At 52.1% G+C, this 230686-nt stretch carries 193 protein-coding genes, 3 tRNA genes and 4 pseudogenes (2 of these 200 only partly in view); 169 read left to right on the forward strand and 31 right to left on the reverse strand.

Features of this window, described 5'->3' with window-relative positions; genetic code table 11:
- Both MHH78_RS10770 and thiI read left to right on the forward strand, forming a co-directional pair.
- A protein-coding gene (locus tag MHH78_RS10770) for a cysteine desulfurase family protein (protein WP_341167396.1) crosses the window boundary here: on the forward strand, window positions 1–443 show its 3' end. Its footprint begins 709 nt before the window's first position; the window shows 443 of its 1152 coding nt (coding positions 710–1152); the start codon falls outside the window, past its left edge; its stop codon occupies window positions 441–443.
- Window positions 444–500: 57 nt separating this feature from the next.
- Window positions 501–1742, forward strand: coding sequence for a tRNA uracil 4-sulfurtransferase ThiI (gene thiI / locus MHH78_RS10775; protein ID WP_341170302.1), 1242 nt, complete (start codon window positions 501–503; stop codon window positions 1740–1742).
- Here the strand turns inward: thiI and MHH78_RS10780 are convergent.
- A complete protein-coding gene (locus tag MHH78_RS10780; RefSeq protein ID WP_076075872.1) occupies window positions 1724–2413 on the reverse strand; it encodes a TerC family protein in 690 nt (229 codons plus the stop codon). The two genes, thiI and MHH78_RS10780, sit on opposite strands and share 19 nt — an antisense overlap.
- A 183-nt stretch (window positions 2414–2596) precedes the next feature.
- On the opposite strand from MHH78_RS10780, the gene MHH78_RS10785 reads away from it, so the two are divergent.
- The 6 genes from MHH78_RS10785 (at window position 2597) to MHH78_RS10810 (ending at window position 8277) form a co-directional block, all read left to right on the forward strand.
- A complete protein-coding gene (locus MHH78_RS10785; RefSeq protein ID WP_341167397.1) occupies window positions 2597–3256 on the forward strand; it encodes a TerC family protein in 660 nt (219 codons plus the stop codon).
- Between the two features lie 212 nt (window positions 3257–3468).
- Window positions 3469–3981 carry a hypothetical protein gene (locus tag MHH78_RS10790; protein ID WP_076075875.1) on the forward strand — a complete coding sequence of 171 codons (513 nt, stop codon included), beginning with the start codon at window positions 3469–3471 and terminating at the stop codon, window positions 3979–3981.
- Between the two features lie 255 nt (window positions 3982–4236).
- A complete protein-coding gene (typA, locus tag MHH78_RS10795) occupies window positions 4237–6081 on the forward strand; it encodes a translational GTPase TypA (RefSeq protein ID WP_036724305.1) in 1845 nt (614 codons plus the stop codon).
- Between the two features lie 152 nt (window positions 6082–6233).
- Window positions 6234–6530, forward strand: a complete 297-nt coding sequence (locus MHH78_RS10800) for a YlaH-like family protein (protein ID WP_036724304.1) — start codon at window positions 6234–6236, stop codon at window positions 6528–6530.
- An 87-nt stretch (window positions 6531–6617) separates the two neighbouring features.
- Window positions 6618–7724 (forward strand): LCP family protein, encoded by a 1107-nt coding sequence (locus MHH78_RS10805; RefSeq protein WP_341167398.1) that lies wholly within the window; start codon window positions 6618–6620, stop codon window positions 7722–7724.
- Window positions 7725–7824: 100 nt separating this feature from the next.
- Entirely contained in the window at window positions 7825–8277 is a 453-nt protein-coding gene (locus MHH78_RS10810; protein WP_036690242.1) for a pyridoxamine 5'-phosphate oxidase family protein, read from the forward strand.
- Window positions 8278–8311: 34 nt separating this feature from the next.
- Here MHH78_RS10810 and MHH78_RS10815 read toward each other — a convergent pair whose 3' ends face one another.
- The gene (locus tag MHH78_RS10815) at window positions 8312–8887 is read right to left on the reverse strand and encodes a YhcN/YlaJ family sporulation lipoprotein (protein WP_076075880.1); all 576 of its coding nucleotides are present in this window, start codon (window positions 8885–8887) and stop codon (window positions 8312–8314) included.
- A gap of 106 nt (window positions 8888–8993) precedes the next feature.
- Between MHH78_RS10815 and MHH78_RS10820 the strand changes: the two genes are divergently transcribed.
- Both MHH78_RS10820 and MHH78_RS10825 read left to right on the forward strand, forming a co-directional pair.
- On the forward strand, window positions 8994–10325 hold the full coding sequence (locus MHH78_RS10820; protein WP_036724299.1) for a PhoH family protein: 1332 nt from the start codon (window positions 8994–8996) through the stop codon (window positions 10323–10325).
- A 460-nt stretch (window positions 10326–10785) separates the two neighbouring features.
- Window positions 10786–12018, forward strand: coding sequence for an extracellular solute-binding protein (locus MHH78_RS10825; protein ID WP_341167399.1), 1233 nt, complete (start codon window positions 10786–10788; stop codon window positions 12016–12018).
- Here MHH78_RS10825 and MHH78_RS10830 read toward each other — a convergent pair.
- Together MHH78_RS10830 and MHH78_RS10835 are read right to left on the reverse strand one after the other, a co-directional pair.
- Window positions 12010–13146 carry a coiled-coil domain-containing protein gene (locus MHH78_RS10830; protein WP_341167400.1) on the reverse strand — a complete coding sequence of 379 codons (1137 nt, stop codon included), beginning with the start codon at window positions 13144–13146 and terminating at the stop codon, window positions 12010–12012. The two genes, MHH78_RS10825 and MHH78_RS10830, sit on opposite strands and share 9 nt — an antisense overlap.
- A gap of 172 nt (window positions 13147–13318) precedes the next feature.
- Window positions 13319–13555: a DUF2626 family protein gene (locus MHH78_RS10835; protein ID WP_036724295.1), complete on the reverse strand. Its 237-nt coding sequence runs from the start codon at window positions 13553–13555 to the stop codon at window positions 13319–13321.
- A 346-nt stretch (window positions 13556–13901) separates the two neighbouring features.
- Here MHH78_RS10835 and MHH78_RS10840 point away from each other — a divergent pair, with 346 nt between their 5' ends.
- The 36 genes and pseudogenes from MHH78_RS10840 (at window position 13902) to MHH78_RS11010 (ending at window position 51935) form a co-directional block, all read left to right on the forward strand.
- A complete protein-coding gene (locus tag MHH78_RS10840) occupies window positions 13902–14549 on the forward strand; it encodes an RsfA family transcriptional regulator (RefSeq protein ID WP_036724294.1) in 648 nt (215 codons plus the stop codon).
- Between the two features lie 136 nt (window positions 14550–14685).
- Window positions 14686–15666 (forward strand): ketopantoate reductase family protein, encoded by a 981-nt coding sequence (locus MHH78_RS10845; protein ID WP_341167401.1) that lies wholly within the window; start codon window positions 14686–14688, stop codon window positions 15664–15666.
- A 33-nt stretch (window positions 15667–15699) separates the two neighbouring features.
- A complete protein-coding gene (locus tag MHH78_RS10850) occupies window positions 15700–16059 on the forward strand; it encodes a DUF3397 domain-containing protein (protein WP_305954367.1) in 360 nt (119 codons plus the stop codon).
- A 150-nt stretch (window positions 16060–16209) separates the two neighbouring features.
- Window positions 16210–17928 carry a peptide ABC transporter substrate-binding protein gene (locus MHH78_RS10855; RefSeq protein ID WP_341167402.1) on the forward strand — a complete coding sequence of 573 codons (1719 nt, stop codon included), beginning with the start codon at window positions 16210–16212 and terminating at the stop codon, window positions 17926–17928.
- 224 nt (window positions 17929–18152) lie between these two features.
- Window positions 18153–19085: an ABC transporter permease gene (locus tag MHH78_RS10860; protein WP_341170303.1), complete on the forward strand. Its 933-nt coding sequence runs from the start codon at window positions 18153–18155 to the stop codon at window positions 19083–19085.
- A gap of 3 nt (window positions 19086–19088) precedes the next feature.
- Window positions 19089–20036, forward strand: coding sequence for an ABC transporter permease (locus MHH78_RS10865; RefSeq protein ID WP_036724290.1), 948 nt, complete (start codon window positions 19089–19091; stop codon window positions 20034–20036).
- Between the two features lie 25 nt (window positions 20037–20061).
- Window positions 20062–20228 (forward strand): annotated as a pseudogene (locus MHH78_RS33920) (peptide ABC transporter ATP-binding protein); the annotation flags it as partial.
- Between the two features lie 251 nt (window positions 20229–20479).
- Window positions 20480–21400 carry an ABC transporter ATP-binding protein gene (locus MHH78_RS10870; RefSeq protein WP_036724386.1) on the forward strand — a complete coding sequence of 307 codons (921 nt, stop codon included), beginning with the start codon at window positions 20480–20482 and terminating at the stop codon, window positions 21398–21400.
- 186 nt (window positions 21401–21586) lie between these two features.
- Complete coding sequence (bshC, locus tag MHH78_RS10875) at window positions 21587–23218, forward strand: bacillithiol biosynthesis cysteine-adding enzyme BshC (protein WP_341167403.1); 1632 nt, start codon at window positions 21587–21589, stop codon at window positions 23216–23218.
- Window positions 23219–23243: 25 nt separating this feature from the next.
- Window positions 23244–24515 carry an adenosylhomocysteinase gene (locus tag MHH78_RS10880; protein WP_341167404.1) on the forward strand — a complete coding sequence of 424 codons (1272 nt, stop codon included), beginning with the start codon at window positions 23244–23246 and terminating at the stop codon, window positions 24513–24515.
- 209 nt (window positions 24516–24724) lie between these two features.
- A complete protein-coding gene (mraZ, locus tag MHH78_RS10885) occupies window positions 24725–25162 on the forward strand; it encodes a division/cell wall cluster transcriptional repressor MraZ (protein WP_036724286.1) in 438 nt (145 codons plus the stop codon).
- A 39-nt stretch (window positions 25163–25201) separates the two neighbouring features.
- Window positions 25202–26155, forward strand: a complete 954-nt coding sequence (gene rsmH, locus MHH78_RS10890; protein ID WP_341167405.1) for a 16S rRNA (cytosine(1402)-N(4))-methyltransferase RsmH — start codon at window positions 25202–25204, stop codon at window positions 26153–26155.
- A 23-nt stretch (window positions 26156–26178) separates the two neighbouring features.
- Window positions 26179–26574 carry a hypothetical protein gene (locus MHH78_RS10895; RefSeq protein ID WP_076075903.1) on the forward strand — a complete coding sequence of 132 codons (396 nt, stop codon included), beginning with the start codon at window positions 26179–26181 and terminating at the stop codon, window positions 26572–26574.
- A gap of 46 nt (window positions 26575–26620) precedes the next feature.
- Window positions 26621–28858 (forward strand): penicillin-binding transpeptidase domain-containing protein, encoded by a 2238-nt coding sequence (locus tag MHH78_RS10900; RefSeq protein ID WP_341167406.1) that lies wholly within the window; start codon window positions 26621–26623, stop codon window positions 28856–28858.
- A gap of 90 nt (window positions 28859–28948) precedes the next feature.
- Window positions 28949–30877 (forward strand): stage V sporulation protein D, encoded by a 1929-nt coding sequence (locus tag MHH78_RS10905; protein WP_036724385.1) that lies wholly within the window; start codon window positions 28949–28951, stop codon window positions 30875–30877.
- A 94-nt stretch (window positions 30878–30971) separates the two neighbouring features.
- The gene (locus MHH78_RS10910; RefSeq protein WP_341167407.1) at window positions 30972–32459 is read left to right on the forward strand and encodes a UDP-N-acetylmuramoyl-L-alanyl-D-glutamate--2,6-diaminopimelate ligase; all 1488 of its coding nucleotides are present in this window, start codon (window positions 30972–30974) and stop codon (window positions 32457–32459) included.
- Window positions 32459–33868 carry a UDP-N-acetylmuramoyl-tripeptide--D-alanyl-D-alanine ligase gene (locus tag MHH78_RS10915; RefSeq protein ID WP_341170304.1) on the forward strand — a complete coding sequence of 470 codons (1410 nt, stop codon included), beginning with the start codon at window positions 32459–32461 and terminating at the stop codon, window positions 33866–33868. Before MHH78_RS10910 ends, MHH78_RS10915 begins: the two co-directional genes overlap by 1 nt.
- A gap of 15 nt (window positions 33869–33883) precedes the next feature.
- Window positions 33884–34849 (forward strand): phospho-N-acetylmuramoyl-pentapeptide-transferase, encoded by a 966-nt coding sequence (gene mraY / locus MHH78_RS10920; protein WP_076075914.1) that lies wholly within the window; start codon window positions 33884–33886, stop codon window positions 34847–34849.
- A gap of 3 nt (window positions 34850–34852) precedes the next feature.
- Window positions 34853–36274 carry a UDP-N-acetylmuramoyl-L-alanine--D-glutamate ligase gene (gene murD / locus MHH78_RS10925; RefSeq protein WP_341167408.1) on the forward strand — a complete coding sequence of 474 codons (1422 nt, stop codon included), beginning with the start codon at window positions 34853–34855 and terminating at the stop codon, window positions 36272–36274.
- A gap of 49 nt (window positions 36275–36323) precedes the next feature.
- Window positions 36324–37421: a stage V sporulation protein E gene (spoVE, locus tag MHH78_RS10930; protein ID WP_036724276.1), complete on the forward strand. Its 1098-nt coding sequence runs from the start codon at window positions 36324–36326 to the stop codon at window positions 37419–37421.
- Window positions 37422–37426: 5 nt separating this feature from the next.
- Window positions 37427–38542 carry an undecaprenyldiphospho-muramoylpentapeptide beta-N-acetylglucosaminyltransferase gene (gene murG / locus MHH78_RS10935; RefSeq protein ID WP_341167409.1) on the forward strand — a complete coding sequence of 372 codons (1116 nt, stop codon included), beginning with the start codon at window positions 37427–37429 and terminating at the stop codon, window positions 38540–38542.
- 185 nt (window positions 38543–38727) lie between these two features.
- Window positions 38728–40011, forward strand: a complete 1284-nt coding sequence (gene murA / locus MHH78_RS10940) for a UDP-N-acetylglucosamine 1-carboxyvinyltransferase (RefSeq protein ID WP_341167410.1) — start codon at window positions 38728–38730, stop codon at window positions 40009–40011.
- Between the two features lie 65 nt (window positions 40012–40076).
- Entirely contained in the window at window positions 40077–40841 is a 765-nt protein-coding gene (locus MHH78_RS10945; RefSeq protein ID WP_341167411.1) for a cell division protein FtsQ/DivIB, read from the forward strand.
- Window positions 40842–41265: 424 nt separating this feature from the next.
- Complete coding sequence (gene ftsA, locus MHH78_RS10950; protein WP_341167412.1) at window positions 41266–42528, forward strand: cell division protein FtsA; 1263 nt, start codon at window positions 41266–41268, stop codon at window positions 42526–42528.
- Window positions 42529–42591: 63 nt separating this feature from the next.
- Complete coding sequence (ftsZ, locus tag MHH78_RS10955) at window positions 42592–43710, forward strand: cell division protein FtsZ (protein ID WP_036724269.1); 1119 nt, start codon at window positions 42592–42594, stop codon at window positions 43708–43710.
- Window positions 43711–43835: 125 nt separating this feature from the next.
- On the forward strand, window positions 43836–44687 hold the full coding sequence (locus MHH78_RS10960; protein ID WP_341167413.1) for an Rpn family recombination-promoting nuclease/putative transposase: 852 nt from the start codon (window positions 43836–43838) through the stop codon (window positions 44685–44687).
- Between the two features lie 313 nt (window positions 44688–45000).
- Entirely contained in the window at window positions 45001–45957 is a 957-nt protein-coding gene (gene spoIIGA, locus MHH78_RS10965) for a sigma-E processing peptidase SpoIIGA (protein WP_036724267.1), read from the forward strand.
- A 19-nt stretch (window positions 45958–45976) separates the two neighbouring features.
- Entirely contained in the window at window positions 45977–46699 is a 723-nt protein-coding gene (gene sigE / locus MHH78_RS10970) for an RNA polymerase sporulation sigma factor SigE (RefSeq protein ID WP_036690190.1), read from the forward strand.
- 78 nt (window positions 46700–46777) lie between these two features.
- Entirely contained in the window at window positions 46778–47560 is a 783-nt protein-coding gene (sigG, locus tag MHH78_RS10975; RefSeq protein WP_036690188.1) for an RNA polymerase sporulation sigma factor SigG, read from the forward strand.
- Between the two features lie 166 nt (window positions 47561–47726).
- Entirely contained in the window at window positions 47727–48071 is a 345-nt protein-coding gene (locus MHH78_RS10980; protein ID WP_036724265.1) for a YlmC/YmxH family sporulation protein, read from the forward strand.
- A 182-nt stretch (window positions 48072–48253) separates the two neighbouring features.
- Window positions 48254–49111, forward strand: a complete 858-nt coding sequence (gene pgeF / locus MHH78_RS10985; RefSeq protein ID WP_341167414.1) for a peptidoglycan editing factor PgeF — start codon at window positions 48254–48256, stop codon at window positions 49109–49111.
- Window positions 49112–49115: 4 nt separating this feature from the next.
- Window positions 49116–49811, forward strand: a complete 696-nt coding sequence (locus MHH78_RS10990) for a YggS family pyridoxal phosphate-dependent enzyme (RefSeq protein WP_341167415.1) — start codon at window positions 49116–49118, stop codon at window positions 49809–49811.
- Entirely contained in the window at window positions 49811–50254 is a 444-nt protein-coding gene (locus tag MHH78_RS10995) for a cell division protein SepF (protein ID WP_036690181.1), read from the forward strand. Before MHH78_RS10990 ends, MHH78_RS10995 begins: the two co-directional genes overlap by 1 nt.
- A gap of 4 nt (window positions 50255–50258) precedes the next feature.
- On the forward strand, window positions 50259–50531 hold the full coding sequence (locus MHH78_RS11000; protein WP_340938909.1) for a YggT family protein: 273 nt from the start codon (window positions 50259–50261) through the stop codon (window positions 50529–50531).
- Window positions 50532–50535: 4 nt separating this feature from the next.
- Entirely contained in the window at window positions 50536–51318 is a 783-nt protein-coding gene (locus MHH78_RS11005) for a YlmH family RNA-binding protein (RefSeq protein WP_341167416.1), read from the forward strand.
- 131 nt (window positions 51319–51449) lie between these two features.
- Window positions 51450–51935: a DivIVA domain-containing protein gene (locus tag MHH78_RS11010; RefSeq protein ID WP_036690176.1), complete on the forward strand. Its 486-nt coding sequence runs from the start codon at window positions 51450–51452 to the stop codon at window positions 51933–51935.
- Window positions 51936–52038: 103 nt separating this feature from the next.
- Here MHH78_RS11010 and MHH78_RS11015 read toward each other — a convergent pair whose 3' ends face one another.
- Window positions 52039–52482 carry a hypothetical protein gene (locus MHH78_RS11015; RefSeq protein WP_036724258.1) on the reverse strand — a complete coding sequence of 148 codons (444 nt, stop codon included), beginning with the start codon at window positions 52480–52482 and terminating at the stop codon, window positions 52039–52041.
- Window positions 52483–52592: 110 nt separating this feature from the next.
- On the opposite strand from MHH78_RS11015, the gene MHH78_RS11020 reads away from it, so the two are divergent.
- The 16 genes from MHH78_RS11020 (at window position 52593) to MHH78_RS11095 (ending at window position 71659) form a co-directional block, all read left to right on the forward strand.
- Window positions 52593–53567 (forward strand): CgeB family protein, encoded by a 975-nt coding sequence (locus tag MHH78_RS11020; protein ID WP_341167417.1) that lies wholly within the window; start codon window positions 52593–52595, stop codon window positions 53565–53567.
- A 178-nt stretch (window positions 53568–53745) separates the two neighbouring features.
- The gene (locus MHH78_RS11025; protein ID WP_341167418.1) at window positions 53746–54522 is read left to right on the forward strand and encodes a glycosyltransferase family 2 protein; all 777 of its coding nucleotides are present in this window, start codon (window positions 53746–53748) and stop codon (window positions 54520–54522) included.
- Window positions 54523–54561: 39 nt separating this feature from the next.
- Entirely contained in the window at window positions 54562–55986 is a 1425-nt protein-coding gene (locus MHH78_RS11030) for a CDP-glycerol glycerophosphotransferase family protein (RefSeq protein WP_341167419.1), read from the forward strand.
- A gap of 17 nt (window positions 55987–56003) precedes the next feature.
- Window positions 56004–57008, forward strand: coding sequence for an SDR family NAD(P)-dependent oxidoreductase (locus MHH78_RS11035; protein WP_341167420.1), 1005 nt, complete (start codon window positions 56004–56006; stop codon window positions 57006–57008).
- 11 nt (window positions 57009–57019) lie between these two features.
- Window positions 57020–57985 (forward strand): NAD-dependent epimerase/dehydratase family protein, encoded by a 966-nt coding sequence (locus MHH78_RS11040; protein WP_341167421.1) that lies wholly within the window; start codon window positions 57020–57022, stop codon window positions 57983–57985.
- Window positions 57982–59181 (forward strand): UDP-4-amino-4,6-dideoxy-N-acetyl-beta-L-altrosamine transaminase, encoded by a 1200-nt coding sequence (gene pseC, locus MHH78_RS11045; RefSeq protein ID WP_076075949.1) that lies wholly within the window; start codon window positions 57982–57984, stop codon window positions 59179–59181. The genes MHH78_RS11040 and pseC overlap by 4 nt, the downstream gene beginning before the upstream one ends.
- A 17-nt stretch (window positions 59182–59198) precedes the next feature.
- Window positions 59199–60968: an N-acetylneuraminate synthase family protein gene (locus tag MHH78_RS11050; protein ID WP_341167422.1), complete on the forward strand. Its 1770-nt coding sequence runs from the start codon at window positions 59199–59201 to the stop codon at window positions 60966–60968.
- A 20-nt stretch (window positions 60969–60988) separates the two neighbouring features.
- Entirely contained in the window at window positions 60989–61903 is a 915-nt protein-coding gene (locus MHH78_RS11055; protein ID WP_341167423.1) for an aldo/keto reductase, read from the forward strand.
- A gap of 4 nt (window positions 61904–61907) precedes the next feature.
- Complete coding sequence (locus tag MHH78_RS11060; protein ID WP_341167424.1) at window positions 61908–62702, forward strand: SDR family NAD(P)-dependent oxidoreductase; 795 nt, start codon at window positions 61908–61910, stop codon at window positions 62700–62702.
- The gene (pseG, locus tag MHH78_RS11065; protein WP_341167425.1) at window positions 62696–63814 is read left to right on the forward strand and encodes a UDP-2,4-diacetamido-2,4,6-trideoxy-beta-L-altropyranose hydrolase; all 1119 of its coding nucleotides are present in this window, start codon (window positions 62696–62698) and stop codon (window positions 63812–63814) included. The genes MHH78_RS11060 and pseG overlap by 7 nt, the downstream gene beginning before the upstream one ends.
- Entirely contained in the window at window positions 63786–64358 is a 573-nt protein-coding gene (pseH, locus tag MHH78_RS11070) for a UDP-4-amino-4,6-dideoxy-N-acetyl-beta-L-altrosamine N-acetyltransferase (protein ID WP_341167426.1), read from the forward strand. The genes pseG and pseH overlap by 29 nt, the downstream gene beginning before the upstream one ends.
- Entirely contained in the window at window positions 64336–65388 is a 1053-nt protein-coding gene (pseI, locus tag MHH78_RS11075; protein ID WP_341167427.1) for a pseudaminic acid synthase, read from the forward strand. Before pseH ends, pseI begins: the two co-directional genes overlap by 23 nt.
- A gap of 733 nt (window positions 65389–66121) precedes the next feature.
- The gene (locus MHH78_RS11080) at window positions 66122–66439 is read left to right on the forward strand and encodes a transposase (RefSeq protein WP_076086950.1); all 318 of its coding nucleotides are present in this window, start codon (window positions 66122–66124) and stop codon (window positions 66437–66439) included.
- 11 nt (window positions 66440–66450) lie between these two features.
- Entirely contained in the window at window positions 66451–67311 is an 861-nt protein-coding gene (locus tag MHH78_RS11085; protein WP_340827831.1) for an IS3 family transposase, read from the forward strand.
- 517 nt (window positions 67312–67828) lie between these two features.
- Window positions 67829–70921, forward strand: coding sequence for an isoleucine--tRNA ligase (gene ileS, locus MHH78_RS11090; protein WP_341167428.1), 3093 nt, complete (start codon window positions 67829–67831; stop codon window positions 70919–70921).
- A gap of 402 nt (window positions 70922–71323) precedes the next feature.
- Entirely contained in the window at window positions 71324–71659 is a 336-nt protein-coding gene (locus MHH78_RS11095; protein ID WP_076076360.1) for a DUF5665 domain-containing protein, read from the forward strand.
- 100 nt (window positions 71660–71759) lie between these two features.
- Here the strand turns inward: MHH78_RS11095 and MHH78_RS11100 are convergent, their stop codons facing one another.
- Window positions 71760–72488, reverse strand: coding sequence for a TraR/DksA C4-type zinc finger protein (locus MHH78_RS11100; RefSeq protein ID WP_341167429.1), 729 nt, complete (start codon window positions 72486–72488; stop codon window positions 71760–71762).
- 289 nt (window positions 72489–72777) lie between these two features.
- On the opposite strand from MHH78_RS11100, the gene lspA reads away from it, so the two are divergent.
- From lspA to MHH78_RS11115, 3 genes are all read left to right on the forward strand, one after another.
- Window positions 72778–73281 carry a signal peptidase II gene (lspA, locus tag MHH78_RS11105; protein ID WP_076075971.1) on the forward strand — a complete coding sequence of 168 codons (504 nt, stop codon included), beginning with the start codon at window positions 72778–72780 and terminating at the stop codon, window positions 73279–73281.
- On the forward strand, window positions 73274–74248 hold the full coding sequence (locus MHH78_RS11110) for an RluA family pseudouridine synthase (protein ID WP_341167430.1): 975 nt from the start codon (window positions 73274–73276) through the stop codon (window positions 74246–74248). The genes lspA and MHH78_RS11110 overlap by 8 nt, the downstream gene beginning before the upstream one ends.
- Before the next feature lie 101 nt (window positions 74249–74349).
- Entirely contained in the window at window positions 74350–75603 is a 1254-nt protein-coding gene (locus MHH78_RS11115; protein ID WP_341167431.1) for an LL-diaminopimelate aminotransferase, read from the forward strand.
- Between the two features lie 299 nt (window positions 75604–75902).
- On the opposite strand, the gene MHH78_RS11120 is transcribed toward MHH78_RS11115, so the two are convergent.
- Window positions 75903–76463, reverse strand: a complete 561-nt coding sequence (locus tag MHH78_RS11120) for a GNAT family N-acetyltransferase (protein ID WP_341167432.1) — start codon at window positions 76461–76463, stop codon at window positions 75903–75905.
- A 741-nt stretch (window positions 76464–77204) separates the two neighbouring features.
- On the opposite strand from MHH78_RS11120, the gene pyrR reads away from it, so the two are divergent.
- The 10 genes from pyrR to MHH78_RS11170 all read left to right on the forward strand — a co-directional run bounded on the left by pyrR (window position 77205) and on the right by MHH78_RS11170 (window position 87080).
- Window positions 77205–77786, forward strand: a complete 582-nt coding sequence (gene pyrR / locus MHH78_RS11125) for a bifunctional pyr operon transcriptional regulator/uracil phosphoribosyltransferase PyrR (protein WP_076076014.1) — start codon at window positions 77205–77207, stop codon at window positions 77784–77786.
- 2 nt (window positions 77787–77788) lie between these two features.
- On the forward strand, window positions 77789–78697 hold the full coding sequence (locus MHH78_RS11130) for an aspartate carbamoyltransferase catalytic subunit (protein WP_076076017.1): 909 nt from the start codon (window positions 77789–77791) through the stop codon (window positions 78695–78697).
- 115 nt (window positions 78698–78812) lie between these two features.
- Window positions 78813–80087, forward strand: a complete 1275-nt coding sequence (locus MHH78_RS11135) for a dihydroorotase (RefSeq protein ID WP_445668037.1) — start codon at window positions 78813–78815, stop codon at window positions 80085–80087.
- An 84-nt stretch (window positions 80088–80171) separates the two neighbouring features.
- Window positions 80172–81353 carry a glutamine-hydrolyzing carbamoyl-phosphate synthase small subunit gene (gene carA / locus MHH78_RS11140; protein WP_340752336.1) on the forward strand — a complete coding sequence of 394 codons (1182 nt, stop codon included), beginning with the start codon at window positions 80172–80174 and terminating at the stop codon, window positions 81351–81353.
- 1 nt (window position 81354) lies between these two features.
- Window positions 81355–84576 (forward strand): carbamoyl-phosphate synthase large subunit, encoded by a 3222-nt coding sequence (carB, locus tag MHH78_RS11145; RefSeq protein WP_076076022.1) that lies wholly within the window; start codon window positions 81355–81357, stop codon window positions 84574–84576.
- Window positions 84577–84706: 130 nt separating this feature from the next.
- Entirely contained in the window at window positions 84707–85489 is a 783-nt protein-coding gene (gene pyrF / locus MHH78_RS11150; protein WP_445668038.1) for an orotidine-5'-phosphate decarboxylase, read from the forward strand.
- Window positions 85486–86127, forward strand: coding sequence for an orotate phosphoribosyltransferase (pyrE, locus tag MHH78_RS11155; protein ID WP_341167433.1), 642 nt, complete (start codon window positions 85486–85488; stop codon window positions 86125–86127). The genes pyrF and pyrE overlap by 4 nt, the downstream gene beginning before the upstream one ends.
- Window positions 86128–86633: 506 nt before the next feature.
- Window positions 86634–86798, forward strand: coding sequence for a hypothetical protein (locus tag MHH78_RS11160; RefSeq protein WP_019909365.1), 165 nt, complete (start codon window positions 86634–86636; stop codon window positions 86796–86798).
- An 85-nt stretch (window positions 86799–86883) separates the two neighbouring features.
- Window positions 86884–86957: transfer RNA gene (locus MHH78_RS11165), tRNA-Met, on the forward strand.
- 49 nt (window positions 86958–87006) lie between these two features.
- Window positions 87007–87080 (forward strand) — tRNA-Ile (locus MHH78_RS11170).
- Between the two features lie 206 nt (window positions 87081–87286).
- Here the strand turns inward: MHH78_RS11170 and MHH78_RS11175 are convergent.
- Entirely contained in the window at window positions 87287–87487 is a 201-nt protein-coding gene (locus MHH78_RS11175) for a hypothetical protein (RefSeq protein WP_341167434.1), read from the reverse strand.
- Between the two features lie 196 nt (window positions 87488–87683).
- Window positions 87684–87941, reverse strand: coding sequence for a DUF6199 family natural product biosynthesis protein (locus tag MHH78_RS11180; RefSeq protein WP_341167435.1), 258 nt, complete (start codon window positions 87939–87941; stop codon window positions 87684–87686).
- A 401-nt stretch (window positions 87942–88342) separates the two neighbouring features.
- On the opposite strand from MHH78_RS11180, the gene MHH78_RS11185 reads away from it, so the two are divergent.
- Complete coding sequence (locus MHH78_RS11185) at window positions 88343–89263, forward strand: collagen-like protein (RefSeq protein ID WP_341167436.1); 921 nt, start codon at window positions 88343–88345, stop codon at window positions 89261–89263.
- A 192-nt stretch (window positions 89264–89455) separates the two neighbouring features.
- Window positions 89456–90259 (forward strand): undecaprenyl-diphosphate phosphatase, encoded by an 804-nt coding sequence (locus tag MHH78_RS11190; protein WP_076076054.1) that lies wholly within the window; start codon window positions 89456–89458, stop codon window positions 90257–90259.
- A gap of 10 nt (window positions 90260–90269) precedes the next feature.
- Here the strand turns inward: MHH78_RS11190 and MHH78_RS11195 are convergent, their stop codons facing one another.
- From MHH78_RS11195 to MHH78_RS11205, 3 genes are all read right to left on the reverse strand, one after another.
- Window positions 90270–90434, reverse strand: a complete 165-nt coding sequence (locus tag MHH78_RS11195) for a hypothetical protein (RefSeq protein WP_155991360.1) — start codon at window positions 90432–90434, stop codon at window positions 90270–90272.
- 92 nt (window positions 90435–90526) lie between these two features.
- Window positions 90527–91069, reverse strand: a complete 543-nt coding sequence (locus tag MHH78_RS11200; protein ID WP_036724201.1) for an ImmA/IrrE family metallo-endopeptidase — start codon at window positions 91067–91069, stop codon at window positions 90527–90529.
- A gap of 143 nt (window positions 91070–91212) precedes the next feature.
- Window positions 91213–91389 (reverse strand): YjfB family protein, encoded by a 177-nt coding sequence (locus tag MHH78_RS11205; RefSeq protein WP_076076056.1) that lies wholly within the window; start codon window positions 91387–91389, stop codon window positions 91213–91215.
- Window positions 91390–91558: 169 nt separating this feature from the next.
- Here MHH78_RS11205 and MHH78_RS11210 point away from each other — a divergent pair, with 169 nt between their 5' ends.
- A complete protein-coding gene (locus MHH78_RS11210; protein WP_155991357.1) occupies window positions 91559–91714 on the forward strand; it encodes a hypothetical protein in 156 nt (51 codons plus the stop codon).
- 47 nt (window positions 91715–91761) lie between these two features.
- Here MHH78_RS11210 and MHH78_RS11215 read toward each other — a convergent pair whose 3' ends face one another.
- A complete protein-coding gene (locus tag MHH78_RS11215) occupies window positions 91762–91908 on the reverse strand; it encodes a hypothetical protein (protein ID WP_341167437.1) in 147 nt (48 codons plus the stop codon).
- Window positions 91909–92036: 128 nt separating this feature from the next.
- Window positions 92037–92477 carry a NucA/NucB deoxyribonuclease domain-containing protein gene (locus MHH78_RS11220; RefSeq protein ID WP_341167438.1) on the reverse strand — a complete coding sequence of 147 codons (441 nt, stop codon included), beginning with the start codon at window positions 92475–92477 and terminating at the stop codon, window positions 92037–92039.
- A gap of 162 nt (window positions 92478–92639) precedes the next feature.
- Here MHH78_RS11220 and MHH78_RS11225 point away from each other — a divergent pair, with 162 nt between their 5' ends.
- The gene (locus tag MHH78_RS11225; RefSeq protein ID WP_341167439.1) at window positions 92640–94115 is read left to right on the forward strand and encodes a glycosyl hydrolase; all 1476 of its coding nucleotides are present in this window, start codon (window positions 92640–92642) and stop codon (window positions 94113–94115) included.
- A 17-nt stretch (window positions 94116–94132) separates the two neighbouring features.
- Here the strand turns inward: MHH78_RS11225 and MHH78_RS11230 are convergent, their stop codons facing one another.
- On the reverse strand, window positions 94133–94624 hold the full coding sequence (locus tag MHH78_RS11230) for a PH domain-containing protein (protein ID WP_341167440.1): 492 nt from the start codon (window positions 94622–94624) through the stop codon (window positions 94133–94135).
- A gap of 200 nt (window positions 94625–94824) precedes the next feature.
- On the opposite strand from MHH78_RS11230, the gene MHH78_RS11235 reads away from it, so the two are divergent.
- Window positions 94825–95427 (forward strand): hypothetical protein, encoded by a 603-nt coding sequence (locus tag MHH78_RS11235; protein WP_341167441.1) that lies wholly within the window; start codon window positions 94825–94827, stop codon window positions 95425–95427.
- Between the two features lie 87 nt (window positions 95428–95514).
- On the opposite strand, the gene MHH78_RS11240 is transcribed toward MHH78_RS11235, so the two are convergent.
- On the reverse strand, window positions 95515–95940 hold the full coding sequence (locus tag MHH78_RS11240) for a GNAT family N-acetyltransferase (RefSeq protein WP_341167442.1): 426 nt from the start codon (window positions 95938–95940) through the stop codon (window positions 95515–95517).
- A 274-nt stretch (window positions 95941–96214) separates the two neighbouring features.
- Here MHH78_RS11240 and MHH78_RS11245 point away from each other — a divergent pair, with 274 nt between their 5' ends.
- Window positions 96215–96550: a YolD-like family protein gene (locus MHH78_RS11245; RefSeq protein ID WP_341167443.1), complete on the forward strand. Its 336-nt coding sequence runs from the start codon at window positions 96215–96217 to the stop codon at window positions 96548–96550.
- Between the two features lie 6 nt (window positions 96551–96556).
- On the opposite strand, the gene MHH78_RS11250 is transcribed toward MHH78_RS11245, so the two are convergent.
- Window positions 96557–96718, reverse strand: coding sequence for a hypothetical protein (locus tag MHH78_RS11250; protein ID WP_200869526.1), 162 nt, complete (start codon window positions 96716–96718; stop codon window positions 96557–96559).
- 178 nt (window positions 96719–96896) lie between these two features.
- On the opposite strand from MHH78_RS11250, the gene MHH78_RS11255 reads away from it, so the two are divergent.
- From MHH78_RS11255 to MHH78_RS11265, 3 genes are all read left to right on the forward strand, one after another.
- A complete protein-coding gene (locus tag MHH78_RS11255; protein ID WP_341167444.1) occupies window positions 96897–97583 on the forward strand; it encodes a M15 family metallopeptidase in 687 nt (228 codons plus the stop codon).
- Between the two features lie 75 nt (window positions 97584–97658).
- Complete coding sequence (locus MHH78_RS11260) at window positions 97659–98132, forward strand: WGxxGxxG family protein (RefSeq protein ID WP_339250144.1); 474 nt, start codon at window positions 97659–97661, stop codon at window positions 98130–98132.
- Window positions 98133–98309: 177 nt separating this feature from the next.
- A tRNA-Leu gene (locus MHH78_RS11265) sits at window positions 98310–98393 on the forward strand.
- A gap of 144 nt (window positions 98394–98537) precedes the next feature.
- On the opposite strand, the gene MHH78_RS11270 is transcribed toward MHH78_RS11265, so the two are convergent.
- Entirely contained in the window at window positions 98538–98795 is a 258-nt protein-coding gene (locus MHH78_RS11270; protein ID WP_341167445.1) for a hypothetical protein, read from the reverse strand.
- A gap of 39 nt (window positions 98796–98834) precedes the next feature.
- Here MHH78_RS11270 and MHH78_RS11275 point away from each other — a divergent pair.
- Window positions 98835–99050, forward strand: a pseudogene (locus MHH78_RS11275) (helix-turn-helix domain-containing protein); the annotation flags it as partial.
- Here the strand turns inward: MHH78_RS11275 and MHH78_RS11280 are convergent.
- On the reverse strand, window positions 99002–99439 hold the full coding sequence (locus MHH78_RS11280; protein ID WP_341167446.1) for a helix-turn-helix domain-containing protein: 438 nt from the start codon (window positions 99437–99439) through the stop codon (window positions 99002–99004). The pseudogene MHH78_RS11275 and the gene MHH78_RS11280 overlap by 49 nt on opposite strands.
- 752 nt (window positions 99440–100191) lie before the next feature.
- Between MHH78_RS11280 and MHH78_RS11285 the strand changes: the two genes are divergently transcribed.
- The 9 genes from MHH78_RS11285 to MHH78_RS11325 all read left to right on the forward strand — a co-directional run bounded on the left by MHH78_RS11285 (window position 100192) and on the right by MHH78_RS11325 (window position 113367).
- Window positions 100192–100500 (forward strand): PTS lactose/cellobiose transporter subunit IIA, encoded by a 309-nt coding sequence (locus MHH78_RS11285; RefSeq protein ID WP_036724220.1) that lies wholly within the window; start codon window positions 100192–100194, stop codon window positions 100498–100500.
- Between the two features lie 74 nt (window positions 100501–100574).
- Window positions 100575–101873, forward strand: coding sequence for a PTS sugar transporter subunit IIC (locus MHH78_RS11290; protein WP_076076069.1), 1299 nt, complete (start codon window positions 100575–100577; stop codon window positions 101871–101873).
- 41 nt (window positions 101874–101914) lie between these two features.
- Window positions 101915–104461: a hypothetical protein gene (locus tag MHH78_RS11295; protein ID WP_341167447.1), complete on the forward strand. Its 2547-nt coding sequence runs from the start codon at window positions 101915–101917 to the stop codon at window positions 104459–104461.
- An 11-nt stretch (window positions 104462–104472) separates the two neighbouring features.
- On the forward strand, window positions 104473–104790 hold the full coding sequence (locus MHH78_RS11300) for a PTS sugar transporter subunit IIB (RefSeq protein ID WP_076076075.1): 318 nt from the start codon (window positions 104473–104475) through the stop codon (window positions 104788–104790).
- 22 nt (window positions 104791–104812) lie between these two features.
- Window positions 104813–106234 (forward strand): 6-phospho-beta-glucosidase, encoded by a 1422-nt coding sequence (locus tag MHH78_RS11305; RefSeq protein ID WP_036724174.1) that lies wholly within the window; start codon window positions 104813–104815, stop codon window positions 106232–106234.
- Between the two features lie 139 nt (window positions 106235–106373).
- Window positions 106374–108302, forward strand: coding sequence for a BglG family transcription antiterminator (locus tag MHH78_RS11310; RefSeq protein ID WP_340827500.1), 1929 nt, complete (start codon window positions 106374–106376; stop codon window positions 108300–108302).
- 26 nt (window positions 108303–108328) lie between these two features.
- Entirely contained in the window at window positions 108329–110611 is a 2283-nt protein-coding gene (locus MHH78_RS11315) for a glycoside hydrolase family 3 C-terminal domain-containing protein (protein ID WP_341167448.1), read from the forward strand.
- Window positions 110612–110892: 281 nt separating this feature from the next.
- Window positions 110893–111861 (forward strand): helix-turn-helix transcriptional regulator, encoded by a 969-nt coding sequence (locus MHH78_RS11320; RefSeq protein WP_341167449.1) that lies wholly within the window; start codon window positions 110893–110895, stop codon window positions 111859–111861.
- Between the two features lie 273 nt (window positions 111862–112134).
- Window positions 112135–113367, forward strand: coding sequence for a YbfB/YjiJ family MFS transporter (locus tag MHH78_RS11325; RefSeq protein ID WP_341167450.1), 1233 nt, complete (start codon window positions 112135–112137; stop codon window positions 113365–113367).
- A 182-nt stretch (window positions 113368–113549) separates the two neighbouring features.
- Here MHH78_RS11325 and MHH78_RS11330 read toward each other — a convergent pair whose 3' ends face one another.
- Window positions 113550–115010, reverse strand: coding sequence for an RICIN domain-containing protein (locus MHH78_RS11330; protein WP_341167451.1), 1461 nt, complete (start codon window positions 115008–115010; stop codon window positions 113550–113552).
- A gap of 333 nt (window positions 115011–115343) precedes the next feature.
- Here MHH78_RS11330 and MHH78_RS11335 point away from each other — a divergent pair, with 333 nt between their 5' ends.
- The 5 genes from MHH78_RS11335 to MHH78_RS11355 are packed head-to-tail and all read left to right on the forward strand — an operon-like array spanning window position 115344 to window position 121952.
- A complete protein-coding gene (locus MHH78_RS11335; protein ID WP_341167452.1) occupies window positions 115344–117311 on the forward strand; it encodes an AraC family transcriptional regulator in 1968 nt (655 codons plus the stop codon).
- Window positions 117312–117328: 17 nt separating this feature from the next.
- Window positions 117329–118354 carry a FecCD family ABC transporter permease gene (locus MHH78_RS11340; protein ID WP_076076095.1) on the forward strand — a complete coding sequence of 342 codons (1026 nt, stop codon included), beginning with the start codon at window positions 117329–117331 and terminating at the stop codon, window positions 118352–118354.
- On the forward strand, window positions 118351–119364 hold the full coding sequence (locus tag MHH78_RS11345) for a FecCD family ABC transporter permease (protein WP_341167453.1): 1014 nt from the start codon (window positions 118351–118353) through the stop codon (window positions 119362–119364). The genes MHH78_RS11340 and MHH78_RS11345 overlap by 4 nt, the downstream gene beginning before the upstream one ends.
- Window positions 119365–119373: 9 nt before the next feature.
- A complete protein-coding gene (locus MHH78_RS11350; protein ID WP_340752397.1) occupies window positions 119374–120231 on the forward strand; it encodes an ABC transporter ATP-binding protein in 858 nt (285 codons plus the stop codon).
- Window positions 120228–121952: an ABC transporter ATP-binding protein gene (locus MHH78_RS11355; RefSeq protein ID WP_341167454.1), complete on the forward strand. Its 1725-nt coding sequence runs from the start codon at window positions 120228–120230 to the stop codon at window positions 121950–121952. The genes MHH78_RS11350 and MHH78_RS11355 overlap by 4 nt, the downstream gene beginning before the upstream one ends.
- A 367-nt stretch (window positions 121953–122319) precedes the next feature.
- On the opposite strand, the pseudogene MHH78_RS11360 reads toward MHH78_RS11355, so the two are convergent.
- From MHH78_RS11360 to MHH78_RS11370, 3 genes and pseudogenes are all read right to left on the reverse strand, one after another.
- Window positions 122320–122434 (reverse strand): annotated as a pseudogene (locus tag MHH78_RS11360) (aldo/keto reductase); the annotation flags it as partial.
- Between the two features lie 50 nt (window positions 122435–122484).
- Window positions 122485–122706: a DUF2642 domain-containing protein gene (locus tag MHH78_RS11365; protein WP_341170308.1), complete on the reverse strand. Its 222-nt coding sequence runs from the start codon at window positions 122704–122706 to the stop codon at window positions 122485–122487.
- A gap of 120 nt (window positions 122707–122826) precedes the next feature.
- Window positions 122827–123120, reverse strand: coding sequence for a phosphatidylinositol kinase (locus tag MHH78_RS11370; RefSeq protein WP_341167455.1), 294 nt, complete (start codon window positions 123118–123120; stop codon window positions 122827–122829).
- A 256-nt stretch (window positions 123121–123376) separates the two neighbouring features.
- On the opposite strand from MHH78_RS11370, the gene MHH78_RS11375 reads away from it, so the two are divergent.
- The 6 genes from MHH78_RS11375 (at window position 123377) to MHH78_RS11400 (ending at window position 129470) form a co-directional block, all read left to right on the forward strand.
- Window positions 123377–123694, forward strand: coding sequence for a PadR family transcriptional regulator (locus MHH78_RS11375; RefSeq protein WP_076076112.1), 318 nt, complete (start codon window positions 123377–123379; stop codon window positions 123692–123694).
- On the forward strand, window positions 123691–124251 hold the full coding sequence (locus MHH78_RS11380) for an HAAS signaling domain-containing protein (protein WP_076076115.1): 561 nt from the start codon (window positions 123691–123693) through the stop codon (window positions 124249–124251). The genes MHH78_RS11375 and MHH78_RS11380 overlap by 4 nt, the downstream gene beginning before the upstream one ends.
- Entirely contained in the window at window positions 124241–124999 is a 759-nt protein-coding gene (locus tag MHH78_RS11385) for a DUF4097 family beta strand repeat-containing protein (RefSeq protein ID WP_076076117.1), read from the forward strand. Before MHH78_RS11380 ends, MHH78_RS11385 begins: the two co-directional genes overlap by 11 nt.
- A 57-nt stretch (window positions 125000–125056) precedes the next feature.
- Window positions 125057–125833: an ABC transporter ATP-binding protein gene (locus MHH78_RS11390; protein WP_076076120.1), complete on the forward strand. Its 777-nt coding sequence runs from the start codon at window positions 125057–125059 to the stop codon at window positions 125831–125833.
- 3 nt (window positions 125834–125836) lie between these two features.
- The gene (locus MHH78_RS11395; protein WP_341167456.1) at window positions 125837–128248 is read left to right on the forward strand and encodes an ABC transporter permease; all 2412 of its coding nucleotides are present in this window, start codon (window positions 125837–125839) and stop codon (window positions 128246–128248) included.
- A gap of 574 nt (window positions 128249–128822) precedes the next feature.
- Window positions 128823–129470 carry a hypothetical protein gene (locus MHH78_RS11400; protein WP_341167457.1) on the forward strand — a complete coding sequence of 216 codons (648 nt, stop codon included), beginning with the start codon at window positions 128823–128825 and terminating at the stop codon, window positions 129468–129470.
- A 215-nt stretch (window positions 129471–129685) separates the two neighbouring features.
- Here the strand turns inward: MHH78_RS11400 and MHH78_RS11405 are convergent, their stop codons facing one another.
- Window positions 129686–129997: a DUF6809 family protein gene (locus tag MHH78_RS11405; protein ID WP_341167458.1), complete on the reverse strand. Its 312-nt coding sequence runs from the start codon at window positions 129995–129997 to the stop codon at window positions 129686–129688.
- A 262-nt stretch (window positions 129998–130259) separates the two neighbouring features.
- Here MHH78_RS11405 and MHH78_RS11410 point away from each other — a divergent pair, with 262 nt between their 5' ends.
- The 6 genes from MHH78_RS11410 to MHH78_RS11435 all read left to right on the forward strand — a co-directional run bounded on the left by MHH78_RS11410 (window position 130260) and on the right by MHH78_RS11435 (window position 136367).
- Window positions 130260–130514 carry a hypothetical protein gene (locus MHH78_RS11410; RefSeq protein WP_341167459.1) on the forward strand — a complete coding sequence of 85 codons (255 nt, stop codon included), beginning with the start codon at window positions 130260–130262 and terminating at the stop codon, window positions 130512–130514.
- A 199-nt stretch (window positions 130515–130713) separates the two neighbouring features.
- Complete coding sequence (locus MHH78_RS11415) at window positions 130714–132525, forward strand: ABC transporter ATP-binding protein (RefSeq protein WP_341167460.1); 1812 nt, start codon at window positions 130714–130716, stop codon at window positions 132523–132525.
- Window positions 132518–134287, forward strand: coding sequence for an ABC transporter ATP-binding protein (locus MHH78_RS11420; RefSeq protein WP_341167461.1), 1770 nt, complete (start codon window positions 132518–132520; stop codon window positions 134285–134287). The genes MHH78_RS11415 and MHH78_RS11420 overlap by 8 nt, the downstream gene beginning before the upstream one ends.
- Window positions 134288–134335: 48 nt before the next feature.
- Window positions 134336–135001 carry a hypothetical protein gene (locus MHH78_RS11425; protein ID WP_341167462.1) on the forward strand — a complete coding sequence of 222 codons (666 nt, stop codon included), beginning with the start codon at window positions 134336–134338 and terminating at the stop codon, window positions 134999–135001.
- The gene (locus MHH78_RS11430; protein WP_341167463.1) at window positions 134998–135447 is read left to right on the forward strand and encodes a macro domain-containing protein; all 450 of its coding nucleotides are present in this window, start codon (window positions 134998–135000) and stop codon (window positions 135445–135447) included. The genes MHH78_RS11425 and MHH78_RS11430 overlap by 4 nt, the downstream gene beginning before the upstream one ends.
- 545 nt (window positions 135448–135992) lie before the next feature.
- A complete protein-coding gene (locus MHH78_RS11435; protein WP_341167464.1) occupies window positions 135993–136367 on the forward strand; it encodes a VOC family protein in 375 nt (124 codons plus the stop codon).
- Window positions 136368–136410: 43 nt separating this feature from the next.
- Here MHH78_RS11435 and MHH78_RS11440 read toward each other — a convergent pair whose 3' ends face one another.
- Window positions 136411–137205 carry an AraC family transcriptional regulator gene (locus tag MHH78_RS11440; RefSeq protein ID WP_341167465.1) on the reverse strand — a complete coding sequence of 265 codons (795 nt, stop codon included), beginning with the start codon at window positions 137203–137205 and terminating at the stop codon, window positions 136411–136413.
- 187 nt (window positions 137206–137392) lie between these two features.
- On the opposite strand from MHH78_RS11440, the gene MHH78_RS11445 reads away from it, so the two are divergent.
- From MHH78_RS11445 to MHH78_RS11625, 38 genes and pseudogenes are all read left to right on the forward strand, one after another.
- The gene (locus MHH78_RS11445; protein WP_341170309.1) at window positions 137393–138406 is read left to right on the forward strand and encodes a glycoside hydrolase family 5 protein; all 1014 of its coding nucleotides are present in this window, start codon (window positions 137393–137395) and stop codon (window positions 138404–138406) included.
- A 59-nt stretch (window positions 138407–138465) separates the two neighbouring features.
- The gene (locus MHH78_RS11450; protein ID WP_341167466.1) at window positions 138466–140412 is read left to right on the forward strand and encodes an alpha-L-arabinofuranosidase C-terminal domain-containing protein; all 1947 of its coding nucleotides are present in this window, start codon (window positions 138466–138468) and stop codon (window positions 140410–140412) included.
- A gap of 129 nt (window positions 140413–140541) precedes the next feature.
- Window positions 140542–140607, forward strand: a pseudogene (locus tag MHH78_RS33925) (type II toxin-antitoxin system HicA family toxin); the annotation flags it as partial.
- 24 nt (window positions 140608–140631) lie between these two features.
- Window positions 140632–141057, forward strand: coding sequence for a type II toxin-antitoxin system HicB family antitoxin (locus MHH78_RS11455; RefSeq protein WP_076076163.1), 426 nt, complete (start codon window positions 140632–140634; stop codon window positions 141055–141057).
- 223 nt (window positions 141058–141280) lie between these two features.
- Window positions 141281–141862 (forward strand): TetR/AcrR family transcriptional regulator, encoded by a 582-nt coding sequence (locus MHH78_RS11460; RefSeq protein WP_341167467.1) that lies wholly within the window; start codon window positions 141281–141283, stop codon window positions 141860–141862.
- Between the two features lie 59 nt (window positions 141863–141921).
- A complete protein-coding gene (locus MHH78_RS11465; RefSeq protein WP_341167468.1) occupies window positions 141922–142533 on the forward strand; it encodes a GNAT family N-acetyltransferase in 612 nt (203 codons plus the stop codon).
- A 193-nt stretch (window positions 142534–142726) separates the two neighbouring features.
- A complete protein-coding gene (locus MHH78_RS11470) occupies window positions 142727–143044 on the forward strand; it encodes a transposase (protein ID WP_076086950.1) in 318 nt (105 codons plus the stop codon).
- 11 nt (window positions 143045–143055) lie between these two features.
- Window positions 143056–143916, forward strand: a complete 861-nt coding sequence (locus tag MHH78_RS11475) for an IS3 family transposase (protein WP_340827831.1) — start codon at window positions 143056–143058, stop codon at window positions 143914–143916.
- 754 nt (window positions 143917–144670) lie between these two features.
- Window positions 144671–145849 (forward strand): ROK family transcriptional regulator, encoded by a 1179-nt coding sequence (locus MHH78_RS11480; protein ID WP_341167469.1) that lies wholly within the window; start codon window positions 144671–144673, stop codon window positions 145847–145849.
- A 43-nt stretch (window positions 145850–145892) separates the two neighbouring features.
- Window positions 145893–146876 carry an ROK family protein gene (locus MHH78_RS11485; protein WP_341167470.1) on the forward strand — a complete coding sequence of 328 codons (984 nt, stop codon included), beginning with the start codon at window positions 145893–145895 and terminating at the stop codon, window positions 146874–146876.
- A gap of 10 nt (window positions 146877–146886) precedes the next feature.
- Window positions 146887–148089 (forward strand): MFS transporter, encoded by a 1203-nt coding sequence (locus tag MHH78_RS11490; RefSeq protein ID WP_341167471.1) that lies wholly within the window; start codon window positions 146887–146889, stop codon window positions 148087–148089.
- Between the two features lie 18 nt (window positions 148090–148107).
- Window positions 148108–150354 (forward strand): AraC family transcriptional regulator, encoded by a 2247-nt coding sequence (locus tag MHH78_RS11495; RefSeq protein ID WP_341167472.1) that lies wholly within the window; start codon window positions 148108–148110, stop codon window positions 150352–150354.
- A gap of 348 nt (window positions 150355–150702) precedes the next feature.
- On the forward strand, window positions 150703–152295 hold the full coding sequence (locus tag MHH78_RS11500) for an extracellular solute-binding protein (protein WP_341167473.1): 1593 nt from the start codon (window positions 150703–150705) through the stop codon (window positions 152293–152295).
- 132 nt (window positions 152296–152427) lie between these two features.
- A complete protein-coding gene (locus tag MHH78_RS11505; RefSeq protein ID WP_341170310.1) occupies window positions 152428–153294 on the forward strand; it encodes an ABC transporter permease in 867 nt (288 codons plus the stop codon).
- A 27-nt stretch (window positions 153295–153321) separates the two neighbouring features.
- Window positions 153322–154194 carry a carbohydrate ABC transporter permease gene (locus MHH78_RS11510; protein ID WP_341167474.1) on the forward strand — a complete coding sequence of 291 codons (873 nt, stop codon included), beginning with the start codon at window positions 153322–153324 and terminating at the stop codon, window positions 154192–154194.
- 8 nt (window positions 154195–154202) lie between these two features.
- Window positions 154203–155936: a hypothetical protein gene (locus MHH78_RS11515; protein WP_341167475.1), complete on the forward strand. Its 1734-nt coding sequence runs from the start codon at window positions 154203–154205 to the stop codon at window positions 155934–155936.
- Between the two features lie 94 nt (window positions 155937–156030).
- Window positions 156031–158400 (forward strand): glycoside hydrolase family 95 protein, encoded by a 2370-nt coding sequence (locus tag MHH78_RS11520; protein WP_341167476.1) that lies wholly within the window; start codon window positions 156031–156033, stop codon window positions 158398–158400.
- 701 nt (window positions 158401–159101) lie between these two features.
- Entirely contained in the window at window positions 159102–163436 is a 4335-nt protein-coding gene (locus MHH78_RS11525; protein ID WP_341167477.1) for an endo-1,4-beta-xylanase, read from the forward strand.
- 666 nt (window positions 163437–164102) lie between these two features.
- A complete protein-coding gene (locus MHH78_RS11530) occupies window positions 164103–165062 on the forward strand; it encodes an ABC transporter permease (RefSeq protein WP_445668091.1) in 960 nt (319 codons plus the stop codon).
- Window positions 165063–165080: 18 nt separating this feature from the next.
- Complete coding sequence (locus MHH78_RS11535; protein ID WP_036724075.1) at window positions 165081–165959, forward strand: carbohydrate ABC transporter permease; 879 nt, start codon at window positions 165081–165083, stop codon at window positions 165957–165959.
- A gap of 103 nt (window positions 165960–166062) precedes the next feature.
- Window positions 166063–167769 (forward strand): extracellular solute-binding protein, encoded by a 1707-nt coding sequence (locus tag MHH78_RS11540; protein WP_076076214.1) that lies wholly within the window; start codon window positions 166063–166065, stop codon window positions 167767–167769.
- Window positions 167770–167825: 56 nt separating this feature from the next.
- On the forward strand, window positions 167826–169538 hold the full coding sequence (locus MHH78_RS11545) for a sensor histidine kinase (RefSeq protein ID WP_341167478.1): 1713 nt from the start codon (window positions 167826–167828) through the stop codon (window positions 169536–169538).
- Window positions 169492–171120 (forward strand): response regulator, encoded by a 1629-nt coding sequence (locus tag MHH78_RS11550; protein ID WP_341167479.1) that lies wholly within the window; start codon window positions 169492–169494, stop codon window positions 171118–171120. Before MHH78_RS11545 ends, MHH78_RS11550 begins: the two co-directional genes overlap by 47 nt.
- A gap of 766 nt (window positions 171121–171886) precedes the next feature.
- Window positions 171887–173251 (forward strand): ABC transporter substrate-binding protein, encoded by a 1365-nt coding sequence (locus MHH78_RS11555; protein ID WP_341167480.1) that lies wholly within the window; start codon window positions 171887–171889, stop codon window positions 173249–173251.
- A gap of 244 nt (window positions 173252–173495) precedes the next feature.
- Complete coding sequence (locus tag MHH78_RS11560; protein ID WP_341167481.1) at window positions 173496–174377, forward strand: carbohydrate ABC transporter permease; 882 nt, start codon at window positions 173496–173498, stop codon at window positions 174375–174377.
- Complete coding sequence (locus tag MHH78_RS11565) at window positions 174377–175204, forward strand: carbohydrate ABC transporter permease (RefSeq protein WP_341167482.1); 828 nt, start codon at window positions 174377–174379, stop codon at window positions 175202–175204. Before MHH78_RS11560 ends, MHH78_RS11565 begins: the two co-directional genes overlap by 1 nt.
- Window positions 175205–175312: 108 nt before the next feature.
- A complete protein-coding gene (locus MHH78_RS11570) occupies window positions 175313–176302 on the forward strand; it encodes a LacI family DNA-binding transcriptional regulator (protein ID WP_341167483.1) in 990 nt (329 codons plus the stop codon).
- 512 nt (window positions 176303–176814) lie between these two features.
- Complete coding sequence (locus MHH78_RS11575; RefSeq protein ID WP_341167484.1) at window positions 176815–177789, forward strand: LacI family DNA-binding transcriptional regulator; 975 nt, start codon at window positions 176815–176817, stop codon at window positions 177787–177789.
- Between the two features lie 46 nt (window positions 177790–177835).
- Window positions 177836–178768, forward strand: coding sequence for an alpha/beta hydrolase (locus MHH78_RS11580; protein ID WP_076076230.1), 933 nt, complete (start codon window positions 177836–177838; stop codon window positions 178766–178768).
- Between the two features lie 97 nt (window positions 178769–178865).
- A complete protein-coding gene (locus tag MHH78_RS11585) occupies window positions 178866–179822 on the forward strand; it encodes a carbohydrate kinase family protein (protein WP_076076232.1) in 957 nt (318 codons plus the stop codon).
- 13 nt (window positions 179823–179835) lie between these two features.
- Complete coding sequence (gene gtfA, locus MHH78_RS11590) at window positions 179836–181302, forward strand: sucrose phosphorylase (RefSeq protein ID WP_341167485.1); 1467 nt, start codon at window positions 179836–179838, stop codon at window positions 181300–181302.
- 26 nt (window positions 181303–181328) lie between these two features.
- A complete protein-coding gene (locus MHH78_RS11595; RefSeq protein WP_341167486.1) occupies window positions 181329–182120 on the forward strand; it encodes an alpha/beta hydrolase in 792 nt (263 codons plus the stop codon).
- Window positions 182121–182424: 304 nt separating this feature from the next.
- Entirely contained in the window at window positions 182425–184143 is a 1719-nt protein-coding gene (locus MHH78_RS11600; RefSeq protein ID WP_076076255.1) for a sensor histidine kinase, read from the forward strand.
- A 1-nt stretch (window position 184144) separates the two neighbouring features.
- Entirely contained in the window at window positions 184145–185740 is a 1596-nt protein-coding gene (locus MHH78_RS11605; RefSeq protein WP_341167487.1) for a helix-turn-helix domain-containing protein, read from the forward strand.
- Window positions 185741–185882: 142 nt separating this feature from the next.
- Window positions 185883–187427: an ABC transporter substrate-binding protein gene (locus tag MHH78_RS11610; protein WP_341167488.1), complete on the forward strand. Its 1545-nt coding sequence runs from the start codon at window positions 185883–185885 to the stop codon at window positions 187425–187427.
- 70 nt (window positions 187428–187497) lie between these two features.
- On the forward strand, window positions 187498–188421 hold the full coding sequence (locus MHH78_RS11615; protein WP_036724053.1) for an ABC transporter permease: 924 nt from the start codon (window positions 187498–187500) through the stop codon (window positions 188419–188421).
- 12 nt (window positions 188422–188433) lie between these two features.
- A complete protein-coding gene (locus tag MHH78_RS11620) occupies window positions 188434–189327 on the forward strand; it encodes a carbohydrate ABC transporter permease (protein WP_341167489.1) in 894 nt (297 codons plus the stop codon).
- 38 nt (window positions 189328–189365) lie between these two features.
- Complete coding sequence (locus MHH78_RS11625) at window positions 189366–190172, forward strand: Nif3-like dinuclear metal center hexameric protein (protein ID WP_341167490.1); 807 nt, start codon at window positions 189366–189368, stop codon at window positions 190170–190172.
- Between the two features lie 582 nt (window positions 190173–190754).
- On the opposite strand, the gene MHH78_RS11630 is transcribed toward MHH78_RS11625, so the two are convergent.
- The 3 genes from MHH78_RS11630 to MHH78_RS11640 form a co-directional block, all read right to left on the reverse strand.
- Entirely contained in the window at window positions 190755–191909 is a 1155-nt protein-coding gene (locus tag MHH78_RS11630; protein ID WP_341167491.1) for an IS110 family transposase, read from the reverse strand.
- 435 nt (window positions 191910–192344) lie between these two features.
- Window positions 192345–192479 (reverse strand): hypothetical protein, encoded by a 135-nt coding sequence (locus MHH78_RS11635; RefSeq protein ID WP_340827477.1) that lies wholly within the window; start codon window positions 192477–192479, stop codon window positions 192345–192347.
- Window positions 192476–194101: a xylulokinase gene (locus tag MHH78_RS11640; RefSeq protein WP_341167492.1), complete on the reverse strand. Its 1626-nt coding sequence runs from the start codon at window positions 194099–194101 to the stop codon at window positions 192476–192478. The genes MHH78_RS11635 and MHH78_RS11640 overlap by 4 nt, the downstream gene beginning before the upstream one ends.
- A gap of 753 nt (window positions 194102–194854) precedes the next feature.
- Between MHH78_RS11640 and MHH78_RS11645 the strand changes: the two genes are divergently transcribed.
- The 5 genes from MHH78_RS11645 to MHH78_RS11665 all read left to right on the forward strand — a co-directional run bounded on the left by MHH78_RS11645 (window position 194855) and on the right by MHH78_RS11665 (window position 202410).
- Entirely contained in the window at window positions 194855–196438 is a 1584-nt protein-coding gene (locus MHH78_RS11645; RefSeq protein ID WP_341167493.1) for an acyl CoA:acetate/3-ketoacid CoA transferase, read from the forward strand.
- A gap of 55 nt (window positions 196439–196493) precedes the next feature.
- Window positions 196494–197732, forward strand: a complete 1239-nt coding sequence (locus MHH78_RS11650; RefSeq protein ID WP_341167494.1) for an L-lactate MFS transporter — start codon at window positions 196494–196496, stop codon at window positions 197730–197732.
- A gap of 54 nt (window positions 197733–197786) precedes the next feature.
- A complete protein-coding gene (locus MHH78_RS11655; RefSeq protein WP_339310744.1) occupies window positions 197787–198740 on the forward strand; it encodes a DUF561 domain-containing protein in 954 nt (317 codons plus the stop codon).
- A 110-nt stretch (window positions 198741–198850) separates the two neighbouring features.
- Window positions 198851–200236 carry a sigma-54 interaction domain-containing protein gene (locus MHH78_RS11660; RefSeq protein ID WP_341167495.1) on the forward strand — a complete coding sequence of 462 codons (1386 nt, stop codon included), beginning with the start codon at window positions 198851–198853 and terminating at the stop codon, window positions 200234–200236.
- 65 nt (window positions 200237–200301) lie between these two features.
- Complete coding sequence (locus MHH78_RS11665; protein WP_341167496.1) at window positions 200302–202410, forward strand: serine hydrolase; 2109 nt, start codon at window positions 200302–200304, stop codon at window positions 202408–202410.
- Window positions 202411–202888: 478 nt separating this feature from the next.
- Here MHH78_RS11665 and MHH78_RS11670 read toward each other — a convergent pair whose 3' ends face one another.
- Together MHH78_RS11670 and MHH78_RS11675 are read right to left on the reverse strand one after the other, a co-directional pair.
- A complete protein-coding gene (locus MHH78_RS11670; RefSeq protein ID WP_341167497.1) occupies window positions 202889–203968 on the reverse strand; it encodes an ankyrin repeat domain-containing protein in 1080 nt (359 codons plus the stop codon).
- Between the two features lie 442 nt (window positions 203969–204410).
- Complete coding sequence (locus tag MHH78_RS11675; protein ID WP_341167498.1) at window positions 204411–208136, reverse strand: glycoside hydrolase family 9 protein; 3726 nt, start codon at window positions 208134–208136, stop codon at window positions 204411–204413.
- 320 nt (window positions 208137–208456) lie between these two features.
- Here MHH78_RS11675 and MHH78_RS11680 point away from each other — a divergent pair, with 320 nt between their 5' ends.
- The 10 genes from MHH78_RS11680 (at window position 208457) to MHH78_RS11725 (ending at window position 225858) form a co-directional block, all read left to right on the forward strand.
- Window positions 208457–209824 (forward strand): response regulator transcription factor, encoded by a 1368-nt coding sequence (locus MHH78_RS11680; RefSeq protein WP_341167499.1) that lies wholly within the window; start codon window positions 208457–208459, stop codon window positions 209822–209824.
- Window positions 209825–209927: 103 nt separating this feature from the next.
- Window positions 209928–211598, forward strand: a complete 1671-nt coding sequence (locus MHH78_RS11685) for a sensor histidine kinase (RefSeq protein WP_341167500.1) — start codon at window positions 209928–209930, stop codon at window positions 211596–211598.
- A gap of 88 nt (window positions 211599–211686) precedes the next feature.
- Window positions 211687–212622, forward strand: coding sequence for an ABC transporter permease (locus MHH78_RS11690; RefSeq protein ID WP_216857130.1), 936 nt, complete (start codon window positions 211687–211689; stop codon window positions 212620–212622).
- Between the two features lie 16 nt (window positions 212623–212638).
- Window positions 212639–213550, forward strand: coding sequence for a carbohydrate ABC transporter permease (locus MHH78_RS11695; protein WP_341167501.1), 912 nt, complete (start codon window positions 212639–212641; stop codon window positions 213548–213550).
- 74 nt (window positions 213551–213624) lie between these two features.
- The gene (locus tag MHH78_RS11700) at window positions 213625–215205 is read left to right on the forward strand and encodes an ABC transporter substrate-binding protein (protein WP_341167502.1); all 1581 of its coding nucleotides are present in this window, start codon (window positions 213625–213627) and stop codon (window positions 215203–215205) included.
- Between the two features lie 86 nt (window positions 215206–215291).
- Entirely contained in the window at window positions 215292–216395 is a 1104-nt protein-coding gene (locus MHH78_RS11705; RefSeq protein WP_341167503.1) for a glycoside hydrolase family 88 protein, read from the forward strand.
- A 33-nt stretch (window positions 216396–216428) separates the two neighbouring features.
- Window positions 216429–218597, forward strand: coding sequence for a GH92 family glycosyl hydrolase (locus MHH78_RS11710; RefSeq protein WP_341167504.1), 2169 nt, complete (start codon window positions 216429–216431; stop codon window positions 218595–218597).
- 27 nt (window positions 218598–218624) lie between these two features.
- Entirely contained in the window at window positions 218625–220979 is a 2355-nt protein-coding gene (locus MHH78_RS11715; RefSeq protein WP_341167505.1) for a polysaccharide lyase 8 family protein, read from the forward strand.
- Window positions 220980–221063: 84 nt separating this feature from the next.
- Window positions 221064–222230 carry a leucine-rich repeat domain-containing protein gene (locus MHH78_RS11720; protein ID WP_341167506.1) on the forward strand — a complete coding sequence of 389 codons (1167 nt, stop codon included), beginning with the start codon at window positions 221064–221066 and terminating at the stop codon, window positions 222228–222230.
- Window positions 222231–223089: 859 nt separating this feature from the next.
- Window positions 223090–225858 (forward strand): polysaccharide lyase family 8 super-sandwich domain-containing protein, encoded by a 2769-nt coding sequence (locus tag MHH78_RS11725; protein ID WP_341167507.1) that lies wholly within the window; start codon window positions 223090–223092, stop codon window positions 225856–225858.
- Window positions 225859–226036: 178 nt separating this feature from the next.
- Here MHH78_RS11725 and MHH78_RS11730 read toward each other — a convergent pair whose 3' ends face one another.
- Window positions 226037–226888, reverse strand: a complete 852-nt coding sequence (locus tag MHH78_RS11730; protein ID WP_341167508.1) for an aldo/keto reductase — start codon at window positions 226886–226888, stop codon at window positions 226037–226039.
- Between the two features lie 187 nt (window positions 226889–227075).
- Between MHH78_RS11730 and MHH78_RS11735 the strand changes: the two genes are divergently transcribed.
- From MHH78_RS11735 to MHH78_RS11755, 5 genes are all read left to right on the forward strand, one after another.
- Window positions 227076–227531: a MerR family transcriptional regulator gene (locus tag MHH78_RS11735; protein WP_076076307.1), complete on the forward strand. Its 456-nt coding sequence runs from the start codon at window positions 227076–227078 to the stop codon at window positions 227529–227531.
- 48 nt (window positions 227532–227579) lie between these two features.
- Complete coding sequence (locus MHH78_RS11740) at window positions 227580–227996, forward strand: HIT family protein (RefSeq protein WP_340752482.1); 417 nt, start codon at window positions 227580–227582, stop codon at window positions 227994–227996.
- A gap of 178 nt (window positions 227997–228174) precedes the next feature.
- Window positions 228175–229023 (forward strand): transporter substrate-binding domain-containing protein, encoded by an 849-nt coding sequence (locus MHH78_RS11745; RefSeq protein ID WP_341167509.1) that lies wholly within the window; start codon window positions 228175–228177, stop codon window positions 229021–229023.
- A gap of 18 nt (window positions 229024–229041) precedes the next feature.
- Window positions 229042–230373, forward strand: coding sequence for a CapA family protein (locus tag MHH78_RS11750; protein ID WP_341167510.1), 1332 nt, complete (start codon window positions 229042–229044; stop codon window positions 230371–230373).
- Between the two features lie 42 nt (window positions 230374–230415).
- Window positions 230416–230686, forward strand: the start of a protein-coding gene (locus tag MHH78_RS11755) for an amino acid ABC transporter permease (RefSeq protein ID WP_076076315.1). The gene runs 485 nt beyond the window's last position; the window shows 271 of its 756 coding nt (coding positions 1–271); it begins with the start codon at window positions 230416–230418; its stop codon lies off the right edge, out of view.

Below are 230686 nucleotides of genomic sequence, written 5' to 3' on the forward strand. Positions count from 1 at the left end.
CAGAGAATGTGCCGAATATTGTAGCTTCAGCCAAGGCCATGCGGATGAGCGGAGAACAGCGGGAGGCCTTCAGCGACCGGATTCGTCCGCTCAAGGCGCAGCTGGAGAATTATATAGCAGGGATACCGGAGCTTGTACTGAACAGCATGGAGGACGGGGCGCCGCATATTGTCCACTTCTCTTACCCCGGCATGAAGGGGGAGGTTCTGGCCCGCAGGCTGGAGGAGCTCGGGATGGCGGTCGCCACACGCTCCGCCTGTTCCTCGCGTCTGGCCGAGCCGAGCCGGATTCTGCTGTCCATGGGCAGGGATACCGCTGCTGCGCTTGGCGGCATACGGATCAGCCTGGGGGACAGTCATACGCAGCAGGATGTGAGCCAGCTGGAGCAGGCGCTGCTGGCAGCCGTTCAATCCTTGAAGATTGCAGAAGGAGGCATGAAATAACCAATGACAACAACAGAGACAGGTAGCGGAGCACAGAATGGCGGATACGGAAGCAGCATGGACTATGCCGATATGCTCCTCCTGCGCTTCGGGGAGTTCATTCTGAAAGGAAAGAACCGCAGCCGGTTCGAGAAGACCGTACTGCGGCATGTGAAGGAGATGGTGAAGCCTTATCCGAACGTGAAGCTGACCCGGGAATTCGGGCGGATCTACGTCGAATTGAACGGTGAACCGGCAGGAGAATTAACAGAGGCGCTCGTAAAAGTATTCGGGATCGCCTCGATTAGCCCGGTAAAGGTCTCCCGGCCGGAATTCGGCGATATTCTTGCGGCCAGCCGGACCTTCCTCCACCTTATTGCTCCGGCGGCGGGAACCAGCTTCAAGGTTAGCGCGCGCCGGGTGTGGAAGGGCTTCCCTTACGGCTCTATAGAGATGAATAAGCTTATAGCTACACCGCTGCTCCAGGGTTATCCGGGGCTGCTGGTAGATGTGAAGTCTCCCGATCTGGAGCTGAAGATTGAGATTCGAGAAGGTCATACTCTTATTTTCTGTGAGAATATTGCCGGAGTCGGCGGCTTCCCGCTGGGAACGAACGGCAAAGCGATGCTGCTGCTCTCCGGCGGGATCGACAGTCCGGTTGCGGGCTGGTCATCCATGCGCAGGGGGCTGGAGGTAGAGTGCGTCCACTTTTACAGCTATCCTTATACGAGCGAGCTTGCCCGCCAGAAGGTTGTAGATTTGACCCGTATCTTGTCACGTTATGCTGGTGTGATCAAGCTGCATTTGGTTCCGTTTACGGAGGTGCAGACCTCTTTTACCGGGATCGGGCAGGATAATCTGATTATTACACTCATGCGCCGGGCTATGCTGCGGATTGCTACCGCCCTTGCGGAGAAGGAAGGGGCGCTTGCGCTGATTACCGGCGATAGTCTGGGCCAGGTGGCCAGCCAGACCCTGCCAAGTATGAATGTGATCGGGCGTGCAACGGCTCTGCCGCTGCTGCGTCCGCTGGTGATGATGGACAAGAGTGAGATTGTGGAGCTTTCGAAGACCATCGGTACGTATGACTTGTCCATCCTGCCATACGAGGATTGCTGTACACTGTTCGTGCCCAAATCACCGACGACAAATCCGAACCTGCGGATTGTAGACAAAATTGAAGCGACGCTGCCTGGCTATCAGGGCTTACTCGATACGGCGGTTGCCGGAACCGAGACCGTACTCATTACACCTTATGGCAATGAGAAGCCGGAGGATTTAGTGCCAGCGCAGGCAGGACTTCAGGAAGAGTGGTTCTGAACAGCGAAATGTGTCCGGCGGCGCTTCCAGTGTCCCGCAGCCAGAATACCTGCAATGACTGCGGCGATGAACAGAACATGCAGCAGCGGATGTGACTTGAAGTACGGGGCAATGACCTTCTCGCCGGAAATCATAGTGGAGGCTGTGAAGCCGAGTACGCCTGAGCCGAGATAGATAATCCATGGATATCGGTTGATTAACCGGATAAACAGGGTACTTCCCCAGACCACAATAGGCACACTGATGAGCAGTCCCAGCACCACTAGTGTAATATTATGATTCGCTGCACCGGCAACAGCAATGACGTTGTCCAGTCCCATGGCTGCGTCGGCTATCACAATTGTCCTAACAGCCGCCCACAGAGTTCCGCCGGCCTGAATATCTGTCTCTGCACTGCCGCCGGACAGCAGCTTATAAGCGATAAGGATCAGCAGCAGCCCGCCGATTGCCAGCAGCCATGGAATCTTGAGCAGCCACACCACAAGAATCGTGGCGATGATCCGCAGGATTACCGCTCCGCCTGTGCCAAGAAGAATTGCCTGCTTCTGCCGTTGTCCTTGCAGGTTCCGCGCGGCCAGGCCGATGACAATGGCATTGTCGCCCGCCAGAATAAGATCAAGGAACACGATATTCAGCAGAGATAATATGAAATCCGCAGCGGATGTATTCATCCCGGGTCACTCCTATAGGTTTGGTGGCTTGCATTCCCCTTGCGGCCATTCTGGCCGGAGACTATAGATATACGCTGCAATCCGGCCGTACATGCGCAGTTTCTAAAATAGCGGGACAAGAAGCATAGCTTGTCGCCCCCCGGCATACATGTAGATACATGGAGTTCAGGGAGGCTGAGGTGGATGGATTCATTATTGCTGCTTGGTGAAATTCTAATGATTAATCTGGTGCTCAGCGGAGACAATGCCATGGTCATTGCGATGGCCAGCAAGAATCTGCCGGAGAAGCACAGGAAGCTGGCAGTCTGGTGGGGGGCCGCTGGAGCAGTCGCGCTACGCTGTATCCTGACCTTCGCCGCAGTGCTGCTGCTCAAGATTCCCTATATTGAAGCCGGAGGGGCCATGCTGCTGCTCTGGATTTCCTTCAAGCTGCTGCTCGAGGACGAGGAAGAGCTGAGAATTGAGGGAAGCCCCAGCGTTTGGAAGTCGGTGCGCACCATCCTGCTGGCAGACTTCATCATGAGCCTGGATAATGTACTGGCGATTGCCGGGCTTGCCAAAGGGGATCTGGCACTGATTGTAATCGGGATTGCGATCAGCATTCCGATTGTCGTCTGGGGGAGCGGCATCATCGTGGGCTGGCTGCACCGCTTCCCGGTGCTGATCTTCATCGGCGCCTATATTCTGGCATATACCGCCGGGAACATGCTGCTGCAGGATGCCAAATTCGGCCCGGTGATTTCGTTCCTGCTGCCGACGATTCATGCCATGCTGCCAATGCTGCTCGGCATTATTGTGGTTGTCACGGGTATGCTGAAGCACAGGAAAGTATCCGCAGGCTGATAACCGGCAATAATAAGGCTGTACCAAAAGCTGGAAGGCTTTGGTGCAGCCTTATTTCTTTTTTTTCGAGAATGCCCCGCCGGGATGTGTGAAGAATGATGGTGTTTTATGCGTTTATCAGATAAAATAAAGGGAAACCTGTCGGCGGATTTGCCTGCTGGAGGGGCACCGACCGGTGAAAAGACACGAAATTTTGAAGGGATAGGTGAAAGATGTCTTCCAAAAATGACATGAAACTGGGTGTATTCATCGCCGCCGCCGGGCTCGTGATTCTGCTGGGCAAGCTGGGGGTGTTCGGTTTTCTGGGACGGGCCTTATGGCCGCTCATCATTCTGGTTCCGGGCCTGTTCCTGCATGTGCTCTTTTTCACCCGCCGCGCTTCTGCATCTGTACTCATTCCTGCGGGCATACTATCGGTGTACGGCTTGCTTTTCGGCTTATGCAATACTTGGGGCTGGGACCTCATGAGATACTTATGGCCTGTTCTTCTGCTGGGGATCGCAGTGGGACTGTACGAATATTCGCTGTATGCTTCAGGCAGAACCGGAGGGTTAACTACAGCCGCTGTGATCCTTGGATTGCTTAGTGTAGTGCTGGTTATCTTCACCCTGCTGGGTACTGGTGCGCTCTATCTGCTCGGCGCTGTGCTGGTTGCTGCGGGACTGTGGCTGATGCTGGGAAGAGGCAGACCGGGAAGCCGCAAGAAGTGGAACGGTGGCTGGTAGAACAGATCGTCTACACACCCTGATAGGACAATTCAAGACCGCCGAGCCGGACATGAAGCAAAATTAGAAAATTTAAGCGGACTTGGCAACGTTTTTTTTCAGAAAAAGACTTGCTTTTCATAGTACTTTCACTATAAAATTAAGGAATGTTGGAGCGTCGGCTTTCTGCCTGGCGCTTCTTTTGTGAGACTGCCGTGACATGCTAAGAATTTAAACAGTTTTAATTTGATAAATGAGAGGATTTGGATACAAATCATGCATTCAAGAAAAGATATCCGTAACATTGCGATCATTGCCCACGTTGACCATGGTAAAACAACACTCGTCGATCAGCTTCTCCAGCAGTCCGGGATTTTCAGCGCGCACGAGCACGTTCAGGAACGCGCCATGGACTCTAACGATATCGAACGGGAACGTGGAATTACAATCCTAGCTAAAAATACAGCAATCACTTATAAAGAGTTCCTGATTAACATCGTAGATACACCTGGACACGCTGACTTCGGCGGCGAAGTAGAACGGATCATGAAGATGGTTGACGGCGTACTGCTCGTTGTTGATGCTTATGAAGGCTGCATGCCGCAGACCAAGTTCGTACTCCGCAAGGCGCTGGAACAGCACCTGACCCCAATCGTAGTCGTGAACAAGATTGACCGTCCGGCTGCACGTCCGAAGGAAGTTATTGATGAAGTGCTGGACTTGTTCATTGAGCTTGAAGCCAGTGACGATCAGCTTGAATTCCCTGTAGTCTATGCTTCTGCGCTTAACGGCACATCGAGCATGAATGCTGAGAAGCAGGATGAGACCATGCTATCCCTTTATGAAACCATCGTTGAGCATATCCCGGCTCCAACCGAGAAGGTTGAAGAGCCGCTGCAGTTCCTGGTAACTCTGATGGACTACAACGAATACCTGGGCCGTATCGCCATTGGCCGCGTGAACCGCGGTGTAATCAAGCAAGGCCAGTCCGTTACAGTCATTATGCGTGACGGCAAGAGCAAGACTGCCCGTATCGAGAAGCTGTTCGGCTTCCAGGGTCTGAAGCGTGTGGAGACAGAAGAAGCCGGCGCAGGCGACATCGTGGCTATTGCCGGTATAAAGGACATCAACATCGGTGAGACGATTGCTGATCCGCAGCACCCTGAAGCATTACCTGTTCTTAAGATTGACGAGCCAACGATGCAAATGACTTTCCTTGTGAATAACAGTCCGTTTGCCGGTAAAGAAGGTAAATGGGTAACTTCCCGTAAGCTTCGTGAGCGTCTGTTCAAAGAACTGGAAACGGATGTGAGCTTGCGTGTGGATGAAACAGACAGTCCTGATGCGTTTATCGTTTCTGGACGCGGTGAGCTTCACCTTGGTATTCTGATCGAGAATATGCGTCGTGAAGGTTATGAGATGCAAGTGTCTAAACCGCAAGTAATCATTAAAGACATCGATGGTGTCAGATCCGAGCCGCTTGAGCGCCTCATGATTGACATTCCGGAAGAGAGTATGGGCTCCGTTATGGAAAGTCTGGGCAGCCGTAAAGCCGAGATGGTCAACATGATCAACCACGGCACCGGGCAAGTCCGTCTGGAATTCCTGATTCCGGCACGCGGCCTGATCGGCTATAACACACATTTCCTGACGCTGACACGCGGCTACGGTGTAATGAACCATGCCTTCGACAGCTATGCTCCACTGGTTGGCGGCCAAGTTGGCGGACGTCATCAGGGTGTGCTTGTAGCAAGTGAAAGTGGCACAACAACCCAATACGGAATCGTGGGTGTTGAGGATCGTGGTATTCTCTTCCTGGATGCAGGTACAGAAATTTATGAAGGTATGATTGTTGGCGAGCATACCCGTGATAACGATATTATCGTTAACATTTGTAAAGAAAAAGCACTTACCAACATGCGTACCTCAGGCAAAGATGATACTGTAAAAATGAAGACTCCACGTACCTTCTCTTTGGAAGGCGCGCTTGAATACTTGAATGATGATGAATATTGTGAAATCACTCCTAAATCTGTACGTCTGCGCAAAAAGATCCTGAATAAGGGCGAGCGCGAGCGTGTAGAGAAGCAGCGTAAGGCGGCGCAAGCCAGCCAAGCGTAAGCTGATAACAATGAAGCCGCCCGGATTATTCCGGCGGCTTTTCTCATTTTACAGGCGGGGATCTTTCAAATTGCAGGGATTAATAGCAGTATAAAACGGCTGCGGGTGATATAATGTAAGCGTAACTTATGATCCGGGAGGAGTGACGGGCTATGCAAAGCTGGTTCGCTGAGCATCCAGTTATCGCTTACATTGTCATTTTTATCTTACTGACTTATGTGTATAATCGAGTATTCCGCGTCAATCAGAAGCTGCCGATCGGCAAAGAGATCGTACTGTATGTGATGATGGCGGCAGGCTCAGGCATGCTTCTGATCTTCCAGCATGACAAGCTGCCGATCATTCAGTGCCTGCTGGTAGCGGTCGGGCTGATGCTGCTTGTGCGGGTCCGCTACCTGGTCGAGGCCCGGCAGAAGCGGAAGGCTGCAGCGGCTGCAAAACGGCAGTAGGCGCAACTTTTGATAACAAGGCTCGTCTAAGTTATTACGAAGTTATCTACTTCAACTCCAGTTGAATGAAAAGGAACTAAAAGGATTATGAATACAAGCAAGGGCAATTTGCCACCCAGAAGGAACGGCCAGCAAGGAAGCACCACCCCTACTAACCGGCAGCAGCCGAGGTCTGCTGCTTCAGCTGCAACTGCAAAGAAAAAAGCGCGGAAACCGAAAAAGCGCGGATTCTTCGCCCGGCTGATGAGAGTGCTGCTCATCATTCTCCTGATTGCTGTTATAGCAGCAGTAGGTTACGCAGGATATTTGTACTGGAAGGTGGACCACGGAGGATTTGGAGTGGACCAGCCGGTTGCGGCAGGACAATCCGCCTCGGAGAAGCCGCTGACGATGCTGCTGCTTGGAACGGACAACCGTCCGAAGCACCCGTCCAACCTGACGGATGTGATCATGGTCGCGGCCTTGAACCCGGAGACCAAATCGGCTACGGTGGTCTCCTTACCCCGCGATACATATGTCGAGCTTGGCGGGTACAAGAAGACGAAGATCAATGCCTTTTACTCCCGCTTCAAGAGCAAGGAGAAGACCTCCGGGACTCTGGCCGAGGATGAGATGAAGAAGATGATGGGCAAATACCTGGACATTAAGGTCGATTATACTACCGTGCTGGATTTCCAGGGCTTCCGTGATATTGTGGATGAATTCGGCGGCGTAGATGTTAATATCAGTGCCAATATGTGTTACACGGACAGTGTGGACGGCACCAATATTAATCTTAAAAAAGGCGAAGCCAAGCTAAACGGGGATAAAGCGCTGGATTATGTGCGTTACCGCAAATCCAACTGCAAGCCGTCAACGAAGCCTTCGGATGATTTTGAACGCAATAAGCGCCAGAACGAGGTACTGACTTCATTGATCTCTCAGATGCAGTCGCTGGGCGGTGTTCTCAAAATCGGCCGGGTGCTGGATGCGGTGGATGATAATCTGGAGAGCGATATCGAGAACGCGCAGATTAAGAGTCTGATCGCTACTTATTGGGATATTTCCAAGGAGAATGTCGAATATGTACCGGTAACCGGAACCTGGCGCAGTCCCTATGTATATATTAACGATAAGGAGCTGGACGCAGCCAAGAAAAGCCTTCAGGACCGGATATCCGGAGTGTCCGCTGCAGTGGTCTCAGGCCAGCCTTGAGCAGCAGGCAGGGTACAATCTGTAAATTGAATGCAAGTTTTGTCCTGTGCTATAATATAATAAATTGAATGTATTCTTGCCGCATAGGGGGCCTGTAACTATGTCTGAAGCCGTTGCTCAGCTCAATGAAACTCTGCTAGCTATGCTGCAATCGGAGACCTTTGTTCTTCTTAACACTGTGGATGCAGAATCCGGCGGACCTACGTCGACTGCGATCTCCTGGATCTATGCTGTGAGCCCTTCCATTGTCCGGCTGGCTGTGGACCACCGCTCCAGACTGGTGAACAACATGAAGGTTAACCCGCGGGTAACGATTACCGTGTTTGGTGAAGGGACGGTGCATGCCATTAACGGTCATGCTGCGGTTCGGCTGGACCCGCTGCCGGATGTTCCGTTTAAGATGTGCTGTTTTGATATTGAGATTGAAGCGGTCCGCAATGCGCTGTTCTATGGTGCGCACCTGGAATCTGCTCCGAAATATGCGAAGGTATACGATGCGCGTGCGGCTGAGAAGCTGGACGGGCAAGTGTTTGCCGCCATGCAAAAAGCCTAGTGTGCTATCACTAGGCTTTTTTTGAAATCAGCTCCTAACGGGTATTGCCTTGCGGCTCTATATCCTCCGGCAGCTGCGGAATGATCCGGCCGATAATATCGGCCATCTCGGAGGCGAAGCCCGAGACCGGGTTGCCCTTGGAGATATGCTTGCCCATCTCGGCCAGTCTGCTGCTGAGGTCCATGTCGGCAGTCACCAGGACTCTTACGCCCCTCGGGTCCTTGCGGATCGCTTCGGCTACCGAATATTTCACGCTTCCGACCCGCGAACGGGTAAGGGCGCCGTCCACATCAATGCCGACCACGGCAAGGTTGTTCATGACGACACAGTGGACGCCTTCCACACCTGGGACTCTTCGCGCTAATTGTTCAAAATGATCCTTGAGTGCCACATCGCTGTCGCGCTTACCTTCTGAAGGTTGTCCCGAGTCCGGGGTGGGCTCCTGAACGGCTGTACCATCTTCCGACAATGTCCGCACTCCGCGGTTCCCCTGGCTGTTTAAAGTGCCAGCTGATTGTTTATCCTGAGGAGAGGGTGATGTCTCTTTATTAGCGATACCGCAGCTTGTCAGCAGCAGCAGTACCAGCAACAGACACATTGATTTTCTCATATGTGCGTACTCCTTTCAGCCTGAGAATTAGTGATTTACCTTATCTTGCCCTTGCTGAAAAGAGTTATGTATGATCAATCAAACCAGGCGCTGTGGAGGGGATAACATGAAAAAGATATTCGTACTGGACACTAACGTGCTGTTGCACGACCCCAATTCGATTTTTGCTTTCAAGGCGAATGAAGTGGTCATTCCTGCTGTAGTCCTGGAAGAAATCGACTCCAAGAAGCGTAATGCCGATGAAATCGGCCGTAACGCCCGCACTGTATCGCGTCTGTTAGACGGACTCCGGGAGCTGGGCCACCTGCATAGCGGGGTGGTACTGGATCACGGAGGTACGCTGAAGGTGGAGCTTAACCACCGCAGCTTCGTCAAGGTACAGGAGATGTTCGGCGAAGTCTCCAATGACAACCGGATACTCGCTGTAGCGCTCAATTATCTCCATGAGGAGAACGAGAAGGCTGACCCGAGTCCTGTGGTGCTTGTAAGTAAAGATGTTCTTGTCCGCATTAAAGCGGATGTGCTTGGCATAACGCCGGAGGATTATTTGTCTGACCGCACCGGCGATCTGAATGAGCTCTACTCCGGCTGCCAGTCGCTGATGGCCCATCCTTCACTGATTGATGAATATTACAGTCACCGGTTCCTGCCCACGAAGCAGCTGGCGCTGTCCTATCCGCTGTATCCGCATGAATTCGTCATTCTGAAGGATGAGATCGGCAGCGGCAAATCAGCGCTGCTGAAGGTCAACAGCGATGCTTCCCGTCTGGAGCCGCTCTATCTGGGCAATGATGCGGTCTGGGGCATTAGCGCCCGGAATGCGCAGCAGCGGATGGCGCTTGAGCTTCTGCTGAATGATGACATTCCGCTGGTGACCATCACGGGCAAGGCGGGAACAGGCAAGACACTGCTGGCGTTAGCCGCCGGATTGTTCAAGGTAGAGGATGAGCACAAATACAAGAAGCTGCTGATTGCCCGCCCGGTAGTTCCGATGGGGAAGGATATCGGTTATCTGCCGGGAGAGAAGGATGAGAAGCTACGTCCATGGATGCAGCCGATTTATGATAACCTCGAATTCCTGTTCGACACCAAGAAGGCAGGGGATATCGATAAAATATTGATGGGGCTGGGAAGTATCCAGGTAGAGGCGCTGACCTATATCCGCGGCCGCTCCATCCCTTCGCAGTTCATTATCATTGATGAGGCGCAGAACCTGTCCCGCCACGAAGTGAAGACGATTGTCTCCCGGGCCGGCGAGGGCAGCAAGGTGATCCTGATGGGTGACCCCGAGCAGATAGACCACCCTTATCTGGATGCGGCGAGTAACGGACTCAGCTATATCGTTGAGAAGTTCAAGCAGCAGGGCATCAGCGGACATATCACTCTTGAGAAGGGTGAGCGTTCGCATCTGGCCCAACTGGCTGCCGATCTGCTATAGCCCTCGCAAATGTCTCATGCAGCTGTTTATCATTGCTGCAGTTCACAACTCAGCGGGCAAAAGCCGCTATTCAACCGGCAATCAGCCGGTGAGTAAGTACAATCAGAGCCGGGAGATCACCACTCCCGGCTTTTTGCCTGCCCGCCCCCGAAGCAGCGGGAGAGTTTTTGTGCAGTTAATAGGTGCGATCAGCGGAGGGAGCGGAATTGTTCTGGAGAAGCGTAGCGTTCGCCTTTAAAGACCGATTTCAACCTCTAATCCCTTATTGAATATGAAATCGGGCTTTAACAGCGATCGGAAGAATAATCCGCACACGCAGCGTCTTGCGCACCTGGGTTTTGGCTGCATTGAACAATCCCGCCGTTTCCTTCTATATAAAGAGAACGGTTTCACAACCCAAGACAAGCGCCTGCATCTCTGCTAAAATGAGGAATAAGAAACGCTGAAGGAGAGAGCGCATGTGCTGAAACGCAAAAATTACTGGCTGCTGTTTGCAGTTCTGCTGCTGGCCCTGACAAGCCTGTCACCCAGCATGGAGCTGAATACGGATCATGGAAGCTATCCGCCCAGACAGCCGCTGGACCAATCAGAGCGTCCTCCTTCAGGGGAAGCAGGAGAAATCGAGAGCCTCCAGATCCGCGTCTCACTCAGTACGGAGGAGTTCAGCGTATTGGAGCAGATTAGCAAAGAGTACGCTTTATCCAGCGGAGTCAGCGTGATCCTTAAGAATGTAGAGGCGGAAGACGGGGGAGCACAGGTGCGTGATGAACTAACCATTGGGACAAGCCCGGATATCGTGATGCTGGACGGCCACAGCATTTATGATCTGGCGACCCGAGGCTATTTGCTGCCTGTAGATATCTACCAAAGTGTTCCCGGGAGCACGCCGCTTACGATGCTGATTCCGCAGATGCAGTGGAACGGATATAACTGGGGAGTGCCGCTGGATATCGATCCCTATGTCCTTGTGTATTCGCCGGAGCGGCTCGCCGGAATGGGTTTTGCGGAGGTGCCCGCAAGCCTGGAGCAGTGGAATATGCTGCTAGGCCGGCTGAAGGAGGACCCGGAGAAGAAGCGTTATCTGCTGGCTATGGATACGCAGAATCCGTACGGATATGCGGCCGTGCTGCATAGCATGGGCAGCAGTTTGCTCTCCGCCAGCCTTGAGCAGGCTCAGTGGACAGAAGCGGCGCGCAGCTATTTGTATCTGACCAGCCGGTTCAATAAGGAGATCTGGGAGCTGCTGCAGGATGGGAAGCTTGCGGTGGCGGCTGTGCCGCTCTCGGAGTGGGAGAAGCACGGGAATTCGACGCTGGCGGTGCAGATGCCGAAGAAGCAGGAGGGTATACCGAGCTACGAGGTTATTCACAGCCGCTTTTTTGCCCTTCCTGCACAATCCGGCAGTCCGGAAGCTGCGGTCAAATGGCTCGCCTACGTGACTTCAAGCACGGCCCAGCTGGAATGGCTGGAGAACACGGACCGTCTGCCGGCACTGGATGAGCTGTACCGCTCCGCTCAGCCCAAGATTGGGAAGCTGCCAATGGAAGCCGGATGGTTCCTTGCAGAGGATAACACCCCCAGTTCCGGCTCTGAGGCAGAGTGGAGCCGGAAGGCGGAGGCGGCGCTTGGTTTGTTAACCGGCAAGCTGAATGCCGCCGCTTATGAAGCGGAGGTAAAGCCTCCTTTAGAATGAGAGGGACAGCTTCACATGCAGGATGCCGTCCGAGCTTGAGACCTCGGTGGCCTGCAGGAAGGAGACAATCTTCGCCGGATAGAAGCCGAGATCGAATTCTTCCTCCAGAGCCTGGCGGGTGGTATCCGGCAGCTCCAGGCCATTGAATACCACATGATCAACATGGAACATCAAGCCGTTGACAGGCTCCTGCTGTATGGTATAGCGGCCGGTCAGCGACAGCGACAAGCCTCCGCTTTTACCCGTTGCCGAGACTGAATTGTCCTTGAACGCAAACCGGAAATCCTGGAACAGCGGGTTCTGGGTGACCAGGAACTCATTCAGATCCTTTTCGGAAAGGGCCAGATTATAGGTCATCCCCTTGCGCACCAGCACGCCATCCCGGCTCTGGACGAACTCCGGCAGCTGCTTCATCGCAGAAGCCAGCGCTTTGAAATACTTCCGCACCTCATGCAGTCCGATATTCTCCCAATATTTACTGAATTCCTCCAGCAGTCGCTCCATACTCTGAGGATCTGTACTGGCCTGAATCCCGCCTGCAATCTCCTTATCTAAGGCAAGCACACGCTTCTGCTGCTCTTCGAGCGCCGTTTTGAGCTCTGCCAGCTCCTGACTGCTGCGCCGGGCGGCCGTGAGTGTGCTTTTCAAATCCTTGTACTGCGTCTCGTATTCCGTGAGCGTCTTCCGGTCTTGCCCCATAATAATCTCATAATAATCGAATAGAGCGATTAGCCTGCTGATGCTTTTGGCGGAGAGGAATGCGGTAAGAAGTCCATCCCGTTCCCCCATATAATAGGCCCGCACAACAGCACCTGCCCGTTCCTGCTGATCCGCGATATTACTCTGCTTGGCAGCAGCTTGCTCCTCCAGCTCAGCGGCTTTGTGCTCCAGCGTCTGTTGTTCTGCAGTAATCCGGGCAATCTCACGTTCAAGCTCTGCAGAGGACAGCGTCTGCTCCAGCAGCTTGCGGGTCTCTTCATCATTCGGCATAGAGGGCGGCGGAGCGCTAACTCCTGAAGTGGAGCCGGAACCGGCGGACAGATAGACCGGAGAAGCCGGCGGCATAGCGATGCAGGTGAGGATCAATATTGCTGCGAATAACCGGCGAACTGTATTACGGGATAACACTTGCACCACCACCTTGAACAGAGTTAGACAGGTATGTACTATTAATATGTTTCAGCCTGTTAAAATATCATACCCTGTTTTGCATCTCCCCGAACTACAATTTTGCAAACAAAAAGAACGGAAATGCTCCCTTAATTAAGAAGCCATATCCGTTCATTTCTATATATATGCGTTAGAGCGGCAATTCCATCTCAAATATCGTCCAATAGCTGAAGCCCGTAAACGTCAGGATCATATACCCCCAAAAGAGCAGGATGTAGGTCTTTTCCGTAAACTTCATGTACCCCAAAATCACAAAAAAAGCGGTTTGCAAAAAGAATAACAGGGCCATTTCCGTGAGATTGCCGGCAAAAGCCATAAGTCCGATGGTAAGTGTAAAAAATCCCAATACGCGAAACATGCGGTCCAAGAGAGGGTCCCCCTTCCAATATGAATCCGGCTAACAGCTGCTTTAGCTTTATTATAACGGCTCTCCAAAACACTGTAAACGAATTCATTGAAAAAAATACAAAATTTCATAAAAAATATGATTTTTATTATTGACACAAGCCTTTTGTTTCGAAAAAGAGAATTTATAGCAAAGGTAGTATGAGGTGCAGACAAATTGGCAATACAAATTAGTATCAAATAGATTCTATGAACTCTAATAGAGGCATAGAAATGGAGTAAGCAGCTTTTATCCCTATTCACTACCCGGCGGAGCTGCCGGTTCTGAAGATGGTTATTTCATGATGTTGTTAGGAGGGTTAGGCTTTATGACAGCCGTTAGACAGGATGCTTGGAGTGCAGAAGATGATCTGATATTGGCAGAAATAACGCTGCGTCATATCCGCGAGGGCAGCACACAGCTTGCTGCTTTTGAAGAGGTGGGTGAAAAAATCGGCAGAACGTCGGCTGCCTGCGGTTTCCGCTGGAACAGCTGCGTGCGCAAAAGCTACGAGGATGCCATCGGTATTGCCAAAGGCCAGCGCCAGAAACGGAGCTATCTGAAAAAACAGCCTGCTTCGCGAGGGGCGCAGGTAGCCGGACTGATTCTCGGTGACATTGAGGAAGACTACAGCCGCAGCGAAGGATTAAGCGAGAACAGCTTGTCCATCGATGCCGTCATCCGCTTTTTGCGGCAATGGAAAGGAACGTTTCAGGAGGCTGGAAGACAGCTTAAGATGCTGGAGCGCGATCTGCGGGAGAAGGAAGAAGAGCTTTCAGAGCTGAGAGTGGAGAATGAACGCTTATCCAGAGAGGTTAATCTTGCCCAGAGCGATTACCGTGTGGTCAATGATGATTACAAGGCACTGATCCAGATTATGGACCGTGCCCGCAGGCTGGCTTTTCTTAATGAAGAGGATGAAGAGAAGCCCCGCTTCAAAATGGATGCGAACGGAAACCTGGAACGGATTGAATAGAAGATTTATGCAGCGAGCCCTGCGTCCGAGTGCGTAACAGCAACGGATTAGCAGGGTTTTTGTTTTGCTTTTGCAGAGACAAGCAGGATATAATTAGGAAAATTATTGGTGCTTGGCATGGCAGGGGGCTGGGTTAGTGAGAATAGATGTGATAGGTGCGGGATCACTGGGGCTGCTGCTTGCAGGCCGGCTGATCGCCGGTGGGGCTGAAGTACGGATATGGTGCAGGGGGGAAGAGCAGAGCAGGGCACTATCCGAACGGGGGCTGACTGTCAGCTATGAAGATGGCAGGGAGGCAACACAGCTTCCAGGCGGGAGCTTCTCCGCTGCACCGGTAGAAGAATATACACAGTGTCAGCTCGCCGAGCCCGGGGAGGTTACGCTGTTAACGGTTAAGCAGAAGGTGCTTCATGAGGCTCTGCCTGAGATTCTCCTGCCGCTCAGAGACAGGGAGCTTGTAATCATAGGCTTTCAGAACGGCTGCGGACATCTGGAATTGCTCAGGGGGCTGCTGCCGCAATCATCCATCTGGGCGGCTGTAACGACAGAAGCGGCGAAGAGGAAAACATTAACAGAGGTTATTCATGCCGGCAAAGGGGAAATATGTATAGGGAAGAGCAGCTCTCCTATAAATATTCATGAAATTGACCGGCAGGCATCTGAGCCTGCGGCGATAATTAGTTTCATAGAAGCTCTTGCCTCAGCAGGATTTCACGCTTCTCTGTCGAAAGAAGTGGATACCATCATTTACCGGAAGCTCTTGATCAATGCTGTAATTAATCCTTTAACCGCCATTTGGCGGGTTCAGAACGGCGAATTGCTGGCCTCCCCTGCACGTGTACTCCTTATGAAGGAACTGTATACAGAGGCAATCGGGATATTCGAGGCCTGCGGGATCACCCTAGAGCAGGGTGCCTGGGAAGCCATTCTTGAAGTATGCCGTGCGACCTCGGGCAATACATCATCGATGCTGGCTGATGTACTTGCTGCAAGGGAGACGGAAATCCGCTGGATTAACGAAAGCATTGTGAATATGGGGCTGCGGCAGGGCGTTCAGGCTCCGCTGCACCGCTGGATCTGCGGACTGGTAGAAGGCATGACTGTGAGGGAGGGGTGAAGCTGTTTGGAATTTCTCCGGAATTCGTTCGGCGTGTTAAGCGTTATTCCGATTGTTCCTTTTTTGATTGTGTATTTCGCAGGAATCGGGCTGAGGCATGATAAGAGGAAAACGATGATGCTGGCGATGGACGTAACTACTTTATTTTTATTGCTGTCAGTTTCGGGACTGTTTAATATTATTTTTGACTCAACCTTTGGATTCTTTCTTATACTACTTATTGTATTAATATCCGCCGGACTGATTGGCGGCGCGCAAAACCGCCTCAAAGGAGGGGTGGACGGAAAACGGTTACTTCGTGCTGTGTGGCGGCTTTCTTTCTTTTTCCTGGGCGTAGGTTACGTATTATTTATGGTTGTAGGCCTCATTCAATACATATCACAAGCGATGTAACGTTCCACTGCTCCGGTGAAGCGTCAACGTCACAAAATTTTAAAGAATTAAAAAAAAGTCGTTTTCAGAAAATATTGCTCTAGATTTTTTTGACCACTGGTTGTATAATCATAAACCATATACCACATTCTATTTAGGGGGAACTGCTAGATGAAGAAGAGTAAAAGTCTATTGCTCATGATCGCAATAGTTCTTGTGATCGGCACAGTGCTTGCTGGCTGCGGCGGAAACAAGAACAATGCGAACAGCGGCACCAATGCAGCGGCGACGACTGCACCAGAGGGCGGCACGAACACAGGAACAACAGGTGACGAGAAGCTGGCTGCTGACCAGACACTTAGAGTCAACCTGACTGCAGAACCACCTACGTTTAACCCTGCACAAGCTCAGGACAGCCAAGCCAACACCGTCCTGAAGACAATGTATGAAGGCTTGACCCGCATGAATGATGAAACTGGCCAAGCTGAGCCAGGAATTGCCGAGAAGTGGGATATTTCCGCTGACGGACTGGTATATACGTTCCACCTGCGTGATGCGCAGTGGAGCAACGGTGACCCTGTAGAAGCTGCTGACTTTGTTCGCGCATGGAAAATCGTGCTCGACCCTAACACAGATCCTACTGCACCTTACGCTTATCAATTGTACTACCTGAAGAACGCTGAAGAATATTATGGAAAGAAAATTACAGATTTCAGTCAAGTGGGCGTAAAAGCTGTAGATGCGAAAACTCTTGAAGTTACGCTGAAAGCACCAACTCCTTACTTCCTTGGACTTCTGTCCTTCTATACTTATTACCCTGTACACAAATCCGTTGAGGGTAATGCTAAATGGGCTACAAGCAAAGACACTATGATCACTAATGGTGCGTTCACACTGACTGAGTGGACTACCGGCCAATCCCTGCAAGTTAGCAAGAACGATAAGTACTGGGATGCTGCCAACATCAAGCTGGCCAAAATCGACTTCTCCCTGGTTAACAGTGGAGCAACTGAACTCTTGAGCTACAAGAACGGCGAGCTTGACCGCGCTGGTGCACCTCACGGTGAAATCCCGCAAGAACAGGTGCCAATCGTACAGAAAGAGCTTCCTAACGAATTCCAGAGAAAAGGTATCGCAAGTACCTACTACTATGAATTCAACATCACTGAAAAACCTTTCAATAACGTTAAAATCCGTAAAGCACTGGCTATGACAGTTAACCGTCAATCCCTGATTGACAACGTAGCACAGGGCGGACAGCTTCCGGCATTCGGGTATGTACCTCCAGGTATCGCGGGCGCTGACGGTGAATACCGTACTGCAGTTAAAGACGATTACTTCAAAGAAGATACAGAAGAAGCTAAGAAATTGCTGGCAGAAGGTCTGGCTGAAGAAGGTCTGACTGCACTGCCACCGGTTGAATTGTCTTACAATACAAGTGAAGGCCACAAGAAGATTGCTCTGGCTGTAGCTGATATGTGGAAAAAAGCCCTTGATATCACTGTTAACACAGTGAACCAGGAGTGGGCAGTATTCATCGACAACCGTCAGAACCTGAACTACCAGATCGCACGTGCCGGCTGGACTGCGGATTACAATGATCCAATGACCTTCCTGGATATGTGGGTAACAGGCGGCGGTAACAATGATACAGGTTACGCTAACCCTGAGTATGACAAGCTGATTCAAGAAGCGAAGACAAGCTCTGACCTGGCAAAACGCCAAGAATTGTTTGCTCAGGCTGAGAAAATGATCATTCAGGATGACATGATCCTGATTCCGTTCTACTACTACACCAACAACTCCCTGACTAAAGAGTATCTCAAAGGTGTAACTCTTGACTTCAGCGGTGCCATTGACTTCACTCGTGCTTACCTGCTTGAGCACTAAGAAATGCAGAACCTTCAGTTTATGAACTGAATAGTGATAGTCTGAAGGGAGTTTTACACTTCGGGATATATATGTGGAATTCCATATATATCCCTTTTTTTTGCATTTCGGGCTTTTTGTTAAAGATTTCACGAACTTACAAAATAAGAAATTAGACAAAAGGCCATTTTTTTCATAAAATCTAATTATGTGTCTCAAAAAAGTCAAAGGAGGTGTTGATGGGGATGGTTCGTTATATTGCCAATAAGTTTTTCTATATGCTTGTTTCGCTATTTGTGCTGATTTCAGCGACCTTTTTTCTGATGAAAGCTATTCCGGGGGACCCGTTTACTTCTGAAAAGAAGATTCCACCAGAAATAAAAGCGCGTTTATACGAGCAATATGGATTGGACAAGCCGCTCTATCATCAGTATTTCAAGTATTTGGGTGACATTGCCCAGGGTGATCTGGGTGTATCCATGAAGCGTCTGAATCAGGATGTAACACACTTGATCGGCCAGACATTCTCGGCGTCTCTGAAGCTGGGGCTTATCGCAATTCTTGTGTCGGTTATTGTCGGAGTCTTCCTCGGCATGATGGCGGCACTCTACCACCGCAAGTTTATTGACAGTGCAGCAATGGTGCTGGCGGTGCTGGGGATTGCGGTTCCGAGCTTTGTAGTCGCCTCGCTGCTGCAATATGTGTTTGCTTACAAGTTCCATATGTTCCCTGTCTCCGGGTTCAAAGGGCCGATGTATTATGTCCTCCCGGTAACGGCGTTATCAGCGCAGCCCATAGCCTTTATAGCGAGGCTGACGCGCTCCAGTATGCTGGAGGTCCTGCATGCGGATTACATTAAGACGGCTAAGGCCAAAGGCCTAAGCTGGGCAGCCATCTTGAGCCGCCACGTGCTGCGTAACGGAATTCTGCCGGTGGTAACCTATATGGGACCTATGACGGCTAACATCGTAACCGGTTCGGTCGTTATTGAGCAGATCTTCGGTGTCGGCGGGATCGGCAAGCAATTTGTCGAAGCGATTGGCGTCCGTGATTATACCGTTATTATGGGGATTACCATCTTCTATGGTGTACTGCTTATGGTAGCGCGGTTTATCACTGACATTGCTTATGTGTTTATAGATCCGCGTATCAAACTAACTGGCGGAAAGGAGGGCTAACGAGTGGCTTCTGACAAAAACTTGGTATCACAGGATGCAAACCTGAAACCGGAAGATTTCCGTAAGGTCGGAGTTGATGAACGACAAGCTGAAGTCATTCAGCGCGAAAGTCTGTCCGCCTGGCGGGATTCCTGGGAGCGCCTGCGCCAGAACAAAATGGCAATGACAGCTCTGGGGGTTCTTGGACTGATCGTACTGGCTGCAATTATTGCGCCGTTCTTCTCAAAGTTCAATTACTACTCTAACGATTTGCTCAACACGAATAAGCCCCCATCATCCGACCACTGGTTCGGTACAGATGATCTGGGACGCGATATCTTTGTCCGTACCTGGTACGGCGCACGAATCTCACTGATTGTCGGCCTTGCCGCTGCTGCCATTGACCTTTTCATTGGGGTCATCTACGGCGGAATCATGGGTTACTTCGGTGGCCGTGTAGACAATATCATGAATAAGATCTCTGAAATTCTGTACTCCATTCCATACCTGCTGGTAGTTATCCTGCTGCTGGTTGTACTTGAACCAAGCCTTGGTACCATTATCCTGGCGCTGACGATAACGGGCTGGATTACGATGTCCTGGATTGTGCGCGGGGAGATTATGCAGCTGAAGAACCGTGAGTTCGTATTGGCTTCGCGTTCGATGGGTGCAGGGTCCAAGCGTCTGCTGTTTAAGCATCTTTTGCCGAATGCTGTAGGACCGATTATTGTAACGATTACGCTGTCCGTGCCGAATGCCATCTTTGCCGAAGCGTTCCTGAGCTTCCTCGGTCTTGGTGTACAGGCTCCGGTAGCTTCACTCGGTTCGATGATCAATGACTCGCTGACCGGCTGGCTTTACTATCCGTGGCGTTTCCTGTTCCCTGCGATTCTTATCAGTTTAACGATGCTTTCCTTTAATATTTTTGGTGACGGTCTGCGTGATGCGCTTGATCCTAAGCTGAAGAAATAGATATTAACTATGGTGGAACCCATGCGGTAAAGATATTGGCATGATATTTCAAGACCCGATGACTTCTTTGAACCCAATGATCCAAGTGGGCAATCAGATAACCGAAGTTTTGATTAACATCAGAATATGCTAGCGGCCGAAGCGAATCATTAAGCTGTTGAAATGCTGAAGCTAGTAGGCATTATGAAAGCGTAGGCTCGCTTTAACCAATATCCCCACGAATTCTCCGGCGAAGTGCAGCAATTCGCTTGGGATCTCCATCATCCTGAATACACTGAACCCCGGCGTAGTTGCCGGGACAGATGAGAGGGTTATCTTAATACACCAAGGGTCTTGTGCGGCACTGCAGCATAAGACCTCACAGAGTTCAGTGATACGCTTATAGCGCACTGCTGGAATCTGCATTCGATGGCCAAGGAGGTGCAGTTCGTTTGAGTAAGAATCTGAGCAAGAATCTGATTGAAGTAGAAGGTCTTAAGAAATATTTCAATGTGGGCAAAGGAAGAGTTCTTAAGGCAGTTGATAATATTAGCTTCTCGATCCGTGAAGGCGAAACCCTGGGGATGGTAGGGGAGTCCGGCTGCGGCAAGACTACTGCCGGCCGTACCGTTCTCCGCTTGTATGAACCGACTGCGGGAAGCGTGAAATACAATGGTACAGATATCTACAAATTGTCCGGCGGCAAGATGAAGGCTATGCGCCGTGATATGCAAATGATTTTCCAGGACCCGTATGCCTCGCTTAACCCGCGGTTCACGGTGTCTGATATCATCGGTGAAGCACTGGATATTCACAATCTGGCCGGAAGCCGGCAGGAACGCAAGAAGCGGATTGAAGAGCTGCTCGATATGGTTGGACTTAACCATGACCATGCCACCCGTTATCCGCATGAATTCTCCGGCGGACAACGCCAACGTATCGGGATTGCCCGTTCGCTCGCCGTGAACCCTAAGTTCATCGTCTGTGACGAGCCGATCTCGGCACTCGACGTATCCATCCAGGCGCAGGTCGTTAACCTGCTGAAGGAGCTGCAGGATCGTCTTGGACTTACTTATCTCTTCATCGCGCATGACTTGTCCATGGTTAAGCATATCAGTGACCGTGTGGCCGTTATGTACCTGGGCAAAATGGTAGAGCTAGCGGAAAGCGAAGAGTTGTACGCTAATCCGATCCATCCGTATACCAAATCCCTGCTCTCGGCGATTCCGGTTCCGGACCCAGAGGTTGAAGCCAACAAAAAACGCATTCATCTGCATGATGAGCTGGGTAGCCCGATTTATGCGGCCGGCGAGAAAACAAATGACAGCGATTATGAGCTGGTTGAGGTGTCCAAGGGACATTTCGTAGCCAAGCAATTTGCCTAAACTTAAAATGGCAGGCGGAACGTAGGCGGGAGCATTCAGCTCTCGCCTATTCTTTCAATTTACGGATATCCTTCAAAAGGATGGCGTATATTACTTTGACGCCGCACCCAACTTTGGATACAATCATAAAGGGTTTACCGGTTTATGAATTACATATAGCAGGTTTAGAACAGGAGGCAATTGCATATGAATGTTGTACCGGAACCACTGCCGGGCGGATCTGCGCTCGCCAGTGACTATATACATCAATATGAAACAGTAGGACATTTGTATGGCGGGGACTTCCGCAGCCAGGAGAGCCGGGCTGAACGCGCAGCGTGGCTTGATCGTACAGGAAGCCTGCGGGCAGACCGCGCATCGGTTGTCTCATACCTGCGCAGCTACAACGGGAAACACAATACCCATGAAGCCGTTCTCCGCTCGATAGAATTGCTGGAACAGCCAGAGACCCTGGTAGTGACCGGCGGTCAGCAGAGCGGCTTGTTCACAGGTCCTCTATTCGTGGTCTATAAGGCCATTACGACCATTCAGGCAGCCCGGGAGGCAGCGGCTCAGCTTGGCCGGCCGGTCGTTCCGCTGTTCTGGATTGCGGGTGAGGATCATGACTGGGATGAGGTCAATCATACCTATGTGCTGAACCGCACAGGCGAAATTACCCGCATTAAGCTGGATAAAGGCGAAGGACCCCGGTCCTCGGTCAGCGACATCCAGATAGATGCCGAGAGCTGGCTTCAGGCGGTTACGCAGCTGGACGGCTTATTGCAGGACAGTGAATTCAAACCGCAGCTGATGGAGCTGGTTACGGCTGCATCCACGGGCGCCGGGAATATGACGGAGGCGTTTGCGAAGCTAATGGGGTCTTTGTTCGGCAAATTCGGACTGATTCTGCTGGATTCTGCTGATCCTGCCCTGCGCAGGCTGGAAGAGCCCATGTTCGCTTCCATGATTGAGCGGAATGACGAGCTGGAGGCAGCTTATCTTGCCGCAGCTGAACGGATTACGGCCAGCGGATATGAGCTGCAGGCTGATGTGACGCCTGGCAATGCGAATCTTTTCTATATCCATGAAGGTGCACGGCTTCTGCTCCATAAGGTGGAGGGACGGTTCGCAGACCGGAAAGCTACTGTCTCGTTCTCCCGTTCCGAGCTGCTGGAGCTGCTGGAGAGCCATCCCGAACGGTTCAGCAACAATGTGCTAACCCGTCCGCTGATGCAGGACTATGTACTTCCTGTACTCGCTACGGTGCTCGGACAAGGGGAAATGGCTTACTGGGCGATTCCGCATCAAGCCTTCAGGGTGCTGGACGGACAGATGCCGCTGATTATTCCCCGCATGTCTTTTACAGTGATTGAGGGGACGCTTCGCAAGCATATGGATAAATACGGCTTGTCCTTCACGGATGTGAAGACGGGGCTGGATGATAAACGCAAGGCTTGGCTGAGCGCTCAGGACGAATTGAAGCTTGAAGACAAGTTCGAAGAGATCAAAACAGCGTTCTTAGGGATGTATGAGCCGCTGATTGAACAGCTTGGCGGCATTCAGGCAGGACTGCTGAAGCTGGGCGGCAATAACAAGGATAAGATTATTGACCAGATCTCCTTCCTGCAGGGCAAAGCTCTGGATGCGATGGAGAAGCAGAATGAGGCTGCACTTCGCCAGTGGGAACGGATCGAGCTGTCGCTAATGCCGCTGGGCAAGCTTCAGGAGCGGGTCTATAATATGATGTATTATCTGAACCGGTATGGGCTGGAATGGCTGGAGGAATTGATGGCTGTGCCTGCTGACTACAGCGGAACACACCGTATTATTTATATGTAAGAACATTATTCTAGGGGGTCCTACCATGAGTTCATTATCCAAGCAAAACAGTATTGTTGCCGATATGTCGCTTGCACCCGAGGGGCATCTCAAAATCGACTGGGTTCGCCAGCATATGCCGGTACTGAACCGCATCCGTGAGCAGTTCGAAGCCGAGCAGCCGTTCAAGGGGCTCAAGGTATCGATCACCCTTCACCTGGAAGCCAAGACCGCATATCTGGCCAAGGTAGTGCAGGCTGGTGGCGCTGAGGTAACGATTACAGGCTCCAACCCGTTATCTACCCAGGACGATGTGTGCGCTGCGCTTGTTGAGGACGGCATTACGGTGTTCGCCAAGTACAACCCTTCCCCGGAGGAGTTCAAAGCACTGAACATCCGGGCGCTGGAGAGCAAGCCGGATCTGATTATCGACGACGGCGGTGATTTCGCCACCCTGCTGCATTCCGAACGTCCCGACCTGATGGAGAATATCCGCGGGGGTGCTGAGGAGACAACCACCGGTATCATCCGCCTTAAGGCACTGCAGAAGCAAGGAATGCTGAAGTTCCCGATGGTGGCTGTAAATGACGCCTATTGTAAATATTTGTTCGATAACCGATATGGTACAGGACAATCGGCATGGGACGGCATCGTTCGCACTACGAACCTGATTGTGGCCGGCAAGACAGTGGTTGTGGTGGGCTACGGCTGGTGCGGCAAAGGGGTAGCGATGCGGGCCAAGGGACTGGGAGCGAACGTGATCGTTACGGAAGTGGATGCGATTAAGGCGGTAGAGGCGCATATGGACGGATTCCATGTCATGCCGATGCTCGAAGCTGCGAAGCACGGTGATTTCTTCGTTACAGTCACAGGTAACCGTTATGTGATCCGTGGTGAGCATTATGATGTGATGAAGGATGGCGCGATTCTCTGCAATGCCGGACATTTCGATGTGGAAGTCAACAAGCCGGAGCTGGCCGAGCGCTCCCTGTCACAGCGGACGGTGCGTAAGAATATCGAAGAGTATCAGCTGAAGGACGGACGCAAGCTGTACCTTCTGGCCGAAGGACGTCTGGTGAACCTTGGCGCAGCCGATGGTCATCCGGCAGAGATTATGGATACCACCTTCGCACTCCAGGCATTGTCCCTTAAATATGTGAATGACAATTATAAGAGCATTGGCGTCAAAGTGGAGAATGTTCCCTATGAGCTGGATGAGCAGGTAGCGCGTTACAAGCTGGAAAGTCTGGGGATATCCATCGACAGCCTGACACAGGCACAAGTCGATTATCTGGACAGCTGGAATCTGAACGACTAAGGATATGGATCTGCACGAGCCCGGAGCCAATCACATTGGCCCGGGCTTTTACGTGTCCGCAGGGGATGCAAGAATAGCCTCTTGACAAATAAGAAAAAATTACCTTGCTCCGGAAAAAGGTTTTTGATTTTTAATGGCGAATCTATTATGCTTAGGTGGTGAAAAGTGGGGCAAAGTGGGGAATCGGGATGTAGAGGTGGGAATAGATCATGTTTATGGGGGAATACCAGCATACCATTGACGATAAAGGACGGATCATTATCCCGGCCAAATTCCGTGACATGCTCGGAACCTCCTTCGTGGCGACCCGCGGCCTGGACTCCTGCCTGTTTGTTTATCCCATGGAAGAATGGGGAATCATGGAGCAAAAGCTTAAAAGCCTTTCACTGATGAAATCGGATGCCCGTGCCTTCAGCCGCTTTTTTTTCTCGGGAGCGACGGAGTGTGTATGGGACAAGCAAGGCAGAGTGAATCTGCCGGGAAACTTGCGGCAATATGCGAAGCTGGACAAGGACTGTGTTATTCTGGGCGTTTCGAACCGGGTGGAGATCTGGAACAAGGAGCTATGGGAGCAGTACTTCGAACAGTCAGAGGAATCGTTCAACGAAATCGCCGAGAAATTGGTGGATTTCAATTTTGATCTATAAAACATAACATTTCGAATTACTGCCTTGGAGGGATGCAGCTTGTTTCACCACATCACGGTACTAAAAGAAGAAGCGACAGAAGGGCTGCACATCAAGAAGGATGGCCTATATGTAGATTGTACGCTCGGGGGAGCCGGGCACAGCGCCCTTATCGCATCCAAGCTTAGCGGCGGGGGACGGCTGATCTGTCTGGATCAGGACGACTGGGCGCTGAACAATGCGAAGGAGAAATTATCCGGATACGGCGACAAGGTGGTGACCGTCAAGACCAACTTCCGCGATCTGGAGCAGGTGCTGAAGGGACTGCCGTTTGTTCCGCAAAAGGACGGAGTTCCCCAAGTAGACGGGATTCTCTTTGATCTGGGTGTATCCTCTCCGCAGTTTGATGAAGGGGAACGAGGCTTCAGCTACAATCATGATGCCCCGCTGGATATGCGGATGGACCAGTCGGCGCAGCTGAGCGCGGCGGATATCGTCAACACCTGGAGTGAGCAGGAAATCGCCAGGGTGCTTTTCCAGTATGGAGAAGAGAAATTCTCACGGCGGATTGCCCGGAAGATTGTAGAGCGCAGGGAAGAACGCCCGGTGGAGAGCACCGGAGAGCTGGCCGAGCTGATTAAGGAAGGCATTCCTGCAGCGGCAAGAAGGACCGGAGGACATCCGGCCAAGCGGAGCTTTCAGGGGCTGCGGATTGCCGTCAATGATGAGCTGGGAGCTTTTGAGGAAGGGCTGCATGCTGCTGTACGTTGCCTGGCGCCTGAGGGCAGGGTATCCGTTATTACCTTTCACTCGCTGGAGGACCGGATCTGCAAGCAGATTTTCAGTAGCTATCTAAGCCGCTGCACTTGTCCGCCTGACCTGCCGTACTGCGTATGCGGTGCCGAAGGCACCCTGAAGCTGATCAACCGTAAGCCGATTGTGCCGGGAGAAGAAGAGCTGGAGCTTAACTCACGTGCCCGTTCAGCCAAGCTGCGTATCGCAGAGAAATTGTAGATGACGATAAAGGAGAATCAGAGATGGCTTATACCCGCGGTAATTTAGCAGTTCAACCCAAGAGGAAACAAGAGACCAACCCGCTCTACCGTGAGAAAAAGAAAGTTGTTACCACGCGGAGAGTGCTTCCGCTGCAGGAGAAGCTTATGTACCTGCTGACACTGGGAGCCTTTATTCTGGTAGCAGCCGCCCTGATCTGGCGTTACGTCCATATTTACGATTTGAATATGCAGGCTCAGAAGCTGGACAGCGAAATCGCTAAGAACAAAAAACAAATTGCCACCTATCAGATGGAGAAGCAGACGCTGGAGCAGACAATCGTCCCGCGGGCGAAGGAAATGGGCTTTGTGGTCCCTTCCGTGGACTCTACTATCTATGTTCCGCTTAGCAGCCAGGCTACTGACAAAGCCGGTAAATAATCAGCGATGAACGGCAATCGCAATAATAGAGGTTGTGAGGTACCTTATGGTTAAGAGAATCAAACTTCGCACGCTGTTTATAGGAGGGTGTATTACCCTCTTTTTTCTTGTTTTAGTCGCCAGAGTATTCTGGATTCAGGTTCTGCAGGGTGAAAAGTGGCAGGAGACCGCAGCTAAGCAGTGGGCCCACACTTCAACCATCAAGGCTGTCCGCGGGGTGATCGAAGACCGTAACGGCAGTGTTCTGGCCAGCGATGTGCCGGCCTACACGGTGGTGGTTAACCCTGAGGTCATTGCCGAGAAAAAGATCGGTGAAGAGGTGATTCAGGGCTTGCATGAGCTGCTTGGTAAGCCGGTGGATGAGCTGAAGAAGCTGGTGGAGGCCAAGAATGAAAAAGGGAAATATCTGACGAACCGGGAAATCCGTAATGAGGGCTGGAAAATCGATGAGGAAATGAAAGATAAAGTGACGGCTTTCGTTGAGAAGCTCAAGAAGGAGCATGATACACTGGAAACCGGAGTTGGGCTCGTCAGGGAGCAGAAACGCTATTATCCTAAGGATTCGCTGGCTGCACATATTCTGGGTTATACCGACAGGGACGGCAAAGCGGTCATCGGACTGGAAAAGCTTCTGGACAAACAGCTCTCTGGTACGGACGGCAAGCTGAATTACCAGAGTGACGGCAAGGGCATCAAGCTGCCCGATTCCAAGGATACGTTCCAGCCTGTGGTAAATGGAAGCAACTACAAGCTGACGATCGACAGCACGATTCAGTTATATATTGAAGAGGCTATGAAAAAGGCGTATGCGGAGTACAAGCCGAAGTCGATCAGTGTTATTGCTGCCGACCCGAAGACGATGGAGATTCTGGGTCTGGCGAATATGCCGACGTTTAACCCGAATAAATTCTGGGATCCTAATCAGAAAGCGGAAGATTTCTACAACCATGCCATTAAATCCAGATATGAGCCGGGTTCAACCTTCAAAATTGTTACCTTGGCTGGTGCGGTGGAGGAGAAGCTGTTCAACCCCAATGCCTCGTTCCAGTCAGGTTCAATCCGCATCAAAGGCTATGGAAAGTCGCTACATGATATTAACAGAGTAGGGTGGGGGCCTATTAGTTTCCTTGATGGGGTAAAACGTTCCAGTAACGTAGCCTTCGTTAAGCTCGGATTTGAGATGCTGGGTCCGGAACGGCTGTTGCGGTATATCGATGCTTTCGGCTTCAATGAAAAAACCGGAATTGACCTGCCGGGAGAAACGATTGGCCTCGTTAACCCTGACCCGAATAAATCTGTCGAAAATGCTACCTTGGCCTACGGCCACGGCAAGGTGCTAGTTACGCCTATTCAACAGCTAGCGGCTGTGGCAGCGATCGCCAATGGAGGCAAACTGATGGTTCCGCACGTAGTTAAGGAAATGACTGACCCGAATACCGGAAAGAAAACTATCACCCAGCCTGAAGTGGTGCGCCAGGTCATTTCGGAGGGGAGTGCACGAGAAACAGGCAGTTATTTGGAACAGGTGGTAGCGGACCATGTCATAGGAACCGGACGCCATGCCTATATTGAAGGCTACCGTGTAGCGGGAAAGACCGGCACGGCTATCAAGGTCAGCGGTACGGATTACGACCGGAACAAGGTGCTTTCCTCCTTTGTCGGCTATGCACCGGTTAATGATCCCAAGATTGCGGTCATTGTCATTATTGACGAGCCTAAGGGTGAGGATGGCCGTAATGGCGGAGGTGCGGTAGCCGCACCCGTATTCCAGGAGATCGTCTCCCAGGCGCTTCCTTATATGGGCGTGCCCAAAGCGGGGGATGTCACAGGTCCTGCCGACAAGAAGACGGTGAAGGCCGAGGCTGTTGTCCAGCGCAAAGCGCCGGATCTGACCGGCAAGACGGTGAAGGCGGCGAGACAGCTGCTCATTAATCAGGGCTTTGATTTCGAAGCTGTAGGCCAAGGGGCAAATGTAGTCAGCCAGTACCCTGAGAAGGGTACCGCACTGACCGCCGGGCAGCGCATCTATCTGTTAAGCGAGCAGGGAGAGAACATGACGATTCCGGATCTGCGCGGGCAGTCTCTGCGCGATGCGCTGGAGATTCTGAACCTGCTGAAGGTGGGAATCTCTGTTGAGGGAGAAGGCTATGTCACAGAACAGAGCCAGGCCAAGAATAAGGGAAAAACGCAGGTAGCGCTGAAGCTTAGCCCTCTCAATGAATATGGCGAGAATATTCCTGTTGCCTTAGCGGGCGATGCCGAGAAAGAAGAAGCTGCAGAGTAACACCCATATAGGCTTGTTCTAACCCCTGTTTGTCCCGAATAGTCATGAAGGTAAGAGATCATGTCTATGAGTGAAAGCGGGGAGAACACAATGAAGGTATCGAAAGTCGTTAGCCGGCGGAGAATGCTGTGGACGCTGCTGGGACTGGCCGTGTTGTTCGGCGCGCTGGCTGTGCGCCTTGCCTATGTACAATTAACCCAGGGTGAGAAGCTGAGCGAGAGGGCCGAGGATTTATGGCGGCGGAACATCCCCTTCACCGCCAAACGTGGCGAGATCCTGGACAGGGAGGGTGTGGCGCTGGCTTACAACATCAGCTCACCGACGATTTATGCCATTCCTGTACAGGTGAAGGAGAAGGAACAGACCGCGAAGCAGCTGGCTCCGCTGCTCGGCATGACCGAGGAGAAGCTGGTTCAGCTGCTGACCCAAAAGAAGGCCTCAGTGAAACTGCAGCCCGGCGGCCGCAAAATTACGATGGAGCTTGCCGCGAGCATCCGTAATTTGCAGCTGCCGGGCATCGTTGTCGCTGAGGATAACAAACGGTATTATCCCTTCGGGGATCTGGCCGCACATATTCTGGGCTTCACCGGAATTGACAATCAGGGGATTACCGGAATTGAGAGCATCTATGATAAGCTGCTTCAGGGGAGCGCAGGCAATATCTCCTATCTCTCCGATGCGGGAGGCCGGCTGATGCCCGGGTCCTCCGAGAAGTACACCGAGCCGCAGGATGGACTTAGCCTGCAGCTCACCATCGACAAGCAGATTCAATCTATTATGGAACGCGAGCTGGATCAGGCCATGGTGAAATATCAGGCGCAGGGGGCCTGGTCTATTGCCATGGACCCCCGCAATGGCGAGATTCTGGCGATGGCCAGCCGGCCGGGGTATGAGCCAGGGGCTTACCAGGAATACGATGCCGAAGTATATAACCGGAATCTTCCGATCTGGATGACGTATGAGCCGGGTTCCACCTTCAAGATCATCACGCTGGCTGCGGCCTTGCAGGAGGGGAAGGTGGATCTGCAGCATGAGCATTTTTTTGATCCGGGCTACATTGAGGTCGGCGGAGCTAAGCTGCGCTGCTGGAAGAAGGGCGGACACGGAAGCCAGACCTTCCTTGAAGTGGTCGAGAACTCCTGCAACCCGGGATTTGTAGCCTTGGGACAGCGTTTGGGTAAGGATACGCTGTTCAAGTACATCCGGGATTTCGGCTTCGGGAGTAAGACGGGCATCGATCTGAACGGTGAAGCGAACGGAATTCTGTTCAAGCCGGCTCAGGTGGGCCCGGTGGAGCTGGCGACTACTGCATTCGGCCAGGGGGTATCCGTCACGCCAATCCAGCAGATTGCTGCGGTATCGGCAGCCATCAACGGCGGCAAGCTGTATACTCCGCATGTGGCCAAGGCCTGGATTAACCCGGATACAGGGAACGTTGTCTCCGAGACTGAGCCGGAGGAAGTGCGGCAGGTGATCTCGGAGGAGACCTCGAAGAAAGTGCGGGCTGCCCTTGAGAGCGTGGTTGCCAAAGGCACAGGCCGACCGGCATTTATTGACGGCTACCGTGTGGGCGGCAAAACAGGGACAGCACAGAAAGTAATCAACGGCCGGTATTCTCCTACGGAGCATATCGTTTCCTTTATCGGCTTCGCCCCGGCGGATGATCCGCAGATCGTGGTCTATACGGCAGTCGATAACCCGAAGGGAATTCAGTTCGGGGGTGTAGTAGCCGCTCCGATTGTCCAGAATATTCTTGAGGATTCTCTTCTGTATCTGAAGGTTCCAGAGCGTAAGGATCAGCTGCCAAGAACCTATAAATACGGCGAGACCCCGATTGTGACGGTCCCTGATCTTACGGGAGCCACTGTTCAGGATATCTATGAGGATCTGAATATGAATTTCATGCTGGTCCGTTCCGGCACCGGCAATACCGTGATCAATCAGGCCCCGAAGGCCGGGGCAAGAGTGCAGCAGGGCTCTACGATCCGGATTTACATGGGAACGCCAAGTGAACCATAAGATTTGTTATATATTGAAAAACTTACAAGTATAATTTATTGAAATGGATAATTCACCCAAAATATAAGGATTTTATGCAGAGTGAGGGATAGATATGTTAATTAAAGAGCTCTCTTCTTGTCTGGCTGCTTCCCGTCTATACGGGGACGGAGACATAGAAATATCAGATTTGCAGGCCGATTCACGCAAGGTGGGTCCGGGCGATCTGTTCATCTGTCTGCCCGGACATACAGTGGACGGACATGATTACGCACCTCAGGCTGCTGCCAAGGGCGCGGCTGCCCTGGTCTGCGAAAGGAAGCTGGACATTGACCTGCCGCAGATCGTGGTGGATGACTGCCGGTATGCCATGTCTGTGCTGTCCAATGCCTTCTTCGGTTCACCGAGCAGCCGGATGAAGCTGATCGGCATCACCGGTACCAACGGCAAGACCACGACTACGTATCTGATTGAACGGATCATGCAGGATCATGGGGTGAAGACCGGCCTGATCGGTACAATCCAGATGCGGTATGACGGTCAGAGCTATGGGGTGTCCGGTACGACACAGGAATCGCTGGAGCTTCAGCGCAGCCTGAATCATATGGCGCTTAAGGGCGTGCAGTGCTGTGTAATGGAAGTATCCTCCCATGCGCTCCAGCAGGGCCGGGTAAAGGGGACCGACTACCGCACCGCAATCTTTACGAATCTGACCCAGGATCACCTGGATTACCACCATACGATGGAGGAGTACCGTGCAGTGAAGGGCTTGTTCTTCTCGCGGCTCGGCAACGTGATCTCCCCGTGGAAGGAAGAACGCAAGTATGCCGTGCTGAATGCTGACGATGAAGCCAGCGCCTATTTTGCCGCCCAGACCGCAGCGGAGGTCATTACATATGGTATCGACAAGGCTGCCAATGTCCGGGCCTCGCAAATATCGATCACCTCCAAAGGAACTTTTTTCCACGTGGAGACGTTTAAGGGTGAGACGGATATTTCGCTTCGCATGGTCGGCAAGTTCAACGTCTATAATGCGCTTGCGGCTATTACGGCTGCGCTGCTGGAGGATGTGCCGCTTGCGGACATCAAGGCCAGTCTGGAGTCGGTTGCCGGGGTGGACGGCCGTGTCGAATCGGTGGATGCCGGGCAGGATTTCGCGGTGATCGTTGACTATGCGCATACGCCGGACGGTCTGGAGAATGTGCTAAAGGCGGTATGTGAATTCGCTGCGGGCAAGGTGCTTACTGTCTTCGGCTGCGGCGGGGACCGTGATACGACCAAACGGCCGCTCATGGGCAAAATAGCTGCGAAATACAGCGACCATGTGCTGGTCACCTCCGACAACCCGCGGACGGAGGACCCGCTGCAGATTCTGGCTGATATTGAGGCGGGCCTGCGTGAGGATGGCGTGGCGCGTGAGCGATATGAGATGATTCCGGACCGGAGGGAAGCCATCACAAAAGCTATTGAAATGGCAAGCCCCGGCGATGTAGTATTGATTGCGGGGAAAGGTCATGAGACCTATCAGCTGATCAAGGGAGTCGTTCATGACTTCGATGACCGCATCGTTGCCAAAGAAGTGATAAGGGGCCGAAGCTATTGATTATTAGAACATTGCATAACGTCGCGGAAATGTGCGGAGGAGAGCTGTCCTCGTCCGAAGCTAAGGATATAGAGATTAAGGGAGTCGTAACCGACTCGCGCAAAATATCGCAGGACTGCCTGTTCGTCCCGCTCGTTGGAGAGAACTTCGACGGCCATCACTATGCGGCCGCTTCGCTGGCGGCAGGAGCTACCGCTACCCTCTGGCAGAGGGATAAGGGGCCTGCACCCGCAGGCGGCGGGGTTATTCTGGTAGAGGACACTTTAGCGGCACTGCAGAAGCTGTCCTCCGCCTATTTGGCCGAGGTGGCCCCCCAGGTGGTTGCCGTAACGGGAAGCAACGGCAAGACGACGACCAAGGATATGATTACGGCATTGCTGGAAGTGCAGTACAAGGTACACAAGACCCAAGGGAACTTCAACAATCATATCGGCCTGCCGCTTACGATTCTCTCCATGGACAGCGATGTTGAGATCGCTGTGCTGGAGATGGGCATGAGCTCACGGGGAGAGATCGCCCTGCTGTCTCTGCTCGCTTCTCCTGACGTAGCGGTAATTACCAATGTCGGCGAATCCCATCTGCTTCAGCTTGGCTCCCGCAAGGAGATTGCCAGAGCTAAGCTGGAGATTGTGGACGGACTTCAGCCGGGCGGGCTGCTGATCTATAACGGGGATGAGCCGCTGCTTGCCGAGGTTCTGGCAGAGCCAGGCTTCCGCACGCCTGAAGGGCTGCTAACCTTCCGCTTCGGGCAGTCGGATGACAATGATGATTATCCGACCGGCCTGATGACTCACAGCGGGGGAATGACCTTCACCTCGCTGCAGCATGGGGAGCGGGCCTTCACCCTTCCGCTGCCGGGGCAGCATAATGTAATTAATGCGCTCGCTGCGCTTGCAGTGGCGCGTCATTATAAGGTGACCGATGAGAATATGGCAGAAGGACTAAGCGGCCTCAAGCTGACCGGTATGCGGATTGAGGTTATTCAGGCGGCAAGCGGGCTGGTGCTCTTGAATGATGCCTATAATGCCAGCCCTACGTCCATGAGAGCGGCGATTGATGTGCTGCAGTCCATGAAATGCAGCGGCCGCAGAATCGCGGTGCTGGGGGACATGCTGGAACTCGGGCCGGAGGAGCTTCAGTTCCACCGGCAGATCGGCAGCTATCTCGACCCGGAGCTGACAGATGATGTATTCACCTTCGGCCCGCTGTCAGCACAGCTTGCGGCGGCGGCCTCGGAGCGGTTCGAGGCCGGGCATATCTTTGCTTTTACAGATAAAGAAGCCTTGATCAATGCCTTGACTGCGATGTGCGGCAATGATGATGTTGTGTTGTTCAAAGCATCCAGAGGGATGCGGCTGGAAGAAGTGCTCCACCGCTTGAAAGAACATTCTGAAGCGAATGCTAACTAAAGGAGGGGTGTACCCATGGATTATCAATTACTTCTGCTGACTATTGCTGTGTCCTTTATCCTTGCGGTCATTGCCGCTCCGCTGATCATACCGCTGCTGCGCCGGCTTAAGCTGGGACAGCAGGTTCGTGACGACGGGCCCCAGACCCATTTGAAAAAGGCGGGAACCCCTACCATGGGCGGTGTAATTATCATGGTCGCGTTCACGCTGTCTTTTCTGAAATTCTCGGTCATTAATTCGGATTTCTATGTACTGCTGGCTGCTACGCTGGGCTATGGACTCATTGGATTCCTGGATGATTATATCAAAATTGTGTTCAAGCGCTCCCTCGGCCTTACGGCGCGCCAGAAGCTGCTGGGCCAGCTGCTGGTCGGCGTCGTGCTCAGCGTCCTGCTGATCTCGGCCGGGCATCATACGAATATCAGCGTTCCGGGAACCTCCTTCAGCTTCGACTGGGGCCCCTGGTTCTATTATCCGTTCATTGTACTGATGATGATGGCAATCACGAATGCCGTTAACTTCACGGACGGTGTGGATGGTCTGCTATCAGGCGTAAGTGCAATTGCGCTCGCTGCCTTCGCGGTGGTAGCCATGCAGGCAACCTCGATTGCCGCTGGTGTCTGTGCCGCTGCGATGATTGGCGCAGTGCTCGGCTTTCTCGTATTCAATGCCCATCCTGCCAAGGTGTTCATGGGCGATTTCGGCTCCTTCGGAATCGGCGGGGCGATTGGCGCGATTGCTATTGTCACCAAGACCGAGCTGCTCTTTGTGGTGATTGGCGGAGTCTTCGTGGTTGAAATGCTGTCCGTAATTATTCAGGTCGCCTCGTTTAAGACGCGTGGCAAACGGGTATTCAGAATGAGCCCGATCCATCATCACTTTGAGCTGGGCGGCTGGTCGGAGTGGCGTGTAGTCGTCTCCTTCTGGGCGGTGGGCCTCGTGCTGGCGGCAGCTGGACTATATCTCATCAAGGGGTTGTAACGAATGAAACATCCGGATCTGTACCGTGGTCAAGAGGTGGTCGTCCTGGGGCTCGCCAAAAGCGGCGTCCAGGTGGCCAAGGTGCTGCACGAACACGGCGCTGTGGTGACGGTCAATGATAAAAAGGAAAGAGATCAGAGTCCCGAAGCTTCCGAACTGGAATCTTTGGGAATTTCTGTTCTATGCGGCGGGCATCCGGAGAGCCTGGTCCACGAGGGTGTGCAGCTGGTTGTGAAGAATCCGGGGATTCCTTATTCGGTCGCTCCGGTGCAGCAGGCGCTGGAGCTGGGAATTGAGGTCGTGACCGAGGTAGAGGTAGCTTATCATCTCTGCGCTGCCCCGATGATCGGCATCACCGGTTCCAACGGCAAGACCACTACAACGACCTGGGTGGGCCATATGCTGGAGGCAGCAGGGATGCGCCCCATTGTGGCCGGGAACATAGGAACGCCTCTCTCTCAGGCCGCACAGGAGGCTGACGCGGACAACTGGATGGTGGTCGAGCTAAGCAGCTTCCAGCTGAAGGGCACGGAAGCGTTCCGGCCCAAGATTGCTGCCTTGCTGAATGTCGCTGAGACCCACCTGGACTACCATGGGGGCATGGAGGATTATGTAGCCTCCAAATCCAAGCTGTTCGCCAATCAGGGACCGGAGGACACCGCTGTGCTGAACTGGGATGATCCGGTCTGCCGCGAGCTGGTACCCTATCTGAAGGCGGGCATTCTGCCCTTCTCCATGAACGAGGAGCTGGTGCAGGGCATCTTCGTCCGCCCGTCCTACGTGGAGGATACGGCAGACGAACTGAAGCGGGTCATTATCTACCGCGATTACACCGAGAACGAGACCGAAATAGCCGATGTCGATTCTATCGGACTTCCCGGTCGCTTCAATGTAGGGAATGCGCTGGCTGCCTGCGGCATTGCCATTGCCGCAGGAGCGGACCCGGCGGTACTGGGTCCGGTGCTGGCTTCCTTCCGCGGGGTGGAGCACAGGCTGGAGTATGTAACAGACAAGGCAGGGGCCGCCTATTATAACAATTCCAAGGCTACCAATTCCAAAGCTACCTCCATGGCGCTGGCCTCCTTCCGGAAGCCGGTCATTCTGATTGCCGGGGGCCTGGACCGCGGCTCGGATTATATGGAGCTGCTGCCTGTCCTCGGAGAGAATGTCAAAGCCCTGGTGGCGCTTGGGCAGACCCGGGACAAGCTGGCGGCTGTAGCCCGGCTGGCAGGAGTAAAGACGGTCATCTCCGTCGATAATGGGGAGAGTGCCGCTGCCGTGCTGGAGCAGGCTGTGCGGGAGGCTTCCGCCCTGGCGGAAGCGGGGGATGTAGTTCTCCTGTCCCCTGCCTGTGCCAGCTGGGATATGTTTACCTCCTATGAGGAGCGCGGGCGTATTTTTAAAGAGGCGGTGCATAACCTTTAAGTAGGGGGGTGGATAAGCCCCTACTACGGATGCAAGAGGTGTGCTCCTGATGAACAAATCCCGTCATGCGCCCGATATCTGGCTGCTGCTTCCGATACTGGCTTTACTGGCTATCGGTATGGTAATGGTATACAGTGCCGGGTCCGTTCTGGGCTTCCGCAATTATGGCGATTCGTTTTATTTTGTCAAAAGACAGATGCTGTTCGCAGGCCTGGGCCTCATCGCGATGTTCATTACGGCGAACACCGATTACCTGGTGCTGAAGAGATTCGCCCGGCCGCTCCTGCTGGTGTGCTTCGCCCTGCTGGTGCTGGTGCTGATTCCAGGCATCGGCGTGGTTCGCGGAGGTGCACGCAGCTGGCTCGGCATCAGCTCCTTCGGCATTCAGCCCTCGGAATTCATGAAAATGGGGATGATCCTCTTCCTGGCCAAGTGGCTTGGAACCGAGGAGTATGACATCTCCAGCTTCATGCGCGGGCTGCTTCCGCCGCTTGCGCTGATCGGCTCCGCATTCGCATTGATTATGCTTCAGCCGGATCTCGGCACAGGCACTGTCATGTTCGGCGCGGCTATGATGATGGTCTTCACAGCGGGGGCGCGGATGAAGCATCTGCTCTCCCTCGGTGCGCTGGGGCTGGCCGGGTTCGCAGGACTCATTGCCGCTGCGCCTTACCGGCTGCAGCGGATCACCGCCTTCCTGGACCCATGGTCAGATCCGCTGGGCGCGGGTTATCAGATCATTCAGTCGCTCTACGCGGTGGGTCCCGGCGGGCTGGGCGGACTGGGCTTCGGGATGAGCCGGCAAAAATACAGCTATGTCCCGGAGCCGCAGACTGATTTTATTTTCTCCATATTGGCCGAGGAGCTGGGATTCATCGGAGGGCTGGCCGTGCTGCTGCTGTTCCTGCTGCTGATCTGGCGCGGAATGAAGGTAGCCATGAGCCTGCCGGACCGCTTCGGCAGCTATCTTGCCGTAGGAATCGTCTGTATGGTGGCGGTTCAGGTCGTCATCAACATCGGTGTGGTAATCGGCCTGATTCCGGTAACCGGCATCACGCTTCCGCTCATCAGCTATGGCGGCTCATCGCTCACCCTGATGCTCACAGCTCTTGGCATTCTGCTTAATTTATCCCGTTATGCGAGGTGAAAGACATGCGTATTGTACTTAGCGGCGGCGGCACAGGAGGACATATCTATCCTGCCGTAGCCGTAGCCAGACAACTGGAATCCGAAGATACGGATTCTGTCTTCCTGTATATAGGAGGCAAGCGAGGTCTGGAGAGCAAGCTGGTTCCTCAGGAGAATCTGCCTTTCCAGTCCATTGATATTACAGGCTTCCGCCGCAAGCTGTCGATGGATAATGTGAAGACGGTCATGCGGTTCCTGAAGGGGGTCAAAGCCTCCAAAGCCATGCTGCGCGAGTTCAAGCCTGATGTAGTTGTCGGCACCGGGGGGTATGTCTGCGGACCTGTGGTGTATGCAGCCTCCCGGCTCGGCATCCCGACGCTGATCCATGAACAGAATGCGATTCCGGGACTGACCAACCGCTTTCTCAGCCGGTATGCCAGCACGGTCGCGGTGAGCTTTGAAGGCACAGAGCCGGCTTTTCCCGGGGCCAAGAACGTAATCTATACGGGCAATCCCCGGGCTACTACGGTCATGACGGCTAATCCGCAGCGCGGCTTCGCTTCACTCGGTATCCCCGAAGGAAGCACGGTGGTGCTGGTTGTCGGAGGAAGCGGAGGAGCCAAGGCGATTAACCGTGCCATGATTGAAATGGCACCCTTTGTGGGTAAGGGTAATGGTGTTCACTATGTGTATGTCACCGGAGAGTCTTACTTTGAGGATACCCGCAAAGCGGTACGCGAGCAGCTGGGCGGTATTCCGAACTGGCTGCATGTCCTCCCTTACGTTCACAATATGCCTGAGGTGCTGGCCTGCACTTCCCTGATCGTGAACAGGGCAGGCGCCTCTTTTCTCGCAGAGATTACCGCGCTTGGCATACCCTCTGTCCTCATTCCGTCTCCCAATGTAACGAACAATCATCAGGAAGCCAACGCCAGAGCGCTGGAAGGTGAAGGTGCGGCAGTGGTACTGCTGGAGAAGGACTTAAGCGGCGAGGCGCTGTTCACAGCGGTTCAGAAGATCATCGGAGCGGATACGCTGCGTCACAGCATGACGGAGGCCTCTAGACGCCTCGGTAAAAGAGATTCCGCCTCCCTGGTTGTCAGCGAGCTCCGCAGGCTGGCTGCAGGACGGGGACGCTAGAATCCGGGCTGACATTGTCACACACACGGAGCTCCGAACATAGGATGATCCTATAATCGTGACAATCACCCAGAGCGCTTCTTGATGCCTGAGATTCGGAAACGGAGTTCGTTCCGGCCGATTCTGCAGGACCGTGGTGCAGGAAGTGCTTACGGTGGGTGAGCGGTAATCTCGGAGGTGATACATTGGACAAATTGGTGATTGAGGGCGGAACCCCCCTGTCAGGCACCATACGTATCCATGGAGCAAAAAATGCGGCACTGCCGATTCTGGCAGCCAGCCTGCTGGCCGAAGGAGTTCACTCACTGCATAATGTGCCGAAGCTGCTGGACATCGGAACGATGCTGCATATTCTGCAGAGGCTGGGCTGCAGGACAGTACATGAAGAGGAGACGGTCACCGTCGATACGTCCTTTCTCCTGACCTCTCATGTTCCGGAGGACCTGATGCGGCAGATGAGATCCTCCATATTCCTGATGGGCCCGCTTTTGGCCAAGTTCGGGGAAGTGACGATCTATCAGCCGGGGGGCTGTGCCATCGGGGAGCGCAAGATCGACCTCCACCTGCAGGGCTTGAAGCTGCTCGGGGCAGAGATTGAGGAGACGGGCGGCCGGATCTGCTGCCGGGCTGCTAGCTTGAGAGGCTGTGATATCCATCTGGATTATCCCAGCGTGGGCGCCACGGAGAATATCATGATGGCCGCCGCCATGGCCGAGGGCACGACCACCATCTCCGGGGCAGCGAGAGAGCCGGAAATCCAGGACCTGCAGAACTTCCTCAATGCGATGGGGGCACAGATCATCGGCGCAGGGACGGATACGATCACCATTCAGGGTGTCCGCAAGCTCCATGCCTGCAGCTATGAGGTGATCCCCGACCGGATTGTTGCCGGAACCGTGATGATTGCCGCCGCCGCCACGCGGGGCAATGTGACGCTGACACACACCAATGCAGGACATTTGACCTCCCTGATCCACATCCTGAGGCGCGCCGGTGTTCAAATTACAGTGTGCAATGATATAATTAATATCAGCTGTATGGGACGTCCCCGTGCGGTTGAGCGAATTGTTACCTCTCCGTATCCGTCCTTTCCTACGGACCTGCAGTCTCAGGTTATGGTTCTATTGTCCCTGGCGGAAGGATTCAGTGTGATTAAGGAAACGGTCTTCGAAGGGCGCTTCAAGCATGTGGAGGAGATGGCCCGGATGGGAGCCGATATCTCCATTGATCTGAACAGGGCATTCATACGCGGCGTTAAGAGGTTGTATGGGGCAACGGTTGAGGCTACTGACCTGCGGGCAGGAGCAGCCCTTGTAATCGCCGGGCTGGCTGCTCAGGGAACGACTATTGTAGAGCAGGCGCATCATATTGACCGGGGATATGACGGCATCGAATTATTGTTTCAAAAGCTGGGGGCGCGCATTAGCCGCAAGGTGCCGGTGCCTGACCCGCTGGATTTGGCCAATTAAAGCTCCCTGTCTCCTTCGGCGTAGCCGTGAGGAAGGAGACAGGGCCTTATTACGGAGATATGAGAATGCCAAAAACGCGAATACCTCTTTTGAAAGAGGACAAGCCTAGCAAGAGAAAAAACCGTAAAATCATCATCATCCTGGCACTGCTGTTTACTGCGCTGCTGGCTGTAATCTTCTTCCGTTCGTCGATCAGCAAGATTACAGCCATTGAAATGCAGGGGGATAAATATACGTCCCGTGAGCAGCTGCTGGCTGCAAGCGGCCTGAAGATCGGAGGACAGTTCTTCGCAGTCTCCGGAGATTCCGTGGGGGAGGCACTGGAGAAGCTGAATACGGTTCAGGAGGCGCAGGTCAGCAAGAAGTTCCCCGGTGTGGTTACGATCACTGTGAAGGAGTACCCGGCGGTTGCTTATGAACTGGACCAGGCAGGCGTGCTGGAGGCTATTCTGTCGAGCGGAGCCGCCGTCTCTGTGACGGATACCGGAATTGCTGTAGAGAAGCCGATATTGACTAACTGGAAGGCTGACGATCCTTATAAGACCAAGCTGTGCCAGGCGCTGGCCGGCATTCCGAATGAGCTGACCAGTGATATATCGGAGATTGTACCTTCTCCGACGTTATCTTTTCCTGACCGGATCAAGCTCTACACACGTTCACGCTTTGAGGTCATAACGGCCATTTCACTGCTGAAGGATAAAGTAGGCTATTTGAATCAGGTGATTCAGACGGAGGAGCCGGGACTGATCAAAATGCTGGAGGCCGATTCCTATGTTCCGTTCCATTCTGAAGCCGGGGACAACGGAGAAGACGCAGATGCACAAGAGTAAATAGTCCCTACTAATAGAGCGGAATAAATGCTACAATCTGTTTTACGGGTAATAAGCAATATCCCTCTTTTTTCTGCGGATTTTTTGAGATGCAATCCAGGATATAGCCGCTGTTCTCTTGTTTTTCTTAAAATATAAGAATGTATAGGTTTCACGCTATTCATTATCCTTCTATTTCTCGCTGAAACGGTATCGTCCTTAAACGGACGACAATGCCGTTTCCACTTGTTTGAATGTCAGGTGCTGATCCCGCTAAGCGGAGAGCGTCTGCCTGCACGTGAATACCTTGTCATATTATTCCTCTCAAAAAATTTGTTGAAAAAAGAGGGAAAGGATTAGGGATGTTGAATATGTACAGAGATGTTTCCCGCGACCGGGATCAAAGACATGTTTATTATGATTATAACAGGAGGTGCCATAGGGCTTGAGCAACAATGACATCATTGTTAGTTTGGACATCGGTACATCCAAAGTTCGGGCAATAATCGGGGAAGTTACTAGTGGAACCTTCAATATTATTGGCGTTGGATCTGCTGATTCGGAAGGGATACGCAAGGGTGCGATTGTAGACATCGATCAGACTGTGCAATCGATCAGGAGTGCCGTAGAGCATGCGGAGCAAATGGTCGGTATTCAAATATCCGAGGTGTATGTCGGCATATCCGGCAATCATATCGGCCTGCAATCCAGCCACGGCGTAGTTGCCGTTCAGAATGAGGACCGTGAGATCGGCGAAGATGACATCGACCGTGTAATCAAGGCAGCGGAGGTTATTGCACTCCCGCCGGAACGCGAGGTCATTGATGTTGTCGCCAAGCAGTATATCGTCGACGGCCTAGAAGGCATTCAGGACCCGCACGGAATGATCGGCGTCCGCCTGGAAGTGGAGGCCACGATCATTACCGGTGCCAAGACCCCCATACATAATCTGCTCCGCTGCGTGGAGAAATCAGGTCTGAAGGTTAAAGATCTTGTCCTTATGTCTCTCGGGGCTGGCGGATTAGCGCTCTCCAAAGATGAGAAATCGATGGGGGCTGTACTGGTGGATATAGGTGCAGGACAAGCCACGATAGCCGTATATGAAGAAGGTTCCCTTAGTGCAACCTCCACGATTCCGATCGGAGGAGAATTCATAACCAATGATATTGCGTACGGACTTCGGACACTTACCGACCAGGCCGAGAAGGTCAAGCTGAAATACGGCTGTGCCTGGATCGACGATGCCGCTTCGGAGGTCGTCTTCAAGGTCCTGCGTATCGGCAGCAATGTAGAGAAGGAATTCAACCAGGAAGATCTGGCTGCGATTATCGAGCCGAGAGTCCAGGAAATCTTCCACCTGATCCGCCAGGAAGTGAAGCGGCTTGGTTATACGGAGCTCCCGGGAGGTTATATACTTACAGGTGGCACAGTATCGATGCCTGGGGTGCTTAAGGTAGCCCAGAACGAGCTGGCAGCCTCCGTACGGATTGCTGTTCCGGATTATATTGGAGTACGCGATCCCGGCTTCACCGGCGGCGTAGGCATTCTTCATAATGTGGTACGTAACTACCGCGGACGGAGCAGCGGCGGAAGTGCCAACAAGAAGACCGTTAACCGCAGCAAGCAGAGCGCAGCGCCGGTTCAGGATTCTTCCAAGAAGCCGGGTCTGGTGGAACGACTAAAGAATATGTTTAGCGAGTTCATATAAGTGTAATCCAGATATACTTGGACTGGCCATCCAAGCACTACTCGAGGGGGAGATGGAAACAATATGTTGGAATTTGATTTTGAAATGGAGAGTTTGGCGCAAATAAAAGTCATCGGCGTCGGCGGCGGCGGAAGCAACGCTGTGAACCGGATGATTGAAAATGGCGTTCAGGGTGTTGAGTTCATCACGGTTAATACAGACGCCCAAGCGCTGCATATGGCCAAATCGGAGCATAAATTACAAATTGGGGATAAATTGACCCGCGGACTTGGCGCAGGAGCGAATCCTGAGGTCGGCAAGAAGGCGGCAGAGGAATCCCGCGATCTGATCTCAAATACCCTGAAGGGCGCAGATATGGTCTTCGTTACCGCAGGCATGGGCGGCGGTACCGGAACAGGCGCTGCGCCTGTCATTGCCGAAATCGCCAGAGAATGCGGAGCATTGACGGTAGGCGTCGTGACCCGCCCGTTCACTTTTGAAGGCAGAAAACGTGCCAACCAGGCAGAGCTTGGAATCGAAGCGCTCAAGGAAAAGGTTGATACGCTGATTGTGATTCCGAATGACCGCCTCCTGGAAATTGTGGATAAGAAGACTCCAATGCTCGAAGCCTTCCGTGAAGCGGACAATGTACTCCGTCAGGCGGTACAAGGCATCTCCGACCTTATTCAGGTTCCCGGCCTGATCAACCTTGACTTTGCCGATGTAAAGACGATTATGACGGAGCGCGGTTCAGCGCTTATGGGCATCGGGATTGCCACCGGCGAGAACCGGGCATCTGAGGCGGCCCGCAAGGCGATTATGAGCCCGCTGCTTGAAACCTCCATCGAAGGTGCGCGCGGCGTCATTATGAATATTACAGGCGGCTCTAACCTCTCCCTGTACGAAGTGAATGAAGCCGCCGAGATTGTTACCTCTGCTTCGGACCCTGAAGTAAATATGATCTTCGGTGCCATTATCGAAGAGAGCATGAAGGACGAGATCAAGGTTACGGTTATTGCGACCGGTTTTGAACACAAGCCTTCTCCCATAGCTCCTGTACGCCGTCCTGCGGCAAACAGCGAACCCTCTGCTGATAATAAGAGCAAGAGTGAGAATCTTCGTCCATTCGGGAATCAGACAAGCTCTGATCAGCTGGATATTCCGACCTTCCTGCGCAACCGGACACGCGGCAATAATGATTAAGAGCCATTAATAGCGATTATAGCTTTGACTGTTACGGAAGCACCGTATCACGCAGCTTTGAACTGCGGGGTATGGTGTTTTTTTGCTTTTCAGGCTGTATAATAACGTTAACGGGAGACGATACCATGGAAATGCTGGACCCCCGGGTGGATTTTGTATTTAAGCGGATATTTGCAAGCGAGGGCAACAAGGATGTACTGCTCGCTTTTCTGAACCGGATATTCTTGGATGCGGGCGATCTTCCGCTGGAGGAAGTAGTGCTGCTTAATCCTTATACGGATAAGGATGATCCGTTGGATAAGCAGGCGATATTTGATATATGGGCGAAGACGGTTGACGGCAAGCTGATCAACATCGAGATGCAGCTTTTCAACAAATATGATATTGAGAAACGCACGTTGTATTATTGGAGCAAACGGTATGCCGGCCAGCTTCAGGTCAACGGCAAATATAATGATCTCAAGAAGTGCGTGACGATCAACATTCTGAATTATAAGGTGCTGCCCAATGAACATACCCATAGTGTATTTCATTTGCGGGAGGACAGCAGCGGAGCGCCGCTGACAGATGATATCGAGATTCATTTCCTGGAGCTGCCCAAGTTGAACCAGCCGCTTATACCCGGCGAGGGCGGCCTTGTGAACTGGCTGTTATTTCTAAAAGGGATTGACTACTCTGATTGGGAGGTGCTGCAAATGAACGAGCCAGCCTTGAAGAAGGCGATGGAGACGCTGGAATTTCTGAGCCAGGATTCAGAAGCCCGCCGTAAATATGAGGACCGCCAGAAGTTTCTGATGGACGAAGCCTCGCAGCGGGATGGTGCGCTTAGGGAAGGCTTCGCCAAGGGTACAGCGGCAGGTGAGCTGGAAGCCAAACGTGTTATAGCAAAGAATCTCCTGTCTATGGGAATGGATTATCCTTCAGTGCAGAAGGCCACCGGACTCTCCGAAGAAGAGTTGAAATCTATCAACAATTAAATCCGGCACGTCTGAAGCCAGCCGCTTAAGGCTGGCTTTTGTTGAAATATAAGAATTTATATGTTCCACGCTATACATTATCCTTCTATTTCTCGCTGAAACGGTACCGTCCTTTAAAAGGACGGCAAAGCCGTTTCCACTTGTGCGTTGAAGTTCCTCTCAAGGCCCATAACTCGACAAAAAAACTGCAAGAACGCCCCCCATGTTTAGACAGACTTTGGATGCGGGAGTTTCTATACTAATCTTATCGTCTAAAAAGAGAGCCTGCACCCCGGCCTCCGGATAGATATCCGCTTGCAGGCAGGTGAGAGCGATGGTTGTGTATATTGACTTGATTTTTGCCGCCAATCTGCTGATCGACGGAGTCCTGCTGTGGCTGACAAGCTGGCTGGTGAAGCACAAGGTGTCCTGGTGGCGGCTGACACTCTCAGCGCTGGCGGGGGCGCTCTATGTTGTCATGATGTTTGTACCGGAGCTGTCCTTTCTGTATACCTTTCTCGTCAAATTCGGTTTATCGGTTTTGATGATCTGGATAGCCTTTGGATTTAGAAGTCTGCAAAGCTATCTTCGGGCATTTGGGGCGTTTTATATCATTAATTTTGCGGCGGCGGGAGGGATCATAGGCGTTCATTATCTGCTGCAAAGCTCTGGTGACCTCTGGAAGGGCATGATCTTCACCTCATCGGGAGGCCAAGCTTACCGGCTGAAGATCGGGTTCTGGTTCGTGCTTGCCCTGCTTCCGCTGGTGCTGCTGCTCTTCAAGCTGATCCAGTCCTCCCGCCGGCACAGAGAGCAGCTGGATTCCTATATCGGGGAAGTGACGGTGGAGATCGACGGAGTGTCGGTTACCTGCCCCGGACTGCTGGATACCGGGAACCGGCTCAGCGATCCGCTGACAAGGATTCCGGTGATGGTGATGGAAGCCTCGCTGTGGGAGGGCCATTTGCCGGCTTCCTGGAAAGGGAGGCTGACCCAGACGGGTGCAGATACACTTGTACTGGAAACGGACGGGCAGTCGTTCGCCTGGCAGGACAGAGTGCGGCTGGTGCCGTACAGAGGCGTCAACCGCGGGGCATCCTTCATGCTCGCGCTGAAGCCGGATAAGGTGAGGATAGAGCTTGGCGGTGATACCTTTTGCAGCACAAGGGTACTCATCGGGCTGGATGGCGGGACACTGTCGGGAGACGGCGCGTACCGGGCGGTCATACATCCTGACCTGACCCATAAAGAGAGTGCTCCAGAAGCACCGGCTGACAAGGTGATGGGCTAAGTAACCTATAGGAGGAACAATAATGGTCAAATTCAAGCTTGTGCTGCAACTGCAGTATTACCGCATGCTGTTTCTGCTCGGTCTGAAGAGCCAGGAGATTTATTATATCGGGGGAAGTGAAGCGCTGCCGCCGCCGCTGACACGCGAGGAGGAGGAATTTCTGCTCCAGCGGCTCTCCAGCGGGGATGCGGCGGTCCGGGCTATGCTGATTGAGCGTAACCTGCGGCTGGTGGTCTACATCGCCCGGAAATTCGAGAACACCGGCATTAACATTGAGGATCTGGTATCTATTGGCGCCATTGGACTCATTAAGGCGGTCAACACCTTTGATCCTGAGAAAAAAATCAAGCTGGCCACCTACGCCTCGCGCTGCATCGAGAATGAGATTCTGATGTATCTGCGGCGCAACAGTAAGACCAGAAGCGAGGTTTCTTTTGATGAACCGCTGAATATTGACTGGGACGGCAACGAGCTGCTGCTCTCGGATGTGCTGGGCACAGAGAACGATACCATCTACCGGAACATCGAAGAGCAGGTGGACCGTAAGCTGCTGCAGAAGGCGCTGGAGAAACTCAGCGAGCGGGAACGGCTGATTATGGAGCTGCGGTTCGGGCTGCGGGGCGGCGAGGAAAAAACGCAAAAGGATGTGGCTGATCTGCTGGGCATCTCCCAATCCTATATTTCGCGCCTGGAGAAACGAATTATCAAGCGGCTGCGCAAGGAGTTCAACAAGATGGTGTAAGTGATGAAAGCTGAGGAATAAAATGCCGGACCGGGGAGATAATGTACAGTAATGTTTCTCCTTGGGAGGTTAATCATCATGACCCGAAATAAAGTCGAGATTTGCGGTGTGGACACCGCCAAGCTGCCTGTTCTCACGAACGTGGAAATGCGGGCATTGTTCACTTCGCTGCAGCAGCAGGGCGAGCGATCCGCCAGAGAGAAATTGGTAAATGGCAACCTCAGGCTTGTGCTAAGCGTGATTCAAAGGTTCAATAATCGTGGAGAGTTCGTGGATGATTTGTTTCAGGTAGGCTGCATCGGACTCATGAAAGCCATCGATAATTTCGATTTATCGCAGAATGTCAAGTTCTCCACCTATGCGGTGCCGATGATCATCGGAGAGATCCGCCGCTACTTGCGGGACAACAACCCGATCCGGGTATCCCGCTCCCTGCGCGACATTGCCTATAAGGCGCTGCAGGTGCGTGACAGCCTGACGAACCAGAATTCGCGGGAGCCGACGATCTTCGAAATATCCGAAGCGCTCGGTGTTCCCAAGGAGGATGTTGTCTTCGCTCTGGATGCGATCCAGGACCCGGTCTCCCTGTTTGAGCCGATCTATCATGACGGTGGGGACCCGATCTATGTGATGGATCAGATCAGCGACGACAAGAACAAGGATGTCTCCTGGATTGAGGAGATTGCGCTCCGGGAGGCCATGCAGCGGCTGGGGCAGCGGGAGAAACGCATTCTGTCGATGCGCTTCTTCGAAGGCAAGACTCAGATGGAGGTCGCCGACGAGATTGGCATCTCACAGGCCCAGGTCTCACGGCTGGAGAAATCAGCGATCCAGCAAATGCAAAAGCATGTAAAGTCCTGAACACAGTCTATAGATGAGCGGAGGATATTCCGGATGGCGGCATCTAGCCGCTAGCCGGGATATCCTTTTATATGTCCGGGGCGCTAAGGCTCTGGAATACAGTCATGCGGCCAAGCCCTAAGGACATATACTGAAGCTATAGGTCTGAATGTACAGGGGTGGCAGGATGATTGAGGAGACGTCAGCTTCGGGGAAGAAGATGAAAATTTCCGATTTTCAAACCAAAGATGTAATCAATATTGTTGACGGTAAAAGGCTGGGTCAGATCAGCGATCTGGAGCTGGATTTGCGTAGAGGTGTCATTGACGCTGTGATTGTCCCGGGGTATACCCGGTTCATGGGGCTGTTCGGCGGAGGTGCCGATCTGGTGATTCCGTGGCGGAATATCGTGAAGATCGGGGCGGATGTCGTACTCGTGAAGCTGGAGGAGCCCCGCATGCCGCAGGGACAGGAAGACCGCGAGATGATGTACCTGGATCGGCCGGACCGCAGTGAACGGCGCACTTATTAATGAGGTGCGTCTTTTTTCTGCCTTTATGGGTAAAGTCATAGGAGTGGGTTGAGAAATGTACGGCGTGGGCTGAGTTTGTGAAGTATGTTTTCGGGGCCCCCGCAAAGTACTTGAATTGACACCGGAGCGTTTCATCACTTTGTGGGGAATACTTTGTGTTACACTTAAGCGGAGGTGAAGAGATGGAACCGTTTATGCAAAATGGCGCAGCGCCGATGCTGCTGCAGCTGGAGCCGTGGCGTGAGCCGTATAGGAGCATTACTGCAGGCTTCACCGGCAGAGCAGGCGGGAGCGGCACGAAGCCCTATGACAGCTTCAATTGTGCTTTTCATGTAGGCGATGATCCGGCGGATGTGCTGGCTAACCGCAGCCTGCTGGCTGCGAGTCTGGGATTCCGGCTGGCCGACTGGACCTGCGGGGAACAGACCCACGGCAAAGAGATCGCAGTCATTACAGAACAGGAACGCGGCCGGGGCAGCCTGGACCGGGCCTCTGCCTTTCAGGCCACTGACGGGCTGCTGACGAATGTGCCCGGGGTGCTGCTGACTTCTTTTTACGCCGATTGTGTGCCGCTGTTCTTCCATGATCCGCTGAACCACGTGGTAGGGCTGGCGCATGCTGGCTGGAAGGGGACCGTGGCGGAAATCGCGGCGGCGATGGTGGAACGCATGGGACTGTCGTACGGGACCCGTCCAGAGGACATACAGGCCGCTATAGGGCCTTCCATCGGAGACTGCTGCTATGAGGTGGATGATTACGTGATGGACCCTGTCCGCCGGCTGGAGGCCAGGCTGAACCTGCCGGATGCGGCGGAAGGCGCACGGGCTGTATATAGACCATCGGAGACAGACAGCAGCAAAATGATGCTGAACTTGAAAGAATTGAATCAACGCATTATGATAAAAGCAGGAATATTGCCGACTCATATCGAATGTACAACTTGGTGTACAAGCTGTAACAGTGATCTGTTCTTCTCCTACCGGAAGGAAAATGGGGTCACTGGGAGAATGACGAGCTGGATCGGAATAAAGGAGAGTTGACATTTTGGCCTCGCTACAAGAAAGAATAGCCACTACCCGGGAACGTGTCGCACGGGCCTGCGCGGCCAGCGGCCGGGATACCAGTGAAGTCAAGCTGATTGCGGTAACGAAATACGTATCGCTGAATACGGTTGCCGCTGTGCTGGAGGCAGGTCTTGACGAGATCGCCGAGAGCCGCTGGCAGGATGCGGAGCCGAAATGGAATGCGCTTGGACATAAGGGAATATGGCACTTTATCGGGCATTTGCAGACGAATAAGGTGAAGGACGTTATCGGTAAATTTCAATATATTCACTCTCTGGACCGGCTGTCGCTGGCCAGGGAGCTGCATAAGAAGGCGGAAGCTGCAGGACTTGAAGTGAAAGTGTTCCTGCAGGTGAATATTTCAGGCGAGGATACCAAGTTCGGCCTGGCGCCGGAAGCGGTGGAGGACTTCCTGAGGGAGATCGCCCCCCTTGACCGGGTGAAGGTTATCGGCCTGATGACGATGGCCCCTCACGAGGAAGACCCCGAGGCGACCCGGCCGGTATTCCGCGGACTCCGCGAGCTGCGTGACCGCCTGAATCTCCTGGGCTTGACACCTGAGCCAATACAAGAGCTGTCGATGGGCATGTCGAATGACTTTGAAGTGGCGATACAGGAAGGAGCCACCCGGGTACGCCTGGGAACGGTATTAGTAGGTCATGAGGAGGGAGAATGATGGGCGTGATGAACCGATTTATGAGTTTCTTGGGCTTGCAGGAGGAAGAGGAGATTGTGGAACGGGAGCAAATCTCCCGTGATGAGGATGAATACGAACCCGCCCCTGTAGAAACACGCAAGAATCAGAGGGCCAACGTCGTCAGCATTCATTCCCAAAAAAATGTGAAGGTTGTGCTCTACGAGCCGCGTTCGTATGACGAGGCGCAGGAGATTGCCGACCATCTGCGTTCACACCGCACGGTAGTAATTAACCTGCAGCGGGTGCGCAATGACCAGGCGATGCGGATTATCGATTTTCTCAGCGGAACTGTTTATGCTCTGGGTGGAGGAATATCCAAAATTGGGGGCAATATATTTATGTGCACACCGGACACCGTGGAGATTCAAGGCTCCATTACCGAGATCCTGGGTGACGAGCAAGATTACAACAGAATGAGGTGAGCAGGTGTTAAACGAAGTATCTTCAATTATATTCATCCTATTTCAGATTTACTATTACATGATTCTCGTATACATTCTGATGTCCTGGCTGCCGAATCTGCGTGAGAACTTTATCGGCGAGCTGCTGGGCAAGCTGGTGGAGCCGTATCTGGCACCGTTCCGGAGGATTATCCCTCCGCTGTTTGGAACGCTGGATATTTCCCCGATTGTCGCGATTATCATGCTGCGCTTTGCCGCAGTCGGGCTTCAGTCTATCGTAACCTCGGTCTTCGGCTAATCCGATGAAGAATGAAATCTACGGGCATTTCCACCCGGATGAGCGGCCGTTTGTGGACAAGGCCTGGGAGTGGGTCACGAATGCCGGGGAGTATCATGAGACGAAGCTGACCGAATTCCTGGACCCCCGTCAGGCCTATATTCTGCAGAGTCTGGTGAACCGCCATCCCGATGTGATTGTGCGCTGGGAGGGCGGTTCTTCGGATGCCGAACGGAAGCGGGGGCTGGTGGCTCCGGATTACCGTGACCTCACGGAAGAGGATATGGAGCTAAGCGTGCTGAATATCACCTCAGGCGAACAGAAATTTCTCTCGCTTATGCATGGGGATTATATGGGAGCAATCCTGGGACTGGGCATCACAAGAGGCAAGATCGGCGATATTCATGTGCTGGAAGACGGCTGCCACGTAGTGGTGGCTGCTGACATCGCGGATTACCTGTCCATTCATTTGACCGGTGTACACCGGATTAACATCAGTACGGAGATTCTGCCGTTATCCGGCCTGCGCAGCAGTGAGGTCAAGCTGGAGGCGATGGAGTTCACAGTGGCTTCCCTCCGGCTTGACGGGATTGCAGCGGATGTCACACGGCTGAGCCGGAGCAAGATTCTGGCCCCAATCAAGGCCGGGCGCGTCCGGGTGAACTGGAAGGTCGAGGAAGATCCGTCCTGTTCGCTGAAGGACGGGGACATGGTCTCTATCCAGGGCTTCGGACGGTTCAAGGTGCTGGAGATCGGCAGCTTGACGAAGAAGGGCCGTTACCGGATTTTGGTAGGCAAATTTGTCTGAAGTCTTTGCAGGATTACAGCTGTGCTTGTCGAAATTGATAATCTCAGGGAAATATGGACATTTAGCAGGCCGTGCGCCGGTAATTGTCTTTCATCTATAATCTTCACCGAAATTTCTAGGAGGTGCACAGCATGCCATTAACACCGCTCGATATACATAACAAGGAATTCTCCCGGAGAATCCGCGGTTATGACGAAGATGAGGTCAATGAATTTCTGGATCAGGTGATTAAGGATTACGAGAGTGTGATCCGGGAGAACAAGGAACTGCACAACCAGCTGTTAACTCTTCAGGAACGCCTGGATCATTTCGTCAATATTGAAGAAAGTCTGTCCAAGACCATTCTTGTAGCCCAGGAGGCTGCGGATGATGTGAAGAACAACTCCAAGAAGGAATCCCAGCTGATCCTCAAGGAAGCGGAGAAGAACGCCGACCGGATTATCAACGAAGCGTTGTCCAAATCCCGCAAGGTGGCGATCGAGACCGAGGAGCTGCGCAAGCAGGCATCCATCTACCGTACCCGGTTCCGGACGCTGCTGGAAGCCCAGCTGGAGCTGCTGTCCCAGGATGACTGGAATGCGCTGGAGAGCCGTGAGGTTAGCGAGAACGCGCTCTGAGCAGGTAACCGCTCAGATGCATACAAAAACTCCTTAGTAGAAGTTAATCTTGTTTGCTTTAGAGCAAATAAGACTTCTACCAAGGAGTTTTTTTGTGTAGCCTTTATACAGTGGCGATTACCTTTCCGGTGATGAGGATAGGGCCTCTTAAGGTGATATCTCCTTGAAGATCCTCCAGGTTAGTAGCAAATACCTGAATCGCATAATATCCTTCGGGAAGATCGGTAAGAATGGTCTGGAACATGGTGGTCATCCGCAGTGGTTCGTCTTCATCGTTCGAGATGGAGGACTGCTGGGCACTGCCGACCAGGATGCCATCTACAAGGACTTCAAGCAGGAGCTTGGGCTGATCGGGCGGAGTAGCAAATACGTTCGTTACCTCCCAGCCAACGGTAGTAGTGAGTTCTACATAATTGCTTGGAGCAGGAGGAATTGCCATACCGAATTCTAATATCAAAGTTGGTGTGGCAGGGACTGGAATCATAATAACTCCAGTGCTTAGATTGGTATGGAAGCTTCTTGCATATTCAACTAAAGTTTGCGCCATATTTTCACCTCCAATTTGATCATAATCACATCATATGGTTTTCATGGATATTATGCTTGGGGCGACATCCTATTCTTTGGGAAATTGGGAGTTTATAAGGGAGGATTAGATTGAATATTCTATTTATTACCTCAGGTTTCCGGGCCGTCTATTACTTTTTTGAACAGAGTATAGTGGATGCTTTTCGGAAGGCCGGCCATCGTTGTGAATCTTTCACGCTAAAGAGTGGCTTGGATGCGCTAAAGCTTAAGCAGCAGTCCCTGCAGCCGGATCTGATTCTGGTCCTGGCCGGCCTCAAAATCACGACACCTGTGCTGGAATTCATACAACAAACCAAAGGGAAGTCAGCGATATGGCTGACCGAGGACCCTTATTATATGGATTGGACGGTTTCGCTCATCCCTTATTTTGATTACATCTTCACCATCGATCAAGCCGCATTGGAACAGTACAGACAGCTTGGCCATCCCCATGTCAATCATCTGCCACTGGGCACAAATCCCGGCCTGTTTCGTCCTTCAGAGGTCTCTGAAGAGTATGAAAGTGATATTTGTTTAGTAGGTGTACCCTACAGTAACCGCATAGAGCTTATCGAATTCTTACTCCAGAGAACCGATTACCGGATTCAAATTGTGGGGAGAGGGTGGGGCAGGTATTACAATGAATGGGTGAAGCAGCCCGGCCAGAGTGTAGCACTGGTGAACGCCTGGGTGAAGCCCGAAACAGCCATGAATTATTATAATGGCGCTAAGATCGTTCTGAATATCCACCGCCCTTCCGCTGAGAAGTACAACCGGAACCGGGCGGGGATTATCGCCACAAGCATCAACAACCGCACTTTCGACGCGGCCAGCTGTGAAGCGTTTCAGCTTACAGACTATAGAAGCGGGCTCCGCCATCAGTTTGAGGAAGGCAAACAGGTGGTTTCGTATCTGGATAAGCATGATTTACTGCAGAAGATCCATTACTATATGGCACATGATGATGAGCGCAAGCGGATAGCTGAAGCAGCGAGGCAGCAGGTGCTGGCCGCCCATACTTTTGAACACCGGGTGCATGATTTGTTAATGAACGTGCAAGCTTGATAGACGGATTTACCGGACCTGATTGACGCCTTACAGTTATTCTGTTAGGCGTTTATTCAGGTTGCCCATAGATTCAAAGGAGCATTCTGTCCTCCATTTGAAAATTTAGTCTTCTAACCTATACCGTTTCGAAGAAGGATACATATGATAGCAAGTAAACAGCGAGGGAGGTATTCGATTGCCAAAAGTTACGATCATTATGACCAGCTACAATAAGGCCGCATATGTCGCAAAGTCCATTGAATCCATTCTGAATCAGACGCTTACAGATTTTGAATTCTACCTGATGGATGATAACTCGAATGAAGAAACTCTGAAAGTGATTGAGCCCTATCTCAAGGATAAGAGAATCAAATTCTTCCGAAGCGATACCAAAACCCTGCAGCAGAGAGTGGAGAAGGTCAGATATTCCGCGCTGATTAATCAAGCCCTGTATCAAGCAAAGGGAGAGTATATTTCCTATGCTACGGATGACAACTGTTACAGAAATACTAGACTTGAGCAGATGGTGGACTATATGGAGGAGAATCCTGAGGTCATGATTGCCTACTCTGCATCGCTGGTCAACTACTTGAATGAACACAATGAAGTGACCCGCAGCCAGTTAAGACCGGCCAAAAAAATCGTTTCGGTGGCCCCTTGCGTCATCGATCATTGCTCCATCCTGCACAGAAGCTCCATTCTTCCGGTCATTCATGACAAGTTCGGGTCCTACTGGGATGAGAATCCGGAGTTCTATAGAATTGGCGACGGCCGGTTCTTCTGGCGGCTCAACCAGTTCTGGGACTTCTACCCGGTGGATGAGGTTCTGGATGATAACTATATCACTGAGCTGTCGATTCATTATCAATTGCAGCATCAGGAGAAGAGCCAGTTCATTCAGATGCTTCCTCCGCAGCGAACCTGCAAGGAGCTGAGAGAAGAGCTGAAATTCATTCAGCAGCAAAAGAAATAAAGGCTCTGCATAGAAAGGTACTACAAGGAGGGAAACGGATTGTCTATCTATCTGTCCAATTACTGGTCGCTCTACAGTGAATTTATCCATGCTGCACAGGAGCTGAAGTACAGGAATATCCCTCTGGCCCTGATGACGAACTTCTATCAGCAAATCAATGATGAGCTCAGAAGCGAGATGGGGAGCAGTGATTTTAAGCTGAAGCTGGAGCATTCCGGTATTGATGAGCAGCACCAGATTCAGCCTTTCTTTGAAAAGAGGCTTGCGCCGCTCTATCAGCCCGTAAAGTCCAATCTGAACGGAAAAATACTGATTAATCTGGACTATATCAGAATGTCGGAGCGAACGATCAGTGAGCATTTCAGCGGAGATTCGGCCATGATTCTATCCCGCTCCAGAGCGGATGAGCTATTTGGCATTCCCAATGTATACAGCCTGGGCTACAAGCAGGACACCAAAGCTGCGGCGGAAGAGCTGGTCCAGCGGGCGGCAGACCTCTTCGCTAAGGCCGAAGGACATCCTGCGTTCAGCAATGAATTCTTCACCCAGACCTTCCTAAGCCGGATTCCTACCATTGTAGATACCATTGAAATGGTGTTTAATCTCTACAATGACCTGCCGGTAGCCGCTGTAATGGTAGGTACGACAGAAGATGTTGCCAGCCGGACACTTGCTGTCGTTGCAGGGATTAAGGGGATTCCCAGCGTATGTCTGCAGCACGGAATCCTGATGGGGGAAGAGGCGTTTATCCCTGTTTTCTCCAGCCATGTTGGAATCTATGGGCAATACGAACACGACTGGTATACGAGAAGAGGGCTTGAAGCGGAGCGAATTGTGATCACCGGCCACCCTCGTTATGATGATATCTTTACGGCACCGCATACCCCCAAAGATTCGTTCCGGGAGACCTACCAGCTTGATCCTCATAAAGTCACCTTACTAATCGCTACCGGACCAACGCTCGATGAATACAAGATCCGCACCCTGCTTACCCAGTTGGCCTCACATCCGCAATTCCAGTTGATTATTAAGCCCCATCCCTGGGAGCTGTCCAAGAAGCTGATCTCGCTGTATACCGAGTATGAAGAAGAATATAGCAATGTTCATGTGGTTACCGACCGAAAGGCTGATACCCGTGAGCTGATTATGAAATCGGACGCCGTGGTCGCCACCCTCTCCACGGTTGCCCTCGAAGGCCTTTTGTTCGATAAGCCCGTATTTGTCTACAAATTCATTCAGGCCAACCGTGAATATGATTACTATGATGCCCTTGATCCCTATATTCAAAAAGAGCCGGCTGATCTGACCCGAATGGTGGCCCATTATTTCTCCAGCAATAAAGAGAAAGTAAACTACAAGGCTGTGAAGGATAAGTTCTTGCAGCAATCCTATCAGATTTCTGACTCCGGCAAAGCGCTTGCGGATCTCATGGACCGTCTGATCCACGGAAGCGAGAAGCGATGAAGCGGGAGGTGGAGAGTATGTTCTTCCGGAACAAGAAAATTCTGGTCATTGGCGGAACCGGCACCATCGGGAAAAGCATTGTGAGGCTTATCGCAGAGCAGGAGCCTGAAGTCATCCGGATTCTCAGCAGAGATGAATATAAACAATTTGAGCTGCAGAATGAACTGAACGGAAATCCAAGGCTGCGCTACCTGATTGGCGATGTTCGTAATTATGACCGTGTGCTGGCTGCGATGGAGGGGATAGATTATGTTTTCCATACCGCAGCTATGAAGCATGTATCCTTCTGTGAATATAACCCGTTCGAGGCTGTACTTACGAATATTATCGGCACTCATAACGTGATTCAGGCAGCGAAGCAGCAGAAGGTACGCAAGGTCGTTTTTACAAGCACAGATAAGGCCATTTCGCCGACCAACAACTACGGGGCCACCAAGCTGTCTGCTGAGAAGCTGATTTCCTCTGCCGTCACCTCGGGAGCCCCTGGCCAAACGGTGTTCTGCACTGTGCGGTTCGGGAATGTGATGGGCTCCAGAGGGTCTGTCATTCCCTTGTTTGTGAAGCAGGCGAGAGAAGGCAGAGCGATCACCGTAACAGATCTGTCCATGACAAGGTTCATGATGACCCTGGAGCAGGCGACCCGACTCACCGTTCAGTCCCTGCAGCTGGCGAAGGGTGGTGAGACTTTTATTCTGAAGATGCCGGTGATCAGGCTGAAGGATCTGGCTGAAGTTGTAGCCGAAGAGGCGCCGAAGAAATACGGGACCCGCCCGTCTGCGGTGAAGATTCTGGAGATTGGCCTAAAGCCGGGTGAGAAGAGGTACGAAGAGCTGATGACCCATGAGGAATCCTTAAGCGCTTATGAATTAAAAGATGTATATATTGTCCCTTCCCCCTATGCTGCACCGCAGTCCTACCGGGAAGCAGTCAGGCCGAAGCCGGGTACCTATAGCTCCGAAGGAGAGATCCCGCTGACCAAGGAGCAGGTAAGGAAGCTGGCATTGGAACAAAATCTAATCTAGTGGAGGCTACTATGAATATACTCGTAACCGGAGGTACAGGGTTCATTGGCAGATGGGTCGTAGGGCGTTTGTTAAAGGATGGACAAAGTGTCTGGGTGATCGATAATCTGGCGAACTCATCCCTGGATAATCTGAAAGAGTATGAAGATAGCGAGTATCTGCAGAAGGTACAGATCATGGACCTCAAGGACAGAGAAGCCTTGAAGGAGCTTTTCCGGGAGCATACTTTCGACCTGTGTTACCATCTGGCAGCAAGTATCAATGTGCAAGACAGCATAGATGATCCTGAGACCACGTTCAACAATGATACACTGGCCACCTTCTATCTGCTGGAGGAATGCCGCAAGCAGCAGGTGAAGATGGTCTTCATGAGTACCTGCATGGTCTACGCCAGAGCTACGGATGAGCAGGGAATTGACGAGCAATCTCCCATTAAGCCAGCCTCCCCCTATGCCGGTGCGAAGATTGCTGCGGAGAATATGGTGCTATCCTATTACTATGCTTATGATCTGCCGGTGGTCGTTGTAAGACCGTTCAACACCTATGGTCCCTATCAGAAAACCGGCGGCGAAGGCGGCGTCGTGGCGATCTTCATTCACAGCAAATTAAAGGGCGAGCCGCTGAATATCTACGGAGACGGCACCCAATCACGGGATCTATTATACGTGGGGGACTGTGCAGATTTCGTGGTGGAGGCGGGCTACAGCGACAAGCTGCATGGAGAAATTGTCAATGCAGGCACGGGTGAGGATATCACCGTCAATCAATTGGCCGAGCTTATTGCAGACGGGCAGGCCCCCATCCATCACGTTCCGCATATTCACCCGCAGAGTGAGATCCAGAAGCTGTTATGCAATTACAACAAGGCGGAGAAGCAATTGTCCTGGACGCCTAAGGTTACCATTCAAGAGGGCATCCGGCGGACAGAGCAATGGATTCTTGAGACCTTTCACCGAAAGGAGCCGAACCAGTCATGAGAAAAAGCAAACTGGCCATTGACGGCGGGAAGCCTGTACGTGCCCACTACTTGCCGTATGGGAGACAGATGATCGATGACGAGGATATTGAGTCCGTGGTCAAGGTGCTGCAAAGTGATTACTTGACCAGCGGGCCGGCCATTGAGCAATTCGAAGCAGAGATTGCAGCGTTTACAGGGGCGAAATATGCGGTGGCTTTCTCCAGCGGAACAGCAGCGTTGCATGGAGCTTGTTATGCCGCCGGGATCGGTGAAGGGGATGAGGTGATTACAACACCGATGACGTTTGCCGCCACGGCGAACTGTGTGCTGTATCAGGGGGGCGTACCGGTATTCGCCGATATCGATCCGCGGACGTATAACCTTGATCCGCAGCGAATCAGAGAGAGAATTACGGCCAGAACAAAAGCGATTATTCCCGTCCACTTCACCGGCCAGCCGGCACAGCTTGATGAGATCCTGCAGATTGCCCGGGAGCATAATCTGATCGTGATCGAAGATGCCGCCCATGCGCTTGGTGCAAGATATAAGGGGAGAAGCATCGGGGCCATCGGGGACATGACCATGTTCAGCTTCCATCCTGTAAAGCATATAACAACGGGAGAAGGCGGAATGATTACGACCAATAACCCGGTGTATTATGAGAAGCTGCTGCAGTTCCGCACCCACGGCATCACCAGGGATGAGCGCAAGTTAAGGGAGAACCACGGACCCTGGTATTATGAGATGCAATTCCTCGGGTACAACTACCGGATTACAGATATACAGACCTCACTCGGCATCTCCCAGCTGCGCAGAATCGGAAGCTTCATTGAGAAGCGCAAGCAGCTTGCAGCCTTGTATCTGCAAGAGTTGAGCGGGACTGAAGAGCTTATTCTGCCGCATCAGCTTCCGGAGGCGGAGTCGAGCTGGCACCTGTTCATTGTCAGACTTCAGCTATCGAAGCTGAAGGCCACCCGCAAGACGGTCTTTCAGGCGCTGCAAAAGGAGAACATCGGAGTAAACGTCCACTATATCCCCGCCTATCTCCATCCGTACTACGAAAGCTTGGGGTTCCGCAAGGGAATCTGTCCGGTTGCTGAAAGCTGCTACGAGGAATTCATTACGCTGCCGTTATATGCGGGCATGGACTCCGAAGATGTGATGGATGTGGTCGCCGCGGTCAAGAAGGTGATCCGCCACTATTCCAAATCGTGAAGAAGGGAGTGAGCCAGGTGGCCAAGGCAAAAGTGATTGCCGAGATTGCCAATGCCCATATGGGCGACCCCGGCCGGCTGCGGGAGCTGGTCCTCGCAGCCGCACGCAGCGGCGCTGACGGGGTGAAATTTCAATGGTTCCATTACGACAGCCTAGCGGTGCCGGATTTCATCCATTATCAGACGTATATCGATTTGTTCATCAGCAAGCAGCAATGGGCGGAGGCGGTACAGCTTGCCAAGGATGCGGGGTTGGAGGTCTGGGTAGATCTCTATGATGAATGGGGGGCCGGGCTGCTTACGGAGCTTGAATCCCAGGTAGACGGCTTGAAATTACCGACAACCGTCTTACAGTCGCTCCCCTTGACTCTAGCCCTGCACAGGTTCGATAAGCTCTTACTTATCGGTGTAAGCGGCTGGCTGGAGGAAGAGATGGATTCCCAATTATCCTACATCCGGAGTCATTTTAAAGGCCCAATCGTGCTGATGCACGGCTTCCAGGGCTATCCGACCCGGACGGAGGATTCCAATCTGAGCCGGATCGCCCATATTAAGCAAACCTATCAGCTGGAGGTGGGCTTCGCGGACCATGAGGATGCCGATCATGAAATGGCGATTGATCTTCCAGTCTATGCCTATCTGCTGGGGGCCAGTGTCATTGAGAAGCATATCACCCTGAACCGTGCGGAGAAGGGCATTGACTATTATTCCGCGCTGGAGCCGGAGGAATTCGGGCGGATGGTGGATAAGCTGCGCCGGGCAGAGTGTGTACAGGGCAGTCTCGAAATTAAGGAATCGGAAAGAAGGTACCTGGAGGATTCCTCTCTGAAGATCGTCTCCCGTACGGAGCTGCGCCCGGGTGAAATGATCACGCCTGCGAATATATGCTATAAGCGTTCCTCTATGCCAGATGCCCTCATGGCGCGCAATGCTTCGGTGCAATTCCCTATGATTGCAACGGCAGCAATACCAGCGAACACACCCATCACGCCCGGGAAGGTAAAAACACCCAAAATCTGCATCGCCGTCATCTGTAGATTGAAATCCACCCGGCTCCGCCGCAAGGCGCTGCGCGAGATTCACGGCATTCCAGCCATCGAGAGATGCCTGATGAATTGTCTGGCTGTGCCGGGCGGCTATGAGGTGGTGCTGGCCACCTCGGATCTGCCGGACGACCAGCCCCTTACGGCGTTCACCCTGAACCATCAGGTGAAGGTGGTAACCGGCGACCCGGACAATGTGGCTGCCAGAATGCTGAGCGTGGCTGAAGCGGCCCAGGCAGATATCGTAGTCCGGGTCACCGGCGACAATCCGGCTATTTCCCCGGAGATGCTTCAGCTTCTGATAGACCGGCATCTGGCAAGCGGTGCAGACTTTACCTACGCCAAGGAGTCGACCATGGGAACGGTGGGGGATGTGTTTACCGTTGAAGCGCTGAGAAGGCTGCTGCACTATTCCCATCCGCTTACGCATGCGGAGTATCTGTCCTTTTACTTTTTCAACAATCCGACGCTCTTCAAGATCAATGCTGTGGATCTTCCTGCAGAGTGGGTGCATCCCGAGTGGCGGTTAACCATGGATGAGATTCAGGATCTGGAGCTGTTCGAGGCGGTCTATCAGGCACTGGATGTGGGTGCAAGACCGCTATTCTTCGAAGAATTGAAGGCATTCCTGCAGGACCATCCCGAGGTGGCTGAGCGCAACCGGGGCATTCAGGTGAAATGGCGGGATGATACAGATCTGGTCAAGGAGCTGAATGAAGCAACCACCCTGAAGAAGAGACCATAACGTTAGCGAGGCTTCGGAAGATGATGAATAAAGCCAGGCTTGTGCTGGGTACAGCCCAGTTAGGCGGAAATTACGGGATTGCGAATACAGCTGTCAATTTCTCTGTGCAACAGAGGAATGAGCTGCTCCAATATGCCCTCTCCTCGGGGATCGGTTATTTGGATACCGCACCGGGATACGGGGACAGCGAGTCTATCATCGGAGATTGCCTGGAAGGTGCAGAGCCGCAGATCCGGCCGCAGATCGTGACGAAGCTCCCTTCCGTCCAGCGGTTAGGACTGCACATGGAGGAAGCGCGGAGGAGGTTCGTCACCTCTTCCGTCCGTTCTTCTCTGAACCGGCTGAAGTGCTCTGCGCTGGATGTCTGTCTCTTGCATGATCCGCTGGATCTGACTTACCAGGGCGGTGAAATTCTGCGAATGCTGCAGGAGCTGAAGCAGCAGCAGCTGATCCGTAGAATCGGCGTATCCGTGTATGATGCGGAGGATATTGCGAATTTTATGCGCGAGGAAGACCTGGACAGCATTCAAATTCCGCTGAATGTGCTGGACCAGAGATGGATAACGAATGGAATGCTGGAGCGGCTCGCCCGGAAGGGCACAGAAATCTTCGTCCGCAGTGTCTATCTGCAAGGCCTGCTGCTGATGGCACCGGAGCAGCTTCCGGCGGGGCTGAAGCAAGCGGAGCAGCCGTTGTTACGATTAATCAGGTACAGCGAGGAAACCGGGATACCGGTTAAAGAGCTGTGCTTCCTCTATGTGAGGGATCTTCCGGGGATATCAGGGCTGGTGATTGGTTGCGAGACGGTGGAACAGGTGCAGGAGAACCTGCGGATGATGGCATTGCCCCCTCTAAGCCGGGCAGTGAGGCAGAAGCTCGGTGAATCCTTTACGGATATTCCTGTAGAGATCATTGACCCCAGGAGGTGGAAGTAACCGGATGCGTACTCTTCAAGAATTATTCAATCTGCAAGGCCGGACAGCGGTTGTGACCGGAGGTGCTGGTTATCTGGGCACAGCTATAGCAGAGGGGCTGGCTGAGGCTGGCGCGTCAGTCTATCTGGTAAGCTCAAGTGGTCAGCGCTGCAAGGAGACCGCTGAGGCGATCACCCGCACCACCGGAGCAGCCTGCTTCGGCAAGGCAATGGATATCCGGGATGAAGCATCAGTCAGAGCATGTATTCAGAGCATCGCCGAAGCGGCCGGAAGCATCGATATCCTGGTGAATAATGCCGCGTTCAGCTCAGCCGCCAAGCTGGCCGTCATGAGTGAAGAACAGTGGCTGGCCGGGCTGGACGGGACGATCAACGGAACCTTCAGATGTGTCAAGTCCGTCCTGCCCTATATGGTTGAACAAAAGAGAGGCTCCATCATTAACGTCTCCTCGATGTATGGGCTGGTCTCGCCGAACCCTGAGGTCTACGGAGACAGCGGGATGGATAATCCCGCCAATTACGGAGCCGGTAAAGCGGCGATTGGCCAGTTTACCCGTTACATTGCCTGCCACTTCGGGCAACATGGAATCAGAGCGAATACGGTATCGCCTGGGCCTTTTCCGAATGCAGCGGTTCAAGCCGATCCGCAGTTCATCCGGCAGCTGGAGAGGAAGAATCCGCTGGGCAGGATCGGCACTCCTGAAGATTTGAAGGGAGTCATGGTATTCCTGGCTTCTGCCGCTTCAAGCTATGTTACAGGTGAGAATATCTCTGTTGACGGAGGCTGGACCGCATGGTAAGCACAGCAGCTAAGCAGATGAATATATGGATTCGCGCCGATTCCTCGTATTCTATGGGCACGGGCCATATTATGCGCTGCCTCACACTTGCAGGCGGACTTGCCGCCAGGGGCGGGCAGATCACCTTCATCTGCCGCGAGCTGCCGGGGAATCTGGCAGATTATATCAGGGGGCAGGACTATGCGGTGGAGCTGCTTCCGCCGCCGGATGATCCGTCGTACGCCGCATTCTGGCTTCAGGTGGATTGGCGGACCGATGCCCTGGAGACAGTGCAGCGGCTGGAGGGAACTGCTCCTGCAGATTGCCTCATTGTTGACCATTACGGGATTGATAAGCGGTGGGAAGCATGGGTGCAGGGGAAAGTGAAGAAGATCGTGGTCATCGACGATTTGGCGGACCGTCCGCATGAGTGTGATCTGCTGCTGGACCCCAATCCATCCGCTGCTCGGGACCGCTACCAGGGGCTGCTTCCCGCCTACTGCACGAAGTTGACAGGCACCTGCTATACGCTGCTGCGGCCAGAATTCCGCGAGGCTAAGCTGGGGCTGGCTGAACGGGACGGAGTCATCAACCGGGTTCTGGTGTTTTTTGGCGGCACAGATCCTACGGGTGAGACCCTCAAAGCCTTACAGGCCCTGCAAAGTCCTGCCTTCGCTAACCTGCAGCTGGATGTCGTAGTAGGCGGAATGAACTACCGTAAGGATGACATCGCAGCGTTATGTGACACGATGCCACAGGCCAGCTTCCATTGTCAGATTGATTACATGGCAGACTTGATGCAGAAGGCAGACCTCTCCATCGGAGCAGGCGGAAGTACGACCTGGGAGCGCTGTTACCTGGGCCTGCCTTCACTGTGTATTATTACGGCGGATAATCAGCGGGAGATCACGGCCTTGGTTCATGCGCAGGGGGCTGCACTTTGCCTGGGGAAGAGTAATGAGGTGACCGCTCAAGCCATTGAGCAGGGGCTTAAGGCTATGCTGGCCGACCGGTCCAAGGTACGGGCCATGTCTGAGCAGGCGCTCCGCCTGATGGGCGAGGATAAATGGAATGAGGTCATAGACAGGATTATGGGAGGGGACTATGGCAGACCTAAGGGACTACAGGCTTGAGAAGCTGGGGCAAGAGCATAGCCGGCTCATATGGGAATGGCGCAATGCGGATCATATCCGGCCCTATATGAATCATGACGGGATCATTGCGCTGGAAGAGCATCTTAACTGGATGCATGCTATAGAGGAGGATACCAGCCGGGTGGTCCGAATCTGTTACTATCTGGACACACCGGTAGGCTTCGTGCAGTTCTCACAGATCGACAGGGTCCATAAGACCTGTGAATGGGGCTTTTATATAGGGGACATGAGCTGTCCCCCCGGCTCCGGCACCATGATGGGAATCTTGGCGCTGGAGCATATTTTCCAGGTGGAGCAGCTAAGTAAGGTGTGCGCGCAAATCCTGGATTTCAATCAGCGGAGCTTGTCCTATCACCGCAAACTAGGCTTCATTGAGGAAGGCAGGCTAGGCAGGCAACGGATCAGAAATCATCAGCCAGTGGATGTGGTCTTGATGGCCCTGTTCCGGGAGCAATGGGAGAAGCATAGGCTACGGCTGACAGAGGAGGCAACGACAGGCCATGAAGGAAATAAAGATCGGTAACCGCACCATCGGCAGCGGGCATCCGCCTTTTGTGATCGCGGAGATGTCCGGTAATCATAATAAGTCCCTGGACCGCGCGCTCGACATCGTTAAGGCCGCCGCCCGGGCTGGCGCACATGCGTTCAAAATCCAGACCTATACGCCGGACACCATGACGCTTAATCTGCAGAATAAGGATTTCATGATTGGGGATTCGAATGGACTGTGGAAGGGAAAATCGCTGTATGAGTTGTATGCTGAGGCGTATACGCCCTGGGAGTGGCATGAGCCTATCTTTGCTTCGTGCAGGGCGCTCGGGATGATTCCGTTCAGCACCCCGTTCGATGAGTCCTCGCTCGAATTCCTGGAGACCCTCGGTGTCGACTGCTACAAGATTGCTTCCTTCGAAAATAATGATATTCCCTTATTGCGGAAGGTGGCCTCCAAAGGGAAGCCGATGATTATTTCCACCGGGATGGCCTCGCTTGGCGATATTGAACAGGCTGTCCACACCATTACCGGGGCAGGCTGCCAGGAATATATACTGCTCAAATGCACCAGCAGCTATCCGGCTTCGCCTGAGAATACCAACCTCAATACCATTCCGTATCTGCGCGACGTCTTCCGTGCTCAGGTGGGCTTGTCCGACCATACCCTGGGCGTAGGGGCCGCTGTAGCAAGCGTGGCGCTGGGCAGTACGGTGATCGAAAAGCATTTCACCCTGAACCGTGCGGAAGGCGGGGTGGATGCTGCATTCTCCCTGGAGCCGGCAGAATTCGCTTCCCTGGTCCGGGAGACAGATACGGCCTGGAGGGCGCTCGGCGGCGTCTCCATCGGGCCCACCCCCGAAGAAGAGAAATCCCTGCAATTCAGACGGTCTGTCTATACCTCCAAGGACATCAAGGCCGGAGACCTGCTCACTGCGGATAACATCAAAGTCATCCGTCCCGGCTACGGCCTCGCGCCCAAATATTATGAGCTGCTTCTCGGCAAACGCCTCAGAACCGATCTGCCCGTCGGTACCCCGCTGAGCTGGGACCTGCTGCTGTAATCCGCCTTGACAATTGGGGCGAAAACGTCTATAACTAGAACATATCTGTATCCATTGAATCCAAATTCGATGACGGGACAAGTACGATAAGGTAACGTTCTCCAGAGAGTCGGTGCTTGCTGCGAGCCGATCGTTCACGCCTTACCCGAAGATCCTCCCCTAGAAGCTAAGCTGAAGCGTGTATACGTGCGTAGGCTCCGCCGTCTGCCGGACGTTATCCCGGACCCGCAAGGTTGTCTATTGCCTGCGGACTGAGATTGTACTGAATCCACACCCCTAGGATGTGCGTGCAGTGCAGATTAGGGTGGTATCGCGAGCGCTGTCTCGCCCCTTTGGGGGCGGGGCGGCGCATTATTTTTTTTATCCCCCTAAATCCCCCTTCCAAGGGGGACCCCAAGGGCTGGCCACCCTCTGGACACCCGCAATAAGTGCTTATCGAGGTTGGAGAGGCGTCCGAGGAAGGGAAAAAATTTGTTCGGCGTAGGACCGGCCCTTCTTAGGCTGCCCTGACGGGAACGCCTGCGGGGCCTTAACAGCGCTCCGGGCGAGGGGCCAAGAGCCCCCGGCAAGAACCCCAGGCACAGCCCGGATGTTGTAACGGACTGAGGAGCTCTTATTCTGGAAGAAAAAGCTACCATTAGGGCAAGTAAAGGACCCCATGCAATTAGAATAAAAAGTGGACGCCACGTTAAGAGACACTGGATAATAGGCTTAACGAAGGAAGGTGTCCAATGTGGGGGAACGACGGCAACGATACAATGAAGAATTCAAGAAGCAGACGGTGAAATATGTGCAGGAGCAGACCAAGAGTATTGGGGATATCTGTGAGGAGCTGAATATCCCCAAGAGTACGATTCACCAATGGATCTCTCAGTACCGCCAATTCGACCAGGAGGCCATTCACCACCCGGAGAAAATGCGTCAGATCGAACAGACGCTTAAGGATGCCGAAGCGGAGAATCACCGCAAAGAACGTGAAATCGAGGACCTGAAAGAAGAGCTGGCCATTCTAAAAAAGGCGCTGCACATCTTCAGCAAAGAAAAGAACTAAGGTTCCAGTTTATCGAAGATCACCGCTCGGATTTTCGATTGGAGAAGATGTGCAAGGTCCTCAAGGTATCCCGAAGCGGGTACTACAAATGGCGTACGGCAGAGCAGCCGGTACGACTCGAGCGAAAAGAGAAGCTGATTCAGCGTATTCGGTGGTATCACCAGGATTCAGGGGGCACCTACGGCAGCCCAAGGATTCATCGGGAACTCCAAAGGGAGGGCTGGAAGGTCTCCGAGCGTACCGTCGGCCTCTTCATGCGCGAGCAAGGGATACGTTCGTGTATGGCCCGTAAATACCGGGTCACGACCACGGACTCGAATCACGATCTGCCGATTGCGCCCAATGAACTCCAGCAAGACTTTTCGGCCACAAGGCCAAATGAAAAATGGGTGGCCGATATTACGTACATTCCGTGTCGTCAAGGCAAACTCTATTTGGCGAGTATTCTGGACCTGTATACGAAACAGATTGTCGGGTGGAAGCTCAGTGACCGGATGACCACGGATCTGGTTCTAGGCGCCCTCCAGCAGGCCTACAAGGCGAAAAAGCCTGGGAAGGACCTGATACACCACTCCGACCGAGGATCTCAGTATGCCTCCAAGGACTACCGGAAACAGCTCCAAACCTATCGCATGAAAGCGAGTATGAGCCGCAGGGGCAACTGCTACGATAATGCTTGTATAGAAGCGTTCCACAGCATTCTGAAGCGCGAGTTGATCTACAGTCATCCGAAGTTTAAAACCAAGGAAGAGGCCTACCAAAAGCTATACTGGTATTTGGAGTTGTTTTACAACCGCAAGCGTTCCAACAGTACTCTGGGATACATGTCGCCAGTGCGTTTTGAGCAACTTTACTACCAGACAGTCGTTTAATTGGCGTCCACTTTATTGACAGAAGAGCACCACAGCCCGTATTACCGGAAATTTCGCTTCTAGATGGTTCTTAACAGGACAATAAGGTCGACTGGGTCCGTTAGCTCGCCAAAAGTGCTGTTTTCTTGAATATAACGGCTCTCCGGTCCGTTAGAACTGACCTACTCGGTTGGTGTGGCTACTTTTCATCCAACCTTCAGTGGGCCTGAGTTAAAGATTCATGCTGCATTAGTGCAGTTAAGGCCCCGCAGGCGTACCCGTAGGGCAGCCTAAGAAGGGCCGAGGACTCCGCCGAAGTAATCCTTCCCGTCCACTGACCCTGCTCTTCGCACGATGCACTTATTTCGGGTGTCCAGAGGGCAGCGCCCTTGGGACCCTCCCTTGGCGAAGGGAGGGTTTGGGAGGGATCGAAAAGCTTTAAAGAATTTAGTTTTTAAAAAAGAATTTAAGTTTCTAAAAAAACAGGCTCGGATGTAATCCGAATAAAGTTTAAGACTAAACGAAGGGATTGACCATCATGCATAAGGTAGACGTCAAAGAAAAAGCCCGGGCCAGAGATGTCCGGATCTTGAAAAAGTGGAGTGAGGAGGACACATTCCGCCGGTCTATGGAGAACCGCGAGGGACGCCCGAACTATGTGTTCTATGAAGGGCCGCCGACCGCGAACGGGGTGCCGCATATCGGGCACGTGCTGGGCCGGGTCATCAAGGACTTCATCGGCCGCTATCAGACCATGAAGGGCTTCCGCGTCATCCGCAAAGCGGGCTGGGATACGCACGGCCTGCCGGTAGAGCTCGGGGTGCAGAAGAAGCTCGGCATCTCCGGCAAGCAGGATATCGAAGAATACGGTGTGGAGAAGTTCATCAAGGAATGTAAGGAAAGTGTCTTCGGCTATGAGAAGCAGTGGCGTGAATTCACAGAAGCGATCGGCTACTGGACAGATCTGGATCATCCGTATGTAACGCTGGACAATACGTATATTGAGAGCGTGTGGAACATCCTGGCTACGGTTCATGAGAAAGGCCTGATGTACCGGGGTCACCGCGTTAGCCCGTACTGCCCGAGCTGCCAGACGACCCTCAGCTCCCATGAAGTAGCCCAGGGATATAAGACAGTTAAGGATCTGAGTGCCACCGCCAAGTTCAAGCTGGACGGCAGCGGCGACTATGTGCTGGCCTGGACGACTACGCCGTGGACGCTTCCGGCGCATATGGCGCTGGCGATGAATCCGGCTATGGAATATGTGCGTGCACAGCAGGAAGACGGCGTGTATGTACTGGCTAAAAATCTAGTGGACGAAGTGTTGAAGGGCGAGTACACCATCCTGTCTACACACACAGGCGCTGACTTTATCGGCCAGAGCTACACACCACCGTTCGGTTATATCAAGGCAGAGAAGCATAATGTGATTGTCGGAGCCTCTTTTGTAACGGACTCCAGCGGTACCGGGATCGTACATATGGCTCCGGCTCACGGGGAAGACGACTATAAGAGCTGCCGCGAGAATGGGATCAGCTTCGTGAATGTAGTGGATGCTTCCGGGAAATACACGGATATAGTGAGTGATTTTGCCGGACGGTTCGTGAAGGACTGTGACCTTGATATCGTGAAGTTGCTGTCTGAACGCGGACTGCTCTACCACAAAGAGAAATACGAGCACAGCTATCCGTTCTGCTGGCGCTGCGACACCCCGCTGCTCTATTACGCAACAGACAGCTGGTTCATCCAGACGACAGCAATCAAGGATCAGCTGATTGCCAACAATAACAGTGTGGACTGGTACCCGGACCATGTGCGCGAAGGCCGCTTCGGCAAGTTCCTGGAGGAGCTGGTGGATTGGAATATCAGCCGTAACCGCTACTGGGGTACTCCGCTTAACGTATGGGTCTGCCAGGATACCGGCAAGGAATTCGCACCGCACAGCATCGCCGAGCTGAGAGCGATGGCCATCGGCGAGGTCGCTGAGGATATCGAGCTGCATAAGCCGTATGTGGATAATATCCAGCTGCGCAGCCCGTTCAGCGAAGGCGGCGTCATGGTCCGCACCCCGGAAGTGATCGACGTCTGGTTCGACAGCGGCTCGATGCCGTTCGCCCAGAGTCATTACCCGTTCGAGAATCAAGACCGGTTCGAGGACCAGTATCCGGCAGATATGATCTGCGAAGGGATCGACCAGACGCGCGGCTGGTTCTACAGCCTGCTGGCGGTATCGACCTTGTTCACAGGCAAGGCTCCGTATAAGGCGGTTATCGCCCACGGCCATATTTTCGATGAGAACGGCCAGAAGATGTCCAAATCCAAAGGCAATGTCATCGACCCTTGGGAGATCATGAACGAATACGGCACGGATGCCTTCCGCTGGGCCATTCTGTCTGACAGTGCGCCGTGGAACAACAAGCGGTTCTCGCGCGGTCTGGTCGGGGAGACGAAGTCCAAGGTAGTGGACACTCTGGTGAACACGCATGCCTTCCTAACGCTGTACGCCGGAATCGACGGCTATGATCCTGCGGATCACCCGTTCAAGGTGTCTGAGCATAAGCTCGACCGCTGGATTCTGTCCCGCCTGAACAGCCTGATCGTGCTGGTGGATAAGGGGCTGGCTGTGAATGATTTCGTGAACACCTCCAAGGCCATTGAGAACTTCGTGGATGAGCTGAGCAACTGGTACATCCGCCGTTCCCGTGACCGGTTCTGGGGCAGCGGGCTGGGCGAAGAGAAGCTGGATGCTTACCGCACCCTTACGCATGTCTTGCTGACCACAGCCAAGCTGATGGCTCCATTCACCCCGATGCTGTCCGAGGATATCTTCACGAACCTGGGCGGCGGGGAGAGCGTGCATCTGGCAGACTATCCCGCAGCGGATGAGAACCTGATCGATCTTGCTCTGGAAAAAGATATGGAGTACGCCCGCGGCATCGTCGAGCTGGCCCGTAACGTCCGCAACGAGAGCGGCATCAAGACCCGCCAGCCGTTGTCCGAGCTGATTGCGTCCACTCCGGACGACTTCAACGTGGCGGATTATGAAGAGCTGATCAAAGAAGAGATCAACGTCAAAAATATCGTCATCGAGCATAGCGACAGCGGCTTCGTAGACTTCACCCTGAAGCTGAACCTGAAGGTGGCGGGCAAGAAATACGGCAAGAGCGTCGGCTTCCTGCAAGGCTTCCTCAAAGCGATGGATAGTGACGCTACCCGCAAAGCGGTACAAGAAGGCGTTATCGCCATTGTGTCACCGGACGGAGAAGAGCTGCAGATTACGTCTGAGGAGCTGCTGGTTGAGAAGCAGGCCAAACCAGGCTTTGCCTCCGCTTCCGGCTATGGACTGACAGTGGCCTTGAACACGGAAATCACGCCGGAGCTGGTACAGGAAGGCTGGGTACGCGAAGTCGTACGTGCGGTGCAGGACTACCGCAAACGTCTGGATCTGCCGATCGACAAGCGGGTTGCGCTGACCCTGCATGTCGATGACGAGCTGAAGGCGGCGGTGACTGCATTCGAGCATGTGCTGCGTGAGAATGTACTGGTGACTACGGTTGATTTTGACGGAGAGTATACCTATGAGACAGTGGATGCCGGCGGCAAGAGTATCGGTATTCATATCGGCGCTTAACTCCGGAGCGGCCGCGCATTTCCTGCATTACTTGTCCCTGTATGGCATATACTAGCCGCTAAGGAAAAGTTTCCACGGGTTAGAATGCAAATGACGAGCCCTGTGCTTGAAGAGAGAATTCTCTTTGACCGGGCTCGTTTGTTTTGCGGTGTACAGACAACCAGGAGGTGCAGGGGCATGGGCGGATGGAAAGGCGGGAAGATTCCTGCGGAGCAGCCGAAGCAGCCGGACGGGCCGGGAAGAATTTCGATCAGAACCACGGACAGAGGGAATAACAGGGAGGAAGGACCGCATGAGCATCAGCCCCCGCATTCGGGAGCAGGCCCTTCGGGCAAGACAGAACCGGGCGCAGAATATCCTGAGAAAAGCCAGCCAGCCGCTTCTTCCCGTCCTAAGCCTGAAGTGACTGTCACAGCAGCCGTCGATCCGGCCGATCTTCCCCCGGAAGAGAAGCTGAACGCCTTGTACCGGATGACCACGAGTCTGGCTCAACAGATGGAGAAGTCACGAATCTCGGAATATACCGAGCTGCTGCATTCCCCGTTCCGGCTGATCTGGCTGAACATTCTCTCCGGCGTGGCCAGGGGGCTGGGGATTGCGCTCGGATTTACTTTTTTTGCGGCGACAATTATTTATGTGCTTCAGGTGCTGGGTGCGCTCAATCTGCCGATCATCGGCGACTATATCGCGGATATTGTACGGATTGTCCAGCATCAGCTGGAGCTGAAGACGTTCTGAGCGTGGATGAACAGGAAATAACCCCACAGTGTGGGGCATTGCGGCTTGGATAACGGGCACGGCAATCTTCCTTTATAAAAAGAGGCACGAATCAGCGGCGCTACTTCCGTTCTTTTCGAGTCGGGTCCAGCAGGTAGTCGCCTTCCTCGTCGTTCATGTAATGGCGGTAGCTGTTGCCCTTGATAATCATCAGATGATTGCCCGAAATGTCGGTGGCCACGAAATTCTCCCAGGGCTCCACGAAGCCCTCGGTTTCGTCCGCTTCGATCTCCATATCATTGTAGGAGCCGATGTTGTTCCCTTCTGCCATGGCCGGCGAATCCGAGTTGCCCCAGCTCTCCACGATCTGCCAGGCATCCTCGCCATCGAAGCCGTTCTGGTCGTCCCGCTCATCCAGACTGGTGCGGCCAAACGGCGGAGACAGCAGCTCTTCCTCGGCCGGACGGGTGAATGGAGCACTCTGGCGGGGAGCATGCTCTTTCGTGTAGCGGGTGGAGGGAAGGGCGGCCAGTCGCTCATAGGGAATCGGTTCGCCGCTGGCGATGCAGATGCCGTAGGTTCCTTCGTCCATCGCCCTCAGGGCTGATTCAATATCGTCCAGCTCATGCTCATCGCGCTCCAGCAGGGAGATATCCATGGAACGGTTATACAGCTCTGTGGCAGCATCGCCGGGATGGTTATCGATTTCGGACAGCTCTCCGGTGTTGTCCCGCATAGCCTCCTGCAGTCCGTATTGTCCGCTATTGCTTAGCCTGTGCTTAATATTCTCCTGCTGCTGCAGGAGAGCAGTACGCAGCCCGGAGAGCTGCTGTGGTGTCAGATGGCTCATTGCTGTGAGCTCCTTTCGGTAGCTAATCGCTGAAATGGGCCTAGCGCCGGTGCCAGGGATGAAGGAAGTGAAGAATACCCCGGCAGGATACCGGCGAGGCCGTTTCTTTCTCTGGATAGCTTGGCCTCCGGGGCCCTTTTTTAGCGATGGCAAATAGTGCCCTTCCTTAACCGGCTTACCTGGTCATGCAATAGACGGGTTCTTGAGGCCTGTGCTACAATATACAAGTCTTTATACAGTATTCGTACCGCGTAGCCGCGGGAAAAATAAGAACGGAGTGACAACTTCTGTGGTGTACTTTCTGATTGCGCTAATTGTATTTCTGATTGACCAGGGTACCAAATATCTGATTGCCACCCGGCTGGAGCTCGCAGAGCAAATTCCGGTAATCAAGGATTTCTTCATTATTACGTCGCACCGCAATCGTGGAGCCGCCTTCGGAATTCTGGAGGGGCAGCAGTGGTTCTTCATTGTGATTACAGTAATCGTTGTATGCGGAATCGTCTGGTACCTGAACAAGGCCCGCAAGACCCGCAAGCTGCTGCCTACCGCGCTGGCGCTTGTCCTTGGCGGAGCGATCGGCAATTTCCTGGACCGGATTCTTAACGGTGAGGTTGTGGATTTCCTCATGTTCAATTTCGGCAGCTATACGTTCCCGATCTTCAACGTGGCCGATTCCTGTATCGTGGTCGGGGTGGGTCTGATTATTCTGGATACGCTGCTGGAAGTGAAGGGCGAACAGGAAGTCACCGAGGTGAAGGAATCACAGGAAGTCAAAGAAGGGAATGAATGATTTGAACAAAGACGTCAAAGAGCTGGCGGATTCTGGCGCCCTCGAGGAAGACAGAGACGTCACCGAATGGACCGTTGCCGAGGGCAATGCGCGGGAGCGGATTGATAAATACGTTACAGAGGCCTTGGAAGACGAGATCTCGCGCTCCCAGGTTCAGCTATGGATCGGCAGCGGACATGTAGTGGTGAACGGCTCGCCGGTCAAAGCGAACTACAAGCTGAATGAAGGCGATAAGGTAACCGTTACGGTGCTGGAACCCGAGGTTACAGATCTGATCGCACAGGATATTCCGCTGGAAGTGGCCTACGAGGACAGCGATGTGATTGTGGTGAACAAGCCGCGCGGCATGGTCGTGCATCCGGCAGTGGGACATCCCTCCGGCACCCTGGTCAATGCGCTGATGTATCATTGCAAGGATCTGTCCGGCATTAACGGCGAGATTCGCCCAGGCATTGTCCACCGCATCGACAAGGATACCTCCGGTCTGATTATGGCAGCCAAGAATGACGCCAGTCATGCTTCGCTGTCCGCCCAGCTTAAGGAGCACAGTGTGACCCGCCGCTATATCGCAGTGGTGCATGGTAATCTGTCTCATGACAAGGGAACCGTAGATGCGCCAATCGGCCGTGATCCGCATGACCGCAAGCTGTATACCGTAACCGAGAAGAACAGCAAGCGCTCCGTGACGCATTTTACCGTGCTGGAGCGCTTCGGTGACTGCACACTGCTGGAGCTTCAGCTTGAGACAGGACGCACGCACCAGATCCGTGTTCACATGAAGTTCATCGGGCATCCGCTAGTGGGTGATCCGGTCTACGGACGCAGCAAGGGAACTACCATGAACGGACAAGCCCTTCATGCAGCGGTACTCGGATTCGTACATCCTTCTACAGGCGAGTACAAGGAGTTCAGCGCGCCGATTCCGGCGGATATGGAAGAGCTTCTATTTACATTGCGCAGCAGATAAGTACAAATCAATAGATTATAAATCCATGGTACACAGGCCCGATTTGCGTCATATTAAGAGCATAGCTTCACAATTTAGGCCCAGGAGATGAATAGAAGATTATGAGCATTGAACAATATCAGGCTACATTCATTCAGACGAATTTCGCAGACCGCATCGGCGGCGAAGGATACGGCAAGGACACCTCCATCTACAAATTTGAGAAAATCAAACGCGCCAAAGCCTCGGCGAAGCAGGATTTTCCGAACATTGAACTGATCGACATGGGCGTCGGCGAGCCGGACGAAATGGCAGATGAAGGCATTGTGGCAAGACTTGCGCTGGAAGCAGCCAAGGAAGAGAACCGCGGCTACTCCGATAACGGTATTCCTGAATTCAAGGACGCTGCGGCTGTGTACCTTAAGGAAGTTTTTCAGGTGGACGGAATTGACCCTGTAACGGAAATCGTGCATTCCATCGGTTCCAAGCCTGCGCTGGCTATGCTGCCATCCGTATTCATTAATCCGGGCGATATCACGATCATGACCATTCCGGGCTATCCGGTACTGGGTACTCATACCAAGTATCTGGGAGGACAAGTCTACTCTGTGGAGCTGAAGAAGGAGAACAACTTCCTGCCTGATCTGAGCTCCATTCCTGAAGAGGTTGCCCGTAAGGCGAAGCTGCTCTACCTCAACTATCCGAACAACCCTACGGGCGCAAGCGCCACCCCTGAATTCTTCAGCGAAGTAGTGGCCTGGGCCAAAAAATATGATGTAGTCGTCATCCATGACGCACCTTATGCTGCATTGACCTATGACGGCGTGAAGCCGCTGAGCTTCCTGTCCGTGCCTGGTGCCAAGGATGTTGGCGTTGAGCTGCACTCCCTGTCCAAGTCCTACAACATGACCGGCTGGAGAATCGGCTTCGTGGCCGGCAATCCGCTGATCGTGAAGGCGTTCAGTGATGTGAAGGACAACAATGATTCCGGCCAGTTCATCGCCATTCAAAAAGCTGCCGCTTACGGCCTCTCTCATCCTGAGATTACCGAAGCGATTGCCGCCAAATACTCCCGCCGCCACAACATGCTGGTGGATGCGCTGAACAGCCTGGGCTTCAAGGCCGAGAAGCCGAAGGGCTCCTTCTTCCTTTATGTAGCCGCACCTAAGGGCGTCAAGGGCGGACGCCGCTTCGAATCCGGCGAGGATTTCTCGCAGTTCCTGATCCGCGAGAAGCTCATCTCCACCGTGCCTTGGGATGATGCCGGCGCGTTCGTGCGTTTCTCCGTGACCTTCGTGGCCAAGGGCGAGGAAGAGGAGAAGCGTGTCATCTCCGAAATCCAAAGACGTCTGAGCGACGTTGAATTTGAATTTTAAGTTTTGGTTTGAATGGGAGCCGCTGCAGAGCAATCTGCGGCGGCTTTTTGTCGCCGTTTATTTACTATGGTGATTGCCCGGCCTGGCCCGGCCACCCGCCCCAATTTGTTGCACAAATTGCAACCTCGAACCGCTCAAACCAAGCCCGGACACGCAAATCCTGCACCTTTTGCAACAATCCATTCGGTAATGATAAATCTTTGGCATGAATCCTGCAAAAACTGCAACAATTGGCCCAGCAGCACACAGGAGCGTGAGAATTCCTGCATAATGTGCAACATGTAGGGAAGCAGTGCCGCTTATCCTTTCCGGTAAGCTACCTTATGAAAAGCATTAATATAACGAAACAATCCTTCGCCGTCATCCGGCACATTCACCGATCCACCCAGCGGCAGCATCATGGCCTGATAAGGCTCCGGTACCATTCGATATTGATGCACATAGGAGGTCAGGACGAACCCGTTCCGCTCCCAGAAATGAATACGTTCCTTGTGCGACTCCGTAGCTCCCGATTCAGCCTCGATGATAATTCCGCGGATGCCGTATTCCTGCATAGCCCAAGCTTTGATCTGCTCCAGCATCCAGGTCCCTGTTCCCTCTCCGCGCAATGCCTTATCTACTGCGAGGTAATCGATAATCAGGATCTTGTCCGCAGCTTGTCCCACAACACCCGTAACAGCCATCGCGACAACTACCCCCTGATGCACCCCCGCATGTAAGTAACCAATCCCCCGGTTCAGCATACTGCGCAGAATCGCTTCCGTCTTAGCTCCGCTGGGAAAAGCCTCATGGTAGATCCGCTTCATCCGTCCCCACCACGCTTCATCCCATTCTTCTATAGTAATAAACTCCATGTTCATGATTTCATTCGCCTCCAGCTTCATCATAGCAGAGGAGGGGCAGGAACGATAATTAGCGGAAGGTTGGAAGTCGGATGCAACTCAGAGTGTGACGATGAAAAATGAGGAGGGCTTCGCACTTCTTATTTGTGGCGGTATTCACCGCCACACTGCAACAATGCACTATCAGCGCAGCGCCATAGTGCCCCCCTGCCTGCCCTCTCCCCAAGGGGGGATGACAAATCTCATTCACCGTTTAGGTGGAAGCGGCGGAGGGGATTTTGGAACTGTAGGAGCGGCAGCGTTCGCCTTTGTCTCCGGATTTAATCCGCTAAGCGGTTTATTCAAATCAATCTGGAGACAACAGCGACCGAAAGTCCAAAATCACCGCAGCCGCGCCCATCACCTAAATGTCTGTGATCACCGCAGCCGCGCCCTTCACCTAAATTTCTTTTCCCTATCTGTCACCGTCTTCCCCCAACACTCCCGAATATAATTTGACATCCCCCCATCCATCTGTCATAATTCCCTATAGTTGAATAGCGCCTTTAATTCAGTCCCGTGAGGCTGGCAAGGTAACGTGAATCGAGGTTCGCGTCATGAAAGAAGGAATCCGTATGAGTACGGAGGGTCTTTTTATGCGCGCGGACACGCCATCTTTTTGAATCTGCGGATTTCACTCCTTGCCTGCTTTGGGCAAGGAGTTTTTTAGTTTATCCGGGGAACTTGAACAGGCGATCAAGCAGGGGGATGGCAAAGAGGATGGTTACTGAAAAAAATGTCATTATGGACGAAACGGCGATTCGCCGGGCACTGTCACGCATTGCACATGAGATTTTGGAGAAAAACAAGGGTATCGAGAATTGCCTGCTGGTCGGCATCCGGACCCGGGGGATCTACCTGGCTCAGCGGATCGCGGAGCGCATTAAGGAAATTGAGGGCGTGGACATCCCTTATGGGGAGCTGGACATTACCCATTACCGCGATGACCGCGAAGGCGGCGGGGACAACCGGGAAGCGATGGACAAGGCAGTTGTCAACAGCAACCTGATCCTGCCTCCGGGCACCAGCGGCACCCGGGACAAGAAAGTGATCCTGTTCGACGATGTATTGTACACCGGAAGAACGATCCGCGCGGCCATGGATGCGCTGATGGATTGCGGACGGCCCCGGATGATCCAGCTGGCTGTACTGGCTGACCGCGGTCACCGGGAGCTGCCGATCCGCCCCGACTATATCGGCAAGAACGTACCTACCTCCAGGCATGAGCAGATTGAAGTGTCCCTGAGCGAATATGACGGCAAGGACGAAGTGTACATTATTTCAAACCGGGAGGAACGATAACAATGATGACGGCAACCAAAGTGAAGGAACGCAGTCTGCTGGGGATGAAGGAGCTGGCGGGGTCGGAGATTACCCAACTGCTAGACAGAACAGCCTACTGGGATCATCAGAGCGAGAAGCTCACGCCGGTGCTGAGAGCACATTTTGTTGCCAATATGTTCTTCGAGAATAGTACAAGAACCCGCTTTTCCTTCGAGATGGCCGAGAAACGCCTGGGTGTACAAGTACTGAACTTCACGGCTGCGGCCTCCAGTGTCGAGAAGGGCGAGTCCATCTATGATACAGTGCGCACACTGGAGTCAATGGGCATCGATGCCGGAGTGGTCCGGCTGAAGCCAGCCGGGGTACTGCAGCAGCTTGCCGAGAAGGTAGGCGTTCCGCTCATCAATGCCGGGGACGGCAACAACGAGCATCCGACGCAGGCGCTGCTGGACCTGTACACGATGCGCAAGCATTTTGGCGGACTGAAGGGCCTGAAGGTCTCGATTATCGGGGATATTATGCACAGCCGGGTAGCGCGGTCCAATCTCTGGGCACTCACCAAAATGGGGGCAAGTGTGCAGTTCTGCGCACCGGCAAATATGCAGGCTCCGGAGCTTGCGGCCTACGCTCCATATGTGTCTATGGAAGAAGCGCTGAAAGCAGATGTGGTCATGATGCTGAGAGTGCAGCTGGAGCGGCATGCTTCGGGCATTATTTTATCAGCCGAGCAGTACCGGGAGCACTTCGGGCTGACCGAGGAACGGGCATCGAGGCTGGACCCGGCAACGATCATCATGCACCCGGCGCCGGTCAACCGCAATGTGGAGATCGACGATGCGGTGGTGGAGAGCAGCCAGTCCCGGATTTTCCCGCAGATGGCGAACGGAGTCCCGGTACGGATGGCTGTCATGGAGCGGGCGCTGCAATAGCAGAAAAAAACCTCACATAAGAGCATTAATAAATATACACAAAGATGAATTTTTATTATATAATAACTACAGAGCTTACGGCTGCGGCCGGAAGGCACAAAGGAGAATCCTAACCGTGATCATCAAAAATGCCAGTGTACTGAACGAAGAAGGCGTGCTGGAGCGCAAGCATATTGTTGTGCAGGACGGAGTTATCTCGAAGATTCAGGATGCCGCCGAGGCGGTAGAGGAAGCCGGCGAGACCGTTGAAGCGGATGGTAAGCTGCTGATTCCGGGACTGATCGATATGCATGTGCACTTACGTGAACCGGGGTTCGAGCATAAGGAAACGATTGAGACCGGTGCACGTTCGGCAGCCAAAGGCGGATTCACAACGATTGCCTGCATGCCGAACACACGCCCGGTAACTGACAGTGCAGAGATCGTACAGCTCGTGAAGGACAAGGCACGTGAAGCGGGGCTTGTGAAGGTGCTGCCTTATGCGGCCATTACCAAGAATGAGCTGGGACGCGAGCTGACGGATTTTGCGGCACTGAAGGAAGCGGGAGCGATCGGCTTCACCGATGACGGCGTAGGCGTGCAGAGCGCTCAGATGATGAAGGATGCGATGAAGCTGGCGAAGGGACTGGATATGCCGGTGATTGCCCACTGTGAGGATAACTCGCTGGTGGAAGGAGCGCCGGTAGCCGAAGGCACTTTTGCCGACAAGCATGGCCTGAAGGGAATTCCGAACGAGTCGGAAGCCATTCATGTAGGCCGTGACATTCTGCTGTCTGAAGCAACGGGTGTTCACTATCATGTGTGCCATGTTAGCACCGAGCAATCGGTCCGGCTGATCCGCCAGGCGAAGCAAATCGGCATTAAGGTGACCGCCGAGGTATGCCCGCATCATCTGCTGCTCTCGGAGGAGGATATTCCGGGCATGGACGCCAATTGGAAAATGAATCCGCCGCTGCGCTCGCGCCGTGACGTCGAGGCCTGCATTGAAGGGCTGCTGGACGGCACGCTGGATATCATCGTGACCGACCATGCCCCGCACAGCGAGGAAGAGAAAGCCAAAGGCATGCAGCTTGCACCGTTTGGCATCGTCGGCTTTGAGACGGCCTTCCCGCTGCTGTATACCGCTTTTGTGGCCACAGGCAAATGGGATCTGTCCCTGCTGGTGCAGCGGATGACCGCTGATCCGGCCCGGGTGTTCAGACTGAATACAGGCAGCCTTACCGTTGGGGGGCCTGCCGATCTGACCCTGATTGACTTGAATGAAGAGAAGGAAGTAGACCCGGCCACGTTTGCGAGCAAGGGTCGCAATACACCTTTTACCGGATGGAAGCTTAAGGGCTGGCCGGTGAAGACCTGGGTAGACGGCAGAGCCGTATGGAGTGAGGCTTAACAGAAGTAAGCAGTAGCCCATGCAGCCCGGCTGCATGGCTGTGACATAAGAATCAGACTACAGAAACAAGAAGGAGTGGAAGGCATGCAGGCGAGATTGCTGCTTCAGGACGGAACACTGTTTACAGGCACCGCATTTGGCGCGGAAGGCGAGAAGACGGGCGAGGTTGTTTTTAACACAGGAATTACAGGCTATCAGGAGGTACTATCGGACCCTTCGTACTGTGGGCAGATCGTCACCATGACGTATCCGCTGATCGGGAATTACGGTATTACCCGTGATGACTTCGAGTCCGTTCGCCCTTTTGTACACGGCTTTGTGGTGCGGCGTCACGAATCCGTACCCAGCAACTGGCGTGCTGAATACAGTGTAGACGATCTGCTGAAGGAATATGACATTCCCGGCATCAGCGAGATTGATACCCGTATGCTTACCCGCATTATCCGCCACTATGGCACCATGAAGGCAATCCTCACCACTTCGAACAAGCGTGTGGAAGAATTGATGGAGATGATGGGTGACACGACCATTGAAGAGCTGCGCAATCAGGTTGCACGTACCTCAACTACAGCAGCCTACAGCAGCCCGGGCACCAAAGAACGCATCGTGCTGGTCGATTACGGCGCGAAGACCGGTATTCTGCGTGAGCTGAACAACCGCGGCTGTGATGTGGTGGTTGTCCCTCATGATGTCACCGCAGACGAGATCCGCCGCCTGAACCCTGACGGCATTCAGCTCTCGAATGGCCCTGGAGACCCGAAGGATGTGCCTTATGCGGTACAGACGATCTCCGAGCTGCTCGGCGAATACCCGATCTTTGGCATCTGCCTGGGACACCAGCTGTTCGCCCTGGCCTGCGGCGCCGATACCGAGAAGCTCAAGTTCGGCCATCGCGGCGGGAACCATCCGGTGAAAGAGCTGGAGAGCGGACGCTGCTTCATCACCTCACAGAACCATGGATACACTGTGAATGAGGAATCTATTGCCAGTACAGATCTGGAAGTTACCCATATCAATAACAATGACAAGACCGTTGAAGGACTGAAGCATACCCGCTACCCTGCTTTTTCGGTGCAGTACCATCCGGAAGCGGCGCCGGGACCGCATGACAGCAGTTATCTGTTCGACCGCTTCCTGCAGCTGATCGCAGACCACAAGGCACAGCGGCCGGCCGGATCGCGTCAGGCGCAGCTTGCAGCGAATGCCAGAATCACGGCACCGAAATCATCCGCACCCCAGCTTGAAGCCGTGAAAGGAGCTCTATAACATGCCTAAGAACAACAAACTCAAAAAAATTCTGGTTATCGGCTCCGGACCGATCGTTATTGGTCAAGCTGCCGAATTCGACTATGCAGGCACTCAGGCCTGTCAGGCCCTTAAAGAAGAAGGCGTCGAGGTTGTGCTGATCAACAGCAACCCGGCGACGATTATGACCGATACCAATATGGCTGACAAAGTATACATCGAGCCGATTACGCTGGAATTCGTTACTGGCATTATCCGTCAGGAGCGTCCGGACGGACTGCTGCCGACACTCGGCGGACAGACCGGCCTGAACATGGCTGTAGAGCTGGCCCGTGCCGGAGTCCTAGAGCAAGAGAAAGTGAAGCTGCTGGGTACACAGCTTGAATCCATCGAGAAAGCGGAGGACCGCGATTTGTTCCGCGAGCTGATGCGCGAGCTGGATCAGCCGGTGCCGGAAAGTGCGATTATTACCAGTGTGGAAGAAGCTCTGGGCTTCGCCGCAGGAATCGGCTATCCGCTGATCGTTCGTCCTGCCTACACGCTGGGCGGAACAGGGGGCGGAATCTGCGACAACGAAGAAGAGCTGCGTGAGACCGTCAAGGCCGGTATCCGTTACAGCCCGATCGGCCAGTGTCTGGTCGAGAAGAGCATCGCCGGCATGAAGGAAGTCGAATATGAGGTTATGCGTGATGCGAATGACAACTGTATCGTGGTCTGCAACATGGAGAACTTTGATCCGGTGGGCGTACATACGGGTGACAGTATCGTAGTGGCCCCGAGCCAGACGCTGTCTGACCGTGAATATCAGATGCTGCGCAGCGCTTCGTTGAAGATTATCCGCGCGCTGAATATTGAAGGCGGCTGTAACGTTCAGTTCGCCCTGGACCCGCAGAGCTACCAGTATTATGTGATCGAAGTGAATCCGCGTGTCAGCCGCTCCTCGGCGCTGGCGTCGAAGGCGACCGGCTATCCGATTGCTAAGATGGCCGCGAAGATCGCACTCGGCTACACACTGGACGAAATCGTCAATCCGGTGACCGGACAGACCTACGCCTGCTTCGAGCCTACACTGGACTATATCGTCAGCAAAATCCCCCGCTGGCCGTTCGACAAGTTCATCTCGGCGAACCGCAAGCTGGGTACACAGATGAAGGCGACCGGTGAAGTGATGGCGATCGGCCGTACCTTTGAAGAGTCGATTCACAAGGCCATCCGCTCGCTGGAGATCGGTGTCCACCGTTTCCGCTTGCCGGGAGCGGAGCTGCTTGAAGAGAGTGTGCTGCGCTATAGACTTGCCAAGCCGGATGATGAGCGCCTGTTCCTGATCGCGGAAGCCTTCCGCCGCGGCTATGAGCTGCAGGAGATTCAGGATATTACGAATGTGGACTGGTGGTTCCTCTCCAAGATCGAAGGGCTCGTGAGCTTCGAGGACGAGATCCGTGCCGAAGAGACATTGTCTGCTGACATACTGTATCAGGCCAAGCGTAAAGGCTTCACAGACCGGGCGATTGCCGAGATCCGTGCCGAAGGCCGTCCAGGTGGGGCATTCACCAAGGAGGCGGAAGTGCGTGTGCTGCGTCTGCAGCAAGGACTGGTTCCGGTCTTCAAAATGGTCGATACCTGCGCCGCAGAATTTGAGGCTTCAACGCCATACTATTACTCCACCTATGAGACCGAGAATGAGGTCATTCATTCCGATAAGCAGAAGGTCATTGTACTCGGCTCCGGTCCGATCCGTATCGGCCAGGGAATTGAGTTCGACTACTCTACGGTACATGCGGTATGGGCCATACAGAAGGCTGGCTACGAAGCTGTAATTATCAATAACAATCCAGAGACCGTATCGACGGATTTCAATACCTCGGACCGCCTGTACTTTGAGCCGCTGTTCTTCGAGGATGTCATGAACGTGATTGCCCAGGAGAATCCGATCGGAGTCATCGTACAGTTCGGTGGACAGACCGCGATTAACCTGGCTGCACCGCTTGCTGCTGCGGGCGTGAACATTCTGGGTACCAGCCTTGAGAGCATCGATGAAGCCGAGAACCGCAAGAAATTTGAAGCCCTGCTCGCCCGTCTGGATATCGCACAACCTAAAGGCAAGACCGTAATCAATATTGATGAGGCTGTCGAAACCGCGCAATCCCTCGGTTATCCGGTGCTGGTTCGTCCATCGTATGTCCTGGGCGGACGCGCCATGGAGATTGTCTACAACGACACAGAACTGCTAAGCTATATGGTTGAAGCGGTAAAAGTGAATCCGGAGCATCCGGTGCTGATCGACCGCTATATGCTGGGTAAGGAAGTGGAAGTGGACGCCATCTGCGACGGAGAGACGGTTGTCATTCCGGGCATCATGGAGCATGTGGAACGCGCAGGGGTTCACTCCGGCGACTCCATCGCTGTCTACCCGCCGCAATATCTGGATGAAGGTCTGAAGCAGAAGATTGCCGAGATCACCATCAAGATTGCCAAGGAGCTCAAGACCATCGGGCTGGTGAACATCCAGTTCGTCATTTATCAAAATGAAGTGTATGTCATTGAGGTCAACCCGCGCTCCTCGCGTACGGTTCCGTTCCTGAGCAAGGTGACCGGTATTCCGATGGCGAACCTGGCGACCAAGATCATTCTCGGCGGCAAGCTGAAGGAAGACGGGTACACTGAAGGCCTGTGGCCGGAGAGCGATTATGTGTCGGTCAAAGTGCCGGTGTTCTCTTTTGCCAAGCTGCGCAGAGTCGAGCCTACGCTCGGACCGGAGATGAAATCCACCGGTGAGGTCATGGGCCGCGATAAGCTGTATGCCAAGGCGCTCTATAAGGGTCTGATCGGCGCAGGTATGAAGATCCCGGCTACCGGGGCAATCATTGTAACTGTAGCCGACAAAGACAAGGCTGAAGCGGTTGAGCTGATGAAGGGCTTCCATGCCATGGGCTACAAAATCATCGCCACCGGCGGTACGGCAGCTGCGCTGGAGCAGGCCGGGCTGAACGTGATGAACGTTAACAAGCTGGATGAAGGCGAGCCGACCATCCTGGATCTGATCCGCGGCGGTCAAGCGAACTTCGTCTTCAATACACTGACCAAGGGCAAAACGCCTGAGCGTGACGGATTCCGCATCCGCCGTGAAGCGGTAGAGAACGGCGTCGTATGTATGACCTCGCTTGATACGGTAACGGCGCTGCTGAGAATGCTGCAGACGATTAACTTCTCGTCCCAGTCGATGCCTGCTTTTGTCGGACAATAAGATAGAGGGTGAGGCAGCTGTAAGAGGCTGCTACAGGAACGGTTTGCGTTAGCGCAGACCGTTCACCTATGCCCGGGACCTGGAAATGGTTGGTTAGGAGACCACTTTAACCGAGAAAGAGGGGAAGAAAATGGACGGTACAGCAGCACAGCAGCATGAACATGAGAACATCGGACAGGTAGAGAAGCGTAATGAAATGGCCGGACGCCTGATGGTCGCCTTGGATTACCCGGATGCAGCCCAGGCGCGGGCGCTGATCGAACAGCTCGAAGGTATTCCCTGTTATATAAAGGTGGGAATGCAGCTGTTCTATGCAGCCGGACCTGATTTCATCCGGGAACTGAAGGAGCGCGGATATTCGGTATTCCTCGATGTTAAAATGCACGATATTCCCAACACCGTAAAGGGCGGGGCAGAAAGCTTGACTCTGCTTGGCGTTGATATGTTCAACGTACATGCTGCCGGAGGAACGGCCATGATGGCTGCTGCGGTGGAAGGGGCGGCGAAGGCCGTCAGCCTCCAGCCGTCGCTGCACATGCCGCTGATTATCGCGGTAACCCAGCTTACCAGCACCAGTCAGGAAGTGATGAACCGCGAAATCGGCATAGCCGGACCAGTGACGGATGCGGTGGTGCGTTATGCCAAGCTTGCAGCGGAAGCAGGCCTGCATGGAGTCGTAGCATCCCCACAGGAATCCCTGGTGATTGCCGAAGCCTGCGGACCGGAGTTCCGCACGGTTACCCCGGGCATCCGGCCCGCCGGGGCATCCCTGGACGACCAGTCCCGGGTCATGACTCCCGGACAGGCTATCCGCCAAGGCAGCCACTACCTGGTAGTAGGCCGGCCGATTACAGCAGCGGCAGATCCGCGAGCAGCAGCACTGAATATTATTGAGGAGATGAGCCAAGCATGAGCATATTAGAGAATCGAAGTGAACAGGTCGCCAGTCATCTGCTGGAGATCGGAGCGGTAGCCCTGCGCCCGCAGGAGCCGTTCACCTGGACCTCCGGCATCAAATCGCCGATCTACTGCGATAACCGTCTGACCATGGCCTTCCCGGCTGTCCGCAACTACATTGCGGAGGCCTTCGCAGAGCTGATCAGAACCAGCTATCCGGACGCCGAGGTGATTGCCGGGACAGCAACCGCCGGTATCCCGCACGCGGCCTGGGTGGCCGATAAGCTCGGCCTGCCGATGGCTTACATCCGGGACAAGGCCAAGGGCCACGGCAAGCAGAACCAGATCGAAGGACTCATCACGCCCGGCCAGAAGGTCGTCGTCATCGAGGACCTGATCTCCACCGGCGGCAGCTCCATCAAAGCCGCGCAGGCCGTTCAGGAAGCAGGCGGCCTCCCGCTGGCCGTGCTGGCCATCTTCAGCTACGAGCTGGACCGTGCCGTAGAAGCCTTCGCCGCTGCGGAGCTTCCGCTCCAGAGCCTCTCCAACTACAGCACGCTCATCGATGTCGCGCTGGCCCAAGGCAAGATCGCTGAGAGCGATGTAGCGCTGCTGCAATCATGGCGCAAGGACCCTGCCGCCTTCGGCGTGTAGGGGCTAGGAAAAGACGCAGGAAATGAGTAGAGGGTACGTAAAGAGTACGTAGAGCGTAAACATAAAGCGTAAACGTAGAGCGTAGAGAATGCATAGAAGAAGCTTTGTCCCCTTTGCCGGGGGATGGGGCTTCTTTTTTAATGCTTTAATTAGTTTTTGGGCTCTTAGGGAAAAAAAGTGGAAAAACAGCATCTATTCACTGGCCCAGCACACTTATAGAGGCTTTAGTTGGAAAAAATACACTTGTTGAAACCTGAAATGGACAATAACGCAGATACCGCCAGAACTAGATGTCCTAAATCCACTTATTTCCTTTGAAGAGGCGATTTCCGCCCAAGCAAGTGTATAAAATCGAACTATTTCCCTCAACGGATCATTACAATTAGCTGCATACGGGCAGAAATTGCCATCCGCTCCGCCAACCAATCCTCTGATTTTCTTGCAAAACTGGGCATGATAAATAGCACCGGGACATATATTATTGCGATGAAGGAGAAGAGGGTATCATGAATTGGATCTATTTTGCCAAGTTGTTCAGGACCAGATTTCAAGCGGGCTGCCTTGCCAAAAGACTGGAGCAGGACGGCTGGATCTATGGCTATCATGATCCGCGTTTTGTGGAAATATACCGTTCGCGCAAGGGGCGTTATGGTGTGCGTTTTCTGCCTTAGCCATAAAATCCAAAATCATCCTTGACTTTATCCATGGCTATATTGTATATTATCTATTGTCGCTGTTTAAATAATTATTAACTGACGCGGGGTGGAGCAGCCCGGTAGCTCGTCGGGCTCATAACCCGAAGGCCGCAGGTTCAAATCCTGCCCCCGCAATTACCTTATTACACCGGACAGCACTTGTATAATACGGATATCCTAGTCCGGGCCCTTAGCTCAGTTGGTTAGAGCGGTCGGCTCATAACCGATTGGTCACAGGTTCGAGTCCTGTAGGGCCCACTTCACTTAACCCCCTTGCCTAGCAAGGGGGTTTTTAATATGCACCGGCTGCTGTATTCCATGTTAACAAATATATTATAGAAGTTTTACCATGATTGAGCCTGTACAAATAATAAATCCGTCTGGCATTAAGCCCGGCGAGTTTTATTTTATAGCTTTTTCAAATACTCAATAAATATGTTCTGATTTCTTAGGGTTTAATTTTATTACTTGTTACTTCCATTCTTTTGTTCTTTAGCTTTCTCACTGAAATGTAAGCTAATAATAGCAATTACCAATAAAGCAACACCTACTATATTAGAGAATACAGGCTCATTGTTTGAAAATGATCTTATTAGCAACCGAATATTTATAGCAAGAGCCCCGAACCAACATAAGTAAACAAACCATTTAGTAGTGTTTTTCATTATTTTACCTCTCACATACATTATTTTATAGTTATCCACGGAACCGTTGAAAATATTAATGTACCGTCAATCGTCTGGCCTTCCCCGTGCGCTCATTGCTATTCCTTAACAGGGCTAAAAATTTTAAATGAAAATAAAAACAGGAGTGGTTGGCAGGGAAGCGCCAGCAGCTCCTGTTTTATTGTTAACGTACACCCTAACCAAACATAGAAGGCAAAAAGAACAAGAAAAAGATTATAAGTACAATAACGCTGCTTATTCTGCTCATCATGAGATAAGCCTCACTTGGTTCAGAATCGCCCTTTACCATCCAGCCATAACGCATATGCCAGCCCATGGCCGGGAAGAAGATATTCAGCATCGCAATCAGTACAAATAGAATAGAAAAGACAACCATTTTTACCAACTCCTTTATCAGTTTTACGTGAATTATGCATCTGAAGTTGCACATCATTTATAGCGTCAGCTTAATTGATGTAGCATGAGTTTGAAGGAGAATAACAAAAAAACAGACCCGAATTAGAAATTCGGATCTGACAGGGAAGTATCAGTTGTCCAATCCTAAAATACGAAAAATAATAAAATTTGGTGTGGGACATTGTGATGTATTCAAGGGCGTAACTACTATAGCTAACGCCCGTTTTTTTGGAATTAGGTTGCTGACTAGTAAAAACTGGTTGATCGTCCATTTCTAAACCGGATGGGATGCGTACACTACACTATCTTATTAGGGAGGTGTCCGTATTGAGTTGTCCAGACGATAAAAAATGTCATCCTAAAAAAATCGTCACCCTCGTTCCTTCAAAAAGAAAAAGAAAAGAACATCGGAAAGTTGTTAAAAAAGTGATTAAAAAGGTGGTTAAAGTAACCTGTCCACCGCCTGAAGTCAATGTCACTACTCCTACCGTCATTGGTCCCACAGGGCCCCAAGGAGCGCAGGGCTCCCCGGGTATACCGGGAATCCCGGGGGCAAGAGGTCCCCAGGGAACAGCAGGTCCTCCGGGACCTGCCGGCGGGCCTCCAGGGCCCCAAGGCCCCCAAGGTGTGCCCGGGCCACCTGGAGCGATAGGCCCCCAGGGAGCAGCGGGGCCCGTTGGCCCGCAAGGGGCGCAGGGACTTCCGGGAGCACAGGGCCTCATAGGTCCCCAGGGCCCGCAGGGTGAACCTGGTCCGGCGGGAGCGATTGGGCCACAAGGCATTGCCGGAGCTACTGGTCCGGCCGGAGCGGCAGGAGCGGCAGGGCCGGCTGGAGCAACAGGAGCCACTGGGCCGGCCGGAGCCGCAGGAGCTGTAGGAGCTGCAGGAGCGACCGGGGCAACAGGAGCAACCGGGGCAACAGGAACGGCGGGAGGGGTATTAGGATTTGCTGATTTCTTTGCTCTGATGCCTCCTGATAATACGGCAACGGTAGCGCCGGGCACAGATGTAAGCTTTCCTCAAGATGGCCCTACCAGCGGGACAACGATTGCCCGTACCGGACCAAGTTCTTTTAATTTAGCGGCTATTGGGACGTATCAGGTGCTGTTTCAGGTTAGCGTGGACGAAGCCGGACAACTAATCTTGACTTTAAATGGTGCAGATCTCGCTTATACCGTAGTTGGGCGGGCAACAGGTACCTCGCAAATCGTAGAAATGGCGATCGTGCAAACAACGGTCATTAACAGTATTCTAACCGTTCGCAATCCTGCCGGAAATGCCGCTGCACTTACGATTACTCCTCTTGCGGGAGGAACAAGACCCGTTTCAGCACATCTTGTTATTACACAATTAGCATAGCGGCTATTTTACGAATAGAGCATAATGAAATTTTGCCACCAGTAGCTTGGTGGCTTTTTTGTGATCACAATAAACCACATGACATTTATGTCACACCAACTCCCATATTGTTAGCTCATTCGATGGGGAATTCCATCTTAGCCTCTTATACTGGAAATATATTGATTCACTTCCGAAAGGGGCTATTCACCAGTGACTGAAGCTATCAAAGCAATTATATTAGGGATTATTGAGGGGTTGACTGAATTTTTGCCGGTCTCGTCTACCGGGCACCTTATTCTGGCAGGGGATCTGCTGAAGTTCGAGGGGGAGGCTGCGGTTACCTTCAAAATCGTGATCCAGCTAGGTGCGGTAATGGCCGTGCTGCTGCTGTATTGGAAGAAGTATTTGAACATTGGCGTGAATATGCTTAAGATGGATTTCGCCAAGAGTAAGGGATTGAATGCAATTCATATGATCCTGGCCATGGTACCAGCGTTAATCATCTATCTACTATTCAAGGACACGATTAAAAGCCAGCTATTCGGCCCCAAGCCGGTCCTCATTGGTCTGATTGCCGGTGGTCTCTTGATGATCTTCGCTGCACGCAGCAGGAGATCCGTAACGTCAGAGACGGTAGACGGTCTTAATTATACGCAAGCCTTCGGCATCGGGCTGTTCCAGTGTCTGGCACTGTGGCCCGGGTTCTCTAGATCCGGTTCGACGATCTCAGGCGGTCTGCTGCTGGGAACCAGCCAGAAAGCCGCTGCGGACTTCACCTTCCTGATCTCCGTGCCGGTGATGTTCGGAGCAAGCCTCCTGGACCTGTATGACAGCAGGGATCTACTCAATTCAGATACGCTGACCCTGATGCTAATCGGGTTCGTGACGTCCTTCCTCGTAGCCATGATTGCAGTAGTCACGTTCATCAAGCTGATCAAGCGGCTCCGCCTGGAGTGGTTCGCGCTGTACCGGTTCGTGTTAGCGGGGCTGTTCTATGTAATTGTTATACTGTAAAATCCTGCTCTCAGCCGTATTCCTTAGGCTCCTGCAGCAGGATGGAGAAGGTCTGGGTAACGTGGTCCACTTCAATCGTCTCGATACCCACAAAATCCGGAATTTCAGGATGAACGGCATCCACGCTATATTCAGGGTGAGTCAGCAATAATTGAATGACTTTCAAGGCTTCCACGTTGATCTTGATCCCCTTTACAGTAGAATCTAACCCTGTTATAGAGGGGAATCTCCGCCCTCCGGGTCTATAGCGTATTATCCCCGCAGCGCTTAGCGAATATGTCTGTGGATGATATTTCTGTCTTCGTTACGTTCCATAACAGCCATTAATTGCCCCTGGAAAATCCGTCTCTGGATCTGGTCGATCCGCTGCAGCGCGAGGGGAACGGGAACCTGGAACGCTACAGCCAGCTCGGCAACGGCATCCTCACGAAGCTCGGGCAGCGTATTCGCGGAGATCATACTATAGGGCATGGAGGCATACAGAATGAACCGGTCGGATTCATCTCTCTGCGCCTGCGTGAACACTCCGGGCATAAGCGTAGACTTGCCGGCATGCCGCAGCAGATGACAGAGCTCGTGGAGGAATTCCAGCCGCTGCAGCTCGGGAGGGAGGCGGTTGTCGATGAACATACTGTACATTCCGGCCGCAGCCTCAATCGCCTTGCTTCTGACATCCAGATAGTGTACCCAGATATTGAGCTGCTTCGCTATGTAATCAATGGAGATATCGGCCGGCTTGCGGACGCCAATGCGCTGGTATAGATCCTCTGTCCATTTCTCCAAAGCGGTCATCTGATAATAGCCTTGCATAATCAATCACCCCATATATAAGATCGTATGTTCGTGTTATTGGCCAAAAGAAAAGCCCTTAAGGGCTAAGCAGCAGTTCAGCGCGTACTCTTCAACGGCTGAAATATGGAACGGGTGTTCCTGTGTATGTAAGCATAAAGGAATTACGCCCGAATATCAAGTGTTTTTCCCAAGGTGGGGTGCGTGGCCTGACTCAGCATCTGAACCATATCCTGGGCGCTGCTCTGCGCCTGCTCCTTGGCAAGGCTCATCACCTGCAGCCCTGCGGCCTGCTGTAAGGATGACTGGCTCATCACTACGGATAATGCAGCAATATCCATCCGGCATTCCTCCCTTCATTTGTTGTTAAGCTATTGCTTCATACTCTATATCGACTACTGGACGCCTGTCCGTTAGGTGAAAGGTATTTCTTTGCCAATTGGCCCATGCAACGGGGCGGAATTCCACATATTCTGTGCTGTATTCAATATTCAAGAGGAGGAATTAATTATGGGAGCAGAGTATGGTTGCGGTTGTGGAAATAACGTAGGTGGAGTGAATCAGGGACCTCCAATCGTTCCGGTAGTAAGCCCTTGGACTTCGACAGGTGCCATTCTGGTTCTGTTCATTCTGCTGGTTATCATCACTAAAGCCTGTTTGTTCTAGAACCGCCTATAGCCAGTGTAGCCCTGTCCGGCCTGTGCCGGATAGGGCTATTTCTTTTTCTTCTTATGAGCACGGACCGTTGGCCCGATCTGGCGTTTGATTCTGCCTGTAGCTACGTCGGTTTCAATAATATAGAGTTCCTTGATTGTTCCTGCAAGCGCGAACCATTCCTGTAAGGCTTCAGCTTCGGACATAGGGCCGTACAGCCTTTTGCCCCGATAACAGATATAGAACACTTCCGGCTCTCCATCTAAGTTATATTATCCCATTTCATTCTACGCTTTATCGCGGTGAAATTGAATAACATCCCCCACATGCCGGCTTATTTGAAAATAAATTCCACACGCGTACCGTCTGCGAATGCTTCCAGCTGATTGCCGACCCAGCTTCCCGCTCCGCGGTTATCACTGGGCGTTATGTACTCAATATGCGCCCCGGCTCCGCCTTCCTCACACATGGCCATCGGCCATTCGTCCCGGTCATAGCCTTTCTTCGTGGGGACTCCCTTCAGAGACGCCTTGCGGTTCTCCTCCGCGTCCTTGCGGTTGATGGTGCAGATCGCTGACTCTCCCTTGCGGATGGCCTTCTGGATGTGCTTTGCGGTCTCCGGGTAGCGGTCTGCCGGGAACTTCAGCTTCACGACCTCCGAAGGATTCGCAGAAGGGGTCTGCGGCAGCCATTGTCCGTTCTCCTCCAGCAGGTAGGCGGCAAGACTGAGCAGGGCGATAATGATGAGACTGATGATGGACTTTTTGGCTTTCATATCTGCTCCTTTGTAAGTGGGTATGGGTATAATGCCTGTGCCCTGAATAGTATAGCGTAAGAATAACGGATTGCGACAGCCCTAATTCTGTGCATTTGCCGTGCTGAAGTTCCACAATTCGTCATAATATGTACAAACACAAGGAAAAGGATGGTGGAAAATGTGGAACAGCGCAACCTCAGGGACCTGCTGGATTCAGCCTCGCGGCTGATAGGTGATGTGCAGTGGCAAGCGGCTTTTCGCAAAATACAGATGTCTCCCGCTGACGCGGAGCTGGGGGCGCCCGCAAGGAAGCTGCTGGAGACGCTGTACTGGCTGCAGGGCCAGGGAATGATCAGCGGTCAGCATGATTACCTGGAGAGCCCGGATGATATCAACAACAAGCTGAAGAATACCGCTGGCAGCTACGCCGGACTACACGGTTATGAGATGGGGCCGATCAGCGGCCAGACGGAGAAGCTTATCAGCAGCCAGCGGCAGGGAGTAACCGACAGTGCGATCCGCTGGCATAAGGCCGGGGGAATCGTAGCGATGACCTATCATGCCAACCTGCCGGGCAGTGCTCCGGCCTGGACGAATGTCTCCATGAGCCTCAGCGAAGCTAATTTCAGCAAGTACATCACAGCGGGAACGCCAGAATATACGGCAATGATTGCGGAGCTCGATAAGGTAGCTGTTTTTCTGAAAAAGCTGGATGACGCCGGTGTCCCCGTACTCTGGAGACCTTACCACGAGATGAACGGCGGCTGGTTCTGGTGGGGCCAGAAATCCTCCTTCGTGACCCTCTGGGAGATCATGTTCCAGCGGTACACCGTCTATCATCAGCTGCACAATCTGCTGTGGGTATGGAGTCCGAATGCCAAGAACAAGAATAGTGAGGAGCCGGCGAAGTATTATCCGGGCAGCGGCAGAGTGGATGTGCTGGCAGCGGATATTTTCGAGGGGGATTACAAGGTAAGCCATCATGATATGCTCTGGGACCTGGGGCGCGGCAAGCTGATCGCCATCGGCGAGAACGGGGAGCTTCCTCCGCCAACTGTGCTGGCAGGCACTCAGAACAAATGGAGCTACCAGATGACCTGGGGCAAGATGCTGTACGAGCGCAATAAGGATGCAGTAATTCAGGCTTTTATGAAGAATAGTGCCGTGTTCTCCAGAGACGACTATTCGGCCAAGGCGGCGGCGTATGCTTCTTCAGGAGGGGTACTCCCCAAGCCGGGCCTCTATGGGCAGTATTATAACAATATTACGCTTAGCGGCACGCCTGCCCTCACCCGGACAGATGCCAATATTAACTTCGCCTGGAGGCAGGCGGCGCCTGATCCGGCCGTTCACGCAGATCTGTTCTCCGTACGCTGGAGCGGTCGAATAAGCGCTGCCTACAGTGAGACCTATACGATCTACTCGTATTCAGATGACGGAATCCGGATATGGATCGACGGGAAGCTGGTTATTGACAGCTGGATGAAGCAGAGCGGGCAGGAGCGGCAAGGCACAGTGAGTCTGATTGCAGGGAAGCTGCATGACCTGAAGGTGGAGTACTATGAGAACCAGGGGGATGCGCGGGCGGTACTGATGTGGGAGAGCCCCAGCCAGGCCAAAGGCGTCATTCCGGCAGGAGCTCTCTACCTTCCATAACCAAGTGTAACGAAGCGTCAGATATGCTCGCGGTAGCTGATGTTGTTGGCGATTTTCTCGTCACGGACGGCTTGGCGCAGGATATCCTTGACAGCTTGAACCTTACGGATTCTATAGAAGGGGAGCTGTGGAGATGAAGCATCATCCGACAAAATGATCAGCGTCCCGATGCCCAGCATACGCTGCATAACCGACTGGGTGACAGAGAAATCATTGACCCGCAGCAGCTCGATTTCTTCGACATCCTTGCCGATCAGTCCGCTCTTCACCATAATCCGCTGGGACGTAATCGTATACTTGGTGGTATTCAGTCCGATCAGCCCCTTGAGACGGTCGGAGATGCCGGCAGGCTTGCCCTGCCATAATTCTTTTTCGGGACCGGAGCTATGGCCAGCCGCCGGACGGCGTGCTGCTGCCGGAGAACCGACCTCTTCTGTACCTGCTCCGCATTCCCCGCAGAATTTGGCACCTTCCTTGTATTCCGCACCACATGCTGTGCAATAAGCCATAATAATCTTCCTCTCCTTGAACAGATAAATTCATTATAGTATAACAGGAATTGCCAGTCATCAACGGGTTATGGACCGCCGTTTCTCCCTATGAATACGCTTAACTGCTGACATATGTTTCATTGCGCCGAATTTTACATTAATTTCATTTGCACTTAACAAAAATCGATATTATTCTGTTAAGTGGAGGGATCTTAACTATGAGACAAGCTTTACTTGCAGGACTGCTAGTGGCCGTCATGATACTCAGTGCCTGCGGCAATAACAGTGCTGAACCGGCGTCCCCGGAAGAGGTACAGGAGACGGTACAGAACTTTTACAATGAAATGTCGAAATTCGACGAAATGGGCAAATCCTCGCTAGAGAACTTCAACACCACGCTAACCTCTTATTCCACCGGACAAGCGACAGACAAAGAATTCGAGAAGGCTGTGGACAGCTTCCAGGATACCGCATCTCAGCTTGCAGATCATGTGAACGATATCAAGATTGCGGGTGGCCTGCCGGATACGATCGAGAAGCTGCTTAGAGATTCGGTGATCGCTTTCCAGAGTGCCTATCAGATCAAGGAGAAGGCTTCCAAGGGCGCAGTATCGCCCGATGTGACCGCTGAGGAATTCAACACGATGAATGAGCAGGCGGACGTAGCGATGCTCTATGGCATCTCCAAGCTGAATGAAGCCAGAGAAGCCGCCGGACTGATTGATAAGGAGCAAGCCGTACCAGGAACCGTATCAGATGCAGGCACAGATGCCAAGCAGGAACCGGGTGCTGGAAGCGCTGGGACTTCGTCAGTGAAATAAGCAGAGACAAGACTTGTTATACGCCAAAGGATTCAGATGAAGACGCTGTACAGCATTACTGTAGGCGTCTTTTTGCTGTGGATTGAATTATTGGCCCAATCTTTTTGAGAAGTACTTAGGGGCCTCCCTGAAACCTTGTCTTTCATAAAATGTATGAGCCTCTATTCTTCTGGCATGACAATGAACCTGGATACTGGCACATCCTCTTCGGGTGGCGGAAGCTGAAGCGGATTCCACTAATTCCTGTCCAATTCCCTTACTTCTAACTGAGGAATCCACAACCAGATAACTAATGGAGGCGATATCTCCTCTCATGCCCAGTTGCGGGATATAATGCAGGGAAAGACAGGCGATAACACATCCTTCCGCTTCATAGACCATTAACTCCTCATTAGGGTCAGCAAGAAGTCTTTCTATATTCTCTTTCATATAAAGCTCGGTATCCGGGTAACCTAATTGCGTCAATAGTCTGGAAATACCCTCTCGATCCTCCACATTTGCAGCTCTAATCATAAATATCATCTCCGTCCTTTCTACCCCGTTCCCCTAATGATGGCATTAAATTAGCGAAACAACTAGAACCACGGGATGGCTGTTTTCATGCAGGTGTGGTGCTATTTCAACCCTTTATTATAATCAGCTAAAGCCCTCCTTCTGCGTCCTTGCTCTGACATTAATTTCTGCTTGCCTAACAAGCTGAATCGCGGATATAATACAAACGTACGTTCGGTTTATGGGCGGAAAGATGATGTAGTCCGGGTAATTAACAACGAGTGGGGGAATAGCAATGGGCAAGAAGCTTGAAGCGGGCGGTCTGCGGGAGAGCAACCGAATCATGTTGACGGAGCATAAGGGCGGGATCAGGAGGGACGAACGGGAGACCTGGCATAGCCTGAGGCCGGTTCTGGATGAGCAGAAGCTGGAAGAGATTGAGCATACGCTGGCCTTATCGCTGCGGAGTCATGTGCGGGTAACGCTGGTGCTGTATGATCCTCAGGAGCAGAGGAAGCTGAGCGGGTTCGTGACCTCCATTCACACCCACTCGCGTGAATTCAAGCTGCAGTGGGCGGAGGAATGGAAGTGGCTGCTTGTAGATGACATTGTGGAGGCTTATATTGTCTGACAGATTTTACTTGCTGCGGTGTCCATCCGTCTTCTCATAGGCAATCAGCGTGACTTCCGGGTTCCCGGTCATCCTGGCAATCTCCGATTCCGCCTGGCGGATTACTTCGACCACATCCTCCTGGTCGCTAAGCGGGGCTATTCTGTAGCTGTCGCTGTGTATCTCCATGTTCATCCCCCTTTCCGTTAGAATGACCTGACTTGCGGTCTATCTTCTTATTCTGGCCTGTAGATGCACAGTTCATCCGGGGAGATAGGACGCTGCACAGCTTATTTTGTGAAAAAAACGGTCATTGGTGCAAGCAATCCGGCCTAAGCGGGCATTTACTATACCAGGGGGTGAGTAGATGCTTACTTTGGAGCAGGTCAAGCAGAAGTCGGCCGCAATGCTGGCGAAGCTGCATCCGGCCGTACTGGCCGGGGCGAACGAGCTGATTAGACGGAGCTATAACCGGGGGGTGCAGATCCTCATTACGCAGGGCATGCGCACGATAGCGCAGCAGAATGAGCTATATGCTCAAGGGAGAACCAAGAAGGGCGACATTGTAACCAATGCCCGGGGAGGCGACAGCTACCATAATTACGGACTGGCAATAGACTTTGCGCTGCTCCTGCCGGATGGCAGGAATGTGTCCTGGGATATGAAACGTGACGGGGATGGCGACAAGTTGGCAGACTGGCAAGAGGTGGTGCAGGAGGGGAAGAAGCTGGGGTTCGAATGGGGCGGGGACTGGACCTCCTTCAAGGATTACGCTCATCTGCAGATGAGCTTCGGCCTTAGCATCCAGGACCTGAAAGCGGGCAGACGGCCTACTGCCCAGCAGAGTGCAGCCGCACTAAGCCGTATAACCGGAGGTGAGCCAGAGGTGAACAAGGATATCCCGGTAAATATTACGCTCAATGGAAAGAAGCTGACGACCGGCGTCATGGACGATGCGGTAACCTATGCGCCTGTACGTGCGATTGCGGAAGCACTTGGAGCCAAGGTCACGTATAATGCGTCCAGCAAGACCGTGAACATTGTGAAGGAATAACTTCTCTGCATAGATGCTGTCCCGGATGGGGAAATTATCAGCGAGTAACCACATCCATGAAGGGGGCACAACATTTTGAACAAGCTGATCACAAGTCTTGCCTGCGGTACGGTCCTGTCCATGAGTCTGCTCGGAGCAGGTGACATCTCCGCAGCAGCGCCGGGCGGTATGACAACTACGACTCCGGGCGTTATGAGCACAACCGCTCCGGGCATGCACAGCACAACGACTGACGGCCGAATGGGCAACATGGGAAATATGGGCAATCTGGATGACCGTATGATGGACAGCCGGGGCAATACCATGATGAATGAGACCAGAGATTCGATGCACAAGACCGAATCCATCATGAAGGACAAAATCCGTACCGGCGACAACAGCTCCGTCTCCCCGCTGTCCAACAATAACACAACGGGCCGCTACCGGGCACAGAGCACAACCACCACAAGCAACACCCGAAACGGCTCCAACTGGGGCTGGCTCGGTCTCGTCGGCCTCCTAGGTCTGGCCGGCATGCGCAGCAGAACCGGTGAGCGTGACCGCCACTAGTCGGAGCAGGGCACCGCAGTTCTGCAAAGGAACAGCAGCGCCAAGCAGTAAAGCCCGTGTCAGTCTCGACTGAACGGGCTATTTGCTGCTTATGCAGAAATATTGGAAAAAGCAATTGCGTATCCTCCAGATACGTGATATTATATTTCTTGTCGCGTAAGAACGCACACACAACATGCCGGGGTGGCGGAACAGGCAGACGCACAGGACTTAAAATCCTGCGGTAGAAATACCGTACGGGTTCGACCCCCGTCCTCGGCATATATAGTAGTAGAGAAAGACGCATTCTGCTGAATGCGTCTTTTCTATACATACAGGTTAGAAGCGGCTTACAGGACAGAAACAGCGTACACGCTAGAAACAGAGTTAAGGATTGAAACAGGGGAATGTGCAGCTAAGATAGAATTATGCAGTAGAGGAACTTCGCAGCTCATTGGAGAGATAAAGCGCATCCTTGAAGCCTTGCAGGTAAATGGCGCGTTCGGTTATGGCTTGAAGGGAGAACTGCGTGTCTTCATACTGGAAAGCGGCATCCTGCAGCTCCTCTGGCAAGGCATTTCTAAGCTGGTGGAAGTACTGATCACTTTCTTGCAGCAGCATTTTATATGTAGGATCTGTATCCAGCAGTTCCCGGTACATCGCTTCAAAGAGGATGTGGAGCATAACTATACATACATAATAACTAGAGGGGAGCTACGCCTCATGTTGAGAAGCAACTTAAGAATCCTTATGGCCAAACACCGGATCGACGACATCACCGAGCTAATGGAGAAATCAGGCCTGAGCCGGAATTCGATTAACAAACTGTATCGGGAGACCGACTTGGAGACCGTTAAGCTGGAGACGCTGGTCAGGTTATGTGATACGTTTCAGTGTAAGCTGTCGGAGTTGGTGGAGTATGTGCCGGGGGAGAAGGAATCTGGGAGTGGGAGAGTGCCTTTGGGGTGCTCTTTTTTGTTTGGGGATTGTGTATTTTTCTTATTTTCAATAATCATATTTGTGTTGTCCATCAGTACTTCCAGTAGACACTGCTTAATGGTTTCAGGGGTTATAGTTAAAGCTGACGGATGGCAACCGCTTCCCACACCTCCCTTCGGATCATACAAAGTTAATAGATCAACTAAGGTGATCTCCAGAGCAATCGATATTTGCTCTAGTATTTTGATCATAGGGTTCTTTTCTCCGCGTTCGATCTGCCCGATGTAAGATGTGTTTACCCCTGCACTTAGTGCAAGCTGCTCCTGACTGAAATCATTTTTCAACCTTAAAATCCTGATATTTTCCCCAATAGATTCAATGCTGTTCATTTCCCTTCACCCCTAATCAAACGATAGAATTTTTTGGTAGGAGGCTCAACAGGATATAGTACGGATTTAAATGCTTATAGTAGAGAATTGATACGGAGTGTGGTTAAACCGTGGATAAAAGCACTTAAGGTGATTTATCCTGTTACTCCCAAGCGAAACCCATATTTGAATATAGATGCCTCCTCTGAAAATCGCTCCTTCCAAATCTCCTTCATTTATAAAGTGCTTTGTGTTCAACCATAAGTTATTTATACTGGCTAAATCCACGTTGTATTCTCTATAAAGAATAACGTTTTCATTGATGGCGGATTTGATAGAGTGTGTTGCTTAGCTAGGTCAAGCATGTATTTTTTAAGGTTCGTGCAGACTGTAAGTTACCTGCCGCATTTCATATCCGGGGTTGTCGCGACGGGTGGACAATCATTTTTCTGGCAGCCTTGGCCGGGATTGATCCATCGCTGTATGAAGCAGTGGAGATTGATGGAGCTTCAAGGCCTGCCTGGCTGGGAGGAGCACCCTGCTGTAAGAGCAGGTAAAGTCTATTATATCCATGAGTATTGGAATGGAGATGATACCTTCTCTGGCTTTGTTGTGGTACGCATAGTTGCAAACGGGGAATCAAAGCAATGCCATTCTTTTTCCCCCAGGTAGGTGAAAAAGAATGGGTTCAATTGAAAGCGATATCAAATTATACTTACCTTGTAACAAGGACAGCAAGACAGATAAGAGAGAAAAAACGCAGAGGTGATGGAATGGAATACGTGGAGAAGATTATGACGCTGATTGCCAATTCTGGAGAAGCTAGAAGTAAAGCGATGGAAGCGATTCAAGTGGCGAAAACTAATGATTTTATTGCGGCTAAAAAAATGCTGCAGGAAGCTTCGGATGTTTTGCGAATGGCTCATAAAATTCAAACGGGTCTAATTCAGGAGGAAGCAGGAGGAAGTAAGCAGGAGATCACGATTCTAATGATACATGCCCAGGACCATCTGATGAATGCTATGACTGTCAAAGATCTGGCTGCAGAATTTATTGAATTGTATGAGGTTAACAAGAAATAGATAGTCAGGATCATTCGGGGTTAGCCTTATGCGATAGCTAAAGGCTCCCTAAACATTTTAATGGGGGGTCAGGTATGAACGGATTTTTAGGGATATTACAGAAAATGGTCGTTCCGCTTGCAGCGAAATTATCTTCGAACAAAGCTTTGCAATCGGTTTCTAAAGGTCTTATGGGTTTGATGGTAATCATGATGATGGGTGCTTTTTCAACTATATTGAGCAGTTTGCCATTCGATGCTTATCAGAACTTTTTAGTGTCTTCTAATTTAAAAGGAGTATTTAACACTCTGCTCAACGTTACAACAAATATGCTGGGGGTATACGCAGCATTTTCCATTGCTTATTCCTATGTCTCAAATGAAGATAAAGATGGATTCTCAGCAGGTGCAATCAGCCTCATGTGCTTTTTTATCGTTACTCCATTGACAGTCGCAGGAGAGGGCTACATGGCAGTTACGAATTTGCCGTTGGATTGGATAGGGCCAAAGGGCTTATTCACCGCAATGATCGTTGCTATTGTAGTTTCCAAATTGTATGTATTGATTATTAACCGGAATATAACGATTAAAATGCCTGAAGGGGTTCCGGAATTTGTATCCAAATCCTTTGTAAGCATTATTCCGGGTATTGTTATTGGCATCCTTTTTGCCGCTATTTCTTATCTGCTATCCTTAACCAGCTTCGGGGACATGCATCAAATCATTTATAAACTGATTCAAATTCCTCTTACAGGTCTTGGATCCAGTATCTGGGCTGCATTGCTGGTGTATGTATTGATTGGGTTGTGCTGGTTCTTCGGGGTTCATGGCATGGCAGTGATGTCAGTGGTGATTCCTATCTGGGCAGCACTTGATGCCGAGAATATGGTTGGCGTTGCTGCAGGCGTGGCCAATGCGGATTTGCCCAATATTGTAACTCTTAACTGGGTAAGTGCAGTGGCTACTATCGGTGGTGCCGGTTCAACTATTGGTTTAGTGATTTGGCTGACCTTTAAAGCTAAATCAAAGCAATATAAAGTATTTGGCAAAATGGCGCTCATTCCTTCTCTCTTTAATATAAATGAACCAGTAATCTTCGGGCTTCCTGTAATGTTGAACCCGTTACTGTTTATTCCATTTGTATTTACTCCTGTATTGCTAATCGGGCTGGCATACATTTTAGTTACGATCGGAATATTGCCAATTTCGAATGGAATCGGGGCGCCCATGGGCACACCATTAGTGCTTCAAGGCTTCTTTAATGGAGGCTGGAGGTTAGGGTTGTACCAGGTGTTCGGAGTCCTGCTGTCATTGGTCATATACTATCCGTTCTTTAGAATAATGGATAAAAAAGCTGTTGAAGAAGAATCCGCTGCTGAGATGGCAGCTCAATAAGGTCTACATGTGAGTGATGATAAGTGGAGGGAGGTGGGGAAATGAATAAAATAGGCGATATTTATGCTAATAAATTCGAAAATTTTATTTTCCCATTTTTTTGGATGCATGGAGAGTCAGAAGAAGTACTAGTGGATTACATGCAAAAAATTCATGACAGCCATATTGGTGCGGTGTGTCTGGAATCAAGACCTCATCCGGATTTTATGGGTGAAAGATGGTGGGCTGATCTGGATATTATTATTAGAGAAGCCAAACGGTTGAATATGAAGATTTGGATACTGGATGACTCACACTTCCCGACAGGCTATGCGAATGGTCTGGTTAAGGAGAAGTATCCCGACAGGCTAAAAACACTCTTGACACACCGGGTTGTCGAAGTCTTTGGACCCAAGGATAGCATCGGGGTTATGACAGCCAATATATTCGATCCCACTGCCCGATTAATCGCTGTTTACGCCAAGCAAGACGATAAAATCATTGATCTGAAGGATCAAATCGATGATGAGATAATTTACTTTAATATTCCCGCAGGTTCATGGAAAGTATATCTACTCTATGAGTCCAGGAAAGTGGATTATAATCCGGATTATATTAATATGGTGGACAAAGAATCCTGCGATGTATTAATTGAAGCGGTATATGAGCCACACTACCAACGGTATAAAGAAGAATTCGGGAGAACAATTGCGGGATTCTTCTCGGATGAGCCTGGATTTATGAATGAAAAAGGAGTACGGAATGACAGCAGGATTGGTAAATTAATGCCGCTTCCCTGGAGCAGGCAGGTTAAAGAAATGTTGCAATTAAGATTGGGTAAGGATTACCTGCTGCAGTTATCCTCTCTATGGTATGACGAAACATGCAGTCCTGAAATCAGACATGTCTTTATGGATATCTGTACCACACTGTACAAAGAGTGCTTTAGTGATAACTTGGGGAATTGGTGCAGGGAACGCAATGTTGAATATGTGGGCCATGTTATTGAAGACCGTGATTCCAATGCCAGACTTGGTGTGGGTGCCGGGCATCTGTTCAGAGCGATGGCGGGGCAGGATATGGCGGGCGTCGATGTTGTGCTGAATCAACTGATTCCGGGAATGGATTCTGGTGAACATCCTACATTCAGAGGTACGTGGGACAGCGAGTTCTTCCATTATGCCTTAGTGAAGATGGCCTCATCTCTAGGGGCAATTGATCCCAAAAAGAAAGGCAGAACGATGGCAGAAGTATTTGGCGCTTACGGCTGGTACGAGGGCGTGAAGATGATGAAGTGGATCGTGGATCATTTCTTAATCCGCGGAGTGAGTTATTTTGTTCCACATGCCTTCTCACTGAAAGGATTTCCTGATATGGATTGCCCTCCACACTTCTATGCCAATGGAAATGATCCTCAATTCAGGTATTTCGGTGATTTAATGAAATATGTCAATAAAATGAGCACACTCTTCAGTGGAACGAAAGGAAAACCGACTGCGGCCATTCTATATCATGCGGAGGCTGAATGGACTGGAGACTTCATGCTGACGCAAAAACCGGCAAGGGTACTGACCCAGCAGCAGATTGACTTTCATATTTTACCTAATGATGTCTTTACATTCAAAGATAGCTTTCTTACCGTATTAGATAACTATCTGCATGTGAATGGCTATGAGTACCAGTGCTTAATCCTCCCTTATTGTGAATGTATCAGTGAGGAATTGGCTCAATTCATTATTGCTTCCGCAAATTCTCATCTGAGAATTATCTGCATAGATGCATTGCCTAGCAAACTATTTAATAGCAGCAATACAGATTTACTCAATCAAATGTCTCATGTGGAAGTAGTAAAACTGGATGAGCTGTCTCATTACATGAAAGCCAATCAGTTACACCATATTGAGGTGGCAACTTCCGAACCCTATTTGAGATTTGCTTCTTTTGCCCATGAGGACGGAGAGTATTTAATGTTCTTTAATGAGGATCCGTTGAATATGATTCAGACCTCAATTCAGATTGAATCGGATAAGCCCATATACAAATTTGATGTTCTTAATAATAAGATCACCAAAGTGGAGTATGACGGCAAGAGCTTCCCGCTTGTATTGTCTCCATACGAATCATTTGTCTATGTGTTGGGAGAGATTGATGCAAGTATTGTAGGTACAGAAGTTATAATTGGTCATAAAGTGAAGGTAGTTGACTCACCCTATAAGGTAAGTATTGCAAATGCTCAGGAATATCCTGATTTTAGAGAAGCGTTCACCATGGAGCAGCTGGAGAATTTATCATTAACCAAGTACTTGCCTAAATTCTCGGGAACATTCAGATATGAAACTGAAGTCCAATTGGATCAAGATATTAACGCAGCCATCCTGGACTTGGGAAGAGTGTTTGAAGTAGCTGATGTCACTATAAACGGCACATTTATTGGCACCAGGATCTGTCCACCTTATCATTTTGAAGCCCACAATATTCTTAAATCAGGAATGAATACAATATGCGTGGATGTAACGAATACGTTGGATAAGCAGCTTAGGGATTACTTTTCTTACGGTGAAGAAATTCAGCCTTCGGGATTATTGGACAATATTGTTATCAAATATTAAGGAGAGTTCTAATGACAACTATTAAGTTATTTTGCTCGGCAGGGATGTCAACAAGCATGCTGGTTACCAAAATGAGAGCAGCGGCAGCGACTAAAGGATTGGAAGTTAATATTGAAGCGATGTCGGAAGGCCAGATGTCCAAACAATTAGAGAACATGGACGTAGCGTTATTAGGTCCGCAAATAGGCTTCAAATTAGCAAGTTCTAAGAAGCTATGTGATTCTGTAGGAATACCTGTTGCGGTAATCCCCACTATGGATTATGGCATGATGAACGGTGAGAAGGTTTTGGATTTTGCATTAAAGCTAATCGAAGATTACAAGAAATAAATGGAAGTTAGAGGTGTTTGCAATGAACGAAAAAAACAAATTTCCTGAACACTTTCTCTGGGGAGGAGCAATATCGGCCAATCAGACGGAAGGTGCCTATAATATAGGCGGGAAAGGCTTGTCGACAGCAGATGTCCTGGAGAATGGTATTATGGGCAAAATTCCGGAAAAACTGTCCGTTGTTGAAGGAAACATATATCCCTATCATGAAGCTATTGATTTCTATCACCGATATAAAGAGGATATTGCCTTGTTTGCTGAGATGGGCTTTAAGTGCTTCCGAATGTCAGTAGCCTGGTCAAGAATTTTCCCGAACGGTGATGAGAGCGAGCCTAATGAGGAAGGCCTGAAGTTTTATGATGATGTATTTGATGAAATCTTAAAGTACAACATTGAACCGATTGTAACCATTTCACATTATGAGATGCCGCTCAGCTTGGTTGACAAATATGGAGGCTGGAGAGACAGGGCAATTATAGGCTACTACGAAAAGTATGCCAAAGTCTTATTCAGAAGGTATGGAAAAAAGGTGAAGTATTGGATCACCTTCAACGAAATCAATGTAATAGCACATGCTCCTTTTGCCGGTGCAGGAATCATTTATGCAGAAGGGGAGCATAAGGAACAGATTAAGGCACAGGCCGCGCATCATCAGCTGGTTGCCAGTGCGCTTGCGGTTAAGGCTTGTCATGAAATTATTCCTGATGCTAAAATCGGAGGCATGTTGGCAGGAATGGTGTCTTATCCCTACACCTGCAATCCCGACGATGTCTTTGAATCCATGAAATTCGATAGAGCTTCACTGTTCTACAGTGACGTTCAAGCCAGAGGATATTATCCGAGTTACATGAATCGTACGTATAAAGAAAATAATGTGAGCCTTAGAATGGAATCGGATGATTTAGGCATACTGTCGGAAGGAACCGTTGACTTCATCGGCTTCAGTTATTATATGAGCTTGGTCATTACCACATCTAAGGAAGATTTGGATCGAGCTGATGGTAATCTCGTACTCCAAGCTGTTAAAAACCCTTATTTGGAATCTTCGGATTGGGGATGGCAGGTCGATCCAAAGGGCCTGAGAATTTTAATGAACACCTTATATGACCGTTACCAAAAGCCGCTGTTCATTGTTGAAAATGGCTTGGGTGCAGTAGATGAAGTAGAAGAAGGTAATGTAATCAACGACGATTATAGAATTGATTATTTACGCAAGCATATTGTGGAAATGAGAGAAGCCATCGCAGATGGAGTTGAACTGCTTGGATATACGACATGGGGACCTATCGATCTTGTAAGTGCCTCATCGGGTGAAATGAAGAAACGTTATGGATTTATCTATGTGGACAAAGATAATCAAGGACAAGGTACAATGGCGAGATTTAAAAAGAAAAGCTTCGAGTGGTATAAACAAGTGATTGAATCCAATGGAGAAATACTTTAATTGTTTAATCAAGTAGTGGGCCTCTAGTTAGGAGAGATCCACTACTTTTTTACAATGCCGCCCAGTCCCGATAATTGTAAAACCGGGGTAGGCTAAGGGAAGAGTGAGGCAAGATAATATGTTGCAAGGAGGGATAGTTATGGATGCACGGCAAACGACGATCCTCCGACTACTGCTAGCTGCGGATGCTCCGCTTAATGGTAAGTTTTTAGCGGAAAGAAATAATGTTACTTCCAGGACTACCCGGAGCGATATCCATTCCCTAAACCGTATTTTGAAACAACATGGCGCAGAGGTTGAGCCAGTCCACGGGATAGGGTATCAGCTCCGAATTCAAGATGATTCGCTGTTTCGCGAATGGTTGGCAGGTCAACTTCGGGATGAGAAGCCCGTTAATTATGCAAATCCAGATAACAGAGTTAACAAAATTATACATCTGATGTTTACTGCTAATGGGTACATTCGCTCGGAAGAATTGGCAGATATGATGTATGTTAGCAAATCCACCTTGCAGAACGACCTCAAGGAGGTTAAAAGGAAGCTTGAACTTTATCATATTACGGTTGAAGCAAAACCTCATCACGGGCTAAGAATACGCGGTGATGAAATGAAAATACGGTTTGGAATGTCTGAACTTTTATTTGACCGCGAGAACAGTCATTCCGATTCTATGTACGTTAATTTGTTCTCATTTCTAGAACATGATCTTACCGTCATTCGATCTTCGGTCACAAAGCACGTACAGAACTACGGTGTAGAGTTGTCGGACACCGGACTCAACAACCTGATTATTCATATTGCCATTGCTTGTCAACGGATTAAAAATGATCATAATATCATTGAATTACCGGGTGAGCATCATTTCATGGAACAAAAGCAGGAATACGAGGCTGCCAGAACCATCGTTACTGACATTGAAAAGTTATTGTCTCTAAAATTTCCAGAGACTGAGATAACGTATATCACAATGCATCTGCTTGGTACCAAACTGTTATCCGCAGTGGGAACGGATGAACGGGAGATTACTCGTTGGGTGGATAAAGATACCTATCAATATGCAATGGATATTATGAAGGCTATCGAGTCCAAGCTTAAGCTTGGCATAAGCGGTGATCCAGAACTGCTGAAGAGTCTGTGTCTACACCTTCGGCCTGCTCTTAATAGAATTCGCTATGGAATGAGCTTGCGTAATCCAATGCTGGAATCCATCCAATCGACCTACCCATTAGCATTTCAAGGTGGAGTAATCGCTGGAATGGTTATTCAACAGAAGATGGGGCGTCATGTTTCTGAGAATGAGATCGGTTACCTGGCATTGCACATTGGAGCGGCTATGGAACGCAGGAGGGAATCTTATCCACCGAAGCGCTGTATCATCGTGTGTAGTTCTGGTGTGGGCAGTGCCAGATTATTATTTCATAAATTGCGTATTCAATTTGGAGTTCGGCTGGATATTGTCGACACGGTCGGATATTATAAGCTGGCTCACACGGATCTGGATAACATTGATTTGATTATCAGTACGGTTCCCATAGCTCTTGATATCTCTGTTCCGGTCATTATTGTTAATTCACTGCTTGGAAATAGTGATTTAATGAGGATTGAACAGGCTATTACAGGTGTTTCTGACAACGATATGGAGTATCTACAGGAAGATTTAACATTTATATCCTGTGATTTCAATTCCCGCGAAGAGGTTTTACATTTCCTTTGTGATCAGTTACAGCACAAGGGGCTGGTTGGACCGGATTTTTATGATCTTGTTGTGCAGAGAGAAGAGGTGACACCAACTTCATTTGGGAATAGCGTAGCTATCCCACATCCTATTTTACCTCAAACTGAACATACTTTTTGGGCAATCTGTACACTGCAAAAGCCAGTAAACTGGGGATCAAAACCTGTACAATTCATCTGTTTGCTGTGTATCGCAAAAGATGGCGAGGCAGGTGATTTGACTACTATGTATGATCTTCTCGTCCGAGTAGTGGATGATGCTAATCTGGTTCAGAAATTAATTAAATGCCAAAATTATCAGCAAATCCATCATATATTCCGGACAAAATCCTAACTAACTATTGAGGAGTGAAGAGACTAGTGGAACGTGATATTCGAAAGATAGTAAGTAACATGACCCTAACCGAAAAAGCGGAGCTGTGCTCCGGGTCCAACTTCTGGTCAACAAAAGCCGTAGACCGATTGGGCATTCCATCTATTACATTAACCGACGGTCCGCATGGTCTCCGCAAGCAGGCGGGAGAACCGGATCATCTGGGACTTAATGAGAGTGTGCCGTCTACCTGCTTCCCTTCCGCTGCTGGTCTGGCGAGCTCCTGGAATCGTGATCTGGTACAGAGTGTAGGTGAAGCCATCGGCAAGGAAGCACAGGCTGAAGATATAGCGGTCGTCCTTGGACCTGCCGTCAATATCAAGCGTTCCCCACTCTGCGGACGTAATTTCGAATATTTCTCGGAGGACCCTTACCTGACGGGAGAACTGGCTGCAGCACACATTGCAGGAGTGCAAGGCCAGGGAGTAGGCACATCCCTGAAGCATTTTGCCGTCAATAATCAGGAGCATCGGCGGATGACAACAGATGCCATTGTCGACGATCGTACATTAAGAGAAATTTATCTGACCGGTTTTGAAAAGGCGGTAAAGCAATCTCAGCCCTGGACGGTGATGTCCTCTTATAACAAGGTCAACGGAACGTATGCCTCCCAAAATGAAACCTTGCTGACCACGATTCTGAAAGAAGAATGGGGACATGAAGGCATCGTGGTCTCCGATTGGGCTGCGGTTAGTGAAATTGTGCCAAGTGTTGTAGCCGGTATGGAGCTGGAGATGCCTTCTTCTAACGGCGAAGGACCTAAGCAAATTATAAAAGCTGTAAATCAAGGAGAATTATCAGTTGAGAAGCTTGATCTGGCTGTGGAAAGGCTCTTGAATGTCATCTTTAAAGCAGCCGATTCCAGGCGTGAGGGTACTAGTTATGATCGGACAGCCCATCATAAGCTGGCGAGAAGGGTTGCGGGAGAATCAATGGTCTTGCTCAAGAATGAGGATCAAGTTCTCCCGTTGAGAAAAAGTGGCCGGATTGCGGTTATCGGTGATCTGGCTACGAAGGTGAGATATCAAGGTGGCGGCAGCTCTCATATCAGACCGACACAGTTGGACAGTATTTATGAACAAATTTCGATATCCGCAGGGTCTGAAGCTTCGATCTCTTTTAAGCAGGGTTACGATCAGGGCTCAGATGATACGAACCCGTCTATGCTGGATGAAGCAGTGAAGGCTGCAGAAGCTGCAGATGTGGCCGTACTAGTAGTAGGTTTGCCAGACCGCTATGAATCAGAGGGATATGACCGTTCGCATTTGGATATACCGGTCAATCAGCAGGAGATTATTTCTGCCATTGCTGCAGTTCAGCCTAACGTGGTGGTGGTTCTATGCAACGGAGCACCTATTCTCATGCCGTGGTTGGGTGAGGTGAAGGCTGTTCTGGAAGGTTATTTGGGTGGTCAGGGAGCTGGTGGAGCCATCGCTGACCTGCTGTTTGGAGATGTCAACCCGAGCGGCAAACTGGCGGAGACCTTCCCGCAATCATTGAAGCATAATCCGTCCTATTTATTCTTCCCTGGCGATGGAGACCGTGTCGAATACCGGGAAGGGGTGTATGTCGGTTATCGCTATTATGACATGAAGGATATTGAACCTTTATTTCCTTTCGGTTACGGCTTAAGCTATACCCGGTTTGCATACTCCGGCTTAACAGTGAGCCAGACGGAAATTAAGGATACCGAAACGCTCACCGTCACCGTAAATGTGAAAAACACGGGTTCTATCTTTGGCAAGGAAGTGGTGCAGTTGTACGTTCATGACTGTGAGTCTGAGGTTAGCCGCCCTGAGAAAGAGCTTAAAGGCTTCGCCAAAGTAGCTCTTGAACCGGGAGAAGAAACAACCGTTTCGTTTACCTTGGACAAGCGCAGTTTTGCCTACTACAGTGTTGAACGTACAGCGTGGCATGTGGAGAGCGGAGAATTCGATATTCTAATAGGCTCCTCTTCGCGGGACATCTCGTTGCAGACGAAGCTCCATGTGGTATCCACTTCAGAGGAGATCGTGCCGACATATGACCGGAATACTGCCCTTGGTGAATTGCTTTCGAATCCGAAGACGTTAGCAGTCTTGGACCAACTTCAAGGATTGGCTCCACAGAGTGCCGAAAGTGCATCCTCTGACGCCATTTCTAGGGAGATGATACAGGCCTCAATGAAGTTTATGCCTCTGAGGGCATTAATTCCGTTTACAGGTGGAGAACTTACGGAAGAGGCATTGTCCATGCTGCTTGTGCAGCTTAACGCAGTAGTACGTCAATAAGCATTCAACATTGATAAGTTGAGCTAACTCGATTCCTGAATTATTGGGATTGTAACCGTCACAAACGGGCGATACCTAAATTCATTTAGTGCAGTTGAATTCTGCCTATTTGAGTTTAGGTATTTTTTATTTCAGAGGTTTCTGGAACGGAATCCGGAACAAGTGCAGGTGCCGTTGATTCGTACATCACTTCGTGATTCTGAATAGGAGTTCGACAAAAAGATAATTATTCATTACAATGAGAATGATTATCATATAGAGAACACATGGAGTGCTTAATTATGAACAATTCGATTCAATATAATTTCAATCATTTCTTTGACAAGTTTGAAGGAGGTTATCAAGCCGGAAGTTCAAGCTATATGCTTCATCCTACGACAGGAATAGGACAGATTCTTCGGTTGTACCCACGCTCTGAGTTGGAGATGGTTATGTCAGACTATAAGCTGTACCAGGACCATGATATACGCCTAGATTCACTCGCGCCAATGGTAGAATTTGGGTATTGTTATGAGGGTAGCAGGGAGATAAGTGTACCTGGCGCTCGTCAGGAGTTCATGCCTGCCAATTGGAGTTTGCAACTGATTAATACCCCGGAAGCGAGATTGGAGCTAGGCCAAGCACAATCCTTTCGAATGTTAGGCATCGGGATGTCTGTCGGCGTGTTTCATCATTTTATGACCTCCATAGGGGGAGTGCAAAAGGCTGACTTTAACAGCCTTCTTGGAGGAAAGTCGTATCGGTTGCTTCAGGAGAAGCCGCCAGCCTCCGCCAGTGCTTCGCTTCACCACATTGCAGCAAGCCTAAAAGATGGAACGATGAATAATATTGAGCTGGAGTATACGGTGTTAGAACTCCTGGAACTGGCGCTCCGCACTTTTCTCGAAGGAAAAGAGGAACGGATAGGGCTTAGCCAAGAGACCCAGTTGCGCGTTGGCGAAGCGCGCCGAATAATCCTGGAGCAGATGGATAATCCTCCATCATTGTTGCAGCTGTCGCGTATGGTCGGGTTGAATGATTACAAGCTCAAGGTGGGCTTCAAGGAAATGTATGGCAACACAATCTTTGGATACCTGCGAGAGAAGAGGATGGAGCAGGCTTTAAAGCTACTTCAAGCCGGCAAGTCCAACGTCATTGAAGTGTCTTGCGCAGTGGGCTACTCGAATCCAAGCCATTTTGCCGAGGCGTTCCGCAAGAAATTTGGAGTAAATCCCAGCGCATTACTACGTGAAAATTCTTCCCGGATATAACATGGTAATGACAGGCTTTTATTTAGAACGGACTGTCAACTTACCGGTTAACTCGCTCTCTTCACAAGCAACTGAACTTGCCTGGCATAGAAAAAGCCCTTCAGAACCCACTGAAGGGCTTTTTCATGAAATCGGATGGTTAAATTGCAGAGAATCTCATGGACTCCGTGAAACGGGGATTTTAATCCACCTTGGGGTAGAGGGTGCCGTCAGAAAAAAACATAATAAAGGAATAGTTGTTTTTACTTTTATCATAGAAGGGAGAGTGACTAGATGCGCTCGAAATACAGTTCTGATTCCAATTTCAATTCAGCTTCTCTTCCATCTTTCTGGCCGTTTGTACTGACCGGGATGTTGATGATTGTGACCACGACAGGGTTTGCGCGAATGGCCTATGGGCTAGTGTTGCCTTATATGCAGGCCGGACTCGGATTGTCAATTTCACAGGGAGGGATGCTTGGCACGTTCATGTTTCTAGGCTACCTGGCTTCGGTCGGGTTATCGGGTATACTCGCTGTCCGCTGGGGTAGCAAAGCTGTTCTTATGGCAGGAGGCGGTGCTGTTGTCATCAGCATGTTTGGCCTTTCCGGATCATATTCGTTCATTTGGGTGGCTCTGTTCATGTTCCTGGCCGGAGGGGGCAGTGCACTGGTATTCACTCCGCTCATGTCCCTCATGCTGGGCCAGTTCCCGGACAAGAAGGGAATCGTCCTCGGGATGTTGCTAAGTGGTGCAGGTATCGGGATGCTGTTAAGCGGATTTTTAGTACCCTTACTAATCGCTCAATTCCCCGTTCTAGGCTGGCGTGCGGTCTGGTTAGGGTTCGGTATCATCTCACTTGTTGTGCTGATCGCGGCTTTATTGATCCTGAGAAACCCCGAGATTGTAGGGAGCGTGAAGGAGACAGACAAACCGAAGTGGTTAAAAAATAAAGCATTGATGCAGGTGGCTGTACTCTATTTTCTAGTGGGTATAGCATATCTTGTCCCCAATCTATATCAATCTGGTTATATGCTGGCTGAAGGGATTTCGGACCGCGCTGCCGGTCTGGTGTACGCCATAGCTGGCATCTTCAGCATTGCAGGCGGCCCTGTCTGGGGCAGTCTGTCCGACCGATTTGGTGTAAACCGGATGTTTATACTGGTTTGGGCTTGCGCGGCGGCAGGGGATATCATCCCGCTTCTGAATCACAGTATTCCGGGGTTCGTCTTATCATCAGTACTTTGGGGCTCCAGTATCGGTGGTCTGGTTACATTAATTCAGCTGAAGGCTGCGAAACAAGTCAATCCCCGGTACGTTCCAACTGCCATCGGATTTATCTCAATATTCTATGCGGTAGGTCAAATGCTGGGTCCGGGAATGACAGGGTGGATGATTGATCATCTCGGTGGCTACGGAGTGGCTTATGGATTCGGAGTGGTAGTCTACGGCTTTGGGTTAGCCGCCAGCCTGATCTCTGGGCGCAAACAGAATTTTCTGGGGCAGAGCAAAAAGATAAAGCAGTAACAGCGAGTCCACAGAAGGCTTTTCCAAAAGAAGAGGCTGTCCCAAAAGCCATGTAATGGCTTCTGTGACGCCTCCTTTTTTGAGAAAGATCAAGGTGTGGACTTGAATGGACGCTCCGTGAACGCTACCACATGATCAATCATAGTGACCACAACGCTTGGAGAAGGAAGCAGCACCATTTATTAGTTGGCCACGACGATTTGCCATTGTTGATTCAAGCCGTTGTTGTCACTCCATTGAATCACATTGGCACTGTCGGTGAGTGCGCCGGAGGAGACGTCTATCAATTTGCCGGTAGCGCGGTTCTTCAGCTTGAAGAAGCCGCCGCCCGCATCAATCAACTGCCAATGCTGGCTGGACCAACCCCCGTCTGACCACTGTTCGATGACTGTTCCATCGGTCGTAGTGCCATTCTCAGGGCCAAGAATCAATCCGCTGTTGGTATTCTTAAGCTTATAGTACCCGTCGCCAGCGTCGAGCAGCGTCCAACGTTCACTCGGTAAGTTAGTATCGGTCCATTGTTCGGCATCTGCACCGTTTGCTGTTGCACTCGCTCTAATGTTCAAAGCCTTTTCGCTTTTGCGGTTAATCAGCTCATACGTGAGGCTGCTGTCTACCGTGAAAGGAGTTCCTGTGACCGTTCCTGCTGCACTGTCGATGTTAAGCTGCGGGTACCATGACATGGAGAGGGTGGTCGATGAAGGGAATGTCAACGGCAGCCATACGTATTTGGATTCATTGGCGGGACGCTCCCAGGCTCCGGCCCAGCGGTCACCCATATATAGATAGGACGTGGATGAGCTTCCCTCAACAGGAATGATATAGGCGGCTTGTGACTCGGAAGCGCGTGAATCTCCGAAATTGGCGAGGGCGCTCCAGGTTCCGCTTATGCTGGAAGCGGTTGCGTATTTCTGCTGGTTAGGAGTCCAGCCTGTTGCGCCGGAAGTGATCAGGAAGTAGGTGGAGCCCCGCTTGAACATAGCAGGAGCTTCACGGTATGAGCCTGCCCACAGGGTCTGGACCAGCGATTCCACGCCCAGAAAATCCGGAGTCAGACGATAAATGTTAAGATCGGCATTCACCCTTGTGGCTGATATCAGATAAGCGGTGCCGTTATCGTTATATACCGTCATATCACGGGAATCGTAGTCAAGAGGCCTGAAGCTGCCTTGATACGTATATGGACCTTCGATATTGGAGGCTGAGGCAACAGCGACTTTTGCTTCTCCGTAATCTATCCCGTTTTCTTTATGCGCCCATAGCACATATTTTCCGGTTGCCGCATTATAAAGAAGCTTGGGGCGTTCGATATTGGCGGTTGCAAGCTCTGAAGCGCTGCTCTTGGATAGTATATTCGCGCGGAATTCCCAGTTCTTCAGGTCTGTTGAACGGTAAAGTGATACATAGTTCGTTCCATCCCGGTTCTCCCCAACCCAATAATAATAGCTGCCAGACTTGATCATTCCACCGCCATGCGCATTAACCGGATTGCCTGAAGTATCCTTGAACTGAATCCCGTTAAGGAGACTGAGCGGAGCGGCATAGCTCTTGGAAGCAGATCCTCCATAGGACAGAACAATCAACAGAAGGGACAGAAACAGAATAAAGGTTGTTTTGGCTCTTTTCCATTCATTCACATGCATTCGAGTAATCCTCCTTCATTTCATTCATTATTTAGTTAAACGCTTACAAAAAACAAACAGAATGTCCTCCTTTCTCTCCAAACATTACCAGTAATACAAATTACGATCAATTTAAACATTTGGATATTTGTAGACAAAATGGATATTTCTTTTGTAACAATTCGCCAGAGCTACCTGAGATGCTTTGGAATCCAAAGCATAACGTCCGTTGTCTGCTCCCCCAATGTCACTTAATGATGATATACTTACCTTGAGTATTATGATAATGATAATCAAAATCATTTTATGATCGGTATATCAATTGGGACAAGTGAGATGAGGGAGCGCGGATTGATGCAAGAAGAAGCAGAAGCTAGACAGATATTTACACCAGAGATGATCGATACGATGGCCCGCATTTGGACACGTTCGATCATTACATTAATAGATGTACGCTTTCAGAATATAGCGTACGCCTACCCTTTGGAGCAGTATAAAATGCCTAGCAGCATGTTTATCTATGCCTGTGGAGGGGAAGCGCAAATTCAACTGAATGAAACCACATTTGGAATGGAACGCTTCGGTCTAGTTCATGGCGGGAAGGGGAGCCTGCTCAGTATTTGGCCTAAAAGGGAGAGTGTGAAGACCTTTATGGTCTTTTATAAAGCGGAATCCCCTCTTTTCTACAAGAAGCACCTGCAGCAATTACTGGAGCAAGTCAATCCATTTGTTCAACAGTTTGGGTATACACCAAGTAATCCTATCTTGCTGCTCGATTGGTTTCAACAAATGTTGAATGACTGGAACCGCGGCAAGGCGATGGATCAGCTTCAGGCCAAGAGTTTTCTATATCAATTGATTCATAGGGTGTACAGAGATTTTGAGGGTGGCGAGATTCGCTATCTCCAGCCCTTTCCAGCCAGTTCTGCCAAAATATATCTTGATAAACATTACCGGGAGCCGATTATGTTCCAGGATATTGCCGCTATGTTTGGGATCAGTGGCGGGCAATTAACGCGGTTGTTCAAAAAGAAGGAAGGGATGAGCTTACAGGAGTACCTCATTCAGAGAAGGATTGAAGCTGCCTGTCATGACTTGAAGTATACAGAGGCAACCATTAAAGAGATAGCAACAGGATCTGGATTTGCTGATGAGAAGAACCTGTTTCGGATGTTTAAGAAGTATTACAAGATGACGCCGAGTGATTACCGGAAAATAAACGCACCATCCATGCAGGTTGATGGTATTGATAATGATTCTCATCTTCATTACAATGAGAGGGAACTGGCGAGTCTAGTCAAGTCTTATAGAGATGGGGAATCAAGCATGTTTGGACAAGTACGAAGTAAAGAAATGATCTTTGTGGCGGCGATGAGCCTGATGCTGTTGCTGACGGCATGTACGTCGGGGACGCCAGCGAATAATAGGGGAACGGTGAATGCGCCTGTGGAGACCGGGCAGACGACACAACCGGAAGTACAGGGGACGAAGGCTTCAGAAGCAGTCTCGCAGACCAGAACGATATCTACAGTAAAGGGCGATGTTGAGGTGCCTGGCAACCCTCAGCGTGTTGTAGTCGATTATCTGGTTGGTGATGTGGTAGCTTTGGGTGTAACTCCTCTTGGTGTGGCGAGAGCGACAAAGGGCGAGACAGAGGCGGTGTATTCTAACGAGATTAAAGATTCAATTAACATAAAGATGGAGCCGGAAGATGTCATGGCTCTTGAGCCTGATCTGATCATATTAGCATGGGGCGAAGAGAATTATGAGGATTTATCCAAAATTGCCCCGACCATTTATGTCCCTTATGGTGATATGACTACAGAAGAGCGGATCCATTTTATTGGCAATGTTCTGAATAAGCCGAAAGAGGCTGAGGCTGTTTTGAGTGCTTATGCTAATAAAATCGAAGAAGCGAAGCTATCCCTTAAGAATGCCGGCCTTGCAGAAGTGACGATTACGATGGGAGAATTCGGTGATAAAACGAACTCCATCGCTGGAGCCAAGCATGCGGTTGGCGAGCTTGTGTATAATCAACTTCAAATGAAGGCACCGTCAAAAGTCCAATCTGATATTATTGACGCAGATAAATATTGGGGACAGATATCTATGGAGGTCTTGCCCGCTTACATGGGGGATTATTTGATCGCCTTAGGAGATACGGAAGTTCCTGCTGATCATGCGGTTTGGAAATCACTACCTGCTGTGCAACATAACCGGATTGTAACGGTGGGTTCATCGCTATCTTGGTCCACGGATATAATGACTTCCAGTGCGTTGATTGATCATATTGTTAATCAATTGCTGGCATTAGCTAAATAAGGGGATCTGGAAATACGATGAAAAACAAGCCTGAACAAAATCGCCGTGGGGCGGTGAACTTCACCATGTACATGGTGGTAGGGCTTGGATTAACGGTTCTCATGTCAGCGGCGTCGATTAGCTTTGGTGCCGCTGACATGAGGTTAGCGACTGCATGGGAGGCTATTTTCCGATTTGATCCAACGCTCACTGAACATCAAATTATTCAAACCCTACGTCTTCCGCGTACCGTAGCCGATCTGATCGTCGGATGTAGCCTTGCGGTTTGTGGTGCGATCATGCAGGGGACAACGCGTAATCCGCTGGCCGACTCCGGGCTGATGGGGATCAGCTCCGGGGCAGCATTCGCGATTGCGCTGTGCCTGGCCTTTCTACCGGGGTATTCGTATGGGCAGATGATGCTGTTTGCTTGTCTGGGAGCAGCACTTGCGACCGGGATCACATACTTCATTGCGTCACTGGGCAAGCGCGGGATGACACCTCAGCGGCTGGTGCTGGCAGGACTGTCCATCTCCATGCTGTTTGGCGCACTCAGTCAGTATTTGGCGATCAATTACAACCTGGGCCGGGCCTTGGCATTCTGGACCGCAGGCAGTACAGCCGGGGCCAAGTGGGAGGAATTACTGATTATCTCCCCTCTATTTGTTGGTGGTGTACTGCTGGCGTTGGCGCTGGCTCCTTCTGTTACACTGCTTAGTCTGGGAGATGATGTGGCAAGTGGACTCGGTATTCGCAGTGGACTGGTCAAGGGGCTATCGACGATTATCGTGCTCGTGCTGACTGGATTGGCTGTTGTCGTGGTTGGCCCAATCGGTTTTGTGGGTCTGATTACCCCGCATATTGTACGATACATGGTCGGTGTCGACTACAGGTACATTATTCCGGCTGCTGCGCTATATGGTGCGTTGCTGACCGTATCGGCCGATCTGGCTGGCCGTTTAATCAATAGGCCGTTCGAAACACCGATTGGCATTATCTTTTCGATCATTGGTGTGCCGTACTTTCTCTTCCTGGCCCGCAGGCAAAGGAGGGAATTCGAATGATCAAGCAACGTTATACGGTGCAACGGGGTATCCTCGTCAATGTAGTGCTTATGGTGCTTATCCTTATGTTTGCTGTCATTAGCATGAATTCCGGCAAGATGAATCTTTCACCGCTAGAAGTGCTGAATGTCCTCCTTGGTAACGGCACCGGTAAGCAAAATCTGATCCTGTTCGATTTTCGAATGCCACGAATCGTACTGTCGATCTTGGTAGGTCTGGGAATGGGCACGGCTGGGGTCGTGATGCAGAGCTTGCTGCGCAATGACATGGCTAGTCCGGGGACACTGGGGATTAGTTCAGGATCGGGTTTGTTTGTCCTGTTCTTCGTAGTATTCATCGCATCGGCAGGAAAAAGTTCCTTCATTGCCCTGCCGCTACTGGCCTTTGTTGGCGGCCTGCTGGCGGCGGGATTGATCTTCTTATTATCGTATCACCGTGGGCGAAACCTCTCGCCAATCGGTCTGATCTTAACCGGGGTCGCACTCGGAAGCGGGTATGGGGCGCTGACCACCTTTCTGACACTCAAGCTGGATGATTCGCAGATGGACTTCATGCTGAATTGGCTGGCGGGGAGCTTGTGGGGCGCTGATTGGCGCTATATTGCCGTACTGGCACCATGGGTCTTGATTATAATCGGCTATATTTTCTACAAGTCCCGGATGCTGAACACCCTCCATCTGGGCTATCAGACGGCAGAAGGGCTGGGACTTTCCGTGAAGCGGCAGTTTTTGGGGTTGTCGATCGCTGCTGTTGCTTTATCCTCTGGCAGTGTAGCTGTTGGCGGGAGCTTCTTCTTCGTTGGCTTGATCGCTCCGCATATGGCAAGGAAACTGGTCGGGCCTGATCACAAATTACTCATTCCGGCTGCCAGCCTGACCGGCGGATTAGTCGTGGTGCTGGCTGACACGATTACGCGCACGGTTAACCTGGGGGGAGATGTGCCGACGGGAATCGTCATTACGGTCATCAGTGTTCCGTACTTTCTTTATCTACTAGCGAAGGCCAATTAGGAGGACGTCATGGAAAGTATTACAGCAGAGCAAATTGATATTGCCTATAATGACACACTTATCGTCAAAGAACTGGATTTGCAGATTCCGCGTGGACAGATCACCTCGATTATTGGTCCCAATGGATGCGGCAAATCAACCGTACTCAAGGCAGTCGGCCGGCTGCTCAAGCCGAATAATGGTACGGTCTATCTGAATGGTGCCGATATCCGCACACTGTCCACCAGGGAAGTCGCCAAGCAGATGGCGATTCTGCCGCAGACGCCAACCGCACCGAGCGGCTTAACGGTCGGCCAATTAGTCGCCTATGGGCGTTTTCCTCATCAACGGGGTTTCGGCAAGCTCTCCAAAGAGGATAAGCAAGTAGTCACCTGGGCGCTATCGGTTACACAGCTTACAGCGTTTGAGCATCGTGAGGTCGATACGCTCTCCGGCGGTCAGCGTCAGCGCGTATGGATTGCGATGGCGCTCACCCAGCAGACCGATCTGATCCTGCTGGATGAACCCACCACCTATCTGGACCTGGCGCATCAGCTCGAAGTGCTGGAACTGCTCTATGAACTGAATCGCAGTCAGCAGGTGACGATTGTGATGGTGCTGCATGACCTGAATCTGGCAGCACGCTTCTCCGACTATATGGTGGCGATTCGTGAGGGCCAGGTGGTGGAGCATGGCTCGCCAGAGCGTGTAATGACGGTGCAGACGCTGCGTGAGGTGTTTGCTATTGATGCCGAGATTATGCTGGAACCGCGAACAGGGCGGCCGGTGTATGTGACGTACGAGCTATTGCGTGATAAGCGTAGAGACCAAGCAGCAGATCAAGGATTCCTGCAAGCTGAGGAACAGAAGGAGTCGATTGCCACATGAGAACCGCATGGCGTGTCCTGATGGGCGCACGGAAATACTGGCTGCAGTTAGGCATTGGATTTGCCGGTATCGTGATGGCCACGATTGCCGGGTTTTATTTGCCCTGGGCGCTCCGCTCGTTGACACAATTGGCGACCGAAGGCAGCAGCCGGTTTGCCGCGGAAGCGCTGAAGATTGGTCTGTTGCTGCTTGGAGCCACCTGTCTGCAAGCCATCGGAACATCACTGGCCGGCTATATGAACCATTATGCGGCACTTCATTATGTGGCAGATTTAAGAACAAGATTATATAGCAAATATCAGCAAATGAGCCTGCGCTATTTCCATCGAAGCCGGACGGGTGACCTGACCGGGCGCGTTGTGAATGATGCGATGGAAGCGGAAATTTACATTGCCCATGCCATTCCTGACTTTATCATCAACGGGCTGACTTTTATCGGAGTAGGCATCCTGCTCTTGACGATCAATGTGAAGCTGGCACTGATCAGTCTGATCACAATTCCGTTGCTGCTTGCGATCACGGTATGGCAAAGCAAACGATTGTCACCGCTATGGGGAGAGAATTCCAAGGCGCGGGGAGAGATTGCTGGCAAGGTGCAGGAGAACCTGTCGGGCATGAAGGAAATCCAAATTTTCAATCGGCAGGAGGAGGAGCGGGGCAACGTTTCCCGTCTGGCTATGAAACATACGAAGACCTATTTGCGTGCCAGTCTGTTCTATGAGACCTCTGTGCCGTTGTTGGCATTTGTGACCGCGCTGGGTACCGTGCTTGTCGTGATACTAGGCGGCAGATTGATGGCAACAGGCGAGGTAAGTATTGCTGATATCATTGGATTCATCGCCTACCTGGGTATGTTCTATCAACCGGTAAAGTCCTTTTCCAGCTTAGTGGAAATGTCCGGGCGAGCCGCCGCTGGTCTTAAACGGGTATATGATGTGCTGGAAGAGGAGGAAGACATACAGGAGAAGCGAAATGCAGTCCATTTGCCGCGTATACAAGGACAGATATCCTTTCAGAATGTCACATTCGTATATCCGGATGGTGCTCCTGTACTAGAAGGGCTGAACCTGACTATTGAGCCTGGAAAGACGGTGGCGCTTGTAGGTACAACCGGTGTAGGAAAGACGACATTGGCCAGTCTCGTTAACCGGTTCTACGACCCGCAGACCGGTTCAATTCAAGTGGATGGCATCGACATTCGTGATGTGACGCTCTCCAGCCTGCGTGACAATATCTCGATGGTGCTGCAGGATACCTTCCTGTTTGACGGCACGGTGTATGATAATATCGCTTATGGATGGGCGGATGCGACCGGGAAAGATGTGATGGCCGCAGCGAAGGCGGCGAAAGCGCATGATTTCATAGCACAGATGGAGCAAGGCTACGATACGGTGATTGGTGAACGCGGTGTGAGACTGTCCGGAGGGCAGAAGCAGCGGATTTCGATCGCACGGGCAATTCTTCGCAATGCACCGATTCTCATTCTGGATGAAGCGACATCGGCGCTGGATACCAAGATCGAGCAAGAGATCCAGCAGGCGCTGGACGAAATATCGAAGGATCGCACAACACTGGTGATTGCCCATCGCCTATCGACGGTCCGTCATGCCGACCAGATCGTCGTGCTGGAGGGCACAGAGATTGCCGAGATGGGTACGCATGAGGAACTGCTGCGTAGCGGCGGCATTTATGCTCGATTGTATGCGACGCAAGCTTCTTGAATGTAAGCGGATCGGTCTTCAAGGGTCAGGACCCCTAATTAAAGACACCGGAGCAAGAGGCCCATGCAACCCCGCATGGGCCTCTTGCTCCGTTCAATTCACTTCCCCCCACCCGGAAGCACAACCTCATGCCCAACGGTTGCGGCCATGCGGGCAATCGATTTCGGGTCGGAATTTCTCACATTTACGTCGATACGAGGGGTGTAAGCAGCTTCGAGCCTTGCAGCTTCGTCGTCGGATAGCTTGATCGAGAGGGCCTTGACGGCATCGTCAATATGACTGGTTTTGAGCGCTCCTACGATTGGGGCGGCAACGACGGGGTTGTTCTGTTTCTGGAGATGCAGAGCCTTGGCGAACTGCCAAGTTCTCCTGCTGACGCTTTCCTCGCTGGTTCCGTGCGAATACAAATTAGCGGTATCGAAGAAGTTGATTCCTGCCTCAAGCGCATGTCTGATCACAAGTCGGCTGCCTTCCTCGCCCAGCTAGGGTAACACTGAGGGGATCTCTACTATCGTAGCTCCTTCACAAAAATCTATTCTGGCATAATCCAGACAATCTCGCAGATTCGTACGAAAAACTTCCGGCCCCTGGTATCCAATACAACGTGGTCTGGCTTAACTTCCACTAAGCAGCCGCTAATCCCTCCGCGAGTGGTTTCGAGCACTACCTGTTTACCTTTTACAGACATTAAGGTTTCGACTACGTAGGGATCAATAGGATATACCATGATTGCTTGCGGCATTTGTTGCTGCATTGGATATATTTGATTATTCAGCACTTTGTTACCTCCCGAATGGTTATACATCATCCTATGCTAATGCCCACATAAAGAACTGGGCGGATGCCCATGCAATAACGAATTCCCTAATCATTATTAAATAAAAAATGGAAGCAAGTACAAAGCTGTAATGGCACCAAAGGGGATCGGTCTTGGATAAAAGCGGCGGCGCGGGTAGAAACCCGGATAGTATCCGAATTGTCTGTAGGTTGTTGCGTTAGCAGGCATTCCGTTCATCTGACCCACCATTTCATTGGTGGGAATGGCAAGTGTAATATAGTTCTGATCGATATGAGCAACAAACCCGTCGTGAGACTGACCATCGCTTGTAGTCATACCAACATATTTATTCATACAATTCCAGGCAACTTGTTGATAATTCGTTTCCATGGGTAAACCTCCTCAAATACTATCTCGTCAACAGTCTATGGACTATAACCTATATCCATCACGGCATATGCCTATAGCTTAAAAAATTCATAATGAATTAAGCCCATTGTAACGAGAGATAAATGATGAGAATAGATATGAACGCAATCATAACTATTATCTCCAACTACCTTGCATTAAACAGTAGTGGATGGTAATCTTTGTATTAGTAACTACTGTGTATTGCACAGTACTAAATAAAGCGTGGTGATGAGTAATGAATGTTCAGTTCAAGAAGGGTGTGCTGGAGCTTTGTGTTCTTGTTTTAACCTCACAGAAAGACCGTTACGGATATGAGCTGGTGGAACAGATCTCGCACAAATTCGCCATAGCCGAGGGCACCATCTATCCGTTATTAAGAAGACTGGCTGCGGAAGGGTTATTTTCCACCTATTTATCTGAATCGGGTGAGGGGCCGCCCCGGAAGTACTATAAGATTACCGATGAGGGAAGGAGAGTCATGAGCGGGATGATTGAGGAGTGGAATGCTTTTGCCATAGGAGTGCAGGAGATTATTGGGGGTGGATCGGAGTGAATAAAGAGGCCTATCTGGGTGAGTTGGCACGGTATCTGAAGCTGCTTCCTCCTGAGGAGTGTGCTGAACTTATGGGGGAATTCAGGGAGCATTTCGAGTGTGCCCAATTAAGCGGGCGGTCGGAAGCAGAGGTGATCTCCAAGCTGGGCCATCCCCGGTTGATCGCCCGTGAATTACTGACCCAGTCACAGATTGAAAAAGCGGACAAATTCCCAACGCTCTTAAGTGTAACGAAAGCGGTTATGGGCACGGTAAGCTTAGGATTATTCAACTTATTTATTGTTCTGCTGCCCTTTGTCACCTCACTAACTGTGATTGCCGGAGTATTCGTCTTTGCCATTTGCTTGCTTATTTCTCCGATTCTTTTAATTCTTCAGTATCAGTCAGTTACGCTGTCTATCAATAGCATATTTCTGATGCTGGGCATGGTTGGCGGGGGACTGCTAGTTGCCATTGGAACATTCAAGCTCACCCGGCTGTATTACCATCTTGTGATCCGGTACCTGAAATATAATCTGACAGTCATCAAAAAGGATGTGACCTCTTTTGAAGCATAGATCCCGGAACCTAACCAGACTTGCCCTGCTCCTGATTGCTGCCGGAGTCATAGGGAATGTAGTACTGTATCTGTTAGGCAATTCACCCTTCAATGTGTATGAGCTATCGATTGAACAACCTGTCCGGATGGACCAGACCACCAGCGTTCTTATTCAAACAGAGACGGGGACAATTGATGTGGTTCCCATTCAGGGAGATGAAATCAAGGCTACCTTGGGTGGAAAGACGACAAAGGCATTAATGAAGGATTACAAGCTGGACATCACTCAGGATGGGGGACAAACCAGCATTAAGGTTGTTCAGGATAACCAGTTCCGCTTTTTTGACATCTATACGGACCTTAAGCTCACGGTAGGGATTCCTGAGATCCAACTAGAGCAGCTGAAGGTTGTGACAGACACCGGAAATATTGACATAGGCCCCATCCTGGCAAAGGAATATCGGGCGATAAGCGACACGGGTTCTATCAAGCTGGATATAGAGGAGGGGATCATTCATGCGGAGACGGATACTGGTGAAATCACGGCCTCGCTTGAGCGCATCCGTCAAGATATCCATGCTACCTCAGATACTGGAGATATCACCATCCAGACAGTTGAAGCGCCTAAGGCACTCCGCACTCAATTCTCTGCGGATTCTGGAACCGTACAGGTGACGCTGCCGGGTTATAAGGATGGTTATATCGGTGAGGGCGGGCCACTCGTCAAGCTGATTTCAGACACTGGTAATCTTAAGATCGAACAGTAACAGCAATAAGGCGAAGGTCAGGAAGAAGAATAGGATGATTTTAGGAGGCGGCCTTGGGTGATAACCAAAAATCCTAGCAAAGAGGTTCTAATCAAGACTGTTGATTTATGCAAAGTATACTCCTCAGGCAATGAACAATTTCTCGCAGCCAAAAGCATTAATCTTGAAGTATACCAAGGTGACTTTACGGTGATTATGGGCAGTTCGGGCTCGGGGAAGTCTACGCTGCTCTACCTCCTCAGCGGTCTGGACGGGATTACTTCCGGAGAAGTGATGTTCAAGGGACAGCGAATCGATGCATACACAGAGAAAGAGCTTACGGATTTCCGGTCCAACAAAATCGGCTATGTGTATCAATCGATCAATCTGGTTCCTGATTTCACTTTGCTGGAGAATGTGGCTTTCCCGGGGTACGTGGCTGGCCGCAGCAAAAGCGGGGTGAACGAGCAGGCATTAAGCCTGCTGCACCAGATGGGGATCGGGGCACAAGCCGGACGCCTGCCGTCTCAGGTATCTGGAGGACAACAGCAGAGAGCGGCGATTGCCAGGGCGCTCATCAATTCGCCGGAGGTGATTTTTGCGGATGAGCCTACAGGGGCATTAAGCCAGGAGCAGGGCGCAGTGATTCTGGATCTGTTGACGGAGATGAACCAGAATGATCAATCGATCGTTATGGTGACGCATGATATCCAGGCTGCGTGCAGAGCGGACCGGTTAATCCTGGTCAAAGATGGCACGATCGACGGGATTCTGGAGCTTGGCAAATACGCACCGGATCAGTTGAAAGCGAGAGAAAACCAAATTTTCATGTTCATGTCAGGGGAGGAGAGGTAGCGGATGTATGCGGTATGGAAACTATGCTGGACGAATCTGAAGCATAAAAAAGTGCAAAACAGCTTCATTGCGATCATCATCATGCTGGCAGCTCTGCTCCTCTCGACCGCCGTGTCCGTTCTCAACAACACCAACCGGATGTATGGGAGTATGCATGACCAGTCCCGTGGCGTGCATCAAATATTGCAGCTGGAGAATGGCATCCACGATCCGGTCCAGGTACATACATGGTGGGAGGAGCAGTCAGGGGTAACGGCTTCGGATTTGATGCGCTACCGCTATCTGTCCAGTATGTCTCACGCCGGGAAAGAGATCCCCAATGTTGACTTGTTCATGATGGATGCGCCAACAGGACCTTTTCCCGTGGACAGGCTGCAGTTCGTGGAGGGCGAAGAACATAGCACACCGGAAGCAGGGACCGCCTGGATTCCCACCTCGCTGGCTTATCCCAATGATATTCATGTGGGCGATTCGGTTGAGTTCAAGACAGATGAAGGGACCATCCGGTTGAACGTTGCGGCCGTCGTTGTGGATATTTCCTACTGTTCGCCTTTTGCTACAAGCGGGAGAATCTGGCTGAATCATGAGGATTATAACACGCATATGACCCTGCTGCCAGGCGGCGATAAGTATATGACCGGACTAAGATTTGAGGATTACAGCCAACATAGGACCTACTGGGATAGATTCGAGCAGTCTCTCGGGACCCCCTACCTGGAGTCTGTTAAAGACTTCGAGAGCTTGTCTTCCTATTATATGATAGCGAATCAGGTGATTAGCTTCGTGATGATTTTTCTGGCTGCTGTCATGATCTGTGTAGCCTTGTACACCTTGGGATTCACGATTGCCGATGCTATCCTCTCTAACTACCGAACGATTGGGATTATCAAATCTGTCGGATTATCTTCCCGTAAAGTCGTTATGGCTTATGTTGCACAATATACCTTCCTGGCGCTCGTATCGGTCATTCCGGGGATTCTGGTCAGCAATCTTCTCTCCGGTACCATTGTTGCCAGTTCCATGGCTTATCTCAATACAGGATCAGCAGGGATGAACGATGTATTCTCAGGTACAGGTCTGTGGACTGGCGCGGCTGTCGTTGTGGTTATTCTTCTCTCGGCCCTGCTGTTCGCGAATAAGGCGCGTCATGTGGAGCCGGCCCAAGCTGTTCGTTACGGCATGTCTGAGAAGGAGTACTCCCACCAATCCGTGGGCAATGGAACATGGAAAAGAAAGCTTCTGCAGCTGGGCGCTCTTCCCACCTCGATGATTATCGGGCTAAGAAGCGTCACCAAAAATATCCGGGGTTCGCTGCTGATTGTGCTGATCTCGGCGTTGTCCACCGCTGTACTCGTCTTCGGATTTCTGTTCATATACAGCATTGCTTCCATCCATGGAACCATTGCCAAGTGGGGATATGATTCAGCCGATCTGTCCATAAGAATCGATAATCCGGCTAAAATGACTTTTAAACAGCTGCAAGAAGAAGTCCTCTCTGATCCAAGGGTGAAGGATTACTCGCGGTACGGGGATGCCAATGCGGTTGTGCCGGTTCCCCAGAAGGATGGGGCTGCCATGAAGCAGGATACGATGGGGATCTTACTGACGGTGGCGGATGGGAGCTATGATGAAATAGGCTATGTGAATGTGGAGGGACAGAACCCTGTGTCTGCCAATGAAATCTCGGTTGGTGTGAATGTTGCCAGAACGCTAGGTATCCAAGCAGGCGATACAACGGATATTTATATTGAAGGGGAAAAACATACGCTGACCGTCACCGGGATCTACCAGGCAATCGCGAACATGTCTAATTCGGGGCGGATTACCGCCGACGTCATCAGAACTAGTAATCCGGGCTATGGAAGTGCGATGAACACCACTTTCATGAATCTGCATGAGGGGACTTCAACCGATTCATTCGTGAATGAATTGCAAGAGCGGTACGGCAGTGTACTTGGGATCGCCAGTCAGGCTTCGTTAGTGGATGAGGTATTCTCGCAGGCGATCAAAATCATCGTTCTGCCAATGTCCGTTATGGCGCTGATGTTTATCGTCATTACGTTCGTGATCATCTACAGCATCTGCCGGATTAACATGAAGAAAGAGAGCCGTACCTACGGCATTTACAAGTCCATCGGCATGACCTCCCGCCAGATCCGACTGTCGGAAACCACCGGCATCCTGGTCGTATCGGGGATCGGTGCGCTGGTAGGGATTCCTCTAGGTTTATTAGGTCTCCCGCCGCTGCTTAACGTGATCCTGGCCGACTACGGGATTGTTAAAGTTCCGCTGATCATGAACGGGGGAGGTATCACTGCGATGATTCCCCTGAGTGTCATTGCCGCAGGATTGGGGTGTTGGGCGGCATCTAAGTCTATTCAGAGTGCTTCGCCGCGGGTGTTGGTGGTGGATTGATGGGGGTGTGTTATTGCAGTATTGCAAGATTTAAAAGAGCCGGGCGTTCAGTCCGAAAACATCCTGCTGCATTCCCAGCATCGCTCATCTATTTTGGGATAGTACAATTTTTTGTGAAGGATTTATTAGCCGCCACGTCCTAATATGGAGGCAAAAATACATCCGCAAATATAATTCGAACTGTTGGGTTTTCAAGTTCAATACGATCTGGCAGGGAAGGTACAGGGAGGCTTAGCTTTACAAAAAAATGAGAAAAATGATATAAATTTGGATACATTTAGATTATTTGTGCGTCTATATAGTAGGTCTGTAATTTTCAACAAAAAATTAAAGGAGGAAGAACATCGTTAAATCAATGATTGTCGCAATATCGTTAATGGCAGCAACGGCAAGCGCTGATACGGGAACCGCCCACATTAAAATAGGTTCTATATCAGGTGGGGCAAGCAACAAATCACTTTGAGAATGCACCTGCACACTCTGGTGACCATTGTATTAAATCAGGTGCATATTATCTAACTTCACCTACAAGTACTGATTTAGCTCACGTAAGAACAAAATGGGGGTGGTAAGCATGAAGAAAACTATGTTATGGACAACCGTTGCTTCCTTAGCAATCGGGATAGGAATAGTCTCATATTCAACTAGCTCTTCTGAAGATAATCAGAACAATCCTACTGTAATAAGTAAGAATGTTCAAAGCAAAGTTGATTTAACCGCTAAAAAATTGGCTCTATCTGTAGTAAGTACAGATAAAATCGAAGCTGACCATATAATTTTCATAAATGCCGATAATGCAGAATCTCAATCAGATGCTGTAGTTAGAGTCATTGCAACTGGTGAGAGCAAAAATGTCATTGAAAACTTTGATTGGGGGCCAACTGGCAGAACAGAAACTAAGGTTAAAGTAGTCCAGTTATATAAAGATTCACCAAAACAGGAAATCGGTTCAGAGCTTGTAACCTTCGAACCTTCCTATGTGATTGAAGGTAAAGAAGGTAAAATTAGAATGAATTATGAAGATTACACATTAATGCAAGAAGGTAATGAATATGTTTTATTTCTAAAGTGGAATGAAAAACAGGGTGCATATTGGGTTAATTCTCTGGAACAAGGTAAATTTGAATTGTCCGGAGCGGATATGGCAGAAAAAACAATGCAAGCTACGAATGATCAATATAGCGAACTGAAGAAAAGTGTACTGGAAAAATATACACAATGATATTACTGAAAAGCAGCTCACGATAAAGGAGTTGCTTTTTTCAGGTCTACTGGAATATTTAAAAGTCCCATTCATATTCCACAATCTGATCGATTTTTATAACATTCGCTGGCTCAATCTCTTCTAACTCCCCGAATTTACGCCATAGGAAGGGATTAAAATTCATCAGAACATTGCAATAGCTATGAAACACGCAGAATTCATTCTGTTTATTACTAAGTCTTATCACCCACACTAATTAACCTACTACCAAGCTCCTCCTCCACGGTTAAAATCTCAACCATAATCCCTGCCCCAAGGCGGAAGCCGTACTTGAAACTTGATGCTAACTCCATGCCGTGAGTTTGACCGTATAAGTCTAACAGCGCTTCTAACTCGTCGAATTCTTCCGCTGAGTGGCGGTCCTTCCAAAGCTCTATGATGTCAGATACTCTTTTTCTTAAAATAGAGTACTGTGGGTCATCTGGGATGATATTTTCATCGGGATGTAAGTTGCCGTGATACAGGCTCTCTAGGATACTTTCCACTTGCTCATCTCCTTCATCGGTAAGTACTTTGTGTTTAACAATAAAAGATATAAACTGTTAAATCCACGTAGTATACTCTACAGAACGATGGAATTGTTTTCTGAATCTTTCAACATCAATTTTTAACGGAGGTACCAATGAAAAAAGAAACTTAATCCTTTCATTCATTCTTCTATTTGTTATTGCCTACATCTCGTTTGGTGCATGGATATCGCATGATACCAAGATCATATTAGAAGAAGCGATGAAGAAGGACGCTGATATGAATTACATGAGTCCTTCGGTATACAGCAAAATAAATCCTGTTGAACGTGGGATGACATCTGATGGTTTTGAGTATAATTCAAGCGCTCATCAGATCGGTTTTGTATTGCCGCTGCATTACTTCGCAGGGTCAAAAGTATATGTAACTCAGAAATATGAAGATGATAATTTTGCATTCAAAGAACCTGTTCAGCTAACGCTGAAATTGAAAGCCGGGAAGTGGTACGCGACAAAGGTAAGTATTCAGCCCTAGCGGGAATAGCATACTCGGCTCTAATAAAATGACTGCTGCCCACCCCGGCACAGTCATTTTTATTTTCCCTCACCCAACCCCTATAATCTGACAGGTTATTCCTCCCGGATGGAAATGATACTATGAATTAGGGCACGCTTTGCGAGTCTTTCCTATTGTGATTCGTCTCTACTATAATTCATTCTAACAAGGAGATATTATGCTTACTTCAAGAAAATATACTGTATTCGATCTGATCGGAATTCCGCTTCGGGTGATTCCAGTGCAGACGGTGGCGGCGGTGGGGTATATGCTGGTGGATGCCTTGATGCCTGCGTATCAGACGCTGGTGATGGCTTATTTCATTAATACGGCGACCCATATTGTGAATGGCCGGGCGGAGTATTCGTTAATCTACAGGCCGCTTGCGCTGATTATGGGTTATGTGATCGTTACTCATCTGCTTCCCAGCCTGATGCAGCTGGTTGAGCTGACGGGGCGCAATCGGCTGAATGTGCGGCTAAAGCGGGAGATGGTGCTCAAGCGGGCGCGGCTTGCGTACCAGCATATTGAGAATAAAGAGACTTCGGAGTTAATCCATAGGGTGTGCGGAGATCCGGTGGGTCATTTCATGAGCGGGTTCAACAATATGATGAGTGGACTGAATCTGCTGATTGGGACCGCTTCGCTGCTTGTGATTGTGATGTCGTCCACGTTCATTACAGGGATTGTGATTGTGCTGGTTGCGGTGCCTTTGTTCTATATTGCCATGAAGACGGGCAAGGCGAATTATGTGCTGGGGATGGATGCGCAGCGGATACGGAGGAGGAGTGCAGAACTGGCGCATATTTTGACTAGCCGGGAGGATGCGGAGGAACGCACGTTATTCGGGTATGGTCCGGCGCTCAGGGATCGGTACGGCAAGCTGTATGATCAGACGTACGCGGTGGAGAAGAAGATACAGATCCGAAGCTTCATTCATCTGAAAAGCGGCTCGATCATCGCCCTGCTGATCGGCATCATTATTGTGGGCTTGCTGTTACCAGCGCTGCACTTGGGCGAGCTATCCATTGGCCTGTACATCTCGCTGGTGACCGCGATCTTCAGCCTTGTGCAGAGGATGTCCTGGCAGTTAGCCGAGACGATGCAGGAGCATGCGCGGATGAAGGAGTATCTGCAGGACTTCTCTGCTTTTGCCGGACTCAGTGAGAAGAAGGATGCCGCTGCTCTACCTGTGGAGTTGGGCGGCTTTGTCTTTCAATCGCTGGAATTCAGGCAGGTGAGCTTCCGCTACCCGGATACGGAGAGATACATATTGAATCAATGCTCGTTCACCATGGTTAGCGGGAAGAGCTATGCCATTGTCGGTGAGAACGGGGCCGGTAAGTCCACCCTGATCAAACTGCTTACCGGGATGTACGATAACTATGAGGGCGAAATCTTCATTAATAAGAAGAATCTGCGGGAATACAGCTACCCGGAGCTGAAAAGCATCATCGGGGTAGTCTTCCAGAATTACGCCAGGTACGCGCTGACGATCCAAGATAATGTCCGGTTGGGGAATATCTTGAAGAAGGATGAAGAGCGAATCCGCCACAGCATAAGCAAGATGAATCTGGGCGGAATGGTCCAGGGGCTGGAATACGGTCTCGATACTTACGTCGGCAAAATCAAAGAGAACAGCCTGGACCTCTCCGGCGGACAGTGGCAACGGTTGGCGATAGCCAGACTGTTGTACTCCAGCTCAGCTATCCATATTATGGACGAGCCTACGGCTGCCCTGGACCCCATCGAAGAGAGCCGGCTATATGAAATGTTCAGCAGCATCCGCGCAGACCGGTTCACTATCTACATCACCCACAGGCTGGGCGCTGCGAGAATCTCGGATGAGATCCTGGTGGTACGTAGCGGGCGGATTGCGGAGCAGGGATCCCATGAGCAATTGCTGGAAATCCCGGATGGGATCTACCGGAAAATGTTCGCCAGCCAGAAGTCGTGGTATGAGGCAGAGAGTAAGGTGCAGCATGGATAGAATACAGGGGCAGGGGTTCCTGAGGAACGGGGTCAGATGCCTGCGGCTTTTATTCCAGGTGAATCCCGGGAGGTCCTATACGTACATCGGAATTGCCTTGCTCCAGGCGGTCTCCTGGGTGCTGCAGGTGTTATTTATGCAGAGATTTCTGGATGCGGCTGCTGCCTATGCTACAGATCGAATAGACTTCAAAATGGTTCTCTTTTCCTTGGGCGCACTGGCGCTTATGTATCTGTTCTATCATGTCATGGACGGACTCGGGAACTGTTATGAGGAGATTTACGGGCTAAGCGTGGGCAAGCACCTGAATCAGATGATTTTTAAGAGAGTAGATTCGTTACAGGTCTCTGAATTCGAGGACAAGAAGCGGCTGGATTATATCCACAAGGCTGTGAACGGGAGCGGCAAGCTGATCTGGATCGGAACAACTTTACTGGACATCCTGTTCTACTATACGACTTATTTCGTGTTCATCGGGTGGTATCTGTTCACGCTCAAGCCAGTGCTTGCGCTAAGTATCGTCGTCGTATTCGTTCCGGTGATGCTCTCTCAATTGGTGCTGATGTCAGCATTCAAGAATCTGGAGTCGGCATCTGCCCCGATCCGGCGGGAAAGTGACTACTACGAACAGTGCTTGACGGACAAAGCGTATCTCTCAGAGACCCGGCTGCTGGGAGCTACTGCATTTTTCGAGAATCTGTATACCTCTGCCCTGCAACGGTTGAACGCTATTGTACTTCGGACGCAGCTCTGCAAGCATCTTGTTCAGCTCATACTGAATGTAGTGACGGTTATGGGCTACGGCCTGATCGTGTATATGCTGTTTGTGTCTGTGATGAGGCAGGAGATTTCGATTGGAGCTTTTGCAGCGGTGCTGGCTTCGATTGGCAGTCTATACCGGTTCATGAACAAGCTGATCACCGAGAGAATCGCCTGGGCTACGGAGAATATCGGGTCTACGGAGAATTTTCTGGATTTCATCGACGAACCTGTTCATGCGACTAATAACCTGCCAAGGCCCGCAGACAGTGATATTGAGCTACAAGGTGTCCGGTTCCGCTATCCGTTGGCAACCCGAAATGCAGTTGAGGAGATCGACCTGATCATTCCGAACAAGCAGACGCTGGCGATTGTAGGCGAGAATGGAAGCGGGAAGACCACGCTGTGCCGCATCATTATGGGATTATATCCGCCTACGGAAGGGGAAGTGTGGTACGGGAACGTGGAGGCTTCGCGGACTAGCTATGAGCGAACGTCGGCTATTTTCCAGCACTATCGCAAGTATAATGAGACCTTACGGGAGAATGTGTGGATCAGCCAATATTCCAAACCAAGAGATGATGCCGCAGTAGTATTCACGTGTGAGGAGGCCGGGGTGCTTTTATCCGGTGAAGGGGTTAAGGAAGGGCTGAATACGATGCTGGGACGGGAGTTCGGCGGCACAGATCTATCCGGCGGCCAGTGGCAGCGTGTAGCGATTGCGCGCGGATTGTTCCGGGACAGCGACCTGATGATTCTGGATGAACCTACGGCGGCCATCGATCCGCTGGAGGAGACCCGTCTGTACAACGATTTCGCCGCCCTGTGCCGGGATAAAACCGCAGTTCTGGTTTCCCACCGTTTAGGCTCTGTGAAGCTGGCCGATCGAATCCTCGTGATGAAGGACGGAAGGATCGTACAGGACGGCACGCATGAGCAGCTAATGAGCATGGAGGGGGAGTACCGGACGATGTATGAGGCGCAGCGGAAGTGGTATGTGTAGGTAAAGTGTGTACTACAGGAGTATAGTTAGTCTCAGGAGGAATGTTACATGGCTACGTGGGTTACTCATTTTAGAATAGCTGAAGCCTTAATGAAGGCGGGAGTTCCGGTATCCAAGGTTGATTTTCTGGTAGGGAATATTGGCCCGGATTGCGGGATCGCCCATGAGGAGGGGAGTCCTTCTCCATTTCAACGTATTTCTAAGAGTGTTACCCACTTTAAGAATGGACAGGGGATTCAGCCTGAGCTGTTCCGGGAGCAGTATGCATTGAAGGATGTTGAGCTTACTTCTAGCGCAGGTTCCTATTATTGGGGGTATTACTGTCATCTTATAACGGATGTCGAATGGATCAAGTTAACTAAGAGCAAGCAGGAGGAGCCGGTACATCAAGCGGTAAAAGGTACTCCCGAGTACAATCAGCTGGTAAAGCGGGACTGGTACTGGCTGGACTTCAAATATTTGAAGCTGCATGGCAATCATGTGTTTTGGACTGATGTGCAGCATATTCAGCAATATCCTGAATACTTACCGTTCTTTCCTGAAGGCCAGACCTTTAAACAAATACAGAATATCATTCACTTTTATTGTAACACTGAAGTGCCGATAGAATATGAACCGGTTTATATGAAGGAAGCGGAAGTAGATAACTTTGTGCTGGAGACAGTGGACAAGCTCCGGGACATGATGGAATTTGATAAGAGGAAAGAACCATGACCATCCAAATCGTAAACGGCGATCTATTAGAAGCTAATGAAGATATTCTAGGGCACCAGGTGAATTGTCAGGGGGTGATGGGGTCGGGGATTGCGAAGATTCTGCGGGACCGCTATCCGAACTTATATCCTGAGTATAAAAAATACTGTGACCAGTACACGCCTGACGAGCTGCTTGGACACTGCCAGCTGGTGCAGACGGGCGCGAAGTACACGGCGAATCTGTTCGGCCAGCTTAACTATGGAAGAAGCAAAATCCGGTATACCGATTATGCTGCGCTGGAGCAAGCGTTAACCACTCTGAAGATAGAAGCGCAAGCCAAGGGTCTGTCTGTGGCGCTTCCGTACAACATTGGCTGCGGGCTGGCGAACGGGGAGTGGAGTGTGGTGGAGGAGATGATCGAGAAGGTTTTTGCAGACTATGAGGTTACTTTGTATAAGATTTAAATTAAAACTATTACATGTACACGCGTTTAGAGCAGTCCGCCTTAGGCGGGCTGTTTTTTATGGATGAGGAATGACTTCGCTGATTTCACCGAACACATGGACAGAGCGTGGTCATCTGGGCCGAATGTGGTCGAAAAACCGACCACATTCGGTGCGGTAGAGGTGCGATGTCGGGATGTGGTCGAAAAACCGACTACATTTGGCGCGACAGAGGCGTATGGGCGGGATAAGGTCGAAAAACCGACTACATTCGGTGCAACAGAGGCGTATGGGGCGGGATGTGGTCGAAAAACCGACCACATTTGGCGCGACGTAGGTGCAGTGGCGGGATAAGGTCGAAAAACCGATCACAATGGCGATGTCGCAGGCATTTTGTTCCAAGAATACATATGTTTTGGGGTCCCCGCAAAGTACCTGAGTCATCATCGAAGCTTAAGCCCCACTTTGTGGGGTTATTTTATAGATTTATATTGCGAATTACTATAATATAGGATTATATTATGAAATTAAGTTTCATTAGATGAAACTACTGAGGAGGAATATGGATGGCATACAATTATTATGGTCTAGACCATGTACAACTGGCAGCCCCGGAAGGCTGTGAAGCTGAGGCCCGGAAATTCTTCAATGGACTGTTAGGCTGGGCGGAGATCCCCAAACCCGAGCTGCTGCAAAAGCGTGGCGGGGTTTGGTTCCAATGTGGGACGCATCAAGTACATATCGGGGTTCAACGGGATTTTGTTCCCGCTACCAAAGCGCATCCGGCATTTCATGTACAACACTTGAATGAATTACGTGAGCATCTGTTGCAGAATGACATTCAAGTAACGGATGATGAAGCGAGGGCGGATGAAGGCGTTAAGCGCTTCTATATAAACGACCCTTTTGGGAATCGTCTTGAGTTTCTGGAATGGCTTTGATCTGATTTGAATTGTCAATAAAAATGGAGAGCCAGACTGCTTATCAGCGGTCTGGCTTTATTTTGTGCTCCCTGTACTGGGTGGGCGTCTGGCCCAACTGCTGCTTGAACTGGCGCATGAAGTGGATCTCGCTGGCGTAGCCGCTCATCTCGGCGATTTTTTTGACGGAGATGTCTGTGGTGGTGAGCAGGTATTTGGCATGTTCGATCCGGCTGGCAATAACGTCCGCCATCGGGCTTACGCCGAAGTAATCTTTATACAGGTGCTGGAAGCAGGAGCGGCTCATGGTCAACTCGTGGGACAGCCCATCGATGGTCCAGTTCAGGAAGGGCTGGTTGAAAATTTTGGTGCGGATGACGGACATCTTGTTGAAGTGCGTGTTGCCGACTTCCTTCTGGGTAGAATGAATCCGGTTGCTCAGCTTAATGAAGAATAAGCGCAGATATAATTCGATGGTCTCGTTCTTATGCGGGTTCTCGGAATACACCTCATAGCACAAATGGTTAATGATGATCGACAGCTCGTTCAGGTCGCCAATCGGGATGACTTCATCCCTGGGGATCGCCAGCCGCTCCAGCAGCGCTTCATCGTCCGGGTTGTCCAGCCGGAAATGGAACCAGTCATTGGTGAACTGCGGCCCGTATGCCCGGTAGAGCTGAGGAGTATGCTCGCTGTACAGGATGAAGGAGTCCGGCCCCGTTACCCGGCTCTCTCCCTTCAAAGTGAAGATGGCCGGGGTCTTCAGCAGCAATAGCATATAGTCTCCCGAGCCCTGGGGCCGGTTAATGATGAAGTCCGCGTCATGGCTGTGATTGTAGCCGATGTTGTGTATGTTCATAGGAGCCTCCCGCATAGCAGATAGATCTATTGTAAAAGCAAACAGGCTGCCTTGCAAAGGGAGATTGCACAATAGGTTAGTACTTACGCACGATGTGTAATTGTTCTGCGGCCAGGGTTTATCTATGCTTAAGACAGGTAGAATTAAGAGCTTACAATGAAGGCTGAGGCCGGAGAGGATGATCGTGATGAAAGAATGGACGGGTTATACCAGAGGTGTGAATCTAGGAGGCTGGCAGTCCCAGTGTCCGTATCAGCATGCCCATTATGAGAGCTTCATTACGGAGAAGGATATCGAGACCATTGCTTCCTGGGGCCTGGACCATGTGCGGCTGCCGGTGGATTATGAAGTGATAGAGGATACAGGGAATGCAGAGGCTTACGCCGGGTTCAAGCATATCGACAACTGCATCCGCTGGTGTGCTGCTAACGGGCTAAATCTCATTATTGATCTGCATAAAACACCGGGCTTCTCCTTCAACAGCGTGGCCGAGAATTCCCTGTTCGATGACCCGGCGCTCCAGAAACGGTTCCTGAATCTGTGGAAGGCGATTGCCAGCCGTTATGCCAGTTACAAGGACACTGTAGCTTTTGAATTGCTCAATGAGATTGTGGAGCAGGATAGCAGCCGCTGGAATGCGCTGGCCCAACGGACGATTGCCGAGATCCGCAAGCATGCCCCGGAGACCCAAATTGTCATCGGCGGCATCCAGTGGAACAGCGTGCATACCCTCGGGCTGCTGGATCAGCCTTTTGATGAGAATATCGTGTACACCTTCCACTTCTATGAGCCGTTCCTGTTCACACACCAGCGTGCGGCTTGGGTGGAGCAGATGCCAAAGAGCAGCATGGACTATCCGGGTGACCTGGAGAACTACCGTAGCACTTCGGCGGCCATTGGCGCTTTTGGCTCGGGGCTTCATGCAGAGGGTATCAGCGAGATGGGGCCAGGATACATGACCAGCCTGATTCAGAACGCTATCGATGTCGCCGCTGAGCGGAACGTCTATCTATACTGCGGGGAATACGGCGTCATTGAGCAAGCTCCTTCGCAGAGCGTGGTGAACTGGTATAAGGATGTACATGGAGTGTTCGAGCAATACAAGATCGGCCGGGCCGCATGGACGTATAAAAAGATGGACTTCGGCATCTCCGACCGCTACGACAGCAGCATTACGTCTGAGATTATTTCTTATTTGTAATCGGTAATATAGAGAACTGGAAAATATGCAGACAGGGGAAAGTGGCGGAGGGGAAATAGATGAAACTACAAATTACAGATAAACCTGGTGTGTCGATATCCAAGGGGATGATCGGGCTGTTCTTCGAGGATATCAACTACGGGCTGGACGGCGGACTTCATGCCGAGATGATTGAGAACCGGTCCTTCGAGTTCATGAAAGTGCAGGGCGACCGGGGGAGCTATAGTGAGAGCTATGATGGTCTCTATGGCTGGACGGCATATCCTGCAGAGGCCAGCGGGGCCACGCTGAAGATTGAGACGGAGCATCCGCAGAATGAGGTCAATCCCCATTACCTGGCGTTTACCGCCGGGGAGATGCAGAACGCTTTTACCAATAAGGCCTATGATGGTATCTCCCTGAAGCCGGGGCTTCAGTACCAGGTCTCCTTGTATGCGAGAGCGGAGGGGTATGCAGGCGGCATTGAAGTTTCGGTTGAGCAAAATAGTGCGGTCATGGCGCATGCCGTCCTGACCTCAGCGGTAAGTGGAGAATGGACACGCTATACGGCGCAGCTTAGCTGCAATGAGCCTGTGTCGTATGGAGATTTCGTCATCCAGCTGAATGCTCCGGGCACGGTCTGCTTCGACTTCGTCTCCATGATTCCCTCCGATGCGGTGCTGGGCTTGTTCCGCCGGGATCTGGTCGGTCTGCTGGAAGAGATGAAGCCAGGCTTTCTGCGGTTCCCCGGAGGGTGTATTGTTGAGGGCTATAACCTGGAGAACCGCTACCAATGGAAGCGGAGTGTGGGCGCCGCCGAGCAGCGCAAGAATAACAGCAGCCGCTGGGCGCTGCACGGTAATAATGAAGAGAATCAGTTCACCAGCGAGTACAGCCATTATAATCAGAGTCTGGGGATCGGGTTCTATGAGTATTTTCTGCTGTGTGAATACCTGGGGGCGCGGCCGATTCCGGTGCTGAATGTCGGGCTGGCCTGTCAGTTCCAGTCTACTGAGCATGTGGGCGTACATGATGAAGATTTCCAGGAGTATATCCAGGATGCGCTGGACCTGCTGGAATTCGCCAACAGACCGGTGGATTCTCGGTGGGGCCGCCTGCGTAGTGACATGGGCCACCCGGAGCCGTTCGGTCTGGAGATGATCGGAATCGGCAATGAGCAGTGGGAGACGGAGCATGCAGACTTTTTCACCCGGTACGATCTGTTCGAGCAGGCGATTCATGCCAAGTATCCATCTGTGCAGCTAATCGGGTCTGCGGGGCCGGATGTCAGCTCGGACAACTATACCCGGGCGTGGGAGTATTACCGTAAGCGGGCCGAGGGTAATCCGAACTTCGTCTACGCTATCGATGAGCATTATTATGTGAAGCCGGAATGGCTGTGCGAGAACGTGCATTTCTATGATCAGTATCCGAGAGACATCAAGGTGTTCGCCGGAGAATATGCGGGTCACTATGGCAACGGGATGAATTCGCCGCACTTCAACAGCTGGGGCGCTGCGCTGGCAGAAGCCGCATTCCTGACAGGCCTGGAGCGCAATGCCGACATCGTCGTGCTGGCCTCTTACGCTCCGTTGTTCGCCAGACTCGGCTACGCTCAGTGGTCGCCGGATATGATCTGGTTCGATGGGGAGAGCAGCTACGGTACGCCAAGTTATTATGTGCAGCAAATGTACAGTACGCTGATGGGAACAAAGGTGCTCCAGACCGTACATGATCAGGAGGAGATTCCTTACACTGTTTCTTATGATGAGGAGCAGCAAGTCCTTTATGTGAAGCTGGTGAACACCCTGGACCGTAAGGTTCAGGTGGAGCTGGAGACTGCGATGTCCTTGACCGGACGCGGCGAGGCGTATGTCATGCAGGGACAGGAGGCGGAAGTGAACTCTATTGAGGCTCCGCGCAACATCGCGCCTAAGTGTGTGCCGCTTGAGACCGCGAACTCCATGGTCTATACGCTTGAGCCCAAGTCATTCCATGTGCTGCGGATGGAGTGCGGGAAGAAGTAATCAGTAATCTGTGTGATACAATCAAACCTCTTTAAAAAGCTTAATAGAGCTTTTTGAGGGGTTTTTTAAGTATGATTAAGGGTTATACTCATCCATCGACACGTGCTGTAATACGTATTATCCTAGCCACATCCCAACAAAGATCTGCCGAAGAAAACCATCATAAGTATCCTCAAGCAGGCAGGACTTCAATAGTTCCATCGAAAGGAGACTATACAAATGAAGGATAAAGTGAAATTTTACCGCTATTTTGCGACCTTTGAACAAGACGAAGATGGAATTACTGTAGAATTCCCTGATCTTCCTGGTGCAATAACCTGCGGTCAGAATATAGACGAAGCGTTCTATATGGCCAAAGATTGTCTCGCGCTGCACCTATTTGGGATGGAGGAAGACGGAGACTTGATTCCTGCTCCCTCTGGTATTGATGCACTCAATACACTCACAGCAGGAACAGGGAAAATTGCTGCTCTAATCGAAGTGTTCATGCCCCCCTACCGGAGTTCTATATCAGAACGATCCGTGAAAAAAACACTAACTATTCCCAAATGGCTGGATGACCTCGCAGCAACAAATAATGTGAATTACTCACGGATTCTGCAGGATGCATTGAAGGAACAGCTCGGTGTGAATGAAAGAAGATAATCCATAGATAACAAACCTCCCCCGTGGAGGAAAAAGTCACCCCCTTACAAAGCGTTCAGCTTTTCTTGAGGGGGTTTTTGCTTTGGCCTTGAACAATTTGACACCACCCACCTGCCGGTATAAAATAAACTTAAATGATAGAAAAATATATCAATATAATTACTGAAGTATCATTAAATTCATAAATCTATCACTCATTCTACAGCAGAGGCAGGCCATATTCATGAAAACCAGTGTTAAAGATAACAAACGGAAGGCTATTCTGGACGCGTCGACGGAGCTGCTGGCGTTCAAGCCGACAGCTACGCTGCAGGAGATCGCGGATCACGCAGGAATCGGCATTGCGACGCTGCACCGCTATTTCTCCACCAGGGAGCTGCTGCTGGATGCGCTGGCGTTGAATGCGATCGGGCTGGTGGATGAAGCGCTCGGGGGAGTTACCGCAGAGGATCGCGAAATGCTCCCATTCCTTACGGAAGTGTTCGAGGTGCTGATTCCATTGGGCGGCAAGGTGTCTTTTCTCAGCTTCGCTGCCTCCGTGGACGAGAATCCGCATATTGTAGCCGAGGAAGAACGGATCAAGCAGCCGCTGCGGGAAGCGGTGGAGGGCTGGCAGGCACGCGGTCTGCTGAATGCCGGAATGCCCGCCCACTGGATCATAACGGTCATGTATAATCTGTTGTTCGTCGCCTGGCAGGAGATCCAGAAGGGGAATCTTGCGAAGAATGATGCTCCGAAGCTGCTGGTTCATACAGTCCTCCAAGGCTTCGGCAGAACAGGGCATGGGGACGGCAGGCAACCGTGATGAGGGCTCGTTCATCAAGATGAATAGAATCTGTAGTGGAACAATAAGGAGGAATCTGTATGTCAACACTGCAAGTAGAGATCGTGGACCGTTTGGATGAAGAACAGAAACGTGAGATCGCCAGGCTATACTATCAGGCTTTTACCTTGAAATTCAGCAGAATATGGATCTTCTCCCGTAAAGAGCATGATATTGTGGACGTTCTGAGCCGCTGCCTGCATTATGACAAAGCCCTGTATGCGGTGTATGAGGGAAGGGTCGTAGGCTTTGCTGGTCTGGAGACAGGCGTTGGCTTCTTCATGACACTGAATTACCGTTCGCTCAGACAGACCTTCGGGCTGCTCGGCGGCGCTTGGCGCTATGCAGCCTATGGCATCTTCCGCCTGCTCCATGGCAATACCCCCTCTAATGCAGTGCATATCGATCCGCTTGTAGTGTCCGAGCAGGCCAGAGGGCTGGGCGTAGGAACCCGGCTGCTGGAGGCCGTCTTCGCTTGGTCCCGGGAGGCGGACCGCAGTAAGGTGTTGCTGGAGGTTGTCGATACCAATCCGCTGGCGAAGAAGCTGTATGAGCGGGTGGGCTTCCGGACCTTCAAGGTGCAGAATACCCGGCTGTTCTCCTCGCAGGCCGGCTTCCACAAAGTGCTGCATATGGAGAAAATGCTGAATTAGCCTGGCACGCATTCCCGGTCCGCAGGAGGATCGGGGACTTTTGCGGTTAGTGGTGGGGGGCGGACTGAGATTCCGCTATTGTGGATTTACAGCGCCATAGTGACTTTTGGCGGACTGACTGCAATTAGAATAAAAAGTGGACGCCACGTTAAGAGACACTGGATAATAGGCTTAACGAAGGAAGGTGTCCAATGTGGGGGAACGACGGCAACGATACAATGAAGAATTCAAGAAGCAGACGGTGAAATATGTGCAGGAGCAGACCAAGAGTATTGGGGATATCTGTGAGGAGCTGAATATCCCCAAGAGTACGATTCACCAATGGATCTCTCAGTACCGCCAATTCGACCAGGAGGCCATTCACCACCCGGAGAAAATGCGTCAGATCGAACAGACGCTTAAGGATGCCGAAGCGGAGAATCACCGCAAAGAACGTGAAATCGAGGACCTGAAAGAAGAGCTGGCCATTCTAAAAAAGGCGCTGCACATCTTCAGCAAAGAAAAGAACTAAGGTTCCAGTTTATCGAAGATCACCGCTCGGATTTTCGATTGGAGAAGATGTGCAAGGTCCTCAAGGTATCCCGAAGCGGGTACTACAAATGGCGTACGGCAGAGCAGCCGGTACGACTCGAGCGAAAAGAGAAGCTGATTCAGCGTATTCGGTGGTATCACCAGGATTCAGGGGGCACCTACGGCAGCCCAAGGATTCATCGGGAACTCCAAAGGGAGGGCTGGAAGGTCTCCGAGCGTACCGTCGGCCTCTTCATGCGCGAGCAAGGGATACGTTCGTGTATGGCCCGTAAATACCGGGTCACGACCACGGACTCGAATCACGATCTGCCGATTGCGCCCAATGAACTCCAGCAAGACTTTTCGGCCACAAGGCCAAATGAAAAATGGGTGGCCGATATTACGTACATTCCGTGTCGTCAAGGCAAACTCTATTTGGCGAGTATTCTGGACCTGTATACGAAACAGATTGTCGGGTGGAAGCTCAGTGACCGGATGACCACGGATCTGGTTCTAGGCGCCCTCCAGCAGGCCTACAAGGCGAAAAAGCCTGGGAAGGACCTGATACACCACTCCGACCGAGGATCTCAGTATGCCTCCAAGGACTACCGGAAACAGCTCCAAACCTATCGCATGAAAGCGAGTATGAGCCGCAGGGGCAACTGCTACGATAATGCTTGTATAGAAGCGTTCCACAGCATTCTGAAGCGCGAGTTGATCTACAGTCATCCGAAGTTTAAAACCAAGGAAGAGGCCTACCAAAAGCTATACTGGTATTTGGAGTTGTTTTACAACCGCAAGCGTTCCAACAGTACTCTGGGATACATGTCGCCAGTGCGTTTTGAGCAACTTTACTACCAGACAGTCGTTTAATTGGCGTCCACTTTATTGACAGAAGAGCAGACAATCCGCTATTGCTGCTCAAACAGGCTGTTTGGGTGACTTCTAGGGCGGATAGCGGAATCTCTGTCCTCGAACAAGCGAATAAGTAACAATTTCGGCAAAATAGCGGATTCTAAGTCCGTGCCATCAGGCTCGTACACATCAGTTCCCCCAAGCTCGTCGCAAAATCGAATATTCCAAGAATCCGCAGAGCTGATCTGTGGGTTCTTGCTGCTGGGGAGGGAGGGGCGGACCTGACCTGACCGGGAAAAGGGCCGAGCGAATGCTGCGGATGGTCAAGTGTGCATAGGTAATAGAAAGTGTGTGGTCAAGGGCATCGGCTAAACTGCTATGGCCAAGTTTTCAAAGTGGCTGCGGACTGAGATTCCGCTATTGTGGATTTACAGCGCCATAGTGACTTTTGGCGGACTGACAATCCGCTATTGCTGCACAAATAGGCCGTTTGGGTGACTTCTAAGTCAGATAGCGGAATCTCTGTCCTCGAACAAGCGAATAAGTAACAATTTCGGCAAAATAGCGGATTCTAAGTCCGTGCCATCAGGCTCGTACACATCAGTTCCTCCCCCCAAGCTCGTCGCAAAATCGAATATTCCAAGAATCCGCAGAGCTGATCTGTGGACTACTGTTTTATTAGGGTCTGGATAAATCACCTGAAAGACTGTATATTAGACTATACATTAAGTTAGTAAACTTAATTAACTATATATAGAACGGAGTATGGATCGTGAGAATTCAAACGGCCGGGACCCCCAAGGTCATGCGCAATCTGAATGAATTTCTGATTCTGGACCGGATCATCGGCGGCGGACCGCAATCCAGAGCGGATCTTAGCCGGTATACCGGCTTAAGCAAGCCTACGGTATCCTCGGCTATTGCTCATCTTATAGAACGCGGACTGGTCAGAGAGACCGGCAGAGCGGAGAATACCCAGGGCCGCAAAGCGACTCTGGTGGAATTCAACCCGAAATGCTTTTATACCCTGGGGGCAGAGGTGGGGGGAAGCAGCCTGCGGATAGCGCTTGCGGATATGAGCGGAGAAATCTGCTATTACAAGCAGCTGTCTATGCCGGAGAGCGGGCTGACAGAGGCGGTGTGTCAAGACTTTCTGGTTCAGAGCATAGAGGGACTGCTTGCGGATTCCGGGATCTCCCGGGAGAAGCTGCGGGCCGCGGCCTTCGGGATTCCAGGTGTGGTGGACCCGGCAGATGGCAGCGTGTCGGACCTGGTTGCCCCGCTGCGCGGGTGTGAAGGTGTGCTCGCAAGGGCTAATCTGGCCCGGCTGTTCCCCGTGCCCATTGTGACGGAGAATGATGTCAACCTCGCCGCTCTGGCAGAGTATACCTCTTCGGGGATGGCGGCAAGCGGCTCTCTGCTGTACTTCTCCATCGGCGCAGGAACCGGGGGCGGCCTCATTATTCATGGGGAGATCTACCGGGGGCTTGGCGGCGGTGCAGGCGAACTAGCCAATCTGATGCTGAGCGCAGGCAGGCTGGAGGATGTGTTGTCTACAGACGGATTAAGGCAACTGGCCAACCGGATGGCAAAAGAATATACAGGCGCAGGTGATACAGCGCATCTGCTGTCTACACCTGGAGGAACGGCAGCACAGATATGGGATGCAGTGCGCAGAGGCGAGCCTCTTGCACTGGCTATTATCGAGGCCTACTGCAATCTGCTTGCAGAGGCGGTGGGCAGCATTTGTACCGTGATGGCTCCAACGACTGTGGTCCTTGGAGGCGAACTGGGCAGCCATGGGGATATCCTGCTGGAGAGGCTGGAATCCCGCCTCGGGGGGCTTCACCGGAAGCCCCGGCTGGCTGCTTCCAGCCACGGGGACAAGGATGTGGTACTTGGAGCGGTCCAGACCGCGGTCCAATTGGCTTTTCGTGAGATGCGGGCATAAGGAGCATAAGCTTATATTAAATAGAATGACGGGGGAATCCTAGATGAATATGTTAACTGCCGGAATTGATGTGGGCGGCACCAAGACACTGCTATGCCTCACAAATGAAGAAGGAACGGTGCTTGAACAGTACAAGGTGGAGACGCAGCTGAGCCGGGAGCCTGAGGTGTTCTTCCGCTGGTTATTCGCCGAACTGGAGCAGCTCTGCAAGCGTAACGGCACTGCGCTCTCCTCCTTGCAGGGAGTGGGCATCGGGTTCCCGGGAGTCATGAATGAGCGCACCGGCACCCTGACCAGCGCACCGGCGCTCAATTGGCCTGCAACTATGGATATCCGTCAGGTCATTGCCGCTTATTATCCCGGACTGGTCGTGCTGGACAATGATGTGAATATGGCGGCTATGGGCGAGTATGCAGCGGGATCGGCTGCCGGATCTGAGCATTTCATTATGATCACAGTCGGGACGGGGGTGGGCAGCGCCTTGTTCCTGAACGGCCAGCTCTACCGGGGTGCCAGCTTCGCTGCGGGTGAGATCGGCTATCTCATCGTTGAGCCGGGAGCGGTTCATGCCGCTGTTGATTCGGAGTACAGTGAGTTCGGCCCGTTTGAGATGGAGGTATCCGGCACGGGAATCGGGGCGAAGGCGGCGGCCAGGCTGCACGGGAACAACAGTAGTTCATTGATCAGAGAGCTGGCGCAGGGCGATGCGGTCCGGGCGGAGCATGTATTTGCAGCCGCGCAGCAACGGGATGAGACGGCACTGGCGCTGCTGGATCATGCGTATGAACAGATGGCAGCGGCGGTCAAGAATATTGCGATTACGCTGGATCTGGAGCTGGTCATTCTGGGCGGCGGTGTCGTGGAGAAGAACCCGGGCTATGTGCAGGAGGTTGCAGCGCGGGTCAGCCGGTATACTCCTGAGCAATCTTTATTGATCCGGCAGGCGGTGCTCGGCAATCAGGCGGGAGCGAGAGGTGCTGCGGCGGCGGCCCGAAGCAGGCTGAACGCAGGAACAGGGCAGAACTGAGGGTATGAAGATGAGACGCGGAACAAGTATAATGAGATTCTCTGTAGGCAGCAAAGAGAGCGAGGTCCTGCTGAAGATGCGCGGGCTGTATCTGTTCACAGGTCTGGCCGGGGGCAGCTTCAACCCGTATGTCACCTCCCTTCTGGTTCATCAGGGCATGACGAGCCAGAGGATTGGAATCATGATGGCCTTCGGCACCTTGCTGGCGATTCTGTTTCAGCCGTTATGGGGAATTCTGGTGGACCGCTATCAACGAACAAGACTGGTACTGATGCTTACCCTGATTGTTCCCGGCACGATAGTTTATCTCTATAATGTAAAATGGCTTGTCGTAATTGTGCTGGTATACAGCTTGTATACGATTTTTCAGAGTACCCAGACGCCGATTGCCGACGCTTATGCAGTGAATGCAGCTTCAGCCGCAGGCACCTCGTTCGGGACCATCCGGCTGTTCGGCAGTATCGGCACGGCGCTGGGAGGGTACTTCGGCGGATTGTATCTGAACTGGCTGGGGGTCACCGAGCTGTGGATTCCCTTCCTGCTCTTCAACCTGCTTGCTCTTATGCTCGTGATGACCATCCCGGTGAATGTGGAGCGGCGGACGCAGCATGTAACCTTCACCAGCGGAATCAGGCAGCTGCTGGGTAACCGGGTTTTTCTGTTGTTTCTCGCCGGTTGTTTTCTGGTGAACCAGACGCTTACGGCCTTCAACTCCTTCTTTGTCCTGACCTTCCAGATGGCGGGCGGGAGCTTTGCGTGGTCAGGCATCGCCCTGATGATTGCTTCAATTACCAGTGTTCCGGCAATGCTCGTGGCCGCAAGCGTCCTGAAGAAGTACGGTTATGAGAAAACACTCATGCTGGCCTCTGTTGTCTACATGCTCCGCTGGGCGATCCAATGGCTCCTTCCTGTTCCCGGTGTTATGATAGGTGTCCAGACGCTGCACGGCATGTCTTTTGGTTTCTTTTACATTGCAGCTGTGGAATATGTGGCCTCCATTACGGGCAAAGAGCTGCAAGCCACAGGACAAAGTCTGTTCAATATGGTGTTTGTGGGTCTTGGAGGCATTGCCGGGAATCTGCTGAACGGGTATCTGCTGGATAGCGGAGGCCCGGGACTGATGTATTTCTCCTGTATGGTCAGCGCCGCGCTCGGCGCATTGCTGCTGTACAAGGTAAGCTCCATTTCACATCAGAAGCAGCAGTCTGAATAAGAAGAAGGGGGAAGCTCTATGAAGCGCAGTTGGTATAGTCGGATGCTATTCTCATACTTCCCTGTCTTCCTGCTTGTAGTCACTGTTCTAATCTTCCTGGCCTTCATGGTCATTACGGAGCTGTCCCGCAGCGAGACGGAGAAGGCCAACTACATATCCACCAGCTATGTGGCGGATACGGTGGAGCGGACCTTGAATGATATAGAGCTGGGGGTGCTACAGGAGATCGGAAATAACTATTCTTATAATGACTTCCTGGATGCGCCATCCGGCACAGACTCACCGGCGGGCAGCTCGTATGAAATTGTGCAGAGCATGAACCGGCTATCTGAACGCTTCAGCTTGATTGATTCGATCTATGTCTACCGTAACAAGGACAAGCTGATGCTGGGCCAGAGCGGATACGTGAATCCGGGACAGGGCCAGGGGCTGGAGGCGGAATATTTGCAGCAGCTCTCCGCGAATAAGCAGCAGGGGTGGAGCGCTGTACGGATGGTTCAACCCAGGAACTCTCAGGACTTACGGCCGGTGATCAGCCTGGCCAGCAGGCTGCCGATTCCTTGGGGCTCCGACGGCTATATTGTTATTAATGTGAGTGTGTACCGCATAGAACGTCTGGTGGACAGCTTGACGAGTGGAGAACTGTCCTTCCTGCGGATCAAGGATGTCTCAGGGACGGCGATCTATGATTCTGCTCCAGCCGCAGACGGCGAGAAGAACAGAACGCTCTCGAAGGTCGAGACGAAGAATCTGGGCTGGACCTTCGAGAGCGGACTCCGGGCCGGGCGCTTATTCGACTGGATCTCGGTGATCTCCTACGTCTGGTTCATTCTCGGGCTGCTGACGATTGCGCTGGGCGTAGTGTACATCATCTACATCACCAGGCGGAATTACCGGCCCATCCATCAACTGATGGTGCGGATTCAAGGACTTCAGCCTGCGGCCCAGAATGCCGCGCCTGCCGTAGCTTCCGATGAGCTGGCCCTGATGCATAATGCACTGGACCGGCTGGTGCAGATCACTACCGACTATGAGCGGGAACGTTATGAGAATCTGGTCATTCAGCGCCGGGAGCTGTTCCAGGATTTCCTCAGCGGGCAGCAGCTGGAGGATGTGGCAGAGCGGCTGGAGACGCTGGACCCCTTCGAGGGCACCAGGGAGTTCGAAGCCTTCATTGTATTCGCAGCCGGGCTGAACCGGGAGAAGGACTGGCATGCGCTGCCTGCTCAGGATCAGAACCTGCTGAAATTCGCCTTAACCAATGTACTGGGGGATCTGATGGCAGATAAGCAGCTTCAGGCCTGGGCCGAATGGATCAGCGGGGAGCGGCTGGGGATTATTATTGGCCTCCGGTTCCAGCCGGTGAAGGATGACAGTGATAGTATGCTGGAGCTGGCAAGAGACTGCCACCGCTGGATTATGGATAATCTGCGGGTATCTCTGACCTTCGGAGTGGGTACGGTCGTCCGGGACTGGCAGGAGATCCGGAATTCTTACGCGGCTGCGGCTGAGGTGCTGAGTCACAGGCTGGCTCTGGGAACAGATATTGCTGCAGTCCAAATGGATCAGCAGGACGATTCCGGATTGCAGAGCTATAAATACTTCGGAAGCTTCACCCAGCTTGTCCGTGAATTCCGCCTGTCTGGCGAGAACTGGCGAATCCGGCTGGACGAAATCTTCGATTCCTTCCGCAAGGACCGCCTGAAGGACGAAGAGATCTATATGCTGCTGGAAGTGCTGCTCCAGGCGCTGGAGCAGGAGCTTAAGGGGATAGCGGAGACGCTGGACCGTCAGCTCGCGGCAGCATGGAGCGGCGGTCTGCGGGAACGCATCCGGGGCAGCACCAATCTTGAAGAGATCCGGGAGCTGCTGACCGGCTGGCTGAATGAAACCTACCATGTCTATGTGTCGGTCAATGAGCTGAAGAGCCACCGGGTGATGATTACCGAGGTTAAGCATTATATAGAAGAGCATTATGCCAATCCTGATCTGTCCTTGAATCATCTGAGCGAACGGTTCCAGATCTCTGCGAAATACGCCAGCTACCTGTTCAAGGAAGAATTCAATATGAAGTTCGTGGACTTTCTCGCAGAGCTGCGGCTGATGAAGGCCAAGGAACTGCTGGATACGACTTCTGAGAGCATACAGGATATTGCCCTGCAGATTGGATATGCTAATTCCATTACCTTCGGACGGGTCTTCAAGCGAATTACGGGTATGACCCCGGGAGATTACCGCAAATTGAAGCTCCATAAAGATGAATAAGCATTGCGTAAATCCGGCTTCAGCAGATTCCGGGTTTGCGCTTTTTTTGATTATTGTGGGAGGTTTGGTGTAATGGGTAGTAAATACATAACATAATTAGTTATATATGAGTTAGGTATTTAGGTTTATGGATACAATTTTCGTGAAGCATTCCTGCGATTATTGTATATTCAGAATGAAAAAAGCTGCAATTTTATTGGTTTTTTCATGAAAATTCAATAGGAAACATGTATATTGTCGAATTCCGCAAACGATGTAATAATTCATCACATGGTCAGGCCGTAAGCATTATACAGAGACAATAGGCTGATTGAAATTAGAAATCGAAAGGGATAGGTGACAGGAAATATGACAAATGATAACGGTAAAAGAAAGTTGGCTCTCGGTCTCTCAGCGGTTCTTATGTCATCCATGGTATTGTCTGCATGCTCGTCTAAAGATTCCAGTGAAGCAAGCGGCAACGGTGCAGCACCAGCCGGCAGCTTGAAGATCGAAATTTTTGACCGTGGCAATGCGCCGGCCGGTGTTACGGCATCCGATAATTTCCTCACCAATTATGTTAAAGAGAACTTCGGCAAGGCTAACAATATTAATGTGGAATTCGTCCCAATCCCCCGCTCGGAAGAAGTGACCAAGCTTAATGTCCTGATGGCCAGCGGAACCGATGTTCCTGATATCGTCTTCACCTATGATTCCGGGACCTTCAACAAATATGCCGAGCAAGGCGGGCTGACGGATCTGACTCCGCTGCTGCAAGAACACGGACAGAACCTGACCAAGTTCCTTGGGGAGGATACTCTGCGCTACGGTCAATACGATGGCGTCCAGTATAGCATTCCCGCCAAACGCTCTACGATAGGTAAATATGCTTCCTTCATCCGTCAGGATTGGCTGGATAAGCTGGGGCTCCCCGTTCCGGCTACCTCAGAGGAGCTATATAATACACTGACCGCCTTCAAGACCAAAGATCCGGGTGAAACCGGCGGCAAGGTGATTCCTCTGGGCATGACGATTGCAGCGGCGCAGTATGATTCGCTGGTCTGGTCCTTCATCAAGCCGGTTACTGAGCAGGAGCGCTTCGAGCTTACGCAGAATCTCAGCTCCCGGGACTACCCGATTCTGCTGCCCGGATTCAAGGATGCCATTCAATATATGAACAAGCTGTATAACGAAGGGCTGATCAGCAAGGACTTTGCCCTGGATGAGAATAAAGATACCCTTACACAGAATATCGGGAACGGGCTTGTGGGCGCATTCAGCGATGATAACGATGCGATCTTCTACCCTGACGGTACTTATGATGTTCTGACGAAGAATAACCCGAAGGCTGTGCTGAGCGCCATTGATCCGTTCACGAACAGCGAGGGGAAGACGGCCAAGCCGGTATCTGCTCCGAACGGGATGTATATCATGATTCCGAAGTCCAGCAAGCATGCGGTGGAAGCTATGAAGTATCTGGACTGGATGTCTGCAGACGGTCACCTGCAATATATCCAGAACGGGATTGAAGGCGAGCATTACACGCTGGAAGACGGCGTGCCTGTCTCCATTCCGGATCTGTCTGTCGAATCCTCGAACAAGCTGTCTGGCGGCGGGGATATCGGGATTATTGCGAACGGACGGATTTTTGAGAGCCAGGAGAAGAATAATGAGGCCTTCGTGAAGAGCTTCCGCACCCAGTATCAGGATATCATCGCGAAATCACTGAATATTTCCACCACTAACCCGATTGAGCCGGTGTTCACCAGCCGTCCGATTGAGGCCGAGAGCAAATACGGCACGACACTTAGCGATAAAATCAAGCAGCTAATGGTGAAAGCTACAATGGTCTCCCCTGGTGAATTCAAAGTCACCTATGAGAGTATGCTGAAGGACTACATGTCGAGCGGCGGACAGGCCATTCTGGATGAACGCAAGGCAGCCTACAGGGAGCAGAAATAATTGAATTCGAGGTCCGTGAGGGAGGGGAGCGGCAGGGCTGCCGGTCTTGGCTGCTTCCCCTTACAGCCTCAGGGGTACAGTGGAGGAGGAATCGTTGTGGGATACACCCGTTATTTCCGCAGAAATTGGCAGATGTACGCATTGCTGGTCTTACCCATGCTGTTCTTTATTATTTTCAAATACGGTCCAATGTATGGTGTGCAGATTGCGTTCAAGGACTTCAACTTCTTCAAAGGCATTGGTGGCAGTGAATGGATTGGTCTTGACGGATTCCGCGAGGTATTTGCGAATCAGGACTTTTATATAACCTTACGCAACACGTTGATGCTGAACTTTCTGGATTTGATCGTTTCTTTTCCCGCCCCCTTGATTATTGCCATTATGCTATTTGAGCTGAAGGTGGTCTGGTTCAAGAAGCTGTCGCAGACGATTCTGTATATTCCGCATTTTATTTCCTGGGTAATCATCGGCGGGATTGTGTATCAGCTCTTTGGCCAGCAGTCCGGGATGATTAACAACCTGTTAACGGGCCTGGGGCTGGATGCCATTCCTTTTCTCTCTGACAAAAATTATTGGCTGATCACTTACCTGCTGACTGGTGTCTGGCAGAGCGCAGGCTGGGGGACGATCCTCTATCTGGCGGCACTCGCGGGCATCAATAAAGAGCTGTTCGAAGCGGCGGAGGTCGATGGGGCCGGAAGAATCAAGCGCATTCTGCATATTACAATTCCGGGGATCAAGCCGACGATTGTTACGCTGCTGATCATTAATCTGGGCAACATGATCTCGATTGGCTTCGAGCGGCCGTTCGTGATCGGTAACCTTGCGGTTATGGAATACTCGGATGTGCTGAGTACCTTTGTCTACCGGATCGGTCTGGAATCGGGGCAGTATACGCTGGCTACGGTGGTTGGATTGTTCCAGGCGGTGGTCGGACTTCTATTCCTGCTGGTGGCGAACTATATCTCCAAGAAGCTTACAGACGAGAGCATCCTATAATCAACCTTTGGATCGGGAGTGTACATTATGAATGAAAGAGCAGCTAACAAGGCGTTTGATACATGGATTGTGATCTGCTTAACCTTATCGGTGCTGGCATGTCTGATTCCGTTCGTGCATATTCTCGCGGTCTCCTTCAGCGGAACCGTCCCGATTGCTTCGGGCAGAGTCACTCTGTTCCCTATGGATTTCAATATTGAGGCGTATAAAAAAGTGTTCAGTGATGCCGCAATGATCCGCTCGCTGGGCTTCACGATATTCCTGACAGTGCTGTTCACAGCGCTGTGCATGATGATGACGGTTGCGGCGGGCTATGCCCTGTCGAAGAAGGATCTGAAGGGCCGTAAAATCTTCATGTTCCTCATTGTCGTCACCATGTTCTTCAGCGGCGGGATTATTCCAGAATATATTCTGACACGGGAGCTGCATTTGCTGAATACGATCTGGGCGCTGGTGCTGCCCGGGCTGATCAGCCCATTCTATATGATTATCCTGATTTCTTTTCTGGCCGGGATTCCGGACGCGCTCAAGGAGTCCGCTGAGATCGACGGCAGCAGCCAGTTCGGGACGCTGATCCGTATCATTCTGCCGTTATCCATGCCGGTGCTTGCTACCCTAAGCCTGTTCTATGCCGTCGGCAGATGGAACGGATTTCAGGATACGCTGATGTATATCACGAAGCCGGAGCTGTATCCGCTCCAGCTGAAGCTCTATCATATGATCCAGAACAGCCAGGTATCCGATCTGATGAGAATGGAGGGGAACGCGGTCAGCACGGTTGTGCCGGAGAGTCTGAAGGCGGCTACTGTAGTGTTCGCCACAGTGCCTATTCTGCTTGTCTATCCATGGCTGCAAAGATACTTCGTCTCGGGGGTAATGACCGGGGCGGTGAAAGGGTGAGCAGACAGATGTTCAAGAAGATAACGGACATTAATGACAAATGGACAGAGGAATCCATGGAGCTGCAGATCAGTGACCGGGAGAGCCGGTACTTCGGGGGCGTGCGTGATCCGCTGAGCGGCGTAGCCTGGCCGAATCACACCGGCACGGCCCAGTATCTGGCGGCATGGGCGGCTGCGCTGGTGAATCCGCAGTCCCGGTATTACCGGGATCCCGCGCTGCTGGGGCAGCTGCAGGAGGGGATGGCGTTCATGCTGCGGTTCCAGCATGAGGATGGCACGATCTCGCCGGGCTGGACGAATTATCATTCCCCGCCGGATACGGCATTCGTGGTAGTCGGACTAGCCAATATCCTCACGCTGCTGGAGCGGCAGAGCTGGCCGCCGCTCCAGCCGGTGACGGATCAGATTCGAGCCTTCCTTGTGCGGACGATTCCGGCGATGCTGACCGGGGGTGTGCATACCCCGAATCACCGCTGGGTGCTGACTGCCGCGCTGGGGTCTTTATACCGGATTTTTGACCTGGAGGAGTTACAGGCAAGAGCCGGAGAATGGCTTCAGGAAGGGATGGACATTACGCCGGACGGCGAATGGACGGAGCGGAGTAACGGAATCTATAATACGGTCAGTGACATTATGCTCTATTACGCCGCGCAGGATCTGAACCGTCCTGAGCTGCTGGAGCCGGTCCGCCAGAATCTGCGGATGATGAAATATCTGGTTCACCCGGACGGTGAGGTGGTCACTGATTATTCGGGGCGGCAAGATTTCGGCAGCGTCTACTCGCTGGCTGATTATTATCTGTGCTATCAGCTGATGGCAGAGCATGACCGCAATCCGGAATTCGCAGCTCTTGCGGAGCTGGCAAGCCGCTCGGTGATGCATCCGGGCTCGCTGCCCAATCAGATTATGCTGGGATTCCTGCTCTATCCGCAGATGCAGGCGGGTTCAGTCGCGCCGGGAGAACTGCCGGACAGCTACCGCAAGGTAATAGATGGCGCGTTCAACCGTCAGGAGCTGATCGGCCGTATCGGGCAGGACGGCTATGGCGGGCCTGTCTGCCACAGCAAGCAGCATACGGAATTCGGCGCTCCAGTTGCCCGGGTGCGCAGCGGGAAGACCAGTGTAAGCGTGATGACCGAGGCTTCCTCGCTGTTCTCGCTGCGGCATGGCCGGGCAAGGCTGCTGGGGGTTCAGCTGGCTTCAAGCTTCGGGCCGGGACTGATTACGATGGATTCACTGACGGAGACAGCGGACGGATTCCAGCTGGAGTCTGCTGCCGATAAGGGCTACTATGGTACTATTCCCGCAGATAAGCTGCCTCCGCGCACCGGCTTGCCTACCAGCCCGTGGTATCTGCTGCCTCATGGCGAGCGGCCGCTTACCCATAACCAGACGAGCAGTGTCTGTGTGAAGGTAAGCGAGTGGGAAGCTGGCTGGGATCTGCACTTCTCAGCGCCGTCTCCGGCAGATGTGCTGACCCAGATCGTCCTGCTCTTCGGCAGCGAGGGCAGACTTGAAGGCTCCGCGCTGACGCCGGTACCGGGGATGACCGAGGCTTCCTTCTGGACCGCCGGAACACTCCGCTATAGCGCAGGGGAGGACTGGATGGAGCTTGAGCAGGGCTGTCATGAGCATCACCTGGCCGATATCCGCGGGATGAGCTATCCCGAAGGCTGCCAGAAAGTCATCGTAACACTCATCACTCCGCTGGATTATACCCTGCGGATTCGTCTTTCCTGACAGATGCCTATATAATGAAAGGGTTATCAGGATTTATCAGGACTTAAGGGTTCAGCTAATTCAGAAATTAAGGTGTATGGAGGTAAGCTGCGCAATGAATATTTCATTTAATACCCCCGCTACTTATTGGGTGGAGGCGCTTCCAGTCGGGAACGGACGGCTGGGGGCTATGATTTTTGGCGGCATCGAGAAGGAACGTCTGGCGCTGAATGAGGACACACTGTGGTCCGGGTACAAGACAGACTGGAATAATGCGGAGGCCCGCGAGGTTCTCCCTGAGGTCAGGGCGCTGATTGCAGAAGGCAGGAATGAAGAAGCGGATGAGCTCTGCAAAAAAATGATGGGCCCCTACGCCCAGTCCTACCTGCCGTTCGGGGATCTGCTGCTTACGATGGAGCACGGGCAGACCATAGACGGGGAATATAGCCGGAAGCTGGACTTGTCCACGGGTGTTGGTACCGTCTCCTATGTAATCGGCGGTGTCCGCTATACCCGGGAGGTCTTCGCCTCTCACCCGGACCAGGTGATCATTGTCCGCTTAACGGCCAGCGAGGAGCACCGGCTCAGCTTCCGGGCGAAGCTGGACAGTCCGCTCCGCCACCGTTCGGAAGCAGACGGGGAGCACTACACGATTACCGGACATGCTCCTGAATATGTGGCACCGAATTATTACGAAGTCGATCAGCCGGTCCGTTACGGTGGAGATTCCCCCCGGAGTCTGGAGTTCCACGGCCGTCTGGCTGCGGTCCAGAATGGAGGCCGTCTGGAAGCTACTGCTGACGGCATACAAGTTACCGGCGCAACGGAAGCGGTTCTATACTTCAGTGCGGCAACCTCGTTCGATGCGGAATCGGGCACAGTGAAGGACGATTATGATGTAAGTCAGCAGACAGCTGGGGCTGTACAGCGCATCATCGATGAGCCTTATGCCGGGCTGCGGGAACGTCATGTTGCCGATCACCGGGAGCTGTTTGACCGGGTAGAGCTATATCTGGGAGAGAGTCTGGCCCCTGAGGGCATGCCGACGGATCAGAGAATTGCCGCCTACGGCAGCAATGATCCGGGGCTGGTAGAGCTTCTGTTCCATTACGGCCGTTATTTGCTGATTGCCAGCTCCCGTCCCGGCACACAGCCGGCGAATCTTCAGGGCATCTGGAATCAGGACACCCGGGCACCGTGGAGCAGCAATTACACGCTGAATATCAATGCGGAGATGAATTATTGGCCGGCAGAGGTCACCAATCTGTCCGAGCTGCATCAGCCGCTGATTGACTATACCCGGAGGCTGGCGGTTAACGGCAGCGAGACGGCCCGGATTAACTATGGCGCACGCGGCTGGGTAGCCCATCATAACGCCGATCTCTGGGCACAGTCGGCTCCCGTTGGCGGCTACGGTGACGGAGATCCGGTCTGGGCATCCTGGGCGATGGGCGGGGTATGGCTCACCCAGCATCTGTGGGAGCATTATGCCTTCAGCGGCGATCTGTCCTATCTGCGGGAGACTGCATATCCGGTAATGAAGGAAGCAGCCTTGTTCTGCCTGGATTGGCTGATTGAGAACCCGGACGGGTACCTGATTACCTCACCATCCACTTCTCCTGAGCACAAAATCGTAGACGGCGGCAAGAAGTATGCCGTCAGCGAAGCGGCAACCATGGATCTGTCGCTGATCGCGGAGCTGTTCACGAACTGCAGCCTTGCTGCCGGATTGCTTGAGCTGGACGGCGAATTTGCGGCTGAGCTGGAGGCCGCCCGCGCGCGGCTGCTGCCGTTGCAGGTAGGTGCAGGCGGCCGGCTTCAGGAATGGTCAGCGGATATGGAGGATGAGGATGTGCATCACCGCCATGTCTCCCATCTAGTCGGGGTCTACCCGGGCAGATCGATCACGGAGAAGTTAGTTCCCGAGCTGTATGAAGCAGCCAGAACCTCGCTTGAGATTCGCGGAGACGGCGGAACCGGCTGGAGCCTGGGCTGGAAAATCGGACTATGGGCCAGATTCAGACAGGGTGACCGCGCCAAGCAGCTGATCACGAACCTGCTGACGCTGGTTCAGCCGGAGGCCGTTAACAATGAACGCGGCGGTGTCTATCCGAACCTGTTCGACGCCCATCCGCCGTTCCAAATTGACGGGAACTTCGCGGCTACGGCCGGAATTGCCGAGATGCTGCTTCAATCCCACCAGGGAGTTCTGGAGCTTCTGCCCGCCCTGCCTTCAAGCTGGAGCGAAGGAAGAGTGAAGGGGCTACGGGCACGCGGCGGCTATGAGGTGAACCTGACCTGGAGCGCTGGCAGCCTCGCGCAAGCGGAGGTTACCGCTCATCTTGGGGGAGTCTGCCGGGTTCTGGCAGAACGCCCGGTAGAGATTACGCGCGGCGAAGAACGGCAACTGGTAGAGCCGGATTCAGACGGTCTGGTGAGTATTGAGCTGCAGACGGGGGAACGCGTTAGTGTACGGTATGCTTAGCAGATAAGGCGGAGTGAATAATAGTTATGCAAATTGCAGCACGCTTCAGATTGTGGAGTGTGCTGTTTTTGCGTTGTTTGGGTAGGCGCGCGGGTCGAATGTATGTGAAAAACCGAATACATTGCGCCGGATGGTGCCGTGCGGACCAAATGTAATCGAAAAACCGATCACATTGCGCCAGATGGTGCCGTTCGGGCCAAATGTAATCGAAAAACCGACTACATTGCGTCAGATGGTGCCGTTCGGGCCAAATGTAATCGAAAAACCGAATACATTGCGCCGGATGGTGCCGTGCGGGCCAAATGTAATCGAAAAACCGATTACATTGCGCCGGATGGTGCCGTGCGGGCCAAATGTAATCGAAAAACCGATTACATTGCGTCAGATGGTGCCGTGCGGGCCAAATGTAATCGAAAAACCGAATACATTGCGCCGGATGGTGCCGTGCGGACCAAATGTAATCGAAAAACCGTTCACATTGCGCCAGATGGTGCCGTTCGGGCCAAATGTAATCGAAAAACCGACTACAGCGCAACATGTGCTACGCTAGGGGGCGGGAGCCGGGTGTAGCAGCTAATTTTTCCCGCTCCGCTTATGATTTTGTTATCAATCCTATCAAATTGTTATTTGTAAACGATTTCCAACCAGCTATAATTCAACCTGTAAGCGCTTTATAAAAGATGATTCTTAGGAGGGTACAGATGCTCAAGCGTAAACGAATGATGAGCCTAGGGCTGGCGCTGGTCGTCCTGGCGGCTTCGGTGCTGCCGATGCGGACACCGGTCTATGCTGCGGCTGAGGGAGGCCCGGCGGTTGTTCTCGCTTCGGACTTTGAGGATGGCACCGCACAGGGCTGGACTAAGAAAGGCGACGAACAGCTTACAGTAACGAAGGAGGTCTATCATGAAGGCTCCCACAGTCTGTACGTGGATGGGCGAACCAAGGATTGGGAAGGGCCCAATCAGGTCTTGACGGACCACATGACTTTGAACACAGCCTACACGTTGGGAGCATGGGTGAAATCTCCGGCGCCGGTCAAATTCACGGTACATACCAAAATCGGCGAAAAAGAGGACTGGACGCTTGTAGCGGAACTTAGCGGAGCGAAGGGGTCCGGGGATTGGACGTATCTGGAAGGTACTTTTATTACAGGCGATAAGGTAGGATTCACGGAGATTTATGCAGAAGCCGCAGCAGGAACTTCTTTCTACGTAGATGATATCAAGATTACCGCCGCAGCGGCTGAAGTCCCGGAGGGGGAGGGAGGGCTGCGTACGGATTTTGAAGACGGAACGCTTCAGGGCTGGAAGAACCGGATTGGGCCGGAATCGTTGTCGGTGAGTCAGGATACGGCTAATACCGGAACCCGCAGTATGCTGGTCGAAGGAAGAGAGCGCAGCTTCCATGGGCCGAGTCTGAGTGTGAAGGAGCATCTGCGGCCGGGTAAGAGCTATCAGTTCTCACTGTATGTCCGCCTGAAGGAGAAGCCGGAGGTTGACACAAGCCTGCAAATGACGGTGTATAAGAAGGCAGGCTCCGAGAGCTGGAATGCGATCGATAAGGTTAGCATTAAGGCCGATCAGTGGGAGCAGTGGCATCTGCTGAAGGGGAATTTCCAGTACAGCGACCAGCCGTCTGAGGTGAACCTGTTCGTGGAGACTCCTTATATTACCGAGGAGACTATTGATACGTTAGCTTTTTATGTAGATGATGTGGTGATTGAGCCTGCACCTGAGATGAGCATTGAACAGAATATCCCCTCGCTAAAAGACATCTACGCTAATGACTTCGCCATCGGGGCCGCAGCATATTCCTGGCAGATGGAAGGGGTCTACGGGGAGCTGCTGAAGAAGCATTTCAACAGCATCACAGCCACCTATGAAATGAAGCCCAAATTCCTTGCTCCTTCCGAGGGCACTTATGTGTTCGACGGTGCGGATAAATATGTGAATTTTGCACAGGCAAACGGGATGGGACTTCGCGGACACGCACTGTTGTGGCATGTGGATGCTGCCGAGTGGATGTTCACGGGTCCTGACGGCCAGCCGGCCAGCAGAGAGCTGTTGCTTACGCGCCTACAGAGTTATATCGAGACGGTTATGCACCGTTATAAGGGCAAAATCTATGCCTGGGATGTAGTGAACGAAGCGATTGCCGACAATGGCGGCGGTCCGGACGGGATGAGACTGTCCCCCTGGTATAACCTGATCGGTCCGGACTATATCGAGAAGGCATTTGAATTCGCCCGTGCGGCGGACCCGGAAGCGAAGCTCTATTACAATGATTATTACACAGAGGTACCGGAAAAGCGTGAGCATATCTACAAGCTGCTGAAGACGCTCAAGGCGAAGAATCTGATTGACGGCGTGGGCCTCCAGTCCCATCACGGACTGTTCTCCCCCTCCATTTCGGAGATTGAAAAGACGATTCAGCAATTCTCGCAGCTTGGGCTGGACATTCAGATCACTGAGCTGGATGTTGATTCGGGCATCAGCCCTTCTGCTCCGCTGCCTGCAGATATCGCTGCGCGGCAGGGCAAACGCTATAATGATCTGTTCGAGCTCTACAAGAAGTACAAGGACACGATCTCCTCGGTCTCTATCTGGGGAGTGCAGGATGAGAAAAGCTACAACAACCATGCCATGTTGTTCGATGAGCAGCTGAAGGCGAAGCCTGCTTTCTGGGGAGCGGTGGACCCTTCCAAGCTGCCGGCCATTCACAATGTAGCCGTGGCCCTTGAGGGTACACCTCAGACAGGCGCAGCCGGGAAAGCCCTGTGGAGCAAAACAGCAGGGATTCCGCTGGAACAGGGCAGTACCGTAACTGCCAAGGTTCATACGCTCTGGGATACAGATAACCTGTATGTGAAGGTAGACGTTACCGATGCAAGTCGGAATGGGGAAGACAAGGTTGAGCTCTTCCTGGATGAGAACAATGGCAAGACTACGGCTTATCAGCCGGATGACCGCAAGATCAGCTTACTGCGTTCGGGCTCCGGGACCGAAGGAGTCAGCTTCACCAGCACAGAACGTGAGGGCGGTTATATCATTGAAGCGAGAATTCCGCTCGTAACGGTCAAGGGTGCCGCAGGCGTGGAACTGGGTCTCGATGTCCGTGTCAGCGATGCCGGTGCTCCGGGCTCTGTTCCTGCCTACTGGAATGACAGAAGCAGCTCCCAGGATACGGATACCAGCCATTATGGGGTTCTCCGGCTCTCTGCAATGCCTAATTCGGCGGAAGCGCCGAAGGGTCAGGTGAAGATCGACGGACAGATGGATGCGCAGTGGGAAAAGGCGAAGCCTTTTCAGGTAACAATGACTGCCGCGCCTTACAGCACCACCGCAGAAGCCAGATCAATGTGGTCGGAGGACAGCCTCTACCTGATCGTTGATGTGAAGGACGCCTTACTGAAGGCGGATGCCGCGAATCCATGGGACCAGGACTCCGTGGAAATCTTCATTGATGAGAATTTCAACAGAACCCCTTATTACGAGGGGGATGATGGTCAATACCGGATTAATATTAATAATGTGGCTTCCTTTGGGGGAGGCGCCTCGGACAGCAGATTGACCAGCGCGGTAGTCCATACGGACACCGGGTACCGCGTGGAAGCCAAGATTAATTTTGGCACGATCAAGGGGGCGGCGGGAAGCTCCATCGGGCTTGACCTACAGATCAATGATGACCGGGGCGACGGCATCCGCAGTACAAGTAAATGGAATGACAGGGGAGAGGATACGTGGCGGGATACCTCGAATTTCGGGATCTTGACCTTTGTGGCGTCTGAGGCGGCACCGCAAACCCCTACAGACGGGACTTCTACGTATCCATCGTCAAGCTCGACACCATCCGTGAAGTCACCTGCTCCGGCGGCAGAGAACTTCACGGACGGCAAGCTTTCCGTTCAGACTTCCCCGGATAAGGCGGGAATCCTGAATGTGGACCTCACGCCGGATGCAGTAAATCAGGCCGTGCTTCAGTCGCTGGACAGCGGCATTCTGAAGATCGCCGTCAAGCCTGCCTCTGGAGCCGAAGCGCTACGGCTGGGGCTTCCGCTTCAGAGTCTCGCCGCACAGCCGAAGATTAAGGAGATTCGCATTGAGAGCGGCTTCGGGGCAGTTCTGAGCCTGAATACGCAGCTGCTGAAATTGCAGGATGTACAGCCCGGAGATGTGCTTCAGCTTCAGGTGAGGCGGGCGAAGCAGGACGGATGGCCGGCAGTGGTGAAGACCCGCTTGGATGGAGCGGCTGTACTGGACTTCTCGCTCGCTATCCATGGAGCCAAGATTACAGCAGTTGACGCAACGGCGCTTACCTTGCTGCTGCCTTATGAACTTAAGTCAGGCGAGCGGGCGCACCAGCTTGTGGTATATCAGGTGCTGGAGAATGGGCGGCTTGTGGTTGTGAAGGATCGTCAGTATGATCCGGCTACAGGCTATGTCTCCTTCAAGACCAAGGAGTTTGGACAATATGCGGTTGCCACGGTGAAGCTGCCGGATCACAAGAGCAGCAAATGGGCTGCCGAGAGCGTTGAAGCTCTGGTTGCAAGCGGAATACTTCCTCTGGGAGCAGAGGCTTCCTATGAGACCGGGGTATTGATGAACCGTGCGGAGTTTGCCCAGCTGCTGGTCGATGCTTTTGACCTTCAGGCTGAAGCAGCCGCTCCAGGCTTCAAGGATGTCAGTACGGATTCCCCATATGGCGAGGCTATTAACATTGCAGGAGCCTTAGGTATTGTAAAAGGTAGAGCAGATAGGCTCTACAGTCCTAACGCTACACTAAGCCGTCAGGAAATGGCGGTCATGCTGAATCGGCTCATCCAGCTGGAGCAGATCATACTGAAGGACGATTCCGCTGCTGTTCAAAGCTTTAAAGATCTGAACCAGTTGAGCGCGGAAGCTTCGGGCGCTATTGAGAAGCTGCGGGCTGCAGGAGTCATCCAAGGCGCGCAGAACGGCAACTTCCTGCCCAAGGCTCAGATGACCAAGGAGCAGGCTGCCGTGGTAGTGTACCGGATAATCAGCCTCAATCCGTAGAGTAGTATCCGCGAGTCTATAGCATTGATTTGAGCAGCGGTTCTCCCAGGTAAGGGGGGGCCGCTGCTTTTTGTGATGGGAGGGAGCGTACCATGTGGGAGGACAATCGATGGATAGAGGTGTCGCTAGGAGCGAGTGGATGTCAACAGGGAGAGTGAGCCGCTTGGAGCGTTTGGACATTGATGAGTGGAGAGTAGTGCCTGAACGGGTGGATGTTTGTGATGGGAGTAATATGGCTGCGGTGTCTGCTTTAGGGGACTGTTATGTCTGCATTGTCCGCGTTGCCCCAGTACTGTATGAGGAAATAGTTGGATTTTGGGTACTTGTTCGCGCGTAGAATGGACCCGGCCAGACAGTAGTTGGAAAAAAGGCACTTGTTACGCCAGGGCCGGAACAAAAAGAAGATTTTCTCGAAAATAAATAGCATAAATCCACCTAATTTCCTCAAATGCTCCAAATCGGCTAAATTAAGATACGTTTTTCCAACTAATCGTAATGGTTTCTTCTTTGGCGGTACCTTGCCCCCACACTTAACATAGTTATCATTTTGTTATCAATGCTTTGTATTTATCATGTATCTGTCATGTCCGGCTAGGTATGATTAATTTATAAACAAAGTAAACGGATACACGTTGACCAGCAAAGGGGAGCAGAAGCATGAAAAACATGGTTACGCCAGCCAGCGTAAAAGGCGAGAAACTGGATGTCAATGCGGGGAAGCCCCGGAAAAAATCGAAATGGACCAAGAACCTTAGTCTCGATCTGATGGTTCTGCCGGCTTTGATCCTAACCGTGATCTTCGCCTATATTCCAATGACAGGACTTGCGATTGCCTTCAAGAATTACAAGCCGGGCTTAGGCTTTAGTGCCTCCAAGTGGGTGGGGCTGGAGCATTTTGAATATCTGTTCAGTATTCCCGAGAACGTTCAGATCATCTGGAACACACTGATTATTGCCGGTCTGAAAATGATCGCCAACCTGATCGTTCCCTTCTTATTCGCACTGCTGCTGAATGAGATCCGCAAGATGGCATTCAAAAAAATGGTACAAACCATTGTCTATATGCCCCACTTCCTCTCATGGGTGATCCTGGGCGGTATTCTCTCCGACCTGCTGGCCAGAGACGGCGGCCTGATCAACCAGGTGCTGGTCAGTGTATTCGGCATCCAGCCGATTTTCTTCCTGGGCGACGGGAACTGGTTCCGGTTTGTCGTTGTAGTGAGTGATGTCTGGAAAGAGTTCGGCTTCAACACCATCGTCTTCCTGGCCTCCCTGGCGGGAATTAACCCGGCACTCTATGAAGCGGCTGAGGTAGACGGAGCAGGACGCTGGCAGCAGACCTGGTCGATTACGATGCCGGCCATGCTGCCGATTACCATCGTGGTAGGAACACTGGCGCTGGGTAACGTGCTTAACGGAGGCTTTGACCAGATCTTTAACCTATATAATGCGCTTGTCTTCGATAAAGGGGACATCATCGATACATTTGTCTATAGACTAGGAATTGTTGACGGTAAGTTCAGCTTCTCCACAGCGGTCGGATTGTTCAAATCCGTTGTCAGCTTTGTCTTGATCGTAACAGCTTACCGCCTTTCGTATAAATTTGCTAACTACCGTATTTTCTAGAATGGAGGCTAATAGGGCATGTATCATAAAACAAAACCTTACCGCATCTTCACCGTGTTCAACTATATCCTGATGATCGCAGTTTCAATCATGTGTGTTGTTCCGCTGATTCACGTTCTTGCTGTATCGTTCAGCGGGAAATCGGCAGCCAATGCCAATCTGGTGGGTCTGTGGCCGGTAGATTTCACAGTGGATGCCTATACCAAGACCGTAGCCAATGAGAATTTCACCCGGTCCATCTGGGTGACACTGCAGCGCACGGTGCTGGGAACGCTGTTCAGCATGGGGGTAGTCATTCTGGCTGCCTATGCGCTGTCCAAAGAGAACGCCCGGTTCAGACGCCGGAACATGTATATCTGGCTGCTGGTCTTCACCATGCTGTTCAGCGGCGGTCTGGTGCCAATGTACATTCTGATTCAGAAGCTGCACCTGATGAACTCCTTATGGGTGCTGATTCTGCCGGGAGCCGTCTCGGTATGGAATATCATTCTGCTGCTTAACTTCTTCCGGGCCGTGCCCAAAGAAATGGAAGAAGCCGCCTTCATCGACGGCGCAGGTCATTTCAGAACACTGTTCAGCGTGTATCTCCCGGTATCCATGCCGGCTATTGCTACACTGTCGCTGTTCACGATTGTCGGTCACTGGAACTCCTGGTTCGACGGCCTGCTGTATATGACGGATCACCGCAACTATCCGCTGGCGACCTTCCTGCAGTCAGTCATTGTCCAGCAGGACTTCAGTAAGGTGACCGTACGGCCGGAGGATCTGGAGAATATCTCGCAAAGAACGGTCAAAGCCGCGCAGATCTTCATCGGAATGGCGCCGATCCTCATCGTGTATCCATTCCTGCAGCGTTTCTTCGTGAAGGGAATTGTCCTCGGGGCGGTTAAGGAATAGCCGTCCTTCCTATTAAAGGGGGTGATGCACGCGCTGGAAGCTGAAAAAGATTGACTCATATACTTAATATGATTAAATTTTAATTAAAGGGGTGCAAGATTAAATGATAAAGAAAATGAAATTCTCTGCGGCGGCAGTGTTATCCACAGTCATGCTGGGCAGCTTGCTGGCTGGATGCGGCGGCAATGCTGACAACAAGAAGGCGGAAGGGGACAACAAGCCGGCGGCAAGCGAAGACGCTATGTATTCGGCTCCCTTTGAGAATGGCAAATATACAGAGCCTGTAACCATTTCAACGGTATTTCCCATCGCAAGCAGCCTGAAATTCAAGAATGGCGAAAATATTGAAAATAACGTGCACACCAAATGGGCCAAGGATACGCTGGGCATTGATATCAAGTATCTTTGGACCGTAAGTGACCAGAATAACGCCTATGAAACCAAGCTGCGCCTGATGCTGACCTCAGGTGAAAAAATGCCGGACATCATCTCATTCCGTGGAAGCCCTTCCCTGATCTCCGATCTGATTGACAGCGGCCAGTTCACCGATGCGGGCGAATTGTTCGACAAATATGCTTCCGATATCTACAAAAAAGCGATGGCCGAAGAGCCAACCGTATGGAATCCCTACATGAGAGACGGCAAGCGGATGGGGATCCCGATTCTGGAAAACGCTTATAATAATGACCCGGTTATGTATATCCGTGAGGATTGGCTGAAGAAGCTGAACCTTAAGGCTCCGACGAATCTGGCTGAGCTGGAAACCGTGCTCGATGCGTTCACGAACCAGGACCCTGACGGCAACGGCAAGAAGGATACAACGGGACTGGCTGTAGGCTTCAAAAACAACCTGAACACATGGATGTCGGAAGCCGGATGGGTCTTCGGGATGTTCGGCGCCATGCCTAATCAGTGGAACAAGACGGCGGACAACCAGCTCGCTTACGGCTCTGTCCAGCCGGAGATGAAGGAAGGCCTGGCAACGATGCAGAAATGGATGAAAGAAGGCTATATCTCCTCCGAATCCGGTCTGTATGATGAGAACAAAGCAACAGAAGCTTTCACTGCAGGCAAATCGGGTATCATTGTCGGCCCTTACTGGATGACAGGCTGGCCGCTGCCGGATCTGCAGAAGAACGTTCCAGGTGCAGTGCATAAGGCTTATCCGCTTCCGGCAGGCCCGGATGGCAAGGTAGGCAGACACGGCACGAAGATCGCCTCCGGTGCTGTATTGATCAACAAGGATATGGAGCATAAAGACGCATTCTTCGTCTACCAGAACTATCTGTTTGATAACTGGGCCAACCCGGACAGCACAACCTTCGTGAACGGCTTCGCCAAAGGCTACGATTATGATATCGCTGAAGACGGAACCGTCCTGAAAGAGCAGGATACGGATAAGATTCCAGGCGGCTGGGTGGATGCGATCCGTTATACCCTGACTTACGATGGAGCCATTATTCCTAACCTGATGATGAATACACTGGCCAAGCTGGCCGGCGGCGCTGAGCCTGCTAACCAGTATGAGAAGAATCTGTCCGAGCGTATTCCTGAGCAGATCTTAGCAGCCAAAATCATCGTCGATCAGAAGGACAGTGTAATGCCTGAGATGTTCACAGGTACGCCTACTGAAACTCAGCTCTCCCGTGGAGATATGCTGGAGAAGCTAGAGAAGGAAATTCTGAACAAAATTATTTATGACAAAGCGCCGGTAGACGAATTTGATACCTTTGTAGAGAAATGGAAAACTACAGGCGGCGACAAAGTGACCACAGAGGTCAATGAATGGTATCAATCTCTATCGAAGTAAAGATACGGAGAATCAGGGCGGCCCCCAGGCCGTCCTTTCATTTGGAGGAGGGCAATGTGAAATATCGTCTGTCTATCTTTCAGTGGCTGTCGTTTGTTCTGATGCTGATGCTGCTGATCATCGTAGGTGCGTTTTGGCTCATCTACCGGCTGAACGTGAAGGACATTCAGAATGAGCTGAGAAAAAATAAAATGTACGAGGTTGAATTCATGACCTCCCAGCTATCCACGCAATTTGAACAGGTGCTGACAAATACCATTACTTTGTCACAGGACCAGTCTGTGCGTGGATATCCTTATATTCTGAAGTTCGGGGATCAATATTCCAAATATGAGATGAAGCTGACCATCATCGATAAGCTCGCCCTGAACACCGCCTCTACCTCCTGGAAGAATACAGTGATTCTGTACTATGAGGATGAGAAAGAGACGGTATCCTCTGATTCCTCCTTCTCCTTCAGCACCTTCAGCCCCCCGGAGCAGGCGCGGAACCGCTGGGTGCTGCACATGGATAAGGAAGGCAAGGGATATTACTCCAACATCATGCGCAGTCATATCAGCTCGCTGTTAATTGAAGTCAGGATTTCTCTGGATAATCTGGTGAAAATGATGGATCAGTATGTATCCGGTATGCCGCTGTTATACGATGCCTCTGAGCGGGCCTTTATCCAGCCGGGGGCGGCGTTTCCGCAGGAGCTGTTACAGTCGATCAGTCCTGGGATTAACGGGAACAGGGGAACCCTCTCCGCTACAGAGAATCGTGCAGAGTATCTGATTAACTATATGAAGTCGGACATGCTGGATCTATATTTCATAGACGCCTATCCCAAGCGCCAGTATATCGAACCGATTAACCGCAATAACCGGCTGTTCCTCTATGCGGTACTGGTGGTGCTGGTGGGTATTATGTTCTACACCCTGCTGCTCCGCAAGCAGGTCCAGAAGCCGGTTATCATGCTGCGCAAGGCGATCGACCGGTTCGACCGGGGCGACTTTTCCAGCCGAGCCGTCGATCTGCAGGTCAATGAGTTCAAGGTGCTCGGCAATTCCTTTAACCGGATGGCGGAGAATACACAGACGCTGATTGAGCAGGTTCTGCTGGGTGAGATTGAGGTTAAGGAAGCGAAGCTGAAGCAGTATCAGGCGCAGATTAATCCGCATTTTCTCTATAACTGCCTGAATTTCATTCAGAGCAAAGCAAGCATCGAAGATTATCATGCGGTCACCGCGATGACGCTGCATCTGGCTTCCTACTGCCGGTACATTCATAAGATTGAACAGCTGGATTCTACGCTCCAGGATGAACTGGATTTCGTCGAGCATTATCTGCACATGGTCCATCTGCGCAAAAGAGAGATAACCTTCGAATTCGGTGTCACGGCGGAGGCGGGCAGATACCGGTTGCCAAGGATGATTCTGCAGCCGCTCGTGGAGAACTGCATTAAGCATGGCATTGAACCGGGCCTGAGGCCCGGCATCATCTCGGTTGCCGCCGAGGAAGATGATTCGTATCTTCTGATTACCGTGAAGGATAACGGAATCGGCATGACGGAAGAACGGCTCGGCGCGGTCCGCCGCCATATCGAGGATAATATTATCAGCAATGAACAGCTCGGAACGGGGCTAAGGAATGTGAATCAGCGGCTGCGATTGTATTTTGGCAAAGACTCCGGGTTATCCGTAGACTCCGTGCTGTCCGAAGGCACCTGTTACCGGATTCGGATTGAAAAGGAGGGAGAAGCTCATTCTGCAAATTCTGCTGGTAGATGATGAACAATATGTCGTAGATGATCTGGAGCTTGCTTTTCCATGGCAGGACTTCGGGATTGAAAAAGTATATAAAGCCTACTCCGGCGCCCAGGCCATACAGATGATCGGGCAATACCCGGTTGATATAGTCATTACGGATATCGCCATGCCCGGGATGAGCGGGCTGGAGCTGGTGAAGCAGGTGCGGAAGACCCACCGGAGAATCAAGTGTATTCTGCTAACCGGCTACGCCGAGTTCGAATATGCCAGGGAAGCCCTTCAGTATGGGGTGGCAGAGTATCTTGTTAAGCCGCTGGATCACCAGAAGCTGCGTGCTGCTCTGGAGAGCACGATTAAGACGATTAAGAAGGAAATCGACCGGACGGCATCTTATGAGCAGGCGATGCTGGCCTTCCGGGAGCATCTCCCGGCGCTGAAGGATAAGCTGCTGGCCGAGCTGATTCAGGGCAAATCCTATCCGCAGGAACGGCTGAAGGACAAGCTCAGCGGATATCAGATTGATTTTCAGCTGAACGACCGGGTCTTCCTGATTCTGATCCGTCTGGAGGAGCATTTCACGAACTTCGGGCCGGACAGCCAATTGCTCTTTGAATACGCGGTGACGAACATTGCCTGCGAGCTGCTGGGCCCGGGCTTCGAGCTGTGGCATGGCCGGGATGCTTACGAGAACCTGGTGTTTATTGTGAAGAGCAGTGAAGCGGGGGCGGTTGACCCGGACAAGATTCTCAAGCAGCTAACCCATAATACCCATCAGCTGCACAGCAGTGTGAATGAATATCTGAATGGCGGAATCTCGGTTATTCTGTCCTACCCGGGGGAATTCCCGCTGGATATCCGCGCCATGTATGAGGATTCCCAGTCGGCGTTAAGACAGCAAGTGGGCAATGACCAGGGCTATTTCATCTCCTTGACGGACAAGCAGAAGAGCTCGCCGGTCCAGCCGCTCAAGGACTTATATGCTTCCCCGACACTGATGCATCTGCTGGAGACCGGCCAGTGGCAGGGGTATAAGGAACGGCTGCAGCAGCTGAGAGAATTCAGCAACAACCTGCCGTCGTATAACGAAGAATATATTGAGGAGATCCGTACTATGATTCTCGGCTCCTTTCACTATATTGCCCATAAGAATCATAGCCTGCTGTCCGATCTGGTCGGGCGGGAGCTGCTGGATAAGACCCTCTTCCGTTCCGTGTCCCAACTGGTCAGCTGGGGTGAGGCGCTGGTGGATAACCTGCAGGGCAAGCTCGAACGGGATACACAGAATAACCGGATGGGCATCGTCAAAGATATGCAGAGCTGCATCGCTGCTAATCTGGCAGAGGCCAGCCAGCAATTCGTTGCGGACGCGGTCTCGCTTCATCCGGCATATGTCTCCAGGCTGTTCAAGCAGGTCAGCGGGATCAGCATCAGCGAGTATATCCTGAATAGGAAGATGGAGCAGGCCGTAGCAAGCCTCCGGGATTCCGAACTGAAAATCTATGAGATCTCCGAGCAGCTCGGCTACGCCAACAGCCAGTATTTCATCAAAGTGTTCAAGGAGCAGTTCGGCATGACGCCCCAGGATTACCGGGGGAAGCTGTAGGGGAAAGGCTTCGGCTCATTTGGGCTGAAGCCTTTTTTGCTGCTGGCCTGCTAGAACCAAACACAATAGGCAGCGGCGAGCGCTGGGGGGCGGATGTATGCGAAAAACCGATTACATTGGACAGCGGTGAGGGCGCGTGGGCCGAATGTAGCCGAAAAACCGATTACATTGGGCAGTGGTGAGGGCCGTGGGTCGAATGTAATCGAAAAACCGATTACATTGGGCGCGGCGGAGGCGCGTGGGCGGGATGTAATCGAAAAACCGATTACATTGGGCAGTGGTGAGGGCCGTGGGCCGAATGTAATCGAAAAACCAATTACATTGGGCGCGGCGGAGGCGCGTGGGCGGAATGTGGTCGAAAAACCGATTACAATGTGCGGCTGCGAGGGCTGGGGGGCAAATGTAATCGAAAAACCGATTTCATTGGACAGCGGTGAGGGCGCTTGGGCCGAATGTAATCGAAAAACCGATTACAATTGGAGCGGGAGAGGTGCGTGGGCGGAATGTGGTCGAAAAACCGACCACAATTGGACTGGAAGTGGCGCGAGGGCCGGATGTATGCGAAAAACCGAATACAATCAGCAGCGCCGGGAGGGCTATGGGCCGGATTCGTTTTTCCCCGCTGCAAGAGTCATATTCACTCCTCTACATTAGCTAAAATTTAAATATGATAACCGATTGACATAAATATGTTAACCGGTTATCATAAAATTGCATCCGAAATGTATGCGCATTCAAAACAATCATAAGTATGGGGGGAATTCAGTTGAAATTGAGAAAAGCTGCAAGCTTCGCTATCGCTCTGACGGTGGTCACCGGGTTACTCGCAGGCTGCTCCAAGGGGAATTCAGCAAACAATGCTGGCAAGGAAGACAAGGGGAATGGGGGAACACAGGCAGAGCAGGCCTCCAAAGACGTCAAACTTACGTTCTTCAATACCTCCGCAGAAGTGAATACCGTGTTCGAAGAGCTGTTCAAGAAGTATCATGAGCAGAATCCGCAGGTGACAATTGAACTGATTCCTACACCGATCGGCGGCGCGCAGCTTGAGAAGTTCCAATCCCTGCTGGCCTCCGGCAATCCGGCGACCATCGTGAATCTGGATGCAGGCACCATACTTCAATATAAGGATGATTTTCTGGATTTAGAGCCGGAGAAGGCGAAATATGAAGCGCTGACCAATCCGGGAGCCATCGATGGCGCATTGCTGGACGGACAATTCCTGGGTATTCCCTGGACGGCCCAAGGCTACGGTCTGCTGTACAACAAGCGTGCGGTAGAAGAGGGTATCGGCGGTGCCTTTGATCCAGCATCGGTGAAGACCCGTGATGATCTCGAAGCGATTTTCAAGAAGATCGAAGCCTCCGGCAAAGCACCGGTCATGCTTCACGGAGCAGACTGGTCGCTTGGCGCCCACTATCTGGGACTGACTTATTCCCTGCAGTCGCAGAAAGTGGAGGACAACCGGAAGTTCGTGGAGGAGCTGAAGAACGGGCAGGTTCAACTGACGGAGAATCCGCAGTTCACCGGACTGATGGATACCTTCGATCTGCTGAAAAAATACAACGCGCGTAAGAGTGACCCGCTCGTTGCCGATTATAACCGCGACAGCGCGGATTTCGCCAAGGGAGCTGCCGCCTTCTACTTCATGGGGGACTGGAGCTGGGCGGTTATCGGAACGTTGGAAGGCCGCGATACTGACTTCGGTATCCTGCCGCTGCCGGTTAGCAATAACCCGGAGGATTTCGGCAACGCGCAAGTCGCCTACAGCGAGCCTAAGCTGTTCGCCATCGATGATTCGAAGTCTACGCCGGAGCAGCAGGAAGCCGCCAAAGCGTTCATCGAATGGATGGTCAGCAGCGAGGACGGGCAAAAGGCCATTATTACCGATATGGGGCTGTCCATGCCGTACAAGGATCTTAAGGCGAAGAGCACGAACGTTATGTCTAACGCCGTCAGCGAATACGTGAAGCAAGGGAAGATTATCAACATTGGGGTGATTAATTACCTGCCGCAGGATTACTGGGCCAAGACCGGCGCTGCGATGCAGAAGTATCTGGTAGGCAATATCGACCGCCAGGGGCTGGCGCAGGAGGTTCAGGATTACTGGAAATCGTATGCAGGGAAATAGAGAATATCTATTTATTGAACTTGAAGACTTAAGTTAAGGGAAAAGTGACGGAGGGGAATTTTGGAACTGAAGGAGCGATAGCGATCGCCTTTGTCTGCGGATTTCAACCGTTAAAAACGGTATAAAATCAAGAAATCTGCAGACAACAGCGGCCGGAAGTCCAAAACTTCTCTGGAGTCGCGGCTAATCCCAAAACATAAAAAATTCTCCAGTTCAGCCTGTTAAGAGGAAAGGGGGCAGCACTATGAATAAAAAGCTATCACTGAAGAATGCGGGGACGTTTCTGGTCTTCGGAGGTCCCTCTATCTTCGCTTTTGCCGCCGTTGTGATCATACCGTTCATCGTCGGCTTATTTTTGACCTTCACGAACTGGGATGTCCGGACAGGCGACAGCAGCCTGATCGGCTTCACGAATTATCTGGAGGTGTTCCGGGATAAGGTGTTCCTTCAGCAGCTGTGGTTCACCCTGAAGTATGTCTTCTTCACCGTGGTAATTGCCAATGTGTTCGCCTTCTTCATCGCGCTCGCCTTGACGAGAGGCGGGAGGGGCGAACAATGGCTGCGCACCGGCTTCTTCACGCCCAATCTGGTCGGCGGGATCGTACTCGGCTACCTGTGGCAGACGCTTTTCTCACAGGTGCTGCCTTACCTTGGCGCTAAATACGGCTGGGAGCTGTTTCAGACCTCATGGCTGACGAATACGGGGACGGCATTCTGGGCGCTGATCATTGCGACCGCCTGGCAGCTGGTCGGGTATCTGATGATCATTTATATCGCAGGCTTCACTGGCGTACCGAATGATGTGCTGGAGGCGGCGAGCATCGACGGAGCGGGGCGGACTTCAGTGATCCGCAGAATTATCCTGCCGCTGACGGTTCCTGCGATCGTCATCTGTATTTTCATCTCCCTGTCCCGGTCCTTCTTAACGTATGACATCAACCTGGCGTTAACCAAGGGCGGACCGTTCAATTCAACGGAGCTGGCTACCTACCATATCGTGCAAAAAGCCTTCCTGTCCAATCAATACGGTGTCGGCCAGGCAGAGGCAGTCGTTCTGTTCGCTGTCGTCGCGATTATCGCCTTGACGCAATCCTATCTGCTGAAGAAGCTGGAGGTGGAATCTTAATGAATGCTAACCGGCGTATCCTCCCGGGCCTGCGGACAGGATTCCTGTACCTGCTGCTGTTGGCCTTTTTAACACCGTTCCTGCTGATTATTATGAACTCCTTCAAGACCACCCAGCAATTCTTCGAGAGCCCGCTGTCGCTGCCGACAACGATTAATTTCAAGAACTATGCCAGTGCGTTTGAGAATATGGACTTTATGCAGGGGTTCATGAACTCGCTGATCATTACGGGGATTTCCGTCACGATCATTATTATTTTCTCGGCGATGACCGGGTACTTGTTCGTACGCTACAAATGGAAGGTGAATTCCATCTTCTTCTTCCTCATGCTGGCCTCCATGGCTCTGCCCTTCCAGGTGCTGATGATTCCCATGGTCATGCTGTACGGGAATATGGGGCTGCTGAATACCAAGCTGACGCTGCTGTTCATGTACCTCGGCTTCGGAGTACCATTTGGCGTCTTCACGTTCCACGGCTTTATCAAAGGCATTCCTTACGAGCTGGAGGAATCGGCGTTTATCGAAGGGAGCAGTACGCTGCGGACGTTTTTCAGTATTGTGCTGCCCTTGCTGAAGCCGGTGTTCGTCACCCTGCTGGTACTCGATGTGCTCTGGATCTGGAATGACTATCTTCTGCCCAGCCTGGTGCTGCTATCGCCGGATCAGAAGACACTGCCGCTGTCCACGTATACCTTCTTCTCCTCTTATTCTGTGGACTATGCGCCGCTGATGGCCGGGCTGATTATGACGATCATTCCCGTGCTGATCATCTACCTGTTCCTGCAAAAGCAGATCATCAAGGGGATCACGGAAGGGGCGCTGAAATAAGGGGCAGCGAGGAAGTCCAAATGTTCACCGCAGTGACGATTACGCTTCAATAGCTGAAATCCATGCGAAATTCATCTATAATTGGAACTAAAAAGCAAGGTGGTTTCTATGGCGAATCTGAAGGATGTTGCGAAGCAGGCAGGACTTTCTGTGAATACGGTGTCCAGAGTCCTTAACAATAGAGGGTATATCAGTGACAAGACGAAGGAGAAGGTCTACCGGGTGATGAAGGAAATGAATTATCAGCCGAATGAAATGGCCCGGGCCCTGTTCCGCAAAAAATCCAATATGATCGGGCTGATCATCCCGGCGATTTCCCATCCTTTTTTTGCCGAGCTGACCGCCTATCTCGAATATTACGCAGACCTTAAGGGCTACAAGCTGCTGCTCTGCAATTCCAACCGTAACGTCTCCAAGGAAGTGGATTATATCGAGATGCTCAAAAAAAACCAGGTTGACGCCATCATCATGGGCAGTGCCGTGCTGGATGTGCAGCATTATCTTCACCTGGACCTGCCGATCGTCTCCTTCGACCGTGTCATCTCGGAGGATATTCCCGTGGTCACCTCGGATAATCTGGAGGGCGGGCGGCTGGCTGCCCGGTTATTAACCGGCCAGGGCTGCCGGCACACGGTCTATATCCAGCGGGGAATCGACGGTCCCCAGCATCACTTCATGCTGGCCGGCCTGAGAAAGCAGGGGTACGAAGAAGAGCTGAAGCGCGCCGGGCTTGCGCCGCTGTACTTGCAACTGGAGGTCAATGAGGGGAGCTATACCGGAGGGGACACCGCCATTGCCGCCTACCTCCAGGAGCATCCTGAGATCGACGGCGTATTTGCCAGCAGTGATGTGATTGCCGCTGAGGTCATTCATGCCTGCAACCTGCTCGGCAAGGAGATTCCTTCAGCGATGCGCATTGTGGGCTATGATGATGTGCAGCTCGCCTCTATGATCTCCCCGCGTCTAAGCACTGTCCGGCAGCCGATTCAGGAGATGAGCGAAGCCATTATGGAGCTGGCCGTCCAGCAGATCGAGGGCCAGACGGTGGCGATGGTGAATACGTTCCCGGTAACGGCTGTGGAGCGCGGCACGACCTGATACTCAGGATTGGCAGCATCCCTGCCAGGTCTGCTCTAGTAGACTAGCAGGTTTAATATTGTGAATATTCCCGCAGCAGTCCTTCCGATGCTGCAGGTGCTGTAACGATAGCAACTGCATTTCGTACATTAGAATGCTGTAAAAAAGCCTTCAAAATAGAATCTATTGTTTTCAGTACAATTGAATGTTGAAAAGAGGCCATTTTTCACCCAAAACACAACATTCCACTGTATGAAATGCAATAGAATCTCATTTTACGGCCAGATATCCATTTTCTGTTGCAGGAAATACAATTACCCACTTGAATTTAGGAGTAGGAGTAGGAGTAGGAGTAGGAAACAGGGTGATATCAGCTTAATATTAGCCCAATGTTCTTGCTCAGACTTTAAAACCCTCGATGTTCATTATCGTTTTAAAGCTGATGTTGCCCTATTATATTAACCGGTTAACACAGAGTCATGCTCTGTTCCGCTGAACAGAGGAAGAAGGCTGACCCGGGTCAGGAGGTACGGATGGCTGTAACCATCAAAGATGTTGCCGAGAAGGTCGGCGTCTCCGTCACTACCGTCTCCCGTGTGCTGAATAACCGGGGGTACCTCAGTGAGAGTCTGAAGCAAAAGGTAAACGATGCCATGGAGGAGCTGAATTACCATCCGAGTGAGGTGGCACGCTCCTTGCTGCGCAAGAAGTCCAATATTATCGGCCTGATTCTGCCGGATATCTCCCATCCGTTCTTCGGAGAGGTAACCAAGCATATTGAGGCCTATGCCTATGAACAAGGCTACAAGCTTATGCTGTGCAATTCCCTGCATCACAAGAAAAAAGAGAAAGAGTACATCGATCTGCTGCGGGCCAGCCGGGTTGACGGCATCATCATGGGCAGCCATACGATGAGCGTGAGCGATTATAAGTCAATCAACCTGCCGCTGGTGTCGCTGGACCGGCAGATCTCGAAGACGATCCCGTTCATTGCCTCGGATAACTATCAGGGGGGAGTGCTGGCCACCCGGCTGCTGCTGCGCAAAAAATGCCGGAGCATCGCCTATCTCAGCGGGAATCTGCGCCTGAATCTGCTGGCCAAGCAAAGGCATGACGCCTTCCTGGAGCTGGTCAGCAGGCAAGATGTTGAATATACCGTCCGGCAAACCGATCTGAACGGATTCAAGTATAAGGATTACGAGAAGCTGGTCAGCAGTCTTTTTGAGGAACGCCCTGAGCTGGACGGCGTATTCGCGAGCAGCGATATGCTGGCATTGCAGGTGCTGAAGCAGTGCAGAAGGCTGGGCAGAGCCGTGCCCGGTCAAGTCAAAGTCATTGGATATGACGGAATTGCCGCCCTGGATGCGGAGGATCTGACTACTATCGTACAGCCGATTAAGAAGATGGGCGAGCTGGCCGTTCAATATCTGCTTCAGCAGATTGCCGGCGAGCCGGTCCCGCTGGAGACGATTCTTCCCGTCCGGTTATCGGAGAAGGGGACCACTTGAAGCACGCAGGATTCATTCACATAGAAGCGATATGGAGGGAATATAGATGAATTTCATTCACCGCGTGGCCCCGGAATTAAGAGAGGGGATTGCCGGATTGCCGCCGCTGCATTTGCCGGAGGATCTGGCCGCAGCCCGGAATATGATTCCGTTGCCTACAGAACCGTCGGACCGTGTCCGCATTACGGAGCGGGTCCTGATTGCCGGTTCCGGGCCGGTACGGATCAGAATCTATGAACCGGCGAAGCGGAGTAAGCATAAGCTGCCTGCCCTGCTCTGGACTCATGGGGGCGGCTATATTCTGGGCCAGCCGAGCGGTGACGATGCGTTATGCGAGAGCTTCGTCCTCGCGGCCAACTGTGTGGTCGTGTCGCCCGACTACCGCCTTGCCCCGGAGCATCCTTACCCGGCTGCCATTGAGGACTGTTATGCAGCGCTTGTGTGGCTGGCCGATATCAACAACGGGCTGAGCATCGATTTGGCCCGGATTGCCGTAGGCGGCGCGAGTGCGGGCGGCGGTCTGGCGGCTGCCCTGGCCCTGATGGCTAGAGATAAGGGCGGTCCTGCCCTCTGCTTCCAGCTTCCGCTGTATCCAATGCTGGATGACCGCAACATTACACCTTCGAGCTATGAGGTCACGCACCCGGCGGTGTGGAACCGGGCGAACAACCTGGTTGCTTGGGAGATGTACTTGGGCGGCCCTGCCGGAGGTGCAGACACCTCCCCTTATGCGGCACCCGGCCGTGCGGATCAACTGGCGGGACTTCCGCCCGCCTATATCTGCGTCGGACAGCTCGATCCGTTCCGTGATGAGACGATAGACTATGTGGCCCGGCTGGCACAGGCGGGTGTAGAAGTGGAATTTCATCTCTACCCGGGAGGCTATCATGGCTTCGAGCATGTTGTCCCTGCAGCCGAAGTCAGCCGCAGAGCCAGAGAGGGATACGTCCATGCCCTGGCAAGAGCCTTGAACTCTTAAATTATAAAAAGAGGACGGGTTTTTGAAAGTATTGTGTACACAGAGACCATAGAATGGATAGGACACAAGGATACTGGAGTACCAAGGGGGAGTGCGGGTGTTTAAACTCGGAGAGACAATACAGTTTGAAGATCAGGCGAACGATGTGTTAACAGTGGGCGAGCTGCTCGTGGATATGATCTCCAATGAGTACGGCGAGGACACGGTAGGTGATGGATATACCCGGTATTTTGGCGGATCGCCTTCAAATATTGCCATTAATGCGGGGAAGCTGGGCATCCGGTCGCATGTGGCTTCGGCAGTGGGCAGGGATAGCCTGGGCAACTATCTGATGAACCGGCTTCAGAGCGCCGGAATGGCGACAAGCGGCATCCAGCAGGTCGATGATTCTACCAGTATGGTGGTGATTACCAAGAGTCAGGCTACGCCGGTTCCGATCTTTTACCGTGCGGCGGATTACCGGCTGGAGTACAATGAGGCGCTGGAGCAAGCCTTGATTCATTCCAGAATTGTCCACTTCTCCTGCTGGCCGATCTCCAGGACCCCGTCCCGTGAGACAGTGGAGCGGGTGATCCAGACGGCGCGGAAGCATAAGGTGCTGATCGGCTTCGATCCCAACTATCACCCCTCGATCTGGCAGAAGGGGGAGGACGGGGTAGCCTATGTCAAAAGCATCATCCCGAAGGTGGATATCATCAAGCCTTCCGAGGATGACGCTGAGCGTCTGTTCGGTCCCGGCACGCCGGAGGAGCAGATCGCCAGATTCCTTGCGCTTGGCGCGAAGCTGGTCATTCTGACGCTGGGCAAGGACGGGGCACTCGTCTCCACCGGCAGCGAAACGATGTCGTTTGCGACCAAGGCGACGCAGATTGAAGATACGACGGGAGCAGGAGATGCCTTCTGGTCCGGATTCTATACAGCTATTATCAAAGGGTATACGCTCACAGAAGCGCTGGAGCTTGGATCTGCTGTCAGCGCGTACAAACTGAAATTCACCGGTGCGGTAGTCGATCTGCCTGCGCTTGCGGTCATTAAGCAACAATTCAACCTGTAGGAGGCTTCTTAAGATGACACTGAAGAATCAAGTACAGTTAATTACTTATCCCGATTCCCTGGGCGGAGACCTGAAGCAGCTCCATCAGGTGCTGCGCGGTCCCTTCGCCGGGCTGTTTGCCGGGGGGATTCACATCCTTCCGCCCTTTCCTTCTTCGGGGGACCGCGGCTTTGCGCCGTTGACTTATCTGGAGATCGAGCCGGAGTTCGGCAGCTGGGAGGACATCCGCAGCATCGGGGAAGAATTTGATGTGCTGGTGGATCTGATGGTCAATCATATCTCCAGGCAATCGCCGTATTTCCAGGACTTCCTGGAGCATGGCCGGGCTTCGGAATATGCGGATCTGTTCATCACCCTGGACAAGATCTGGGAGAATGGCGAGCCTGTGCGTACGGATATCGAGAAGATGTTCCTGCGGCGGCCGCTGCCTTATTCTACCTTCACTACCTCCGGAGGGGTGGAGGAGAAGGTCTGGACCACTTTTGGCAAAACCGATCCTTCCGAGCAGATTGATCTGGATATCCATTCTCCGCTCACCCGCGACCTGCTGCGGCAGTTCTTCGAGAATTTCAAAGAACAGAATGTCAAGATCGTCAGGCTGGATGCGGTCGGGTACGTGATCAAGAAGCTGGGCACCAGTTGTTTCTATGTGGAGCCGGAGATCTATGAATTCCTGGACTGGATCAAAGAGATGGCCGACTCGCTGGATATAGCACTGCTGCCGGAGGTGCACGCGCATCACAGTATCCAGACTAAGCTATCGGAATACGGCTGCTGGATTTATGATTTCATTCTGCCTTACCGTGTGCTTGAGGCGCTTACCGGCAAGTCCAATACGGCGCTGTACGACTATCTGCGGACCCGCCCGCATAAGCAGTTCACGATGCTGGACTGTCATGACGGTGTTCCGGTGAAGCCCGACCTTGATGATCTGATCGATACCAAGGAAGCCCGGGAGCTGGTGGATCTCTGCGTGGAGCGCGGAGCGAACCTGAGCCTGATCCTGTCCGAGGAGCATAAGGCCCCGGATGGCTTCGATGTCCATCAGATCCGCTGCACCTATTACAGCGCACTGAATGAGGATGACGATGCGTACCTGGCAGCAAGGGCGATTCAATTCTTCGTACCGGGTATTCCGCAGGTCTATTATGTAGGCTTGCTGGCTGGCCGCAATGACCTGGAGCAGGTCGCCCTGACGGGGGAAGGCCGGGAGATTAACCGCCATAACTATACGCTGGAGGAGATTGCAGCGGAGAGTGAGCGGGAGGTCGTGCAGCGGCTGATGAAGCTGATCCGTTTCCGCAATGAATATAGCGCCTTCCATGGAACCTTCCGGGTGCTTGAGGCAGCGGCGGATGAAATCAGGCTGATGTGGGAGCAGGGAGCAGCATATTGCCGGCTGCATATTAACCTGCAGAATTATAAGACTGTTATCGAATATATAGATCAGCAGGGACAAGAAGCGGTATACTGGGTCTGATTCTAATTCGTTAAGGGGGAATGATGATGGCTACAATGCAAATCAGCCTGTTCTCGGCAAGTCTGAAGCGGGAGGTCACGATCCAGGCCATATTGCCGGTGGATCTGCCGGAGGGCTGGGGATTGCCGGCCTGGTCGGGCCAGCCCTTGAGATCACTCTATCTGCTGCACGGCTTCTCCGGCAGCCAGAACGACTGGCTGAGCTTCTCCAGGATCAGGGAGCTGGCAGACAGGCATCAGGTGGCAGTATTCATGCCGGCCGGGGAGAACCGCTTCTATGTCAATGATGAGCTAAGAGAAGAATACTACGGTGAGTATATCGGCAGGGAGCTGGTAGACTTCACCCGCAAGCTGTTCCCGCTATCAGCAGCCAGAGAGGATACCTGGATCGGCGGCTTATCCATGGGCGGCTACGGGGCAATCCGCAACGGCCTGAAATACGCGGAGCGCTTCGGCCGGATCATCGCCTTATCCTCGGCCTTAATTCCGTATAGAGTGGCCAATATTGCCCCAGACTATAAAGACGGAATTGCCAGCTATTCCTACTATACCAGCGTCTTCGGAGATCTGAGTAGGCTGCTTGGCAGCGACAAAGACCCTGAACAGCTGGTGCGTGATGTGAAGGCGCAGGGACTTGCCCTGCCGGAGCTGTATATGGCATGCGGAACCGAGGATATGCTGCTGGATGTGAACCGCCGGTTCCATCAGTTCCTGGAAGGCGAGCAGGCCGCCCATTACTATGAAGAAGGCCCTGGCGACCATAACTGGGCGTACTGGGATAAGCATATTGAAGCTGCGCTGGATTGGGCGGCTAATTGACTTTATAAGAAGCACTTAAGAAAATAACGAAAAGTAAAAAGAAGCGGAGGGGAATTTTGGAACTGTAGGAGCGGTAGCGTCCGCCTTTGTGTTTGAATTTCTACCGCGTAATGCGGTTTAATTCAGGAAATTCAAACACAACAGCGGCCGGAGGGCCAAACATTCACCGTAGTGACGACAGAGCTTTAAGTTCATTTTTTCAGCTTATATAACAGCAAATTGCATACTTACACGCCCCTGGGTCTGGCCTAAGAAGGTATCGGCTCAGGGGCGTGCTGAATTCCGGGGAAAGGAAGAGGCGGGGATGATCCGAACCAACAGTATCGTGTTCAAATTTGCGTTGCAGATGACAGTGATTCTTGCGATCCTGCTCTCCATCCTTGTTCTGAGTAACATCTACTCCCTGGAGGTGGTGCGGAGCAATGCACTGACCAGCTCGCGTAATACACTGGCCCTCTATCAGGCCAATATTCATAATAACTTCAACAATTTCTCCAAGGACCTCATTGAGGTGTTCGACCATAACGTGGATACTGCGGTGAATTCGGCGGGGATGGATGAGAACAGCCGGTATTTCAAGGTCCAGCAGCTCAAGAATAGCCTGCAGGCAAAAATAGCAGGTGATAATTCGAGCGACGGCATGTTCATCAGGCTCTCGGAGGAGCTGGTGCTGGAGCAGTTCAACCGCCGGATTCAATCGGAGGATAAGCTGGCTCTGGTGGATTTTATCAATATGCATAAATTCAGTACGGCTCCGGCAGCACCAAGCGGGGAATGGAAGGTCTTCCAGATCCGCGGCGAGTCCTACTTGTTCAAATATATTTCGTATTCAGGGGTCAGCTTCGGAACGCTGGTGAAAGCGGACACGCTGCTGGCCATGGTCGATAGGGGAGGCAATGATCAGAACCGTTATGTGTTAAGTGATTCGCAGGGCAATATACTGGCAGCGAGTAATATCTCTCTGCAGGAGGGCGAGTCGACGCTTGAGAGCTTAAGCAGGCAGTATAAGCGGGATTACCTGATTGTATCTGAACCGATCGGCGAGTTCGGGCAGATGACTCAAATGGTTGCCAAGGGCAGTCTGTTCTCGGGCCTGAAGCTGATTCAGTGGGGGATCGCCCTGCTGGCGGTGCTCTCGGTCATCGTGGTGCCGCTGGTGCTGAGATTCCTGACGAGAGATGTGCTAAGACCGATTCTGGAGCTGGTGAAGGCGGCGAAGGCGGTTGAGCAGGGGCAGCTGGAATACCAGATTCCGCAGAATACCCCCTACTCCCTGGAATTCCTGAAGCTGTTCCATGCGCTGGAGTCCATGGTCAGTGAGATCAAGGATCTGAAGATTCAGTCCTATGAAGAACAGATCGAAATCAGCCGCGCCGAGATCAAGTATCTGCAGATGCAGATCCGGCCCCATTTTTTCCTGAATGCGATCTCAACGATCACCAGCCTAACCTATCAGAATAAAAACGAGGAGATCCGCCGCCTGATCCACTGCCTCTCCGAGCATCTCCGGTATATGTTCAGAGGAGGGCTGATGGAAGTGACGATGGAGGAGGAGATCCGGCATACTGAGAACTATATCCGGATGCAGGAGATCCGTTATCCTGAGCAGATTTTTTTCATGATCGAGATGCAGGAGGAAGCGCGGCAGGTGCCGGTTCCCCAATTCATGATTCAGACCTTTGTGGAGAATACGTTCAAGCATGCTATGTTCGTTCAGGAGCTGCTGTCCATATTCATCAGGGTGCGGATGGAGCTGCGGGACGATAGTCCATTTGTCAGCATTGTCATTGAAGATAACGGGGCGGGCTTCACTTCTGAATGGCTGGATCAGCCGGAGCGCGAAGAGGCAGGGGAGGACGGAGGCAGAGTGGGCATTGCTAATATCCGCAAGACCCTCAGACTGCTCTACAAACGGGAAGATCTGCTCAAGCTGTCGAATATCGAGACTACAGGTGCGAGGGTTGAGCTGTGGATTCCTGTGAAGCCACTCGAATGGAGCCAGCCTGGCTTAGAGGGAGGATAATATGCGTTGTATGCTGATTGACGATGATATTCCTACAATTGAAGCGTTGCGCGGTATTGTGAATTGGGAGGAATTCGGAATTACGGAAGTGCTAACCGCTCATAATATACAGGATGCGAAGCAACTCTTCGAGAACGGCGAGCCGGATCTGATGATTTGCGATATTGAAATGCCGCGCGGCTCGGGCATTGAGTTGATCAAGTGGGCCAGAGAGCGTCAATATGAAGGCGGATTCATCTTCCTGACCTGTCATGAGAGCTTCACCTTCGCCTCCCAGGCGATCTCGTATGACGCAGACTCGTATCTGGTCAAGCCGCTGGACAAGCAGGAGCTGGAAGCGGCGCTGCGCAAGTCTATGGATACGCTGAAGAACAAAATCATGTTAGGCGAATACAGCAAGCTGGGCCATGCGTGGCTGAAGAACCAGGATCTGATAGAACGCAGCTTCTGGAGCGATGTGCTGACGGCGACAATCTCTCCCCGGCCACAGCTGATCCAGAGTGAGGTGCAGAAGCGGGAGCTGTCCATCCCGGTGCATGCAGAATATAGGCTGCTGCTGGTAAGTGTTCCCCGCTCCCAGATTGAACGGGAATGGGATGAGAGCATCTTCCATTATGCCCTCTCGAACCTGGTCTCTGAAATACTCAGCAGCCGGGTGGGCAGCGGCCGGATGATTGCCTATCAGGTCGATAAGGTATTCTACAATGCGATCATTGCCGAGAATGCGGCGGATATGAAGGAGCTGGAGACGAGCGCCGGAGAGATCATCCGGCTGTCCAGGCAGTATCTGAAATGTACGGCTACCTGTTACTTCAGTGAGCCTGCGGCGATCTCCCGCCTGGCACAGCTTAAGACGGAGCTGGAGCAGGCGGACGAGGCGAACATTATTTTCCGGGGGAAGCTGCATTTGCCGAATAAGCCCTTCCAGGTAGATCTGACCGAGCGCTTCACCCTGGATACGGAGCTGTTCACTCTGCTGTTCGTCCAGAAGGAGAAGGCGCAGATTGTGAACCGGCTCAAGAAAGAACTGGAGCTGCTGACGAGTCTGAACAAGCTGGATGCGGCAACGCTCCATTCGATCCGCGAGGACCTGCTTCAGGTGGTCTATTCGCTGCTCGCGCGGCACCACATTCAAGCCCACCGGCTCTTCGAGGGCGAGCTCAGCCAGCAGTTGGCCCAGGATGCCGAGAGCAGTGTGTTCGACTTCATGAAATGGGCGCAGGCGCTGACGGACAAGACGCTCGATTCCATTAAGGAGGTGCTGCAGTCCGAAGGAGTGGTCGAGCGGGCCAAACGGTTCATTCAGGAGCACTATACCCAGGACCTCAGCCGGGAGGATGTTGCCGCAAGCGTATATCTGACCGCGGATTATCTGGCCAAGGTGTTCAAGCACGGGACCGGCCAGACCGTGAAGGAGTACCTGAACGACTGCCGGATCAGAGCGGCGAAGCAGAGGCTGGTGGAGAGCACGGCGAGCATCGGGGAGATTGCGATGGATACCGGCTTTGATACCCTTTCCTATTTCTCCACCGTCTTCAAAAAATGGACAGGCGAAACCCCGGCAGCCTACCGTTCCAAGCACAAATCCGCTCTATAGCAGGAAGCTCCGCTTTTCGAAGAGAGAAGCGGAGCTTCTTACTGAGTACGTTTTTTTATAAAAACAGCCCGTATTATTGAAAGCCCGCCCCCCTCCAGGGCAAGTACAATGAGAATGTAAATATAGAACAGGAGGCATGATCATGAAGAATAAAAAGGGGTTAGGTTCACTGCTGCTGTCCATGGTAATCTGCGGTTCGCTGCTCTCCGCCTGCGGCGGCAATTCCAATACATCGTCCAAGAATTCCGGGGATACGGAAGCGAAGGCCAAGGTGGCTGAGATTGTATTCGCGCTGCCCTCCTTCAACCGGATTCCCGATGATCTCAGCAAGGTGACCGAGGCCATCAATGCCATTACTACCGCGAAAATCGGGGTGAAGGTGGACTTCCGACTCTTCGGCCCGGCAGATTATGCCCAGAAGGTCAATCTTGCACTCCAGAGCGGGGAGAAGATGGATATCTTCACCACCCTCGGACAATTCTCCAACTATGTATCCAAGAGTCAGGTGGCTCCGCTCGAAGAGCTGCTTACTGAACACGGCAAAGAGCTGACAGCCATTCTGGACAAGGATTTCGGGCCGGATATTCTCAAAACCACCACGATGGACGGACATATCTACGGCATTCCTGTGAATAAAGGGATGGCGCTGCCGACCAATATCATCTACAACGCGGATATGCTCGCAGAGGCGGGCGTAGCAGCAGACTCCATCCAATCGGTAGAGGATCTGCCTGCGGTGTTCGGCGCAGTGAAGCAGAAGCTGCCGGATGTAGTTCCGTTTGGCCCGATTAATGTGAATCCGACAGATACCGGACTTGTGAACTGGATGAAGGGTGCGAGCAAGGTGGATTACCTGACCGATACCACCGGAGTGGGTGTCGTGATCGGTGACAACGGGAAGGTCGTTAACTTCTACGAATCGGATGTCTTCAAGAACGGAATTCAGATGATGAGAGACTGGTTCGAGGCCGGGTATCTGCAGAAGGATACCGCAACCACTACGATTACAGCGATGGAGATGGTATCCTCGGGGCGCGGCTTCTCCTTCCTGGGCGGCTACAGCGGCATGGAGGTTGGCAAGCAGCTGAGTGCACAGGTCGGCAAAAACATTGAGACCAAGCGCATCGCCCCGTTCTACTTCGATACAAGCGCTGTGAACTCGGTGACCTGGATGGTCTCCAGTACCTCGAAGGAGACGGAAGCCGCTGTGAAGTTCCTGAACCTGCTCTACACCGACAAAGAGCTGATCAACACCATTCTGTTCGGAATTGAAGGGGAGGATTACATCAAGGTAGATGAGCATCATGTGAAATTCCCGGAAGGCATGGATGCTAATACGGTTCCTTATACCTCCATGCTCAGCTCCGGGATCGTCGGCTCCGAATCGCTTCAGTATCAGATGGAGGGAATCAACTGGTCGGATGTGGAACTGAAGCTGAAGGAGAATAAGGATACCGAAAGATCGCCGTATTTCGGCTTTATCTTCGACCAGGGTCAAGTGAAGACGCAGATGAGTGCTGTGAACAACGTAGTGAATCAATTCCTGCCGGCACTGGTCAGCGGATCGGTAGATCCTGAGAGCATTATTGCGAAATTCAACAGTGCGCTGAAGGATGCGGGTGCACAGGACATTATAGACAGCAAGCAGCAACAACTGGATCAATGGCTTGCCGCGCAAAAACAATAATTTGAATAAGCCTGCTGAGGGTAGAGCCGCTAATGGAGGCTCTGCCCCCGGCAATGGAGGTGAATCCGGCATGACTGCCAAACCTAAATCCAAGCCACTCAAAAAAACACTTCCTTTATTAATTCTCGCGGGTCCGGGACTGCTGTATTTTCTCATTAACAGCTACTTCCCCATGTTCGGGGTGTTCATCGCGTTCAAGGATGTCAATTATGCCAAAGGCATCTTCGGCAGCGACTGGATCGGCTTCAAGAACTTCACCTTTCTGTTCCAGACCAGTGATGCCTGGATTATGACCCGCAACACCCTGCTGTACAATCTGACGTTTATCGCGCTGGGAACCGTAGTTTCGATCATCATTGCCATTCTGATGTCGGAGCTGCTGAACAAGCTGTACTCGAAGCTGTTCATGACCGGGCTGATTCTGCCGAACCTGATCTCGATGATCGTGCTTTCGCTGCTCGTCTTCGCCTTTCTGAACGCCGACAGCGGGTTCGTCAATCATTCGATTCTGCGGCCGCTGGGGATACCGGAGATTAACTGGTATTCGGAGGCGAAATATTGGCCGTACCTGCTGGTCCTCATTCAGATCTGGAAGACGGCAGGCTACGGATCGATTGTTTATTTTGCCTCGATTGCCGGTATTGACAAGAGCATCTATGAGTCGGCCAAAATCGACGGTGCCGGGAAGCTCAAGCAGATCCGCATGATTACCCTGCCGCTGCTGAAGCCGACCATTATTGTGCTGGTGCTGATGTCGATGGGCCGGATTTTCAACTCTGACTTTGGCCTGTTCTATCAGGTGCCCATGAACTCCGGTGCGCTGTACAGCACTACCCAGACGATTGATACGTATGTCTACCGCGCCTTGATGCAGCTCAATGATATCGGAATGTCGGCCGCCGCCGGTCTGTATCAGTCGCTGGTCGGCTTTGCCCTTGTGCTTACGGTCAATGCCATCGTCAAGAAGGTCAATCCAGAAAACGCTTTGTTCTAGGAGGAAATTCGGATGATCCAAACAAGAGGAGAACGAACGTTTACGGTGTTTTCTGCGGTCGTGATGATCCTGCTGACGGTTTTTGCTTTTTTGCCCTTCCTGCTGATTGTGATTGCTTCGTTCACCAATGAGACAACCCTGATCCGCAACGGGTACAGCTTTTTCCCGGAGCATCTAAGTCTAGACGCGTACCGGTACATTAAGTCCTCGGCGTATATTTTCATCAGAGCCTACGGAGTCTCCTTTCTGGTGACGATCCTGGGAACCGCGATTGGACTGCTGATAACAAGCATGCTTGCTTATCCGATGTCCCGGTCTGATTTCAAATATCATAATACGCTGGCCTTTGTTGTATTTTTCACCATGCTGTTCAGCGGGGGGATTGTGCCTTCGTACATCATGTGGACCCAGTATTTCCATATCAAAAACACGCTGTGGGCGCTGATCCTGCCCAATCTGCTGGCGAACGGGTTCAACGTCCTGCTGGTCCGTAACTATTTCAAGAATAATGTGCCGCTGGAGATTATCGAAGCCGCCCAGATCGACGGTGCCTCGGAGCTGCGGACCTTCTTCCGCATCATGCTACCGCTGTCCATGCCGGTGATGGCAACCGTCGGGATGTTTATGGGACTGGCCTATTGGAATGACTGGATCAATGCGTTGTATTTTGTATCTAAGCCGCAATTGTACGGGATTCAGAATCTGCTGATGCAGCTCATGAGCAACATCCAGTTCCTCAATTCCGGCCAGGCCGGGAATGTACTCGGAGCCGACACGGTATCCCTGCCAAGTACAGCGGTGCGGATGGCGATGGCGGTGCTGGGCATTGTGCCGGTGCTGTTCGTCCTGCCGTTCATGCAGAAGTATCTGACCCGCGGCGTGATCATTGGAGCGGTCAAAGGCTGACAGGCTGACAATAAATAGATGAAAAGGAGAATGGGCGTATGAAAGTGCAAGAGGTTATTGACCGGATTCTGCTCGATTGCTGCGGGGGACGGAGGCTGGAGCAGACCTGTGATGTGCTGGCGGGCGGCAGTGAAGAGATGGAGGTCACAGGGATCGTCACTACGTTCATGGCTACCGTAGATGTCATCAAGGAAGCCATTGCGATTGGGGCCAACCTGATCATTACCCATGAGCCGACTTATTTTACCGGAAGCGATTCGCTGGACTGGCTGCAGCAGGACCCGGTATATCTGGCGAAGAAAAAGCTGATTGAGGAGCACGGCATTACGATCTGGCGCTTCCATGACCATATGCATCTGGCGGATACGGACCGGATCTATGACGGACTGCTGAAGGAGCTGGATTGGGCGGATAAAAAGCTGGACGACAAGGACGCCTGGGGGTATCTGATCGAAGAGACCACAGTCGGTGAGCTGGCAGGCTTCCTGAAGCAGCGGCTGGGCATGAAGGTGATTCAGATCGTCGGCAACCCGGAAGCGCCTTGCTCCCGTATCGGCATACTTGTCGGCGGGGGCAGTCTGGGCCTCGGCCGGGAGCAGATGCCGATGGAGCTGATGCAGGAGAAGGGTCTGGATGTGATGGTCTGCGGCGACATTACCGAGTGGACCTTATGTGCTTACATCAATGACGCCGCCATGCTGGGCATGAACAAGGCGATGATCGTGATCGGTCACGAGCGCTCCGAGGAATGGGGCATGAAGTATATGGCTGAGTGGCTGGCGCCGCTGGTGGACGGGGTTCCGGTTACATTCGTGGATGCGAGGGAGCCGTTTGTGTATTTGTGAGGCATTGGCGGATGCTGAGTCTGAGTGAATGGGCCGTTGTTCCACGAGCGTTCCGTTCCTCTGGTCTGCTGCTTGTTGATGGACTGTTTCACAGGCGTTCCGTTCTTCCGGGCGGCTGCTTGTTGATGGACTGCAAGGCCCTTGATATGAACGAAACAGTCAAGCGCCGTAGTCGCAATTCCGTTTTTGGCGCACTTAAACAAACCAATTGATTGACGTCTTTTAGAGGAGGTTCCCTTTTTCCCAAGGGTTGACGCAGTGTTTAACCATCCTTCTCAACATATAGGGAGGAGCATGTTCTTAACTTGGAGGCAAAAATCATTCGCTGGTTGGCATCCTGATATTCGTGGGTTTACACATGGTATCTATCCATCTGAAGAGCCTGCCGCTAACTATTTTCGTCCGTCGTTTGCAAGCAAACGGGCACAAAGGGCTCCCGCGGCGTTTCTCTTCACCTTGCTCGATTTTGCCTCCAAGGTAAGTCATGCTCTAGCTTCCCGGTTTTCATCTCCTTTCTTGTGGAGTGAAACTTTTTTTTAGTAGCGTAACGTGTGATCTTGCCGAACACGTACAGGGTGGAGATTATCCGGCAATTGAGGAATCCAGCACTGGATTCCGGTCGTCCTTCTTTTCCAGTACGCAGGCAATGGCCCATACGAAGCCCGCAAGCTCCCGAGCGATAGCGGCTACGATCTTTGATTTGTGCTTCCCTTTTCCTAGCATGGTCATGTATTTGCGGTGCAGCCGATTCTGTGCCTCAAAGGCCATCCGTTGTACCTCTGGTGGCAGGCCGCTAATTCGCTCCCGCAGTTTGCGGCGTACACCCGGGGAATGCCGGTAATGATGGGCTGCTTCGACCAGCACCCGCCGCAAATGCGCATTCCCCGCCTTGGTCAGCTTTCCTTGGCTGCGGCTCACGCCGCTGGAGTGTTCGCTGGGCACCAAGCCACAGTAGCTCATGAAGGAGGGGGCACTGGCAAAGCGTGTCACACTGACCATCTCTGAGACCAGCGTGGTGGCCGTGAGTGTTGCGACGCCTCTGAGTGCCTGAAGCGCTTCAATAAGCGGTGCCTGCACATGAGTGTGGGAGAGAAGCTCGATCTCTTTTTCGTAACGCCGGAGGCGTTCAGCGGTTTCCCGAATGCTCTCCCGGTATTCCTGAAAGACCATCCGGTGACAGGGACTCTCAAAGCGGAGGGTGTCCAGCCACTCTTCGTGGGCGAAGGTCCAGGCCTTCACCTTACTTGGCGGGAAAAGCTGCAAACGCAGCAGAAACTTGCCCATACGCTGCTTGTGGCGATTCATATCTTCTTTGGCGTCTTCGCGAGCTCGAACGAGATCCCGGAGAGCCTCCTCCTCAGGGGAGGGGATGTAGATCCCCGTTAGTTCGCCAGCCCGAAAGAGTTGAGCCAAACGAAGAGCATCCCGCTTGTCGGTTTTAATCCGATCTCCAGCGCGCTGTGGGATAAGGGAAGGAGCAACAACGGTGCAGGCCATGCCGGCTTCGAGGAGCCAACGATGAAGCATGTACCCGGTGGGGCCGGCTTCATAACAGACGTCGAGTTCCACTCTAGATTCCCCAGAACCTTGCAACTGCTGTAACAGCTTTAGAATGCGTTCTCTCGTATGTTCGATAATCCCCCAAAAGCGGGGTTCGCCCCGGCCCTCATCTGCGATGGCTACAGCAATTTTGGCTTTAGATACGTCTAATCCAATGTACTTTTTGGCGATACTCATAAATAGACCGACTCCTTTTTGTTTGTTAGCTCTGATTTGGAATCTTTGAGCCTTCACTCTTAGAATTTCCAAATTAACCTACGAGATAAACAAATTGCGATGTCGGTTTCGTTCATGATAACTATTTCTCGATAAAAGCCCACTTTGCGCCGACTGCCGGACTGAGATGCACTTATCGGCCCACTAATTGATATTAATCGGTGGTATTACCACCAATAAGGGTCCTGGAGTCCGGAACCTGTGTAAAAAGCGGCTTTTGGGCAGAATAAGCGCCTCTCAGTCCGCTGGGCAGATCCCGCAGAGTCAAATGCAAATGATGCTGGGGCTGGGCCTGGCCCTGGCCCAGCCCCAGCCCCAGCCCTGATATGCCGCAAGCCCGGCATAAATAAAAGACAGCCATCCCCCGCTACGGGAGGATGGCTGTCTTTTATACTACTACAAGACGTAATTGCCCGTGGCTCTGTACTTACCTGCCTTGGCATCCGGCGCTTTAGCATAAGCCGAAGGGACGGAGGCTATCAGCAGCAGGGAGGTAAGTAATACCGTAAGCCTGCCCGTATCTATTTTCATCCGAGTTCCCCTCTCTTCCGGTTCTCCAGTAAATGATCTACCGCCGCCTGCTCAATGGGCAGTCCAGCGGTGTAACGCTCCATATAGAGGGCAAAGCCTTCCACATCTGTAGGGTCAGGCGATACCTCTTGTCCTTCCATGTTACAGAACACCTTAGAGGCCAGGTAATCCGCCAGACTCTCATCCGGCTCCTTATGTATCATATAAGAAGCCAGAATCGCTATTCCCCATGCGCCGCCCTCACCGGCTGTAGACAGGACCGAGACCGGAACATTCAGTGCAGCCGCACAGATCCGCTGGCTGATCTGCGGGGTGCGGAACAACCCGCCGTGCGCTGAAATACGGTCAATCGTTACCCGTTCCTGCCCGGTCAGAATCTCCATTCCGAGTCTTAACGCAGCGAAAGCGCTATACAGATGCACCCTCATGAAGTTAGCCAGCGTGAAGCGGCTCTGCGGCGAACGGACGAATAGCGGACGCCCCTCAGCAAGTCCGGTGATATTCTCGCCTGAATAGTAACCGTAGCTCAGCAAGCCGCCGGCATCCGCATCCGCATCCATTGCCTGATTCAGCAGAACGCTGAATAACTGATCCATGTCCGGCGTTCTCCCCATGGCCTCATAGAATTCACGGAACAAGCCGACCCAGGCATTCAGATCGCTGGAGCAGTTATTGGCAAGAACCATAGCAACCGGGCTGCCTTCCGGTGTATTCACAATATCAATCTCAGGGTGGACCGCACTTAGATTCTTCTCCAGTACAAACATGGCAAAGACCGATGTTCCCACGGAAATATTGCCAGTACGTTTCCTCACACTATTCGTAGCAACCATGCCTGTTCCGGCATCGCCCTCCGGCGGGCATAGCGGAATACCGGCCTGCAAATGGCCTGACGGGTCGATCAGCCGGGCACCTGCTTCACTGAGATTTCCTGCATTCTTACCGGCCGTATACACTGTAGGCAGGATATCTTGCAGCTTCCATGGGTAGCCCCTGCCGGCAATTAGACTGGTGAACTGCTTCACCATAGCTTCATTGTATTGCTTCGTTGCTTCATCGATGGGGAACATCCCGGAGGCATCTCCGATCCCGAGAGCCCTGCGGCCCGTCAGCAGTAAGTGAATGTAACCCGATAGAGTCGTAAGATAATCTATCCGGGCTACATGCTCTTCACCGTTCACAATAGCCTGATACAAGTGGGCGATACTCCAGCGCTCGGGAATTTTGAACTGGAAGGTCCTGCTTAGCTCCGCTGCGGCTGCGCCAGTAGTAGCATTGCGCCAGGTACGGAAGGGAACGAGCAGCTCTCCCGCCTGATCCAGCGCAATATACCCCTGCATCATGGCCGAGCAGCCTATGGAGCCGACGGTTTGGAGTGTGACGCCATAGGTCTGCTGAACCGCTTGCTGTAATTGCTGGTAGGCTGCTTGCAGCCCTTGAACCACTTCACTGAGATTGTAAGTCCAGTACCCCTTAATGAATTGATTCTCCCATTCATACGTGCCGGATGCGATCGTTTCAAAATGGTGATTGATCAGCACAGCCTTGATTCGCGTAGACCCGAACTCAATCCCAAGCGACGTTTCTCCCCTGACAATTGCTTGTTTCACAGAATACCCCATGATAACGCTTCCTCTCTTCAGCTAAAATTGTCCAAAATATAACATATGCGAATGATTTTGCACAACCCTTTCTGTCCATGTTGAACCGTTATTTCCCTAATCCGCTGTTGCAAATCTGCAATTCACCCCCTGTAAGAAAAATATTTTATTTTTTTTGGCCGCGCTAAAATGTCTTGAAGTCTCATCTCCAACACTTTGTCTGATGCCGCCGGGCAGGATATGTCATGGAACGCTTGATTTCATACCCAGCCAACCCGGCTGGAGAAAAAAGTGTGGTTTTTTTGCGACTCGCAGGCCCCGCGGGAATACAGATGAAGCACTAAAGAAATTAACGAAAAGCAAAAAGAAGCGGAGGGGAAATTTGGAACTGGAGGAGCGGTAGCGTCCGCCTGAAAGCTTTCCATAGGAAAGCTAGCATCGGAAGCATCAGCTGTCACCGGATTTAAACCGCTATTAGCGGTAAAAATCAAGAAATCTGGTGGCGGGCAGCGGCCGGAAGTCCAAATGTTCACCGCAGCGACGACCAAGCTTTGAGTTCAAACAAGCCAGTCGCAAAAAAACAACAGAAAAAAGCCTTGAATTCAAGGCTTTTTGGAGCTATTGACCGGTTCTTTTTTCTGTAATACGATGACATTGCGAAAACTTTCACAAGTAAAATGAGACGCACATAGCAGCAATTAGGAGACACACAGAAGGGCCATTATTTTTTTAACAAGTGTAGTGAAATAATTCACATAAAGAGGAGCAGATGAAATGACAAAAGTAATTTCAGCAGCCAAAGCAGCGGAACTTATCAAGGACGGGGATACCGTAGCCGCAAGCGGATTCGGATTATCCTGCTGGGCAGAAGAGATGGGGATCGCCATTGAAGAGCGCTTCGTGCAGACCGGACAACCGAAGAATCTGACCGTGATGCATGCCAGCGCAGTCGGCAACCGCCGCGATAAGGGGATGAGCCACCTGGGACATGAAGGCCTCATCAAACGCTGGATTGGCGGTATCGCCATCGCTTCCCCCGGGTTGGCCAAGCTGATTGAAGAGGATAAATGCGAAGCCTACAACCTGCCTCAGGGTGTGATTACCCAGCTCTACCGGGAGATTGCCGCCAAGCGTCCGGGTGTGATTACCAAGGTGGGTATGGAGACCTTCGTCGATCCCCGCGTGGAGGGCGGCAAGATGTCCCCGTCCACCAAGGAGGACATTGTGAAGGTGATTGAACTTGAAGGTGAAGAGTGGCTGTTCTACAAGACCTTCCCGATTCAGATCGCCCTGATCCGCGGAACCGTAGCGGACGAGAACGGCAATCTGACGCTGGAAAAAGAAGGCCTGCACATGGAGGTTCTGCCGATCGCCCAGGCGGTCCGCAACTCCGGAGGCATCGTGATCGCCCAGGTTGAGACCGTGGCCAAGAACGGCACCTTGAATCCGAAGGATGTGAAGGTGCCGGGCATTCTGGTAGATTACCTCGTCGTGTCCACCCCGGAGAATCATTACCAGACCGAGAATACGCAGTACAATCCGGCCTTCTCCGGTCATGTCAAAGTGCCGGTCGAGTCGATTGAAATCCTGCCGCTGGATGAGCGCAAAATCATCTCCCGCCGCACAGCCGTAGAGCTTCAGCCGAATACCATTCTGAATCTTGGAGTCGGCATCCCGGTGAATGTAGCGAACATTGCCGCTGAAGAGGGCGTGGACGACCAGCTGATTCTGACGACAGAGGCAGGCTCGATCGGCGGAGTTCCCGCAGGTCTGAAGGACTTCGGCCATGCGTACAACTCTGAGGCGATTGTAGATCATGATGCACAGTTTGACTTCTATGACGGCGGCGGTATTGACCTGTCCGTCCTTGGCCTGGCCCAGACGGATGAGTCGGGGAACGTCAATGTCAGCAAATTCGGCACACGGGTAGCGGGCTGCGGCGGATTCATCAATATCTCTCAGGCGGCGAAGAAGCTGGTGTTCGCGGGTACTTTTACAGCGGGCGGACTGCAGATTAAGGTAGAGAACGGCAAGCTGCACATCATTCAAGAGGGCAAAGCCAAGAAATTCATCTCAAAGGTACAGCAGATCACCTTCAGCGGATCCTATGCCGCCAAGGTCCAGCAGCCGGTTGTGTATGTTACGGAACGCGCCGTCTTTGAACTGCTGAACGGTAAAATGACCTTAACCGAAATCGCACCAGGCATCGACCTGCAGACGGAGATTCTGGATCAGATGGACTTCAAGCCGGTCATTTCACCGGACCTGAAGGAGATGGACGCGGCCATGTTCCAGGAGAACTGGGGCATGCTGAAGTCGATTATCGCCGATAAGAACCGGGTGCTGCAGGAAGTGTAGTTAATGTAAATACCGTAAGCTGAACTTATAAACCAACTAAAAGAGGGATGATACCATGAACGTACAGTTGAACCGCTGGAGGATCTTGATTGCCTCAACGATCATTAATATCTGTGTAGGCGCCATTTATGCTTTCAGTATTTTCGCACTGCCATTAACGAAGGTTTTCAGCGTGAGCATGCCGGATATTATGATTGCTTTTACCATTAATGCAGCGATTTCCCCGATTCCGATGATCCTAGGCGGTAAGCTGGTGGATAAAGGGGGGGCCAAGAAGGCGGTCTTCATCGGCGGTGCGATGTTCGGGATTGGGTTCATTCTCTCAGGCCTGGCTACTGCACCTTGGATGCTGTATATCACCTATGGTGTCATTACCGGGATTGGCCAGGGAATCGTGTATTCCTCGACCATTGGCAACAGCGTGAAGCTCTTTCCGGATAAAAGAGGTCTGGCAGCGGGGATCGTTACAGCCGGATATGGCGGCGGCACCATCGCTATCGCTCCTATCGCTAATGCGCTGATCACCAGCAATGGTGTACAGTCTGCCTTAATTACACTCGGTGTTGCTTTCCTGGTGATTATTCTAGGGCTTGGCTTGCTCGTCAAACCTGCCCCGGCCGGTTATGCTCCTGAAGGATGGACCCCTCCGGTAACCGGAGCAGCCAAGGCTTCTGTGAATGTACCATGGCATGAAATGATCAAGAAGCCATTATTCTATGTGATTGCCTGCCTGTTCCTGATCGGTGCCCTGTCTGGTATGATGGTAACCGCGAATGCTTCGGTGATCGGTCAAAAAATGTTCGGTTTAACCGCCGCAGCCGCAGCGCTATATGTCAGCTTGTACTCGCTTTGCAACTGCCTAGGCCGTGTATTCTGGGGCGCAGTGTCCGATAGAATCGGCCGCGTGAAATGCCTGCTCATGATTTATCTCGTCATTTCGGCGATGATGCTTACGATTGCTCTATCATCTTCTGTAGCCGGATTTGCTGTCGCCATTGCCGGAATCGGCCTGTGCTTCGGCGGAACGATGGGCATCTTCCCGTCCATTGTCGGTGAGAAATTCGGCATGAAATATTACGGCGTGAACTACGGCGTCACCTTCATCGGCTACTCGGGAGCCGCGTTCTTCGGACCGAGAATTGCCGGTAGTGTAGCAGCAGCCAATGACGGCAACTTCACGAATGCTTTTTACATCGCGCTGGTCATCTCCCTGGTCGGCTTCGCCTTAACCTTCGTCTACAAAGCGATGGAGAACAAGCAGAAGCCCGGGCCGGAAGTGGCTAAGGCGGCTTAAGGAAGTCCGGAAGTTCAAATAAACAACATTAATTAATATATGGAGGTAATTATAATGTCGATTACACAACTGTTAGGAATTAAATATCCGATTTTCCAGGGTGGTATGGCTCAGATTGCTGTGTCTCCACTGGTAGGCGCTGTGTCCAACGCGGGCGGGCTGGGCATTATCGGTTCTGGCGGATTCACCGCCGACCGGCTCCGTGACGAGATCCGCAAGGCCAAAGCAAGCACTGACAAGCCGTTTGCCGTCAACCTGATGCTGATGATGAACAATATCCCTGAGCTGATCCAGGTTATTATTGAAGAAGGCGTGAAGATTGTAACTACAGGTGCAGGCACGCCCGCTCCTTATATGCCAATTCTGAAGGAGAACGGCATTATCGTTATTCCGGTAGTCCCTTCCGTCAAAATCGCCAAGAAAATGGAAGCGCTCGGTGTGGATGCGATTGTAGCCGAGGGAACCGAAGCGGGCGGACATGTGGGTGAGACTACAACCATGGCTCTGCTGCCGCAAGTCGCCAGTGCGGTATCCATTCCGGTAATTGGCGCCGGCGGGATTGCCGATGGACGCGGGATTGCCGCTGCTTTTGCCCTCGGAGCACAGGGTGTTCAGGTGGGAACCCGGTTCCTCGCGACTGTGGAATGCCCGACACACGAGAACTTCAAGCTGGCGGTTATCAACGCCGATGATACCAGCACAACCGTCACTGGCCGCAGCCTTGGCGGTCCGGTAAGAAGCATCAAGAACAGCATGATTGCCGAATTCCTCAGAATGGAGAATGAGAAGGCATCGCGTGAGGAGCTGGAGAGCTTAAGCTTGGGCTCGCTGCGCAGAGCCGTATTTGAAGGGGATACCGATACCGGGTCCGTGATGGCCGGACAGATCTGCGGGATGGTCAACAAGATTACCACCGTGGAAGAGATGATTACCACCATGTTCGCTGAGGCGCAGGAAGTCATGGACAAGATGGGCAAAGTAACCTTTGAAACCGTAGTTCATGCTTAATTAAAGTTTGATCTACATTAGCCAAGTGGTATCATTTAAATAATGATGCTGTTTGGCTTTTTGTCTAGCCGGAATGTAAGCGTTCATATTATGATATAGGACTGATGAAGGTGACCAAAAAAAATAAAAATACAGGTAAACCCGCTTTCGAAGAACTCGTGGAAGAATATCCGTCTACGTTATTTGTTACCGATCAGAACGGGAATATCTTAATCTCCAATGAATTTACCGCGTTAACCATTGGTATCCATCTGGAGGAGCTGCTTAAGGCGAACGTTCAGGATCTGGTAAAGGCGGGCTATTACAACAATTCCATCACAATGGAGGCGATTGCGACCAAGCAGAAGGTCTCCAGGACCGTCAATACCTCCAGAGGCTTCCATGTGTTCTCGTCGGCGATTCCCATTCTGGATAAGGACGGGGAGGTACAACTGGTCGTTACCACCTCCAACGAATTCAGCCAGGAGCAGAACTATTATGAAGCAAATGTGCCTGTCGCCCAGCAGATCCATAAGCAGTTAGGCGGTATGGCGGCAGAGAAGAAGAAGGGCATCGTGGCTGAGAGTCTGGCGATGAAGCAGATTATCAAGGTCTGCAACCAGATCGCTTCTTACGACAGCAAGGTGCTGATCTACGGCGAATCCGGGACGGGCAAAGAGGTGATCGCCAAGTATATCCATCTGAAGAGCGAGAAGTGGAAGGGGCCCTTCATTGCCATTAACTGTGCCGCGATTGCTCCGGCCTTGTTCGAATATGAACTGTTCGGATACGAGAAGGGCGTCCTAGAAGGGCAGACCGAGGTCAAGGCGGGCATGATTGAGATCGCGAACGGCGGGGTGCTTTTCCTCGATGAGATTGCCGATTTGCCGCTGGAGATGCAGGCCAAGCTACTGCGGGTGCTGGAGAACAATGAAGTGCGGCGGGTGGGCGGCCTGACGAATATCCCGGTCAATTGCCGGGTGATCTCTGCGACGAATCGTGATTTGTGGAGTCTGGTCAAAAAGGGGCTGTTCCGCGAAGATCTGTATTACCGGATTAATGTGATTCCGATTCATATTCCGCCGCTGCGCAACCGGAAGCTGGACCTGGTAGGATTAATCTCCAGCTTCATCACCAGCTTCAATGAGATGTACGGCAAGAAATATGTGCTGAGTGCCGAAGAATTCGATAAGATGCTGAACCAGCCCTGGCATGGGAATGTTAGAGAATTAAGGAATTACATCGAGCGGCTGGTGGTGACCGAGCATGTGGGCCAGAGCATACAGGAAGAGGAGCAGATTGGCGACTGGTTCTCTCTCGACCACTTCATTGAGAAGAATAAGCATCGGCTCGCAAGTCTGAAGGATTTCACTGCTGTGGCGGAGGGCCATTATATCAAAAAAGTGCTGCAGGATTGTGCCGGGAACGGGACGGAGGCGGCCAAGCGCTTGAACGTTGACCGGTCGGTAATCTACAGAAAGCTGAAGAAGATGGAAGAGGTGCTGCGATTTAAATGAACCTATTTCCAGGATAAGACGTATTATCACTGTGCGTGTTATTCTATGGAAATGGAGTGAATTGAATGAAACTATCATTGTTGCGCCGCCGCTCTGCCTTTTGGACGAGGACCATGCTTTCGGCTGCACTGGTTCTGACACTTACGGCTCCGGCTGTTCAGGCCGCCGCCGTTCCCCCTGCTTCTACCGCTCCGGCAGCTGCCATTGCAGCGGCCAAGCCGCTGACAACAGAGAATGCTGCGGCCTTCCTCAAGCAATTCTTCAGTTCGGATGCGGTGAAAGCGCAGCTATCCGGTGCGGTTGTGGTGGTGGTGAAGGATGGGAAGACGATTATCGAAGAAGGCTTCGGATTCGCGGATAAGGATGCCAAAAGTAAGGTGGACCCTGACAAAACAGTCTTCCGTCTGGCCTCGGTATCCAAAACCTTCACTGCGACTGCCGCCATGCAGCTCGTTGAGCAAGGCAAGCTGGATTTGAAAGCGGATTTTCAAGTCTATACCGGTCCGATGGCCTTCGACAACCCCTTCGGGGTTCCGGTAACTGTGGGGGATCTGCTGACCCACACCACCGGCTTCCGCATTCAAGACCCGCTGCCGGAAGACATCAATGAGGATTTCACCACCAAGGTGTCCATTGAGGAATATGTGGTGAAGCATATGCCTCCGGTGGTGCGTGAGCCGGGCACTTCCTACATGTATGACAACTTCGCTTCGCTGCTGCTCGGTCTGGTGGTGGAGAAGGCCAGCGGCATGCCTTATGAGGATTATATGCAGCAGCATGTCTTCGCCCCGCTGAAGATGGATTCAAGCGGCTTCCTGCTGGAAGGCAAGCTGAAGGACAATCTTGCTACAGCCTATGACGCCACGGGCAAAAAGGTTGATCTCTACAACGTGACGCCAACCGTGATGCCGCATGGCGGCATGTTGTCTACCGGCGATGATGTCGGGAGGTTCATGACGGCTTTTCTGAACGGGGGAGCAGCGGGTACGAACCGCATCCTTAAGGCAGATACCGTACAATCGATGGAGGAATACCGTTCTGCTATCCATCCCTTGCTGCCGAATACTACCTATGGTTTCGAGGCGCCTATACAGCTTCCCGGAGCCGGCAGCAGCCCCAAGATTATCACCAAGGCCGGTGATTTGATTGGATTCAGCTCTTATATGTTTCTTATTCCCGAGCAGAATACCGGGGTGTTCATTGGCTATAATCAGCAAAGTACACTGCGTGAGCTGTTCTACCCGGCCTTTATCCAGACATTCTTCCCGCAATATGCCGCACCGGTGAAGCTGGATGCTTACAAGCCGATGAGCGCTGATGCACTGAAGGCATTTACCGGCTACTATGCGGATCTCCGTATGAAGAGTCTGGTGTCTACAGTCTCCGTGCAGAATGGTGCGCTAATGATGAATGATGCTTTTCTGGGTCCACGTAAGTTGATTCAGGTAGACGATAATCTGTTCAAGGATGAGCTGACCGGCAAATTTACGGGCTTCGCCATGAAGGATGGCGGACAAAGCGCGTATATGAAGGAGCCTTACCTCAATCCGTTCAGTTATGCCCAGAAGGGGCCGGACGGCGTTGGTTATGCCGACGTTCCCGCGAGCCATCCTTATGCCACTCCGGTGCAGATGCTCCAGTCGCTGGGATATCTGACGAATGATGCCACGCTGAGCTTCCAGCCTGAGGCAGGCGTTACGCGCGCCCAGTATGTGCGACTGATGATGGAGAGCAGCGGGCTCAAAGGAAGCACTACTGAGAAGCTGGCCTTCCCGGATCTGCAGGGCCATCCCGATGCCGCTTACATCCAGCAGGCTGTTGAGCTGGGAATGATTGAAGGAACGGCTAGCGGAGAGTTCCAGCCGGACCGGGTCATCTCCCGCCAGGAGGCGGCAGTCATGATCTGGAGAATGTACAATAAGCAATATCCGGATAAAGCGTTCCAGAACGTGAAGCTATCCGGCAATACAGACAAATGGGCCGTTCCGGCCGTGAAGATGGCGGTCGCTCTGGGCCTGTATGGACCAGACTTCAAGCCGGATGCCAAGGGCGCAATGGACTACAAGTCCAAAGCCGCGCTGAGCAAGAAGGAGAATGCGGCCATCTTGTATGCGTTGTTCACGAACCCGATCGATCAGATCGTCGCCAAGCTGTCGCAGCAGGCTGGGAAGTAAGAACCTGCGGTTTGCAGCAGGTATGAATAGTGTGCCGGAGCTTTGGGATGATGATTTATGAAGCAGTCTAGTCGAAGCTTCCGGCGACAATGAACACAGGACCAGCCTTGAGCTGGTCCTGTGTTCATTGTGGGCTGCCATTCCGTATAAGGGCGGGCATGGGGCTAGATGAGTAGATGAGGAAATGAGAGGGATAAATCCCATTGGTGAGAGTGGAGGAGGGCGGTATGAGGAAATGAAGAGCACTAGTGCACCTGATTTTGCTGAAAGTGGGCTAGGAGAGTAGATGAGGAGCATTAGTGCACTTGATTCTGCCGAAAGCAGACGAGATGAGTAAATGAGGAGCACTAGTGCACCTGATTCCGCCGAAAGCGGGCGATATGCTGAAATGAAGAGCACTAGTGCACCTGATTGCGCTGAAAGCGGGCGATATGCTGAAATGAAGAGCACTAGTGCACCTGATTGCGCCCAGCATAACTTACAGATGGGCGGACTGGGCACCCAGGCTCTCAAGCCATGATGCCAGTTCAGTGGCATGGCTTCGGTTGGCGGCGTCCAGGGGAGTGAGGCCGTCCCATGGGGAAGGCCAGTTCAACTCGGCGCCCCGGGCGAACAGGCATTCGGCGGCGGCGCGTTGTCCGCCGTGGCAGGCGCACCAGAACGCGACATTTACCTCCTCTGGTGCTGCTGAAGCGGAGCTTGCACCCCATGGGTAGCGGCGCGGAAGCGGATGTCCGGCGAAGTGTGCCTCCATCGCATCAAGCAGACCGAGCGCCGCCGCGTGCCAGAGTGCAGGCTGCGCACCGCGTTCCACCAGCCGCTGCGCCGCCCGCCATTGTGCGAACGCCACGGCATCGTCCAGCGGGGTCCCGCCAGCGATAACCGCACCCGATGCCTCGATGTCGGCCCCGGCATCGAGCAGCAGGTCCAGTACCTCGACGTCATCGCAGCTCGCTGCCCAGTGCAGCGGCGTCTCGCTGTGCGGACCGCTGAACTGCGCATTTACCTCTGCGTCTGCCTCAATGAGCACAGTGACAACCGCTGCATTATTGGGATAATGCCCCGGCCAATCGGTGGCAATATGCAGCAACGTGCGCGACATCCCGCGACCAGTGCCGCCGCTAGTATTATTAGTCCCAGCGTCGGCACTATTAGCTTTGCCAGGGCCTTCGCTGCTAACCCCAGTGTTGCTAATGTCCCCGCCGCCAGTCACAGTGTTAGCAGTGACTTCATGACTAGTCTCAGCATTGCCAGGGCCTTCGCTGCTAGCCCCAGTGTTGCTAATGTGCCCGCCGCCAGTTTCAGAGTTAGCAGTGACTTCATGACTAGTCTCAGCATTGCCAGCGCCCACGCTGCTAGTTTCAGCATCGCCAGTCTCCCCGCTGCCTTCATTACTTGCACGCCCCGCTTCAGTCCCAACAATCCGTGCTGTAGCCAGCCCCGGGTGACCGGCCAGCAGTTGTGTCAATCCCGGCACATCGCCGGTACGAATCGCCTGTACCACAGACTTCGCCAGCGGATCGTCAACAGTCAGCCACATGATATCTTCATCACTCATCGTAGAACCCCTCCGTTCATTCGCTATCACTCCAGTCCTCCACATCCTGTCAACAGTCTGCGGGTTGTAGCTGTGACAGCCCCGATGTTACAGCGATGCACCCTAGTAACTGTGCTATTAGACTGCACCGCTGTACATGGTTATAGTATATCCTTTCTCTATTCCACCTTCAAACTCGTCAATTTCTTCTCACTGGAGCTAAAGTACGGGGTATTCCTTCGGCTCATTGCTAACTCTGAAGCTCTCCGCTAACCCAGCGCTTCCCCGCCAATCCCACGACTTCCTGCTAACCCAGCGCCTCTCCGCTAATCCCACGACTTCCTGCTAACCCAGCGCTTCCCCGCCAATCCCACGACTTCCTGCTAACCCAGCGCTTCCCCGCCAATCCCACGACTTCCTGCTAACCCTGTGTCTCTCCGCCAATCCCATACCTCTCTACAACTTACGGCTCTTCACTAACCTCAGGACCACTCTGCACCCCGGTGCTAACCGCATCAGTGAAGGTGTCGGTGGTGTGGAAGTAATAGGAATGTTGGCCCGGGGGCAGCTTGGTCTTGTATTGATAGATTCTACCATCTGCATAATTCGTGTCTCCCGGATTTAGAGGCTGCATTTTGCGGACAACGCCGTCCAGAATCAGCTCCAAAGTGAATGGAGGCTGATTGTCCGCGTCGGTATAGGTTACATTGAAGGTGAACTCGGTCTGCGGAGTGCCTTCTATAAGATCCACACCTCCTGAAGTTAAGGTCGGCGCGCTTCCGCTGACCTTATTGGTCGCTTTAATCTCATCAATCAGCATCTCACCCGGAGTGACGGTGTTCTGCTTCAGCCAGATGGACATTTTCAGCGTTCTTTTGTCGATGGCAGGTGTCAGGGCATTGAGATCGAATTGCAGATCACTCCAAGTGGATGGAACCTCGATCCAGCCGCCGGTCAGATTGTAGGTTCGTTTGCCGTCACTGAGCTCAATCCGGGTCCTGAGATCAGGAGAGGCAGGATTCTTCAGCGTAATATTCAGATATTGATAGCCGCTCAGATCGACCACATCGTTCCAAGGCTGGAACTTGGCCGCAGAATTCACACTGGCCGGCGTCTGGGCGAATTGGCCCGCAGAGCGTCCGTCGGCAGTAAGCTTGGTGAACGTTCCCGTGCCGCCATTTTGATTATACCAGTTGACCCAGGTGGTGTTGGCCGCTGAACCGCCCCAGAACCCGGCCCCGCCAAAATCATCATATAACAGCGGAGTGGAAGGGTCCGGCAACGGTGGAGCTACCGTGTAATGAGTGGAGCTGTAGGTGTATCCGCCGGAAGGTGCCTTAGCACGGACATCGACTCTCCGGTTCGTATAAGGCAAGGATTGGCTCTCATCAATGACCGCAGCGTAGACAGCGCCGCTTACCGAGGAATACACATTCCCGGAGACAGTCATCGGCTGATAAGGCAATCCGGTTGCCGCATATTCCACATCGCTCAGCCCATCCCCCGCCTGGGCAAAAACAGTCACCTCTCCGCGTACCCATTCCCCAATCACCGGAGAGAGGACCGGCAAGGCAGGCGGCACCGCTGCATGATCTGCACCTGTCCCCGGAGTGGCGCTTAATCCCATGACTGTATAGAGCAGTCCGGCTTGGATGCTAATACTGAATTCGTTGTACCGCCACTGATTGGTATCATCCAGATAGAGGGAACGGTCCTCATACCACGGACTTACACTGCTTTTATTCTTGGGGTCCTTCATATTAGGTCCGCTGACCATCGCCCCCGGAAGGATAATCCCGGTGTCACCCGCAGTATTGGATTCCTCGTTGTAGCGGGTATGCGGGAACATCACGTGATGGGTGCCGATGCCCGATACCCAGCTGATATTCCACGGATTCTCTCCGAACAACCAGTACATTCCTTTCACCACTGCCTGAAGTGCTGCCGGGTCACCGAATAATTCGTAATACCGCAGCAGGTCCCCCAGATAAGAAGCATGAGGCTCGTTCACCCCGAAGTTCTTGAACTGGTTCAGGACGCCATACGGGGTATCGTCGGACATGGAGAGGAAGAAGTCGGCTTGCCCCTTGAGCAGGCTGTGAATATGAGACTGCGTTGCAGCATCGGCAACCGGATAGAATTCAGCCATCGACATCGGGCTCATATCCCAGTAGTTCGTGGAGGAGATGTCTCCCAGAGTCAGCGCGTTAATGGTAGCTGCAGCAGCATTCTTGTACTTGGCTTCGCCGGTCAGCAGGTACAGCTCCACATCTGCCAGCAGCTTGGAATTAGGGATGCCTCCTCTGGTGGAGTAAGATCCGATGGGACCGTCAGGATGGGCAACCACATATTCATAAAAGGTAACCGCCGCGTTCTCGCATTGATTGGCGAAATCCGTCAGCTCCGCAATCTGGGATGCCGCGATATCACCTTCGCTAATCGCAGTACGGATGGCCCGTGCGGTTGCGGCAAGCGTGCCTGCGGACTTAGCGGAGCCGCCGACACTCAGGTCCGTCAGCTTCCGGTCATCGGCGGTGCCGGAGACATTGTCGGTGGATTTCTCGGGATGAACGAAAGAAGCATTATTCCGCAGGTTATACATTTCCCCGCCGAGCTGATCCGCGAACTTAATGAGGTATTCACTGCCGAAGACCGCTTCATCGACCAGGTCCGGGATACCATTGCTGTCGTTATCGTACTTCACGCTGTCTTGGTCAGCATACCGTGTATAAGCCAAGGCAATCTCTGCGCCGACCCATTGGTTGCCGCCATATTTGCCATAATCCCCGGCATCATACCAGCTTCCCGTCAGATCATAATGGGTCAGGCCGTCCGCAGACTGGGCATCATCCAGATGACCTGCGGCATGGTAGAGCTTGGCCGAAGGAGCGACGCTGCTGTAGCCTGCCGGATAAGCGTCACTGGTCGCTACGGAGGCCCGTTGAAGCCGGTAAAAGGCCGTCATTTCATCCTTATATTGATCCCACAGGTTCGGAGCGATCTCAAAAGAGTAGGAATACACCTGATTACTCCGCACTCGATACTGGTTCCCTGAGTCAGTGACAGGTGTGAAGCCGATGGAGTAGACATGCTTGTTCCAATGCAGACCCTCATAGGTCATGGTGCCTGAATAGACCACATTAGTCCCGTCCAGTATTTCATAAGTGGCATCTGTGACGGTGGTGTCTGAGATGAGCTTGGCATTCTTGAGATCACCTGCGCTATATCCGGCCTGACTCACGGCAATATCAATTACGGAGGAGGCCTGGACAACACTCAGCGTCTGGACACTGGTAGTGACTTCATCCGAGGTCGTATCGGTAGTACGGAAATAGTAGGTATGGGACCCTGCCGGAAGCTTCGTCATGTACCTGTAGCTTTTGCCGTCGGTGTAAGTCTGATCGGCGGGGTCCGTCTCACGCATAGCATAGGCTGTATCATCAATAATGACCTGGACGGCAAAAGGAGGCTCATTATCCGGGTCGGTATACGTAGCCTCAAAGCTGAAATTGGTGTTCTGGTTGTAGCTGCCGTCCGTATTGGCTGTCATTCCTGCCGGACTTAGCTGGGGAGCGGCCCCGCTGGATGCTGTAGTGAACACAATATCATCGACCAGCATCTCCCCGTAAGTCCCGCCGCCTTGTCGCAGCCAGATTTCCAGCTTCACCTTCTTCTTCTGAATCTTGGGCGACAAGGCATCCAGATCGAACTGCAGATCGGTCCAGGCAGCCGTGGCGGGAACATAACCTCCGGTCAGATTGTAATTGGTAATCCCGTCGCTGATGACGACACGAATGAGGGACTGGGCATACCCTGCATTGTTCAGCGACAGATTCATATAACGGTAGCCTGAGAGGTCGAAGGTCTCGTTCATCGGCTGAAACTTGGCCCAGGAGGAAGAAGAGCTTGGAGTTTGCGTGAATTTTCCAATGGTGCGGGTGCCTTGTGTGGTCTTGGTGAAGGTTCCGCTGCCGCCGCTCTGATTGAACCAGTTGGTCCAGTTCTGCTTGAACACTCCTCCGCCGGCGAAATTATCATACAGGAGAGGGTGAGCGGGACCCGGCAAGGGAGTGACAGCAGCGGCGGCAGGCCGGGGGGACAGAGCAACACTGCATAGAATTAACAACAGACTGAGGCTTACAGATACGAACTTGTGAAATCTCTGGGGGAATGGACTTCGGATGAACATCGTAGAACCTCCTCATAATGGAATATCGTTAATCCTGCTCTCCTTTCTTTTATATGAAAACGCTTGCAAAAGTAGCATAAAAGAGTTACTATCACTAATCCATGATGAATTACAGGAAATATGTGATCTATACTAGGGGTGTAAAGGTGCTATACCTATGAAACGGGGGACGAATAGAAGATGGCGGCACAACATGCGGAAATAGATCACAGAAAAGCGGAAATAGATCATCTACGCTTATTTATTGCAAGTGTACTGTGGTACACAGAAGAACCTGAAGCTGCCTGGCGATGAATTGGCAATCGAAAGAGGGGGACATCATGTATAAAATTCTCGTTGTGGATGATGAGCCGAGAGTAAGTGCGGGGATCCGGAATTTCCTGCTCACTTCGGAGTTGAACATCACGGAGGTAGAGACGGCCATCAATGGCTTTGAAGCGATTGACTACTTACGGATGGACCATTATGATCTGGTGCTTACCGATATCCAGATGGGCCGGATGAGCGGAATTGAATTAATGGAGAATATCTATATGGAGCAGTGGAATGTTCCGGTGATTGTCATTTCGGCCCATGAGAAGTTTGATTTCGCCAAAAAATCGCTCCGGCTGGGAGCCAAGGATTATCTGGTGAAGCCGGTGGAGCGGACGGAACTGCTGCGGGTAGTCCGCAAAGCGTTAACCCAGAAGGAGCTTCCGGAGAAAAGCACGCAGGCGGAGCACAATCACATTCAGAATCATTCCCGGCGCGATGAGTGGCTGATGGAGCTGGTTACCGAGCGGAATCTGACGCAGCAGGATATTGAAGAGATCACCGGCGAATTGGGCGGCCTGCTGCAAGGACCCTATTTCGGAGTGATCACCATCCGTATAGATTACAGCCAGGCCGGATTTAGCCGCCAGCAGGTTACGCTGCATGACCGCAAGCTGCTGAAATATGCAGCCCTCAATATTATGAACGAAACGTTGTCCGAATGGGACGGCCTAACCTTTAACGGCTTCGGCCATTCGATCATCAGCATCATCCAGTTATCCGCTGAAGATATGGGGGATCCCCAGATTAGAGTGCACTCCCAGATCCAGATGATCGGGCAGATGATCGCCATGAACCTGAAGCAGCATTTGAATGCGGAGGCGATTATCGGACTCAGCACATTTGGCGGGGGGATCTCCACGCTTCCCGGACTGCTGGAAGAAGCGGATACGGCTGCCGGGCGGAGCAGTGTGCATCCCGGGCAAAAGGTGTTCTATTATGGCGACATCGTCATGCAGGAGCATCTTAACAGAGAGCAGCAGCAGACGGATTCGGCGCAGCAACAGTCGCAGGACCCGGCCGCAGACCCGAGTGTCATCTCACGGATTACTAGCTACATCCAGAACCATTACCGGAATCCCGCGCTGAAGATCCAGGATATTTCTGAGGAGGTCCATTTCAGCGCGGCCCATCTGGGTTATATTTTCAAACGCGATATGAAAACCAACCTCTGGGACTATGTGACCGCACTGCGGATGGAGGAGGCCAAGCGCCTTATGATTGCTACCGATAAGAAGCGGTATGAAGTTGCCTATGCAGTAGGGTATGAATCGCCGGAGCACTTCAGCCGGATGTTCAAGCGGGTGCTGGGCCTCACTCCGGCAGAATTCCGCAAACAGGCCAGAGGAGGGGACCGGGCTGAAGCTGAAACCTAAACTCAAACTCAAACTCAAACTCAAACTCAAACATAAGGTCATCCTCGCCTTCCTGCTCTGCATCGTTCTCCCTTTTATCGTGGTGGGCTGGATTTCAGCTTATGTGGCGCTTCACACGATCAAGGAAGAGGTCGGCAGTACCACCCTGCAGTTGGTGAAACAGAATCATGTGACCCTGGACAAAACCATATCGGCGATCAATGACCGGACGATCACGCTGCTGGATAATCATTTTTTCAGCAATCCGGCGGGGTACAGCTTCTGGACCGGAATTGATACCCTGAATGAGATCCAGCAGGCCGACAATATTCTGGAGAGCTGGTCTACCGGCGGCACGGAATATGCAATATATATGAAGAACATTGAGCGCAGAGATACGCCGTTCGATCTGTCCCACAAGACCAAAGGGTTCAAATATCTGGACCAGGTGAACAGCGGATTACCGGACGTGATGGTCAAGCAGATGGATATCAGCGGGGCAGGGGCGCTGCGTGTCATTCCCTTAGCTACGGGCGAGCGAACGGTCTCCTTCATGCGCAGTATTCTGAACCCCCGGAATTATAACGAGGTGATCGGACTGCTGGTCGTCCATAAGGTTGAGGTGATGCTGACCCGGGATATGGTCTCGGTGGAGCTGCCTGCTGCGGCCGGTGCCTTCTTATTCAATGATAACGGGGAGCTGCTGATGTCCACCGGGTCAGGCAGCATTTCTGCGGCCGAGATCGGCAAGAACACCGAACCGGACGCCGCTTACGGCTATACCTTCGCCCAAGAAGGCGGGGAGGAGTGGCTCTATGCGTATTCGGACAGCTCCAGATTCCACACCCGGTTACTGTACAAAATCCCGCTGGCATCCATAACCGGCAAGCAAGTCTGGTTTCAAAAGCTGCTGGTGCTCATCTCCTTGGTTTTTCTGGCTTTTGTCCTGATGTTTGTTCTCTATCTGGTAAGACTTGTTGTCAAACCGGTTGTGAAGCTCGTCTCTGTGATGAAAATTTATGAGCCCGGCATCAAGCTGCCGCTGTCCGAGGAGCCACTCCGGCATGATGAATTCGGCATTCTGCAGGGATCATTTGTGAAAATGACCCGCAGGCTGGACCATTCGATTGAAGAAAACTACGGGATGAAGCTGAAGCAGAAGGAATATGAGCTCCTGATGCTCCAATCCCAGATTACCCCCCATTATCTGTACAATACCCTGGACTCGATCTACTGGTATGCGCTGGATAGCGGAAACGGCGAGGTGGGGGAGATGGTCAGGGATTTGTCCATGCTGCTGCGCATCGGACTTAGCCGGGGCCGGACCATGATTACGGCCGGGGAAGAACTGGAGCATGCCCAGGCGTATACCCGGCTGCAAACCAAACGTTATCCGGGTACCTTTGAGGTCTGTTGGCAGATTGAGGATACCTTGAGGGACTATGAGACGCCCAAGGTCATTATCCAGCCGCTGATCGAGAATGCCATTCTTCACGGCGTACGCGGGATGGACGGAGAAGGAGAGATCCGGGTATCGGCTGTTCAAGCGGAAGGAACACTCCGCTTCATCGTCGAGGATAACGGGCATCTGCCGGTAGATCTGGAGGAGCTTGCCGCCATCCTGCGGGAAGAGCATAGTGCAAGAGGCTACGGAATCCGCAACGTGCACCAGCGTATCCAGCTCCATTACGGCGAGGCCTACGGATTAACCTATGAGCGAACCCGGGAGGGGTGGACACGGGCGATCATTACCTTGCCGCTGCGCCGGACGAAGACCGAAGCTGCCGGTAACTGAGTGATAAAAGATCACATTTTTACGGGAATCCATCATCGAAGCTGTGGAGGGTTGGTTCTATAATTAGTCCATGAAAGGAGTAATGGACATGAGTAGAACCACCGGATTCTCAAGATTTATCCATGCCATGTGGAAGTACAAGGCGCTGACACTGATGCTGCTGCCGGCAGTGCTTGTCCTGCTGGCACACAGCTATCTGCCGATGTTCGGCATCTTTATTGCCTTCAAGAATGTGAATTATCTGGACGGGATTTGGGGCAGTCCCTGGGTAGGGTTCGATAATTTCCAGTTCCTGTTCTCCTCGGGGGACATGTGGAGAATTGTAAGAAACACCCTTCTGTACAGCTTGACCTTTATGATTATGAATCTGGTGCTGTCGGTATCGATTGCGGTAGCGATCAATGAGATCCGGCGGCGGCTGCTGGCGAAGGTGTACCAGAGCTTCATCATCCTGCCGCACTTCCTGTCCATGGTAGTGGTGAGTTATCTCGTATACGCTTTCCTGCAGCCGGATCACGGCTTCATTAATGCCACAGTGCTTAAGGCCTTCGGGCAAGATCCGGTCTTCTGGTACTCGGAGAAGGAATATTGGCCTTACATCCTGGTGTTTGTCAACGCCTGGAAGCATGCAGGCTTCGGCGCAGTGATCTATATCGCGGCGATTGCCGGAATTGATCCGGAATATTACGAGGCGGCGCTGATTGACGGAGCTTCCAAGTGGAAGCAGATTACGCATATCACGCTCCCTTTTATACGGCCGGTCATCATTATTATGACGATTCTGTCCATGGGCAGCATCTTCAGCTCCGACTTCGGTCTGTTCTTCCAGGTGCCGATGAATTCAGGAGCGCTGTATCCGGTAACAGATACCGTTGATACGTATGTCTACCGCGCCCTGATGCAGCTCAATGATATCGGGATGTCCTCGGCAACGGCGCTGGTCCAATCGGTGGTGGGCTTCATTATGGTCATTGCCACCAACAGTATGGTCAGACGGATTGACCGGGAACAGGCATTATTCTAATCAAAGGAGAATCATCATGGCGAATGACACCAGCAGCTCGATCGGCGGAAACTCCGCATTATCAAATGTACTTTTAAATCTGGCCTTTGTGATCCTCTCACTCCATTGCTTCATGCCTGTTCTGCTTGTGATTATCGTCTCCTTCACAGACGGGCAGTCCATTCTGACTCAGGGGTACAGCTTCATTCCGAATAAGTGGTCGTTCATTGCCTATGAGTCGATCTTCAAGGACTGGATGACGATTGTGTCGGGATATCGCGTGAGTTTCACCATTACTATTGTAGGTACAGCGCTTAGTGTGCTGCTCATGGCAATGTATGCTTATCCCATCTCGCGTGCGGATTATCCGTTCCGCAACGTATTTACCTTCTTCTTGTTCTTCACGATGTTGTTCAATGGAGGAATGGTCAGCAGATATCTGATCTATACGCAGGCGCTGCATATCAAGGATTCGTATATGGCGCTGATTCTGCCCATGCTGATTGTGCCGTTCAACGTCATTATTATGCGGACCTTCTTCCAGACGACCATTCATCCGGCGGTGATCGAATCGGCCAGAATTGACGGTGCGGGGGAGCTGAGAATCTTCCTGCGGATCGTTCTGCCGCTCTCGTTGCCGGTCCTGGCGACCATGGCTTTGTTCAGCACCATCGGCTATTGGAACGACTGGTTCAATGCACTGCTGTATATCACCAGCGAGGACAAATATCCGCTGCAGTATCTCATGATGCGTGTCCTCAACGATGTGCAGTACCTGCGCAATAATGTGGAGCTGGCCGCGCAGAATCCCAATATGATGAAGAATCTTCCGAACGAATCCCTGCAGATGGCGATGGCGGTGATCGGGATGGGACCGATTCTGATTGCGTATCCGTTCTTTCAGAAGTATTTTGTCAAAGGGCTGACGGTAGGGGCAGTGAAAGGCTAAAGCGCGGTGGAACCGGCATCAGCATAGGCTGCCTGCCGTTCTATATAAAAGCATGATCATACAGGAGGGTTCATATGACAAAGTTAAAAGGGCGCAAACCGCTGTTCACGGCTATTATTCTGGTGCTTGCGTTATCCTTGCAGGGATGCTCCGGCGGCAATAACGGGGGTTCTGCCGAACCGGCAGCTTCCAGCGGCGCGGCTGCCACGAATAGCACGAGCAGTGCGGAGCCTGCCGGGGGTGCGGAAGCACTGAAGCCATACGAGGTCTCGATTATCTACTTCGGGGCGCCGCAGCGGGATGATGCGCTGGTGGAAGCCAAGCTCAGTGAATATTTCAAAGAGAAATTCAATGCCACCGTGGATCTTCAGCCGATTGCCTCCAGTGAATACAAGCAGAAGACGGAGCTGATGCTGAATGCCGGTGAGCCGATGGATCTGGTGTTTACCGCGTCATGGCTGAATTTCTTCGGCAATGTGGCCAAGGGAGCTTTTCTAGATCTGGATGATCTGCTGGCGAAGTATGGGCAGGGCATCACAGAAAACCTTAATCCGATCTATCTGGAGGCTCCGCGCTACAAAGGCAAATTATACGGCATTCCGACCAACAAAGAGATTACCCAGGGCAAGGCCTACACGTACCGCAAGGATATCATCGACAAGTACAATATCCCGATTGACGACATTAAGACGATGTCGGACTTTGAACCCTGGTTCAAGCTGCTGAAGGAGAAGGAGCCGGAGCTGATTCTGGACTTCCTCAAGGAATCGGGCGAAGGGATGATGTATGAGACCCGCTCGAACTTCCGCGCTATCGGGCCGACGCCGAACAAGATTCCTTTATTCCTCTATGACTACACAAATACAGATAACATCCAGATTAAGTCAGTCGTTGATCCGGAGATTTCATCCATTGCCAAAGCCGAGTATGAGCTGAACCGCAGCTATTACGAGAAGGGCTATATCAACAGCGATGCTGCGACTACAACGACAGAGATCGGGGACTTACGCAAGCAGGGCAAGATCTGGATGCAGCAGGCGGTCTGGAAGCCGGGCGCGGATATTGAGCTGAAAATCGCCTCGGACAATAAATATGATTTTGTGTCCAAGGTGATCGAGGAGCCTATCGTGACGACTGACCTTGCCGCCGGGTCCATGTTCTCCATCTCCCGCACCTCCAAGGACCCGGAGCGGGCGATGATGGTCTTGAATGCGCTCCATACTGATCCTTATGCCGTGAACCTGTTCGTTAACGGGATCGAAGGCACCCATTACAAGAAGATCAGCGAGAACCGGATCGAGCCGATTGCCGATTCCGGGTATGGCAGTTCTGCCCTGTTCTGGGTGGTCGGCAATCAGCTGATCAATTATCTGAAGCCGGGCCAGCCGGATGATCTGTATACAAGCTGGAAGCAATTCAATGATGAGGCCAAACGCTCTCCATTGTTGGGCTTCGTCTTCGATGAATCTCCGGTGAAGAACGAGATTACCCAGCTCACCTCGGTCATTGGTGAATACCGGGCCGCCAGCACGGGTGCTATTCCTGACCCTGCCAAGGTGCTTGCGGAACGCAATGAGAAATTGAAGAAGGCCGGTATTGAGAAGGTCAAGACCGAACTTCAGACCCAAATTGATGCCTGGAAAGCAGCGCAATAACTGACAGTGCGAGGATGGCAGGAGGTCCGTTATTTCCGGGCATCCTGCCCTCTAATTTGTATACGAGAAAGGAAGACCTAGAAACTATGGAGACTTGGATCAACGAAGCCTGGGACTACGCCCAGAACAAATTAAGCCGTACACGGAGCCGGATCGGCGCCACCTTCCCGAATGCCACTTACGGCGGACAATATGATGCGCGTGACCCGGATTGCTGGACCAACGGGTTCTGGCCGGGCATTCTGTGGCTGGCTTACCGGGCCACAGGCGATGAGGAATACCGGCGCATTGCCGAGAGCTGCGAGGAGCAATTAGACGCGCCTCTTCAGGAATATGAACAGCTCCATCACGATAACGGATTCCTCTGGAGTCTGTCAGCGGTTGCCGATTACAAGCTCACCGGGAACAGGCTGTCCAGGAGAAGAGGGCTGATCGCTGCCAGCCATCTGGCCAGCCGGTTCAATCTCAAGGGGAACTTCATCCGTGCCTGGCTGCATGAAGGCAGTGAAGGTCTGGCAATCATCGACTGCATGATGAATCTTGGACTGCTGTACTGGGCCAGCAGGGAACTGCAGGACCCCCGGTACCGTCACATCGCCGTCGCCCATTCGGAAATGGCGCTGCGGGAATTCATCCGCGAGGACGGATCGGTGCATCATATTGTCCGGTTCGATCCTGAGACAGGAGAGCGGATCGAAGCGCTGGGCGGACAAGGGTATAGTCCGGATTCCGCCTGGTCGCGCGGATCGGCCTGGGCGATCTACGGATTCGCGATCGGATACCGGTATACGGGTGACATCCGGTTCATGAATGCTGCCAAGGCGGCAGCGGATTTCTTCGCTGCTGCGCTGCCGGAGGATCTGGTGCCGCCCTGGGATTTCCGCGCACCTGCCGATCAGCTATGGGCCAAGGATTCCACGGCTGCTGCCTGCGCGGCCAGCGGAATGCTGGAGATAGCTTATCTGCTGGAGGGTGAAGAAGCCGACCGGTACCGGAAGCTCGGCAGTGCCATCACAGAATCGCTGTTCCGCCATTACGCGCCGGAGGACCCGGCGGAAGAAGCGCTCATTACCAAGGGGACCGGCAGCTTCCCGGCTGGTGCCGAAGTCGAGGTGCCGATCATTTACGGCGACTATTTCTTCCTGGAAGCCTTGCTGAAGCTCAAGGGAGAGAATGAAATCTTTTGGTAGAGGGAACGGACTTATGGGGAAGGAGGAGCACAGTTGGAGAGAAGAAGAGTGGATGATGTAGATCCGTTCATCGGGGTGGACGGGGAGAATAACTGCCTGTGCGGGCCTTATCTGCCGAACAGCATTGTAAGGCTGGGACCGGATACCTTGCCGCCGCAGTTATCTCACGGGTACGACAGCTCGCGGCCGATTACCCGGTTCAGTCATACGCATGTCAGCGGAACCGGGGGCGGCGGGCGTTATGGTAATGTCGGCTTCACCCCCTATACCGGAATGCCCCGGTTTCAGTTGGACCCCTTTGACAAGGGGGATGAACATGCCGAAGCCGGCTATTACAGCGTGAAGCTGCTGCCTGCCGCCATCCAGGCTGAATTGACCAGCACGATGCGGACCGGAGTCCACCGTTACACCTATCCGGCGGATGATTTGGCGGGCCTGCTGATTGATGCCGGGGCGGTGATTCAGGTTGGCGGGGATGAACCTGGCAAGACCACCGGAGTATCGACCGGGGGATATATTGAAGTTCTGTCTGAATATGAGCTGGCAGGGCGCTGCGATCTGCGCGGGGGCTGGGGGCATGAATTCCCTTATTCCGTCTACTTCTATATCCGCTTCGACCAGCCGATACAGAGCCATATGCTGATGGATGCGGGCGGAGTACGCCAAGGGGCGTCTGTGGATGGCCCGAATTGCAAGGCCTCCCTTAGCTTCGGCAACTGCGGAGTCCTGGTGGCGAAGACTGGCATTTCTTATGTAAGTACCGGCAAGGCCAGAGCCAGTGTGGACCGGGAAGCGTCCGCCGGATTCGATGACATACGCCAGGCGGCTAATAACATCTGGGAGGATAAACTCAGCAGGGCCACCGTGGAAGGGGGGAGCGGAGAGCATACCCGGCTGTTCTATACCCTGATGACCCGTCTGTTCTGTATGCCGAGTGACCTCGGAGTTGACGATGAGAACTTTGCCTGGGAATCAGGGGTCCGGCATTACACCGACCTGTACGCGCTCTGGGACAGTGTGCGGAATGCCAATTCGTTGATTACACTGCTCGACCCGCAGCTTGAGGTGGATATCCTGAATTGTCTGCTGGATATCGCGGACCATACCGGCTGGCTGTCGGACGCCTGGATTATGGGGCATAGCGCAATGATTCAAGGGGGAAGCTCCGCAGATATTCTGTTCTGTGAAGCGGCGCTGAAGAAGCTGGAGGGTATCGACTATGGTAAGGCCCTGAAGCAGATGCGCAAGAATAATGAGGTTCCGTCACCGGATACCTGGCTCTATGGCCGTCATCTGAAGGATTACCATACTCTGGGGTATCTGTCCACGGATGTGAAGAAGAACTGTGTGTCCCGTCATATGGAATATGCGTATCAGGACTGGTGCATCGGCCGGTTGGCTGAGGAGCTTGGGCAGGAGGAGACCGCTGAGGAATACTATGACAGCTCGAAGAAGCTGTGGAATCTGTGGCGGGAGGATCTGCGCTCTTTCGCGCCCCGGCGGCCGGACGGGGAATGGGTGAGTTCCTTTGACCCTGAATCCTGTCTGCCGGATTCCTGGAATGATCCCTACTTCTACGAGGGCACCAGTCTGCAATGGTCGTTCAGCACCCATCATGATTTTCATGGACTGGTTGAACGGCATGGGGGGAAGGAAGCATTCATCCGGCATTTGGACTATTTTTTTGACGGGGGATTCTATAACTCCAAAGAAACTATGCTGCATATTCCTTATTTATATATTTATGCGGGCAGGCCGGACCGTGCTGCGGACCGGGTCCGTGAATGTCTGGAGACTTATTTCAAGGCTGAACGTGCTGGACTAGGGGATAACGAGGATATGGGCTGCCAGAGTGCCTTCTTCATTTGTTCTGCTATGGGCTTGTACCCCCTGATGGGTCAAGACCTCTATTTCCTCGTTCCCCCGGTATTCAATAAGGTGACGCTGCTGCTGGGCGCACAGGCGAATCCGGTTCCTCTGACGATTGAGACACAAGGAGAAGGCAGCGGGTCCGGTAAAAGGTATATTCTGTCTGCTTCGCTTAACGGTCAGGCGCTTAACCGGGCCTGGGTCCGCCATCAAGAAATCGCCGGAGGAGGCACGCTTTTCCTGGAGCTGGGTGCTGAACCCGGGGAGTGGGGAAGCCTAATTCCACCTTCTCCGCTCGCGGAGCGGGAGCCAGATAAACAACCGTCAAGGTAGGGCAGTCGGCTCAAGGAGAGAATATCCATGCAGAGCTTAAAAAACAAATGGCTGCAATACATCTCTGGAGATAAGCTTCGCCCTGAATCGCTGAAGCGGGTCAGCAATGACCTGGACAAGATGCTCATTCAACAGGAACTTCTGTGGGCAGATATTCCGGTTCAGGAGAATGCTGCGGATGTATTTCAGATCATCCTCCGTTTGAAGGAGATGGCCATCGCGCTGAAGTCTCCCGAGTGTCCCTATTATATGGACACATTAAGGCTAAAGATCATATATGGATTAGAATGGCTGTCTGAGCATAGATACAACGAACTCTGTCAGCCCTATGGCAACTGGTGGTATTGGGAGATTGGGGTGCCGATCGCGCTGCTGGAGACTCTGCTGCTCATGGAGGAGCTGGTGGATAAGGAGTTCCTAGAGCGCCTGCTCCTCCCCGTAGACAAATATGTGGGCGATCCGGCGTTTCATGCGCGGTGGTTCGCGGCTGAGGCCCTGCCGTGTACCGGAGCGAATCTGGTCTGGAAATCTACGGCGGCAGCTTTGGCGGCCGTTATCCGGGGAGACGGGCAGAAGCTGTCCGCTGCGCGCAATGCACTGCTTCCGCTGTTCAGCTATGTAAGCGAAGGCGATGGATTCTACGAGGACGGCTCCTTCATCCAGCATGACAGATATGCCTATACTGGCGGATATGGAGTCTCTCTGCTCCAGGATGTGGTCCGCCTGATGGTGTGGTTACACGATACCCGCTGGGAATTGCCGGGCGAGGCCCGGGATTTGACAGCCGGGTGGATTGAGCGTTCCTTCATACCGCTTATGTTCAGGGGTTCTATGCTGGATATGGTGAGCGGCCGGGAGGTTTCGCGCGAGGATTCGCAGAATCATGAGAGCGGACATTCCGTGATTACCTCCTGCTTACGCTTCTCGCGCATACTGGGTGAGGCGGATCAAGTACGACTGCTCTCCAGGGTGAAAAAGTGGGTGTTGGCAGATACGTATAAATCGTATATCGACGAAGCTCCGCCGGATACCGCAGCCTGGGCCAGAGTACTGCTGGACGATGAACTTATGCCGCCAGCCCCGGAGGAATCCTGCTGCAAGCTGTTTGCCCATATGGACCGGGCGGTGCTGCAAGGTCCGGGTTTTGCCTACTCGATCAGTATGTTCTCCAGCCGGATCTACAGCTATGAATCTATCAACAGGGAGCATCTGAAGGGCTGGTATACTTCGTATGGCATGAGCCATCTGTACAATAGTGACTTGGGGCAATATGCGGATGACTACTGGCCGACGGTTGATCCCTACCGCTTGCCTGGAACTACGGTAACGAAGACATTGCAGGAGGATGGAGCCGGGCAAGGCCGCTTAAGCACTAAGGCTTATGTTGGTGGGGCTGTGCTTCATAACCAATACGGCGCCATTGCGATGGAACTTCAGGATGTCGTTAACGAATCTGGTGGACTGACTGCGCTCAAAAGCTGGTTTTTGTTCGGTAACCGCATCGTTGCCTTAGGTTCGGGTATTCAAAGCCGGAATTCCGCTAAAGTAGAAACGATCATAGAAAACCGGAAATCGAACCCGGCAGGCGACAATAGGATTACAGCAGACGGAACAGAGATTTGCCGGACTCCGGGGTATGCGGAGACCGAACTCCTTGACCCCAAGTGGATTCATATGGCTGGCGGTGATAGGGTAGCGGATGTGGGGATTATTTTTCCGGCAAGCTGCCGTGTCCATACCTTATGCGAGGCCCGGCAAGGAAGCTGGAAGGCTATCAACGACGCCGGTTCCTCAGCGGTAATCGAGAGATTCTATCAGACGCTCTGGTTCGATCATGGAACAGCGCCGGAGGGCGATACCTATGCCTATGTGCTGTTGCCTGGCTGGAGTGAAGAAGAAACAGCTGGTTTCGCCGGGGATTCAAGCCTACAGATTGTGGAATTGAATGAACGGGTGCATGCGGTGGAAGATACTGGATTAGGGCTATTCGCCGTGCATTTCTGGCAGCCGGGCTGGTGTAGCTGCGGTGGGATTGCTTGCAGCAGTCAAGCCTCTATTGTTCTGCAAAAGAATCCGGCAGGCTGGAATCTGGCTATAGCCGATCCGACTCAACTGCAGCGCCGTCCAATCGTAGTGGAGCTTGAAGTGGATCGGCCTGTTACCAGGGTGATCCACAAGTCTGAGCGGATCACGGTTGACCTGGGGGGATCTGGTGAACTAAGTGGCCCGGGTGACCCAAGTGACCCAAGTGACGCAGGTGATTCAGGTGAACCTAGTGATTCTGGAGACACCGGGGCCCCTGGAAACCCCAGAAAGGTTAGACTGTTGTTCGACCCTGATGGTGCCGGGGGCGCCTCGTTCCAGGTGGAACTGGGGACCTGAGGCGAATCTATGAATATGCGCTTCAAGTGAATGACTCTGCGGAGTATGGTAGAATAATCCCAATGGTTTTAGAGGGGGAGTACCATGCAGATTTCAATAACCGAAGATTTCGCAGATGAACGATTCAGGCAGTTCGTAAGGGACAACTTCTGCGGTGGCCGTGAATCAATTTTCAAAAGTGATCTTGACAGCGTGACCATACTGATGCTTGCGGGTTGCAAATTCTCAAGTCTTCAGGGGATCGGACACTTTACGGCGCTTCAGGAGCTGGATTGTTCGTATAACGAGTTAACCGTGCTTGAGCTTAGCCAGAATGCGGAACTGGCTACTGTGAACTGCCGGAGCAACCGGCTGATTGAGCTGAATGCTCAGCCTAATCGGCTGTTGAAGGAACTGGACTGTAGCAGGAATCATATCCGTACTCTGGACCTCAGCCAGAATCCTGCGCTGGAGAAGCTGGAGTGTCATGAGAATATGTTGTCCAAACTGGAGTTAAGCAGCAATCGCTGGCTCAAGGTACTGAATTGCAGTTATAACTCGCTGCATGAATTGCGGCTTCAAGACAATACGGCACTGGAGCGGGTCGATTGCGGCAGCAACTATATCATTGAGCTGGATATGGCAAGCTGCACAGAGCTGACGGAAATCCGCTGCAATCATAATCACTTAACCCGCTTGGACACCAGCGCTCTTCTGGCTCTTACGAGTCTGCGATGCTTCAATAATCATATTAGGAGTCTGGACCTCAGTCACAATATGCAGTTGACCGAACTGTATTGTTCTGAGAACAAACTTACGGTACTGGATACGAGTCTTCATTCGCAGCTTGTACAACTGGATTTTGCCAATAACCTCATTACGCAGCCGGATTATAGGGTAGAGGGAGTAGGGATTTTTCAATATGACACTACCTTTACCTGTTATGCGGCGCAGCTTCAAATCAGGGGGAGTGAGCTTGCCGTTACAGCGGAAGTTCACACTAAGGCCGCAATGAGCGGCTTGACTCCCCGGATTCAAAAGGTATGGGGAGAGCTGGAGGGGCTGCTTGACCAAGTATTGCAACTAATTGCGGACGCTCATCCTGATGAAGATGTGAATGAGCTGGTGCTGGCCGACTTGACGTTCGCCGAAGACCACTCCTTCCGTATCGGCTACGATGCCGGGGATACCCCGGCTGGTCAGCTCTGCATCTATGCAGCATTTGACCATGAGGGTGAGCTGGACCCCAAGCTTAGTTATGAAATGTACTAAGCTGGTAAGCTGTAGGTGATAAGTCGCAGGCCGTAAACCGCGGGCTGCAAAGCGCAAGCAGTAGGCAGTAACCCGTAACCCGTAACCCGTAACCCGTAACCCGTAACCCGTAACCCGTAACCCGTAACCCGTAACCGCAAGCTGCAGACCGCACTCCGCAAGCTGTAGGAGGTATGTCGCAAGCTGCAAGCTGCACGCCGCAGGCCGCAAGGTTTTGCGGCTTTTTGGGAGATTCAGGAGGGATAAATCCCTCTGATTAAGCTAAAAGTTAGCTAAATGAGGTAAATAAGGGTATAAATCCCTTTGGTTGGGCCGAAAGTTGGCTAAATGAGGAAAATAAGGTGTATAAATCCCTTTGAGTAGACCGAAAGTGTGCGGTAGGCGTAAATGAGGGGCAAAAGTGCACCCCAATCCGTCAAAAGTGGACGATAGGCGTGGATGAGGAGCAAAAGTGCACCCCAATCCGTCAAAAGTGGACGACAGGCGTGAATGAGGGGCATCTTTGCCGGAACGCTCGAAATATCATACCTTTTCTCAAATGCACGTAGTTTCTTTCACTACCGGACCCTATCTATACTATTAAATGAAAGCGCTTCACAACAAGTTAGTTCATATGTGGGAACGCCGAACTATGAGCAGGCAAAGCAAGTTTGTGTGTGAAAAAAAGCTGAACTATGAGCAGGCAAAGCAAGTTTGTGTGTGAAAGAAAGCTGAACTATGAGCGCAGGAACAGCAAGACTATGTGTGTACGTGTGATGAAAGCCAGACTACCTGTACGTGAAAATGTTGGATGCGGCGAAAAGGGGGATTATGGATGAGAAGGTTGCTAATGAGAGGAACGTTAACGAGAAGGTTACTCATGAAAAGCTGCTTGGTGGCGTTAGTGCTACTGCTGCTGGTCAGCGGCTTGGGAGGAGTAGCGGAACGCGCCGGTGCTGCGGATGAATTCGACGGGATGCGGGAGAACCGGAAGGTGATGCTTACAGGAGGGGCCACCCTGAATACGGCGGATGCTGATATTGCCGCAGCCCTCACCGGTCTGGCGAACGAAGCGGACGGCTACTGGCAGACGATGAATACCTCGCCGAGCCGTACTTATCTGTGGAGCGATAACCCAGGCATCGGGAATTCGATTCATATCCGGGTGACTTATGAACGGCTGAAGACGATGGCGCTCGCGTATGCCACTACCGGTACGGCGCTGCATGAGAATAGTCAGCTCGGAAGCGATATCGTGGCTGCACTCGATTATATGTACACTACCCGATATCACGAGGCGGTAACGCCGACTGCCAGCGGAACGAGCAACTGGTGGGATTGGCAAATTGGCATTCCCATGCAGCTTAACGATACGGCGGTGCTGATGTATGACATCTTAAGCCCGGCTCAAATTGCTAATTATATGACAGCGGTGGAACGCTTCTCGCCCGCAGTTACCTTGACAGGAGCTAACCGTGCCTGGAAAGCGATAGTTGTAGGCGAGCGGGGAATCCTCGTCAAAGACGGGGCCAAGATCGCCGCTGCCCGCGATGGCCTATCCTCTATTTTCAATTACACGCTTAGCGGAGATGGCTTCTACCGGGATGGTTCGTTCATTCAGCATAACAACATCCCCTACACCGGAGGTTATGGCATTGACCTGCTGCTGGCTGTCAGTGATCTCATGGTGACGCTGCACGGCTCCTACTGGCAGGTCACCGATCCCAAGGAATCCAACGTGTGGGAATGGGTGTATAACTCATATCAGCCGGTGATGTACAAGGGTGCGATAATGGACATGGTCCGTGGCAGAGAAATCTCCAGGAATTATAGTCAGGACCATGAAGCGGGACACCGGGTGATGCAAGGTATTTTGCTGCTGTCCAAGATTGCACCGCCCGCTCAGTCAGCGGATTTTAAACGGATGCTTAAGGGCTGGATTATATCGGATACGTTCAAGTCTTTTTATGCCGATGCCTCCGTACCCGCTATCGCTCAGGCCAAGACTATAACCGGGGACCCGTTAATCGAACCGGCGGCAGAGCTTATAGGTTATAAACAGTTCTCGGCGATGGACCGGGCCGTGCAGCACCGGCCGGGCTACAGCTTCGGACTTGCGATGTATTCCAGCCGCATCGGCAGCTATGAAGCGATTAACAGCGAGAACGCCAAAGCCTGGTATACCTCAGCCGGTATGACCAGCTTATATAACAGTGATCTTGGACAATTCAGCGATGACTACTGGCCGACTGTGGATAATTACCGCCTGCCGGGAACAACGGTGCTGTCCCAGACCTCTTCAAGCAGCCACACCAGCACCAGGCAGTGGACCGGCGGCACCGATATCCAGAATCTATATGGAAGCTCAGGTATGGATTTGCAGTATGCGGGTCATATGCTTGAAGCCAAGAAATCATGGTTTATGTTCGATGACGAAGTAGTTGCTCTCGGTGCGGGAATCATCAGCACAGATAATATAGCTGTGGAGACGATCGTCGAGAACCGGAAGCTGAACACGGCGGGCAGCAATACGCTTACTGTAAATGGTGAAGTGAAGCCATCCACGCTGGCATGGTCAGATACCATGGATGAGGTAGAGTGGGCTCATTTGTCGGGAAGCGCCGCCGGAGCGGATACGGGATATTATTTTCCGCAGACGGTATCGCTTGCCGCTAAGAGAGAGGCCAGAACAGGCAACTGGAAGCAGATTAACCCCCGTCCGGTCACACCTTCCACGCCGATCACCCGCAATTATATGACCTTATGGCTGGATCATGGTGTCAATCCGAGTAACGGCGAATATCAATATGTGCTGCTTCCGGGCAAGTCCGCTGCTCAAGTGGGCGCTTATGCTGCTGCTCCAGACATTGAAGTGCTGGCGAATTCATCCAGTGTTCAGGCGGTAAAAGAATCGAAGCTCGGCATCATCGGAGCGAATTTCTGGGAGGATGGGGGAAGCTCCGCCGATCTGATCACTGTTAACAAGAAATCGGCGGTTATGACCCGGGAAGCCGGAGATACCTTGGAACTGTCTGTCAGCGATCCTACACAAACGGGCACCGGCGTGATAGAAGTGGAGTTGGACCGTTCAGCAAGCGGTTATACAGCTGATTCGGGGATTACGGTCACTCAGTTAAGCCCGACAATCCGCTTAACGGTGAATGTCAGCGCGGCCAAGGGCAAGACGTTCAAGGCTTCCTTTGACCTGGGCAGCGGCACGCCGCCGACCCTGCCTGGTGAAGAGGTGATTGTAGACAATAATGACACCACAGGAGTACTGAAGACCGGAAGCTGGAAGACCGCTGCGGTGCAGGCTGACCGGTACGGCGTCAACTATCTGCATGATGACAACAGCGGCAAAGGCAGCAAAAGTGTGACCTTCACACCAGACTTACCCGTCACGGCTGCTTACAGCGTCTATATGATGTGGCCGCAGCATATCAACCGCTCCACTACGATTCCCTTAGATATCGTTCATTCTACAGGGACGGCTACGCACAGTATAGACCAGACCTCAAACGGCGGGGTATGGAATTTCATCGGCACCTATACCTTCACAGCCGGCACCTCGGGCAGCGTGATCATCCGCAACAATGGAACAATCGGGTATGTAGCCGCCGATGCTGTCAAATTTGTGCGGAATCCGTAAGTAAGGGAGGGAGGCTTTCCGTGTTCCGGCTCAGGAGAGGGTAAAGAGCCGTATATGCTGACCTGTCTGTATAAAATTGTAAAAGGCTCATGCAACCAGTGCATGGGCCTTTGCTGAGGTATTATGCTTCTTATTAAAGAGTGGCAAAGATATTGTCAATTACCAGCCTGGTCCAGGCTTACAGCTCAACCTTCCAGTTGCCCAGACGCTTGGCGATTTCCGGGTCCTGGTGGGAGAAGAAGAGGCTCTCGCCTGTATCCAGCGCGGCAATCTGATCAAGATCCGCCGGACTCAGCTCAAAATCAAAAACATCAAAATTCTCCACGATCCGCTCCTTGCGCACGGACTTCGGAATCACAACAATATCACGCTGAACCAGCCAGCGCAGCACAACCTGTGCGACGGATTTGTTGTACTTAGCGGCAATCCCGGACAGCACTTCGTTGCTGAACAGGTTGTTGCGTCCTTCAGCGAACGGTCCCCACGATTGAATCTGCACACCCTGTTCCTTCATAAAAGCAGCGTTATCGATCTGCTGGTGGAACGGATGCGTCTCCACCTGATTGACGGCTGGCACGATCTCGTTATGGACAATCAGGTCCATCAGCCGGTCGGGCAGGAAGTTGCTGACGCCAATGGCTTTGATTTTGCCTTCGTGATAGAGTTCTTCCATTGCCCGCCATGCCCCATAATAATCGCCGAACGGCTGGTGAATGAGGTACAGATCCAGGTAGTCCAGTTGCAGCTTCTTCAACGATTTGGCAAAGGCCAGCTTGGCGCTCTCATATCCGGCATCCTGAATCCACAGCTTGGTCGTGATGAACAGCTCTTCGCGCGGGACACCGCTGCGTTTGATTGCGCGCCCTACAGCTTCTTCATTTAAATAACCGGCGGCAGTATCAATTAAGCGGTAACCGGCGGTAATTGCTTCGTACACCGCATTCTCACATTCTTCAGCATCTGGAATCTGATAAACACCGAAGCCGAGGATCGGCATTTTCACTCCATTATTCAAGGCTACTGTCTGCATGTTCTTGTCCTCCTAAGGTATATTTAGTGTAATGGCAGACGGCTAGCCGCCCCGGGGAAAAATCATCCCGAACAGCAGACACCACAGCGGGGATTCCACTGGCTGCCGTTTTGCTATATTATAAGCCTATCGCCTTCGTGTAACACGAAGTCAAGCAGGGCTTACTATTTTTTTAGGGAGGCATATCATGTATACTGTCAAAGAAGCTGCCGCTATGACTGGACTTACTGAACATGCAGTACGCTTTTATACGGATAAAGGGCTGGTGCCGAGTATTCAGCGTAATAAAAACAATATCCGGCTGTTCGACGATGAATCGATGAACTGGCTCTACGGGATTAAGTGCCTCAAGCAGACAGGATTGCCGATAGAAAGCATCAAAACTTATGTCGATCTCTGTCTCGAAGGAGATTCGACGATTGCGCAGCGCTTTGCCATGATGATGGAATACAGGGAAGCGGCGCTCCTTCAGCTGGAAGAAGCCAAGCAGCGCGTTGCCCATCTGGAACAGAAGGCCCTTCAATATCAGGCCATTCTGGAGCAGCACATCCCGGACCTGACCAATCCCGGCAACTGGAGCAAGCTTATGAAGGAGGGCGTCAAGGTTCCGGCGCGCCGGAAGAGAGTGGTGCGGTCTTCTTAGCAGTCACAGCCACACGGTTGACTATTCTAACAGAAGGAGGCGATCCGCATGACGACTTGTTTTATTTGTGAGAAGCATATGGGGAATACTCCCCAGCCGCCGGGGGGATACATATATGAGGATGAACACTGGAAGGTGTGTCATTTTCCTGCGGAACAATCCGTTCCAGGACAACTAGTGCTCGAATCGAAGCGGCATTTGCTTGATTTCTCTGAGATGACTGAGGAAGAAGCGGGCTCTTACGGGATTCTGGTGAAAAAATTAGGTTCGGCGCTTAAGCAGGCAACGGGGGCAGAACGTGTCTATTCCGTCATCATGGTCGATGGGGTTCCCCATTTCCATGCCCATTTCATTCCGCGGTTGAGCCACAGCGCCAGAGGTGTTGCACTGATTGCGCAGCAGAACTCGTGTACGGTGGCAGAGGCTGAGGAGTTAGCCGGAAGATTGCGACTTTTAATGAATTAGATCAAAGCACACCCAGCTCTCAATCGACTTCTTTCGCCATCATTCGTCAATCCTTTGCCCATTCACCTTGACACCGTGTATACCCCGTGACATAATAATTCCAGACTAAATGACTATGATAAGTTGGACATCATAGGACAACAAGAGAGAGCTTTTACTAGACGAGGGGGAAGTTATAATGAAGAAGAAATTTGTGCCAGGCGTTCTGATGGTGTTGCTCGGGTTGGTAATTGCAGGCTGCGGTAATGGAACTAAGAATGACGCAGGCTCCGCAGAGACAAACGGCGCGGGAGCCGGTACGAAGACCATCGTTGCGGCAACGAGCGGGGTAAGTAACCCTTTTAGCTACGAGAAGGACGGACAGTTGACAGGTTACGATGTGGAAGTAATGAAGGCGATCTTCAAGGACCTTCCGGAATATAAGCTAGAGGTTCAGGCAATTGAATTCGAAGGGATTCTGACCGGCCTCGATAATGGACGTTTCCAGCTGGGGGCGAACAATTTCAGCTCCAACCCGGAGAGACGCAGCAAATACGATTTCTCCCTGCCGATTATTGAGAATGCGAATGTGTTCGTAGTCCGCAAGGATGATAACACCCTTAAGTCAGTAGAAGACCTGAAGGGCTATAAAGCTGTAACAGAAGTCGGCAACTCCGGTGCCACACTGCTGGAGAATTATAATGAAGCGAACCCGGATGCCAAAGCGGAGATTATGTACACCGACGAGAACTTCGTGAAGCAGTTCGAAGGCATTGAAGCCGGACGCTATGATGTGCGTATCATTTCCCGTGTGTCTGCCGAGAAGGCCATCAAGGAGCATGGGTTCACCAACCTGAAGGTTGTTGCCTTCTCTACAGAGAATAGCGATCCCGGATCTTACATCCTGCTCTCCAAGTCTGCGGACAGCTCACTACTGGATACAGTCAACAAGAGAATCAAGGAAATGTATGCGGATGGCACATTGCTGAAGATCAGCCAAGAGCAGCTTGGCGGCGACTATTTGCCGAAGAAAGAGCTAATGGAGTAACCGAAGGAAGGTGATCGCATGAAATTTCTAGTTTCGGGAGATGCATTATTCTCCAGTAGCAATTTATATAAGACGATGGACCCGGAGCTGCTTCAACTGCTCAAGGGGGCGGATGAGGTGTTCACGAATGCCGAGTTTGTCACGCCGAGATTGAATACCGCTCCGGCCTCAGGCCGCGGCTATCAGACCAGTGTGCGCCCCAAGGCGCTGGACGAGTTCGGACCGCTGAACATCCGGTATGTCAGCTTTGCGAATAATCATACGGGGGACTACGGGACTCAGGGTCTTGTGGATACGATCGAAGAGGCGGAAGCCCGCGGTCTGACCCCGCTTGGAGTGGGCATGAGCCTGCATGAAGCGCGCAAGCCGGTGTTCGTCGATACGGCAGACGGCCGGATTGCCATCATCACTATCGATGTGACGAGAAGCGAGGTGTTCGCTGCCTCCAATCCAGGGAATGGAGTTCCGGCCCGTCCGGGGGTCAACCCGCTGCGCTGGTCTCGTACGTATGTCGTGAATGATCAGGACTTCAGCACCTTGAAGGAGATCAGTGAACGCATCGGCATCGCTTCCAGCATGGAGGAAGGCAAGCGGATTGAGACCTTCAAGAGCAAATCGGAGAATTACTATGAATTCGGTTCATTTTTTGAAGGCTATTTAACCTTCGAGAAGGGGGAACAGTCCCGCGTCAAGACAGCAGCGCATGAGCAGGATCAGCAGGAAATCTACCGCAGCATCCAGGATGCCGCGGAGCGCAGTGACTATGTTTTTGTCAGCCTGCACACGCATGAAGGGGAGAATGAGAACTGGTACTCCGATTATCCCGCAGAGTTCATCGAGACCTTCGCGCGGGGGGCGGTGGATGCCGGGGCGAGCTGTGTCTTCGGACATGGCGCCCACTTCACCAGAGGGGTGGAGCTGTACAAGGGCCAGCCTATTTTCTATAACATAGGCAGTCTGTTCATGGAGTTCGAAGCCGGAGAGTCGATTGTATCTCCCGAGATGTTCACCGCCTACGGGTATGCCGAGAATGAAGCTCCGTCTACCCTGCACAAGAACAGAACCAAGGACAGCGAAGGGAACTGGCAGGGCTTCTACAGCGACCGCAAGTTCTCGGAGAACTTCCTGGTCATGTTCGATCTGAATGTGGAGGAGAAGCGGTTCAGCTATGAGCTGATTCCGATTGATCTCAGGCTTACCCATGAGACAGTGACCAAGCGTGGCTTGCCTGTACTGGCATCCGATGAAGCAGCGGCCTCCCTGGTGGAGCGGCTGAATGCGGTGAGCCAAGAGCGATATCATACTCAGATTATATACGAAGGAAAGCATTTGACCGTTAGACCCTGCTGAGCCGGTGTCGTGTAAATTGAACGTGGAAGGAAGTAAAACGGTATGGGAGAGATTTTTGATATCAACGCGGTGTTCTCAGCGATTCCTCGCCTGTTAGAGGTCCTTCCTGTGAGTCTGCAGATTACGGTCATCTCGATGATCGTCGGCCTTGTGTTTGCTCTGTTGTTCGCCATTATCCGTATGCGCCGAATTCCCGTGCTAAGTCAGCTAGTCACAGTCTTCATCTCGTTCATTCGTGGAACACCGATCATTGTGCAGCTGTATCTGACTTATAACGGAATTCCGTTGTTACTCAAATTCATTAATCAGCAGT

The organism is Paenibacillus sp. FSL H3-0333, assembly GCF_038002805.1.
GTDB classification, from domain to species: domain Bacteria; phylum Bacillota; class Bacilli; order Paenibacillales; family Paenibacillaceae; genus Paenibacillus_AQ; species Paenibacillus_AQ silagei.

Bases quoted from the DNA above. Each gene is read 5' to 3' on its own strand.
- MHH78_RS11655 (WP_339310744.1), top strand. From the start codon at position 197,787: ATGTCGATTACACAACTGTTAGGAATTAAATATCCGATTTTCCAGGGT.
- MHH78_RS11120 (WP_341167432.1), bottom strand. From the start codon at position 76,463: ATGAACATGGAGTTTATTACTATAGAAGAATGGGATGAAGCGTGGTGG.
- pgeF (WP_341167414.1), top strand. From the start codon at position 48,254: ATGGAACCGTTTATGCAAAATGGCGCAGCGCCGATGCTGCTGCAGCTG.
- MHH78_RS11100 (WP_341167429.1), bottom strand. From the start codon at position 72,488: ATGAGCCATCTGACACCACAGCAGCTCTCCGGGCTGCGTACTGCTCTC.
- MHH78_RS11605 (WP_341167487.1), top strand. From the start codon at position 184,145: ATGCGTTGTATGCTGATTGACGATGATATTCCTACAATTGAAGCGTTG.
- MHH78_RS11235 (WP_341167441.1), top strand. From the start codon at position 94,825: ATGAGACAAGCTTTACTTGCAGGACTGCTAGTGGCCGTCATGATACTC.
- MHH78_RS11745 (WP_341167509.1), top strand. From the start codon at position 228,175: ATGAAGAAGAAATTTGTGCCAGGCGTTCTGATGGTGTTGCTCGGGTTG.
- MHH78_RS10820 (WP_036724299.1), top strand. From the start codon at position 8,994: ATGAAAAAGATATTCGTACTGGACACTAACGTGCTGTTGCACGACCCC.
- MHH78_RS11430 (WP_341167463.1), top strand. From the start codon at position 134,998: ATGACCATCCAAATCGTAAACGGCGATCTATTAGAAGCTAATGAAGAT.
- MHH78_RS11310 (WP_340827500.1), top strand. From the start codon at position 106,374: ATGGATGCACGGCAAACGACGATCCTCCGACTACTGCTAGCTGCGGAT.
- MHH78_RS11175 (WP_341167434.1), bottom strand. From the start codon at position 87,487: ATGAAAAACACTACTAAATGGTTTGTTTACTTATGTTGGTTCGGGGCT.
- MHH78_RS11210 (WP_155991357.1), top strand. From the start codon at position 91,559: ATGGGAGCAGAGTATGGTTGCGGTTGTGGAAATAACGTAGGTGGAGTG.
- MHH78_RS11400 (WP_341167457.1), top strand. From the start codon at position 128,823: ATGAAGAAAACTATGTTATGGACAACCGTTGCTTCCTTAGCAATCGGG.
- MHH78_RS11575 (WP_341167484.1), top strand. From the start codon at position 176,815: ATGGCTGTAACCATCAAAGATGTTGCCGAGAAGGTCGGCGTCTCCGTC.
- MHH78_RS11230 (WP_341167440.1), bottom strand. From the start codon at position 94,624: ATGGCTTATTGCACAGCATGTGGTGCGGAATACAAGGAAGGTGCCAAA.
- ftsZ (WP_036724269.1), top strand. From the start codon at position 42,592: ATGTTGGAATTTGATTTTGAAATGGAGAGTTTGGCGCAAATAAAAGTC.
- MHH78_RS11720 (WP_341167506.1), top strand. From the start codon at position 221,064: ATGCAGATTTCAATAACCGAAGATTTCGCAGATGAACGATTCAGGCAG.
- MHH78_RS11290 (WP_076076069.1), top strand. From the start codon at position 100,575: ATGAACGGATTTTTAGGGATATTACAGAAAATGGTCGTTCCGCTTGCA.
- MHH78_RS11060 (WP_341167424.1), top strand. From the start codon at position 61,908: ATGCGTACTCTTCAAGAATTATTCAATCTGCAAGGCCGGACAGCGGTT.
- MHH78_RS11530 (WP_445668091.1), top strand. From the start codon at position 164,103: ATGGTTACGCCAGCCAGCGTAAAAGGCGAGAAACTGGATGTCAATGCG.
- MHH78_RS11340 (WP_076076095.1), top strand. From the start codon at position 117,329: ATGAAAAACAAGCCTGAACAAAATCGCCGTGGGGCGGTGAACTTCACC.
- MHH78_RS11325 (WP_341167450.1), top strand. From the start codon at position 112,135: ATGCGCTCGAAATACAGTTCTGATTCCAATTTCAATTCAGCTTCTCTT.
- MHH78_RS10895 (WP_076075903.1), top strand. From the start codon at position 26,179: ATGGCTTATACCCGCGGTAATTTAGCAGTTCAACCCAAGAGGAAACAA.
- pseC (WP_076075949.1), top strand. From the start codon at position 57,982: ATGAGAAAAAGCAAACTGGCCATTGACGGCGGGAAGCCTGTACGTGCC.
- MHH78_RS11615 (WP_036724053.1), top strand. From the start codon at position 187,498: ATGACTGCCAAACCTAAATCCAAGCCACTCAAAAAAACACTTCCTTTA.
- MHH78_RS10945 (WP_341167411.1), top strand. From the start codon at position 40,077: ATGCCAAAAACGCGAATACCTCTTTTGAAAGAGGACAAGCCTAGCAAG.
- MHH78_RS11495 (WP_341167472.1), top strand. From the start codon at position 148,108: ATGAAGCGCAGTTGGTATAGTCGGATGCTATTCTCATACTTCCCTGTC.
- MHH78_RS11220 (WP_341167438.1), bottom strand. From the start codon at position 92,477: ATGAAAGCCAAAAAGTCCATCATCAGTCTCATCATTATCGCCCTGCTC.
- spoIIGA (WP_036724267.1), top strand. From the start codon at position 45,001: ATGGTTGTGTATATTGACTTGATTTTTGCCGCCAATCTGCTGATCGAC.
- MHH78_RS11215 (WP_341167437.1), bottom strand. From the start codon at position 91,908: ATGTCCGAAGCTGAAGCCTTACAGGAATGGTTCGCGCTTGCAGGAACA.
- MHH78_RS11740 (WP_340752482.1), top strand. From the start codon at position 227,580: ATGACGACTTGTTTTATTTGTGAGAAGCATATGGGGAATACTCCCCAG.
- MHH78_RS11420 (WP_341167461.1), top strand. From the start codon at position 132,518: ATGGATAGAATACAGGGGCAGGGGTTCCTGAGGAACGGGGTCAGATGC.
- thiI (WP_341170302.1), top strand. From the start codon at position 501: ATGGACTATGCCGATATGCTCCTCCTGCGCTTCGGGGAGTTCATTCTG.
- MHH78_RS11415 (WP_341167460.1), top strand. From the start codon at position 130,714: ATGCTTACTTCAAGAAAATATACTGTATTCGATCTGATCGGAATTCCG.
- MHH78_RS10860 (WP_341170303.1), top strand. From the start codon at position 18,153: ATGGTTCGTTATATTGCCAATAAGTTTTTCTATATGCTTGTTTCGCTA.
- murG (WP_341167409.1), top strand. From the start codon at position 37,427: ATGCGTATTGTACTTAGCGGCGGCGGCACAGGAGGACATATCTATCCT.
- MHH78_RS11010 (WP_036690176.1), top strand. From the start codon at position 51,450: ATGCCATTAACACCGCTCGATATACATAACAAGGAATTCTCCCGGAGA.
- MHH78_RS10785 (WP_341167397.1), top strand. From the start codon at position 2,597: ATGGATTCATTATTGCTGCTTGGTGAAATTCTAATGATTAATCTGGTG.
- MHH78_RS10900 (WP_341167406.1), top strand. From the start codon at position 26,621: ATGGTTAAGAGAATCAAACTTCGCACGCTGTTTATAGGAGGGTGTATT.
- MHH78_RS10995 (WP_036690181.1), top strand. From the start codon at position 49,811: ATGGGCGTGATGAACCGATTTATGAGTTTCTTGGGCTTGCAGGAGGAA.
- MHH78_RS11280 (WP_341167446.1), bottom strand. From the start codon at position 99,439: ATGAACAGCATTGAATCTATTGGGGAAAATATCAGGATTTTAAGGTTG.
- MHH78_RS11630 (WP_341167491.1), bottom strand. From the start codon at position 191,909: ATGAGTATCGCCAAAAAGTACATTGGATTAGACGTATCTAAAGCCAAA.
- MHH78_RS11440 (WP_341167465.1), bottom strand. From the start codon at position 137,205: ATGAACATACACAACATCGGCTACAATCACAGCCATGACGCGGACTTC.
- MHH78_RS10810 (WP_036690242.1), top strand. From the start codon at position 7,825: ATGTCTGAAGCCGTTGCTCAGCTCAATGAAACTCTGCTAGCTATGCTG.
- MHH78_RS11705 (WP_341167503.1), top strand. From the start codon at position 215,292: ATGGAGACTTGGATCAACGAAGCCTGGGACTACGCCCAGAACAAATTA.
- MHH78_RS10880 (WP_341167404.1), top strand. From the start codon at position 23,244: ATGAGTTCATTATCCAAGCAAAACAGTATTGTTGCCGATATGTCGCTT.
- MHH78_RS11130 (WP_076076017.1), top strand. From the start codon at position 77,789: ATGATGACGGCAACCAAAGTGAAGGAACGCAGTCTGCTGGGGATGAAG.
- MHH78_RS11455 (WP_076076163.1), top strand. From the start codon at position 140,632: ATGAAGGATAAAGTGAAATTTTACCGCTATTTTGCGACCTTTGAACAA.
- MHH78_RS11055 (WP_341167423.1), top strand. From the start codon at position 60,989: ATGATGAATAAAGCCAGGCTTGTGCTGGGTACAGCCCAGTTAGGCGGA.
- MHH78_RS11640 (WP_341167492.1), bottom strand. From the start codon at position 194,101: ATGGGGTATTCTGTGAAACAAGCAATTGTCAGGGGAGAAACGTCGCTT.
- MHH78_RS11515 (WP_341167475.1), top strand. From the start codon at position 154,203: ATGTTCAAGAAGATAACGGACATTAATGACAAATGGACAGAGGAATCC.
- gtfA (WP_341167485.1), top strand. From the start codon at position 179,836: ATGACACTGAAGAATCAAGTACAGTTAATTACTTATCCCGATTCCCTG.
- MHH78_RS11180 (WP_341167435.1), bottom strand. From the start codon at position 87,941: ATGATGTGCAACTTCAGATGCATAATTCACGTAAAACTGATAAAGGAG.
- MHH78_RS11240 (WP_341167442.1), bottom strand. From the start codon at position 95,940: ATGATTAGAGCTGCAAATGTGGAGGATCGAGAGGGTATTTCCAGACTA.
- pseG (WP_341167425.1), top strand. From the start codon at position 62,696: ATGGTAAGCACAGCAGCTAAGCAGATGAATATATGGATTCGCGCCGAT.
- MHH78_RS10840 (WP_036724294.1), top strand. From the start codon at position 13,902: ATGACAGCCGTTAGACAGGATGCTTGGAGTGCAGAAGATGATCTGATA.
- MHH78_RS11675 (WP_341167498.1), bottom strand. From the start codon at position 208,136: ATGTTCATCCGAAGTCCATTCCCCCAGAGATTTCACAAGTTCGTATCT.
- MHH78_RS11395 (WP_341167456.1), top strand. From the start codon at position 125,837: ATGTATGCGGTATGGAAACTATGCTGGACGAATCTGAAGCATAAAAAA.
- MHH78_RS11375 (WP_076076112.1), top strand. From the start codon at position 123,377: ATGAATGTTCAGTTCAAGAAGGGTGTGCTGGAGCTTTGTGTTCTTGTT.
- MHH78_RS11565 (WP_341167482.1), top strand. From the start codon at position 174,377: ATGAATGCTAACCGGCGTATCCTCCCGGGCCTGCGGACAGGATTCCTG.
- MHH78_RS11320 (WP_341167449.1), top strand. From the start codon at position 110,893: ATGAACAATTCGATTCAATATAATTTCAATCATTTCTTTGACAAGTTT.
- MHH78_RS11600 (WP_076076255.1), top strand. From the start codon at position 182,425: ATGATCCGAACCAACAGTATCGTGTTCAAATTTGCGTTGCAGATGACA.
- MHH78_RS11365 (WP_341170308.1), bottom strand. From the start codon at position 122,706: ATGCAGCAACAAATGCCGCAAGCAATCATGGTATATCCTATTGATCCC.
- MHH78_RS11450 (WP_341167466.1), top strand. From the start codon at position 138,466: ATGAAACTACAAATTACAGATAAACCTGGTGTGTCGATATCCAAGGGG.
- MHH78_RS11015 (WP_036724258.1), bottom strand. From the start codon at position 52,482: ATGGCGCAAACTTTAGTTGAATATGCAAGAAGCTTCCATACCAATCTA.
- MHH78_RS11335 (WP_341167452.1), top strand. From the start codon at position 115,344: ATGCAAGAAGAAGCAGAAGCTAGACAGATATTTACACCAGAGATGATC.
- MHH78_RS11200 (WP_036724201.1), bottom strand. From the start codon at position 91,069: ATGCAAGGCTATTATCAGATGACCGCTTTGGAGAAATGGACAGAGGAT.
- MHH78_RS11410 (WP_341167459.1), top strand. From the start codon at position 130,260: ATGAATTACATGAGTCCTTCGGTATACAGCAAAATAAATCCTGTTGAA.
- MHH78_RS10905 (WP_036724385.1), top strand. From the start codon at position 28,949: ATGAAGGTATCGAAAGTCGTTAGCCGGCGGAGAATGCTGTGGACGCTG.
- MHH78_RS11355 (WP_341167454.1), top strand. From the start codon at position 120,228: ATGAGAACCGCATGGCGTGTCCTGATGGGCGCACGGAAATACTGGCTG.
- MHH78_RS11535 (WP_036724075.1), top strand. From the start codon at position 165,081: ATGTATCATAAAACAAAACCTTACCGCATCTTCACCGTGTTCAACTAT.
- bshC (WP_341167403.1), top strand. From the start codon at position 21,587: ATGAATGTTGTACCGGAACCACTGCCGGGCGGATCTGCGCTCGCCAGT.
- MHH78_RS11305 (WP_036724174.1), top strand. From the start codon at position 104,813: ATGAACGAAAAAAACAAATTTCCTGAACACTTTCTCTGGGGAGGAGCA.
- MHH78_RS11435 (WP_341167464.1), top strand. From the start codon at position 135,993: ATGGCATACAATTATTATGGTCTAGACCATGTACAACTGGCAGCCCCG.
- MHH78_RS11520 (WP_341167476.1), top strand. From the start codon at position 156,031: ATGAATATTTCATTTAATACCCCCGCTACTTATTGGGTGGAGGCGCTT.
- MHH78_RS11255 (WP_341167444.1), top strand. From the start codon at position 96,897: ATGCTTACTTTGGAGCAGGTCAAGCAGAAGTCGGCCGCAATGCTGGCG.
- MHH78_RS11270 (WP_341167445.1), bottom strand. From the start codon at position 98,795: ATGCTCCACATCCTCTTTGAAGCGATGTACCGGGAACTGCTGGATACA.
- MHH78_RS11580 (WP_076076230.1), top strand. From the start codon at position 177,836: ATGAATTTCATTCACCGCGTGGCCCCGGAATTAAGAGAGGGGATTGCC.
- MHH78_RS11505 (WP_341170310.1), top strand. From the start codon at position 152,428: ATGTACGCATTGCTGGTCTTACCCATGCTGTTCTTTATTATTTTCAAA.
- carB (WP_076076022.1), top strand. From the start codon at position 81,355: ATGCCTAAGAACAACAAACTCAAAAAAATTCTGGTTATCGGCTCCGGA.
- MHH78_RS11300 (WP_076076075.1), top strand. From the start codon at position 104,473: ATGACAACTATTAAGTTATTTTGCTCGGCAGGGATGTCAACAAGCATG.
- MHH78_RS11725 (WP_341167507.1), top strand. From the start codon at position 223,090: ATGAAAAGCTGCTTGGTGGCGTTAGTGCTACTGCTGCTGGTCAGCGGC.
- MHH78_RS11735 (WP_076076307.1), top strand. From the start codon at position 227,076: ATGTATACTGTCAAAGAAGCTGCCGCTATGACTGGACTTACTGAACAT.
- MHH78_RS11610 (WP_341167488.1), top strand. From the start codon at position 185,883: ATGAAGAATAAAAAGGGGTTAGGTTCACTGCTGCTGTCCATGGTAATC.
- MHH78_RS10805 (WP_341167398.1), top strand. From the start codon at position 6,618: ATGAATACAAGCAAGGGCAATTTGCCACCCAGAAGGAACGGCCAGCAA.
- MHH78_RS11690 (WP_216857130.1), top strand. From the start codon at position 211,687: ATGAGTAGAACCACCGGATTCTCAAGATTTATCCATGCCATGTGGAAG.
- MHH78_RS10780 (WP_076075872.1), bottom strand. From the start codon at position 2,413: ATGAATACATCCGCTGCGGATTTCATATTATCTCTGCTGAATATCGTG.
- MHH78_RS11110 (WP_341167430.1), top strand. From the start codon at position 73,274: ATGAATGATTTGAACAAAGACGTCAAAGAGCTGGCGGATTCTGGCGCC.
- MHH78_RS11625 (WP_341167490.1), top strand. From the start codon at position 189,366: ATGAAAGTGCAAGAGGTTATTGACCGGATTCTGCTCGATTGCTGCGGG.
- sigG (WP_036690188.1), top strand. From the start codon at position 46,778: ATGACCCGAAATAAAGTCGAGATTTGCGGTGTGGACACCGCCAAGCTG.
- MHH78_RS11750 (WP_341167510.1), top strand. From the start codon at position 229,042: ATGAAATTTCTAGTTTCGGGAGATGCATTATTCTCCAGTAGCAATTTA.
- mraZ (WP_036724286.1), top strand. From the start codon at position 24,725: ATGTTTATGGGGGAATACCAGCATACCATTGACGATAAAGGACGGATC.
- MHH78_RS11330 (WP_341167451.1), bottom strand. From the start codon at position 115,010: ATGCATGTGAATGAATGGAAAAGAGCCAAAACAACCTTTATTCTGTTT.
- MHH78_RS11540 (WP_076076214.1), top strand. From the start codon at position 166,063: ATGATAAAGAAAATGAAATTCTCTGCGGCGGCAGTGTTATCCACAGTC.
- MHH78_RS11715 (WP_341167505.1), top strand. From the start codon at position 218,625: ATGCAGAGCTTAAAAAACAAATGGCTGCAATACATCTCTGGAGATAAG.
- MHH78_RS11730 (WP_341167508.1), bottom strand. From the start codon at position 226,888: ATGCAGACAGTAGCCTTGAATAATGGAGTGAAAATGCCGATCCTCGGC.
- MHH78_RS11425 (WP_341167462.1), top strand. From the start codon at position 134,336: ATGGCTACGTGGGTTACTCATTTTAGAATAGCTGAAGCCTTAATGAAG.
- MHH78_RS11560 (WP_341167481.1), top strand. From the start codon at position 173,496: ATGAATAAAAAGCTATCACTGAAGAATGCGGGGACGTTTCTGGTCTTC.
- MHH78_RS10980 (WP_036724265.1), top strand. From the start codon at position 47,727: ATGATTGAGGAGACGTCAGCTTCGGGGAAGAAGATGAAAATTTCCGAT.
- MHH78_RS11035 (WP_341167420.1), top strand. From the start codon at position 56,004: ATGTTCTTCCGGAACAAGAAAATTCTGGTCATTGGCGGAACCGGCACC.
- MHH78_RS11695 (WP_341167501.1), top strand. From the start codon at position 212,639: ATGGCGAATGACACCAGCAGCTCGATCGGCGGAAACTCCGCATTATCA.
- MHH78_RS11500 (WP_341167473.1), top strand. From the start codon at position 150,703: ATGACAAATGATAACGGTAAAAGAAAGTTGGCTCTCGGTCTCTCAGCG.
- MHH78_RS11040 (WP_341167421.1), top strand. From the start codon at position 57,020: ATGAATATACTCGTAACCGGAGGTACAGGGTTCATTGGCAGATGGGTC.
- MHH78_RS11700 (WP_341167502.1), top strand. From the start codon at position 213,625: ATGACAAAGTTAAAAGGGCGCAAACCGCTGTTCACGGCTATTATTCTG.
- MHH78_RS11205 (WP_076076056.1), bottom strand. From the start codon at position 91,389: ATGGATATTGCTGCATTATCCGTAGTGATGAGCCAGTCATCCTTACAG.
- MHH78_RS11645 (WP_341167493.1), top strand. From the start codon at position 194,855: ATGACAAAAGTAATTTCAGCAGCCAAAGCAGCGGAACTTATCAAGGAC.
- MHH78_RS11345 (WP_341167453.1), top strand. From the start codon at position 118,351: ATGATCAAGCAACGTTATACGGTGCAACGGGGTATCCTCGTCAATGTA.
- MHH78_RS10800 (WP_036724304.1), top strand. From the start codon at position 6,234: ATGCAAAGCTGGTTCGCTGAGCATCCAGTTATCGCTTACATTGTCATT.
- MHH78_RS11460 (WP_341167467.1), top strand. From the start codon at position 141,281: ATGAAAACCAGTGTTAAAGATAACAAACGGAAGGCTATTCTGGACGCG.
- MHH78_RS11525 (WP_341167477.1), top strand. From the start codon at position 159,102: ATGCTCAAGCGTAAACGAATGATGAGCCTAGGGCTGGCGCTGGTCGTC.
- MHH78_RS10910 (WP_341167407.1), top strand. From the start codon at position 30,972: ATGTTAATTAAAGAGCTCTCTTCTTGTCTGGCTGCTTCCCGTCTATAC.
- MHH78_RS11245 (WP_341167443.1), top strand. From the start codon at position 96,215: ATGGGCAAGAAGCTTGAAGCGGGCGGTCTGCGGGAGAGCAACCGAATC.
- MHH78_RS11160 (WP_019909365.1), top strand. From the start codon at position 86,634: ATGAATTGGATCTATTTTGCCAAGTTGTTCAGGACCAGATTTCAAGCG.
- typA (WP_036724305.1), top strand. From the start codon at position 4,237: ATGCATTCAAGAAAAGATATCCGTAACATTGCGATCATTGCCCACGTT.
- MHH78_RS10855 (WP_341167402.1), top strand. From the start codon at position 16,210: ATGAAGAAGAGTAAAAGTCTATTGCTCATGATCGCAATAGTTCTTGTG.
- spoVE (WP_036724276.1), top strand. From the start codon at position 36,324: ATGAACAAATCCCGTCATGCGCCCGATATCTGGCTGCTGCTTCCGATA.
- MHH78_RS11665 (WP_341167496.1), top strand. From the start codon at position 200,302: ATGAAACTATCATTGTTGCGCCGCCGCTCTGCCTTTTGGACGAGGACC.
- MHH78_RS11635 (WP_340827477.1), bottom strand. From the start codon at position 192,479: ATGAAAATAGATACGGGCAGGCTTACGGTATTACTTACCTCCCTGCTG.
- pyrF (WP_445668038.1), top strand. From the start codon at position 84,707: ATGGACGGTACAGCAGCACAGCAGCATGAACATGAGAACATCGGACAG.
- MHH78_RS11670 (WP_341167497.1), bottom strand. From the start codon at position 203,968: ATGAGTGATGAAGATATCATGTGGCTGACTGTTGACGATCCGCTGGCG.
- ileS (WP_341167428.1), top strand. From the start codon at position 67,829: ATGCATAAGGTAGACGTCAAAGAAAAAGCCCGGGCCAGAGATGTCCGG.
- MHH78_RS11650 (WP_341167494.1), top strand. From the start codon at position 196,494: ATGAACGTACAGTTGAACCGCTGGAGGATCTTGATTGCCTCAACGATC.
- MHH78_RS11570 (WP_341167483.1), top strand. From the start codon at position 175,313: ATGGCGAATCTGAAGGATGTTGCGAAGCAGGCAGGACTTTCTGTGAAT.
- MHH78_RS11445 (WP_341170309.1), top strand. From the start codon at position 137,393: ATGAAAGAATGGACGGGTTATACCAGAGGTGTGAATCTAGGAGGCTGG.
- MHH78_RS11250 (WP_200869526.1), bottom strand. From the start codon at position 96,718: ATGGAGATACACAGCGACAGCTACAGAATAGCCCCGCTTAGCGACCAG.
- mraY (WP_076075914.1), top strand. From the start codon at position 33,884: ATGGATTATCAATTACTTCTGCTGACTATTGCTGTGTCCTTTATCCTT.
- MHH78_RS10960 (WP_341167413.1), top strand. From the start codon at position 43,836: ATGGAAATGCTGGACCCCCGGGTGGATTTTGTATTTAAGCGGATATTT.
- MHH78_RS11595 (WP_341167486.1), top strand. From the start codon at position 181,329: ATGGCTACAATGCAAATCAGCCTGTTCTCGGCAAGTCTGAAGCGGGAG.
- carA (WP_340752336.1), top strand. From the start codon at position 80,172: ATGCAGGCGAGATTGCTGCTTCAGGACGGAACACTGTTTACAGGCACC.
- MHH78_RS11005 (WP_341167416.1), top strand. From the start codon at position 50,536: ATGAAGAATGAAATCTACGGGCATTTCCACCCGGATGAGCGGCCGTTT.
- MHH78_RS11510 (WP_341167474.1), top strand. From the start codon at position 153,322: ATGAATGAAAGAGCAGCTAACAAGGCGTTTGATACATGGATTGTGATC.
- pseI (WP_341167427.1), top strand. From the start codon at position 64,336: ATGAAGGAAATAAAGATCGGTAACCGCACCATCGGCAGCGGGCATCCG.
- MHH78_RS10815 (WP_076075880.1), bottom strand. From the start codon at position 8,887: ATGAGAAAATCAATGTGTCTGTTGCTGGTACTGCTGCTGCTGACAAGC.
- pyrE (WP_341167433.1), top strand. From the start codon at position 85,486: ATGAGCATATTAGAGAATCGAAGTGAACAGGTCGCCAGTCATCTGCTG.
- MHH78_RS11465 (WP_341167468.1), top strand. From the start codon at position 141,922: ATGTCAACACTGCAAGTAGAGATCGTGGACCGTTTGGATGAAGAACAG.
- murD (WP_341167408.1), top strand. From the start codon at position 34,853: ATGAAACATCCGGATCTGTACCGTGGTCAAGAGGTGGTCGTCCTGGGG.
- MHH78_RS11490 (WP_341167471.1), top strand. From the start codon at position 146,887: ATGAGACGCGGAACAAGTATAATGAGATTCTCTGTAGGCAGCAAAGAG.
- MHH78_RS11680 (WP_341167499.1), top strand. From the start codon at position 208,457: ATGTATAAAATTCTCGTTGTGGATGATGAGCCGAGAGTAAGTGCGGGG.
- MHH78_RS11295 (WP_341167447.1), top strand. From the start codon at position 101,915: ATGAATAAAATAGGCGATATTTATGCTAATAAATTCGAAAATTTTATT.
- pseH (WP_341167426.1), top strand. From the start codon at position 63,786: ATGGCAGACCTAAGGGACTACAGGCTTGAGAAGCTGGGGCAAGAGCAT.
- MHH78_RS11370 (WP_341167455.1), bottom strand. From the start codon at position 123,120: ATGGAAACGAATTATCAACAAGTTGCCTGGAATTGTATGAATAAATAT.
- MHH78_RS11350 (WP_340752397.1), top strand. From the start codon at position 119,374: ATGGAAAGTATTACAGCAGAGCAAATTGATATTGCCTATAATGACACA.
- MHH78_RS11485 (WP_341167470.1), top strand. From the start codon at position 145,893: ATGAATATGTTAACTGCCGGAATTGATGTGGGCGGCACCAAGACACTG.
- MHH78_RS10790 (WP_076075875.1), top strand. From the start codon at position 3,469: ATGTCTTCCAAAAATGACATGAAACTGGGTGTATTCATCGCCGCCGCC.
- MHH78_RS11285 (WP_036724220.1), top strand. From the start codon at position 100,192: ATGGAATACGTGGAGAAGATTATGACGCTGATTGCCAATTCTGGAGAA.
- MHH78_RS11620 (WP_341167489.1), top strand. From the start codon at position 188,434: ATGATCCAAACAAGAGGAGAACGAACGTTTACGGTGTTTTCTGCGGTC.
- pyrR (WP_076076014.1), top strand. From the start codon at position 77,205: ATGGTTACTGAAAAAAATGTCATTATGGACGAAACGGCGATTCGCCGG.
- MHH78_RS11115 (WP_341167431.1), top strand. From the start codon at position 74,350: ATGAGCATTGAACAATATCAGGCTACATTCATTCAGACGAATTTCGCA.